The 229,315-nt window shown below is 56.5% G+C and carries 212 protein-coding genes, 3 tRNA genes, 2 pseudogenes and 1 other annotated feature (2 of these 218 running past the window's edge); of the genes and pseudogenes, 109 read left to right on the forward strand and 108 right to left on the reverse strand.

Going from position 1 to position 229,315, the window contains the following annotated elements:
* The 4 genes from ACTJJ1_RS04410 to ghoS form a co-directional block, all read right to left on the reverse strand.
* A protein-coding gene (locus ACTJJ1_RS04410) for a metal ABC transporter permease (protein ID WP_006324891.1) crosses the window boundary here: on the reverse strand, positions 1-687 show its 5' portion. Its footprint begins 174 nt before the window's first position; only the first 687 of its 861 coding nucleotides appear in the window; the start codon lies at positions 685-687; its stop codon lies beyond the left edge, outside the window.
* Positions 687-1,577 (reverse strand): manganese/iron ABC transporter ATP-binding protein, encoded by an 891-nt coding sequence (locus tag ACTJJ1_RS04415; protein ID WP_013812621.1) that lies wholly within the window; start codon positions 1,575-1,577, stop codon positions 687-689. Before ACTJJ1_RS04415 ends, ACTJJ1_RS04410 begins: the two co-directional genes overlap by 1 nt.
* A complete protein-coding gene (locus ACTJJ1_RS04420; RefSeq protein WP_325986429.1) occupies positions 1,574-2,518 on the reverse strand; it encodes a metal ABC transporter substrate-binding protein in 945 nt (314 codons plus the stop codon). The genes ACTJJ1_RS04415 and ACTJJ1_RS04420 overlap by 4 nt, the downstream gene beginning before the upstream one ends.
* 130 nt (positions 2,519-2,648) lie before the next feature.
* Positions 2,649-2,948, reverse strand: coding sequence for a type V toxin-antitoxin system endoribonuclease antitoxin GhoS (gene ghoS, locus ACTJJ1_RS04425; RefSeq protein WP_062870619.1), 300 nt, complete (start codon positions 2,946-2,948; stop codon positions 2,649-2,651).
* 109 nt (positions 2,949-3,057) lie between these two features.
* Between ghoS and ACTJJ1_RS04430 the strand changes: the two genes are divergently transcribed.
* The 6 genes from ACTJJ1_RS04430 (at position 3,058) to ACTJJ1_RS04455 (ending at position 10,710) form a co-directional block, all read left to right on the forward strand.
* A complete protein-coding gene (locus tag ACTJJ1_RS04430) occupies positions 3,058-3,723 on the forward strand; it encodes a transglycosylase SLT domain-containing protein (RefSeq protein ID WP_004943568.1) in 666 nt (221 codons plus the stop codon).
* Between the two features lie 309 nt (positions 3,724-4,032).
* Entirely contained in the window at positions 4,033-4,752 is a 720-nt protein-coding gene (locus ACTJJ1_RS04435; protein WP_006324895.1) for a gluconate 2-dehydrogenase subunit 3 family protein, read from the forward strand.
* A gap of 2 nt (positions 4,753-4,754) precedes the next feature.
* Positions 4,755-6,536: a GMC family oxidoreductase gene (locus tag ACTJJ1_RS04440; RefSeq protein WP_004943573.1), complete on the forward strand. Its 1,782-nt coding sequence runs from the start codon at positions 4,755-4,757 to the stop codon at positions 6,534-6,536.
* 12 nt (positions 6,537-6,548) lie between these two features.
* A complete protein-coding gene (locus ACTJJ1_RS04445) occupies positions 6,549-7,886 on the forward strand; it encodes a c-type cytochrome (RefSeq protein ID WP_006324896.1) in 1,338 nt (445 codons plus the stop codon).
* A gap of 255 nt (positions 7,887-8,141) precedes the next feature.
* Positions 8,142-9,425 carry an HAAAP family serine/threonine permease gene (locus tag ACTJJ1_RS04450; RefSeq protein WP_208905024.1) on the forward strand — a complete coding sequence of 428 codons (1,284 nt, stop codon included), beginning with the start codon at positions 8,142-8,144 and terminating at the stop codon, positions 9,423-9,425.
* A 151-nt stretch (positions 9,426-9,576) separates the two neighbouring features.
* Positions 9,577-10,710, forward strand: a complete 1,134-nt coding sequence (locus tag ACTJJ1_RS04455) for an ABC transporter substrate-binding protein (RefSeq protein ID WP_004943580.1) — start codon at positions 9,577-9,579, stop codon at positions 10,708-10,710.
* A gap of 38 nt (positions 10,711-10,748) precedes the next feature.
* On the opposite strand, the gene ACTJJ1_RS04460 is transcribed toward ACTJJ1_RS04455, so the two are convergent.
* The 4 genes and pseudogenes from ACTJJ1_RS04460 to ACTJJ1_RS04475 all read right to left on the reverse strand — a co-directional run.
* Positions 10,749-11,435 (reverse strand): MarC family NAAT transporter, encoded by a 687-nt coding sequence (locus tag ACTJJ1_RS04460; RefSeq protein ID WP_004943583.1) that lies wholly within the window; start codon positions 11,433-11,435, stop codon positions 10,749-10,751.
* A 137-nt stretch (positions 11,436-11,572) separates the two neighbouring features.
* Entirely contained in the window at positions 11,573-11,797 is a 225-nt protein-coding gene (locus ACTJJ1_RS04465) for a hypothetical protein (protein WP_020438906.1), read from the reverse strand.
* A gap of 289 nt (positions 11,798-12,086) precedes the next feature.
* Positions 12,087-12,257, reverse strand: a pseudogene (locus ACTJJ1_RS04470) (integrase core domain-containing protein); the annotation flags it as partial.
* A pseudogene (locus ACTJJ1_RS04475) lies at positions 12,258-12,374 on the reverse strand (transposase); the annotation flags it as partial.
* Between the two features lie 220 nt (positions 12,375-12,594).
* Here ACTJJ1_RS04475 and ACTJJ1_RS04480 point away from each other — a divergent pair.
* The 9 genes from ACTJJ1_RS04480 (at position 12,595) to ihfA (ending at position 21,155) form a co-directional block, all read left to right on the forward strand.
* The gene (locus tag ACTJJ1_RS04480; RefSeq protein WP_440832543.1) at positions 12,595-13,554 is read left to right on the forward strand and encodes a hypothetical protein; all 960 of its coding nucleotides are present in this window, start codon (positions 12,595-12,597) and stop codon (positions 13,552-13,554) included.
* Between the two features lie 296 nt (positions 13,555-13,850).
* On the forward strand, positions 13,851-15,779 hold the full coding sequence (gene thrS, locus ACTJJ1_RS04485; protein WP_440832545.1) for a threonine--tRNA ligase: 1,929 nt from the start codon (positions 13,851-13,853) through the stop codon (positions 15,777-15,779).
* A 3-nt stretch (positions 15,780-15,782) separates the two neighbouring features.
* Positions 15,783-16,334, forward strand: coding sequence for a translation initiation factor IF-3 (infC, locus tag ACTJJ1_RS04490; protein ID WP_013812633.1), 552 nt, complete (start codon positions 15,783-15,785; stop codon positions 16,332-16,334).
* 98 nt (positions 16,335-16,432) lie between these two features.
* A complete protein-coding gene (gene rpmI / locus ACTJJ1_RS04495; protein ID WP_004943591.1) occupies positions 16,433-16,630 on the forward strand; it encodes a 50S ribosomal protein L35 in 198 nt (65 codons plus the stop codon).
* Between the two features lie 43 nt (positions 16,631-16,673).
* Positions 16,674-17,030 (forward strand): 50S ribosomal protein L20, encoded by a 357-nt coding sequence (gene rplT, locus ACTJJ1_RS04500; protein ID WP_004943595.1) that lies wholly within the window; start codon positions 16,674-16,676, stop codon positions 17,028-17,030.
* 113 nt (positions 17,031-17,143) lie between these two features.
* Positions 17,144-17,266, forward strand: a sequence feature (Phe leader region).
* Entirely contained in the window at positions 17,148-17,192 is a 45-nt protein-coding gene (pheM, locus tag ACTJJ1_RS04505) for a pheST operon leader peptide PheM (RefSeq protein WP_120978403.1), read from the forward strand. (Overlaps the previous feature by 45 nt.)
* Before the next feature lie 202 nt (positions 17,267-17,468).
* Positions 17,469-18,452: a phenylalanine--tRNA ligase subunit alpha gene (gene pheS, locus ACTJJ1_RS04510; protein WP_004943598.1), complete on the forward strand. Its 984-nt coding sequence runs from the start codon at positions 17,469-17,471 to the stop codon at positions 18,450-18,452.
* 14 nt (positions 18,453-18,466) lie between these two features.
* Positions 18,467-20,854 (forward strand): phenylalanine--tRNA ligase subunit beta, encoded by a 2,388-nt coding sequence (gene pheT, locus ACTJJ1_RS04515; RefSeq protein WP_004943601.1) that lies wholly within the window; start codon positions 18,467-18,469, stop codon positions 20,852-20,854.
* 4 nt (positions 20,855-20,858) lie between these two features.
* Entirely contained in the window at positions 20,859-21,155 is a 297-nt protein-coding gene (ihfA, locus tag ACTJJ1_RS04520; RefSeq protein ID WP_004943604.1) for an integration host factor subunit alpha, read from the forward strand.
* Positions 21,156-21,368: 213 nt separating this feature from the next.
* On the opposite strand, the gene ACTJJ1_RS04525 is transcribed toward ihfA, so the two are convergent.
* Positions 21,369-21,497: a hypothetical protein gene (locus ACTJJ1_RS04525; RefSeq protein WP_013812635.1), complete on the reverse strand. Its 129-nt coding sequence runs from the start codon at positions 21,495-21,497 to the stop codon at positions 21,369-21,371.
* 232 nt (positions 21,498-21,729) lie between these two features.
* Here ACTJJ1_RS04525 and ACTJJ1_RS04530 point away from each other — a divergent pair, with 232 nt between their 5' ends.
* The 15 genes from ACTJJ1_RS04530 (at position 21,730) to ACTJJ1_RS04600 (ending at position 37,228) form a co-directional block, all read left to right on the forward strand.
* The gene (locus ACTJJ1_RS04530; protein WP_004943607.1) at positions 21,730-22,206 is read left to right on the forward strand and encodes a DUF2502 domain-containing protein; all 477 of its coding nucleotides are present in this window, start codon (positions 21,730-21,732) and stop codon (positions 22,204-22,206) included.
* Positions 22,207-22,382: 176 nt separating this feature from the next.
* Positions 22,383-23,390: a vitamin B12 ABC transporter permease BtuC gene (gene btuC / locus ACTJJ1_RS04535; protein WP_004943610.1), complete on the forward strand. Its 1,008-nt coding sequence runs from the start codon at positions 22,383-22,385 to the stop codon at positions 23,388-23,390.
* A 41-nt stretch (positions 23,391-23,431) separates the two neighbouring features.
* The gene (locus tag ACTJJ1_RS04540) at positions 23,432-23,983 is read left to right on the forward strand and encodes a glutathione peroxidase (RefSeq protein ID WP_004943612.1); all 552 of its coding nucleotides are present in this window, start codon (positions 23,432-23,434) and stop codon (positions 23,981-23,983) included.
* Positions 23,984-24,002: 19 nt separating this feature from the next.
* On the forward strand, positions 24,003-24,758 hold the full coding sequence (gene btuD / locus ACTJJ1_RS04545; RefSeq protein WP_004943615.1) for a vitamin B12 ABC transporter ATP-binding protein BtuD: 756 nt from the start codon (positions 24,003-24,005) through the stop codon (positions 24,756-24,758).
* A gap of 389 nt (positions 24,759-25,147) precedes the next feature.
* Positions 25,148-26,302 (forward strand): UDP-4-amino-4-deoxy-L-arabinose aminotransferase, encoded by a 1,155-nt coding sequence (gene arnB / locus ACTJJ1_RS04550; RefSeq protein ID WP_440832551.1) that lies wholly within the window; start codon positions 25,148-25,150, stop codon positions 26,300-26,302.
* Entirely contained in the window at positions 26,289-27,269 is a 981-nt protein-coding gene (gene arnC, locus ACTJJ1_RS04555; RefSeq protein ID WP_006324910.1) for an undecaprenyl-phosphate 4-deoxy-4-formamido-L-arabinose transferase, read from the forward strand. The genes arnB and arnC overlap by 14 nt, the downstream gene beginning before the upstream one ends.
* On the forward strand, positions 27,269-29,251 hold the full coding sequence (arnA, locus tag ACTJJ1_RS04560; RefSeq protein ID WP_440833599.1) for a bifunctional UDP-4-amino-4-deoxy-L-arabinose formyltransferase/UDP-glucuronic acid oxidase ArnA: 1,983 nt from the start codon (positions 27,269-27,271) through the stop codon (positions 29,249-29,251). Before arnC ends, arnA begins: the two co-directional genes overlap by 1 nt.
* Positions 29,248-30,153 (forward strand): 4-deoxy-4-formamido-L-arabinose-phosphoundecaprenol deformylase, encoded by a 906-nt coding sequence (gene arnD / locus ACTJJ1_RS04565; RefSeq protein ID WP_004943624.1) that lies wholly within the window; start codon positions 29,248-29,250, stop codon positions 30,151-30,153. The genes arnA and arnD overlap by 4 nt, the downstream gene beginning before the upstream one ends.
* On the forward strand, positions 30,150-31,814 hold the full coding sequence (gene arnT, locus ACTJJ1_RS04570) for a lipid IV(A) 4-amino-4-deoxy-L-arabinosyltransferase (protein WP_110605830.1): 1,665 nt from the start codon (positions 30,150-30,152) through the stop codon (positions 31,812-31,814). The genes arnD and arnT overlap by 4 nt, the downstream gene beginning before the upstream one ends.
* A complete protein-coding gene (gene arnE / locus ACTJJ1_RS04575) occupies positions 31,811-32,158 on the forward strand; it encodes a 4-amino-4-deoxy-L-arabinose-phosphoundecaprenol flippase subunit ArnE (RefSeq protein ID WP_004943629.1) in 348 nt (115 codons plus the stop codon). The genes arnT and arnE overlap by 4 nt, the downstream gene beginning before the upstream one ends.
* On the forward strand, positions 32,155-32,547 hold the full coding sequence (gene arnF, locus ACTJJ1_RS04580) for a 4-amino-4-deoxy-L-arabinose-phosphoundecaprenol flippase subunit ArnF (protein WP_004943631.1): 393 nt from the start codon (positions 32,155-32,157) through the stop codon (positions 32,545-32,547). The genes arnE and arnF overlap by 4 nt, the downstream gene beginning before the upstream one ends.
* 173 nt (positions 32,548-32,720) lie before the next feature.
* Complete coding sequence (locus ACTJJ1_RS04585; RefSeq protein WP_004943635.1) at positions 32,721-33,185, forward strand: NlpC/P60 family protein; 465 nt, start codon at positions 32,721-32,723, stop codon at positions 33,183-33,185.
* A 57-nt stretch (positions 33,186-33,242) separates the two neighbouring features.
* Complete coding sequence (locus tag ACTJJ1_RS04590; protein ID WP_004943637.1) at positions 33,243-34,256, forward strand: lipoate--protein ligase A; 1,014 nt, start codon at positions 33,243-33,245, stop codon at positions 34,254-34,256.
* Positions 34,257-34,800: 544 nt separating this feature from the next.
* The gene (locus ACTJJ1_RS04595; protein WP_004943640.1) at positions 34,801-35,541 is read left to right on the forward strand and encodes an EAL domain-containing protein; all 741 of its coding nucleotides are present in this window, start codon (positions 34,801-34,803) and stop codon (positions 35,539-35,541) included.
* A gap of 244 nt (positions 35,542-35,785) precedes the next feature.
* Complete coding sequence (locus ACTJJ1_RS04600) at positions 35,786-37,228, forward strand: protein adenylyltransferase SelO (RefSeq protein WP_202290920.1); 1,443 nt, start codon at positions 35,786-35,788, stop codon at positions 37,226-37,228.
* A gap of 100 nt (positions 37,229-37,328) precedes the next feature.
* Here ACTJJ1_RS04600 and ACTJJ1_RS04605 read toward each other — a convergent pair whose 3' ends face one another.
* The 9 genes from ACTJJ1_RS04605 to ppsR form a co-directional block, all read right to left on the reverse strand.
* Entirely contained in the window at positions 37,329-38,114 is a 786-nt protein-coding gene (locus ACTJJ1_RS04605) for a heme ABC transporter ATP-binding protein (RefSeq protein WP_020438914.1), read from the reverse strand.
* Positions 38,107-39,111, reverse strand: coding sequence for a FecCD family ABC transporter permease (locus tag ACTJJ1_RS04610; protein WP_122289093.1), 1,005 nt, complete (start codon positions 39,109-39,111; stop codon positions 38,107-38,109). Before ACTJJ1_RS04610 ends, ACTJJ1_RS04605 begins: the two co-directional genes overlap by 8 nt.
* A complete protein-coding gene (locus ACTJJ1_RS04615; protein WP_421416612.1) occupies positions 39,111-39,941 on the reverse strand; it encodes a heme/hemin ABC transporter substrate-binding protein in 831 nt (276 codons plus the stop codon). The genes ACTJJ1_RS04610 and ACTJJ1_RS04615 overlap by 1 nt, the downstream gene beginning before the upstream one ends.
* Complete coding sequence (locus tag ACTJJ1_RS04620) at positions 39,938-40,972, reverse strand: hemin-degrading factor (RefSeq protein ID WP_440832556.1); 1,035 nt, start codon at positions 40,970-40,972, stop codon at positions 39,938-39,940. Before ACTJJ1_RS04620 ends, ACTJJ1_RS04615 begins: the two co-directional genes overlap by 4 nt.
* Before the next feature lie 63 nt (positions 40,973-41,035).
* The gene (locus ACTJJ1_RS04625; protein ID WP_004943664.1) at positions 41,036-43,117 is read right to left on the reverse strand and encodes a TonB-dependent hemoglobin/transferrin/lactoferrin family receptor; all 2,082 of its coding nucleotides are present in this window, start codon (positions 43,115-43,117) and stop codon (positions 41,036-41,038) included.
* A gap of 93 nt (positions 43,118-43,210) precedes the next feature.
* Positions 43,211-43,402: a hemin uptake protein HemP gene (gene hemP / locus ACTJJ1_RS04630; RefSeq protein WP_004943668.1), complete on the reverse strand. Its 192-nt coding sequence runs from the start codon at positions 43,400-43,402 to the stop codon at positions 43,211-43,213.
* A gap of 162 nt (positions 43,403-43,564) precedes the next feature.
* Entirely contained in the window at positions 43,565-44,050 is a 486-nt protein-coding gene (locus ACTJJ1_RS04635; RefSeq protein ID WP_004943671.1) for a glutathione peroxidase, read from the reverse strand.
* A 124-nt stretch (positions 44,051-44,174) separates the two neighbouring features.
* Positions 44,175-45,221: a 3-deoxy-7-phosphoheptulonate synthase gene (locus ACTJJ1_RS04640; RefSeq protein WP_004943674.1), complete on the reverse strand. Its 1,047-nt coding sequence runs from the start codon at positions 45,219-45,221 to the stop codon at positions 44,175-44,177.
* A gap of 236 nt (positions 45,222-45,457) precedes the next feature.
* On the reverse strand, positions 45,458-46,279 hold the full coding sequence (ppsR, locus tag ACTJJ1_RS04645; protein WP_004943677.1) for a posphoenolpyruvate synthetase regulatory kinase/phosphorylase PpsR: 822 nt from the start codon (positions 46,277-46,279) through the stop codon (positions 45,458-45,460).
* Positions 46,280-46,305: 26 nt separating this feature from the next.
* Here ppsR and ACTJJ1_RS04650 point away from each other — a divergent pair, with 26 nt between their 5' ends.
* Both ACTJJ1_RS04650 and ppsA read left to right on the forward strand, forming a co-directional pair.
* Positions 46,306-46,593, forward strand: a complete 288-nt coding sequence (locus ACTJJ1_RS04650; RefSeq protein WP_202290921.1) for a hypothetical protein — start codon at positions 46,306-46,308, stop codon at positions 46,591-46,593.
* A gap of 218 nt (positions 46,594-46,811) precedes the next feature.
* Entirely contained in the window at positions 46,812-49,190 is a 2,379-nt protein-coding gene (gene ppsA / locus ACTJJ1_RS04655) for a phosphoenolpyruvate synthase (protein WP_041416910.1), read from the forward strand.
* 469 nt (positions 49,191-49,659) lie between these two features.
* Here the strand turns inward: ppsA and ydiK are convergent, their stop codons facing one another.
* Positions 49,660-50,760 carry an AI-2E family transporter YdiK gene (gene ydiK, locus ACTJJ1_RS04660; protein ID WP_004943684.1) on the reverse strand — a complete coding sequence of 367 codons (1,101 nt, stop codon included), beginning with the start codon at positions 50,758-50,760 and terminating at the stop codon, positions 49,660-49,662.
* Positions 50,761-51,071: 311 nt separating this feature from the next.
* On the opposite strand from ydiK, the gene ydiJ reads away from it, so the two are divergent.
* Together ydiJ and menI are read left to right on the forward strand one after the other, a co-directional pair.
* Positions 51,072-54,128 carry a D-2-hydroxyglutarate dehydrogenase YdiJ gene (gene ydiJ, locus ACTJJ1_RS04665; protein WP_440832559.1) on the forward strand — a complete coding sequence of 1,019 codons (3,057 nt, stop codon included), beginning with the start codon at positions 51,072-51,074 and terminating at the stop codon, positions 54,126-54,128.
* Entirely contained in the window at positions 54,125-54,541 is a 417-nt protein-coding gene (gene menI / locus ACTJJ1_RS04670; RefSeq protein ID WP_004943689.1) for a 1,4-dihydroxy-2-naphthoyl-CoA hydrolase, read from the forward strand. The genes ydiJ and menI overlap by 4 nt, the downstream gene beginning before the upstream one ends.
* Before the next feature lie 57 nt (positions 54,542-54,598).
* Here menI and ACTJJ1_RS04675 read toward each other — a convergent pair whose 3' ends face one another.
* Positions 54,599-55,003, reverse strand: a complete 405-nt coding sequence (locus ACTJJ1_RS04675) for a hypothetical protein (protein ID WP_004943694.1) — start codon at positions 55,001-55,003, stop codon at positions 54,599-54,601.
* 555 nt (positions 55,004-55,558) lie between these two features.
* Here ACTJJ1_RS04675 and sufA point away from each other — a divergent pair.
* The 7 genes from sufA to ACTJJ1_RS04710 all read left to right on the forward strand — a co-directional run bounded on the left by sufA (position 55,559) and on the right by ACTJJ1_RS04710 (position 62,540).
* Positions 55,559-55,930, forward strand: a complete 372-nt coding sequence (gene sufA, locus ACTJJ1_RS04680) for a Fe-S cluster assembly scaffold SufA (RefSeq protein WP_004943698.1) — start codon at positions 55,559-55,561, stop codon at positions 55,928-55,930.
* Positions 55,931-55,944: 14 nt separating this feature from the next.
* Complete coding sequence (sufB, locus tag ACTJJ1_RS04685; protein ID WP_004943701.1) at positions 55,945-57,441, forward strand: Fe-S cluster assembly protein SufB; 1,497 nt, start codon at positions 55,945-55,947, stop codon at positions 57,439-57,441.
* Between the two features lie 42 nt (positions 57,442-57,483).
* Positions 57,484-58,230, forward strand: coding sequence for a Fe-S cluster assembly ATPase SufC (gene sufC / locus ACTJJ1_RS04690; protein ID WP_004943704.1), 747 nt, complete (start codon positions 57,484-57,486; stop codon positions 58,228-58,230).
* Complete coding sequence (gene sufD, locus ACTJJ1_RS04695; protein WP_062790250.1) at positions 58,205-59,491, forward strand: Fe-S cluster assembly protein SufD; 1,287 nt, start codon at positions 58,205-58,207, stop codon at positions 59,489-59,491. Before sufC ends, sufD begins: the two co-directional genes overlap by 26 nt.
* A complete protein-coding gene (gene sufS, locus ACTJJ1_RS04700; protein WP_006324931.1) occupies positions 59,488-60,708 on the forward strand; it encodes a cysteine desulfurase SufS in 1,221 nt (406 codons plus the stop codon). Before sufD ends, sufS begins: the two co-directional genes overlap by 4 nt.
* Positions 60,709-60,806: 98 nt before the next feature.
* Positions 60,807-61,223, forward strand: a complete 417-nt coding sequence (gene sufE, locus ACTJJ1_RS04705; RefSeq protein ID WP_004943713.1) for a cysteine desulfuration protein SufE — start codon at positions 60,807-60,809, stop codon at positions 61,221-61,223.
* A 303-nt stretch (positions 61,224-61,526) separates the two neighbouring features.
* A complete protein-coding gene (locus ACTJJ1_RS04710) occupies positions 61,527-62,540 on the forward strand; it encodes a L,D-transpeptidase family protein (protein ID WP_004943715.1) in 1,014 nt (337 codons plus the stop codon).
* Positions 62,541-62,676: 136 nt separating this feature from the next.
* Here ACTJJ1_RS04710 and ACTJJ1_RS04715 read toward each other — a convergent pair whose 3' ends face one another.
* From ACTJJ1_RS04715 to ACTJJ1_RS04750, 8 genes are all read right to left on the reverse strand, one after another.
* Positions 62,677-62,913 carry a major outer membrane lipoprotein gene (locus ACTJJ1_RS04715; RefSeq protein ID WP_004943717.1) on the reverse strand — a complete coding sequence of 79 codons (237 nt, stop codon included), beginning with the start codon at positions 62,911-62,913 and terminating at the stop codon, positions 62,677-62,679.
* Between the two features lie 308 nt (positions 62,914-63,221).
* Positions 63,222-64,634, reverse strand: a complete 1,413-nt coding sequence (pykF, locus tag ACTJJ1_RS04720) for a pyruvate kinase PykF (RefSeq protein ID WP_004943718.1) — start codon at positions 64,632-64,634, stop codon at positions 63,222-63,224.
* Positions 64,635-64,645: 11 nt separating this feature from the next.
* Positions 64,646-65,005 (reverse strand): hypothetical protein, encoded by a 360-nt coding sequence (locus ACTJJ1_RS04725; protein ID WP_202290926.1) that lies wholly within the window; start codon positions 65,003-65,005, stop codon positions 64,646-64,648.
* 33 nt (positions 65,006-65,038) lie between these two features.
* Positions 65,039-65,344, reverse strand: coding sequence for a hypothetical protein (locus ACTJJ1_RS04730; RefSeq protein WP_004943720.1), 306 nt, complete (start codon positions 65,342-65,344; stop codon positions 65,039-65,041).
* A gap of 143 nt (positions 65,345-65,487) precedes the next feature.
* Positions 65,488-65,564, reverse strand: a tRNA-Val gene (locus ACTJJ1_RS04735).
* 20 nt (positions 65,565-65,584) lie between these two features.
* Positions 65,585-65,661 (reverse strand) — tRNA-Val (locus tag ACTJJ1_RS04740).
* Between the two features lie 20 nt (positions 65,662-65,681).
* Positions 65,682-65,758, reverse strand: a tRNA-Val gene (locus tag ACTJJ1_RS04745).
* Positions 65,759-65,948: 190 nt separating this feature from the next.
* Complete coding sequence (locus ACTJJ1_RS04750) at positions 65,949-67,325, reverse strand: MATE family efflux transporter (RefSeq protein WP_004943723.1); 1,377 nt, start codon at positions 67,323-67,325, stop codon at positions 65,949-65,951.
* 242 nt (positions 67,326-67,567) lie between these two features.
* Here ACTJJ1_RS04750 and ACTJJ1_RS04755 point away from each other — a divergent pair, with 242 nt between their 5' ends.
* Together ACTJJ1_RS04755 and ACTJJ1_RS04760 are read left to right on the forward strand one after the other, a co-directional pair.
* Positions 67,568-68,218: a riboflavin synthase gene (locus tag ACTJJ1_RS04755; protein ID WP_062870648.1), complete on the forward strand. Its 651-nt coding sequence runs from the start codon at positions 67,568-67,570 to the stop codon at positions 68,216-68,218.
* A gap of 28 nt (positions 68,219-68,246) precedes the next feature.
* Entirely contained in the window at positions 68,247-68,543 is a 297-nt protein-coding gene (locus ACTJJ1_RS04760) for an I78 family peptidase inhibitor (protein WP_020438921.1), read from the forward strand.
* A 75-nt stretch (positions 68,544-68,618) separates the two neighbouring features.
* Here ACTJJ1_RS04760 and cfa read toward each other — a convergent pair whose 3' ends face one another.
* Positions 68,619-69,770, reverse strand: coding sequence for a cyclopropane fatty acyl phospholipid synthase (gene cfa / locus ACTJJ1_RS04765; RefSeq protein WP_004943730.1), 1,152 nt, complete (start codon positions 69,768-69,770; stop codon positions 68,619-68,621).
* A 341-nt stretch (positions 69,771-70,111) separates the two neighbouring features.
* Positions 70,112-71,320 carry a purine nucleoside transporter PunC gene (gene punC / locus ACTJJ1_RS04770; RefSeq protein WP_440832567.1) on the reverse strand — a complete coding sequence of 403 codons (1,209 nt, stop codon included), beginning with the start codon at positions 71,318-71,320 and terminating at the stop codon, positions 70,112-70,114.
* Between the two features lie 124 nt (positions 71,321-71,444).
* Between punC and punR the strand changes: the two genes are divergently transcribed.
* Positions 71,445-72,389 carry a DNA-binding transcriptional activator PunR gene (gene punR / locus ACTJJ1_RS04775; RefSeq protein WP_440832569.1) on the forward strand — a complete coding sequence of 315 codons (945 nt, stop codon included), beginning with the start codon at positions 71,445-71,447 and terminating at the stop codon, positions 72,387-72,389.
* Here punR and purR read toward each other — a convergent pair.
* Positions 72,386-73,411: an HTH-type transcriptional repressor PurR gene (gene purR, locus ACTJJ1_RS04780; RefSeq protein WP_004943736.1), complete on the reverse strand. Its 1,026-nt coding sequence runs from the start codon at positions 73,409-73,411 to the stop codon at positions 72,386-72,388. The genes punR and purR overlap by 4 nt on opposite strands.
* 324 nt (positions 73,412-73,735) lie before the next feature.
* On the opposite strand from purR, the gene cydH reads away from it, so the two are divergent.
* The gene (cydH, locus tag ACTJJ1_RS04785) at positions 73,736-73,825 is read left to right on the forward strand and encodes a cytochrome bd-I oxidase subunit CydH (RefSeq protein WP_004943739.1); all 90 of its coding nucleotides are present in this window, start codon (positions 73,736-73,738) and stop codon (positions 73,823-73,825) included.
* A gap of 215 nt (positions 73,826-74,040) precedes the next feature.
* Here cydH and ACTJJ1_RS04790 read toward each other — a convergent pair whose 3' ends face one another.
* Positions 74,041-74,859 carry a C40 family peptidase gene (locus tag ACTJJ1_RS04790; protein WP_004943741.1) on the reverse strand — a complete coding sequence of 273 codons (819 nt, stop codon included), beginning with the start codon at positions 74,857-74,859 and terminating at the stop codon, positions 74,041-74,043.
* Positions 74,860-75,274: 415 nt separating this feature from the next.
* On the opposite strand from ACTJJ1_RS04790, the gene ACTJJ1_RS04795 reads away from it, so the two are divergent.
* Positions 75,275-75,619, forward strand: a complete 345-nt coding sequence (locus tag ACTJJ1_RS04795; RefSeq protein WP_004943744.1) for a Grx4 family monothiol glutaredoxin — start codon at positions 75,275-75,277, stop codon at positions 75,617-75,619.
* A 71-nt stretch (positions 75,620-75,690) separates the two neighbouring features.
* Here the strand turns inward: ACTJJ1_RS04795 and rnt are convergent, their stop codons facing one another.
* Positions 75,691-76,371, reverse strand: coding sequence for a ribonuclease T (rnt, locus tag ACTJJ1_RS04800; RefSeq protein WP_004943747.1), 681 nt, complete (start codon positions 76,369-76,371; stop codon positions 75,691-75,693).
* A gap of 78 nt (positions 76,372-76,449) precedes the next feature.
* Positions 76,450-76,857: a lactoylglutathione lyase gene (gloA, locus tag ACTJJ1_RS04805; RefSeq protein ID WP_004943750.1), complete on the reverse strand. Its 408-nt coding sequence runs from the start codon at positions 76,855-76,857 to the stop codon at positions 76,450-76,452.
* A gap of 323 nt (positions 76,858-77,180) precedes the next feature.
* On the opposite strand from gloA, the gene idi reads away from it, so the two are divergent.
* Complete coding sequence (gene idi, locus ACTJJ1_RS04810) at positions 77,181-77,720, forward strand: isopentenyl-diphosphate Delta-isomerase (protein WP_440832573.1); 540 nt, start codon at positions 77,181-77,183, stop codon at positions 77,718-77,720.
* A gap of 109 nt (positions 77,721-77,829) precedes the next feature.
* Here the strand turns inward: idi and ACTJJ1_RS04815 are convergent, their stop codons facing one another.
* The 4 genes from ACTJJ1_RS04815 to ACTJJ1_RS04830 all read right to left on the reverse strand — a co-directional run bounded on the left by ACTJJ1_RS04815 (position 77,830) and on the right by ACTJJ1_RS04830 (position 82,173).
* Entirely contained in the window at positions 77,830-78,927 is a 1,098-nt protein-coding gene (locus ACTJJ1_RS04815) for an alkene reductase (protein WP_004943756.1), read from the reverse strand.
* Positions 78,928-79,017: 90 nt separating this feature from the next.
* Entirely contained in the window at positions 79,018-79,638 is a 621-nt protein-coding gene (locus ACTJJ1_RS04820; RefSeq protein WP_004943759.1) for a TetR/AcrR family transcriptional regulator, read from the reverse strand.
* Positions 79,639-79,741: 103 nt separating this feature from the next.
* Entirely contained in the window at positions 79,742-81,379 is a 1,638-nt protein-coding gene (eptA, locus tag ACTJJ1_RS04825; protein WP_006324943.1) for a phosphoethanolamine transferase EptA, read from the reverse strand.
* 152 nt (positions 81,380-81,531) lie between these two features.
* A complete protein-coding gene (locus ACTJJ1_RS04830) occupies positions 81,532-82,173 on the reverse strand; it encodes an NAD(P)-dependent oxidoreductase (protein WP_004943764.1) in 642 nt (213 codons plus the stop codon).
* A 140-nt stretch (positions 82,174-82,313) separates the two neighbouring features.
* Between ACTJJ1_RS04830 and ACTJJ1_RS04835 the strand changes: the two genes are divergently transcribed.
* The 3 genes from ACTJJ1_RS04835 (at position 82,314) to ACTJJ1_RS04845 (ending at position 84,500) form a co-directional block, all read left to right on the forward strand.
* Positions 82,314-83,243: a LysR substrate-binding domain-containing protein gene (locus ACTJJ1_RS04835; RefSeq protein WP_196229880.1), complete on the forward strand. Its 930-nt coding sequence runs from the start codon at positions 82,314-82,316 to the stop codon at positions 83,241-83,243.
* Between the two features lie 21 nt (positions 83,244-83,264).
* Positions 83,265-83,504 carry a DUF1289 domain-containing protein gene (locus ACTJJ1_RS04840; RefSeq protein WP_004943770.1) on the forward strand — a complete coding sequence of 80 codons (240 nt, stop codon included), beginning with the start codon at positions 83,265-83,267 and terminating at the stop codon, positions 83,502-83,504.
* Between the two features lie 99 nt (positions 83,505-83,603).
* A complete protein-coding gene (locus ACTJJ1_RS04845; RefSeq protein ID WP_440832577.1) occupies positions 83,604-84,500 on the forward strand; it encodes an aldo/keto reductase in 897 nt (298 codons plus the stop codon).
* Positions 84,501-84,559: 59 nt separating this feature from the next.
* On the opposite strand, the gene ACTJJ1_RS04850 is transcribed toward ACTJJ1_RS04845, so the two are convergent.
* Complete coding sequence (locus tag ACTJJ1_RS04850; RefSeq protein WP_440832579.1) at positions 84,560-86,404, reverse strand: polyurethane esterase; 1,845 nt, start codon at positions 86,402-86,404, stop codon at positions 84,560-84,562.
* 241 nt (positions 86,405-86,645) lie between these two features.
* Here ACTJJ1_RS04850 and sodC point away from each other — a divergent pair, with 241 nt between their 5' ends.
* Positions 86,646-87,170 carry a superoxide dismutase family protein gene (sodC, locus tag ACTJJ1_RS04855; protein ID WP_006324947.1) on the forward strand — a complete coding sequence of 175 codons (525 nt, stop codon included), beginning with the start codon at positions 86,646-86,648 and terminating at the stop codon, positions 87,168-87,170.
* Between the two features lie 6 nt (positions 87,171-87,176).
* On the opposite strand, the gene ACTJJ1_RS04860 is transcribed toward sodC, so the two are convergent.
* Genes ACTJJ1_RS04860 through ACTJJ1_RS04870 form a run of 3 tightly spaced genes read right to left on the reverse strand, consistent with a single transcriptional unit; the run spans position 87,177 to position 90,317 of the window.
* Entirely contained in the window at positions 87,177-89,210 is a 2,034-nt protein-coding gene (locus tag ACTJJ1_RS04860) for an FUSC family protein (RefSeq protein WP_006324948.1), read from the reverse strand.
* Between the two features lie 9 nt (positions 89,211-89,219).
* Entirely contained in the window at positions 89,220-90,077 is an 858-nt protein-coding gene (locus tag ACTJJ1_RS04865) for an efflux RND transporter periplasmic adaptor subunit (protein WP_440832581.1), read from the reverse strand.
* Between the two features lie 3 nt (positions 90,078-90,080).
* The gene (locus tag ACTJJ1_RS04870; RefSeq protein ID WP_004943785.1) at positions 90,081-90,317 is read right to left on the reverse strand and encodes a DUF1656 domain-containing protein; all 237 of its coding nucleotides are present in this window, start codon (positions 90,315-90,317) and stop codon (positions 90,081-90,083) included.
* A gap of 180 nt (positions 90,318-90,497) precedes the next feature.
* On the opposite strand from ACTJJ1_RS04870, the gene slyA reads away from it, so the two are divergent.
* A complete protein-coding gene (gene slyA / locus ACTJJ1_RS04875) occupies positions 90,498-90,932 on the forward strand; it encodes a transcriptional regulator SlyA (RefSeq protein WP_004943789.1) in 435 nt (144 codons plus the stop codon).
* 92 nt (positions 90,933-91,024) lie between these two features.
* Here slyA and ACTJJ1_RS04880 read toward each other — a convergent pair whose 3' ends face one another.
* A complete protein-coding gene (locus ACTJJ1_RS04880) occupies positions 91,025-91,489 on the reverse strand; it encodes a glycine zipper 2TM domain-containing protein (protein ID WP_004943793.1) in 465 nt (154 codons plus the stop codon).
* A 365-nt stretch (positions 91,490-91,854) separates the two neighbouring features.
* On the opposite strand from ACTJJ1_RS04880, the gene anmK reads away from it, so the two are divergent.
* The 4 genes from anmK to tyrS all read left to right on the forward strand — a co-directional run bounded on the left by anmK (position 91,855) and on the right by tyrS (position 95,480).
* Positions 91,855-92,976, forward strand: a complete 1,122-nt coding sequence (gene anmK, locus ACTJJ1_RS04885; RefSeq protein WP_440832584.1) for an anhydro-N-acetylmuramic acid kinase — start codon at positions 91,855-91,857, stop codon at positions 92,974-92,976.
* 45 nt (positions 92,977-93,021) lie between these two features.
* Complete coding sequence (locus ACTJJ1_RS04890; protein WP_004943799.1) at positions 93,022-93,324, forward strand: MliC family protein; 303 nt, start codon at positions 93,022-93,024, stop codon at positions 93,322-93,324.
* 89 nt (positions 93,325-93,413) lie between these two features.
* On the forward strand, positions 93,414-94,067 hold the full coding sequence (gene pdxH, locus ACTJJ1_RS04895; protein WP_004943802.1) for a pyridoxamine 5'-phosphate oxidase: 654 nt from the start codon (positions 93,414-93,416) through the stop codon (positions 94,065-94,067).
* Positions 94,068-94,205: 138 nt separating this feature from the next.
* Complete coding sequence (gene tyrS / locus ACTJJ1_RS04900) at positions 94,206-95,480, forward strand: tyrosine--tRNA ligase (RefSeq protein ID WP_004943805.1); 1,275 nt, start codon at positions 94,206-94,208, stop codon at positions 95,478-95,480.
* Between the two features lie 57 nt (positions 95,481-95,537).
* Here tyrS and ACTJJ1_RS04905 read toward each other — a convergent pair whose 3' ends face one another.
* Both ACTJJ1_RS04905 and ACTJJ1_RS04910 read right to left on the reverse strand, forming a co-directional pair.
* Positions 95,538-98,651 carry a DUF4214 domain-containing protein gene (locus ACTJJ1_RS04905; RefSeq protein ID WP_440832587.1) on the reverse strand — a complete coding sequence of 1,038 codons (3,114 nt, stop codon included), beginning with the start codon at positions 98,649-98,651 and terminating at the stop codon, positions 95,538-95,540.
* 139 nt (positions 98,652-98,790) lie between these two features.
* Complete coding sequence (locus ACTJJ1_RS04910; protein ID WP_440832589.1) at positions 98,791-101,889, reverse strand: DUF4214 domain-containing protein; 3,099 nt, start codon at positions 101,887-101,889, stop codon at positions 98,791-98,793.
* Positions 101,890-102,185: 296 nt separating this feature from the next.
* Here ACTJJ1_RS04910 and pdxY point away from each other — a divergent pair, with 296 nt between their 5' ends.
* Positions 102,186-103,046: a pyridoxal kinase PdxY gene (gene pdxY / locus ACTJJ1_RS04915; protein ID WP_409442543.1), complete on the forward strand. Its 861-nt coding sequence runs from the start codon at positions 102,186-102,188 to the stop codon at positions 103,044-103,046.
* 36 nt (positions 103,047-103,082) lie between these two features.
* Here the strand turns inward: pdxY and gstA are convergent, their stop codons facing one another.
* From gstA to ACTJJ1_RS04935, 4 genes are all read right to left on the reverse strand, one after another.
* Complete coding sequence (gene gstA / locus ACTJJ1_RS04920) at positions 103,083-103,688, reverse strand: glutathione transferase GstA (RefSeq protein ID WP_004943818.1); 606 nt, start codon at positions 103,686-103,688, stop codon at positions 103,083-103,085.
* Positions 103,689-103,780: 92 nt separating this feature from the next.
* Positions 103,781-104,665: a 4-hydroxy-tetrahydrodipicolinate synthase gene (dapA, locus tag ACTJJ1_RS04925; RefSeq protein ID WP_122288873.1), complete on the reverse strand. Its 885-nt coding sequence runs from the start codon at positions 104,663-104,665 to the stop codon at positions 103,781-103,783.
* Between the two features lie 202 nt (positions 104,666-104,867).
* A complete protein-coding gene (locus ACTJJ1_RS04930; protein ID WP_006324956.1) occupies positions 104,868-105,131 on the reverse strand; it encodes a DUF3811 domain-containing protein in 264 nt (87 codons plus the stop codon).
* 108 nt (positions 105,132-105,239) lie between these two features.
* Positions 105,240-105,905: an HD domain-containing protein gene (locus ACTJJ1_RS04935; RefSeq protein ID WP_004943827.1), complete on the reverse strand. Its 666-nt coding sequence runs from the start codon at positions 105,903-105,905 to the stop codon at positions 105,240-105,242.
* A 236-nt stretch (positions 105,906-106,141) separates the two neighbouring features.
* Between ACTJJ1_RS04935 and ACTJJ1_RS04940 the strand changes: the two genes are divergently transcribed.
* Complete coding sequence (locus ACTJJ1_RS04940) at positions 106,142-106,537, forward strand: nuclear transport factor 2 family protein (protein ID WP_004943831.1); 396 nt, start codon at positions 106,142-106,144, stop codon at positions 106,535-106,537.
* On the opposite strand, the gene ACTJJ1_RS04945 is transcribed toward ACTJJ1_RS04940, so the two are convergent.
* Complete coding sequence (locus ACTJJ1_RS04945) at positions 106,534-106,803, reverse strand: hypothetical protein (protein ID WP_004943833.1); 270 nt, start codon at positions 106,801-106,803, stop codon at positions 106,534-106,536. The genes ACTJJ1_RS04940 and ACTJJ1_RS04945 overlap by 4 nt on opposite strands.
* A 201-nt stretch (positions 106,804-107,004) precedes the next feature.
* Between ACTJJ1_RS04945 and ACTJJ1_RS04950 the strand changes: the two genes are divergently transcribed.
* Both ACTJJ1_RS04950 and ACTJJ1_RS04955 read left to right on the forward strand, forming a co-directional pair.
* On the forward strand, positions 107,005-107,316 hold the full coding sequence (locus ACTJJ1_RS04950) for a hypothetical protein (protein WP_037430818.1): 312 nt from the start codon (positions 107,005-107,007) through the stop codon (positions 107,314-107,316).
* A gap of 30 nt (positions 107,317-107,346) precedes the next feature.
* Entirely contained in the window at positions 107,347-107,727 is a 381-nt protein-coding gene (locus tag ACTJJ1_RS04955) for a nuclear transport factor 2 family protein (RefSeq protein ID WP_004943837.1), read from the forward strand.
* Between the two features lie 9 nt (positions 107,728-107,736).
* Here ACTJJ1_RS04955 and ACTJJ1_RS04960 read toward each other — a convergent pair whose 3' ends face one another.
* Complete coding sequence (locus ACTJJ1_RS04960; protein ID WP_440832594.1) at positions 107,737-108,114, reverse strand: RidA family protein; 378 nt, start codon at positions 108,112-108,114, stop codon at positions 107,737-107,739.
* A gap of 155 nt (positions 108,115-108,269) precedes the next feature.
* Here ACTJJ1_RS04960 and ACTJJ1_RS04965 point away from each other — a divergent pair, with 155 nt between their 5' ends.
* The gene (locus tag ACTJJ1_RS04965) at positions 108,270-109,124 is read left to right on the forward strand and encodes an aminoglycoside phosphotransferase family protein (protein WP_004943842.1); all 855 of its coding nucleotides are present in this window, start codon (positions 108,270-108,272) and stop codon (positions 109,122-109,124) included.
* On the opposite strand, the gene ACTJJ1_RS04970 is transcribed toward ACTJJ1_RS04965, so the two are convergent.
* The 3 genes from ACTJJ1_RS04970 to ACTJJ1_RS04980 form a co-directional block, all read right to left on the reverse strand.
* Entirely contained in the window at positions 109,089-109,592 is a 504-nt protein-coding gene (locus ACTJJ1_RS04970; protein WP_004943844.1) for a cupin domain-containing protein, read from the reverse strand. The genes ACTJJ1_RS04965 and ACTJJ1_RS04970 overlap by 36 nt on opposite strands.
* Before the next feature lie 83 nt (positions 109,593-109,675).
* Positions 109,676-110,173 carry an MEKHLA domain-containing protein gene (locus ACTJJ1_RS04975; protein ID WP_004943847.1) on the reverse strand — a complete coding sequence of 166 codons (498 nt, stop codon included), beginning with the start codon at positions 110,171-110,173 and terminating at the stop codon, positions 109,676-109,678.
* A gap of 93 nt (positions 110,174-110,266) precedes the next feature.
* Positions 110,267-111,451: a benzoate/H(+) symporter BenE family transporter gene (locus tag ACTJJ1_RS04980; RefSeq protein ID WP_004943850.1), complete on the reverse strand. Its 1,185-nt coding sequence runs from the start codon at positions 111,449-111,451 to the stop codon at positions 110,267-110,269.
* A gap of 113 nt (positions 111,452-111,564) precedes the next feature.
* On the opposite strand from ACTJJ1_RS04980, the gene ACTJJ1_RS04985 reads away from it, so the two are divergent.
* On the forward strand, positions 111,565-112,128 hold the full coding sequence (locus ACTJJ1_RS04985) for a helix-turn-helix domain-containing protein (RefSeq protein ID WP_004943852.1): 564 nt from the start codon (positions 111,565-111,567) through the stop codon (positions 112,126-112,128).
* Positions 112,129-112,287: 159 nt separating this feature from the next.
* The gene (locus tag ACTJJ1_RS04990; protein WP_440832597.1) at positions 112,288-114,378 is read left to right on the forward strand and encodes a prolyl oligopeptidase family serine peptidase; all 2,091 of its coding nucleotides are present in this window, start codon (positions 112,288-112,290) and stop codon (positions 114,376-114,378) included.
* A gap of 76 nt (positions 114,379-114,454) precedes the next feature.
* Here ACTJJ1_RS04990 and dtpA read toward each other — a convergent pair whose 3' ends face one another.
* The 5 genes from dtpA to rsxD all read right to left on the reverse strand — a co-directional run bounded on the left by dtpA (position 114,455) and on the right by rsxD (position 119,884).
* On the reverse strand, positions 114,455-115,975 hold the full coding sequence (gene dtpA / locus ACTJJ1_RS04995) for a dipeptide/tripeptide permease DtpA (protein WP_440832599.1): 1,521 nt from the start codon (positions 115,973-115,975) through the stop codon (positions 114,455-114,457).
* 848 nt (positions 115,976-116,823) lie between these two features.
* Positions 116,824-117,465 carry an endonuclease III gene (gene nth / locus ACTJJ1_RS05000; protein ID WP_062789525.1) on the reverse strand — a complete coding sequence of 214 codons (642 nt, stop codon included), beginning with the start codon at positions 117,463-117,465 and terminating at the stop codon, positions 116,824-116,826.
* Positions 117,465-118,163, reverse strand: a complete 699-nt coding sequence (locus ACTJJ1_RS05005) for an electron transport complex subunit E (RefSeq protein ID WP_004943876.1) — start codon at positions 118,161-118,163, stop codon at positions 117,465-117,467. The genes nth and ACTJJ1_RS05005 overlap by 1 nt, the downstream gene beginning before the upstream one ends.
* Positions 118,160-118,789: an electron transport complex subunit RsxG gene (gene rsxG, locus ACTJJ1_RS05010; RefSeq protein WP_004943879.1), complete on the reverse strand. Its 630-nt coding sequence runs from the start codon at positions 118,787-118,789 to the stop codon at positions 118,160-118,162. Before rsxG ends, ACTJJ1_RS05005 begins: the two co-directional genes overlap by 4 nt.
* A 9-nt stretch (positions 118,790-118,798) precedes the next feature.
* On the reverse strand, positions 118,799-119,884 hold the full coding sequence (rsxD, locus tag ACTJJ1_RS05015; protein ID WP_440832602.1) for an electron transport complex subunit RsxD: 1,086 nt from the start codon (positions 119,882-119,884) through the stop codon (positions 118,799-118,801).
* Positions 119,885-120,263: 379 nt separating this feature from the next.
* Between rsxD and ACTJJ1_RS05020 the strand changes: the two genes are divergently transcribed.
* The gene (locus tag ACTJJ1_RS05020) at positions 120,264-121,157 is read left to right on the forward strand and encodes a helix-turn-helix domain-containing protein (RefSeq protein WP_004943883.1); all 894 of its coding nucleotides are present in this window, start codon (positions 120,264-120,266) and stop codon (positions 121,155-121,157) included.
* Between the two features lie 92 nt (positions 121,158-121,249).
* On the opposite strand, the gene rsxC is transcribed toward ACTJJ1_RS05020, so the two are convergent.
* The 6 genes from rsxC to ACTJJ1_RS05050 all read right to left on the reverse strand — a co-directional run bounded on the left by rsxC (position 121,250) and on the right by ACTJJ1_RS05050 (position 128,762).
* Entirely contained in the window at positions 121,250-123,655 is a 2,406-nt protein-coding gene (gene rsxC, locus ACTJJ1_RS05025) for an electron transport complex subunit RsxC (protein ID WP_440832604.1), read from the reverse strand.
* Positions 123,648-124,220, reverse strand: coding sequence for an electron transport complex subunit RsxB (gene rsxB, locus ACTJJ1_RS05030; protein WP_004943888.1), 573 nt, complete (start codon positions 124,218-124,220; stop codon positions 123,648-123,650). Before rsxB ends, rsxC begins: the two co-directional genes overlap by 8 nt.
* Positions 124,220-124,801, reverse strand: coding sequence for an electron transport complex subunit RsxA (gene rsxA, locus ACTJJ1_RS05035; protein ID WP_004938443.1), 582 nt, complete (start codon positions 124,799-124,801; stop codon positions 124,220-124,222). Before rsxA ends, rsxB begins: the two co-directional genes overlap by 1 nt.
* A gap of 145 nt (positions 124,802-124,946) precedes the next feature.
* The gene (locus ACTJJ1_RS05040; protein WP_004943890.1) at positions 124,947-125,387 is read right to left on the reverse strand and encodes a DUF2569 domain-containing protein; all 441 of its coding nucleotides are present in this window, start codon (positions 125,385-125,387) and stop codon (positions 124,947-124,949) included.
* 147 nt (positions 125,388-125,534) lie between these two features.
* Positions 125,535-127,040 (reverse strand): L-arabinose isomerase, encoded by a 1,506-nt coding sequence (gene araA, locus ACTJJ1_RS05045; protein ID WP_006324974.1) that lies wholly within the window; start codon positions 127,038-127,040, stop codon positions 125,535-125,537.
* A 36-nt stretch (positions 127,041-127,076) separates the two neighbouring features.
* Positions 127,077-128,762, reverse strand: coding sequence for a ribulokinase (locus tag ACTJJ1_RS05050; RefSeq protein WP_004943898.1), 1,686 nt, complete (start codon positions 128,760-128,762; stop codon positions 127,077-127,079).
* Between the two features lie 362 nt (positions 128,763-129,124).
* Between ACTJJ1_RS05050 and ACTJJ1_RS05055 the strand changes: the two genes are divergently transcribed.
* The 3 genes from ACTJJ1_RS05055 to araH are packed head-to-tail and all read left to right on the forward strand — an operon-like array spanning position 129,125 to position 132,705.
* Complete coding sequence (locus ACTJJ1_RS05055; RefSeq protein ID WP_004943900.1) at positions 129,125-130,108, forward strand: arabinose ABC transporter substrate-binding protein; 984 nt, start codon at positions 129,125-129,127, stop codon at positions 130,106-130,108.
* A gap of 60 nt (positions 130,109-130,168) precedes the next feature.
* Positions 130,169-131,704, forward strand: a complete 1,536-nt coding sequence (gene araG, locus ACTJJ1_RS05060) for an L-arabinose ABC transporter ATP-binding protein AraG (protein ID WP_004943902.1) — start codon at positions 130,169-130,171, stop codon at positions 131,702-131,704.
* 17 nt (positions 131,705-131,721) lie between these two features.
* A complete protein-coding gene (araH, locus tag ACTJJ1_RS05065; RefSeq protein ID WP_440832608.1) occupies positions 131,722-132,705 on the forward strand; it encodes an L-arabinose ABC transporter permease AraH in 984 nt (327 codons plus the stop codon).
* Between the two features lie 17 nt (positions 132,706-132,722).
* Here araH and ACTJJ1_RS05070 read toward each other — a convergent pair whose 3' ends face one another.
* On the reverse strand, positions 132,723-132,917 hold the full coding sequence (locus tag ACTJJ1_RS05070; protein WP_440832610.1) for a hypothetical protein: 195 nt from the start codon (positions 132,915-132,917) through the stop codon (positions 132,723-132,725).
* A 91-nt stretch (positions 132,918-133,008) separates the two neighbouring features.
* Between ACTJJ1_RS05070 and araC the strand changes: the two genes are divergently transcribed.
* The 3 genes from araC (at position 133,009) to ACTJJ1_RS05085 (ending at position 136,152) form a co-directional block, all read left to right on the forward strand.
* On the forward strand, positions 133,009-133,926 hold the full coding sequence (gene araC, locus ACTJJ1_RS05075; protein ID WP_440832612.1) for an arabinose operon transcriptional regulator AraC: 918 nt from the start codon (positions 133,009-133,011) through the stop codon (positions 133,924-133,926).
* A 114-nt stretch (positions 133,927-134,040) separates the two neighbouring features.
* Positions 134,041-135,081, forward strand: a complete 1,041-nt coding sequence (locus tag ACTJJ1_RS05080) for an oxidoreductase (RefSeq protein WP_440832614.1) — start codon at positions 134,041-134,043, stop codon at positions 135,079-135,081.
* 75 nt (positions 135,082-135,156) lie between these two features.
* Entirely contained in the window at positions 135,157-136,152 is a 996-nt protein-coding gene (locus ACTJJ1_RS05085; protein WP_004943926.1) for a bile acid:sodium symporter family protein, read from the forward strand.
* 32 nt (positions 136,153-136,184) lie between these two features.
* Here the strand turns inward: ACTJJ1_RS05085 and add are convergent, their stop codons facing one another.
* The 9 genes from add to ACTJJ1_RS05130 all read right to left on the reverse strand — a co-directional run bounded on the left by add (position 136,185) and on the right by ACTJJ1_RS05130 (position 143,663).
* Positions 136,185-137,183: an adenosine deaminase gene (gene add, locus ACTJJ1_RS05090; protein ID WP_004943928.1), complete on the reverse strand. Its 999-nt coding sequence runs from the start codon at positions 137,181-137,183 to the stop codon at positions 136,185-136,187.
* Positions 137,184-137,368: 185 nt separating this feature from the next.
* Positions 137,369-137,947, reverse strand: a complete 579-nt coding sequence (locus ACTJJ1_RS05095; protein ID WP_006324983.1) for an AAA family ATPase — start codon at positions 137,945-137,947, stop codon at positions 137,369-137,371.
* On the reverse strand, positions 137,944-138,381 hold the full coding sequence (locus ACTJJ1_RS05100; protein ID WP_004943933.1) for a PTS sugar transporter subunit IIA: 438 nt from the start codon (positions 138,379-138,381) through the stop codon (positions 137,944-137,946). The genes ACTJJ1_RS05095 and ACTJJ1_RS05100 overlap by 4 nt, the downstream gene beginning before the upstream one ends.
* A gap of 9 nt (positions 138,382-138,390) precedes the next feature.
* Positions 138,391-138,660, reverse strand: coding sequence for a hypothetical protein (locus tag ACTJJ1_RS05105; protein ID WP_440832617.1), 270 nt, complete (start codon positions 138,658-138,660; stop codon positions 138,391-138,393).
* Positions 138,661-138,853: 193 nt separating this feature from the next.
* Positions 138,854-139,696, reverse strand: a complete 843-nt coding sequence (locus ACTJJ1_RS05110; RefSeq protein WP_006324985.1) for a class II fructose-bisphosphate aldolase — start codon at positions 139,694-139,696, stop codon at positions 138,854-138,856.
* The gene (locus tag ACTJJ1_RS05115) at positions 139,683-141,050 is read right to left on the reverse strand and encodes a PTS sugar transporter subunit IIC (protein WP_004943944.1); all 1,368 of its coding nucleotides are present in this window, start codon (positions 141,048-141,050) and stop codon (positions 139,683-139,685) included. The genes ACTJJ1_RS05110 and ACTJJ1_RS05115 overlap by 14 nt, the downstream gene beginning before the upstream one ends.
* Complete coding sequence (locus tag ACTJJ1_RS05120) at positions 141,043-141,357, reverse strand: PTS sugar transporter subunit IIB (RefSeq protein ID WP_006324987.1); 315 nt, start codon at positions 141,355-141,357, stop codon at positions 141,043-141,045. Before ACTJJ1_RS05120 ends, ACTJJ1_RS05115 begins: the two co-directional genes overlap by 8 nt.
* Before the next feature lie 10 nt (positions 141,358-141,367).
* Positions 141,368-142,348, reverse strand: a complete 981-nt coding sequence (locus tag ACTJJ1_RS05125; protein ID WP_006324988.1) for a 6-phosphofructokinase — start codon at positions 142,346-142,348, stop codon at positions 141,368-141,370.
* Positions 142,349-142,907: 559 nt separating this feature from the next.
* Complete coding sequence (locus ACTJJ1_RS05130; RefSeq protein ID WP_006324989.1) at positions 142,908-143,663, reverse strand: DeoR/GlpR family DNA-binding transcription regulator; 756 nt, start codon at positions 143,661-143,663, stop codon at positions 142,908-142,910.
* A gap of 102 nt (positions 143,664-143,765) precedes the next feature.
* Here ACTJJ1_RS05130 and ACTJJ1_RS05135 point away from each other — a divergent pair, with 102 nt between their 5' ends.
* Both ACTJJ1_RS05135 and ACTJJ1_RS05140 read left to right on the forward strand, forming a co-directional pair.
* Positions 143,766-144,362: an NUDIX domain-containing protein gene (locus ACTJJ1_RS05135; protein WP_004943960.1), complete on the forward strand. Its 597-nt coding sequence runs from the start codon at positions 143,766-143,768 to the stop codon at positions 144,360-144,362.
* Positions 144,359-144,724, forward strand: coding sequence for a hypothetical protein (locus ACTJJ1_RS05140; RefSeq protein ID WP_004943963.1), 366 nt, complete (start codon positions 144,359-144,361; stop codon positions 144,722-144,724). Before ACTJJ1_RS05135 ends, ACTJJ1_RS05140 begins: the two co-directional genes overlap by 4 nt.
* A 95-nt stretch (positions 144,725-144,819) precedes the next feature.
* Here ACTJJ1_RS05140 and ACTJJ1_RS05145 read toward each other — a convergent pair whose 3' ends face one another.
* Positions 144,820-146,001 (reverse strand): MalY/PatB family protein, encoded by a 1,182-nt coding sequence (locus ACTJJ1_RS05145; protein WP_440832621.1) that lies wholly within the window; start codon positions 145,999-146,001, stop codon positions 144,820-144,822.
* Positions 145,994-147,613, reverse strand: a complete 1,620-nt coding sequence (malX, locus tag ACTJJ1_RS05150) for a maltose/glucose-specific PTS transporter subunit IIBC (RefSeq protein WP_440832623.1) — start codon at positions 147,611-147,613, stop codon at positions 145,994-145,996. Before malX ends, ACTJJ1_RS05145 begins: the two co-directional genes overlap by 8 nt.
* A 257-nt stretch (positions 147,614-147,870) precedes the next feature.
* Between malX and ACTJJ1_RS05155 the strand changes: the two genes are divergently transcribed.
* Positions 147,871-148,902, forward strand: a complete 1,032-nt coding sequence (locus ACTJJ1_RS05155) for a Mal regulon transcriptional regulator MalI (protein ID WP_006324997.1) — start codon at positions 147,871-147,873, stop codon at positions 148,900-148,902.
* Here the strand turns inward: ACTJJ1_RS05155 and ACTJJ1_RS05160 are convergent.
* Positions 148,899-149,774: a LysR family transcriptional regulator gene (locus ACTJJ1_RS05160; protein ID WP_006324998.1), complete on the reverse strand. Its 876-nt coding sequence runs from the start codon at positions 149,772-149,774 to the stop codon at positions 148,899-148,901. The genes ACTJJ1_RS05155 and ACTJJ1_RS05160 overlap by 4 nt on opposite strands.
* Positions 149,775-150,031: 257 nt before the next feature.
* Between ACTJJ1_RS05160 and ampC the strand changes: the two genes are divergently transcribed.
* On the forward strand, positions 150,032-151,168 hold the full coding sequence (gene ampC / locus ACTJJ1_RS05165; RefSeq protein ID WP_440832625.1) for a class C beta-lactamase: 1,137 nt from the start codon (positions 150,032-150,034) through the stop codon (positions 151,166-151,168).
* Between the two features lie 9 nt (positions 151,169-151,177).
* On the opposite strand, the gene ACTJJ1_RS05170 is transcribed toward ampC, so the two are convergent.
* The gene (locus ACTJJ1_RS05170) at positions 151,178-152,107 is read right to left on the reverse strand and encodes a LysR family transcriptional regulator (protein ID WP_004943982.1); all 930 of its coding nucleotides are present in this window, start codon (positions 152,105-152,107) and stop codon (positions 151,178-151,180) included.
* Positions 152,108-152,209: 102 nt separating this feature from the next.
* On the opposite strand from ACTJJ1_RS05170, the gene ACTJJ1_RS05175 reads away from it, so the two are divergent.
* Positions 152,210-153,367, forward strand: a complete 1,158-nt coding sequence (locus ACTJJ1_RS05175; RefSeq protein WP_004943984.1) for a serine hydrolase domain-containing protein — start codon at positions 152,210-152,212, stop codon at positions 153,365-153,367.
* A 45-nt stretch (positions 153,368-153,412) separates the two neighbouring features.
* Here ACTJJ1_RS05175 and ACTJJ1_RS05180 read toward each other — a convergent pair whose 3' ends face one another.
* Entirely contained in the window at positions 153,413-154,936 is a 1,524-nt protein-coding gene (locus tag ACTJJ1_RS05180) for a YdgA family protein (protein WP_004943985.1), read from the reverse strand.
* Between the two features lie 143 nt (positions 154,937-155,079).
* Positions 155,080-156,258, reverse strand: coding sequence for a mannose-6-phosphate isomerase (gene manA / locus ACTJJ1_RS05185; protein ID WP_004943988.1), 1,179 nt, complete (start codon positions 156,256-156,258; stop codon positions 155,080-155,082).
* A 556-nt stretch (positions 156,259-156,814) separates the two neighbouring features.
* Between manA and ACTJJ1_RS05190 the strand changes: the two genes are divergently transcribed.
* The 4 genes from ACTJJ1_RS05190 to ACTJJ1_RS05205 all read left to right on the forward strand — a co-directional run bounded on the left by ACTJJ1_RS05190 (position 156,815) and on the right by ACTJJ1_RS05205 (position 160,004).
* On the forward strand, positions 156,815-157,123 hold the full coding sequence (locus ACTJJ1_RS05190; RefSeq protein ID WP_062792421.1) for a hypothetical protein: 309 nt from the start codon (positions 156,815-156,817) through the stop codon (positions 157,121-157,123).
* Positions 157,124-157,393: 270 nt separating this feature from the next.
* The gene (gene fumC, locus ACTJJ1_RS05195) at positions 157,394-158,791 is read left to right on the forward strand and encodes a class II fumarate hydratase (protein ID WP_004943994.1); all 1,398 of its coding nucleotides are present in this window, start codon (positions 157,394-157,396) and stop codon (positions 158,789-158,791) included.
* A gap of 61 nt (positions 158,792-158,852) precedes the next feature.
* Positions 158,853-159,542: a helix-turn-helix transcriptional regulator gene (locus tag ACTJJ1_RS05200; protein WP_004943996.1), complete on the forward strand. Its 690-nt coding sequence runs from the start codon at positions 158,853-158,855 to the stop codon at positions 159,540-159,542.
* Between the two features lie 93 nt (positions 159,543-159,635).
* A complete protein-coding gene (locus tag ACTJJ1_RS05205) occupies positions 159,636-160,004 on the forward strand; it encodes a VOC family protein (protein WP_004943998.1) in 369 nt (122 codons plus the stop codon).
* On the opposite strand, the gene tus is transcribed toward ACTJJ1_RS05205, so the two are convergent.
* On the reverse strand, positions 159,994-160,932 hold the full coding sequence (tus, locus tag ACTJJ1_RS05210) for a DNA replication terminus site-binding protein (protein WP_006325013.1): 939 nt from the start codon (positions 160,930-160,932) through the stop codon (positions 159,994-159,996). The genes ACTJJ1_RS05205 and tus overlap by 11 nt on opposite strands.
* A 160-nt stretch (positions 160,933-161,092) precedes the next feature.
* Positions 161,093-162,358, reverse strand: coding sequence for an MFS transporter (locus ACTJJ1_RS05215; RefSeq protein ID WP_174523952.1), 1,266 nt, complete (start codon positions 162,356-162,358; stop codon positions 161,093-161,095).
* Between the two features lie 149 nt (positions 162,359-162,507).
* On the opposite strand from ACTJJ1_RS05215, the gene ACTJJ1_RS05220 reads away from it, so the two are divergent.
* The 3 genes from ACTJJ1_RS05220 to bioD all read left to right on the forward strand — a co-directional run bounded on the left by ACTJJ1_RS05220 (position 162,508) and on the right by bioD (position 165,592).
* Positions 162,508-163,398 (forward strand): LysR family transcriptional regulator, encoded by an 891-nt coding sequence (locus ACTJJ1_RS05220; RefSeq protein WP_006325015.1) that lies wholly within the window; start codon positions 162,508-162,510, stop codon positions 163,396-163,398.
* 158 nt (positions 163,399-163,556) lie between these two features.
* Entirely contained in the window at positions 163,557-164,774 is a 1,218-nt protein-coding gene (gene mlc, locus ACTJJ1_RS05225) for a sugar metabolism global transcriptional regulator Mlc (RefSeq protein ID WP_004944010.1), read from the forward strand.
* Between the two features lie 146 nt (positions 164,775-164,920).
* Positions 164,921-165,592 carry a dethiobiotin synthase gene (gene bioD / locus ACTJJ1_RS05230; protein WP_004944013.1) on the forward strand — a complete coding sequence of 224 codons (672 nt, stop codon included), beginning with the start codon at positions 164,921-164,923 and terminating at the stop codon, positions 165,590-165,592.
* On the opposite strand, the gene clcB is transcribed toward bioD, so the two are convergent.
* Positions 165,589-166,869 carry a voltage-gated ClC-type chloride channel ClcB gene (gene clcB, locus ACTJJ1_RS05235; RefSeq protein ID WP_004944014.1) on the reverse strand — a complete coding sequence of 427 codons (1,281 nt, stop codon included), beginning with the start codon at positions 166,867-166,869 and terminating at the stop codon, positions 165,589-165,591. The two genes, bioD and clcB, sit on opposite strands and share 4 nt — an antisense overlap.
* A gap of 274 nt (positions 166,870-167,143) precedes the next feature.
* On the opposite strand from clcB, the gene ACTJJ1_RS05240 reads away from it, so the two are divergent.
* Positions 167,144-168,631 carry an MDR family MFS transporter gene (locus ACTJJ1_RS05240; RefSeq protein ID WP_006325023.1) on the forward strand — a complete coding sequence of 496 codons (1,488 nt, stop codon included), beginning with the start codon at positions 167,144-167,146 and terminating at the stop codon, positions 168,629-168,631.
* Between the two features lie 36 nt (positions 168,632-168,667).
* Here ACTJJ1_RS05240 and ACTJJ1_RS05245 read toward each other — a convergent pair whose 3' ends face one another.
* Positions 168,668-168,967 (reverse strand): DUF1161 domain-containing protein, encoded by a 300-nt coding sequence (locus ACTJJ1_RS05245; RefSeq protein ID WP_004944020.1) that lies wholly within the window; start codon positions 168,965-168,967, stop codon positions 168,668-168,670.
* Between the two features lie 89 nt (positions 168,968-169,056).
* The gene (locus tag ACTJJ1_RS05250; protein WP_004944024.1) at positions 169,057-169,425 is read right to left on the reverse strand and encodes a DUF1283 family protein; all 369 of its coding nucleotides are present in this window, start codon (positions 169,423-169,425) and stop codon (positions 169,057-169,059) included.
* A gap of 149 nt (positions 169,426-169,574) precedes the next feature.
* Between ACTJJ1_RS05250 and ACTJJ1_RS05255 the strand changes: the two genes are divergently transcribed.
* Complete coding sequence (locus ACTJJ1_RS05255; RefSeq protein ID WP_004944027.1) at positions 169,575-169,904, forward strand: YnfA family protein; 330 nt, start codon at positions 169,575-169,577, stop codon at positions 169,902-169,904.
* 19 nt (positions 169,905-169,923) lie between these two features.
* On the opposite strand, the gene ydfG is transcribed toward ACTJJ1_RS05255, so the two are convergent.
* The 9 genes from ydfG to ACTJJ1_RS05300 form a co-directional block, all read right to left on the reverse strand.
* Positions 169,924-170,673, reverse strand: a complete 750-nt coding sequence (gene ydfG, locus ACTJJ1_RS05260; RefSeq protein ID WP_006325026.1) for a bifunctional NADP-dependent 3-hydroxy acid dehydrogenase/3-hydroxypropionate dehydrogenase YdfG — start codon at positions 170,671-170,673, stop codon at positions 169,924-169,926.
* 198 nt (positions 170,674-170,871) lie between these two features.
* A complete protein-coding gene (locus ACTJJ1_RS05265) occupies positions 170,872-171,393 on the reverse strand; it encodes a GNAT family N-acetyltransferase (RefSeq protein WP_006325029.1) in 522 nt (173 codons plus the stop codon).
* A 98-nt stretch (positions 171,394-171,491) separates the two neighbouring features.
* Positions 171,492-172,550: an aldo/keto reductase gene (locus ACTJJ1_RS05270; protein ID WP_197912688.1), complete on the reverse strand. Its 1,059-nt coding sequence runs from the start codon at positions 172,548-172,550 to the stop codon at positions 171,492-171,494.
* 3 nt (positions 172,551-172,553) lie between these two features.
* Complete coding sequence (locus ACTJJ1_RS05275; RefSeq protein ID WP_440832634.1) at positions 172,554-174,008, reverse strand: MFS transporter; 1,455 nt, start codon at positions 174,006-174,008, stop codon at positions 172,554-172,556.
* Between the two features lie 221 nt (positions 174,009-174,229).
* Complete coding sequence (locus tag ACTJJ1_RS05280; RefSeq protein WP_440832636.1) at positions 174,230-175,309, reverse strand: ABC transporter ATP-binding protein; 1,080 nt, start codon at positions 175,307-175,309, stop codon at positions 174,230-174,232.
* Positions 175,309-176,262 (reverse strand): carbohydrate kinase family protein, encoded by a 954-nt coding sequence (locus ACTJJ1_RS05285; RefSeq protein ID WP_004944038.1) that lies wholly within the window; start codon positions 176,260-176,262, stop codon positions 175,309-175,311. The genes ACTJJ1_RS05280 and ACTJJ1_RS05285 overlap by 1 nt, the downstream gene beginning before the upstream one ends.
* Before the next feature lie 21 nt (positions 176,263-176,283).
* Positions 176,284-177,123 (reverse strand): carbohydrate ABC transporter permease, encoded by an 840-nt coding sequence (locus ACTJJ1_RS05290; protein WP_006325048.1) that lies wholly within the window; start codon positions 177,121-177,123, stop codon positions 176,284-176,286.
* Positions 177,113-178,021 carry a carbohydrate ABC transporter permease gene (locus ACTJJ1_RS05295; RefSeq protein WP_440832639.1) on the reverse strand — a complete coding sequence of 303 codons (909 nt, stop codon included), beginning with the start codon at positions 178,019-178,021 and terminating at the stop codon, positions 177,113-177,115. Before ACTJJ1_RS05295 ends, ACTJJ1_RS05290 begins: the two co-directional genes overlap by 11 nt.
* A 9-nt stretch (positions 178,022-178,030) precedes the next feature.
* Complete coding sequence (locus ACTJJ1_RS05300) at positions 178,031-179,281, reverse strand: extracellular solute-binding protein (RefSeq protein WP_004944048.1); 1,251 nt, start codon at positions 179,279-179,281, stop codon at positions 178,031-178,033.
* A gap of 101 nt (positions 179,282-179,382) precedes the next feature.
* Here ACTJJ1_RS05300 and ACTJJ1_RS05305 point away from each other — a divergent pair, with 101 nt between their 5' ends.
* Positions 179,383-180,555, forward strand: coding sequence for an ROK family transcriptional regulator (locus tag ACTJJ1_RS05305; protein WP_004944049.1), 1,173 nt, complete (start codon positions 179,383-179,385; stop codon positions 180,553-180,555).
* 53 nt (positions 180,556-180,608) lie between these two features.
* On the opposite strand, the gene ACTJJ1_RS05310 is transcribed toward ACTJJ1_RS05305, so the two are convergent.
* A complete protein-coding gene (locus ACTJJ1_RS05310) occupies positions 180,609-181,946 on the reverse strand; it encodes a lytic polysaccharide monooxygenase (protein WP_440832641.1) in 1,338 nt (445 codons plus the stop codon).
* A gap of 60 nt (positions 181,947-182,006) precedes the next feature.
* Positions 182,007-183,437 (reverse strand): glycosyl hydrolase family 18 protein, encoded by a 1,431-nt coding sequence (locus tag ACTJJ1_RS05315; RefSeq protein ID WP_004944055.1) that lies wholly within the window; start codon positions 183,435-183,437, stop codon positions 182,007-182,009.
* 651 nt (positions 183,438-184,088) lie between these two features.
* Here ACTJJ1_RS05315 and guaD point away from each other — a divergent pair.
* From guaD to xdhC, 4 genes are read left to right on the forward strand one after another with little or no spacing between them, the layout of a single operon-like run.
* Complete coding sequence (gene guaD / locus ACTJJ1_RS05320) at positions 184,089-185,420, forward strand: guanine deaminase (protein ID WP_004944058.1); 1,332 nt, start codon at positions 184,089-184,091, stop codon at positions 185,418-185,420.
* Positions 185,417-186,847 (forward strand): xanthine dehydrogenase small subunit, encoded by a 1,431-nt coding sequence (gene xdhA / locus ACTJJ1_RS05325; RefSeq protein WP_440832644.1) that lies wholly within the window; start codon positions 185,417-185,419, stop codon positions 186,845-186,847. The genes guaD and xdhA overlap by 4 nt, the downstream gene beginning before the upstream one ends.
* Positions 186,840-189,242, forward strand: a complete 2,403-nt coding sequence (gene xdhB, locus ACTJJ1_RS05330; RefSeq protein ID WP_440832646.1) for a xanthine dehydrogenase molybdopterin binding subunit — start codon at positions 186,840-186,842, stop codon at positions 189,240-189,242. The genes xdhA and xdhB overlap by 8 nt, the downstream gene beginning before the upstream one ends.
* Positions 189,226-190,002 carry a xanthine dehydrogenase accessory protein XdhC gene (gene xdhC, locus ACTJJ1_RS05335; RefSeq protein ID WP_020453814.1) on the forward strand — a complete coding sequence of 259 codons (777 nt, stop codon included), beginning with the start codon at positions 189,226-189,228 and terminating at the stop codon, positions 190,000-190,002. Before xdhB ends, xdhC begins: the two co-directional genes overlap by 17 nt.
* 76 nt (positions 190,003-190,078) lie before the next feature.
* Here xdhC and ACTJJ1_RS05340 read toward each other — a convergent pair whose 3' ends face one another.
* Positions 190,079-191,404, reverse strand: a complete 1,326-nt coding sequence (locus ACTJJ1_RS05340) for a 6-phospho-alpha-glucosidase (RefSeq protein ID WP_004944068.1) — start codon at positions 191,402-191,404, stop codon at positions 190,079-190,081.
* Positions 191,401-193,059, reverse strand: a complete 1,659-nt coding sequence (locus ACTJJ1_RS05345; protein WP_440832649.1) for an alpha-glucoside-specific PTS transporter subunit IIBC — start codon at positions 193,057-193,059, stop codon at positions 191,401-191,403. The genes ACTJJ1_RS05340 and ACTJJ1_RS05345 overlap by 4 nt, the downstream gene beginning before the upstream one ends.
* 302 nt (positions 193,060-193,361) lie before the next feature.
* Here ACTJJ1_RS05345 and ACTJJ1_RS05350 point away from each other — a divergent pair, with 302 nt between their 5' ends.
* From ACTJJ1_RS05350 to dcp, 4 genes are all read left to right on the forward strand, one after another.
* Positions 193,362-194,066 carry a GntR family transcriptional regulator gene (locus ACTJJ1_RS05350; RefSeq protein ID WP_073439508.1) on the forward strand — a complete coding sequence of 235 codons (705 nt, stop codon included), beginning with the start codon at positions 193,362-193,364 and terminating at the stop codon, positions 194,064-194,066.
* 391 nt (positions 194,067-194,457) lie between these two features.
* Complete coding sequence (locus ACTJJ1_RS05355) at positions 194,458-196,260, forward strand: glycoside hydrolase family 13 protein (RefSeq protein WP_440832651.1); 1,803 nt, start codon at positions 194,458-194,460, stop codon at positions 196,258-196,260.
* A 397-nt stretch (positions 196,261-196,657) separates the two neighbouring features.
* The gene (locus ACTJJ1_RS05360; protein WP_041416924.1) at positions 196,658-197,041 is read left to right on the forward strand and encodes a c-type cytochrome; all 384 of its coding nucleotides are present in this window, start codon (positions 196,658-196,660) and stop codon (positions 197,039-197,041) included.
* A 247-nt stretch (positions 197,042-197,288) separates the two neighbouring features.
* Positions 197,289-199,490: a peptidyl-dipeptidase Dcp gene (dcp, locus tag ACTJJ1_RS05365; RefSeq protein WP_197912682.1), complete on the forward strand. Its 2,202-nt coding sequence runs from the start codon at positions 197,289-197,291 to the stop codon at positions 199,488-199,490.
* 58 nt (positions 199,491-199,548) lie between these two features.
* Here dcp and ACTJJ1_RS05370 read toward each other — a convergent pair whose 3' ends face one another.
* The 5 genes from ACTJJ1_RS05370 to ACTJJ1_RS05390 all read right to left on the reverse strand — a co-directional run bounded on the left by ACTJJ1_RS05370 (position 199,549) and on the right by ACTJJ1_RS05390 (position 204,344).
* Complete coding sequence (locus ACTJJ1_RS05370) at positions 199,549-200,856, reverse strand: MFS transporter (RefSeq protein ID WP_440832654.1); 1,308 nt, start codon at positions 200,854-200,856, stop codon at positions 199,549-199,551.
* Between the two features lie 125 nt (positions 200,857-200,981).
* Positions 200,982-201,623 (reverse strand): N-carbamoylsarcosine amidohydrolase, encoded by a 642-nt coding sequence (locus ACTJJ1_RS05375; RefSeq protein WP_063198486.1) that lies wholly within the window; start codon positions 201,621-201,623, stop codon positions 200,982-200,984.
* 9 nt (positions 201,624-201,632) lie between these two features.
* Positions 201,633-202,385, reverse strand: a complete 753-nt coding sequence (locus ACTJJ1_RS05380; RefSeq protein ID WP_440832656.1) for a maleate cis-trans isomerase family protein — start codon at positions 202,383-202,385, stop codon at positions 201,633-201,635.
* A 16-nt stretch (positions 202,386-202,401) separates the two neighbouring features.
* Positions 202,402-203,196, reverse strand: coding sequence for an alpha/beta hydrolase (locus ACTJJ1_RS05385; RefSeq protein WP_440832658.1), 795 nt, complete (start codon positions 203,194-203,196; stop codon positions 202,402-202,404).
* Positions 203,193-204,344, reverse strand: a complete 1,152-nt coding sequence (locus tag ACTJJ1_RS05390; protein ID WP_004944098.1) for an FAD-dependent monooxygenase — start codon at positions 204,342-204,344, stop codon at positions 203,193-203,195. Before ACTJJ1_RS05390 ends, ACTJJ1_RS05385 begins: the two co-directional genes overlap by 4 nt.
* A 330-nt stretch (positions 204,345-204,674) precedes the next feature.
* Here ACTJJ1_RS05390 and ACTJJ1_RS05395 point away from each other — a divergent pair, with 330 nt between their 5' ends.
* From ACTJJ1_RS05395 to ACTJJ1_RS05425, 7 genes are all read left to right on the forward strand, one after another.
* The gene (locus ACTJJ1_RS05395) at positions 204,675-205,733 is read left to right on the forward strand and encodes a 2,5-dihydroxypyridine 5,6-dioxygenase (RefSeq protein WP_202290850.1); all 1,059 of its coding nucleotides are present in this window, start codon (positions 204,675-204,677) and stop codon (positions 205,731-205,733) included.
* Between the two features lie 67 nt (positions 205,734-205,800).
* Complete coding sequence (locus tag ACTJJ1_RS05400; protein ID WP_020438979.1) at positions 205,801-206,274, forward strand: MarR family winged helix-turn-helix transcriptional regulator; 474 nt, start codon at positions 205,801-205,803, stop codon at positions 206,272-206,274.
* Positions 206,275-206,426: 152 nt separating this feature from the next.
* The gene (locus ACTJJ1_RS05405) at positions 206,427-206,966 is read left to right on the forward strand and encodes a (2Fe-2S)-binding protein (RefSeq protein WP_020438980.1); all 540 of its coding nucleotides are present in this window, start codon (positions 206,427-206,429) and stop codon (positions 206,964-206,966) included.
* Complete coding sequence (locus ACTJJ1_RS05410; RefSeq protein ID WP_440832661.1) at positions 206,959-210,534, forward strand: molybdopterin cofactor-binding domain-containing protein; 3,576 nt, start codon at positions 206,959-206,961, stop codon at positions 210,532-210,534. The genes ACTJJ1_RS05405 and ACTJJ1_RS05410 overlap by 8 nt, the downstream gene beginning before the upstream one ends.
* An 863-nt stretch (positions 210,535-211,397) precedes the next feature.
* Complete coding sequence (locus ACTJJ1_RS05415; protein ID WP_440832663.1) at positions 211,398-211,643, forward strand: hypothetical protein; 246 nt, start codon at positions 211,398-211,400, stop codon at positions 211,641-211,643.
* A 37-nt stretch (positions 211,644-211,680) separates the two neighbouring features.
* Complete coding sequence (locus ACTJJ1_RS05420; RefSeq protein ID WP_440832664.1) at positions 211,681-212,949, forward strand: HlyD family secretion protein; 1,269 nt, start codon at positions 211,681-211,683, stop codon at positions 212,947-212,949.
* A 2-nt stretch (positions 212,950-212,951) separates the two neighbouring features.
* Entirely contained in the window at positions 212,952-215,087 is a 2,136-nt protein-coding gene (locus tag ACTJJ1_RS05425; RefSeq protein ID WP_440832666.1) for a peptidase domain-containing ABC transporter, read from the forward strand.
* A gap of 38 nt (positions 215,088-215,125) precedes the next feature.
* Here ACTJJ1_RS05425 and hpxO read toward each other — a convergent pair whose 3' ends face one another.
* Complete coding sequence (gene hpxO / locus ACTJJ1_RS05430) at positions 215,126-216,283, reverse strand: FAD-dependent urate hydroxylase HpxO (RefSeq protein WP_122288655.1); 1,158 nt, start codon at positions 216,281-216,283, stop codon at positions 215,126-215,128.
* Positions 216,284-216,544: 261 nt separating this feature from the next.
* Between hpxO and ACTJJ1_RS05435 the strand changes: the two genes are divergently transcribed.
* From ACTJJ1_RS05435 to licT, 6 genes are all read left to right on the forward strand, one after another.
* Complete coding sequence (locus tag ACTJJ1_RS05435; protein WP_004944122.1) at positions 216,545-218,752, forward strand: xanthine dehydrogenase family protein molybdopterin-binding subunit; 2,208 nt, start codon at positions 216,545-216,547, stop codon at positions 218,750-218,752.
* Positions 218,753-218,766: 14 nt separating this feature from the next.
* Positions 218,767-219,225: a (2Fe-2S)-binding protein gene (locus ACTJJ1_RS05440; RefSeq protein ID WP_004944127.1), complete on the forward strand. Its 459-nt coding sequence runs from the start codon at positions 218,767-218,769 to the stop codon at positions 219,223-219,225.
* Positions 219,226-219,236: 11 nt separating this feature from the next.
* Positions 219,237-220,541: a c-type cytochrome gene (locus tag ACTJJ1_RS05445; protein ID WP_004944131.1), complete on the forward strand. Its 1,305-nt coding sequence runs from the start codon at positions 219,237-219,239 to the stop codon at positions 220,539-220,541.
* Positions 220,542-220,863: 322 nt separating this feature from the next.
* Complete coding sequence (locus ACTJJ1_RS05450; RefSeq protein WP_440832670.1) at positions 220,864-222,735, forward strand: beta-glucoside-specific PTS transporter subunit IIABC; 1,872 nt, start codon at positions 220,864-220,866, stop codon at positions 222,733-222,735.
* Positions 222,732-224,144 carry a glycoside hydrolase family 1 protein gene (locus ACTJJ1_RS05455; protein WP_440832672.1) on the forward strand — a complete coding sequence of 471 codons (1,413 nt, stop codon included), beginning with the start codon at positions 222,732-222,734 and terminating at the stop codon, positions 224,142-224,144. The genes ACTJJ1_RS05450 and ACTJJ1_RS05455 overlap by 4 nt, the downstream gene beginning before the upstream one ends.
* A gap of 27 nt (positions 224,145-224,171) precedes the next feature.
* Positions 224,172-225,011, forward strand: coding sequence for a BglG family transcription antiterminator LicT (licT, locus tag ACTJJ1_RS05460; protein ID WP_004944140.1), 840 nt, complete (start codon positions 224,172-224,174; stop codon positions 225,009-225,011).
* On the opposite strand, the gene ACTJJ1_RS05465 is transcribed toward licT, so the two are convergent.
* Positions 225,008-225,928: a LysR family transcriptional regulator gene (locus ACTJJ1_RS05465; RefSeq protein ID WP_004944142.1), complete on the reverse strand. Its 921-nt coding sequence runs from the start codon at positions 225,926-225,928 to the stop codon at positions 225,008-225,010. The two genes, licT and ACTJJ1_RS05465, sit on opposite strands and share 4 nt — an antisense overlap.
* A 100-nt stretch (positions 225,929-226,028) precedes the next feature.
* Here ACTJJ1_RS05465 and ACTJJ1_RS05470 point away from each other — a divergent pair, with 100 nt between their 5' ends.
* Together ACTJJ1_RS05470 and ACTJJ1_RS05475 are read left to right on the forward strand one after the other, a co-directional pair.
* A complete protein-coding gene (locus ACTJJ1_RS05470; RefSeq protein ID WP_041416928.1) occupies positions 226,029-226,601 on the forward strand; it encodes a chromate transporter in 573 nt (190 codons plus the stop codon).
* Positions 226,598-227,119, forward strand: a complete 522-nt coding sequence (locus ACTJJ1_RS05475; protein ID WP_208905070.1) for a chromate transporter — start codon at positions 226,598-226,600, stop codon at positions 227,117-227,119. Before ACTJJ1_RS05470 ends, ACTJJ1_RS05475 begins: the two co-directional genes overlap by 4 nt.
* Here ACTJJ1_RS05475 and ACTJJ1_RS05480 read toward each other — a convergent pair whose 3' ends face one another.
* On the reverse strand, positions 227,120-227,476 hold the full coding sequence (locus ACTJJ1_RS05480) for a protease inhibitor Inh/omp19 family protein (protein ID WP_004944151.1): 357 nt from the start codon (positions 227,474-227,476) through the stop codon (positions 227,120-227,122).
* Between the two features lie 240 nt (positions 227,477-227,716).
* Between ACTJJ1_RS05480 and ACTJJ1_RS05485 the strand changes: the two genes are divergently transcribed.
* Entirely contained in the window at positions 227,717-228,439 is a 723-nt protein-coding gene (locus ACTJJ1_RS05485; RefSeq protein WP_004944153.1) for a 2-phosphosulfolactate phosphatase, read from the forward strand.
* A gap of 123 nt (positions 228,440-228,562) precedes the next feature.
* Here the strand turns inward: ACTJJ1_RS05485 and ACTJJ1_RS05490 are convergent, their stop codons facing one another.
* Positions 228,563-229,315, reverse strand: partial view of a DMT family transporter gene (locus ACTJJ1_RS05490; protein WP_440832676.1) — the 3' portion only. The gene runs 150 nt beyond the window's last position; only the last 753 of its 903 coding nucleotides appear in the window; its start codon lies beyond the right edge, outside the window — the gene reads right to left on this strand; its stop codon occupies positions 228,563-228,565.

Here is a 229,315-nt window from a genome sequence, read left to right on the forward strand (position 1 = left end):
GCCGATGACGATGGCGATGATCACCAAACGGCTAAAGCGGTCGGTCAGCAGATAGGCGGTGGCGCCTGGCGTAATCACCATGGCGATCACCAAAATCGCCCCGACGGTTTGTAGCGCCGCGACGGTGCAGGCGCTGAGCAGGGTGAAGAACAGGATTTTCATCCGCAGCGGCGACAGACCAATCGACACCGCGTGGCTTTCGTCAAAGAACACCGCCAGCAGGTCTTTCCACACCAGGCACAGAATCAGCAGTGAAACGCCGATGATAATCTCGACCTGCAGCACGTCTTCGTCGGCGATGCCGAGAATATTGCCGAAGATAATCGACTGCACGTTAATCGACGTAGGATTGAGTGAAATGATCAGCAGCCCAACGGCGAAGAAGGTCGAAAAAATAAAGCCGATGATGGCGTCTTCGCGCAGGCGGGTGACGTGGCGTACCAGCGTCATGGCCAGCGCGGCCAGCATGCCGGTGAAGAAGGCCCCGGCGGCGTACGGCAGACCAAGGGCATAGGCCCCGGCGACGCCAGGCACCACCGAGTGCGACAGCGCATCGCCCATCAGCGACCAGCCTTTCAGCATCAGGTAGGCCGACAGGAACGCGCAGGCGGCGCCGACGATGGCGCTGACCCAGATCGCTTTGACCATGTAGTTGTAATGGAAGGGTTGCAGCAAAATGTCCAGCATCAGAGTTGCTTCTCCTTTGGCTGGCTTTGCGCCGGAGGGTCGCTCTTGGTATGGCCGTAGAACACCGCCGGGCGTTCGTCATCGGTCAATACCGTCACGGTGCGCGGATCGTTATCGTCGTGCAGATCCGGGCCGGACAGGTTGATATGGCGCAACACGCCGCCGAACGCCTGTTCCAGATTGCTTTGGGTAAAGGTGGTTTCGGTTGGGCCGGCAGCCAGCACAGTGCGGTTAATCAGGATCACCCGGTCGCAGAATTCCGGCACGCTGCCCAGGTTATGGGTGGAAACCAGGATCAGGTGACCCTCGTCACGCAACGCGCGCAGCAGATCGATAATTGCGTTCTCGGTTTTGACGTCCACGCCGGTGAAGGGCTCATCCAACAGCAGCACGGAACCTTGTTGCGCCAGCGCCCGCGCCAGGAACACCCGTTTTTTCTGCCCGCCGGAAAGTTCGCCGATCTGGCGAGTACGCAGTTCGCTCAGGCCAACGCGCTCCAGTGCTTTGTCGACGCGCAGTCGGTCTTCCCGGGAGGGAATGCGCAGAAAATTCATCTTGCCGTAGCGGCCCATCATCACAACGTCTTCTACCAGCACCGGGAAGTTCCAGTCGACGTCTTCGGTTTGCGGGACGTAGGCAATAATATTTTTTTTCAGCGCTTGCGCCACCGGTTTGTCGTTCAACTGCACACGGCCGGTGGTGGGTTTGACCAGCCCCATGATGCTTTTGAACAGCGTCGACTTGCCGCTGCCGTTGACGCCGACCAACGCGCAAATGGCGCCGCCGCTCAGGTTAAAACTGGCGTTGTGGATCGCGGTATGGCCGTTGTTGTAGGTAACGGTAACGTCATCCACGATCAGCTCAGGGCGGACAAAAACCTCGGTGGTCATTGATCAAATCCTTTGGCGATGGTTTGTACGGTGACGTTCAGCAGGTCTATATACGTCGGTACCGGGCCGCCCTGGGTGGACAACGAATCGACATACAGCACGCCGCCGTACTTCGCCCCGGTTTCTTTCGCTACCTGCCTGGCCGGCTTGTCGGAGATGGTGCTTTCGCTGAAGACCACAGGAATGCGGTTGGCGCGAACGGCGTCGATGACCCGGCGAACTTGCTGCGGCGAACCTTGCTCGTCGGCGTTAATTGGCCACAGATAGACTTCTTTCAACTGATAGTCTTTCGCCAGATAGCTGAATGCGCCTTCGCTGGTAACCAACCAACGTTGGGCTGCGGGAATACGCGACAGGCGCTCGCGCAGCGGGGCATCCAGCGCGCTGATTTTGGCGGCATAGGCTTTGGCGTTGCGGTTATAGGTTTCTGCGTTGGCCGGGTCGTGCTGCACCAGGGCTTTACGGATATTTTCTATATAGATAAGCGCATTGCTGGCAGACATCCAGGCATGCGGATTCGGGTTGCCGTTATACGGCCCTTCGCGGATTGGCAGCGGGGTGATGCCTTCGGTCACCACGGCGGCGGGAACCTGTTTGATGTTTTCGAAGAAGCGTTGGAACCAACGTTCGAGGTTCATGCCGTTCCACAGGATCAAATCGGCGTGCTGCGCTTTAACGATATCGCGTGGCGTTGGTTGATAATCGTGGATCTCCGCTCCCGGCTTGGTAATAGATTCAACCACCGCGGCGTCGCCGGCCACGTTTTGAGCGATGTCCTGAATGATGGTGAAGGTCGTCACCACGCGCAGTTTCTTTTCCGCTAAAGCGGGATTGCCGGCGAGGCCCGCGACGAGCAGCAGACACAGTAGAGCAAAAGGGCGGTAAAACGCCGCAGCCTGAATGAGTGGCAGGCGGGGAAAAGCGCGTTGTTTCAAAAGCATGGTGACATCTCCTGGCTCAAATGAAAATGATTATCAATATCATTTATGGCAAAGTCAAGCGTCACCTTCAGGCTGACGGCAGGTTACTAATCCATTGCAAAAATAATACCGTCAGGTGAGTTATAGCATTTTATGTATCAGTATGTAACCGCTTAACGTACTCCTCATAGCGGGCTATGTCGACCTCCGGCGTTTTCCCCAGGGCAACCTCCCCGAGCTTTTGCGCCAACTGTTGTACATCCTGTTGATCCAGTGGGGTTATAAACGCAAAACTGTTGCTGCTCAACGGATGCGGAATGCCCTGTTCGTCTGTCACCGAAGTGACAAATCCATCGCGGGTTAATTGTCCGGTAAGCTTGGCCAAATCAGCCAATCCTTCTTCCTGATAGCGGAAAGTCACCACAAAACACGTCGTCGCAGATTGACTCATAAATCACCTCTTGGTATATGAATAGCTTGAGATTAGACCAAAAAAATTATGCAGGCGTCCTTACAAGTTGTATATGCTACGCAACCCATTGAAAGGAGTGAGGGATTCTGTGAAAACAAAAATCGGTTGCCTGACGGCAATCTTGCTTTTGTCGGGGTGCGCCAAAGACCCGCAAACGACAAGTACTATTTCGGGCAGTGGCACATCGCGCGGCGGTTGGTTAAAGACTCCCCCGCAGGCTCCGGTTAACCGTACAGGGACGCCGATAGCCTATAACGATTACATTCGTCAGGCCGCCAGCAGTTATGGCGTTGACGAAACGCTGATTAAAGCGATCATTCAGGTGGAGTCCGGGTTTAACCCGAACGTGGTCAGCACCTCGAACGCCGTGGGATTAATGCAGCTGAAACCGTCAACCGCCGGGCGTGACGCCTATCGTTTGAAAGGCAGAAGCGGGCAGCCCAGCTCGCGTGAGTTGAAGGATCCGGCGGTTAATATTGATCTGGGAACGGCCTATATCAATATTCTTCAAAGCCAGCAGCTAGCCGGGATCAACAACCCACAGACCTTGCGTTACGCCACCATCGTTTCTTATGTCAATGGGGCCGGCGCCATGTTGCGCACGTTCTCATCGGACAAGCGCGTGGCGGTAAACCGCATTAATCAGATGAGCCCGGATGAGTTTTACCAGCACATCCAGAAAAAGCACCCGGCCCCGCAAGCGCCGCGCTATTTATGGAAGGTCACGACGGCCTATCAGGCCATGTCGCAGTAAGCTTTATTTCTCACTAAAACCGGTCGCTCGCAGCGGCCGGTTTTTCTTTATCGACGCGGCAACATCGCGACGTATCTCTCATTTTTCGTTATTTCCCATCCTGTTACCTCAAAAACCGCACAAATAGTTAATTTTACATTAACGGTCATTTCTTTACGTTCATTCAATAAGTTACCGGTAACATTTTGGCTTGAGTTCACAAAGTAACCTTCAAAAAATAGACAAATACGTAACAAATTATTTTTAAATCCCGCAATATTCACAAGGTTGAGGTTAAATAGTTGTGATTATCTTTGGATGGAATGTGACATGTCGGACGATAAAACTAACAACTCACGGCGCGATTTCCTGCTGAAATCGATGACTTTAATTCCCGCAGCGGTGATTGGCGGCAGTGGCGTCAGCGCCCTGACGGCACCCATGCCTGCTGTCGCGGCTACAGACACCCCAACGGACTACCAGCCCACGTTTTTCACCCCGGAAGAATGGGCATTTATCAAGGCCGCTGCGGCGCGCCTGATCCCGGCTGACGATCGCGGCCCTGGTGCCCTGGAAGCCGGCGTGCCGGAGTTTATCGATCGCCAGATGAATACCCCGTATGCCACAGGTTCAATCTGGTACATGCAAGGGCCATTCAACCCGGATGTGCCGAAAGAGATGGGTTACCAGCTACCGCTGGTGCCGAAGCAGATTTATAACCTGGGCATCAGTGACGCCGATGCCTACTGCAAGAAAACCGCCGGCAAGCCCTTTGCCGAGCTGGACGCTGCACAGCAGGATGCGCTGCTGCAGAAGTTTGAATCAGGTGAGGCGGAATTCTCGCAGTTACCGGCCAAACTGTTCTTTTCCTACCTGCTGCAAAACACCCGCGAAGGTTTCTTCAGCGATCCCATCCATGGCGGCAACAAAGACATGGTTGGCTGGAAGCTGATTAATTTTCCGGGCGCGCGCGCCGACTTTATGGACTGGGTTGAGCGAGGGGAACGTTATCCCTTCCCACCGGTATCAATTCGTGGGGAGAGGGGGTAACCATGGCAACGGTAATGAAAAAAGTGGACGCGGTGATCGTCGGCTTCGGCTGGGTCGGCGCGATTATGGCCAAAGAACTGACCGAGGCGGGCCTGAACGTGGTGGCGCTGGAGCGCGGCCCGATGCGCGATACCTATCCGGACGGCTCCTACCCGCAGGTGATTGACGAGCTGACCTATAATATCCGCCGAAAATTATTCCAGGATCTGTCGAAAAGCACCGTGACCATTCGGCATAACACCAGCCAAACCGCAGTGCCTTATCGCCAACTGGCGGCCTTCCTGCCGGGCACCGGCGTAGGTGGCGCGGGCCTGCACTGGTCCGGCGTGCATTTTCGCGTTGACCCGATCGAGTTGCGCATGCGCAGCCACTACGAAGAGCGCTACGGCAAGAGTTTTATCCCGAAAGACATGACCATTCAGGACTTCGGCGTGACTTACGACGAGCTGGAGCCGTTCTTCGATAAAGCCGAAAAAGTGTTTGGCACTTCCGGCACCGCCTGGACCATCAAGGGCCAGAAAGTGGCGCAGAAGGGCGGCAACCGCTTTGCGGCCGATCGCTCCAGCGATTTCCCGCTGCCGGCCCAGAAGAATACCTTCTCCGCCCAACTGTTCGAGAAGGCGGCGCTGGAGGTGGGTTATCATCCGTATAATCTGCCTTCCGCCAACACGTCGGACTCCTATACCAACCCCTACGGCGCGCAGATGGGGCCGTGCAACTTCTGCGGTTTCTGCAGTGGTTACGCCTGCTATATGTATTCCAAGGCATCGCCGAACGTCAATATTTTGCCGGCGTTGCGCATGGAGAAGCGCTTCGAGCTGCGTACCAACGCCAACGTGCTGAAAGTGAACCTGAGCGCCGACAAATCCCGCGCCACCGGCGTGAATTACGTCGATGCGCAGGGCCGCGAAATCGAACAGCCGGCGGAGCTGGTGATCCTGGGCGCCTTCCAGTTCCACAACGTGCACCTGATGCTGCTGTCCGGCATCGGCAAGCCTTACGATCCGGTGACCGGCGAGGGCGTGGTCGGGCGTAATTTCGCCTATCAGAACATGACCACCATTAAAGCGTTTTTCGACAAGGACGTGTTCACCAACCCGTTCATCGGTGCCGGCGGCAACGGCGTCGGGGTGGACGATTTCAACGCCGATAACTTCGACCATGCCAAAGAAGGCTTTGTCGGCGGTTCGCCATTCTGGGTCAACCAGGCGGGCACCAAACCGATTTCCGGCTTGCCGACGCCTCCGGGCACCCCTGCCTGGGGCAGCAAGTGGAAAGCGGCAGTGGCGGACGCCTACACCCATCACGTGTCGATGGACGCCCACGGTGCGCATCAGTCGTACCGCAGCAACTATCTGGACCTGGATCCCACCTACAAGAACGTGTTTGGTCAGCCGCTGCTGCGCATGACGTTCGACTGGCAGGAAAACGACGTCAAGATGGCGCAATTCATGTACGACAAAATGGCGCCGATCGCCAAAGCGATGAACCCGAAATTGATCGCCGGCAGCCCGAAAAACGCCAACAGCCATTTTGACACCACCAGTTACCAGACCACGCACATGAACGGCGGCGCGGTAATGGGCGAAGATCCGAAGACCAGCGCGGTAAACCGCTATCTGCAAAGCTGGGACGTGCACAACGTGTTTTCCATCGGCGCGTCGGCCTTCCCGCAAGGGCTGGGTTACAACCCGACCGGCACTGTGGCCGCGTTGGCTTACTGGTCTGCCCGCGCGATTCGCGAGCAGTATCTGAAAAACCCAGGCCCTCTGGTGCAGGCATAAGGACGGCGACCGATGAAAGCATTTGTTCCCGCACTGGTTCTCAGTGCACTGAGTTTTTCCGTTTGGGCGCAGGACGCCACGGTCAGCAGCGAGTTGATCAAACGCGGCGAGTACCTGGCGCGCGCCGGTGACTGCGTGGCCTGCCACACCAACGGTAAAAGCGGTAAAGAGTTTGCCGGCGGTTTGGCGATGGAAACGCCGATCGGCACTATTTACTCCACCAATATCTCGCCGGATAAAAAGACCGGTATCGGTGATTACAGCTTTGAAGACTTCGATAACGCGGTGCGCAAGGGCGTTGCCAAAAACGGCAGCACCCTGTACCCGGCGATGCCTTATCCGTCGTTCGCGCTGGTGAAAGAGGACGACATGCGCGCCATGTACGCCTATTTCATGCACGGCGTGCAGCCGGTGGAGCAGGCTAATAAGGATTCCGATATCCCCTGGCCGCTGTCAATGCGCTGGCCGTTGAGTATTTGGCGTGGCATGTTTGCGCCGACGCCGGCGGATTTTGTCGCTGACGCCAAAGCCGATCCGGTGGTCGAACGCGGTCGTTATCTGGTGGAAGGGTTGGGGCACTGCGGCGCCTGCCACACGCCGCGCAGTATCACCATGCAGGAAAAATCGCTGAGCAATAACGACGGCGACAACTACCTGTCCGGCAGCAACGCGCCGATCGACGGTTGGGTAGCCTCCAGCCTGCGCGGGGACACTAAGGACGGATTGGGGACCTGGAGCGAAGCCGAACTGACCGAGTTCCTGAAAACCGGTCGCAACGACAAATCCATCGTGTTCGGCGGCATGAGCGACGTGGTTGAACACAGCCTGCAGTATCTCAGCGATGAAGACCTGACGGCGATCTCGCGCTACCTGAAAACGCTGCCGCCGAAAGATGGCAAGCAGCAGGCGGCTCCGGTCGAGGATAGCGTTGCCAAGGATCTGTGGCGCGGTAACGACAGCAAGCCAGGCGCGGCGTTGTACGTCGATAACTGCGCGGCCTGTCACCGTACCGACGGTGTGGGTTACAAACGTGCCTTCCCGGCACTGAAGGGCAACCCGGTGGTACAAACCGACGATGCGACCTCGCTGATCCACATCGTGCTGACCGGCAATACCACGCCGGCGGTGAAAGGGGCGGTGTCCAACCTCACCATGCCGCCGTTCGGCTGGCGCCTGAACGACCAGCAGGTGGCGGATGTGGTCAACTTTATCCGTTCCAGTTGGGGCAACAGCGCCAAGCCAATCGATGCCTCGGACGTGGCCGACGTGCGTAAAGACCGCACGATGATCCGCAATGAGAAGGAGATGGGTAGCGCCGAAGTGCCGGATCATCCGGACGCCAACAAGTAAACCGCCAGGGGCCTCCAGAGGCCCCTGTTTTTTGCCTCTAGCCATCCATTCCCGCACTGAAAATCGCTCATGAAGCGCGCAGTTAGCCGCCAAGAGATAGACCCGAGCAGCGTTTTTAATTATCCTTTGCCGTCCTTTTATCAAGCACAAGAATGAAATACTGCATTAATCCCTTGATTAATGTTAAAAAATTCGCGGAGAAGGATATCCCATTGAGCGCAATCGTTGTCGCTGAAGAGTAAGGTGAGCTTTCCTATGAGTACGATTTCTCCCGATTCAGGTACGCAGGCCGCTACCCAAGCGGCCAAATGGAACAAAACCGATACGGTGTGGATGTTTGGCCTCTATGCCACCGCTGTCGGCGCAGGCACGCTGTTCCTGCCGATCAATGCCGGTTTGAACGGCCCTCTGGTGCTGTTGTTGATGGCACTGTTTGCTTTTCCTCTGACCTATTTACCGCATCGCGCACTGAGCCGCTTTGTGCTTTCCGGTTCCAGCCGCGACGGCAATATCCATGATGTGGTGGTCGAACACTTTGGCGTGCTGGCGGGTAAAATCATCATGGTGTTGTACCTGATGGCGTTTTTCCCGATCGTGCTGGTATACAGCATTTCGATTACCAACGCCCTGGACAGCTTCCTGATCCATCAGTTTCACCTGACGCCGCTGCCGCGTATCTGGTTGAGCCTGGCGGTGGTGGTGGTGTTGAATCTGGTGCTGCTGCGCGGTAAAGACGCTATTGTCGCGGCGATGGGCATGCTGGTGTTCCCGTTACTGGTGTTCCTGATGGGCATTTCGCTGTACCTGATACCGACCTGGCAGACGGCGAACTTCGTCAGCGGCCTGGCCAATACCCAGTTCAGCAGCCCGGATTTGTGGCATTCGTTGTGGCTGGCGGTGCCGGTGATGGTGTTTTCCTTCAGCCATGCGCCGATTATTTCGTCCTTCGCCTCTACCCAGAAAAGCCTGTATGGCGACAAGGCCGAACGCCGCTGCGCACGTATCATGCGTTACAGCTATGTGCTGATCTGCGTCACCGTGCTGTTCTTTGTCTTCAGTTGCGTGCTGAGTTTGTCTCATGCGGACATGCAACAGGCGAAGGATCAGAACATCACCGTGCTGACCACGCTGGCGAACAAATTCTCCAACCCGTTGATTGCCTATCTTGGCCCGGTGATGGCGATACTGGCGATGTCCAAGTCCTACCTCGGCACTTCGCTTGGCGTTACCGAAGGGGCGACCAGCCTGATTGACGGTTTGACGCGAGCGGTCGGTAAGCCGTTAAGTTCGCGCATCACGCATCGCCTCTCCGCCGTGCTGCTGTTCCTGCTCACCTGGGCGGCCACGGTCTGGAATCCTAGCGCGTTGCATATTATCGAAACCATCAGCGGCCCGTTGATTGCGGTAATCCTGTTTATTTTGCCGATGTACGCGGTGCGTGCGGTGCCCGCGATGCACCGCTACCGTGCGCCGAGCAACGTCTTCGTGCTGGTGATGGGCCTGATTGCGCTTTCTGCGCTGATTTACGGCCTGGTTTAACCTCTGTGGCGCGCCGAAACCGGCGCGCCACGCTTCCTTCTGATTCACATCCATTTTCAATTAAATCGTCATCTGCTTAGCGTTGTCTTTGATAATAGAAGCCATTCTCATTATTATTTACCGAGAATTTTTCTACGCTAAGGAGCTTTACGTGCATCGTCGAATCACCCTGCTGGCATTGGCCTGCGCCTGCGTTTTATCTGCTCAGGCGATGGCGACCACCTATCCGTTGACCCTGACCGACACTTCCGGCGCAAGCGTGACGATTAAACAAGAGCCGAAACGCGTTGTGGTGCAGGACGGACGCGATATTTTGACGCTGGCTTTGCTTGATCGCGCCGATCCCTTCACCCGGCTGGTGGCGTGGAACAACCTGCTGAAGAAAAGCGACGGTGAAACCTGGAAAATCCTCGAGAGCAAATGGCCTGAGGCGAAGAACATTATCGATATGGGCTTCAGCGACAAGGGCGAGATTAATCTGGAAAGCGTGATAGCGAAACACCCCGATCTGATGGTGGCGCAGTTGCGTTCCAAACCGTCGTTGAGCCAGACCGGCGTACTGGACAAGCTGAAAGCGTTGAACATTCCGGTGCTGTTTATCGACACCATGCTGAAGCCGGTGGAAAACACCCCGAAAAGTATCCAACTGTTGGGGGAGACACTGAACCGCGAGAGCGAAGCGAAGCAATACACCGATTTCTACCAGCAGCATTATCAGAGCATCCTCGATAAAACCAAAGCGGTAGAGCCAAAGCCGCTGGTGTTTATCGAAGCGAAAGCCGGTTTGAACGGGCTTGAGTCTTGCTGCTTCACCCATTCGCACGTCGGCTGGGGTGGGATGGTGGAAGCCGTGGGCGCCCGCAACCTGGGTTCCGAACTGCTGCCCGGCGCCACCGGCGACGTCTCGCTTGAAAAAGTGATCAGCATGAAGCCGGATGCCTATATCGTTTCCGGCTCCCAGTGGGCCAGCAAAACCAATGCCGCGGTGCCCTTTGGCTATGGCGTTACCCAGCAGCAGGTTGACGAGGCTTTCAACCGCATGAAACAGCGTCCGGGTTTCGCCCAACTCTCGGCGGTGAAAGAGGGCCGTTTCTACGGCATTTACCACAATTTCTATAATCACCCGTACAACATCGTTGGGTTGGAGTATCTGGCGAAGTTTATCTACCCGAATCAGTTCAAAGACTTGGATCCGGCGAAAACCTACAGCGAGATCCTCAGCCGCTTTACCGAAGTGCCGGAAGGAAAGGGGATTCTGGGTGCTCAGGCACCGGTAGGGAAGTAAATATAGCGGGCGCGTTTCACCGATTCGCGCCCGTTTTATCAGGCCGCAGGCGTATAGGTGGAGATAATCTCCAGCACGCCGTTGATAATGAACTGCACGCCCATACACACCAGCAGGAACCCCATAAGGCGCGAGATCGCCTCGATCCCGCTCTTGCCCACCAGACGCATAATGGCACCTGAGCTTCTCAGGCAACCCCAGAGTATTACCGCCACCGACAGGAAAATCGCCACCGGCGCCACCAACAGCACCCAATGCTCAAATCCCAGCGTGTTAGCTTTAATGCTCGACGCCGAACTGATGATCATGGCGATGGTGCCGGGGCCGGCGGTGCTTGGCATGGCCAGTGGCACGAAGGCGATGTTGACCGAGGTTTTCTTGCGCAACTCGTTTGACTTGGTTTCCACCTCCGGCGCATCTTCTGCACTTTGCTGCGGAAAAAGCATGCGAAAACCGATAAACGCCACAATCAGCCCGCCGGCGATGCGCAGGCCGGGAATGGAGATGCCGAAGGTGTTCATGACCAACTGGCCGGCGTAGAACGCTACCGTCATGATGAGGAACACGTAGACCGACGCCATCAGCGACTGCTGATTGCGTTCTTCACGTGTCATATTGCCCGACAGGCCGAGCAACAACGCCACGGTGGTAAGCGGGTTGGCAAGCGGCAGTAGCAGCACCAGACCCAATCCGATGGCCTGGAATAACTGCATGATACTCGACATAAAGCAGACCTCTGTTTTCAGTTAACGCCACGGCGCGGCGTAAAAATAATAGAGTAGCCTGCCGGGAGATCACCAGCAATGGCGAAAGGGGGAGAACATTTGAAAATTCACAATGTTGACACGGAATTGATACCCGATCAGCCCTGCGTATTGGGTGGCGTCAATTCGGGCGCAGGGTCTGCAGAAGTGTCATCGTCGTCGTTCACGCAGTCATTGGCAATGTCCGGGGTATCTTCGCATTCCATCGGCGGTTCGTTGACCGCAATGGCCCGTGGGTGGCGATCGGTGCCGAGGTGAAGCAGAGTGAAACTCGCCACAAGCACCACGCAGACGCCGACGAGTAACTTAAATAACCGGTTCATGATGCGGGGGAATGTCTCAATTCAGCCGTTAGTGGCAACAGGATAGCGGTAGCGGACAAGGTTCGCCACAGCTGATTTGTGCAATGTTATTACTTGCTCATCGCGGATGAAATTTCCTGCAGGGAACGCAGCCACCTCAAGAGGGCATGTCTTGATGCTTATCAAAATCTGCTCTTTCCGACAACGTAGAAATGCAATCATCAATGCCTCGTTACTCCCCTAGTGGCACCCTGGCTAACCAATGCAGAACCTAGGGCTGCCTTCCTTTGTAAGCCTATCCGTTTTAGTTTCACACACTTTTTGAGATTTCCGGTTTTTCAGCCATCAGCCGGTATTCTTCCGGTGTCAGGCTATTCAGGGATTCATGAGGCCGCCCGCTGTTGTATTCAGCCAGCCAGCGCGCCATGATCTCCTGTGCTTCATTCAGCGTTCTGAACAGGTAAAAATCCAGTATTCCTGTCCAAAATCTGGCTTTAGAGATAGCGGCCTCACGGCAAACCTCTTTGACCGTACGCCCGGCTTCGACAGACTTTAGAATGGCGATGATCTGGTGTTGAGTGAATCGGGCTTTACGCATGGCGTTCTCCTCAGTGGATATAATCCGTATGTCGGAAGATCGCTAAAAGTGAATGGTTCGGTTAAGCGGGACACTTATACCTTGTTTACTCCTCTATTGCACAACGGGAATGAAGAGATCGTATGGGCTACAAGTGAGAAATTGAGTCGTTGGAGATTATATCAGTCCACCTGTGTTCATATTTACATCAATATTCACCAGTAAGTTAAAAGGAGTAAAAATGATGATGAGGATTTTATTTATTTTGTGTCTCGGCCTCGCTACAGGTTCTGCGTCGGCTGCTGGACCGAATGTGAATATAAAGTATTATGGTTATGATTGGCTCGACTTTTATGAAAATGCTTCTCCCTCTTATAATGCAACCGCAGCCTTAAATGCGATTTCTGACGTTGGGTTCAGTACGACAAACCTTAATGTCGTGCATTCCATTAAAAGTTTGAGTTTGCCGATTTGTGCCCAAGGGCAATGTGTGCTGAATGTACAAGCTGGATCCGGCTCCGTTGCAGGTTCGCCGTTCGTGGACATTTGTCCAGGAGCAACAAATGACAGTAGCTGTCAGGCTGTAGGGTCATGGGCAAATATTTGGCGTATTGTGCAGGAAATCAGTAAGGCTACATATCGTCCAGGCGCTATTTATTTTATTGATGAGCCGTTCGATGTTCCCGCTTTGCAAACTGGCGATAAATATGTTCCATATCAATATTCCAGTTATCTATGTACTCTCCGACAGGCCATGAAAAATTACGGGTTAGCTGTCCCGGTTTATACTGTTTTGAGTTACAGACACACCCATATACCAGAATATGTCAATGAAATACAAAAAGGTGCGCCGACAACTGCCTGCCCTGGAGATGTGAATAGTAAGCCTGACTGGATAGGGGTCGATAATTACAATTGGTCCGTATCTGACATGTGGGAAACCTACAACCGTCTGGCACCGACCAATAATAGTCAAAAATGGGTTTTGGTTCCGCCATCTAGTGCGTCCCTTGGCCTGAATGACGAACAGCTTCATACGCAAATTCAATTGTATTGGGATTTTATTAACCAATATCCCAAAGCGCCGGTGGTTTACATCATGAACTGGCGGTTTGACAGAAGTGTTACGGAAAATCGCGATGTGTATAAGACATCAACTGCGCTGTTATCTTTTATGGCGAACACTATTCTCGCCAATTAGGAATAAATAGCGAACGTCTTGTCCTCGCCGTCAACCGGCGAGGATAGGTTTTTCCGTACTGGTGGCGAGTGATCCTGTTTGACAAACTCTCCGGTAGATGGCGCGCTAATCATAGTGTTACACTGCCCGTTCCGTTATGGCGTCGCACCATGGCACACCGTAAATTGTGTGCTTATGAGGGTACATATTTGGCAGAGTGAAGCTGAATAGCGTTCATAACAACATGTAGTTAAACGATATTGTATTTCTTCATGTGATCTGTCGTGTGGGTCACCACTGTAGATAAGGAATCATTAATGCCTGTTATTACTCTTCCTGACGGAAGTCAGCGTCATTTCGACCGCGCCGTTTCCCCCCTGGATGTTGCCCTTGATATCGGCCCTGGTTTGGCCAAAGCCTGTATTGCCGGCCGTGTAAACGGTGAACTGGTGGATGCCGGCGATCTGATCGAATCCGATGCGCAACTGGCGATTATCACCATCAAGGACGCCGAAGGCCTGGAAATCATGCGCCACTCCTGTGCGCACCTGTTGGGCCATGCTATCAAGCAGCTGTGGCCGGACACCAAAATGGCCATCGGCCCGGTGATCGACAACGGTTTCTACTATGACGTTGATATTGACCGTACCCTGACGCAGGAAGACCTGGATCTGCTGGAAAAGCGGATGCATGAGTTGGCCGATAAAGATTATGACGTCATCAAGAAAAAGGTCAGCTGGCAAGAAGCCCGCGACACCTTTGCCGCGCGTGGTGAAAACTACAAAGTGGCGATTCTGGATGAGAACATCAGCCGTGACGACCGTCCTGGCCTGTATCACCATGAAGAATATATCGACATGTGCCGCGGTCCGCACGTGCCGAACATGCGTTTCTGCCATCACTTCAAACTGCAGAAAACCTCGGGCGCCTACTGGCGTGGCGACAGCAAGAACAAAATGCTGCAGCGTATCTACGGTACTGCCTGGGCAGACAAGAAACAGCTGAATGCCTACCTGCAACGTCTGGAAGAAGCCGCCAAGCGTGACCACCGCAAGATCGGCAAGCAACTCGACCTGTATCATATGCAGGAAGAAGCGCCGGGTATGGTGTTCTGGCACAACGACGGCTGGACGATTTTCCGCGAGCTGGAAGCCTTTGTGCGCATGAAGCTCAAAGAGTACCAGTATCAGGAAGTGAAAGGGCCATTTATGATGGACCGTGTGCTGTGGGAAAAAACCGGCCACTGGGAAAACTATAAAGACGCCATGTTCACGACCTCGTCGGAAAACCGCGAGTACTGCATCAAGCCGATGAACTGCCCGGGACACGTGCAGATCTTCAACCAGGGCCTGAAGTCTTACCGTGATTTGCCGCTGCGCATGGGCGAGTTCGGCAGTTGCCACCGCAACGAGCCTTCGGGTTCTCTGCATGGCCTGATGCGCGTGCGTGGTTTCACTCAGGATGACGCCCATATCTTCTGTACGGAAGAGCAGGTGCGTGCCGAAGTGAACGAATGCATCAGAATGGTCTATGATGTTTACGGCACCTTTGGCTTCGAAAAGATCGCAGTTAAACTCTCCACCCGCCCTGAGAAGCGCATCGGCACTGACGATATGTGGACTCGTGCGGAAGAGGATCTGGCTGCGGCGCTGACCGAAAACGGGATTCCATTTGAATATCAGCCGGGTGAGGGCGCCTTCTACGGACCAAAAATTGAATTTACTCTGCATGATTGTTTGGATCGTGCATGGCAATGTGGTACCGTGCAGCTCGATTTCTTCTTACCGGGCCGTTTAGGCGCGTCGTATGTTGGCGAAAACAACGATCGCGTGGTACCGGTAATGATTCACCGTGCTATTTTGGGCTCCATGGAGCGTTTCATCGGTATCCTTACCGAAGAGTACGCAGGGTTTTACCCAACCTGGATTGCTCCGGTGCAGGTGGTGGTGATGAATATCACCGATAGCCAGTCTGATTATGTCCAGCAATTGACCAAAAAACTGCAAGAGGCAGGGATTCGTGTTAAAGCGGACTTGAGAAATGAGAAGATTGGCTTTAAAATTCGCGAACATACTTTACGTCGGGTTCCTTACATGTTGGTGTGCGGTGATAAAGAGGTCGAATCAGGCAAAGTTGCCGTTCGTACCCGCCGTGGCAAAGACCTGGGAAGCCTCGACGTAAACGAAGTCGTAGACAAGCTGCTGAAAGAGATTCGCAGCCGTAGTCTTCATCAACTGGAGGAATAAAGTATTAAAGGCGGAAAACGAGTTCAACCGGCGCGTCCTAATCGCATTAACAGAGAAATTCGCGCGCAAGAAGTTCGCCTAACCGGCGTCGATGGCGAGCAGATTGGTATTGTCAGTCTGAATGAAGCTCTTGAAAAAGCTGAGGAAGCGGGCGTTGATTTAGTAGAAATCAGCCCAAATGCCGAACCGCCAGTTTGCCGAATCATGGATTACGGCAAATTCCTCTACGAGAAGAGCAAGTCGACCAAAGAACAGAAGAAGAAGCAAAAAGTCATTCAGGTCAAGGAAATCAAATTCCGTCCTGGTACCGATGATGGCGACTATCAGGTCAAACTACGCAACCTGATTCGCTTTCTGGAAGATGGCGATAAAGCCAAAATCACCCTGCGTTTCCGCGGACGTGAGATGGCGCACCAACAGATCGGTATGGAAGTGCTTAATCGCGTCCGTAAAGACCTGTGTGAAGATTCTGATTTGGCCATTGTCGAATCCTTCCCTACGAGGATCGAAGGCCGTCAGATGATCATGGTGCTCGCACCGAAAAAGAGACAGTAAAGGCTTCCAAGTAATCGAACCCGCGCAGCGCTTGCGTTGTGTGGGTTTTATTCGCCTTACTGATCGTTGTTTAACAATGCGAAGTGGATTTAATTAAAATGCCAAAGATTAAAACTGTACGTGGTGCAGCCAAACGCTTCAAAAAAACCGGCAGCGGTGGTTTTAAGCGCAAGCATGCTAACCTGCGTCATATTCTGACCAAAAAAGCAACCAAGCGTAAACGTCACCTGCGTCCGAAAGGCATGGTGTCTAAAAACGATATGGTCCTGGTTGTTGCGTGCCTTCCGTACGCATAAGCCATTTTTTTTGAATCCAGAATAAGACTTTAGGAGAGAGCATATGGCTCGCGTAAAACGTGGTGTAATTGCACGCGCACGTCACAAGAAAATTTTAAAACAAGCGAAAGGTTACTACGGTGCCCGTTCGCGCGTTTATCGTGTTGCCTTCCAGGCAGTAATCAAAGCAGGCCAGTATGCTTACCGTGACCGTCGTCAACGTAAGCGTCAGTTCCGTCAGCTGTGGATTGCACGTATCAACGCAGCAGCTCGTGTGAACGGCCTGTCTTACAGCAAATTCATTAACGGCCTGAAAAAAGCCTCTATTGAAATTGACCGTAAGATCCTGGCTGACATCGCAGTCTTCGACAAAGTGGCCTTCGGCGCACTGGTTGAGAAAGCGAAAGCAGCACTGGCGTAAGTCAGTAAAAGAGGGAGCTTGCTCCCTCTTTTATCTTTGTTTTTCAGTACGAATATTGACTTTTATTGACCGCCGCTATATCACTGGTGGGCAATCAATCGACAAGGTTAAGCAATCATGCACGTTGTTATTTTTCGTTTCTTTTTTTACTTTAGCGCCTGATCTCAGGAGGCTTTGCGCGTAAGAAAAGAAACGAAAAGTAGCGCCTAAGCCTCCCCTGTGGAGGCTTTTTTGTTTTTGGCCATACCCTTTGCCTTTCAAACTACAGCGGCGTTGGCCGCGAGTGTTCACCCCGGTCACTTAGTTATCTAAGCTCCCGGGGACTCACCCACTTGCCGCCTGGCTGTAGCTTGAAATTCTGTGGGTATGAGTCAGGCCAGATAACATAAATTATCAGTCATTACTTAGGGCCATACCGGCCAGAGGAAGAGGAAAGCAATGCCACATCTCGCAGAGCTGGTTGCCAATGCTAAAGCAGCCGTAGAAGATGCCCAGGATGTTGCCGCGTTGGATTTGGTACGCGTCGAATATTTAGGCAAGAAAGGCCATTTTACCTTGCAGATGCAATCGCTGCGTGACGTGCCGGCGGAAGAACGCCCTGCGGCCGGGGCGGTGATCAACCAGGCAAAACAGGCGGTGCAGGATGCGCTGAACGCGCGTAAAAACACGCTGGAATCCGCTGCGCTGAACGAGCGTCTGGCTGCAGAGACTATTGACGTTTCCCTGCCAGGCCGTCGTATGGAAAACGGCGGGCTGCATCCAGTGACCCGCACCATCGATCGTATCGAAGCCTTCTTTGGCGAACTGGGCTTTTCAGTCGAGACCGGGCCGGAAATTGAAGACGATTATCATAACTTCGACGCGCTGAACATTCCAGGGCACCACCCGGCGCGCGCCGATCACGACACCTTCTGGTTCGATGCCACGCGCCTGCTGCGCACTCAGACTTCCGGCGTGCAGATCCGTACCATGAAGAACCAGCAGCCGCCAATTCGCATTATTGCGCCGGGTCGCGTTTACCGTAACGATTACGACCAAACGCATACTCCGATGTTCCATCAGATGGAAGGCCTGATTGTCGACAAAGACATCAGCTTCACCAACCTGAAGGGCACGCTGCATGATTTCCTGAATAACTTCTTTGAAGAGGATTTGCAGGTTCGTTTCCGTCCGTCGTACTTCCCGTTTACCGAACCGTCCGCTGAAGTGGACGTCATGGGCAAAAACGGCAAGTGGCTGGAAGTTCTGGGCTGCGGCATGGTGCATCCGAACGTTCTGCGCAACGTGGGCATCGACCCGGAAATCTATTCCGGTTTTGCTTTCGGCATGGGCATGGAGCGTCTGACGATGTTGCGTTATGGCGTCACCGACTTGCGCGCGTTCTTCGAAAACGATCTGCGTTTCCTCAAACAGTTTAAGTAAGGCGGGAATATCACATGAAATTCAGTGAACTCTGGTTGCGCGAGTGGGTAAACCCGGCCATCAGCAGCGAAGCATTATCCGATCAAATCACCATGGCCGGCCTGGAAGTGGACGGCGTGGAGCCGGTAGCCGGCGTCTTCAACGGCGTGGTGGTTGGCCACGTGGTTGAATGCGGTCAGCATCCCAATGCGGACAAACTGCGGGTGACCAAGGTTAACGTGGGCGGCGACCGCCTGTTGGATATCGTCTGCGGCGCGCCGAACTGCCGGACTGGCCTGAAGGTGGCCGTTGCCACCGTAGGCGCAGTGCTGCCGGGCGATTTCAAAATCAAAGCCGCCAAATTACGCGGCGAGCCTTCCGAAGGCATGCTCTGCTCGTTCTCCGAATTGGGCATTTCCGACGATCACGACGGTATTATCGAACTGCCGGAAGATGCGCCGATTGGCACCGACATCCGCGAATACCTGAAGCTGAACGACAACACGATCGAAATCAGCGTGACACCTAACCGCGCCGACTGTCTGGGTATCATCGGCGTAGCGCGTGATGTTGGCGTGCTGAATCAGGTGGCACTCACCGAACCGGACATGAGCCCGGTTGCCGCCACGATCAATGATACGTTGCCGATCCGCGTTGACGCACCGCAGGCGTGCCCGCGTTACCTCGGTCGCGTAGTCAAAGGCATCAACGTCAAGGCCGCCAGCCCGTTGTGGATGCGTGAGAAACTGCGTCGTTGCGGTATCCGCTCCATTGACGCGGTGGTTGACGTTACCAACTACGTGCTGCTGGAACTGGGGCAGCCAATGCACGCCTTCGACCTGAGCCGCATTGAAGGCGGTATCGTGGTGCGTATGGCCGAAGAAGGGGAAACCCTGACGTTGCTGGACGGCAGCGAAGCCAAACTGAATGCAGACACCCTGGTGATTGCCGATCACCAAAAAGCGCTGGCGATGGGCGGCATCTTTGGTGGCGAACATTCAGGGGTGAATGACGAGACCCAGGACGTGCTGTTGGAGTGCGCCTTCTTTAGCCCGCTGTCGATTACCGGCCGCGCGCGTCGTCAGGGCCTGCACACCGACGCTTCACATCGTTATGAGCGTGGCGTTGACCCTGCGTTGCAGTACAAGGCGATGGAGCGCGCTACCCGCCTGCTGATTGATATCTGCGGCGGCCAGGCAGGCCCTGTTATTGATGTTACCACCGAAAGCGAACTGCCGAAGCGCGCCACTATTACGTTGCGCCGTGAAAAACTGGATCGTTTGATTGGTCATGCGGTACCAAGCGAGCAGGTGAGCGATATTCTGCGCCGTCTGGGTTGTCAGGTGACAGAGCAGGGCGATAACTGGCTGGCGGTGGCACCGAGCTGGCGTTTCGATATGGAAATCGAAGAAGACCTGGTTGAAGAAGTCGCGCGCGTTTATGGCTACAACAATATTCCTGACGTGCCGGTCCGTGCCGATCTGGTCATGACCAAGCACCGCGAAGCCGATCTGACGCTGAAACGCGTGAAAACTCTGCTGGTCGATCACGGTTTCCAGGAAGCGATCACCTACAGCTTCGTTGATCCTAAAGTGCAGGCCTTGCTGCACCCGGGCGAAGAGGCGTTGATCCTGCCAAGCCCAATCTCGGTAGAGATGTCGGCTATGCGTCTGTCATTGTGGACCGGCCTGCTGTCTGCGGTGGTGTATAACCAGAATCGCCAGCAAAGCCGCCTGCGCCTGTTTGAAAGCGGGTTGCGCTTTGTACCTGATACTGCGGCAAATCTGGGCATCCGTCAGGATGTCATGCTGGCAGGGGTGATTGCGGGCCATACGCATGAAGAACACTGGGATCTGGCGCGTAAGCCGGTCGACTTCTATGATTTAAAAGGCGATCTGGAGTCGGTACTCGAGCTGACCGGTAAATTATCCGAAATTCAGTTCAAAGCCGAGGCCAATCCGGCATTGCATCCTGGGCAAAGCGCGGCGATTTATTTACAGGGCGAACGCGTAGGTTTCATCGGTGTGGTTCATCCGGAACTTGAACGTAAACTGGATCTTAACGGCCGTACAGTGGTGTTCGAACTGGAGTGGAACAAGGTCGCAAGCCGCGCCGTGCCTCAGGCGCGGGAGATTTCTCGCTTCCCGGCAAACCGTCGCGATATCGCCGTTGTGGTGGCTGAAAATGTCGCCGCAGAAGATATTTTGGCAGAGTGTAAGAAAGTTGGCGCAAATCAGGTAGTTGGCGTAAACTTGTTTGATGTGTACCGTGGCAAGGGCGTAGCGGAGGGTGATAAGAGCCTGGCTATCAGTCTGGTATTGCAGGATACCGCTCGTACACTGGAAGAAGAGGAGATAGCCGCTACCGTTGCAAGATGCGTAGAGGCTCTAAAACAGCGATTCCAAGCATCCTTGAGGGATTGAACCTATGGCGCTTACTAAAGCTGAAATGTCAGAACACCTGTTTGAGAAGCTTGGGCTTAGCAAACGGGATGCCAAAGACCTGGTAGAACTGTTTTTCGAAGAGGTGCGTCGTGCTCTCGAGAACGGTGAGCAGGTTAAACTGTCAGGTTTTGGCAATTTTGATTTGCGTGACAAGAACCAACGTCCTGGGCGTAACCCGAAGACCGGCGAGGACATTCCGATTACGGCGCGCCGCGTGGTCACTTTCCGTCCGGGACAAAAGCTGAAAAGTCGGGTAGAGAACGCCAGCCCGAAAGAGTAAGTCGCATGAAACCAAAAAGGCCGCTTTGCGGCCTTTTTCTTTTTCCGAGTTAAATTAGGTCTATTCTTAATTTATACCGCCACGAGATTTTTCAGGTGGTGATATTAACCCCTCTCGTTCAAGCTAAAATAATATTCTCGTTGCGGATTATTCTTATGGCTATTTAGTATTAATTGTTTTTTGAATAAAAAAAGGGGCCGAGGCCCCTGACGGTTAATAATGATTATAGTAGTGGCCCGGCCCGCCGCCACGGTGCCCGCCGCCGTGCGGGCCGAAGCAGCAGGCGCTGAGCGCTGAAGCCAGTACGGCAACGGTCAATAGCATTCCAATGCGCTTAATCATAATAATGTCTCTCCGGTGGTTGTTGGCTTAATTATAAATAGCCTGGTGGCGATACGTACGTCAGTTATTCGTTAAAGGTTGTCAGCAATTATATTAATTAAGCGGCAGGGCCGGAGTGTATGGATTTCGTAAGGGAGATGAAAACGATCTGAAAATAGGCATTGGTGAGATAGGCGCTAAATAAATGCGCTGATATAACCACTCAAGCGAGAAAATAAAGTGAGAACATAAAATGAAAAAGTTCCTGTTGCTGGTTTGTTTACCCTTGCTGCTGCCGGTGGCTGCGCAGGCGGATGTCTCTATTGATATCAACGTGCCGGGCGTTTCGGTACATCTGGGCGATCAGGACCGTCGGGGCTATTATTGGGATGGTTACGACTGGCGCCCGCCGCAGTGGTGGCATGCTCATCAGGGCCGCGGTATGGGCGAGCGGAATAACCATGGCATGTACTGGGATGGAGGCCGCTGGCAACCGAAGCCACCGCCTGGCTATGAGCACCGCGGCCCGGATCGCGACGGCAATCCGTTCCGTGGCGAACGCGATAATCATGATAACGGCAACCGTCATGACAATGGCGGCCGTGACAATGGGCGCGGTAACGATCAGGGCCGCAGTAACGATCAAGGCCGTGGCAATGATAATGGCCGCGGTAACGGTCACGGCAATGGCGAACCCTATCCGCCGAACGGCAACGGCCCGCGCCCTTAATTAATTTTACGGCGGCTGCCTTTGCCATCACCTGCGGGTGACGGGCATGCGCAGCCGCCGTTTTCCTGCCATTGTGCTTAGGCAATGCTTCCCCTTCTGGCGCTAACCCCCTAATATTTGACTCAGACGTCAATTATTCGGCCGTAAATACGGCCTGCAGGGAAATCGCCGCGCCAATGCTGACCAGCCAAACCTTTTCTTTATTGCTCCAAAACCAACGCACTCGCGACAAGCGCCATCTGTGGTTGTTGATGCTGGGCGTTGCGGTGGCTTTTGTTTTCAGCCTCAGTGCCGGCGACATTTGGCTCTGGCCCTCACAGTGGCTGAGCGAGCCTGCGCAGCTGTTCGTCTGGCAGTTGCGGCTGCCGCGCGCGCTGGCGGTGATGCTGGTAGGCGCCAGCCTGGCGGTGGCTGGGGCGGTTATGCAGGCGTTGTTCGAAAACCCCTTGGCCGAGCCGGGCCTGTTGGGCGTCGCGAACGGCGCCGGCGTGGCGCTGGTGCTGACGGTGTTGCTGGGCAACGGTTTGCTGCCGGTGGCGCTGATGAGCCTGAGCGCCATCGTCGGCGCGTTAATCATGACTTTTCTGCTGCTCAGTTTTGCCCGCCGCCGGCGGTTAACCAATGCGCGCTTGCTGTTGGTGGGGGTTGCGCTGGGCATCGTTTGCAGCGCGGTGATGACCTGGGCGGTGTACTTCAGTTCCAGCCTGGATCTGCGCCAACTGATGTATTGGATGATGGGCGGGTTTGGCGGTGTTGACTGGCGGCAAAAGTGGTTGGTGCTGGCCCTGTTGCCGGTGCTGCTTTGGTTGTGTTGCCAAGGCAAGGCGCTGAACTTTATGGCCCTGGGGGAGATTCAGGCGCGTCAACTCGGGCTCTCCTTGCATCTGTGGCGCAACCTGCTGGTGTTGGCGATTGGCTGGCTGGTGGGCGTCAGTGTGGCGCTGGCCGGGGTGATTGGTTTTGTCGGGCTGGTGATCCCGCATATGCTGCGCCTCAGCGGTCTGACCAACCAGCGTTACCTGCTGCCCGGATGCGCGCTGGCCGGTGGCGGCGTGTTGCTGGCGGCTGATGTGGTGGCGCGCATCACCTTGTTGTCGGCAGAATTGCCCATTGGGGTGGTGACGGCCACCCTCGGAGCACCGCTATTTATCTGGTTACTGACCCGGGTAAAAAGCGTAAGGTAGTTTCTTCTGTTCACCTGCAAACAAAACAAGAGGATAAAGCTATGTCTCAACCTATCTATGACATTCCGGTAAACACTATCGAAAATAAATCCACCACCCTGGGCGAATATGAAGGCAAAGCGCTGTTGGTGGTTAACGTGGCGTCTGAATGTGGCTTGACCAAGCAATATGAAGGGCTGGAAGCGTTATACGAAACCTATCGCGCACAGGGGTTTGAGGTGCTGGGCTTCCCGTCCAATGAGTTCCTGGGGCAAGAACCCGGCAGCAATGAAGAGATCCTGGCGTTTTGCCGCGGGACCTTCGGCGTACAGTTCCCGATGTTCGCCAAAATTGAAGTGAACAGCGACGACCGCCATCCGTTGTATCAGGCGCTGATTACCGCAAAACCGCAGGCGGTCGCGCCAGAGGGCAGCGAGTTTCTGGCGCGTATGAGCAGCAAAGGCCGCGCACCGAAGCAAACCGGCGATATCCTGTGGAACTTTGAAAAGTTCCTGATTGGACGCGATGGCCAAGTGATCGAGCGTTTCTCGCCGGACACGACGCCGGAAGATCCGGCGCTGGTTGCCGCTGTCAAACAGGCGTTGGCCGGATAACAAGGAGCGGTAATCCATCATGCTGCAGCTCAGTCAGGTTGGGGTAGAAGGGCGTTTGGCCCCGTTTTCAGCGCAGGTTGATGCTGGGTTGCAGTATCACCTCATCGGCCCGAACGGCGCCGGTAAAAGCACGCTGCTGGCTCGGCTGGCGGGCATGCTGCCCGGTTCAGGGGAACTCTTGTTGGCGGGCCAACCGCTGGCCGGCTATCAGGGAAGTGAACTGGCGCTGCGCCGTGCTTACTTAAGCCAGCAGCAGCCGCCTGTCGCGTTGATGCCCGTGTTCCAATACCTGGCGTTACACCAACCGGCGGGCGCCGCTGACGCTGCGGTGGAGAGCACCATCCTCTATCTTTGCCAACGTTTAAAGCTGATGGATAAGTTGCCGCGCATGCTGACTCAGCTTTCCGGCGGCGAATGGCAACGGGTGCGGCTGGCGGCGGTGTTGCTTCAGGTGTGGCCGACGGTTAACCCCTACAGCCAACTGCTGCTGCTGGACGAACCGACCAATAGTCTGGACGTGGCGCAGAAGGTGGCACTGGATCGCCTGCTGCGCGAGTTTTGCCAGAGCGGGCGTAGCGCTTTGGTTTGCGCGCACGATCTCAACCATACTTTGCAGCAGGCCGATCGGGTTTGGCTGTTGCACGCCGGCCGGCTGGTCGCGCAGGGCGTTACGCGAGAAGTGATGGAGCCGGTAGTGCTTTCACAGATTTATGATGTGGATTTTCATCTGCAGGCGGTCGGCGATCAGCGCTGGATCATGACCAAGACGGCGTAGCGAGAAAATCGACTTAAACGTAAATTAAACGGACCCGATATAAATAGGCGGCTAACCTTAGGCCGTTATTTCTTTTTCTCTTTTAAATTAACTCTCCCGCCTTGAAAACCGTCGCTGACGTGCTACGCTGATTTAGTTCAAATAGAATAGATAAATAATTATTCACAATCACAATTTGCTGATTTTTATGCGATATTTATTTTTTTGTTGATAATCCACTCAAGTCTGATAGCCAGCTGATAATTAATCTTACCTTAAGGTTTAGTTAAGCTTGTGGCCGTACATTGGCAGCTAATCCACCAGGAACGATTCTCTCTGGTGTTTAATATTCGTTAAATGAAAGAGATCTACAGTGTCATTAAAGAAATTTGATGAGTTTGGGGTTAACTATGGATGAATTTTTACCTTTTTCTCGCCCGGCCATTGGCGATGAAGAGGTCGCAGCGGTAGAAAAGGTATTGCGCTCCGGCTGGATCACCACCGGCCCGCAGAATCAGCAATTGGAAAACGAATTCTGCTCCACCTTCGGATGTAAACACGCCATAGCCGTTTGTTCCGCCACTGCGGGCATGCACATCACCCTGATGGCGCTGGGCATTGGCCCGGGTGATGAGGTTATCACGCCCTCGCAAACCTGGGTTTCCACCCTCAATATGATTGAATTGCTTGGCGCGACGCCGGTGATGATTGATGTTGATCGCGATACGCTGATGGTCAGTGCCGCCGATGTCGAAGCGGCCATTACGGCTAAAACCAAAGCCATTGTCCCGGTTCATTACGCCGGTGCGCCGCTGCAGATGGACGCTTTGCGCGATGTGGCAACGCGCCACAACCTCCCTCTGATCGAAGACGCTGCCCATGCGGTGGGTACCCGTTACAACGGCGAGTGGGTCGGCGCACGCGGCACGGCAATTTTTTCCTTCCATGCGATTAAAAACCTGACCTGTGCCGAGGGGGGCCTGATTGCCACCGACGACGATGCGCTGGCCGATCGCGTACGTTGCCTGAAGTTCCACGGACTGGCGGTTGACGCCTTCGATCGCCAACAGCTGGGGCGCAAGCCGCAGGCAGAGGTGGTGGAACCGGGCTACAAATACAACCTTTCGGATATTCACGCGGCCATAGCGGTCGTGCAGTTAGCTCGTCTGCCGCAGTTGAACGCCCGTCGCAAAGCGTTGGCCCAACGTTATTTGGCCGCGCTGGAAGGTTCGCCTTTCCAGCCGTTGGGGTTGCCTGATTACCCGCATGATCACGCCTGGCATCTGTTTATGGTGCGCGTTGATGCCGAACGTTGCGGCATCGATCGCGACCAACTGATGGAGCGCCTGAAAGCGTTAGGCATCGGTACCGGCCTGCATTTCCGCGCTGCCCATACCCAGAAATTCTACCGCGAACGTTATCCGCAGCTGTCGTTGCCGAACACCGAATGGAACTCGGCGCGTCTGTGCACCTTACCGTTATTCCCTGATATGACCGACGGCGATGTTGATCGCGTGGTCAATGCCTTATCTTCTGTTGTGGAGTCGTTACGTGTCTCGCGTTGAACCGATAAAAAAAGTTTCGGTGGTGATCCCGGTATACAACGAGCAGGAAAGTTTGCCTGCCTTGCTTGAGCGTACTACCGCCGCCTGTAAACAACTGACTCAACCTTATGAAATTATCCTGGTCGATGACGGCAGCAGCGACAACTCAGCCGATATGCTGACCGCCGCGGCAGAGCAGCCGGGCAGCTGCGTGATTGCCGTTTTGCTGAACCGTAATTACGGCCAACACTCGGCGATCATGGCCGGCTTCAATCAGGTGAGCGGCGATCTGGTGATTACGCTGGACGCCGATTTGCAAAACCCGCCGGAAGAGATCCCGCGCCTGGTACGGGTCGCAGAAGAGGGCTATGACGTGGTGGGCACCGTGCGTGCCAACCGCCAGGACTCCTGGTTCCGCAAAAGCGCCTCACGCATTATCAATATGATGATCCAACGTGCCACCGGCAAATCGATGGGCGATTACGGCTGCATGTTGCGCGCCTACCGCCGTCATATTATCGAAGCCATGCTGAACTGCCACGAACGCAGCACCTTTATCCCGATCCTGGCGAACACCTTCGCCCGGCGGACCACCGAAATCGACGTGCTGCACGCCGAACGCGAGTTTGGCGATTCCAAATACAGCCTGATGAAGTTGATTAACCTGATGTACGACTTGCTCACCTGCCTGACGACGACACCGCTGCGTTTGCTCAGCGTTGTAGGCAGCGTGGTGGCGCTCTCGGGTTTTGTGCTGGCGGTAGTGCTGATCGCCCTGCGTTTGATTATGGGGCCCGAATGGTCGGGCGGTGGGGTGTTCACGCTGTTTGCGGTGCTGTTTACCTTTATCGGTGCTCAATTTGTCGGCATGGGTCTGTTGGGCGAGTACATAGGTCGTATCTATACCGACGTACGCGCTCGCCCTCGTTATTTTGTTCAGAAAGTGGTCGGTGAACAGCCGGTTCACAATACTCAGGAAGAAGAATGATGAAAGCTATTGTATTTGCTTACCATGATATTGGCTGCGCGGGTTTGAAAGCGCTGACTGACGCAGGCTATGACGTTCAGGCGGTATTCACGCATACCGACGATCCTGGTGAGAACAACTTCTTCTCCTCTGTAGCCCGTTTAGGCGCTGAATTGGAGTTGCCGGTCTATGCGCCGGAAGACGTTAACCACCCGTTGTGGATCGAGCGCATCCGTCAGATGCAACCGGACGTTATTTTCTCATTCTATTACCGCAACCTGTTAAGCGATGAGATCCTGTCGCTGGCACCGCTTGGCGGGTTCAATCTGCACGGTTCGTTGCTGCCGCGCTACCGTGGCCGTGCACCGGTGAACTGGGCGCTGGTCAACGGCGAAACCGAAACCGGCGCCACGCTGCACAAAATGGTCAAACGCCCGGATGCCGGGGATATCGTTGGTCAACGTAAAGTGGCGATCGCCGCTGACGATACGGCGCTGACGTTACACAAAAAAGTGCTGGAGGCGGCACAGGCGCTGCTGAAAGACGAACTGCCTAAACTGAAAAACGGTACCGCCTCATTCACTGCGCAAAATGAAGCCGACGCCAGCTATTTTGGCCGCCGCACAGCCGCAGACGGTGAAATTTTGTGGCATAAATCCGCGCAGGAAATCAACAACCTGATCCGTGCGGTCACCGAGCCTTACCCGGGCGCATTCAGCTACCTCGGCCAACGTAAGCTGATCGTCTGGCGTGCCCGCGTGCTGGATGCCCAGCATGATAAACAACCGGGCACAGTGCTTAGCACCTCGCCGCTGATCATCGCTTGTGGTGAAGGCGCGCTGGAAATCGTTGCCGGGCAAAACGAGTCCGGTCTGTACGTGCAGGGTAGCCGCCTGGCGCAGGAAATGGGCATCGTGGCCGATGTGCGCCTGGCCGCCAAGCCGAATGCAGTCATGAAGCGCAGAACTCGCGTGTTGATCCTGGGCGTTAACGGTTTTATCGGCAATCACTTGACCGAACGCCTGCTGCGTGACGATCGTTACGACATTTACGGTCTGGATATCGGCTCTGATGCCATCAGCCGTTTCCTGGATAACCCGCGCTTCCACTTTGTGGAAGGGGATATCAGCATCCACTCCGAGTGGATCGAGTATCACATCAAGAAATGCGACGTGGTGTTGCCGCTGGTGGCCATTGCGACGCCTATCGAATACACCCGCAACCCACTGCGCGTATTCGAGTTGGATTTCGAAGAAAACCTGAAAATCGTCCGCGACTGCGTGAAATACAATAAGCGCATTATCTTCCCGTCCACCTCCGAGGTGTACGGCATGTGCGATGACAAAGAATTTGATGAAGACCATTCGCGTCTGATCGTCGGGCCGATCAACAAACAGCGCTGGATTTACTCGGTGTCCAAGCAGTTGCTGGACCGGGTGATCTGGGCATACGGCGCCAAGGAAGGATTGAAGTTCACGCTGTTCCGTCCGTTTAACTGGATGGGGCCGCGCCTGGACAATCTGGATGCGGCGCGTATCGGTTCATCACGCGCTATCACCCAGTTAATCCTCAATCTGGTGGAAGGTTCGCCGATCAAACTGATGGACGGCGGGGCGCAAAAACGCTGCTTTACCGACATCAACGACGGTATCGAAGCGCTGTTCCGCATTATCGAAAACCGCGACGGTTTGTGTGACGGTCAGATCGTCAATATCGGTAACCCGACCAATGAGGCCAGCATCCGTGAACTGGCGGAAATGTTGCTCGAGAGTTTCAACAATCACCCGTTGCGCGACAGCTTCCCGCCGTTTGCCGGTTTCAAGGATGTAGAAAGCAGCAGCTATTACGGCAAAGGGTATCAGGACGTCGAGCACCGTACGCCGAGCATCAAGAATGCCCGCCGCCTGCTGGGTTGGCAGCCGACCATTGCGATGCAGCAGACCGTTGCAGACACGTTGGATTACTTCCTGCGCACTACCGTTCAGGAAGGTAAAGGTGAATGAAGAAAGTCGGTCTGCGAGTTGATGTAGATACCTTCAGCGGTACCCGGGAAGGGGTGCCGCAGTTGCTGGAGCTGTTCGACAAGTACGGTATTCAGGCCAGTTTCTTCTTCAGCGTAGGACCGGACAATATGGGGCGCCATTTATGGCGCCTTTTACGTCCGAAATTCCTGTGGAAAATGCTGCGTTCGAACGCCGCGTCACTGTACGGTTGGGATATCCTGCTGGCCGGTACCGCCTGGCCGGGGCGCAATATTTCCCGCACTCTGGGGCCGTTGATGAAACGTACCGCCGAGGCCGGGCATGAAGTGGGACTGCACGCGTGGGATCATCAGGGCTGGCAGGCGAACGTCGGCCGCTGGTCTGAGGCGCAACTGACGCAGCAGGTTCAACGGGGCGTGGATGCGCTAACCGCCAGTACCGGCCAGCCGGTAAAATGCTCGGCGGTCGCCGGCTGGCGTGCGGATACGCGGGTACTGGAGGTGAAGCAGCGTTTTGGTTTTCACTACAACAGCGACTGTCGCGGCACCCACCCATTCCGCCCGCAGTTAAGCGATGGCCGGCTCGGCACCGTGCAGATCCCGGTTACGTTACCTACATTTGACGAGGTGATTGGCAGTGAAGTCAGTATGGCCGACTTCAACGATTACATTCTGCAAGCCATTGAAAACGACCAGGGCGTGCCGGTGTATACCATTCATACCGAAGTGGAAGGGATGTCGCAGGCCGCGATGTTCGAACAGTTACTGCAGCGCGCGCAACGACAGGGCATAGCATTCTGTCCGTTAAGCGAACTGCTGCCGCACGATTTGGCTTCATTGCCATTGGGCCGCATCAAGCGCGCTCCTTTCCCCGGCCGCGAAGGTTGGCTGGGTTGTCAAACCGATGTGAAGGACGATTCATGAAGGCGCTAAAAGGATCATGGGCCATCTTGCTGGCCATTTTTTTTGCTCTGGTTTACCTGATTCCCCTCAATGGGCGCCTGCTGTGGCAGCCTGATGAAACCCGCTATGCCGAAATCAGCCGCGAGATGCTGCAGCGCGGCGACTGGGTAGTGCCCAATCTGCTTGGCCTGCGTTATTTTGAAAAACCGGTAGCCGGTTACTGGTTTAACAACATCAGCCAATGGCTGTTTGGCGAGACCAACTTTGCGGTGCGTTTCGGCTCGGTATTCAGCACCGGCATGACTGCGCTGTTGGTCTTTGCGCTGGCGATGCTGATGTGGCGCAATGCGCGCCGCGCCAGCCTGGCGGTACTGATTTTCCTGTCGATGGTACTGGTGTTCAGCATCGGTACCTACAGCGTACTGGATCCGATGATCGCCTTGTGGCTGACCGCGGCGATGGTCAGCTATTACCTGACGTTGAAAGCCACCACGGTCAAAGGCAAGCTGGGCGGTTACGCGCTGCTGGGGTTGGCCTGCGGCATGGGTTTTATGACCAAGGGGTTCTTGGCGCTGGCTGTGCCGGTGATTGCGGTGATCCCGATTGTCATTCAGCAACGGCGGATCAAAGATCTTCTTATTTACGGCCCGGTGGCGATAGTGGTGGCGGTGTTGCTCAGCCTGCCTTGGGCGCTGGCCATTGCCCAGCGAGAACCGGACTTCTGGAATTACTTCTTCTGGGTGGAGCATATTCAGCGCTTCGCCGAGGACAATGCGCAGCATAAGGCACCGTTCTGGTACTACATTCCGATTCTGTTTGCCGGGGTGCTGCCGTGGGCGGCGCTGCTGCCAGGGGCGCTGATCAAGGGCTGGCGTGAACGCATCAATCGCCCGGAGCTGTTCTTCCTGCTCAGTTGGGTAGTGATGCCACTGATCTTCTTCAGCATCGCCAAGGGTAAGCTGCCGACCTATATTCTGCCGTGCATGGCGCCGCTGGCGCTGTTGATGGCGGCTTATGCCGAGGATTATGCGGCGGCACTGCGCAGCAAGGCATTCAAAGTCAATGCGCTGCTGAACGGGTTGTTTGGCGCGATCGGCGTATTGGCGCTATTGATTATCGGTACTGGTCTGTTGCCCAAGGTGCATTTGTTTAGCGCCCAGGAATGGCCGAAGATAGTGATCGGCATTATCGCCTTTGCCGGGTGGCTAGTGTTCGCCGTGGTGTCGGTGCGTGATAATGCACGCCGTTGGCATTGGGCTGCCGCCTGTCCGTTGCTGCTGTGCCTGCTGATTGGCTATGCGATTCCGCAACAGGTGACCGATTCCAAGTTGCCGCAAAACTTCGCGCGGGTGAACATGGCAGAATTAAGCCATAGCCGCTATGTGCTGACAGACAGCGCAGGGGTCGCCGCCGGCCTGGCCTGGGAACTGAAGCGCAGCGATGTGCTGATGTTCAGCGAAAAGGGCGAAGTGTCTTATGGTCTGGACTACCCGGATGCCCGCAGCCATTTCATCAGCGATGAAGATTTCCCTCAGTGGTTGGCACAGGCGCGCAAGCAGGGCGATGTCTCGCTGGTATTGCAATTGTCGAGAGGGGATCACGTGCCGAAAAACTTACCGACCGCAGACAAGATTGTTGAGATGAACCGCCTGGCGCTGGTTTGGTATCGACAGCAACCATGATGATCGGTTACCTGTTGGTGATTGTGGTCAGCCTGCTCACCTGCGGTGGGCAGTTGTGCCAGAAACAGGCCGCTCTGTGCTGGCAATTGCCGCCGGACGTCAGACGAGGGCCGACGCTACGTTGGTTGGCGCTGGCGGTGTTGCTGCTGGGGGCCGGCATGGCGGTGTGGCTCAACGTGTTGCAACGTTTGCCGCTCAGCCTGGCGTACCCGATGCTCAGCCTGAATTTTGTGCTGGTGACGCTGGCGGCCCGCTGGCTGTTTCAGGAACCGACCACCTTGCGCCACTGGTGTGGCGTAGCGTCCATTATGCTGGGGATCCTGTTGATGAGTGTACACCCATGAGGGGCTATGCCTGGGGCGCTGCCAGCGTATTGTTGGTGACGTTGGCGCAACTGTTGATGAAGTGGGGCATGGCGCAGATCCCGCTGATGTCGTTCGCCGACGTGACATTGGCGCTGCTCATGCATTACTGGTTGCCGCTGCTGGCTGTGGGTTGCGGTATCTTTGGCTATGCGTTGTCGATGCTGTGCTGGTTCTTTGCGCTGCATCATTTGCCGCTCAATCGCGCTTATCCGCTGTTGAGCGTCAGCTATGCGCTGGTGTATCTGGCTGCGGTGATCCTGCCCTGGTTTAATGAATCCGCTACCCTGCTGAAAACGCTGGGAACGCTGTTTATCCTGTTTGGGGTGTGGCTGATTAACAGCAAGGCTGGGGTAAAAACGGCCCAATAGCGCAAAAATTGGCGTCAACGCGATTATCTCCTTCACAGCGCTTGCCTTTTTCCCCATGCGGGAGATAAATTAGCGCCAAATAGCTCTCTCCTAACGTGGTGCCGACTTTGCCTCGCTGGCGGTGTGGTTGACCGGGCGGCATGATGCGGCAACGGGTTCAATGAAGGGATATTATGCGGATGCGTGTTTGGTTTTTATTAGCCAGTTTAATTCTTGCCGGTTGCAGCAGCCATGCGCCGCCGCCAAGCGGCCGGTTGGCCGACTCGATCGTGGTGGTGGCTCAATTGAACGAGCAACTGCGGCAATGGTACGGCACGCCATATCGTTATGGCGGGATGGATCGCGGCGGCGTCGACTGCTCAGGATTTGTCTATCGCACCTTCCGTGACCGTTTCGATATGCAATTGCCGCGCTCTACCGAAGAGCAAACCGAGCTCGGCACCAAAGTCTCGCGTGATGAATTGATGCCGGGCGATCTGGTGTTTTTCAAAACCGGCGCGGGTGAAAATGGTTTACACGTGGGTATCTACGATACCAACGATCAATTTATCCATGCCTCAACCAGCCGCGGCGTCATTCGTTCCTCGCTGGACAATGTCTATTGGAAGCGAGCCTATTGGCAGGCGCGGCGCATTTAACCTTAACCCTTTGATTCGGTGTATCATGGCGGCATCACATCCTTAACGGTGACCGCCATGAATAGCCTACGTTTACTGATTTCCGACTCCTACGATCCCTGGTTCAATCTGGCCGTGGAAGAGTGCATCTTCCGCGAGATGACCACGCAGAAAATCCTGTTCTTATGGCGCAACGCCGAAACCGTGGTCATTGGCCAGTCGCAGAACCCGTGGAAAGAGTGCAACACCCGACGGATGGAGCAAGATGGGATCCGGCTGGCGCGGCGCAGCAGCGGGGGCGGAGCGGTATTTCACGACCTGGGCAATACCTGTTTTACCTTTATGGCAGGTAAACCCGGCTACGATAAAAACGTGTCCACCGGCATTATTCTGGCGGCACTGGCTCAACTGGGGATCTCCGCCACGGCGTCAGGGCGCAATGATCTGGTGATCGACACCGCAGAGGGCGTGCGTAAAATATCCGGCTCGGCCTACCGTGAAACTCAGGATCGCGGGTTTCACCATGGCACGTTATTATTGAACGCCGATCTAAACCGTCTGGCGGACTACCTCAACCCGGACCCCAAGAAATTGCAGGCCAAGGGCATCACCTCAGTACGTTCTCGCGTCGCCAACCTGGCGGAGTTCCGGCCCGATATCAACCACCAACAGATATGCGATGCCGTGACTCAGGCATTCTTTGACCATTATGACGATACCGCCAGGGCGGAAATCATCTCTCCGGATGTGTATCCGGATCTGCCGGATTTTGCCGCCCAGTTCGCCAGACAAAGCAGCTGGGAATGGAATTTCGGCAAAGCGCCTGCATTTAGCCATTTGCTGAATGAGCGCTTTGCCTGGGGCGGGGTGGATATCTTCTTTGATGTGGAAAAGGGGGCCATTGACCGGGCGCAGATTTTTACCGATAGCCTTAACCCTGCGCCGTTGCAACAGTTGGCGCAGAGGCTGGTGGGATGCGCCTACCGCAGTGAGGCTGTGGCAAGTTGTTGCGATAGTTTGCTCGCGCAGTTTCCCGATCATGCCGCCGAGTTGGCTGAACTGCGGCAATGGTTGGCCGAGACGATTAAATAACATTCAGGCTGCGACTATCCTGGGATGAGGCAACTCATCCTTTTTCACGCCGTGTGGCACCTACTTTGTTGTTGTATCTCATCGTCAAAAAAGTCGTAAATGCAGGCTCAGCATAAATTCGATAAAAATCAAGGTGGGCATTTTTTTGGTTGTTTCAATGCTGAGAATAGCGCAGTGAATTGATGTGTTATTAAATTTAATCAGTTGTTAGGGAATTGGGGCGTAATTGCGTTGAGTGCAAAGGACAGGTTTCCAGGCTGATAGGAATTTCTTTAATTAAAACAATGGAGATAAGTCAAATTTTAAGCATTACTCTATCACCTAAGTTAAATGCCTCTCAGTTTCATTCATTTTGTTCTGATTTTGTCATAAGTTAAATTGTTTTTTATTCATTTTTTTTCGAACTACGCATAGCTTTAATCTATCAATTAAATGATAACTTATTGGTAATTACATTGATATTTCCGATTAATCCCAGGGGGATTGATCGATAAAATATATTGATATACGATGAGCTGCTCGCCATTCTGCCTGTGGCATTAAAATGAAAATTCAATTCGAAGCTGACTTTATTAGTAGCTATGTTTTTCAACCTGTTTACTCAATGGACGGCAGGCTGCTGGCGGTGGAAATTTTATGCCGTTTCAATAGCCTGGACGGTGATTTAGCTATGCCGGCTGACATTGGGATTACGTTATTGACCCCTGATCAAAGGATTGAGTTATTTAATGAGCAATTGAGACTGGCGGAGCAATATGCCAGTTGGTTTATCGAGCACGACGTGCTGTTGACCCTCAATATCGAAGAAACCCTTGTCGATGCGATCCTCACTGACGAGCTGCTGTGTCAACGCCTACGGCAGTGGTCGTTTATTGCATTTGAGATCAGTGAGGCTTTTCCGAATCTTTCGGCGGGAAAGAACAATACCAAGGTCAGCCGGCTAAGCGAAATGTTCACCCTGTGGCTGGATAATTTTGGTTCGGGGCAGGCGACATTGAACGCATTGTATGACGGCCTGTTCGACTATGTGAAAATCGACAAACATTTTTACTGGCAGCTGTTTACCCACCAGGGATATGACGTAGTCATAGACTCGCTATTAAAGAATATCAACCTGCTGTGCAAGGGGGTGATTGTCTGCGGCATAGAGAAGAAGGAGTATTTTAATAAGCTCAGGCATGCCGGTGTTTTGGGGTTGCAGGGTTTTTTATGGCCCAGCGTTGGTGTGGATAATCTGGCCGCTTTGCGGGGTACGCCTGAAGAGTTCAATAACAATAATCGATAGCGCCGCCCACCTCAGAGTAATAATGGATCGGATGATTTTTGCTGTGATTCCTCCTCTGTTATTTATCATGAATTTCTCGCTGAAAAAGCCTTCCATTCATCGGCAGAATAAGGCGCTTAAACCCTATTGACGCAAACGCCTATCCTCCGCCTCTGCCTGGGTTCTCGACAGAGGTGTTTTCCCTGCATTTCCTCTGTGTTAATCCGCACGCCCAGGCTCTACACTAAGCGGATACGGAGGGCCTATGCCGCAGTTTGAAAATGCTTATCACCACCAGTTACCCGGTTTTTATACCGAATTGAAACCCACACCGCTGAAGGGCGCTCGCCTGCTGTATCACAGTGAGCCGCTGGCGCGAGAGCTGGGGTTGGACGAAAGCTGGTTTACCCAGGACAAGACCCCGATATGGTCGGGTGAAAGGCTGCTGCCTGGTATGCAGCCGTTGGCACAGGTGTACAGCGGCCACCAGTTTGGCGTGTGGGCTGGGCAATTGGGCGACGGCCGCGGCATTTTGCTCGGCGAGCAAAAGCTGGCGGATGGCCGCAGCATGGACTGGCACCTGAAAGGCGCGGGGCTAACGCCTTATTCGCGGATGGGCGACGGGCGTGCCGTATTGCGTTCGGCGATCCGTGAATTTCTGGCCTCTGAGGCATTGCACCATCTGGGGATCCCGACCACGCGCGCGTTGACTCTGGTGACCAGCGAACAGCCCGTTTTCCGTGAACAGCCAGAGCGTGGGGCGATGTTGCTGCGCGTGGCGGAAAGCCATGTGCGCTTCGGTCATTTTGAGCATTTTTACTACCGCAAACAGCCGGAGCAGGTGCAACAGCTGGCCGATTTTGTGATCGCCCGCCATTGGCCGCAGTTGAAGGATCACGATGACGGCTATTTACCCTGGTTTATTGACGTTGTTGAACGCACTGCGCGCTTAATCGCGCATTGGCAGACCGTCGGGTTCGCTCACGGCGTGATGAACACCGATAATATGTCGATCCTTGGCATCACCATCGATTATGGCCCTTACGCTTTCCTCGATGATTACAAACCTGACTTTATCTGTAACCACTCGGATCATCAGGGGCGTTATGCCTTTGATAATCAGCCTGCGGTTGCGCTGTGGAACCTGCACCGGCTGGCGCAGGCGCTGTCCGGGTTGATGACCACCGAGCAGTTGCAGCGGGCGCTGGCGGCCTATGAACCGGCGTTGATGCGAGCCTATGGGGAACAGATGCGCGCCAAACTCGGTTTTTTCACCCAGTCGACTCAGGATAACGATCTGCTGACCGGGCTGTTGAGCCTGATGGCGCAAGAGGGGCGTGACTATACCCGAACTTTCCGCTTGCTGAGCCAGACTGAACAGCAACAGGCGCAGTCGCCGTTGCGGGATGAGTTTATCGATCGCGGCGCATTCGACGCGTGGTATCAGCAATATCGGCAGCGTTTGCAGCAAGAGCAGGTGAGCGACAGTGAACGGCAGCAGGCGATGAAGGCGGCAAATCCCAAATTAATCCTGCGCAATTATTTGGCGCAGCAGGCGATAGAGAGTGCCGAGCAGGATGATGTCAGCAAGCTGGCGCGCCTGCATCAGGCGTTGCTGACGCCGTTCGCCGATGCGGCCGAATACGACGATCTTGCCGCTTTGCCGCCGGATTGGGGTAAGCATCTGGAGATTTCCTGCTCGAGCTGAAATACCTGCCGCGTTTCACATGGCAGCAGGCTAACGTGGGCGCGGCATGCTGCGCGCCAACACGCCGCCTGGCTGAAGTGTGAACAGGCATGGCGACCGTTCACTGACGCAGATAAACCTGTGGTAGCGCCACTTCCGGGTGGTGTACCACGCCTAAATCGGCCTGATACCAGCGGGTCAGAATATCCGCCTGCAATACCTCCTGCGGCGTGCCCACGGCAACCAAACGCCCCTGATGCAGCAATAAAATACGGTCTGCATACAGCGCCGCCAGGTTCAGATCGTGCAGTACGCAGCACACCGCAATGGGCTGTTGCCGCGTCAGTGAACGCAACAACCTCAGCGTATGCTGCTGGTGGTAGAGATCCAGCGCCGAGGTGGGTTCGTCCAGGAACAACCAGGAAGGCGAGGGCTGCGGCTGCCAAAGCTGCGCCAGCACGCGGGCTAACTGTACCCGTTGCTGTTCACCGCCGGAAAGGCGGCGATAATCCCGCTGGGCCAGTTCAAGACAATCGGTTTGCGCCATCACCTGCTGTACCGCTTGCTGCACATGACGTTTGCCGTGCGGTGACCTGCCCATGCTGACCACTTCCTCGACGGTAAACGGAAAGGCCAGATCGCTGTGCTGACGCATCACCGCGCGTACTTTGGCTAACTGTTGCGGCTGCCATTGATCCAACGGCAGTCCGAGGAGTTTGCACTCCCCGCAACTCGGCGACAGGTAGCCGGTTAACAGGCGCAGCAGCGTCGATTTCCCCGCGCCGTTCGGCCCGATAATCGCCACCATTTCGCCGCTGGCGATACTCAGCGAGACATCGTTGACTAACCGACGCGAACCCAGGCTGTAACGCAGCTGATGTGCCGTCAGGCTTGATGCGTTATCCATCCGTACGCTCCCGCTGGCGCATGACCAGCCATAAGAAATAAGGCCCGCCAATCAGGCTGGTCATCAGCCCGACCGGCATCTCCGCCGGCGCCACCAGCGTCCGTGCCAGCGTGTCGCTGACCAGCAGCAGGCAGGCGCCGCCCAGCGCGGAGCAGGGCAGCAGCCAGCGGTGGTCGCCGCCGAGCCGCATGCGCACCAAATGCGGCACCACCAGGCCGATAAAGCCAATGACACCGCTCATCGCCACCGCCGCGCCAATCAACAATGCGCTGAGCAGAAGCAGTTGCAGTTTGGCTCGCTGGACATTCACGCCGAGATAGTGCGCCTCTTCATCGCCCAGTTGCAGCAGGTTCAGGCAGCGCGCCTGTAACAGCGTCAGCAGGGCCGCCGGCAGGATCAGCGAGGCCGATACGATCAGCGTTGGCCATTGTGACTGGCTCAGGCTGCCCATCATCCACAATGAAAACTGACGCAGTTGTTGATCGTTGCTGAGATAAGACAGCACGCCGATGGCCGCCATGCACAGGGCGTTGATGGCGATCCCCGCCAACAACAGGCGTGACAGGCTGCCGTGCCCGCTGCGGCTGATACCGTAGATCAGCAGTGACACCAGCAGGCTGCCGAGGAAAGCCGCCAGCATGTTGCCATACAAGGCAATTACCGGCGGCAGGGCCAGAGGCATAACGATAATCAGCGCGACAAACAGCGCACCGCCGCTACTGATGCCCAACAGGCTGGGATCGGCCAGCGGATTGCGGAACAGCCCCTGCATGACGGCACCGGACACCGCCAGTGCGCAGCCGATGACTACCGCCAGCAGCACACGCGGCAAGCGGATGTTTAGCCAGATATGCCAAGAGGTATCGCTGAACGGTGCTTGCCACAGGGTGCGAAACGACAGCGTCAGCGCGCCCATATTGGCGGCACCCAGCGCCAATAGCGCAAGCAGCACCAACAGGCCGGCAATGGTCACGCGCGGAGAAATGCGACCGGGCATTACTTTTGCTCCGCCGCATTACGCAGTTTGGCCAGCGCCGCCGGCGTTTCCAGCCCAAAGCCCAGCAGCGCCATGTCGTCGACCACCAACACACGGTGGTTTTTGCCGGCAGGCGTGAGGGCAATGCCTGGCAGTTTCCACAGCTGCTCCAGACCGCCGAGGGTCTTGACGCCATCGGTGGTGACCAGCAACAGATCGGGCGCGCTGGCGATCACGCCTTCCTGCGACAGCGGGCGGTAGCGGTTGAATCCTTGCATCGCATTCTTCAACCCTGCGGCGGTGATGACCGCATCGGCGGCGGTATGTTGCCCGGCGGCCATCGGCGTAATGCCGCCGTGGCTCATGACGAACAACACCCTGATCGGCAACGAAGACGTGTTCACCTGTGCGAGCTGTTGTTGGTAACGGGCGCTCAGTTGTTTGCCCTGGTCGGTGCGTTGCAGCGCCTGGGCGATGACCGCGATTTTTTCCGGCACCGCCTGCAAAGTGGTGTCGCCGGGAATTCGCACCACCTTCACGCCGCTTTCCTCCAACTGCTTGAGCACCAGCGCAGGTTCAGCCAGTTCGGTGGCCAGCACCAGCGTGGGTTTCAGCGCCAGAATGCCTTCGGCATTGAGTTGACGCATATACCCGACATCCGGCAAGGGTTTCACGGACGCCGGCTGCAGGCTGGTACTGTCTCGTGCCACGAGCTCATCACCCGCGCCAAGGGCGAAGGCAATTTCGGTGACGTCACCGCCTATCGAGACAATACGTTCCGCCGCCGCAGCGGTGAACGGCAAGGCCAGCGCAAGGCACAACGTCAGACGACGGGACAATGAAGATTTCATGCGGCAATGTCCTTGGGTTCAAGGGCGGCAACCTGCTCGCGCCACTGGGTTTGTTCCGGTTGGCCTTCGGTACGTTGGCCGTAAAGTTGGGCGATTTGCGTGCCGTCGGCGGCGAACAGTTCCAGGCTGGTGACGAAGCCGTCTTTGGTGGGTTTGCGGGTGATCCAGCTTTCTGCAATAGCGCCTTCGATCAGGTGCAGCGTGAAGCGGCGGTTAAACACGTTAATCCAACCTTCCTGCGGCATCAGCCGCTCGATCTGGCCGGTGAAGATCTGCACGCAACCTCGGTTGCCGACAAAAATCATAATCTCGTTCTGCAAGCCGTGCGCGGCATTGAGCAACTGCGCCAAGGCGTTGTTATCCACCCGGTACGCCAGATCGTTGCCGACGGCGCGGAAGGCCTGCTGACGCGTCAGCTTATGGCGGCCCAGCAGTTGGAAGAACTGGTGAACGTCGGTCATCTCACGCCATTCCCGGTCGATTTTTTCGGCGTCCGGTGCGGCGTTGCTGACCGTAGGGGCTGCCGCCTTCAATGCCAGCACCGGGTTTTCTGTGCTCAGGTGGCGCTCGACCAGCGCCATCCAGGCCACCAGATCGGTTTCCTCGGTGGTATACACTTTATGCAAGGCATCGCCCTGATGATCGAAGAACTGAATGCTGTGGCGTACGCCGCGTTTGTTGGTTTCGCTCATGGCAAATACGCTGGCCCACTGGTTGAGGAACAGGCGTAAATCCAGCTCGCGAGGGTTAAGAATTAACCCCGCGTGGCCGTTCAGGTGTTGGTTAAGATAGCGGCCCATTTGCTCATGCACCGCATAGCTGTTGCGAGTGATGGACTTGGTGACGCCAACCTGTGCCAGCTCGGTCAGCAGGGTACGTGCGTTGGCTTGCAGGCGGCGGGTGTCTTCACCCACGCGGGCATGGGTCAGTTCCGCTTCGCTGACACCCAGCAGTTCCGCCAGATCGCGTGCGTATTTGCCGGGATTATCAATTTTTGCCTGCTGGTAACTGGCGTATAAGTTGTTGCTCATCGGTTGTGCTCCTGTGTGTGGTTCACGCGGCGGGCAATCGACTTGCCCGCCGTATTCAAAAGGTTACCACTGATAGCTGACCAGCAGTTTGGCGTTGCGGCCATCTTGCGGAATGCCCTGCGGCGAGTAATATTCTTTATCGAAGGCGTTGCCCAGCACTACCGTGGTGGTGACGCCCTGCAGGCGTTCGCGGCCTTTATAGCTCAGGTAGAAATCGTTGACGCCGTAGCCGCCTTGCTCGGCGGTACCGGTTTCCACACGAGTGGCGCGCTCGGCGAAGGTAGCGACCCAACCGGTCGACAGGCCGGTTTCACCCAACGGGATATCCAGCGTGCTGGTCACGGTGTCAGGGTTGATGCTGTTTAACCAGTCGCCGCTGGCTTCGTTCTTGCCGCGAGTGCGGTTGTAAGCCAGATCCCAGCCGAAAATCGCCGTTTTATAGCTCAACATGGCGTCCCAGCCCCAGATTTTTGCGCGGTCAATATTGGTCGAGAAAGTGGTGCAACTGATGCAATAGGGGCCACGCGGGCCACGCCCCAACTCCATGGTGACATCGGTAGTAATGTAATCTCTGGCCTTGGTGTCAAAATAGCTGGCTTTGAATTGCAGGCTGTCGTCCGCCAGCAGCAAATCGTCAAAACGCAGGCCGAAGCCGTATTCCTGAGTTGCGTTGGTTTCCGGCTTCAGATTGGGGTTTGGCACCCAGTTGTTGGTAAGGGTAGTCGGGCCCATGGGGATCGAGAAATGTTTGGAGTCGTTATACATTTCCCCCATGGTTGGCGCCCGGAACGCCTGGGAGTATGACCCGAACACCATCAGCCAGTCGGTTGGCGTAATGCTGATTGCCCCTCGTGACGACCATTTGTCGGCGTCGACATCCGCATAGCCGTCGCTGGAGCCTTTGTAGTTATCGTAACGTGTGCCTGCAAGCAGGGTGATGGGCAGGTCGCGCAGGGTGACTTCGTCCTGAAGCCAGCCGGAAGCGAAGTTGATTTTCGCCTGAGGGAAGCTTTCTGTCGCACCGCCCGGCGTCTGTTCTTGCTTATACGCTTCCGAACCATAGGTAAACAGGTGCGACGCGAAGGTATCGGCAAACAAACGGGTGCGGTTTTCCAGTTTTACACCGCGGGTGGTTTGCTTGCGCGCTTCATCTTCACTGCCGTCAGTGTGAGCGTTGATCTCCACATCGGAATAATACACTTTCGCTTCGGCATCCAGCCATTCCTGGCCAACAGGTTTCAGGCGGTAGCTGAGCTGGCCGTCGCGCTGGATCGTGGAGCGGTCGGTCATCAGGTTGCCGCTGGAGCTGGCAGGTTCCTGGGGGTTTTTCGGCTCCTGCGCCCGATTGTTGTAGTAACGCAGATTACCGCTCAATGACTGGTTTTCGTCCAGAGTCCAGGTACCTTTGGCCAACAGGTTGTTGATGGTTTCATCGTTTGGCGCGTCAAAACCGTTGCCCTGGCGCAAATTGCCGACGTCGCGGGTGCCGAACGACAGCAGGCCGTCGAGATTGTCGGTCTTGCCATAGGCGCTGGCGCCCATACCCAGGCTGTGATCGCCGCTGCCGGCGGTACCATAGACCCGGAAGCCGGTGTCATGGCCTGGCAGCAGCAGATCGGCGGCATCGACCGTTTCATAGGCGACCACGCCGCCCAGTGCGCCGCTGCCATACAGCAGGGCGGCCGGACCGCGGACGACTTCAATGCGTTTAATCAGACCGGGATCGAGGAAGGTGCCATTGATGTGTCCGGTATCCGTTCCCTGACGGATGCCATCCACCAACGTCAGTACACCCCGGCGATCATAGCCACGCATCATAATGTCCTGACCGTTGCTGCGGCCGGTACCGGTAACGGTGATACCGGGTACCCGGCGCAACATATCGGCTGCGGTAGACGCAGTCTGGCTTTCCGGCGTATTGCCTTCGATCACGGTGACCATCATCGGCGCTTCAAAGCTGCTGCGTGCGTTGCCGGTAGCGACAACGGTCATGGCGTCTTCGGCGGTTTTCTCGGTTTTTGCCGGGGTGGCGGCAGAAGAAGAAACTGTGCTGGTAGCTTGTGCAAAAGTCACCGTCGGCAGAGCGCAGGCAATCGCCAGACTCAATGCGGATAAACGCTGCCGGGTGTAAGAGGGTAGAGGCATGTCGCAACTCTCCATATGTTTTAAACATATCAATAGATTTGCTGGCTGCCTGGATCGAAGCGATCGGGGTGGCTGGCGTTGAAGAATAAGGGATTATTTGGTCAGGATTAATTTCCCGGCCTTGGTCTGCCGCAGTTGGTAACGCTGGCCCTGATGGAGGATGATCGCTACGCCGTCGGCATCAAGCAACTGCGCGCTGTCGTAGCAAGGAGGCGAGATCAGGCTGCGTTCAGCACCGGGGGCAGTTTTGCCATGCGGGGTGTTATTGTGATTATCCATCGTCATTTGTTTATAAAACAGACCATTAAATGGTAATTAATATCATATTGATAATCATTATCATGCGAACGAAAGGTTACATCAAGGAAAATTTTCTTACCGATGGAACCTTTTTGAAAGAAGGGTCGGCGGAGCGGTTCGGGCATGCCCGAACCGCAAAGTAAGGGGTTATTTCAGCAGGGTTTCGATGCGGTCAAACAGACGCTCAGGTTTGGTAATGGGCGCAAAACGTTTCACCCGCTGGCCGTCGGCGGTCAGCAGGAACTTGGTGAAGTTCCACTTGATGCGTTTGCTGCCCAGCACCCCTGGCCCCAGGCGTTTCAATTCGTTGAACAGCGGATGCGCGCCGGGGCCGTTAACCTCCACCTTGCTGAATAGCGGGAAGCTGACGCCGTAGTTGAGCGTACAGAAATTGGCGATCTCCAGCGGATCCCCCGGCTCTTGTGCGCCAAATTGATTGCAAGGGAACCCCAACACCATCAGGCCGCGATCCCGATAGTACTGCCACAGGTTTTCCAGGCCACGGTATTGCGGAGTAAAGCCGCATTTGCTGGCAGTATTAACCACCAGATAAGCACGAGCGGGAAAGTCGCCCAGAGTTTTGTGCTCCCCTTGCAGAGTGACGCAAGGGATGGATAACAGTGAATGGCTCATGCAGGAAACTCCACATCCTGTTGGCAGGGGCGCGATTTAAAGCGTCTGCGGGCTTGATTGGCTAAGTATAGATGAGAGAAGGGAACGTTGAAAAACCGGGGTGCTGCCACCCCGGAGAACAGGTTCAGAAGCGGGTATCCACCGCATCGGCCAACATGGCCAGCAGCTGTTCGCTGTCGGACCAGCTCAGGCAGGGATCGGTGATTGACTGACCGTAAGTCAGCGGTTGGCCGGCAACGATTTTCTGTGTGCCTTCCACCAGGAAACTTTCTGCCATCACGCCGGTGACGGCGGCGGAACCGGCGCGGATCTGCTGGCAGACATTCTCGGCCACTTCCAACTGGCGGCGATGCAGTTTCTGGCAGTTGCCGTGGCTGAAGTCGATAACCAGATGCTCCGGCAGCTCAAATTCGCGCAGGCTGTCGCAGGCGGCAACGATATCGGTGGCGTGGTAGTTCGGCGTCTTGCCGCCGCGCATGATGATATGGCCGTAGGGATTGCCGCTGGTCTGATAAATCGTCATCTGGCCGTTTTTGTCCGGCGACAGGAACATGTGGCCGGCGCGCGCCGCGCGGATGGCGTCAATGGCGATGCGGGTATTGCCGTCGGTACCGTTCTTGAAGCCCACCGGGCAGGAGAGCGCAGACGCCATTTCGCGGTGGATCTGGCTTTCGGTGGTGCGTGCGCCGATGGCGCCCCAACTGATCAAATCGGCAATGTACTGGCCGACCACCATGTCCAGGAATTCGGTGGCGGTCGGCAGGCCGAGCTGATTGACTTCCAGTAACAGTCGGCGTGCCATTTCGATGCCGCGATTTACCTGAAAGGTGCCATCCAGCGCCGGATCCGAGATCAGGCCTTTCCAGCCCACCACGGTGCGCGGCTTTTCAAAATAAGTGCGCATCACGATTTCCAGGCGATCCTGATAGCGAATGCGCAGCGCATTCAGACGGCCGGCATAATCGATGGCGGCGTCTAAATCGTGGATGGAGCAGGGACCGATAACCACCAACAGGCGACGATCTTCGCCGGTAAGAATCTTTTCAATTCGTTGTCGTGACGCTGTCACGCTATCGGCAATGTCCGCCGAAATCGGCAGCTTTTCCGCCAATGCTTGCGGCGTGACGAGGCTGTCGATGCGCGCGGTCCGCAGTTCATCTGTTTTGTGCATGATTTTCTCTAAAGACTTTTCTTCGCTGCGGCAGGAGTGCCGGGAAGTGATGCCGATCACAATAACGTAAAAATCGGTGAATTCAACCGTAGAAATTGTGTTCTGTTGATCGAAGCCACTAAAAAAAGCACAAAAAATCAGGGGCTGCGGGGAAATCAGCGGCAGACGGCAGGGAAAATGCCCCTGCCGGGAGAGCGCACGGTTAGGCTGGTTGTTAGCGGCGAGCGCCATGCTGCCTAGAACATGCGGCGACTCATGCCAAGAATATCCAGGATTTTAGTGGAGATTTCCTCCACCGAATAGTTGGTGGTATTCAGATAGCGAATCTGGTTCTTGCGGAACAGCGCTTCTACTTCGGCAAGCTCCATCCGGCACTGGCGAATGGAGGCATAACGGCTGTTTTCTCGGCGTTCCTCACGGATGGCGGCCAGCCGCTCCGGATCGATGGTCAGCCCGAACAGTTTATGCTGAAACGGTTTCAGCGCGGCGGGGAGATGCAAATTGTCCATATCGTCGGCGGTAAACGGATAGTTGGCGGCTCGGATCCCGAACTGCATGGCCAGATACAGGCTGGTGGGGGTTTTGCCGCAGCGGGATACGCCCAACAGTATGACCTGAGCCTGATCGAGATTACGTAGCGATATGCCGTCATCATGGGCCAACGTGTAGTCAATGGCGGCGATACGGGCATCATATTTACCGAGGTTGCTGGCCGTCAGCCCGTGGGTGCGGTTCGGCACCGGCGTGGGTTCAACGTCCAGTTCGCCCTGCAGAGGGCCGACCAGTGCCTGAACGATATCCTGGCAAAAGCCTTCGCTCTGGGTGATGACATTACGCACTTCCGGCGAAATGATGGAATAAAACACCAACGGGCGCACGCCGGTATCGCGATAAATGTCGTTAATCTGTTGGCAGACTCCACGGGCCCGCGCTTCGGTTTCAACGAAGGGCAACGTAAAGGTGGTGGCCTTGACCGGGAACTGAGACAAAACCGCGTGGCCCAATACTTCGGCGGTGATCGCCGTGCCATCCGAAATATAAAAAACGCTTCTTTCCACCCGAGGCTCCTTACCTGAAAACGGTGATGCAGTTGTATCGCCTGCTTAACAGTATCATGGGCTTCAGGTTTACCGGCGGTAAAGGGGCGGGCAAAAAAAATGTGATAATGCGGGCAGAGTTGGTCATTAATTTTCGAGGTAGGGAGAATCATGAACCACAGGTTTTTCAGATGAAACATCATTTTAATTTTTATGAAAAAGCAGAGTTTATTTTCAGTGGTGGAATGTTCAGCGCATTGGCGTTATGTTCATCAAAGACCATTAAATTTACGCGGTCTTTAAAACTGAAGTTTAAAAAATACTTAATTTTTTGATATTTAAGCTTTTAGTGCCACAGGGAACGATTCCATTCAAATTTCGCCGTTCAGGTAATTTTCCGAAAATCCACTTTCTTCATCGGGTTGATCGATTCACCTTTCCATTTCCTATGGATCATTGTGCTAGTCTGAGTTGGCTCCGTTTTGTCGGCGCCCAAGAAAGCAAACGAATTAAATCCGTCTATACCCTACTGATAGCAATAAGGATTGTCTCGATGTCCAACAATGGCCCAGACTTGCGTAATGTGCTTTGGTACAACCAGCTCGGCATGCACGACGTTGACCGTGTCGGCGGCAAAAATGCCTCCCTCGGTGAAATGATCACCAATCTTTCCGATTTGGGCGTGGCCGTACCAAACGGTTTTGCCACCACCGCACAGGCGTTTAACGATTTCCTCGAGCAAAGCGGTGTTAACCAGCGCATCTATCAATTACTGGATCAAACTGACGTTGACGATGTTGCTCAACTGGCCAAGGCCGGTGCGCAAATCCGCCAATGGGTCATCGACACGCCATTCCATGAGGAATTCGAGCGTGAAATTAACCTGGCTTACCAACAGCTGGCGGACGGCGAACCGGAAGCCTCGTTTGCCGTGCGTTCTTCCGCGACCGCGGAAGACATGCCGGATGCCTCTTTTGCCGGCCAGCAGGAAACCTTCCTCAACGTCCAGGGTATCGACGCTGTCATGGTGGCGATCAAACACGTTTTCGCCTCGCTGTTTAACGACCGCGCCATCTCGTATCGCGTACATCAGGGCTATGACCACCGCGGCGTAGCCTTGTCGGCCGGCGTACAGCGCATGGTACGTTCCGACCTGGCGTCTTCCGGCGTGATGTTCACCATTGATACCGAGTCGGGCTTTGATCAGGTGGTGTTTATTACGTCCGCCTTCGGCCTGGGCGAAATGGTGGTGCAGGGCGCAGTGAACCCGGATGAGTTCTATGTGCACAAACCGACGCTGCTACGCGGCAATCCGGCTATCGTCCGCCGCAACCTCGGCTCGAAGAAAATCCGCATGGTGTACGCGCCTTCGCTGGATCACGGCAAGCAGGTGCAAATTGAAGATGTGCCAGAGCAGCAACGCAATCGTTTCTCTCTGACCGACCAGGAAGTGGAAGCGCTGGCGCATCAGGCGATTTTGATCGAAAAACATTACGGCCGCCCGATGGACATCGAGTGGGCCAAAGACGGCCATACCGGAAAATTGCTGATTGTGCAGGCGCGTCCGGAAACCGTGCGTTCCAACGAGCAGACGATGGAGCGTTATCAGCTTAACGGCACAAGTACGGTGCTGGTGGAAGGGCGAGCTATCGGCCATCGCATTGGTGCCGGCCCGGTGAAGGTGATCCACAGCATCAGCGAAATGGATCGTATTCTGCCGGGTGACGTGCTGGTTACCGACATGACCGACCCGGACTGGGAACCGATCATGAAGAAAGCGGCGGCGATAGTCACCAACCGTGGGGGGCGTACTTGCCACGCGGCGATTATCGCTCGCGAGCTGGGTATCCCGGCGGTAGTCGGCTGCGGCAACGCCACCGATTTGCTGAAAGACGGCCAGAACGTCACCGTTTCCTGTGCGGAAGGCGATACCGGCTTCGTGTACAGCGATATGATCGACTTTACCGTACAGAGCTCTGAAGTGACCGAGTTACCGGACCTGCCGTTGAAAATCATGATGAACGTCGGTAACCCGGATCGGGCTTTCGATTTTGCCCGTTTACCGAATGAAGGCGTGGGCCTGGCCCGTCTGGAATTTATCATCAACCGCATGATTGGCGTCCATCCAAAGGCGTTGCTGGAGTTCGATCAACAAACCCCGGCGCTGCAGAACGAAATCAAGGCGTTGATGCTGGGCTATGACCACCCGGTCGAGTTCTATGTGGGCCGCCTGACGGAAGGGATCGCCACGCTGGGTGCGGCATTCTGGCCGAAGCGGGTGATCGTTCGTCTGTCCGATTTCAAATCCAATGAATACGCCAATCTGGTGGGCGGCGAGAAGTATGAACCGCACGAGGAAAACCCTATGCTGGGCTTCCGTGGGGCAGGTCGCTACGTGTCGGACAGCTTCCGCGATTGCTTTGCGATGGAGTGCGATGCGGTAAAACGTGTGCGCAACGACATGGGTCTCACCAACGTCGAGATCATGGTGCCCTTTGTTCGCACCGTAGCGCAAGCGGAGGCGGTGGTTGCGGAGTTGGCACGTCAGGGTCTTAAGCGCGGCGAGAACGGCCTGAAAGTGATCATGATGTGTGAAATTCCGTCCAATGCGCTGTTGGCGGATCAGTTCCTGGAGCACTTTGACGGCTTCTCGATCGGCTCTAACGACATGACTCAGTTGACGCTGGGGCTGGACCGCGATTCTGGCGTGGTGTCGGAACTGTTTGATGAACGCAACGAAGCGGTTAAGGCGCTGCTGTCGATGGCGATTCAGGCCGCTAAGCGTCATGGCAAATACGTGGGTATTTGTGGCCAGGGGCCATCCGATCACGAGGATTTCGCAGAATGGCTGATGGAGCAGGGCATTGACAGCCTGTCCCTCAATCCGGATACCGTGGTGCAAACCTGGATCAATCTGTCGAAGAAAAAATAACTCTTCATCGCCAGATTAATTGCTGAAGCAAAACCGTAACTCAGGTTACGGTTTTTTTATTGCTGAATGTAAATAGTGCCGGTGAGAAAATCGCCGTGGTCAAAAAAAGAATAAAAAAAAGCCCATCAAGAGACGGGCAAAGACTACACACAGCAATTTACATGTATGGCATTACATTGTTTGGAAAGCTTGCTTTAAAATCAGTGATTTGAAGCAATAGATGGTAATAATACTAGATATTTAAAGCCTGCCAGTCATTAAGAATCATCCTAATAAATACTTGCCTCATGATTTATTTTTCTGAACGCTTATTTTATCTTTATCGTATAAAGATGCATTCACTCGGCATGTTTAATTAATGTGCTCTAGCGGGCGGTTATATTATGGCAGAGAGTGAATTCGAAGGCCGGAAATGAACCGGGAGTCTGCTTCGGGTATTCTGCCCGGTAGCCCGGGCAGAATAGGGGAATTACCGCTCTTCCAACTCTTTGGCGACTTCATCCAGATCGGCCGTGGGTTCTGGCGCTTCGTCCATCCAGGCGGTGAGCAGACGATAAGATACCGCCAACACCACCGGGCCGATAAACAGGCCGATCATGCCGAAGGCCAGCAGGCCGCCGATAACGCCGGACAGGATCAAGAGCATCGGCAGATCGGCGCCCATGCGGATCAGCACCGGCCGCAACACGTTATCCAGCGTGGCGACCACGCAGCTCCACACCAACAGGACGGTGCCCCAGGTGGTGTCGCCGCTCCAGTACAACCAGATAATCGCCGGCACCAGCACCAGTAACGGCCCCAATTGCGCCACGCAGCAGATGAATATCAGCACCGTCAGCAAGGTGGCGGCAGGAATGCCGGACACCGCCAGGCCAATCCCGCCCAGTACCGATTGCACCAGCGCCGTCACCACAACGCCCAGCGCTACCGCGCGGATCGCCTGGCCACCCAGCACCACCGCCGCGTCGCCGCGCTCGGCCGCAAGACGTGCCGCAAAGTGGCGAATACCCAGGGCCACTTGTTCACCCCGCGCATACAGCAGCACGCTGAACAGCAACATCAGCGTACAGTGCAGCAGGAAACGGCCGATATGCGCCGCTTGCGCGACAAACCAGGTGGCGGTCTGACCGAAGTAAGGTTGGATCTTCGCCAGCAGCGCCGCGCCGCCGGCATTCACCAGAGTGTGGTAGCTGTTATAAACTTTGTTGCCGATCATCGGGATCGATTGCAACCAGGCCAGATCGGGAATATGCAGCTTGCCGGGGGTGCTGGCCCAGGCAACGACTGGCGCGCTGTTGTCCACCACGCTGCTGACCAGCAGCGAAATCGGCAGGATAAACAGCAGGATCAGCAGCAGTGTCATGACCAGTACCGCCAGCGAGCGTCGGCCCCACAGCAGTTTTTGCAGTTTTATCAGCAACGGCCAGGTGGCGATGACCACCATGCCCGCCCAGGCGAAGCCGAGAATAAAGGGTTGAATGACCCAAAAACAGGCGACGATCATGATGACGATAAACAGCACGCCAAAAATAATCCGCGGCAAATCGTATCGGGAGTGCGGGAGTGTCATGAATTAGGTTCTCATCCTGGTAAGTTAAATCCTTTGTACCCGCTAAGCATGGTGCATTTTCGCCACTTTTCACAATGCGGCGCACCTTTTATCGCACGCCATTCTGTAGCGGGGGAATTGTGATAATGTGAATGCCTTCACTAAACGAGTATGTTAGTTTTCAGCATCAATAAAAAGTAGGGTGGGTCTGAATATACCCTATGAATTTCAGGTTGCAGCCTACAACGCCGCAGCCTGAAAGGCGACGGGTAAAGACCTGATTCAGCGTATATCAGCGCATAAAAAATAGACAGACAGGGTCAAAAAAGCGAATGATCCCACAGATTTCTCAGGCACCCGGCCTCATTCAACGGGTGCTCGACTTTTTGGAAGCTTTAAAGCAAAACGGATTCAACGGCGATATTGCGACCAGCTACGCCGATCGGCTGACGATGGCGACCGACAACAGCATCTATCAGCTGTTGCCTGACGCGGTGGTGTTTCCCCGTTCCACTGCGGATGTGGCGTTGATTGCGCGCCTGGCGGGAGAAGAGCGCTTTAGCGCGTTGACCTTCAGCCCGCGCGGCGGCGGCACCGGCACCAACGGCCAGGCCCTCAACACCGGTATCGTGGTGGATATGTCGCGCCATATGAACCGCATTCTTGAAATCAATGTCGAACAGGGGTGGGTGAAGGTTGAAGCCGGGGTCATCAAAGACCAGCTTAACCAGTATCTGCGGCCGTTCGGCTATTTCTTCTCGCCGGAACTTTCTACCAGTAACCGCGCGACGCTGGGTGGCATGATCAACACCGATGCTTCCGGCCAAGGCTCGCTGGTGTATGGCAAAACCTCCGATCACGTTTTGGGCCTGCGGGCTGTGCTGCTGGGGGGCGATATGATCGATACCCGCGCTATGCCGACGCCGCTGGCGGAAACGATTGCTATGGAAGATACCGCTGAAGGCCGGATCTACCATCGAGTGCTGAATAGCTGCCGCGACCAGCGTGCGCTGATCCTGGAGAAATTCCCCAAATTAAACCGTTTCCTGACCGGCTACGACCTGCGGCATGTGTTCAGCGACGATCTGCAAACCTTCGATCTAACGCGCATTTTGACCGGCGCAGAGGGCACGCTGGCGTTTATCACCGAGGCGCGTCTGGATATCACTCCGCTGCCGAAAGTACGTCGCCTGGTTAACGTGAAATATGACTCCTTTGATTCCGCCCTGCGCAACGCCCCGTTCATGGTGGAGGCCAAGGCGCTGTCGGTGGAGACCATTGACTCCAAGGTATTGAACCTGGCGCGGGAAGATATTGTCTGGCATTCGGTGAGTGAATTGATCACCAACGTGCCGGATAAAGAGATGCTGGGTCTGAACATCGTCGAATTTGCCGGGGATGACAAGGCGCTGATCGACCAGCAGATGGAAACGCTGTGTCTGCGGTTGGACGAGTTAATCAGCGAGCGGCAGGGCGGCGTGATTGGCTATCAGATCTGCGGGGACCTGGCCGGCATCGAGCGGATCTATAACATGCGCAAGAAGGCGGTCGGGTTGTTGGGCAACGCCAAAGGACGCGCCAAACCTATTCCTTTCGCCGAGGACACCTGCGTACCGCCGCAGCATTTGGCCGATTACATTGTCGAGTTCCGCCAGTTGCTGGACGGCCATAACCTCAGTTACGGCATGTTCGGACATGTGGATGCCGGCGTATTGCACGTGCGGCCTGCGCTTGACATGTGCGATCCGCAGCAAGAAGTGCTGATGAAGCAGCTTTCCGACCAGGTGGTGGCGCTGACCGCCAAATATGGTGGATTGCTGTGGGGCGAACACGGCAAAGGTTTCCGCGCCGAATACAGCCCGGAATTCTTCGGTGAGCAGCTGTACGAAGAGTTGCGCCGCATCAAGGCCGCGTTCGATCCGAATAACCGCCTTAACCCCGGTAAAATTTGCCCGCCGTTGGGCGTTGATGCCCCGATGATGAAAGTGGACGCGGCCAAGCGCGGCACACTCGATCGCCGTATCCCGGTCGAGGTGCGTACCTCGTTCCGTGGCGCCATGGAGTGTAACGGCAACGGCCTGTGTTTTAACTTCGATGTGCGCAGCCCGATGTGCCCGTCGATGAAGATCACCGGCAGCCGCATTCACTCGCCGAAAGGCCGTGCGGCGCTGGTGCGCGAATGGTTGCGCCTGCTGTCCGAACAGGGGGTAGACCCGCTGGTGCTGGAACAGCAACTGCCGCAGCAGCGTCTTAGCTTCCGTACCTTGATTGAGAAAACCCGCAACAGCTGGTACGCCGGCAAAGGCGAATATGATTTTTCGCACGAGGTGAAAGAGGCGATGTCCGGCTGCCTGGCCTGTAAAGCCTGCTCCACCCAATGCCCGATTAAAATCGATGTGCCGGGTTTCCGCTCGCGTTTCCTGCAGCTGTATCACACCCGCTATCTGCGGCCGGCGCGCGACTATATGGTCGCCGGGGTTGAAAGCTATACGCCGCTGATGGCGAAAGCGCCGAAGGTATTCAATTTCTTCTTCCGCCAGCCTTGGGTGCGTGAGCTGAGTCGCAACGCTATCGGCATGGTCGATTTGCCGATGCTCTCCAGCCCGACACTGCGTCAGCAGCTTTCCGGCCACGGTGCCTTGACCATGACGCTGGAGCAACTGGAAGCGTTGAGCGCCGAACAACGCGAGCAACACGTGCTGATCGTGCAGGATCCTTTCACCAGCTATTACGACGCCAAGGTGGTGGCGGACTTTGTGCGGCTGGTGGAAAAACTCGGTTACCAGCCGGTGCTGCTGCCCTTCTCGCCGAACGGCAAGGCGCAGCATATCAAAGGTTTCTTGACGCGCTTTGCCCGCACCGCGCGCAAAACCGCCGATTTCCTCAACCGGGTGGCGAAACTCGGGATGCCGCTGGTAGGGGTCGATCCGGCGCTGGTGCTGTGCTATCGCGACGAATATAACGAGATCCTCGGCGAAACCCGCGGTGACTTCCAGGTGCAACTGGTGCATGAATGGCTACAACAGCTGCTGGCGGAACGTGCCGAACAACCGGCGACCGGCGAGGCCTGGTACTTGTTTGGCCACTGTACCGAAACCACGGCGCTGCCGGCCAGCGGTCAGCATTGGGCGTCGATCTTCTCCCGTTTCGGGGCCAAGCTGGAAAATGTCAGCGTGGGTTGTTGCGGCATGGCGGGCACCTACGGACACGAAGTGAAGAACCTGGAGAATTCGCTCGGGATTTATGAGCTATCATGGCATCAGGCGTTGCAACGTTTGCCGCGGCAACGCTGTCTGGCGACCGGCTATTCCTGTCGCAGCCAGGTCAAACGCATTGAGGGTAACGGCGTGCGCCACCCGTTACAGGCACTTCTGGAGATGATTGCGTGAAATTGTGGAAACGAGAAACGACGTTGGAGCAGTTAAATCGCTCCGGTGAGGGATGCATGGTGAGCCATGTGGGGATTCATTTCACTCGGCTGGAAGACGATCTTCTTGAAGCTACGATGCCGGTGGACCACCGTACCCGGCAACCTTTCGGGCTGTTACACGGCGGGGCGTCGGTGGTGCTGGCGGAGTCGATGGGCTCGATGGCCGGTTATCTGTGCAGCGAAGGGGAGCAGAAAGTGGTAGGGCTGGAAATCAACGCCAACCATTTGCGGGCGGTATTTGAAGGGCAGGTGCGTGGCGTATGCCGCGCGCTGCACGTTGGCCGACGGCATCAGGTGTGGCAGATCGAAATATTCGATTCGCGCGACCGGTTGTGCTGCACCTCACGCCTGACCACCGCAATCATCGACTGATCCTCCCACCCGCAGGCGCCTCTGCCTGCGGGTACTCCGTTGCCGTTCCGCAGACATTTACAGTTGGAATGGCACCCGCTTGACGAAATCCTTCTGGAAGGCGTTAGCCTTCTCCCAGGTGCCCTCCATCGCATATTTCTGGCAGATTAAGGTCAGGGTATGCCGGGCAAAATGATAGCTCTGAACCCGAAACAGCTGGCAGCGCTGCGGGTTGTTGATTTCGACGATCAGCCGGTTATGCAGTTTGCTGAGTGCGTGCAGATAGCTTTCATCATCGCCGTTTTCCAGGCACAGATTGGCCATGTTCAGGCTGACGTTATTGTAGCGTTTCAGATGGTTGATATTGCACTCTGGCCGCCTAAGCGACGCCTCCGCCATGTAGAAATCTACCGTGGCATCGCGCACGCTGAATTTATAGTCATCAATTTTGCCCAGCAGCCACGCATTCATCGAGATATTCATTTACCCGCGCTCACCTGTATTTGAATGATAATCATTATCATATTTACGGATGCGTTCGCGATCAATCATTCTGTTGAAATTTTTATCGGACACCGGGGCTGCATTTGCTCTGCGCCGACCCAATATCAGTCAGTAGCGGCTAAACTTTAATCAATGACGGCGGTTTCGGCCAGTGTGGCCGGGCGGTGCAAACGACGGAAAACGCCGCTAATTGCCGATAAACGCATTTTTGAGACAGACAAAATGTTGAAATAGGTATTTTCTATGAATGTTTACATCGACAATAAAAGCCGGCGGTGTAAAGGGGATGAGCCAGCGGCTGGGCGGTGCGGTGATTCAGGATGTACAGTAAATTCATAAGGATAAAATGAACGCGTCGCCGCCGGACTGCGCCAGGCACCCTGACTGTCCTCTCTGCTTGCCGTGTGCGGCAGCAAAAAAACGGGCTTTTGGCGGATACCCCCGCAAAACAAACGGTTGAAGTGATAATTGTTATCACTAACATATAAGCAACCCAGATTGGCTGTGGTAAAACACGAGTGTGAGGTAGGCCCTATGCAAACGGAAAATGTCGGCACCTTTTCTCTGGACGAAAATGTCTGGCAAGGCATTTTGCTCAGCGACAACGCCGTACAACAAATTACTAAATTGATGCAGCAGGATCCGCAAGTGAAGGGGCTGCAACTCGGGGTGAAGCAATCAGGCTGCGCCGGGTTTGCCTATGTGCTGGATCTCACCCGTGCCCCGGCGGAAGACGACCTGCTGTTTGAGCGCGATGGCGCCAAACTGTATGTGCCGCTGAAAGCCATGCCGTTCATCGATGGCACCACGGTAGATTTTGTCCGTGAAGGGCTGAATCAAATATTCAAATTCAATAACCCTAAAGCTCAGCATGCCTGCGGGTGCGGCGAGAGCTTTGGCGTTTGAGCGATGCAATCAACATGACACGAAGCAATGTAGAAATGCCTAATGAAGTGCAGGCTTGGGTCAGCGAAGGGCGCTACAAAGAAGGCTTTTTCACCCAGCTCGATACCGATGAATTGGCGACGGGCATCAACGAAGATGTGGTGCGCGCCATTTCGGCCAAGCGTAACGAACCTGAGTGGATGCTGGAATTCCGCCTGGAGGCCTACCGTGCCTGGCTGCAAATGGAAGAACCGCACTGGTTGAAAGCGAACTATGACCGGTTGAACTACCAGGATTACAGCTATTACTCGGCGCCATCCTGCGGCAGCTGCGACGACGCCTGCGGTTCCCAACCCGGTGCCGAACAGCAACCTGGTGCGGCAACCGAAAACAGCTACCTGACCAGCGAAGTTGAGCTGGCGTTTAACCAGCTTGGCGTACCTGTGCGTGAAGGCAGCGAAGTGGCGGTAGACGCGATATTCGATTCGGTATCGGTCTCCACCACCTACCGCGAAAAACTGGCGGAAAGCGGGGTGATTTTCTGCTCGTTCGGCGAGGCGATTCAGGAATACCCGGATCTGGTGCGCAAGTACCTGGGCCGCGTAGTGCCGTCCAACGATAACTTCTTTGCCGCGCTGAACGCCGCAGTGGCCTCCGACGGCACTTTTGTCTACGTGCCGAAAGGCGTGCGCTGCCCGATGGAACTCTCGACCTATTTCCGCATTAACGCCGCCAAAACCGGCCAGTTCGAACGCACGATTCTGATCGCCGATGAAGGCAGCTACGTCAGTTACATCGAAGGTTGCTCAGCCCCGGTGCGTGACAGCTATCAACTGCATGCGGCGGTAGTGGAAGTGATCCTGCACAAAGACGCCGAAGTGAAATATTCCACGGTGCAAAACTGGTTCTCCGGCGGTGACAGCAAGGGCGGCATTCTCAACTTCGTGACCAAGCGCGCGTTGTGCGAAGGCGCAGGCTCGAAAATGTCCTGGACCCAGTCGGAAACCGGTTCGGCGATCACCTGGAAATACCCGAGCGTGATCCTGCAAGGCGATAACTCAATCGGCGAGTTTTTCTCGGTGGCGCTGACCAGCGGCCATCAGCAGGCGGATACCGGCACCAAGATGATCCACATCGGCAAGAACACCCGATCGACCATCATTGCCAAAGGCATCTCCGCCGGGCACAGCGAGAACACTTACCGCGGCCTGGTGAAAATCCTGCCGGGGGCGGAAAACGCACGTAACTTTACCCAATGCGACTCGATGTTGATTGGGCCGGACAGCGGAGCCCATACCTTCCCGTACGTGGAGGCCCGCAATAACAGCGCACAGCTGGAACACGAAGCGACCACGTCGAAAATCGGCGATGACCAACTGTTCTACTGTTTGCAGCGCGGCATCAGCGAAGACAATGCCATCTCTATGATCGTCAACGGATTCTGTAAGGACGTGTTCTCTGAACTGCCGCTGGAATTCGCCGTCGAGGCGCAAAAGTTATTGGCCATCAGCCTGGAACACAGCGTGGGCTAAACGCCGGATTTACAGCGCAGCAGCGCTACTTAAGGACACCGCATGTTAAGTATCAAGAATTTGAAAGTCAGCGCCGAAGGCAATGAGATCCTCAAGGGATTGAACCTGGAGATCAAGCCGGGTGAAGTGCATGCCATCATGGGGCCGAACGGCTCGGGCAAGAGTACGCTCTCCGCCACCCTGGCGGGGCGTGAAGAGTATGAAGTGACCGAGGGCGAGGTTACCTTCAAGGGCAAAGACCTGCTTGAGCTAGCCCCGGAAGATCGCGCCGGCGAAGGCGTGTTCCTGGCGTTCCAGTATCCGGTGGAGATCCCCGGCGTCAGCAACCACTTCTTCCTGCAGACGTCGGTGAATGCGGTGCGCAAATACCGCCAGCAAGAACCGCTCGACCGCTTCGATTTTGCTGATTTCATCGAAGAAAAGATTGAGCTGCTGAATATGCCTCAGGATCTGTTGACCCGTTCGGTCAACGTCGGTTTCTCCGGCGGCGAGAAAAAGCGTAATGACATTCTGCAGATGGCGGCGCTGGAGCCGGATCTGTGCATCCTGGATGAAACTGACTCCGGCCTGGATATTGACGCGCTGAAGATCGTCGCCAACGGCGTTAATTCGCTGCGGGACGGCAAACGCGCCTTCATTATCGTCACGCACTACCAGCGTATTCTGGACTACATCAAACCGGATTATGTTCATGTTCTGTCCCAAGGGCGCATCGTGAAGTCCGGCGATTTCTCCCTGGTGAAACAGTTGGAGGAGCAGGGCTATGGCTGGCTTACCGACCAACAATAACTCGCGTGCGTTGCAACAGCTTTACAGCCTGTTCGAGGCCCGTGGCGGCGAACACTCCGCTCACGCCCTGGCGCACTGGCAGCAGGCTTTACGTCTGGGCTGGCCGACGCGCAAACATGAAAACTGGAAATATACCCCGCTGGAGGGCTTGCTGGAGCAGCAGTTCCTTGAGCCGCAGGCCGAGCCGATCGCTGCCGCCCAACGTGATGCGCTGGCGCTGGATCTCGATGCTTATCGGCTGGTGTTTGTCGACGGGCGTTTCAACGCCGCGCTGAGCGACAGCGATCTGGGCGAATACCAGTTCGAGGTCACTCCCTACGGCACGCCGCAGGCATTGCCGGAGCCGATCCAGCCTGAAATTTTTCTGCACCTGACCGAAAGCCTGGCGCAGGAGACCAGCATGATCCGCGTGGCGGCCGGCAAGATCGCTGCGCGGCCGTTGTACCTGTTGCATATCAGCAGTGGACGCGGCGCTGAGGGCGAGGTGAATACTGTGCATCATCGCCATCACCTCGACGTCGGTCGCAATGCCCGGGCTGAGGTGATCGAGCATTATGTCAGCCTGAACGATGCCGCGCATTTCACCGGCGCGCGTCTGACAGCCAGTATCGGAGACAACGCGGAGCTGCGTCACTGCAAGCTGGCGTTCGAAAGCCAGGCGAGCTACCACTTTGCGCATAACGACTTGGTGATTGGCCGCGACGCGCGGGTGAAAAGCGACAGCTTCCTGTTGGGGGCCGGCCTTACGCGGCATAACACCAGCGCGCAGTTGAACGGCGAAGGCTCCAACCTGGTGATCAACAGCCTGGTGCTGCCGGTGGGCAAAGATGTGTGCGATACCCGTACCTATCTGGAGCACAACAAAGGTTACTGCGAGAGCCGTCAACTGCATAAAACGGTGGTCAGCGATCGCGCCAAGGCGGTATTCAACGGCATGATCAAAGTCGCCAAACATGCGATCAAGACCGACGGCCAGATGACCAACCACAACCTGCTGTTGGGTAAGGTGGCTGAGGTGGATACCAAGCCGCAGTTGGAAATCTACGCCGATGACGTGAAATGCAGCCACGGCGCCACCGTCGGGCGTATTGATGAAGAACAACTGTTCTATCTGCAATCGCGCGGTATTGATAAACACGCAGCGCAGCAGATGATCATCTTTGCCTTTGCCGCTGAACTGACCGAGGGCATCGGCAACGATGTTATCCGCGAATGGGTGCTGACGCGCATAGCGCAACGCCTGCCGGGGGAGGCAGCATGAGTTTTCCGATTGAACGGGTGCGCGGCGAATTCCCCCTCCTGGCGCGTGAAGTCAATGGCCGGCCACTGGCTTACCTTGACAGTGCCGCCAGCGCGCAGAAGCCGCAGGCGGTGATCGATCGCGAGCTGGATTTTTATCGCCATGGCTACGCTGCGGTACACCGTGGCATCCACACGCTGAGCGCGGAAGCGACGCAGGACATGGAAGCGGTGCGCGAAAAAGTGGCGGCGTTTATCAACGCCGCTTCGGCGGAAGAGATTGTTTTCGTCAAGGGCACCACCGAGGGCATTAATCTGGTGGCCAACAGCTTTGGCCGCCATGTCCTGCAGCCGGGCGACAGCATTATCATCACCGAGATGGAGCATCACGCCAATATTGTTCCCTGGCAGATGCTGGCGCAGGAACGCGGGCTTCAACTGCGGGTATGGCCGCTGCAGCAGGACGGCACTCTGGATCTGGCGCAGTTGCCGGGTTTGATCGACTCGTCCACCAAATTGCTGGCGATGACGCAGGTCTCCAACGTGCTCGGCACGGTGAACCCGGTGCGTGAAATCATCGCTCAGGCGAAGGCTGCGGGCCTGAAGGTGCTGATAGACGGCGCACAGGCCGTTATGCATCAGCGCGTGGATGTGCAGGCGCTGGATTGCGATTTCTATGTGTTTTCCGGCCACAAGCTGTATGGTCCTTCCGGTATCGGCATTCTTTATGGCCGCCAGGCGCTGCTGCAGCAAATGCCGCCGTGGGAAGGCGGGGGGGCGATGATAAAGCAGGTCAGCCTGACTAACGGCACCACCTATGCCGAGCCGCCGTGGCGCTTTGAGGCCGGTTCGCCGAACACGGCCGGCATGATGGGGCTGGGCGCGGCGATTGATTATGTTAACGCGCTGGGGCTGGAGGCGATACACGACTACGAGCAGTCGCTGATGCACTATGCGCTCGAAGCGCTAAAACAGGTGCCGACGCTTAAAATCTATGGCCCGACAGAGCGCGCTGGAGTCATTGCCTTTAACTTGGGTGAGCATCACGCTTACGACGTCGGCAGTTTTCTGGATCAATACGGTATCGCCATTCGTACCGGGCATCATTGCGCGATGCCGTTGATGGCGTTCTATAATGTGCCGAGCATGTGTCGCGCTTCGCTGGCGTTATACAACACCCGCGATGAAGTTGATCGGCTGGTGGCCGGGTTGCAGCGTATCCAAAAACTCTTGGGGTAGGTCGAGGGTGCCTCTTGTGGCGCTCTCTGGCGAAACAATGCCTGCAGACAGTTACGCGGGGTCGGCATGCCGGCCCCTGAATTATTGAAAGGATCCTCATGGCGAACTTGCCGGATAAAGATAAGTTGGTGCGTAACTTTTCCCGTTGTCTTAATTGGGAAGATAAGTACCTGTATGTGATTGAACTGGGCGCGAGGCTGCCGGCACTTGCCGAGGACGAACGTCAGGCAAGCAATCTGATTTCCGGCTGCCAGAGCCAGGTGTGGATTGTGATGCATACTGACGAGCAAGGGCGCGTCGAATTTCACGGCGACAGCGATGCGGCCATCGTCAAAGGGTTGCTGGCGGTAGTGTTTATTCTGTATCACCAAATGACGCCACAGCAGATTACCGAGCTTGATGTGCGGCCCTTTTTCGCCGAACTGGCGTTGAGCCAGCACCTGACGCCATCGCGTTCCCAGGGGTTGGAGGCGATGATCCGCGCTATCCGCAGTAAGGCCACCCAGTTGCTGTAAGCCTGCTTTGACATTCAGAAAGGCTTATTGATGCGTTGAATATATTTCTTGTGTCAGTGAGTCTTTACAAATCCCTTCCGATCCCCCCGTCTGTGCAACAAATCAGTGACATTTCAGCAGCTTGCTTATTGACGTTACATTGACAAACCTGCCGCGAAATTACGTTATAACATGTTGATTTTTAGAGGACTTATTGCCTTTAATGCCAGTATTGCTAGTATTAATCAGGTATTGTCTGATTTACCTGCCGTCAGGTGCCCGCTAGCCTTGTGGCCGAACCGTAACAAGCATATAGGGATGATAATGAAACGTGCGTTGAGTTTAATGGGCATGCTATTCGCCACCGTACTGACAGGCACCCAAGCCGCCAGCGCGACCGAGTATCCGTTGCCGCCGCCGGACAGCCGCCTGATCGGCGAGAACACCACTTACACCGTACCTAACGATGGCCGCCCGTTGGAGGCAATTGCCGCCGACTATCAAATTGGTCTGCTGGGCATGTTGGAGGCCAATCCGGGTACGGATCCGTTCCTGCCCAAGCCGGGTTCGGTATTAACCATCCCGACTCAAATGCTGCTGCCGGACACCAAGCGTGAGGGGATAGTGGTCAATCTGGCCGAACTGCGCCTGTACTACTACCCGAAAGGCGAGAATAAAGTGATTGTTTATCCTATCGGTATTGGCCAGACCGGCATGCATACGCCGCTGCAGGTGACTTCAGTCAGCCAGAAGATCCCGAACCCGACCTGGACGCCGACGGCCAACATCCGTAAACGCTATCAGGCGAAAGGCGTGACGCTGCCGGCGGTCATACCGGCAGGCCCTGAAAACCCCATGGGGCTGTTTGCCATGCGCCTGGCTATGGGGCACGGTGAGTATCTGATCCACGGAACCAATGCCAATTTCGGTATTGGCATGCGCGTCAGCTCCGGCTGTATCCGCCTGCGTCCGAAGGATATCGAAGCGCTGTTTAACATGGTGCCGCGCGGCACCCGCGTACAGGTGATTAACGATCCGGTGAAAATTTCCGTGGAGCCGGACGGTAAGCGTTACGTCGAAGTCCATCAGCCGCTGTCGAGAGTCGAAAGCGACGATCCGCAGACCATGCCGATTTCACTGTCCAAAACCGAAAAAAGCTTTGTCGAGGATTCGCAGACCGATCGTGCGGTGTTCGACAGTGCGGTTGTACGCCGTTCTGGCATGCCGGTACTGGTTAATCTGGGGCAGAGTACCTCTGAGGTGACTTTAACGCCTGTAGCCCCGCAGGGAGCGAATAAGGGCCTGTTCAAGGGGGCACCTATCAGCTCGGTGAATTAAATACGGGTCATAACTGACGATTCTGAGGGGGTTCAGCGTGCTGAACCCTTTTTTTCGCCTGTGGCGAGGGGAAAGGGGAGCGCAAACAAAAAAAAACGGCGCACAATGTGCGCCGTTTTCAATAACCGAAGCTATCTTACTTTTTGTAAGCGTGAGCTTGGTTGTCCAGGCGCTGGTTAGCACGTGCTGCGTCGTCTTTAGCTGCTTGAACGTCAGAACGGATTGCGTTCACGTCGTTGCTCAGCTGGTCAACTTTAGCGTTCAGAGTCTGAACGTCAGAAGACAGTTGATCGATTTTAGCATTGCTAGAGCAGCCTGCCAGCAGAGTGGAACCCAGGATTACCGCGCCCAGTACCAGTTTAGTACGATTCATTATAACACCCTCTAGATTGAGTTAATCTCCATGTAGCGTTACAAGTATTACACAAACTTTTTTCGAAAGAGAATAATTTTTTTGTATTGGAGTGCTTTATTTTGATCGTTCGCTCAAACTTGCATCTTCTTTTGATGAATAGTTAAAAAATCTAGGGAAAACAGCTGGATTCCATGGGACAACTCCGATTTGTAATTAGCCAAATAATGAGCAATCGGCAGTTGCGTTTTTGGGAAAACAGTTTACTACTGCTAAAAAAAACGCCGCTAAGCGGCGTTTTGGTCAAGACAATTATGTCACGTTTTATATTACAGCACGTGAACCGAGGCAGTATTGGTGGTGCCGCTTGGTACCAAAGCACCAGAAACCATCACCACAACGTCGCCTTTTTGCGCCAGGCCACTGGCCAGTGCAGCTTCTTTGCCAATGCGATAGAAGTCGTCGGTAGAGGCGATTTCTTTGACCATTTGCGGCGTAACGCCTTTGGTCAGGATCAATTGGCGAGCGGTGACTTCGTTGGTGGTCAGCGCCAGGATCACGGCGTTAGGGAAGTATTTACGCACGGATTTGGCTGATTTACCGCCGCTGGTGGCAACCACAATCAATGGCGCGTCCAGTTTTTCTGCGGTTTCAACGGCGCCACGGCAGACGGCTTCGGTGATGCGCAGTTTGCGGTTGTCGTTCAGGCTGTCAATACGGCTTGGCATCACGCGATCGGTGCGCTCGCAGATGGTGGCCATAATGGTCACGGCTTCCAGCGGGTATTTGCCCTTGGCGCTCTCGCCTGACAACATAACGGCGTCGGTGCCGTCCAGAATGGCGTTTGCCACGTCGCCGGCTTCCGCACGGGTAGGGCGCGGGTTCTTGATCATCGAATCCAGCATTTGGGTGGCGGTGATCACCACTTTACGTGCGCGATTACATTTTTCGATCATCATCTTCTGAGCGAAGATCACTTCTTCTACCGGGATTTCTACGCCCAGATCGCCACGAGCAACCATGATGCCGTCAGAGGCTTCGAGGATCTCGTCGAAATTGTTCAGGCCTTCCTGGTTTTCAATTTTGGAGATGATCTGAATCTGCTCGCCGCCGTGGGCTTTCAGATGTTCGCGGATTTCCAGCACGTCGGAGCGTTTGCGGATAAAGGACGCGGCAACGAAGTCGACACCTTGTTCACAGCCGAAAATCAGGTCGCGTTTGTCTTTTTCTGCCAATGCAGGCAGTTGGATGGAAACGCCCGGCAGGTTAACGCCTTTGTTTTCGCCCAGATCGCCGCTGTTCAGTACCTTACAGATCACTTCGTTCTCGGTCACGTTAGTGACTTCCATGCCGATCAGGCCATCGTCGACCAGCACGGTATTGCCGATTTTCAGATCGGCGGAGAAGCCGGCGTAGGTAACGGCAACGCGTTCGTTATTGCCGATAACGCTCTGGTCGGTAGTGAAAGTGAAGGTCTGACCGGCAACCAGCGCCGCGTCTTTACCGCCTTCCAGCTTCATGGTGCGGATTTCCGGGCCTTTGGTATCCAGCAGGATGCCGGCGTTTTTACCGGTTTTCGCGATTACTGCGCGCATGTTCTTGATGCGGTTGCCGTGTTCTTCGTAATCGCCGTGGGAGAAGTTGAGACGCATTACGTTCATGCCTGCATTGAGCAGGTTGGTCAGCATTTCTTCCGATTCGGTTTTTGGACCGATGGTACAAACAATTTTGGTCTTTTTCATGACGGAGTTTTCTACAAGTTGTGATGGATAAAAAAACGAATAAAACCAGCGGCCAGGCCACCGGTATGGAATTTGAGTCGCGCCTGGTGGTGCAAAACACAGTTAAGGATAGGTGACCAGAGTTGAAATGGGGCGGAAAAATTCAGCCCGCGCCGGGGCGTAGGGATGCTGCGCAACATGATGAGATGAAAATGTGTTGTTATTGCGTTTTCGCAGATCAAGGGCTGAAACCATTCAACTGAAAGACGTTGCGCATTATAAAGGCTAAGCGACGGGAAACAAAATAAAAAACCGGTGATCGACGGCGGATCCGGCAAATCAGCAGCAAATGTGGCGCAAATGCAAATCATCAGCAGGTGTTTGTTGCGCAAATAACCTTGCTGTGAACGCCACAATTAACGCAATCAATCTGCCGTGATGATTTCCAGCAGGGTTCCGGCAGTCAGGCAGAAGCAGCCGCTGGCGGTATTGGCGGGAATAGCGATAGTTTCCCCGGCCACCACCACCTGAGTATCACTGCCAACGGTGAATTCAAACTCACCGGAAACGACCCGCGTTTGCAATGAATGCTCCCGCTTTTGCAGTTGCCCGAAGGTGCCGGCACCGAATTTGACTTCCGTAGCACGGGCGCCATCGCTCATTACGCCTTGGCGGCGGATGAGGCCGTTGTCGAGTTTTTCAAACGGAGTTTCTGCGGTAAATGTCAGCATTAAACTTGTCCTGTAAAAGGTGTTCGCCATGATGATATTCGGATACGGCTAGCGGTTACAGAAGTAACGTTCGGGAATCGCATGGGCAGATTAGGGTAATGGAAGTATCGGATAGAAAGGTCAAGCCTGAGGGAATAACGATTTGGTGCGTCCGAGTGGACTCGAACCACCGACCCCCACCATGTCAAGGTGGTGCTCTAACCAACTGAGCTACGGACGCACTGCACTGCTTTAGAAATTTGGTGCGTCCGAGTGGACTCGAACCACCGACCCCCACCATGTCAAGGTGGTGCTCTAACCAACTGAGCTACGGACGCACTGTACTGCTTTAGGAATTTGGTGCGTCCGAGTGGACTCGAACCACCGCCCCCCACCATGTCAAGGTGGTGCTCTAACCAACTGAGCTACGGACGCATCTTTTCCTGTCTGTCATGGCTGACAGCGGGGACGAATATTAACGAGCTACCTGCGCGCTGGCAAGGAGAAAAACGTAATTTTATCCGGTATTTCACACGATTGCTGAGCTTATGTGCAGTGCGGTTGTTTTTTCTGCAAACACGGACGAAGAAGCCACCGGCGGGAATAAACCGGCCGGTGGCGAAACTTAGCGGGTGGAGCGCTGCAAGATCAGGGCAGCAGGCTGTTTTTGCAGCCAGCGCATGCGCGTGGCCATCATGATGGCCGCAAAGGTCAGGCCGATGATAAAACCAATCCAGAAGCCGCTTGGCCCCATCGCCGGCACCAGGACATCGGTCAACGCCAGCAGGTAGCCGCTCGGCAGGCCCAGCACCCAATAAGCGATAAAGGTGATGAAGAAGATTGACCGGGTATCTTTATAACCGCGCAGAATACCGCTGCCGATCACCTGAATCGAATCGGAAATCTGATAAATGGCCGCCAGCAACATCAGGTGCGACGCCATCGCAACTACCGCCGGGCTGTCGTTATATAACAGCGCGATTTGTTCGCGGAAAGTGGCGGTAAACAGCGCGGTGCAGCAGGCCATCAGGATGCCGACGCCGATAGCGGCATAGGCGGCAATCCGCGCGCCTTCGACCGAACCTTCACCGAGCCGATAGCCGACGCGAATGGTGGCGCTGACGCCGAGCGACAGTGGCAACACGAACATCAACGCGCTGAAGTTCAGTGCAATCTGATGCCCGGCCACGGAAACGATGCCCAGCGGCGAGACCAGCAGGGCGACGATGGCGAACAGCGTCACCTCGAAAAACAGCGCCAACGCCACCGGCAGACCGATCCCGATGAGGCGTTTCATCGCCGGCCAGTCCGGGCTGCGGTTGCTGCCTTCATGCGGCAGGATGTCACGTTGCGACGGTGCGCGTTTTACATACCAGCGCATTGCCAGGAACATGAACCAGTAGACGCTGCCGGTTGCTACGCCGCAACCGACGCCGCCCAGCTCAGGCATACCGAACTTGCCGTAGATGAAGATATAGTTAATCGGGATATTGACCAGCAGGCCGAGAAAGCCAATCACCATGCCGGGTTTGGTTTTCGACAGTCCTTCACACTGGCCACGCAGCACCTGGAAGAACAGATAGCCCGGCGCGCCCCACATGATGGCATGCAGGTAACCAACGGCTTTATCTGCCAGTTGCGGATCGATATTGTGCATCATGTCGATCACGAACTTGCTGTTATACAGCACGAAAATGATCAGGACCGAGACCGCACAAGCCAGCCAAAACCCCTGGCGTACCTGATGAGCGATACGGTCGCGGCGGCCGGCGCCGTTAAGCTGCGCGATCACCGGAGTTAGCGCCAGCAGCAGGCCGTGGCCGAACAGAATGGCCGGCAACCAGATAGAGGTGCCGACGGCGACGGCGGCCATATCCGTGGCGCTATAAGCGCCGGCCATAATGGTATCGACCACGCCCATTGCGGTTTGCGATATTTGCGCGATGATTACCGGAATTGCGAGGGCCAATAAACTACGCGCTTCAATGAAGTACTTCTGCACGCATACACCTTTTCTATTTATTTATGATTGAGGGGAGGGTCGTCGCAAAAGGACAACAATTAAAAATAGCGGAATTTTGTCCAAAAGATTGTACGCGCTCGGCGTCGTTAAGCAAATGTTGTGACGAAATAGTTATTAAATGCGCAGGCGCGGATTTTTTGTCTCCCCGGGTTTGGTTTTCCTCGCCAACTGGGGCAAACTGCCCCAAGCGCTTTAAACATTTTCAGAAAGAAGAGGCTCACATGTTCACCGGTATCGTACAAGGCACCGCGCCGCTGGTCGCCATTGATGAAAAATCCAACTTCCGTACCCACGTCATAGAGATGCCTGCGGAACTGCTGCCTGGGCTGGAGCTCGGCGCGTCGGTGTCCCATAACGGTTGCTGCCTGACCGTCACCGCGGTGGAAGGCAACCGCGTCAGTTTTGATCTGATCAAAGAAACGCTGCGCCTGACCAATCTCGGCGAGCTGGCTTTGGGGGACGTGGTCAATATCGAAAGGGCGGCCAAATTCAACGATGAAATTGGCGGCCACCTGATGTCCGGCCATATTATCTGCACGGCGGAAGTCGCCAAGATTTATACCTCCGAAAATAATCGCCAGATATGGCTGCGCATGCCGGATGCGGAACTGATGAAATACGTTCTGCATAAAGGTTTCATTGGCATTGACGGTATTAGCCTGACGATCGGAGAGGTGGTGAATAACCGTTTCTGCGTGCACCTGATCCCGGAGACGCTTGAACGCACCACGCTGGGCAAAAAACGCCTGGGCGACAAGGTGAATATTGAGATTGATCCACAAACGCAGGCGGTGGTAGATACCGTTGAGCGGGTGTTGGCGAGCCGCGAAGCGGCCATGGCGACGGCGAGCGCGCTGGCGCAGAAGATCTGACGGACAATAACCACAGAGGAGTAACCGCGTGAAGTTTTATGGGAAAACGTTGATGTTAACGGCGCTGCTGGCGCTGAGTGCCTGTAGCAGTTCACCTGAGCAGGGCGCGGCCAATCAGGCCGTTGATGCAGAAAGTGATACCTGCGGTGCCGCGCAATACCAGAACTACGTCGGCAAGCCGATGTCAGCGCTGGAAGGCGTTCAGATTGAATCTCAGGTACGTGCGATTCCGTACAATTCGGCCGTTACTATGGACTTTAACCTGCGTCGTCTGAACTTCCTGGGCGACAGCGAGGATAAAATCATTCGGGTTTATTGCGGCTGATCAGCCATTGGTTAGCGCATAATATAAAACGCCCCCGGTAAAAACCGGGGGCGTTTCGTTGTGGCATGGCATTAATCAGCGCGGGACGCGGATACCGCCTTCAATGCCTTTAGGGCTGAATACCACCTGCCACAATTGAATGTCACGCGCGCGAAACGCACCTGCACAGGCGTTCAGATAATAGCTGAACATACGTTCGAAACGCTCGGAATAACGCTGAGCCAGTTGCGGCCATGCCTGCCTGAAACGCTCGTACCAGACCATCAGGGTACGATCATAATCGGCGCCAATATTATGCCAATCTTCCATCACGAAACGTCCCTCGCTGGCTTTGGCTATCTGCGTGACTGAAGGCAGGCAGCCATTCGGGAAGATATATTTGTTGATCCACGGGTCAACATTCATATCTGTCCGGTTCGAGCCAATGGTGTGCAGCAGGAAAAGGCCATCCGGTTTTAAATTACGCTCCACCACCTTGAAGTAGGTGCGATAATTTTTGGGGCCAACGTGCTCAAACATGCCGACGGAGGCAATGCGATCAAACTGCTGGTTCAGATCGCGGTAGTCCTTCAGCAGAATTTCAACGTCCAGCCCGGCGCAGCGCTCCTGCGCCAGCTTTTGCTGTTCGGCGGAAATGGTTACGCCCACGACGGAAACGCCATAGTTTTTCGCCGCAAAGGCGGAAAGGCCGCCCCAACCGCAGCCGATATCCAGTAATTTCATCCCCGGTTGCAACTGCAGTTTCTCGCAAATCATTCTCAGCTTGGCTTCCTGCGCTTCTTCTAGCGTGGTCGCCTCTTTCCAATAGGCGCAGGAATATTGCATATAGGGATCGAGCATCAGCGTAAAAAGATCGTTTCCCAGATCGTAATGTTCTTTACCGACGATCCAGGCGCGTTTCTTCGATTGCAAATTGGTTAATCGCGCGGCGGCGATACGCAGAGTGTCTTTCACATGGTGGGGGAGTTTCTTTTCCAGGCCTGCGCCGACTACGTGTTGAAAGAATATATCCAGCCGTTCGCATTCCCACCAGCCATCCATATAGCTTTCGCCCAGGCCGAGAGAACCTTCCCGCAACACGCGTTTAAAAAAATCAGGATTTTTAATCTGAATATCAAAAGGACGTGAGCCGTTTATTTCTATACCGGCCATACTGAGCATTTCATGAGCGATACGGTACCATGGGTTGTCCTGAATGCTCACATCTTCTATACACGATGAACTCATAGCTTCTCCATCACCTTCTTCTGACTTATGACCCGCCAGAAAATAGCTTAGACAATTTCTGCGGGCGCATATGTATACCTACGGTGGAAAGTCACCGTGGCGTCTGATATCCGACTATGAACAGAGGAAAATTTTAAGAAGGCTCCAGCGCAATAGGCGCGGATAAACAAATCCTTAAAAAAGTGTGACGCCATACGCGTACACAACAGCTACTTGTGATAATAAGACTATAAAAGTGTTATTTTAAAAGGTCGTTTTGAGTATAGGCTTGCCGAGGCGCTTACTCAACCGTAAATCGCACTCGGCAAAAATATTCTTTAAGTGATTATTCGTGCAGGTAATTATGACGCAGAGTTAGCATGTTCCTGTCGCACTGCCTGCGAATTTTCGATCACTTTTCCCCGTTGCAACATATACCCCAACGCGGCCAATACCACCGTTGAAACCATCACCGTTACCGTCGCCAACAGCGGTTGGGCTATAAAGGCCGAAACCAATAGGCTCGCGACAAAGCACAAGCCCAATTGCAGGGTATTTTGCAGCGCTGCGGCTTTGCCTGTGCCTTCCGGGAACGGCATCAACGCATTCGCCACTACGATCGGGTAGCAGGCTCCGTTGACCAGCGCCATCAGGCAGAATGGAATCAGCAACGTGGTGAGCGTGGGCTCGGTCAATGTCGCCACCAGATATAACGCCACCATGCTGATGCCATAACCTACCAGCAGCCAGGGCAGCAAGGTGTTGCCATTCATGCGGTTTAACGCCGTACGGCAACCGTAACCGCCCAATAAGAAAGCCAGCGTCTGCGGGACATAGCTCAGGCCAATATCATTGGGGCTGTAACCCATTTCGCCAAGAATAAACGGCGAACCGGTGAGCCAGGCAAAAAAACCGGCAGAGCAGGCGGCAAAAATGGTGACGTTACCGCTGAATACCGGCGATTTCAGCAGTTGGAAGAAACTCAGGGTGTTTTTGGTCTGGGCAGATGGCGCGCTTTTGGCGCTTTCCTTCAGTAACAGCGTCGGCAGCAGCAAAATGACGGTGATACCCAGCAGCACGGCGAAAATTGCCCGCCATCCCATGTGGTTCAACAGCCAGGCGCCGACCAACGGTGCCAGCGCAGGCGAAAGTGCTACCAGCGGCATAATGGTGGCGAATACGCGGTTGGCCTTGCCTTCACGGTAGCGGTCAATGACCAGTGCCTGCCAGGTGACGGCGGCTGAACACACACCGATCGCCTGGATAAAGCGCAGCGACCACAATTGGACGGCATTTTGCACCCATAGCATGCCGAGGCAGCCCAGAGCAAACAGCGCCAGGCCAATCAGCAGCACGGGTTTGCGGCCCAAATTATCGGAGAGCGGCCCCCAGAGCAGTTGAGCAAAGGCAAAACCGGCCAGGAAAATGCTCAGGCTGGCGCTGATTGCGCCGGCGGAAATTTGCAGATCTTGCTGCATAGCGCCAAAGGCGGGCAGATACATGTCGGTGGCCAGGTAACCCAGCATGCTTAGGCCGGCAAGATAGAACATAAAACCAAAGGAATTTCGCATGGTATTTCTCATTAATATTTTATTGTCGCAGGTTTTCAGCGCCGGCAAGTGTATCCGGCTGGATCTCTGCTTGTGAAACGGTAATATTTGCGAAGTGCTGTTAAAAAAATTGAAGGCAAAAATCATGTGGTCTGAATATTCGCTTGATGTCGTGGACGCGGTCGCCCGCACCGGCAGCTTCAGCGCGGCGGCGCAGGAACTGCACCGGGTACCTTCGGCGGTTAGCTATACTGTGAAGCAACTGGAACAATGGTTGGCGGTACCGCTATTTGAACGGCGTCATCGCGATGTAGAACTGACGCCGGCCGGCACGCTGTTTATTCATGAAGCGCGCGGTGTCATCAAAAAAATGCTCGACACTCGCAGGCAATGCCAGCAGGTGGCCAATGGTTGGCGTGGCCAATTAAAAATTGCGGTGGATATCATCGTCAAACCGCAGCGCTGCCGTCAACTGGTGCTGGATTTTTACCGTCAATTCCCCGATGTCGAGCTGTTGGTCCAACCCGAAGTGTTTAACGGCGTATGGGATGCGCTGGTGGATGGGCGTGCCGATATGGCGATCGGCGCTACGCGGGCGGTGCCGGTTGGGGGCGGTTTCGCCTTTCGCGACATGGGCGACATGCGTTGGTTGTGTGTCGCCAGCCCTCAGCATCCCTTGGCAGGGTTGGATGGTCTGCTGAACGATGATCAGCTCCGGCCTTTCCCTTCGCTGTGTCTGGAGGATACGTCACGCAATCTGCCCAAGCGGGTCACCTGGACGCTGGACAATCAACGGCGGCTGGTGGTGCCGGATTGGGCCTCTGCGGTGGATTGCCTGTGCGCCGGATTGTGCGTCGGCATGATGCCTGCGCATCAGGTATTGCCGTTGGTACAGCGTGGTGAATTGGTGGCGCTGCAACTGCAACAGCCATTTCCCGCCAGCCCATGCTGCCTGACCTGGCAGCAGAATACCCCATCGCCGGCGATGGCCTGGCTGCTGGATTACCTGGGGGACAGCGAAACCTTGAATCAGGAATGGTTAAGCGAAGTGACGCCGGAAGCCGTTTTGGCTCCCGGCGCTGGCGACTAGCGGCGGTAATCGATGAAGGGGCCGTCGGCGACCGAGCGGCGTTCAACCAGCTTCGGATGTACCTCAATGACTTGCGATTCTTCACGCTTGCTGATGATGCGATCCAGCAGCATGGTGAACGCCATCTCGCCCAAACGCTCTTTGGGCTGATGGATGGTCGTCAGTGCCGGCGTGAAATAGCGGGCGTTGCGCACATTATCGTAACCAATAACGGAAATATCCTGCGGGACGCGCAACCCCAGTTCATCAGCGGCGCAAATAGCGCCCATTGCCATGATGTCGCCGCCGCAGAATACCGCCGTTGGGCGCTGTTTCTGCGATAATATCTGGTGCATGGCCTTGTAGCCGGATTCCGGTTCGAAGTCACCTTGTACAATCCACTCGTCGCGCACCTCGATATTGGCTTCTTCCATGGCTTTTAAAAAGCCCTGATGGCGGCCACCGCCGGTGTTGCGCGCTAATTGGCCCGGAATGGCGCCAATCTCACGGTGGCCACGCTCGATCAGATAGCGGCCGGCCAGATAACCGCCTTCGAAGGCGTTGTCGATAATGGTATCGGTAAAATCACCGCGTGCTGCGCCCCAGTCCATGACCACCATTGGGATGTTACGGTAATCTTCCAACATCCCCAGCAATTGATCCGGGTATTCAGAGCACATCACCAGCAGACCATCGACGCGTTTTTGCGCCAGCATCGCCAGATAAGCGCGTTGCTTGTCGAGGTTATTGTGCGAGTTACACAGGATCAGCGTATAGCCTTTGCTGTAGCAGCTGTTTTCCACCGCCTCGATCACTTCGGCGAAATAGGGCGCTTCGCTGGAGGTAGCCAGCAGACCGATAGATTTGGTGTGATTGACTTTCAGGCTGCGCGCCACGGCGCTGGGAGAATAGTGCAGCTCTTTGATCGCGGCCGCAACGGCCGCTTTAGTCTCTTCGGCGACGAAACGAGTCTTATTGATGACGTGCGAAACGGTGGTGGTGGAAACGCCAGCGCGTTTGGCCACATCTTTAATCGTTGCCATGTAAAGAATGACTCCTGAACTCACATGTTGCAGCATGTAAGTGTGATGTTAATCGTTTGCCTGCGTAGATCCTTCTTCCAAATAAGCGAAGCTGAGTTTGTAGTGTGTTGAAGTCGTCAGCGTTTGGTCAGGAGGGGCATTTTTGCCGGTACGCAGTTGTGAACTGCGAATTTTGTCCCATATTGAGCCAAAGTGGAAGAGGTAATCAGTATTATAAACCGGGAAATGATAACAAGATTTTATTGTCTAACTGTGGGAAAATGGTTTGACGCATTAATTGTGTGCCTTTTATCCTTGGGATAACCCGTCTGAAAAGGAGTTGTAATGGATACCGATCTGAAAATGTCACTGTTCACCACTGTGTGTGCGCTGGCCGTTATTATTGCTTTTAGCTTCACCGCGGCGTTGAACTGATCCCCGGTTGTCACACAGGCGCAGTTCACTGCGCCTGTTCGCATTTCCCCACCGCTACGTCAGATTTTTCCACAAGTGCTCCCTTCACCCACACCCGGATGTTTTCCATGCGGCTTCGCGAAACCGCGGTCTGAGAGCGACGAAAAGGCCTAAGATCAGAACGCTTGCGGTAGGCGGTGAGGCGTGCGGCTGGGGGGGACCAGCCGCGGAGGCGATTATCGAATGGTTTTCGGTGTTACCACACGGCGGGCGCCAATGTAGTGGTTTTGCCAGTAGTCGTTGTCCAACTGGCTGATACGGATTTCCTCACCGGTACGCGGTGACTGAATGAATTTGCCGTTGCCCAGATAGACGCCGACGTGATCGGCCACGCCACGGTTGTTGATGCGGAAGAACACCAGGTCACCGCTTTCCAGCTCGTTTTTCTTGATCGGCGCCGCGTCGCGTAGGTGATACATCTCGTTGGCAGTACGCGGCATCTTGATTTTCACTACGTCTTTATAGGCGTAATAAATCAGTCCGCTACAGTCAAAACCGGTTCTTGGCGAAGTGCCGCCCCAGCGATAAGGTTTGCCCATTTGATCCATCAGCTTGGCCATCGCGGTTTGCTTGGCGTGCTGATAGCGCTTTTTGTGCGCCGGGCTCAGTTTCAGCGGCTTTTCGTCGCGAGCCAATTTGGCGGTGGCCATGCCGGGTTCCCGGTGACGGCCATAGCCTTTTTTGTAACCCTTTTTCGGTGGGGTCACTTTGATTTTGGCTATTTTCTGGGTTTGGTGTTTCGATTTTGCGCTGACGATCTTTTTAGCGGTTTTTTCTGTTTTGGCTTTGGAAACCTTGGCTGTTTTTGGCGGAGCAGTGACTTTCACTTTTTTGCTGGCCTTTGCCGCTTTCTTTTTCTTGCGGTCATCCGGCCGGGCTTCATTAACGTGGCTCTTGCGCTGCTCGGCGGCAATACGCGCCTGTGGCGCAGCGTGCGCCAGATTTAAGAATAGCTGTGTAAACAACAGCACAAAAAGCGTAAGAATTAAACGCATGTCGACGTTACCAACCTTGGCCCCGGAACAGATATCGAAAGAATGACAGTATTCCCCAATTTCGCCATATAAAACAGCGAAGAACTCATAAATGATAATCCATATTGTGAGAAAACGTTAACAGCATTTTTTTTGTTGAAAAATCAATCCGTTGGTGTATAAAAAATCACCTTTTCTCCGCTGTCGGAATTATTAAAGGATACCGAGTGGCGGAAAAATATATTAGTGAAATGGTCGGATTAAAAATGTTATTCTGAGCGTATGTTTTAACCGGAACGGCCTTTGCCGGTGAGATGCGATTGGCAACGGGGAATACCCTTGCAAAAGATGGCGTTTTCTTGCGACTGTTCCAGCCGCTACAATAGCCAGTGTGATGCATGTTGTGGCCATGAGATGTGGCTTGAGGAAGCAATAAATGACGACGATTGAAAAAATTCAGCAGCAGATCGGTGAGAACCCAATTCTGCTGTACATGAAAGGTTCACCGAAATTGCCAAACTGCGGTTTCTCTGCGCAAGCGGTGCAGGCGCTGTCTGCTTGTGGCGAACGCTTTGCCTACGTTGATATTCTGCAGAATCCGGACATCCGCTCCGAGTTGCCGAAGTACGCCAACTGGCCGACTTTCCCGCAGCTGTGGGTAGACGGTGAGCTGGTAGGCGGCTGTGATATCATTATCGAAATGTATCAGCGCGGCGAACTGCAACAGCTGATCAAAGAAACGGCAGCGAAGTACAAAGAGCAAGAAGACCAGCAGCCATAACGGCTCGGGTTGATTGCAAGAAGACATCGGGCGGCGCCAGTGCAAACTGGGCCGCCCGATTTATTTGTGGCTTAGTCGTTATTACCGATGGCCAGCGGCCATCCGCCAAGGCGTTTCCAGCGGTTAACCAGCTCGCAGAACAGTTGAGCGGTTTGTTCGGTGTCGTACAGGGCCGAATGCGCCTGGGTGCTGTCGAACGGAATATCGGCGGCAATGCAGGCTTTGGCCAGCACGGTTTGCCCCAACACCAGCCCGCTTAGCGCGGCAGTGTCAAAGGTGGCGAACGGGTGGAAAGGGTTGCGCTTCAGGCTTGCGCGTTCTGCTGCGGCCATCAGGAAACTGTGATCAAAGTTGGCGTTGTGCGCCACGATAATCGCCCGGTTGCAGCCACGGTCCTTGATGCCTTTGCGTACCGCTTTAAAAATGGCATGCAACGCATCGTATTCACTTACTGCACCGCGCAACGGGTTATGCGGGTCGATACCGTTGAATGCCAGCGCTTCCGGTTGCAGGTTGGCGCCTTCAAAAGGTTCAACGTGAAAGTGCAGGGTTTCATCCTGCTGCAACCAGCCTTCTTCATCCATTTTTAACGTAACGGCGGCAATCTCCAGCAGCGCGTCGGTTTTGGCATTAAATCCAGCGGTTTCTATATCTATCACTACGGGATAAAACCCACGAAAACGGCCACTCAGGGCGTTAAGATCACTTTTTTCGGCCATCAGTTTCTTATCTTCATCGAATGCAGCGCGCATTATGGCAAATTTTACGCCCGGTTGCAGGCGGTATCGCAGGCATAACAAGAAGGGCGCTGAAAGCGCCCCTCATCGGTATCAGTGGCCGAGGCCCTGACCGGCGTGTTTGTTCTCGATCAGTTCGATCTTATAACCGTCCGGATCTTCAACAAAAGCGATAATCGTGGTGCCGCCCTTGACCGGCCCGGCTTCACGGCTCACTTTGCCGCCGGCGTTGCGAATGCTGTCGCAGGTGGCGGCCACATCGTCGACGCCCAACGCCAGATGGCCGAATGCGGTGCCCATCTCGTAGCTGTCGGTGCCCCAGTTGTAGGTCAGCTCAATCACTGCGCCTTCGCTTTCGTCGGTATAACCGACAAATGCCAACGAGTATTTGTATTCTGGATTCTCGCTGGTGCGCAGCAGGCGCATGCCTAATACCTTGGTATAGAAGTCGATGGAGCGTTGCAGGTCACCGACGCGGATCATGGTATGGAGTAAGCGCATAATTCCTCTGATTGGATGTGCCGTCGCCAACGGCGAAGGGATCTTAGCGAAACTCAGTATAGCGTTGCCGTATAAGGGATTTCAATTTATCGACATGGCTAAGGCATGAGAATAAAGGTGACGATGTCACCTATGCATCGACTATGCTGATGATAACCGCACAGTATGCTGTCGTTCGAATCAGGGAAATAAGTACTATTACCCACCTCAAGGGGAGCGAGGTCTGATAGCGGACCAGGGTTGGATCGCGTCAATTGATAAATTTGGGGCTGGTTAGTTTTTTGCCAGTACGAAGTCATCGCTCTTGCCGAAGGAGGCCATCAGTGGATGAAATGCTGATTCTGGTTGATGCCGATGATAATTCCATCGGCTCGCAAACAAAAACGCGGATACATCAGCAGGGGTTGTTGCACCGGGCGTTTTCAATTTTTATCTTCGATAGCCAGGGCCGTTTACTGCTGCAACAGCGAGCTTTCAGTAAATATCATTCGGCTGGGTTATGGACCAACAGTTGCTGTGGCCACCCGCGCTGGGGAGAGGCGACGGCAGCAGCGGCGCAGCGTCGGTTACAGGAGGAGATGGGGTTCAGCAGCGAGTTGCAGCAGGTCTCCAGCTTCATTTATCGGTCAGAGGTGCCGGGCGACTTAATTGAGCACGAGTTCGATCATATTTACGTGGGATTATTTGATGGCGAACCTCAGGGGGATCCTGCCGAAGCCCATAGCTGGCTGTGGATGGATATTCAGCAATTAACCGACGAGATAAAACGGAGCCCTGATAAATTTACCGTTTGGTTTCGGGAAATAATGAATACTGTCGATGCCAACGAGATCGCGCGTTGGGCGATGTTGGCGACTCATTAATTGCATTCGCGTTGTACGACAAGAGCCGCCTTTACCAGCCCCAGCGGCTTTGCCGATAAACAGCAAAAAGCCCGCCGGCATTCGCGCACCGGCGGGCTTTTTATCTTACTTACAGCGTCGGATAATCGGTGTAGCCTTCGGCGCCGCCGCCGTAGAAGGTTTCCGCCTGCGGCTCGTTCAGCGGTGCGTTCTGTTTGAAACGCTCGACCAGATCCGGGTTGGCGATGTAGCTGCGGCCAAAGGCCACCGCATCGATAAAGCCTTTGTTGATCAGCTCTTCGGCTTTCTCGGCGGTGTAGGCGCCTGCGCCGACAATTACCCCTTTAAAGCGGGCACGCACTGAATCGCGGAAGGCGTTGGAATAAGGTTTGCCGCCTGCCCAGTCCGGTTCGGAAATGTGCAGGAAAGCGATGTTGCGCTTATTCAACTCTTCGACCAGATACAGCGCCGCTTCTTCCTGATCTTCACCGTTATCCAGACCATTGAACGGGCCCAACGGCGAAATGCGGATGCCGATATGCTCTGAACCCCATTCGGCGATGGTCGCGTCGACCACTTCCAGCGTCAGACGTGTGCGGTTTTCGATGCTGCCGCCGTACTGATCGGTGCGTTGGTTGGAGGCTGGGGACATGAACTGGTGCAGAAGATAACCGTGGGCTGCGTGCAGTTCGATAAAGTCGAAACCGGCCTCACGCGCATTGGCGCTTGCCTGGCGGAAATCGTTAATGATGCCCGGGATCTCTTCGGTTTCCAGCGCACGTGGGGTCGAGGTTGGAACCCGCACCCAGGCACCGGTTTCGTCACGCACGGTGGTGCGGGTGTCGGCATTGATCGCGGAAGGAGCTACCGGTGCCTGTTGGCCCGGTTGCAGGCTGTTGTGGGAGATACGGCCCACATGCCACAACTGAACGGCGATATGGCCGTTTTTATCGTGTACGGCCTGGGTGATCTTTTTCCACGCGGCGATCTGCTCTGGGGTATGCAGCCCCGGAGCGCCGGCATAGCCTTTCGCCTGGAAAGAAATCTGGGTGGCTTCGGTCACGATCAGACCGGCGCTGGCGCGCTGGGCATAATATTCGGCCATCAACGGAGTAGGAATATCGCCAGGCTCAATGCTGCGAAGACGCGTCAGCGGGGCCATAAACACGCGGTTTGGCAAAGTTGCAGAGCCAACCTTCAGCGGGGAGAACAATTTTTCAATCTTCATAGTGCATCCTATATTAATAGACCGGTCGACTAGTAATGGCTAAATAACAGCCCAACAGAGTGATTTTTCGGTAAAGCTCGGGTGTTGCGTTTACGGCTGCGGCGGGCGCAACAGCAATTCAATACTTTCCAGCGCGCTGGTCAGCGGGGCGACCGAACGGCGGATTTTGGCGCGCAGCGAAGCACCAAGCCACAGTGAGTACAGCGTTTCTGCGGTGGCCGCCGGGCTCATGGCTATCGACAGCGATCCTTCGCGGATACCGCGCTCGATGGCATCCTGCAGGTGGCCAATCACCCGTGCGGTGCCGATTTCCAATGCGTGGCGCATGGGTTCCGACAGGTCGCTCACTTCGGCGGAGAGTTTCACCGCCAAACAGGCGTTATGGCATTCGCTGCGGCAATGGAAGCTGATCGCCTGGGCGTAATAGCTCAGCAACTGGTGGCGAGCGTCGCTTTTATCGTCGCTAAACAGCCGTTGCATTTCAGCATCGTAGTGTTCGAAATAACGCTGCAGCATGCCTTCGCCGAAGGCTTCCTTCGAGCGAAAATAGTGATAGAACGAACCTTTCGGCACACCCGCCGTGGCCAGCAGTTCGCTCAGCCCCATGCCGGTAAAACCCAGGCGCAAGCTAAGGGACTCGCCGGTAGCGAGCAGATGTTCACGTGTATCTACGGGGCAGTGCGCATGTTTCGTCATAATGAGGATTAGCATAATAGACCGATTGGTCTAGGTCAATAGCAATAAAAAAACCGGCGCAAAAACGCCGGTTACGAAGCAGGGTATTTTGCCCGATCAGGGGGCAGAAGTTAAGCCGTTATGCCCCGCTGCGGCAGCGTTGCAAAATATCCAACTGCGACTGATACTCGCGGGTTTGCACGTTCAGCATACCTAGCAGGGTATGGAACAGATTATCTTGCGAGATCTCATCCTGTTCGGCCATCTTGTTCAGGCACTGGCGATCAATCTTGAAGTTGCGCTCATAGTCGGCGGACATCCACATCAGGAAAGGAACGTGGGTCTGCTGGCTGGGAGCAAACACATAAGGCGTACCGTGCAGGTACATGCCATTTTCACCCAGGGATTCGCCGTGATCGGAGAGGTAAACCAGCGCGGTATTGAACTTGTCACTGTGCTGTTGCAGCAGCTTGATGGTGTCGTCCAGCATGGTGTCGGTATAGAGCAATGAGTTGTCATAAGTATTTACCAACTGCTCATGGGTGCAATCCTGGATCTGATTGCTGTCGCAGGTTGGTGAAAACTTCTGGAACTCCGGCGTGCTGCGGCGGAAATAGGCCGGCCCGTGGCTGCCCATCTGGTGCAACACTATCACGCTATCGTCTTTCAGGCCGTTGATGTAGTCGTTCAGCTTATACAGCAGCACGTTATCCATACAGACGTCGCCATCACAATCCTGCGGCAGTTTCAGCTTGGTCATGTCGACGTGCGGCACGCGATCGCAAGCGCCTTTGCACCCACCGTCGTTTTCACGCCAAAGTACGTTGACGCCGGCATGCGCCAATACGTCGAGCATGCCTTCCTGGTGAGTCGCCAGGGTGGCGTCGTAGTCCTTGCGCGGCATATTGGAGAACATGCAGGGGACAGAGATCGCCGTTTCGGTACCGCAGGAGCTGGCGTTCTTAAAGTACACCACATTGTCTTGCTTCAGGCGCGGATTGGTTTCACGCCCGTAGCCGCCGAGCGAAAAATTCTCGGCGCGGGCGGTTTCACCCACAACCAGGATCACCAGGGATTTCTTTTGTTGCCCGGCGATCAGCGGTCCTTTACGTGCGTCTTCGCCGATTTTCACCAGCGGCAGATTACGGGTGAAATAGCGCTGCTGGGTAAATTTGATGGTGCCGGAAACGAAGTTCGACGGCGTCAGCATTTTCACCACGCTTTTATTGTTGCGGATCAGCGAGGCGTAATCCTTATAAAACAGTGCGGCGATAATCAGGATCACCACCACGGAAAGCATCACGTTGGCGGCGCGCAGCCCGGCCATATACCACCACGGGCGGGTGATGCGGATTTCGGTAAAACAGACCAACACCGCAGGCAAGATGCCAAGCAGCACCAGCCACAATCCCATGCGTGGCGTCAACAGAGCGGTCGCCTCTTGCGGGTTGGTTTCGAAGGCGTTTTGCATCATGTTGCCGTCGATCACCACGCCGTAGCTGAACATAAAGTAGTTCGCGGCAGCGCTGCCAAGGAGGAAGAAAATCATCAGCGGTTTGCGCAGGAAAGGCACGGTCAGCAGGCTGAAGATAATGTTCAGCGCACAGAAAATCACTACCGGCATGGTGGCGGCGAAGATCAGGTTGTGGACGCTATCGAAATTGATATACGACCAGGCCTTATGCAGGAATAACGCGTTCTGGAACAGAGTGAAAAACAAGGCGCTGGCGAGGATAAACCCCAGGCTGTTGCACTGTAAGCGTTGACGTAACCACATTGCCAAATCTGAATCCTGATAGTGAGTAATGCGCTGAAATTTACAGGATGAAACTTAAGAAAACCTTAGAGATTCAGAATGGTGGCGGGTTTGTTTACTTTTGGTTTAGTTTACAGTCGCCAGACCGCGAGGATCGCGGCCTGGCGGGGTGATTAATAAGCAGCGGTAAACTGCGCTTTAATAAACTGCGGTTTTTCGATTTCATCGAGAATGGCAACCGACAAGTCTTCCACTGAGATGCTGGCCGGAGCCTGGCCATTCATCAGCAGCTGGGTGGTGCCGAGGCGGAACTGACCAGTCCGCTTGCCCGGTTCCAGCAGCGCAGCAGGGGAAAGATAGGTCCAGTCCAGCGAAGAGCCGTTACGCAGCTTGTTGCGTAAATCGCGCACTGCTTGTGCGCCCGGACGGATATTTTCCGGGAATTGCGGGGTGTCCACCAGTTCAACGCCCGGGGCCACTTCCAGGCTGCCGGCACCGCCGACCACCAGCAGGCGTTTAACGCCGGATTTTTCCACTGCGGTCAGGATCTGTTGTGCGCCGACAGTGGTTTTTTCGTACAGATTCTCTTCCGCCCAACCCGGGTTGTAGGCGCTGACCACCGCGTCTTGCCCGGCCAGCTGTTTCGTCAGCCATTCGGTGTCGGCGATATCGCCCAGCGCTACGGTCAGGTTGGCGTCATCCGGCAGATCTTTTTGCTGCCGTGCAATCGCCGTTACTTGCAATCCGCGCGCCAGCGCTTCGTCCACCACGCGGCGGCCGACAAAACCGGTTGCTCCAATAATGGCTACTTTCATCTGTTTGCTCCTGTCAGAAATAGGGTCGGTATCAGGATCAGGTCGGATTGACCTGAGCGGTTGCATATACTCTAGTACTTAACAATAGACCTGATTAGTGCCATATTCATGCTTTCTTGATTAAGTAAAACTTCATAATCGTGGATAAACTGAATCGAATGGCGGTATTCGCCATCGTGGTGGCCGAAGGGTCGCTGGCCGGTGCCGCACGGCGGTTGGGCATGACACCGTCGGCGGTCAGCCAGCACATGCGTTCGCTGGAAAAAGCGCTCGGCGTGCCGTTGTTGCACCGCTCCACGCGGCGATTGGCGCTCACCGAAGCGGGGGCAGCGTTCTATCCTGGCTGCGAGGCGATGTTGTCCCAAGCGCAGCAGGCGGAACAACGGCTGGCGGAATTGCGCGACACCCTGGTGGGTGAACTGCGTATCGCCACCACAGTCGGTATTGGCGGGCGCCCACTGGCGGAGGCGTTGGCGCCGCTGTTGCAGGCGCACCCCAAACTGACGCTGCGCGTACTGGCGGACGACCGGATCGTCGACATGATCGAGCAGCGGATCGATATCGCGCTGCGGGTCAACCGTCAGTTGGCGGATGCCAGTATGATCGCCCACCCGCTGGCCGAGTGGCCGATGGTGCTTTGCGCCGCGCCGCGTTATCTCAGCCAGCACGGGGTGCCGGAGACACCGCAGGATTTGGTGGCGCACCGTTGGATCTCCGGCATTCACAGCGGCGCACATCTGGATTTGCACCATCAAAGTGGGCAGCAGCTCAAATTAAGGCTGGCGGAGGGGCAGATCGTCAGCGACAGCATGACCGTCATGCGCGGCTTTACCCGCAGTGGCCTGGGGATCTCGGTGCAGCCGCTGTATGAAATTGAGGATGAATTGCAGCGCGGTGAACTTATCCTGCTGTTGCCCGAATGGCGGCCTGTGCCGCTACGGCTGCATGCGCTGACGCTGGAAAGGGCGATGCCGGAAAAAAATCGGCAGGCGTTGCGCTATTTACGCGACTATTTTCGCCGCCATACCGAAAAGTCACTTGCCAGCGGCGCCAATGGCGTCTTCAATTAGCAAGAGAATGCAGGAGGACGTGTGCCGCAGCAGCTTGAGTTTTTCGACATCCCCAGCCCGTGTCGCGGCATTTGCCAGGCCGATGAGCGCGGTTTCTGCCGTGGCTGCCTGCGTAGTCGCGAGGAGCGCTTTGGCTGGATGCAAATGAGCGACGCGCAAAAACGCGATGTGCTGCGCCTGTGTCACCAACGCTTCCTGCGCTTGCAACGGGCCAATAAACTGCCTGATGAGCCGCAACCGGAACAGCCGTCGCTGTTCTGAACCTTTCCTGATCTGCCGCACGTTAACGCAGCTTTCCGCTTCCCACGCTCTTATCCGCTTGTGTATGCTGGCATTAAACAATGTCATGAGGTTTTAACGATGGTAAACCGTATTCAACTCGCGCCGCAGGGGCCTGAATTTTCCCGCATGATTTGCGGATACTGGCGTTTGATGGAGTGGGGCATGACGCCGCAGCAACTGCTGGCGTTTGTCGAACAGCATATCGAGCTGGGTGTGACCACCGCTGACCACGCGGACATTTATGGCGGCTATGCCTGCGAGCAGGCGTTCGGTGAGGCAATACGCCTTAAACCCTCGCTGCGTCAGTCGATGGAACTGGTGTCTAAATGCGGGATCGCCACAACGGCCAAGCCTGGCAACCCGATCGGCCATTACAACACGGACCGCGATCATATTGTGCACAGCGCCGAACGTTCGCTGGAGCTGCTGCATACCGACTACCTTGATCTGCTGCTGATTCATCGTCCGGATCCGCTGATGGAGGCCGATGAAGTGGCGGAGGCCTTTGTCGCTCTGCACAAAAGCGGCAAGGTGCGTCATTTTGGCGTTTCCAACTTCACGCCGGCACAGTTTACGCTGCTGCAGTCGCGTCTGCCGTTCTCGCTGGTCACCAATCAGGTTGAAATTTCGCCGATCCGCCAGCCGGCTATTTTGGATGGCACCTTGGATCAGTGTCAGCAATTGCGTATCAAGCCGATGGCCTGGTCTTGTCTGGGGGGCGGTCGCTTGTTTAGCGACGCGGAGTTCCAACCGCTACGTGATGAATTGCAGGCGGTGGCGCAGGAGATTGGTGCCGACACTATCGAGCAGGTGGTGTATGCCTGGGTCATGCGCCTGCCGTCGGCACCGCTGCCGATTATCGGTTCCGGCAAGATTGAGCGCGTGCGTTCGGCGCTGAAGGCGCAAGATCTATCGATGAACCGCCAACAGTGGTTCCGCATCCGCAAGGCGGCACTGGGTTACGATGTGCCTTAAGCGTCAGACGAGTTAACCCTCAGAAAAAGCCGGGCCCATAGGTGCCCGGCTTTTGTATTTTACGCCAGCACCACCTGGCTATCGTTGAGATGTTCGAGGTTCACGCCGATCAGCGTCACTTTGTTTTCGCCGAAGGCCAATGCCAGCCCGTCGTCCTGTTGCGAAACATAGTCGCGGAAATTGCCGCTGGCACCCTGGGTCCCGAGGAAAACCAGTTTGTCGCTGGAGCCAAAGTGGTACACCTTATCGTTGCCAAAATCGCCGCTGAACAGGAAGGTATTGTTGCTGCCGGCGCTCTGCAGGGTATCGTTGCCGTTACCGCCGACAAAGGTCAGGTTACCGCTGCTGTGGCCAAACAACTGGTCATCGCCCCCTTTGCCAAACAACCAGCTGTCGCTGGCTCCGGCGTGCAGGATATCGGCACCGTCACTGCCATTGGATGACGCGGCGTAGGCGTTCAGGCTGGAGCCTGATTTCAGCCCGGCATCGGTCACCTGATGGTCTACGTCTTTGGTAAAGATCAACAGCGTGGTTTCTTTACTGCGCAAGGTGCTGATATCGTTTGCCTGGGTAATTCCGCCTTTGGCGTCACGCAGATAAAGCGTATTGCCGTCGTAAGCCACCTCGTTTTTCTTCAATGCCTGTTGCAGGTCCAGCGTGTTATTTCCCTCACCGCCGACAATGATATTAAACCCACCGCCGTCGCGGAAAGTGTCGTTACCGGCGCGGCCCTCGAGGTAATCGTTGCCCGTGCCGCCTTTGATCAAGTCATTGCCCTCGCTGCCAATAATAAAGGTCGGGCCGCTGTGTTTCTCGGCGTTGCGGTTCAAATCCTCCACCCAGGTATTGCCGCGCGTCACCTCGGAGAGGTTGGAAACAATCACCGTCGAGTCTTTATTGGTCAGAGAGTAAAACGTTGAATTCAGCACCCGCATTAAGCCGTCTTGATAAAAGAACGGTAAATGGGATAACCAGGTCGGAATATTCAAAATGGAGAAGGGCAGGATATTCCAGGCGGCAGAGGCGTAATGATCGTTAAAATTAACGATATTATTGGTGGCGGACTCCTGTGGCGTATCATGGACGCCTAAGGATGCCGGCGTTAGCGTGGTGCCATCCAGTGCGCGAAATACCGGGTCGTTTTCGTAACCAATATTAATGACTTTGCCGCCTGTTTCATATTGCGTTGGCGAAGCGAACGCTACGTAGTTGGATTGCGAGTAGAACCCCGCCCAGTTATCGTCGCTGAGCGCTGCCATGCTGTTCACCGCCAACCCGCCCAGGCTGTGGCCGCTGACGGTGACATCATCGCCGGTCAGGCCATGCGCCTGGGCGAATTTAGCCACATCGCCCAGTAACGTGCCGAAAGCTTTCAGGCTGTAATTGTCGGCATAGCCTTCGGGCCCGAAGCCTGCCAGCAGGTCGTTGATCAGATCGCCGATACTGTCGGTAATTAATGACTCGCGTGGCCCGCTGGTACCGCGAAAGGCGATGCCAATCGAGATGAGGTGGCCTGTGCTGTCATATTTTCCCAGCACCTCAGCCTGCGCGGTGGTGTAACCCAGACTCTCGCCGTAATAGGTGCCGCGAGCATCCGTTTTGCCCTGGTAGCCTAATTGGTCAGCGCTAATCAAGGACCATCCGGCGTTATTAACCGCGTCTAACGCCGCTTTTTCCGAATCGGGATTCCAGGGAATGCCGGGCAGCCCGCCCTGTGATTGCGTGCTGCCAATCAGCGCGGTAACCAGCGTAAACGGCAAACCCAGACCAAAGCCATAGTGGTGGTAGCCTTCGTCAAAACCATTATCGATATTGTGATATGCGTATGTGGAGATCGCCAACGCATCAGAAAATAACGTTTTTGATTTCGCATCATCGAGACCTTGGTAATTAAATATGCCCATATCAGTTCCTTATGAGTTTGCTGCATTGGCTTGTTTAATCATCAAATAGCACTGGCAGCGAGTGTAGGTGAACAGAACAAACCGAACGACAACTGGTCGGATGACCACGGGCGGTAAAATTATTATTAGTGTGAATCATTAATAATGCGAATCTTATCGCCAGATTTATCCCCATTCTGAGCGGTGACATCACCCGTTACCCTATACTCAAGGTTCACAGATATTCCATGGAGAGCGATTAATGAAACATTATTGGTATGCGGCCTTCGGCCTGATGGCCTGTGGCGTCGCCCAGGCGGCAACGGTGGATGTTGACATGAATCTGGTGACCGGACAGGGAATTGGTCAGGAGATTGGCAAAGTCACGATCAGCGAAACGCCTTACGGCCTGCTGTTTACCCCTCAGTTAAAAGCGTTGCCGGCCGGAGTGCACGGCTTTCACGTGCATGAGAACGGCAGTTGCGAGCCGGGAATGAAAGAGGGTAAGGCGGTAGCGGCGCTGGCGGCGGGTGGGCATTTTGATCCGCAAAAAACCGGCAAGCACCTTGGCCCTTACGCAGACGGCCATTTGGGCGATCTGCCGGCCATTTACGTTACGGCAGACGGCATGTCCACGGATCCGGTGCTGGCGCCACGTCTGAAAAAAATCAGCGAAATCACCGGCAAAGCGCTCATGGTACATGCCGGCGGCGACAACCACTCCGATCATCCGAAACCCTTGGGTGGCGGAGGGGAACGTTTTGCCTGCGGTGTGATTAAAGGGTAATCGGGTTTAACGGGCGGCCGGTGTGGCCGCAACCTCGTCAGGCGGGTTGATCGCCTGCTGCAACTGTTGCAGCGAACAGTAAAGCCGCCAAATCAACCCGGCAAGATCGCGCGCCGCCTGTTCCGGGTGGTGCGCCAGCGCATTGCTCATGCGCAGCAGTTCCTGCAGGGTGGCATCCAACGAGCGATGCTGTACGCCTTTCTCGGTCATAATGTCCCGTAGACAGTGAATGCAGACGTCGCGCACCGCCGAGAGCGGATCGGAGCGGGTTTGCCAATCACGCAATTGCCAAACGATATGGCTGCAGTTGAGCAGTACCACGCCCCAGCGCAATAACCAGCTGCGCGCCTCCTGATCCTGACTTTGATTCAACTGACTGACGCGGTGATAAATCAGCGATTCGAACTGACTCTCGCTCTGCTGCGGTTTTTTGCTCAGTTGATCGCTAAAGTCGCGCCGCAGGGCGCGGATAATGCGCCGGCTTTTGCGCTTGTCAGAGCTGGGCCGCAGGATCTGGAAGGCCAAACCGGCAAACAATACCCCAACAATCTTGCCGATGTTGTCATTGAGGAACGACTGATAATCGTAACTGGGTGGGTTGGTGACGGTGAGAAAAGACCCCATGAATACGATCAGTTGCCCCCACAGCGCGGCGTAGGGCGGGTTTTGCAGTTTGATCATCTGCAGGGTGACCAGAATGGGGAACAGAAAAGCGCAGAACACCCAAAAATCATCGATTTGGATCATCAACCCGAATTTCACTACAAAACAGGCAACCGAAAGCAACAAGACCGCTTTCAACAAGGTGGTGATGCTGTTGATCGGCGAAGGAGTAGAAGAATAGAGCACGCAACTGATGGCGGTTAACGTCAGAGCCGAACTGCCTGCATCCCACTGGGTATTAATCCAATAAGCGCAGCCGATGATAATGCACAAAAAGGTGCGAAGGCCGTTATAGGCGGCTTCGTAACTGTCGGTATGGCGCGCCAGAGAGGTCACGCGAGGGGGCTGGATATCGCTGACCGGCGTGGCACCTTCCAATTTTTGCAACCAGCGACTACAGCGCAGATACAGCCAACAGAAATGGCGCAGTCGCAGCCAGAAGGCTCGGTGGCGGTAATCTGTCGGATCCTGGGGCGCTATCTGCTGCAGGATACGTGCCAGCCGGTATTTGTCGGTGGCGGGAGCGCGTAATTCTGTCAGCAATTGATCCAGGACGGCCGCCAGATTGGCCGGATGGTCCGGCCAATTCAGCAGCATGCGGCGCAGGCTGGAAATCACGCTGGTAAGGCGCAACTGCTGGTGCAGCATATAGTTAAGCACGTTATTCTGCCGCCGCAGCCGGTAGTGGCTCCAGAACGCCTGAATACGCAGCAGATTCATGGTCAGGATCTGACCTATGACGCCCTCATGCGATGTGCGCATTTGAGCGGTGATTTCCGGCTGCCACAGCATCGCGGCATGTTCCAACAGCCGCAACTGCATGCGCCGTAACGAGGTCAGCAGAGCCTCACCGTCGGAGGTGCTTGGCAGAATCATCATCATCACGCCACCGCACAGAATACCGGTGATGACCTCGCAGACGCGCGCTTGAGCGATATCAAAGATTTGTTGGGTATCGGTGACGTTGACCGTGCCGAAGGCGATGATGGCGGCGGTATAGCCCGCCAGCGCGAAGGCATAGGAGACGTTGTTCTGGTAATGGTTGGAAATGTACGTGCACAGACCGATCCAGGCGGCGATAAACAAGGTAAACAGCCAAGGGTCGTTCAGGCAATGGCCTGCAATGGCCACAGAAGCGGCGGCGCCGAGCAGGCTGCCGATAATACGCCCGATGCTTTTGCTGATGACGCCGCCGACGGTGGGGAAACTGACCACCGCCGCGGAGGTCAACGCCCAATAAGGTTCGTCGAGATTGAGGACGAACGCCACCCACAATGACAGACACATGGCCAGCGAGTTGCGCAGCGCATACCGCCACTGGCCACCGTTGGCCTTACCCCAGGGGGTACGGCTCCATTCCAAAAAAGGCAGGTTCACTGGTTAGCCTTACTGATGAATGGCGATGGTGCAAGTAGTGCCGGCCACTAAAGGCAGATCGGCGGGCACGTTCAGCAGTTTTATCCGCACCGGCACACGCTGCGCCAGCCGTACCCAGGGAACGTTGGGCTTCACATCCATTAATAAATCACTGCTGTTGTCGACGCTTTGATCGTTAATGGCACGACCGATGCTCTCCACTTGGCCCTGCAGAGGAATGTTGCCATTATATAAAACGATGTCCGCTTTGTTGCCTTCGTTTATATGCTTCAGTTTGGTTTCTTCAAAATATCCGAGCACATAAAATGAGTGCGCGTCGACCAGCGCCACCAGAGGGGTACCGGCGCTGGCATAGTTTCCAATCCGGGCTTGCAAATTAGTGATATAGCCATCCGCAGGCGCGTAAATTTTAGTTTTACTTAAATTCCATTTAGCCTGTTTCAGATTAGCGTCAGCGGCTTTATACGCGGCTTTCATTGCTTGTGCGGCTAAATTTGATTCGTCCATATCTTCAGCAGAAATAACGTTTTTCGGCAGGCCGCGGCGGCGCGCTGCCTCATGATCGGCTCTGGCCAGATCGGACTGCGCTTTTGCCAGCGCGGCCTCAGCATTGTCCAGCGCAATCTGGTATGGCACCGGGTCGAGAGTGAAAATCAGACTTCCCGCAGGTATGAACTGATTGTCATGTACGGTTATTTTCTCTAATCTCCCAGAAACTTCTGGTGTGATATTGACGAGCTCGGCGCGCACTTTTCCATCACGGGTCCACGGGGATTGCATATAATAATTCCACGACCACCAACCGGCGCACAGGGCAATGGCACAAACGATTACCGTAGAAAAATATTTTAACGTTTTATGCGTCATGAGTTACCAACTCGCTAAAATGCATAAGGAACCACTGACGGCGATGACGAAAATAGACAAATCCATCAACAGGGGATGCCAAATTTCGCCTGAATAAATCCAGTCCCGCAACAGGTGGTGTGCCAGTAGCCATAAAACTGACCCGAGCAAAAAAGCTTTAAATAGGGGCGGAAAATAGAGCGAGGCTCCGAGCACCAAATCGGGCAGAGGGGAGGCGACGTGAAGCCATGAACCATTCACATTAACAGTCCCTAAGAGTGAATATGTTAAATATTTGCGTAAAGGATAAACAATAATTGACCAAAACGGTGGCTATTTCTTCAACATACATTATATACATTTGTGTTTTTAATGTGAGTTACTCAGAATGGTCTAAGCTTTGGAAGGTTATATTAGCATGCTAATTATAAGGAGGGGGAAGTGGAGTCATCATTAGGTTCAGATTTAGCACGATTAGTTCGTGTTTGGCGCGCGCTTATCGATCATCGGCTCAAGCCGCTGGCGCTCACGCAAACACACTGGGTTACCCTGCACAATATCAATCGCCTACCGCCGGAGCAGTCGCAGATCCAACTGGCCAAGGCGATCGGCATTGAACAACCTTCGTTGGTTCGAACACTGGACCAGTTGGAAGAGAAAGGGCTTATTACCCGTCACACTTGCGCCAACGATCGGCGTGCCAAGCGTATCAAGTTGACTGAAGCGGCCGATCCCATCATCAGGGAAGTCGACAGCGTCATCAGCTCTACGCGCGGTGAAATTTTGAGCGGCATTACCACCGATGAAGTACAACAGTTGGTAGGTTTGATTGGCAAGCTGGAACAAAACATCACTGAATTACAAAATAAACAATAATAATGTTTTCTTTATTTGACTAGATTTCACAGCATCGGAAATGAAACCGGAGGCCTTGGCCTCCGGTTTTACCTTTCAGCTTCCGCTTACGTTTACAGCGGGGAGACGGTAATGGTGTCGCCGGTGCGCGCCATACGCACACGTTGGCCTACGCTGAACTTGGTTGCGCCAGCCTTCTGAACCACCACGATGTTCTCTTTCTGGTCGGTTTTGATTTCCAACTCATAACCCGAAGTGCGTCCTGCCAGCTCACCGACGCTGTTGCCGGCTACGCCGCCTGCCACTGCGCCCGCAGCGGTTGCCAGGGTACGGCCGGTGCCGCCACCTACGGTGTTACCCAGCAGGCCGCCAAGGACCGCACCGCCGATAGCGCCAATGGTATTCGAACTGTCGCTCCCCTGGATCTTGACTGGACGGACAGAAACCAGCGTACCGTAAGTCACGGTCTGAACCTGTTTAGCCTGCGAGGACGAATAGACGTCGCCGGACATAGATTCATTGGCGCATCCTGCCAGCGTAACTGCGGCGACGGCAACGACGAGAAGACGCTTGATCATATAAAACTCCTGTTGTAGTAGTCCATAACCTGGGAAATCTTGCCAGGCCAGATTCAGTGAAAATAATAGACAAAGTATGGCGTAAACACACGTACATCACCATGCCCCGTCACTGCACGAAGCTTAACTTTACTCTGTTCAACCAATAATAAACGGTGGTTTAGCTTTATAACAGGGCTGGAACAAATTCCGTTGCGGGTTGAGCCGGGGTTTAGCCGTCGTTATCTGCGTGGGCGACAGGTAAAAACAGGCGCATCGCTCACAGAGGTGAAAAAAGGCATCATAATTCATGGCGTTAATGGCCTAATTCTGGTTTATTTATCGGTTGAAAGTTTGTTTCCCCGCGCGGGTTAAAGGATGTTGCTATGAAGTCAGGCCGCTATATAGGTGTTATGTCTGGCACCAGTCTGGATGGCGTCGATGTGGTGCTTGCCGCAATCGACGGACGAATGGTCGCGCAGCAGGCCAGTTACAGCCACCCGATGCCGATCCAACTGAAGCAAGACATTCTGGGCATGTGCCAGGGCCAGCAGACCACACTTTCTGCGGTGGGCCGACTGGATGCACAGCTTGGGATGCTGTTTGGCGAGGCGGTGCTCGGCTTGCTGAAAAAAACCGGCGTCTCGGCGCATGACATCACGGCTATCGGTTGTCATGGCCAGACGGTCTGGCATGAGCCTGGCGGCGACGCGAGTTTCTCGATGCAACTGGGCGATAACAACCGCATCGCCGCGTTGACCAATATCACCACCGTCGGCGATTTTCGCCGCCGCGATATGGCCTACGGCGGCCAGGGTGCCCCGCTGGTTCCGGCGTTTCATCAGGCGCTGTTGGCGCATCAAACAGAACGCCGTATGGTGCTGAATATTGGCGGCATCGCCAACCTGTCGCTGCTGCTGCCTGGCGTACCGGTGCGGGGGTTCGATACCGGGCCGGGCAATATGCTGATGGACTCCTGGGTATGGCGTCATCGCTCGCAGCCTTACGATAAAGACGGTGCATGGGCGATGGAAGGGCGCGTCTGCCTGCCGTTGTTGCAACAGATGTTGGCCGATCCTTACTTCGCGCTGCCTGCGCCGAAAAGCACCGGCCGCGAATATTTTAATGCCGCCTGGCTGGAGCGTCAGCTCTCGGGCTTGCAGGCTATCAGCCCCGTCGATGTGCAAACCACCCTGGCGGAACTGACGGCGGTCACCATTAGCGAACAGGTACAGTTGGCGGGCGGCTGCGAGCGTTTGCTGGTGTGCGGCGGCGGAGCGCGCAACCCGTTGTTGATGGCGCGAATGTCCGCGCTGTTGCCGGGCACCGAAGTGTGTCTGACCGATGATTTCGGCGTCAGTGGCGACGATATGGAGGCGCTGGCCTTTGCCTGGCTGGCGTTTCGTACCCTGTCCGGGCAGGCCGGCAACCTGCCGTCGGTCACCGGCGCCAGCCGTGAAACCCTGCTGGGTGGGATTTATCCGGTTTTGCCTTTAGGGCCCCGTTAGCTCTGTTAGGATAGAAATCGACAGATTTCCCTAAGGAGCAACAGCATGAAAAAAATGATTACTGCCGCGGGCGCACTGGCATTGGCGGGTTGCAGCTACGTGTTGCCGCAAAGCAGCCAGACTCTGCATTACCAGTGCGGCACCACGCCGTTGACGGTGTCGGTGGACGGTAAGGAAAGTACGGCCAGCTTTCTGATGGATGGCGAGCAACTGAAGCTGAAACAGGTGCTGGTCATGTCCGGTGCGAAATACAGCGACGGTAAGTACAGTTTCTGGTCGAAGGGCCAAAACGCCTATGTCGAACGTAATGACAAGGTGATTATGAGCGACTGCGTACTGGCTAACTGATCGGCCGGCGGCGGCGTCAGAACGATTGAGATTCTGGCGCTGCAGGCGCAGAATGTAACGACGATTTTTTCGGTTGGTTGATAAACCAGATGATTGAAAATAATGAGTTTGATGTTGCGGACCTGCGCCGTGAATACACCCGTGGCGGCCTGCGCCGCAACGATCTGACCGCAAATCCGCTGGAATTGTTCGAACGCTGGCTGAAACAGGCCTGCGAGGCGCGTCTGGCCGATCCTACCGCCATGTGTGTGGCTACGGTGGATGAAAATGGGCAGCCCTATCAACGTATCGTGCTGCTCAAGCATTTTGACGACAAAGGGCTGGTCTTTTATACCAACCTCGGCAGCCGCAAGGCGCAGCAGTTGGCGCAAAACCCGCACATCAGCCTGCTGTTTCCGTGGCATATGCTCGATCGCCAGGTGATTTTCCTTGGCAAGGCAGAACGTCTGTCCACGCTGGAAGTCATGAAGTACTTCACCAGTCGGCCGAAAGACAGCCAAATCGGCGCCTGGGTATCGCAGCAGTCATCGCGTATTTCCGCACGCGGCGTACTGGAGAGCAAATTCCTCGAACTGAAGCAAAAATTCCAGCAGGGCGAAGTACCGTTGCCGAGTTTCTGGGGCGGATTCCGCGTTAATTTCGATTCTGTCGAGTTCTGGCAGGGCGGCGAACACCGCCTGCATGACCGCTTTTTGTATCAGCGCGATGGGAATGACTGGAAAATTGACCGACTGGCGCCCTGAAGACTGAAAATCCCCCTTAAGCGCTGGCACTGATGCCGCCGGCGCTTTATTCTATGCGCTACCCCGATTTTATATTTCGCCAGTGGGCGGAAGGTCGTGTACCGACAAAGGTGCATTCGTTTATACATGGAGTCATTGATGGCAAGCAGCAACTTGATTAAACAACTGCAAGAGCGGGGCCTCGTTGCCCAGGTTACGGATGAGGAAGCGTTAGCAGAGCGACTGGCGCAAGGGCCAATTGCACTGTATTGCGGTTTCGATCCGACCGCTGACAGCTTGCATTTGGGCCATCTGGTTCCTCTGTTGTGCCTGAAGCGCTTCCAGTTGGCCGGGCACAAGCCGGTCGCGCTGGTAGGCGGCGCGACCGGTCTGATCGGCGATCCGAGCTTCAAAGCGGCTGAGCGCAAGCTGAATACCGCCGAGACGGTGAATGAGTGGGTGGAAAAGATCCGCAAACAGGTTTCCCCGTTCCTCGATTTCGACTGCGGCAGCAACAGCGCCATCGCCGCCAACAACTATGACTGGTTCGGCGGCATGAACGTGCTGACCTTCCTGCGTGACATCGGCAAGCATTTCTCCGTGAACCAGATGATCAACAAGGAAGCGGTGAAGCAACGTTTGAACCGCGACGACTCGGGCATTTCCTTCACCGAGTTCTCCTATAACCTGCTGCAGGGTTTCGACTTCTCCGAGTTGTACAACCGCCATCAGGTAGAGCTGCAGATTGGCGGTTCCGACCAGTGGGGCAACATCACGTCCGGTATCGATCTGACTCGCCGCATGCACCAGAAACAGGTGTTCGGCCTGACGGTTCCGTTGATCACCAAAGCGGACGGCACCAAATTCGGTAAAACCGAAGGCGGCGCTGTGTGGTTGGCACCGGAAAAAACCAGCCCGTACAAGTTCTACCAGTTCTGGATCAACACCGCCGACGCCGACGTTTACCGTTTCCTGAAGTTCTTCACCTTCATGAGCCTGGAAGACATCAACGCGCTGGAGGAAGAAGACAAGAACAGCGGCAAAGCGCCGCGTGCCCAGTATGTGCTGGCGGAAGAAGTGACCGGTATGGTACATGGCGCGGAAGGGCTGGCTGCGGCCAAGCGCATCACCCAGAGCCTGTTCTCCGGTGCGTTGCATGAGATGACCGAAGCGGACTTCGCCCAGTTGGCGCAAGACGGCATGCCAACCATCAAACTGGATGGCGATGCGGATCTGCAGCAGGCGTTGGTGAATGCTGAACTGGTACCGTCACGTGGCCAGGCGCGCACCATGATCGGTTCCAACGCGGTGACCATCAACGGTGAGAAACAGTCCAACGCCGAATACGCGTTCAGCGACAGCGATCGTCTGTTCGGCCGTTACACGCTGTTGCGCCGGGGTAAAAAACATTACTGCCTGATCGACTGGAAATAAGATTTCACCCGAAAAGTTGTAAGCGGCCCGCCGGCAAATTGCCTGCGGGCCGTTTTTTTAGGCGATAATCGCTTCATCGACCCCTTGGTGAATACCGTTGAGAGTGACGCTCGGCGCTTGATAGTGCACATTGCCGGCTATCTGGTAAACGTCCTTATCGCCTAGAGAGAATACGCTGTCGTCTTGGTCAAACTGTTGATTGTGGTTGTTATCAACCACCACATAGACGTTGTTGCCGATCTTGACTGCGCCGACCTCTGCCAGGCTGCTTTTGCTGGCGCCGTTGGTGATTTTGTCCAAGGCTTTGGCGAAGATATCCTGTCCGTTGTCTTTGCTCTCCACGGTGAGAGAATTAAACAGTGCATCAACAGCCGTCGGCTTACTCACGCTGCCATAAACGGCCATAGTCTGGCTGGTATGGGAACCGAATTTCCACTGCTCGGCACCTTTGCCGAGGAAAATGGTATCGCTGGTCTCAAGTTTTTCAATGGTGACCATGCTATCGATGCTGCTGCTGTTGAAACTGATTTTATTAGAACCACTATATGGATCGCCCCCCTGATAACGGGTCAGGGTGGTGTTGCCCTGGATCGAAAAACTGTTGGTCGCCGTATAGGCGATGGTTAGCTGATCGCCGGACAGCTGGTCAATGAGTCCGTCGTAAGCGCTGTGATTGCTCAGGGATTGCAGCAATTGATAAAACTCCCCTCCGCCGGTGCCGCCTTTTTCCAGCGTCAAGTTTGCAGTGATGACCGGCGGATTACTCCAGGGATCTTCAATCACCGGGATGACGATATTTTTCAGCGAATCGCTAAAATCGGCTTTAATCGTCAGGTTCAGGGTGGTGCTGCCATAAAGCTCCAGTGTTTCAATATGCGTGCTGCCGCCGGCCAACGTCAGAATGTTGTTCGAGGTTCCCCAGGAGGCAATAGACAAGGATTCGCCGGATACGGCGGTCGAATGGCTGGTCAGGCTTACGGTGCCGCCATCGACTGTCGATGTTTTGCTGTTGCCTATCTCCATGTTCCAATGGGGGGCCTCACTGCCATTGACGGTTTCGAGGTGTACCTTGCTTTTACTGGAGGCGTTGTCCGAAATTCGTAATGTCGTCATATGGGACAAGGAAACATTGATGACATGAACATTGTCGGCAAAGCCCGACAAATTGAAACCACGAGAACCGGTCCAGATGGTGCCGGTACTGTCCTTTTGCGCCGCCTCTGCCTGGGTCAGGCTGGATACGTCCGCATAGTGCTCATTGTAGATACTGGCGGTTTGATCCAGGAGGCCTGCGTCAAACACGTTTGTGCTCTCGGTCGCCACCAGTTTCCCGTAAAGATAAATATTTGCCGTGCCCCGATAGTACGCTAAGTCGATAAATTGAAAATGCAGGAACTGATTCAGGTTGCTCTGAATGACGCCTTCTACACTTCCCCCCGGCGCAGAGGTCAGCAACACATCTTTTGTGATGAAATTTGCCGAAACGATGCCGAAACTGGAGTCGTATTTGGTGGATGTCAATGTGGCGGTAAAATCGCTACTGACCCTATTGCTTCCGTCAGGAAAGGCATTACCTTTCCATAACAGGCGGATTTCGCTTGCGCCATTCAGATTAAGCCGGGCGTGGGTGGCGGCAACATTGAGTTGGTCGGTCAGGATACTGCTGTTTTGTCCATTGGTGAACTCAACCAAACCTGCGGTGTTGGCCACGTTTTTATCGGTGAGGTTAAGAGTGACGCTTTTACTTTTCAGCGAATTGAGCGTGGTCAGGCTGGCTGCAAAATCGCCCTGCAGCGAAACCTGCTGCAATGATTTGGCAAAGCTGAGATCGACAGCCACGCCGACGTCGACGTTAAGGGTAATTTGGAGAAGCTGAGCGATTTCTGCATGGCTCAGCGTATGTTGGACGCCGGAATTAAGGGGGCCGGTCAGCGTACCATCGGTATTTGACAGGCTAAGATTGCCTCGGATTTGATAACCCAATTCGCTGCCAATTTTGTACTCGAGATTAACCATGTCGTCGATGCTTGGCACGGGGCCACTGTCCAGCGGCGCTTCGCCATGACGGAAGGTATCGATGATATTCAGCGTTGCTTGCAGGGGGTTATTGCCTGCTTGTTGGAGAATCGCTTGCTTTTGCAGGTCATTCAACGTGGTGCCGTAGAGTTTGGCATAAACCTTGGCGAAGTTAGTCGCGTCCTGGAAATGGGTCGATTTTGCCAGGAGGGTCAGCAGATCAAGATCGGATTTTCCACTGGCGAGAAATTTGCTGAAACTGTCTAACCCAGAGGCATTCAGGAGGGTGTTTTTCGCCAATTGCAGAAAGAGCAATGCAACGGTTTCCTGATAATTCAGCGCGGGAAGTTCACCTGCAGCATAAACGTGGGTGGCATTCTGGAAGTTCTGTTTGGCCGTATCGTGCGAGGTGTCATTTCGAATATCTGTAATCAGGCGCATCAGGACATCGCCACGGGTCTCGGTATTATTATTTAAGCCGGCGACATAACTGGCTATTTCGCTTGCCCCGGCATCTACGCCGAAAGTATTTTTATAGACCGTTTTTACGAACTCCTCATTACTCAGTTCTTTCAACCCGCTGCGCGTATCCACAAAACGGCCGGCGATATAATTGGCGTTGGCTTTTCCTTGGGCGAGAATACTGCTCCAATAATTGACCCCGTCTGCTGCTATGAGACTGCCCACTACGTAAAACATGGCCTGAATATCGGCGGCAGCGGCGGCATTGTCGGGATAGGGCGACAGTGCAGGATACAACGTAGTCTCTATCACCTCTAACAAATGATGCTGTTGCCCAACCTGGTGGGCATTGCTACCCGTATAGCTCTTTACTCCGCCAATCAAATCCTTGGTGAGTTGCCCCAGGGATTGCCCGGCATTCACTTGCGCGACCAGCGTTGCCAGCAGATTGGAGGAGGGGGATTCACCCGTGGTGTTTTTATAGATGTATTGAATTTTTTGCGCTGTCGTTAAGCCGTCATACCGCTGATGGCCATCCTGAGATTGGATGAATGTATTGGCCAGTTGGCTTTTGTTGTAACGGCCCAGATCCAGTTGTTTGGCGAAAAAATTCAACGTTTCACTGTCTGCTTGCTTGCCGAGAGTGGCATAAAAAAGAATGGCTACATCCTGCTGCAAGGAAAGAAAGCTCATTAGGTGCCTCATGAAGGTAAGAAAATAAGCTTTAAGTACAGTTTAAAATCCTAAAAAAACAATGCGATCAGCGGTAAGGATATTCTGGTTTTGAAAAATGTGCGGCCTCTTTGCTCCGGCCGCACGACGGGATGCTCAATCAAGTTAATTCGGTGCTGGGTTGGCTGTTATCATTAATCATGAGGGTTGGCGCCTGATAATGAAGATTTGCAGCAATGTCATAAACATCCTTATTCCCTAGCGAGAAAATAATATCTTGATGATCAAGTTGCTGATTGTGATTATTATCAATGACAACATAAGCGTTAGTGCCGAATTTCACCACGCCTACCTCATGTAGAACATCGCCGTCGGGAGAGGTTTTTGACAGCGCCTGTGAAAATACATCATGCGCAGTGCTTTCGCTGTCGACGTTCAATGAATTGAATAGGTTATTGATGTCGGTTTCTTTGGTTACGCTGCCATAGATATTTATGTTCCCGGATTTTCCACTATTGAAAACCCAGGGTTGGGCAGGGGAGCCGGCAACAATGGTATCGGTCGGGGTGAGAGTATTGATGGTGACTATACTGTCGACCGTGCTTTGTTCAAAAATGATTTTACTGTCATGCGCTTGTTCATTGGCCATCACCAAATTATTGAGTGTGGTGTTGCCTTGGATAGTCAGTGTCTGGCTGTTAGTGTATTGAATGTTGAGCTGGTCGCCAGCCAGTGTGCTGATTATGCCGTCATAAGCGGAGTGGTTGCTCAATGCGGACAGTAATGTGTAAAACACGCCGCCGCCACTGCCTCCTTTCTCCATCGTCAGGTCAATTTCGAACCGAGGTATACCTTCCCCAAGTGGGTCAATAAGAGGTTCGATGATAATCTCTTTGAGACTGTCACTAAACTCCGCTTTCACCGTAGCTTCCAGCTTGGTAACGCCGCTGAAGTAGAGGGTGTCGATATGACTGTCAGCGCCTGTCAGTGTTACAGTATTCAGTTTTGAGCCGCTAGAATACATCCTTAGCATTTCTGGTGGTTGCTGTCCTATAAAGTGGCTAGTGAAACTAAGCGTACCGGCATCCAGTTTATCGAGATTGGCGTTCCCGATATTGACCCCCCAGTATTTAGCTGAAGTCGACACGCTCGGTGCCAATTCAAGGTGCAATTTGCTTTGTGCCCCGGCGTTGCCAATGATCGATAAAACGGACGATTTTTCCGCGTCAATATTAATAACGCGAACATCATCGGCATAGCCAGAAAGGACGAAACCCTCGACGCCAGTCCAGCGGGATTGATCGCCGCTTTTAAATGCATGGTCAGCTTGTTGGAGGTCGGACACATCGGAATAACCGCTGTTATAGATACTGGCAGTTTGATTGATAATCCCGTAATCAAAAATATTTTTACCTTCAGTGGCAACCAGTTTGCCGTCCAGGTAAATATTGCCAGTGCCGCGATAGTCTGCAAGCTCAATGGTGGGAAAGAAAAGGAATTGGTTAATGTTGCTGTGGACTTGACCGCTGATGCTGCCGTCTTCTGCTGTCGTCAGGAGGATATCTTTCAGGATAAAGTTGGCTGAGAGAGTCCCGGCTGCCGTAAATAGGTTTTGTGCGGTGAAAGCACTGCTAACGCTGTTTGCACCATGGTTGATGCCATTACCGTCCCATAGCAAACTGGCCCCGCCGTCAGCAAAGTTTAGATTGAGCTTGGCATTGACGATGTCGTATGTGTCTGTGACTAAGACGGAGTCTTTCTCCGAGCCAAACGTGATCTTTTCTGCTGTTTTAAACCAGGCTCTATCATCCAAATTAACTCTTAATGCGAAAGATTTGTTTTTTAGCGAATTGAAGGTGACGTCATTGGTGGGCATATCACCCTGCAATACCACTTCTTGCAGTTTTGGTGAGTAGTTGAAGTCAACGACAGAGGGTGTATTAACGTTGAGATACACCTGGGTTAATACTGAAAGCTCTGCCCAGCTCAATGGGTGATGACTGCCGGAATTTACCATGCCGGTAAGGGCACCATTATCAGCGATGCCAAGTTCGGCGCTGGTCTTATAACCCAGTGAATGCGCAATTTTAGCCTGATAGTCAGCAACGCGTATCGGGTTCGGCTTGTCATCACTGTCGAGCGGGTATTCACCGTTGCGAAAAGCATCAATGATGAGAGAGGTGGCTTTGACCTTGTCGTTGCCTGCCTTCAGCAGAATGGCCTGCGCCGAAGTGCTGTTGAGTGGGCTGCCGTAGAGTTTCATATAAATGGACTGATAGTCCCCGGCGCTGCGGAACAGATCTGCTTTGGACAGAATGTTGAGCAGCTCAGCCTGAGTCTTGCCGCCGGCGAGCAGGCGGCTAAAGGAGTCAATCGTGGTGGCATCGGCCGAGACGCCGGCGACAGTCAGATAAAGCGACATGACCGATTCGGCATATTGAGCCGCCGGGAGTTCACCAGGGGCATAAACATGGGTGGCCGCCGCAAAGTTCTGCCTGGCTACATCGTGACCGGTATCATTTCTGATGTCGGCCATCATCCGCATCATGACGTCGCCCCGTGTTTCACTCTCATCATTCAGGCCGGTCAGGTACTTTTGCAGCTCGCTGTTATTGGCTGCGGTGCCAAAGGCTTGCGAAAAGATTTTCTGCACGAAATCTTCGTTGTTCAGTGAACTGATATAGCTTTTGAGCGTAACAAAATAGTTGGCCATTTCTACGGCGGTTTTTTTACCGCTGTTCAACACGCCACTCCAGTAATCGATGGCGGCGGAGTTGATCATGCTGCCAAGTAAGTAGTACATGCCTTGTACATCTGCCGCAGCGGAGATCTGAGAGGGCAGTTCTATCTGTGACGGATACAACGTGGTGTTGATGACATTTTCCAGATGCTGTTGTTGAGCCAGTGGAACAGCATCATTACCGGCATAATCTTTGGTTTCGGCAATCAACGTCGTTGTCAGACTGCCCAGAGTGGTACCGGCATCGACCTGTGCGGTCAGTACGCTTAAGGTTAAGGCGTCGGGTGGCGTGCCATTGGTATTTTGATAGATGTACTGCACTTTTTGGCTGGTAGTCAGCCCATCGTACCGGTGTTGTCCATCTTGAGAGGTGATAAATCTGGCGGCTAATTCGCTCTGGGTATAGGTCCCTTTTTCAAGCTGTTTGGCGAAGTAGGTCAGGGCCTTGTCATCTGCCTTCTTTCCTAAAGTGGCATAGAACAGGATGGCAACGTCTTGTTGTAACGTCAGTAGACTCATAATGTATCCCTGAGAGTGAAGGAAAATATCTAGCAACAAGTACAGCGTAAAATCTACTGATAGCAAGACGAAAACACCTAAGGAAAATCTGCTTTAAGATGAGAAAGCGGAACGATGTTCGGGCTATCCGCTTTTTTTGCCAGTGGGCTTTCGCTACAATATGCCGCCGCAAAAAAATAAAAAAGTTCTCTAGTTTCTTGTTTTTAAACGCGCCGGCATAACGTTCCATACGTTATTTATTCATTCTATTTCGCCGCGGGCTGTCGCACACGGCATGGCGAGGTCAGGTTGTACCGATGAAAAACATTCTTTCTATTCAATCGCATGTGGTGTTTGGGCATGCGGGCAACAGTGCGGCTGAATTCCCCATGCGCCGTATGGGCGTTAACGTCTGGCCGCTGAACACTGTGCAGTTTTCAAATCATACCCAGTACGGCAAATGGACGGGCTGCGTGATGCCGGCCAGCCACCTGACGGAGATCGCTCAGGGGATTGCGGCCATCGATCAACTGAAAAACTGCAATGCGGTGCTGAGCGGCTATATCGGTTCGCCGGAGCAGGGCAACCATATTCTCGAGGTGGTTCGTCAGGTCAAACAGGCTAATCCGGGCGCCTGGTATTTCTGCGATCCGGTGATGGGGCATCCTGAGAAAGGCTGCATCGTTGCGCCGGGCGTGGCGGAGTTTTTTTGCCAACAGGCGCTGCAGTGCAGCGACATGATTGCGCCAAACCTGCTGGAACTGGAACTGCTGAGCCAGCGGGAAGTGACTGACGTCGGGCAGGCGGTAAGCGCAGCACGCGAACTGATCGCCAAAGGGCCGAAGCTGGTGCTGGTCAAACACCTGAGCCGCGCCGGCTATCATATCGACTGTTTCGAAATGCTGTTGGTCACGGTGGACGAAGCCTGGCATATCAGTCGTCCGCTGGTGGATTTTGGCGTTCGTCAGCCAGTAGGCGTGGGCGATCTGACCAGCGGTCTGTTGCTGGTCAATTTACTGAAAGCGGTGGCGCTGGATAAAGCATTGGAGCATGTGACCGCAGCGGTATATGAGGTGATGCTGACAACCCAGGCAATGGGCGAGTACGAACTGCAGGTAGTGGCGGCGCAAGACCGCATCGTGCAACCGAACTGCGAATTCAAAGCGGTGAAACTGTAAGTTCTGTAGCCCCGGCCGAGCAGCCGGGGCTTGGGATTATTTCAAACCTTCGGCGTTCAACGCCGCATCCACCGCTGGCCGCGCCGCTACGCGATCAAAATACGCTGCCAACTGGGGGTGTTTTTTGAGATCGAACTGTTGGGAAATGGCCCAGCGCAAAACGGTAAACAGATAGGCGTCCGCTACGCTGAATCGGTTTCCCAACAGGAAATGCTGCTTCGCCAGCACGGAGTCCAAATAGCTGAACTGCTGCTCCAGTTTGGCGCGTGCGATGCTCTTGTATTCATCCGGCGTTTTTGGATTAAACAGCGGGCTAAATCCCTTGTGCAATTCGGTCGCAATATAGTTCAGCCACTCTATGGCATGATAGCGCGACAGCGTACCCGCCGCCGGGATCAGGTTACGATCAGGCACGCGGTCCGCCAAATACTGCACAATCGCCACGCCCTCGGTCAGCAGGCTGCCATCATCCAGCAGCAGCGCCGGTACCTGTCCTTTGGGGGTGATCGCCAGGTAGTCTGCGCCGCTTTCGGTCTTTTTCTGCGCCAGATCGACCTTTTCCGCCGTAAAATCCAGGCCTGCCTCGCGCAACACAATATGTGGGGACAGAGAACAGGCGCCGGCTTTATAGAACAGTTTCATCGGAAGCTCCTTGATTGTGATGAATGACAGGCATGCTTAACCTCTGATCTTAGTTCCATAACGCTAAAATTACAGCGGGTTAGCTGACATATTTAGCTAATCAGCGCCTCTTCCGGTTGTAACTGCGCCAGAGTCACGGCAATTTGCTGTTGCAACGGCGGTGGTACGATTTGCATCGGCGAACGCAGCTCGTTGCGGATCAGGCCCTGTTGAGCAAGAGCGGCTTTGACCGGCGCCGGGTTGGGGAAACTGAACATCTGGTGGATCATCGGCAACAGTGCATAGAAGTTCGCTCGCGCCGCAGCCAGATCGCCGTCGGCGACTTGCTGCACCAGTTGCACAAAGCGCTGCGGGTAAATGTGCGCGGAGGCGGAAATCGCACCGGTACCGCCCAGGCACAGGGTGGTGAGGATCAGGTTATCTTCGCCGGTCATGACGTCGATCTCGCCGTCGTCAATCAGCGCCATGGTTGTGTCCGGGTTACCGCCGCAGTCCTTGATCGCCTTCACCTGCGGATGGCGTGCGATCTTCCTGATAGTTTGCAGTTCCATCACGATGCCGGTGCGTTGCGGGATATTGTACAGGATCACCGGCACGCTCGAGGCATCGGCAAGTTGGGTGAAGTAATCCACCAGGCCGCATTGCGATGGGCGGATGTAATAGGGCGCGGGGATCAGCACCCCGGCGATATCGCGCAGTTGGATCTCCTGCTGCATCTGCAGGGTGTCCAGCATGTTATTGCCCGATAACCCCATCACCACCTGGCTGGCAGGCACGACGTCCAGCACCGCGTCGAGCACCGCCAACTGTTCTTCTTTGCTTAACGCCGCCGCTTCACCGGTGGTGCCGCAGACCACCAATCCGGAGACGCCGGAGGCGATCAGGTATTGCGCCAGCCGTTTAACCGCAGGCAGATCGACGGCGTTATTATTGAATGGGGTAACCAGCGCAACCCAAATACCGGAAAATGAAGCCATAATAAGTTCCTTCAGTGCAAACGACAGATAAGCCAGATGAGAAAATGCCAGAGGATATCCGCCGATAATGAATATTCTTCATTATGCTGTCAATTTACAACTTCTTGATAACATTGTTATTCATGATTTGAATGGGCTGATGAGTTTGGCTAATGAATCGGGGCAATAAAAAACCCCGCACTGGCGGGGTTTTCGTACGGCATTAACGCGGTGGGCGGGTGCTGATTGAAGCGGACCAACTGAAGGTTTCGCCGCTGGGTTTGACCCGGTTGGCTTTACGTTCGGCACGCGTCGCTTTTTCAATTTTCTCGCGGGCGGCCATGATGCGTGCCACGACTTCATCCTTGGTCTTGTTGTTCTCGGCATTCGTCAGTTCCCGGCCGAGGTTTTTACGCGCCTTGTCCAACTCGGTTTTTACTTCACGTTGCTCGCTTTCCGTCATGTCTTTCAGCGTCAGTTTTTTCATCGTTGCAGCCTGGTCAGTGAAGATAGTTGTCAGTGTACAGCAATTATTGCGGCGAAGATGCCGGTAGCGTAACGGAATCGATGCGTTTGGGGGCATTAACAGCGATTTTCACATTTCTTCCAGCAACTCGCTGAGGAAGCGACGCATGCGCTCGGTGCGTTCCTGTGCCATTTGTCGACCGGCCGCGGTCTGAAAGCCTTCCTGCAGCTTAAACAGTTTGGTTTCGAAGTGATCCAGCGTGAAACGCTTATCGTCATATTGGCGCTGTTGCGCCAGCGGATCGGCGGCATCGTACAGCGCGCTGCGCATACGCCCGCCGATGTAGAAACAGCGCGCCACGCCAATCATGCCGATGGCGTCCAAACGGTCGGCATCCTGGATGATTTTCGCCTCCAGGGTTTCCGGCGTAATGGCGGCAGAAAAGCTGTGCGCTTCGATGGCATGGACCGTTTTGGCGATGTCCTGCGTTTCCCAATCCAGTTGCGCGAGCGTCAGAGCGGCTTTCTCCGCCGCCATGCGTGAGGCCAGGTGGCGCTGCGGCGAGTTCTTTTCTACCGCGACGCAGTCATGCAACAGCACTGCCGCACACAGAATGCGCCGGTCGCCGCCTTCCTGAATGCTGATCTGGCGGGCGTTTTTCCATACACGGTGCAAGTGGGCAACGTCATGCGAGCCATCGTCGGAATCGAGGGTCAGCGGCAATAGCGCCTGCGCCAATTCCTGATGGGGTGAGAAAGGCCGCAGCAATGCCTGTGGCAGCAGTGGAAAATGCACGTTTTGCTCCTTGGTGGCGGTAATTGTTAATCATCATAGCAGCCGCAGATGAGGCGGTTATGACACCGCAGTAACAGAATTGTTTACTGTATTGCAATAGACTATTGCCGTAATTACGGTTTTTGTACCGGAATAAGCAACCTACAATAGCCTCATTCCGGTCATCCCCGCCTGGTGTTAGCCTGTGTCTGCGGGGCATGGCCGGAATATCCCGCTAATGCCACAGGAGAACAGACATGCCAACGAATCTGGAAATTGTACGCGCTACCTATGAGGGTGGCAGTGCCGAAGTGAACGGTCGTAACCTGCTGGCGGCGTTGGCGCCCGAGGCAGAATGGACCGAAGCGGCAGGCTTTCCTTATGCCGGTACCTACGTTGGGCCGCAGGCCATTTTTAAAAATGTTCATCAGCGTTTAGGGACAGAATGGCAGGGCTACCGCGCCGACGTCGAACACTTCTACGATGCCGGTGAAAACGTGATTGCCCAAGGGTTCTATCATGGCACCTATGGCGCGACCGGCAAATCATTCACTGCATCCTTTGCGCATATTTATCAGCTGCGCGAGGGGAAAATCGTCAAGTTCACGCAAATCGTGGACAGCGCAAAAGTGCTGGAAGCCATGCAGGACTAAAGGCCACTGTGCTTGCCGTATTTACGATCGTACTCCCGCCGGTAGCCGCGCGCCTTGTTGCGATCGCGGATCCACAAATAGCCGCACACCAGCGCGACTGCGCCTGAAAAGGTAATGTTGCGCATATCGCGGTCATAGCAAAACACCAATACAGCATCCATCGCCGCGACAAAGGCAATCCATTTGTACATATGGGATTGCCGCCGCGTGGCCGCGTTGAGGCGCTTTAACTGTCTGGCTTCGTGCATAACCGGTTTTTGCTGCATAACTTTCCGCGGGTGGTAATTCTCTTAGCGATAAATTACCAGAATATTCCTGATGGCGGCAAAGGTTAACGCACGCCGCGCCGCTGTTTTTCCCGCCGGCATTCCTCCGCTGAAAATCTGCGCACGAGGTAGTGAATAAACCCCAAAGCATGATACGTTATCTATTCACTATTTGTGTTTTTTTATTCATCCGGGGGCGCAATGATTGTCAGGACCTGGCACGGGTGCGTGCCGTTACGGCATCAGCAAGGATTTACCGATCATTTAACTGTCACAGGGCTGCAGCATGCTGAAGCTACGGCTGGAAATCTTGGTGCTTTTGTTCGCCAAGAGGTCCAGGGCCAGTATGCGCACTTCTTTCTGGCCACCTACTGGGAGTCTCTGGCGGCGATAAAACGTTTCGCCGGCGAGGATTATCAGGTAGCGGTCACTTATCCGGACGATGAAGCCTTCGCTTTAATTTCAGATCCTTATGTCTTTCATCATCGGGTTGATGAAATCGCCGCGCTGTAATTGTCAGGTTAACTATGAACAGGGGATAGTATGAACAACAAAACGATACGCCCGGAAGATGTGGTTCAGCAGCAGCTGGATGCCTATAACGCCCGCGATATTGACGCCTTTATGGCGTACTGGGCGGAGGATGCGCAGTATTATGAACATCCGGATACGCTGCTGGCCAGCGGCAAGGCGGAGATCCGCGAACGCCATATTGCGCGTTTCAAGGAACCAAGCCTGTACGGTGAGCGGGTCAAGCGCATGGCCTTGGGCAGCATGGTGATCGATCAGGAAGTGGTTACGCGCAATTTCCCGCAGGGGCGCGGCAAAATGGACGTGATCGCCATTTATGAAGTTGAACAGGGCAAGATCGTGAAGGCCTGGTTCAAAGTCGGCCCGTGCGAGCTGGATGAGGGCGCATTATAGCGCCCAATCTCACAGCGCCACGACGGCTTCGATCTCCACGCATGCCTGTGGCGAGAACAGTGCGTTGACCGCGACCAGTGAACAGGCCGGCAACGCACCATCGAAATAATCAAACAGCACGGGCCGAATTGCCTGCAGATCGCCAATGTCAGTCAAAAACACGGTGATTTTAATGAGCGCCTTGAGATTGTTGCCTTCGGCGGCGGTGATGGTCGCCAACTGCTCCAGAATGGCCTGCGTCTGTTGCTGCGCCGTTTGCCCCTGAGCTTCGGTGGCGAAGGCCGTTAGCCCGGAGACATACAGCGTATCGCCGTGGCGCACCGCGTGGACATAAGGCCCACCCGGCGTAGGCAACTGCGGATAATTAATGCGCTTCAATGACGTCATGATAAAAACCCCGCAAGATTAATTAAAAAAACAGGCAAACTTGGTTAGGATACTGCAATTAACACCGGGAATACGCCGAGAACTGTTGATTTCTAATAGTATCACCGGTGCCAATTTTTCACCGTGATTGCCATCAATAAGGACGCCTGCTCGCAATGAATCCGGCCTTTATTCCCTATGTGCAACGCTGGCAGTTGGAACCTGACGGCAAAGCATTTGAAACTCACAGCAGCCTGCTGATGCCGGTGCGGTATCAGGGCGCTGCCGCCATGCTGAAAATCGCCCGCGAACAGGAAGAGAAGTTCGGCGGGTTGCTGATGTGCTGGTGGCAGGGCGAAGGCGCTGCGCGAGTGCTGGCCTGGCATGAGGACGGCATCCTACTGGAGCGTGCTCAGGGCAACCGATCGCTGGCGCAAATGGTGCGAGACGGCGACGATCGGCAGGCGACGACCATTCTTTGCCAGGTGGTTGCCCGTCTGCATGCGCCACGTTCACAGCCCTTACCGGAGCTTATTCCGTTGCACCTGTGGTTTAACTCGTTGTGGCCGGCGGCGCAAGCCCACGGCGGCATGCTGCGGCTCAGCGCCACGGCGGCGGCGGAGCTGCTGACCAGCCCGCGAGAACAGAGCGTGCTGCACGGGGATATTCACCACGACAACGTACTGGATTTCGGCGAGCGCGGTTGGCTGGTAATCGATCCCAAACGCCTCTACGGCGAACGCGCCTTCGACTATGCCAATATCTTCTGCAACCCCAATTACGGCATTGCCACCGATCCGGATATTTTCCAGCGCCGCGTGGAGCAGGTCTGCCAATTGGCTGGCTTGGAACGCCAGCGTTTGCTGCAATGGATCCTTGCCTGGGCGGGGCTGTCCGCAGCCTGGTTTATGGAAGACGGCGAAGCGGCGGATATCGATTTTCGGGTAGCGGAGCAGGCTGCGCGCGCGCTGGGCCTGCCGCTGCCGGAGGGGGACTCAGGGTTCACCCTCCCAATAATCGAGCGACGCTGAAGGACGTTGCAGATAGCGCACCGGTTGGCCATTTTTGCGCTGGGCTATTGCCTGAAACTTGCCTGAGTCCGGATATTCCACCAGTTCAGGCTGCTCACGGGTGCTGACGGAAAGATATTTCAGCGGTACCGCCGAAGTGTTGATGATTTGGTGCGGGTATTCCGGGCCGGGTGGGATAAAAATAACGTCGCCGCTTTTGATCGGCAATTGCTCACCGGCGACCCGCAGCGTTCCGGTTCCCTCCAGCACGATAAACATTTCTTCCTGCGCATAGTGAAAATGATAAGGGCAGGAACGCATGCCTGGCGCCACCACGTCGATGGACGCTCCCAGCTTGTTGGCGGCGGTGCCGGTGCCTAAACGGGCGCCGACGCTGTCATATAACGGCGGACGGCGATCGTGAGTTTTTTCGACTTCTTCAAGATTGCGGATTAAACGCTGGGCTAACAGCGCGGCGTTATCATTCATAAGCCATATGCTCCATCGTGACAATGTCACTTAATGATTGACTGTGGTGGTAAAAGCCTCTAAGCCCGCCGAAGCTATACGCATCAACCTTTATCGTTTTGCACCGTGCACGTTCTCCGGTGGTTAAACCAGCCTGGGCGGCGTTTCGGCTGTGGCCAGAACAGTGCGCCCTGACCCCCGCCCGGGATCTGCCATACCGCGCAATCATAAATAGTGAAGGCGTTGCCAAATTTATCGACTCGCAGGCCTTGATATCCCTGCGCGATGCCTTGGCGGGTGGTCTTATCCAGCAATTGCTGGCGTTCCGCGCGATCTACCGGCGAGGCGCTCAATCGCGAAGGCAGCGCAATAAATTCATCGAAGGAATAACCGAAACACTGTTGCGCACAATGATTGGCGTAGATAAAAACCGGGTCCACGCCGCCTCCGTGAGCCAACAGGCTGTACGGCGCCTGTTGGTGCAGCCAGAGAAAATGCTGGTCGGCAGTAGCGGCCTGCGGCCCAGGCAGGCCGCCGCCCGTCCACTGGCGATAGGCGGAATCGATACGCTGAATCAGATCAATCAGCTCGGAAGATGGCATAGCGGCTCCCTTAACGGATCCAAAGCGGGGCAATAATTGCCCCTTTGACAGTTAAGCAGAAGATCGCTGAAGCGGAAAAGAATTACGCCTGGATTAATCCATCGTGCGCCGTGGCAGAGACAAAATGAGATGCGCGATCGCTCCGCCGATAATTCCCCAAAATGCAGAGCCGACGCCGAGCAGCGTCACGCCGGAAGCGGTGATCAGAAAGGCGATCAGGGCGGCATCGCGCTGTTTTTCATCCTGCAACGCGCGTTGCAAACTGCCGGCGATAGTGCCGAGCAGCGCCAGCCCGGCAATGGTGTGGATCAGCGCCGGCGGCAACGCACTGAACAACATGCCGATAGCGCCGCCGAATAGCCCGGCGAGCAGATAAAACACCCCGGCGGCCACGGCGCCCATATAACGGCGCTGCGGGTCGGGGTGCACGTCCGGCCCCATGCAAATGGCGGCGGTAATGGCGGCGATGCAAACGGAGAACCCGCCGAACGGTGCCAGCAGCAGTGCGGTCAGCGCCGTCCAGCTGATCAGCGGCGAAGTAGGGACGCGATAGCCTGCGGCCTTCAGCGTAGCGATGCCGGGGGCGTTTTGCGATGCCATGGTCACCACAAAAAACGGCACGCCAATACCAAGCAGCGTCGACCAGGTAAAATGCGGTGCGATAAATTCCGGCACCGCGAAAGCCATCGGTTGCTGAGAAAGATGAATGGTCCCCTGCAACGCCGCAATAGCCAGCCCCACCAGCAGCGTCAGCACAATCGCATAACGCGCCAGATAGCGGCGGCTCACCAGATACACCAACCCCATCCCGGCGCTGAGCACGAAATTTACCTGTAACGAAGCAAAAGCGTCCAGACCGAAGCGCAGCAGGATCCCCGCCAGCATTGCCGCCGAAATCGCCTGCGGAATGTAGTCCATCAGCCGGGCGAACAGCCCGGTGACGCCGCACAGCAGGATCAACCCGGAGGCAAAGATAAATACGCCAATCGCTTCGTTGATCGGCGTGCCGGGCAGGCTGGTGACCAGCAGCGCCGCGCCAGGGGTCGACCAGGCTGTCAGGATAGGTGTGCGGTAATACAACGAAAGCCCAAGCGAGGTAACGCCCATTCCCAGCCCCAGCATGCTCAGCCAGCCGCCGATCTGCACTGGCGCAGCACCGGCCGCCGCCGCGGCCTGAAAGATAATGGCCGCGGAACTGGTGTAACCCACCAATACCGCGACAAAGCCGGCCATAACGGCGGGCAGGGTCAAATGACGCAAAGAGATGGCTGGGCGCATGGCAGACTCCGGCTATAATTGTGCGTTATAACGCACGGCGATGAATGAGCATAGCATCGTGCGTTATAGCGCACAAGTGGCTATAATCAGCCGGAATTCAGAACGGGGGAATCATGCAGGAACTGTCCGGCCATCTGGCGCAAACATTGAAATCGCTGCGTGCGCAGCGCGGCTGGAGCCTGGCTCAGGCGGCTGAGAATACCGGCGTCAGCAAGGCGATGCTGGGGCAGATAGAACGCGGCGAATCCAGCCCAACGGTGGCGACGCTGTGGAAAATCGCCACCGGTTTTAACGTGGCGTTTTCCGCTTTTTTGGAGATTTCGCCGCTGCAAGAGCAGGCCACCTTGCACCGTTATGGCGATGCGCCGGTGTTCAACCAGTACAACGCCGATATGCGGGTGGTGCCGCTGTTTCCGTTCGACAGGCAATTGGGTTTCGACATGTTCGTTATCGACCTGGCGCCGGGAGCGCTCAGCGAATCGTCGGCGCACGAACCGGGCGTCATCGAACATGTGATCGTCATCAGCGGCCAGTTGGAACTGGCGGTCGACGGTCAGTGGTACAGCCTGGCCAGCGGCGAGGCAATGCGCTTTCAGGCCGATCGGCCACATGCTTACCGCAACGCCAGCCAGGAGACGGTGCGCATTCACGATCTGATCCACTATCCTAAATTTTGACTCAACGGCACGGGCGCAGGCTTTGACTCCACTGCGTCAACGATCTACCTTGTTGAAAATGAGTCTTATTTATCCAGGAAGGAGAACTTGATTTTGCCGGTTAGCAATCGACGCCAGTTTATTAAACTCAGTGCACAAACTGCAGGAGCCGTATTCGCGATGACTTCATTACCGAACAGTGTCCGCCTGGCGATGGCGGCGGAGGGCGGCGCCAGCGCCACCGATGAGTTCCTGTGGCTGGAAGCGCTGCAGGGCAAGGCCGCGCAGGCATGGGTCAAGCAGGAAAACCAGCGTACCGCTGCGCGTTTTGCCCAAGGCAAAGGCTTCCAACAGGTGGAAAAACAGGTGCTGGATATCCTGAACAAGGACAGCCAAATTCCGTGGGTCGCCAAGCGCGGCGATTACTACTACAACTTCTGGCAGGATCAAACCAATCCGCGCGGGCTATGGCGGCGCACCACGCTGCAGGAATACCGCAAGGCCAACCCGGTCTGGGAAACGGTGCTGGATATCGATGCGCTCGGCAAGGCGGAGGGCAAAGACTGGGTGTTCCAGGGTTCCGTGCCGTTACCGCCGGAGTATCGTTATTGCCTGCTGGAGCTGTCACCGGACGGCGGCGACGCCACAGAAATACGCGAATTCGATCTGGTCAGCAAAGCGTTTGTGAAAAACGGCTTTGTGCTGCCGGTGGCGAAAAGCCAGGCATCGTGGATTGATAAGGATACGCTGTTTGTCGCCACCGACTTTGGCGCAGGTTCGATGACCCAATCCGGTTACGCGCGCATCGCCAAACGTTGGCGGCGCGGCACGCCGCTGAGCGCCGCCCAGACGCTGTATGAGGCGCAACCGCAGGACATGGTGGTGTTTGCTTACCATGACCATACGCCGGGGTTTGAGCGTAGCTACGTGGGCCGCAGCCTGGATTTCTATCGTCGTGAAACCTTTGTGCTGGCCGAGCAGGATCGGCAAATCAAAATTGATATCCCCGCCGACGCCGAGTTCAGCACGCACCGTGAATGGCTATTGATCAAACCGAGCAGCGACTGGGACGTGGGGGGGACGCGCTATCCTTCAGGTTCGCTGCTGGCGGCGCATTTCGATGATTATCTGGCGGGAAAACGTGAACTGACGGTGTTATTCACGCCGACCGCGCAGGCGGCGCTAAGCGGTTATAGCGGTACGCGCGACCACCTGATCCTCAGCATCATGGACAACGTGGTAAACCGGCTGGAAGTGCTGACGCCGCAGGGGAAAAGCTGGCAGCGCAGGCCGCTCGGCAAGCCGGGCGCCATCAGTACGATCTCCGCCGGCGGGATTGACGATGAAACCAACGATTATTTTCTGACCATTGGCGGGTTCCTGCAGCCGACTTCGCTGTACCTGGGGAATCTCGACGGTGGCGAGGCCGAGCTGCTCAAGCAGGGGCCGCAGGACTTTGACGCCGGCGGTTATCAGGTCAGCCAGCATTTTGTCGCCTCCCGCGACGGCACCCGCGTGCCGTATTTCCAGATTTCGGCCAAAGATATCAAGCCGGACGGCAGCAACCCAACGCTGCTGTACGGCTATGGCGGTTTTGAAGTGTCGCTGCTGCCGGGTTACATGGGCAGCAAGGCTCCGGCCTGGCTGGAGCGCGGTGGGGTGTATGTTGTGGCGAATATTCGCGGCGGCGGGGAATATGGGCCGACCTGGCACCAGGCGGCGCTTAAGCAGAACCGCCATCGCGCCTATGAGGATTTTGCCGCCGTGGCGCAGGATCTGATTGCGCGAAAAGTGACATCGTCACAGCATTTGGGCGCGCGTGGCGGCAGTAACGGCGGGCTGCTGGTGGGTAACATGCTGACGCTGTACCCGCAGCTGTTCGGTTGTATCGTTTGTGAGGTGCCGCTGCTGGACATGCTGCGTTATACCCAGCTTTCCGCCGGCGCTTCCTGGATTGCCGAATATGGCGATCCGGCCAAAGCGGAGGAATGGGCGTACATTAAAACCTTCTCGCCTTATCACAATATCAAAGCGGATGTGCCTTACCCGCCGGTGCTGTTTTACACCGCCACCAGCGACGATCGCGTCAATCCGTCGCACGCCCGCAAAATGGCGGCGCGCATGCAGCAAATGGGCTATCAGCAGGTCTATTTCTATGAGAATACCGAGGGTGGGCATAGCGCCGCCGCAGACAAGAAACAGGCTGCGTTCCACAGCGCGCTGGTCAGCGAGTTTATGTGGGCAACCCTGAGCGGCAAGTCGCCGGGCTGAGAAGGGAGATAGAGGCTGAAATAAAAAACGGGGCGTTGTTGAGGCGCCCCGTTTTTTTGTCTGTCCGAAACCGTTATCAGCTAACCGCTGCGGCGGCCTGCGCTTTCTTTTCGGTGTCTTCTGCGGTGTCGAGCGTCATGCGGTACAGCTTCGGTGCGGTCAGCATCATCAGAATGGCAATGACGGCGGTGACGATACCGATTTGCATAAACACGTGACTGTAGATAGCCAGCGATGCGTGCGCATCGTTGATGTCGCTTGGTACGGCGGTCAATCCTGCGACCTTGCCGGCAATCAGCGCGGCGGCGGCGGTGGTCAGGAACCAGGACCCCATGATAAAGCCCATCAGGCGTTGCGGCACCAGTTGCGCCACCATGGACAGACCCAGGCCGGAGATCATCAGTTCGCCGATGCTTTGCAGCCCATAGCTCAGGATCAACCAGTTAACCGAAACGATGCCCTGTTCGTTGGCGAAGCTGGCGCCCCACGGCAGTACCAGGAAGGCGCCGGAGCACAGGATCATACCGAAGGCGAACTTGTGCGGCATCGGCAGACGGTCACCCATCTTGTTATACAGCGCCGCCAGAATCGGGCTGGCCAGCATGATCCAGAATGGGTTCAGCGCCTGATACTGTTCAGGTTCAAATGCCACACCGAGGATACTGTGCTCAACGTTATGGATGGCGAAGAAGTTCAGCGAGGTCGGCATCTGGGCATACAGCACGAAGAACACCACCGCTTCCAGCATCAGCAGAAAGGCGACGATCATCTTGCGGCGCGCTGCGCCATGCAGCGTAAAGGCTTCCTTGGCGAACACGACAACAATGCCCAGGGAGATAATCGCCAGCGCCCAGCGGGCAATGACCTGGTTGTGCAGCAACCAGCTTGACAGGGCAACCAGTGCCACGATGCCCACCAGCACCATCAACAGCTTCTTGACCTGCAGCGGTTTAAAGTCCGGCTTGGAGCCGTGTTGTTTCACCCATTTGTGGCACACCATAAAGTTGACCAGGGTGATCAGCATGCCCACCACGCTCAGTGAGAACGCGACGCTCCAGCCATATTTCGCCGCCAGCCACGGGGTCGCCAGCATCGACAGGAAAGAACCGATATTGACGGACATATAGTACATGGTGAATGCACCGTCCAAACGCGGGTCGTCTTTCTCATAGCAGGTCGACAGCAGGGAGGATGGGTTCGCCTTGAACAGGCCGCTGCCCACGGCGATGGTCGCCATGCCCAGATAGACCCAGAAGATTTCATGGCCGGAGTACGCCACCATGGCATAACCGACGGCCAGTACCAGCGCACCCAGCACGATCACGCGCTTGGAGCCCAGCACTTTATCCCCCAGCCAGCCGCCGATGGCAACGAAGCCATACACCAGAGCGCTAAAGGACGAAAACAGGGTAATGGAGTCGGCTTCGCTCAGGCCAAGCATTTTGACCAGATAAACCGCCATGATGCCTTGCAGGCCGTAATAACCGAAACGTTCCCACAGTTCGATCGAGAAGATCAGGTAGAACGCCTTAGGTTGTTTGAAGGCGTTCAGACTGACGCCTTCAGGGTGTTTGCTGTTGTTGTTTGCAGTTGACACTGGTACCTCTGATTTTTCACTGCCCCGTCTCGTAGAGACGAGAAATTGCAAAAGGTGATGCAGGACTGCATCCTTCTGCGTTGTTATAGGATGGGATGACGGCGGTTAATGTTCACTATCTTTGTCAACGAGGCAAGCCGTTTGTCATACTCTGTTACATATAACGTTCGCGTTGTGAAACAACCATGTTGCAAATGTTATTCAGCATTAACTTTTGCCTCGATTTGTTTTGGCGAGTTTTTGTTTTGATTAAAAGCTATACGGAATTTAATTAGTGATATATTCTGCTGTATTGTCTTTTTATAGTTGATATCAATGCTTACGATCTTCAACTCACTGGATTGTTGTGCGCAATGGGTGTTTTGTAAAATTATAGAAATTTAAGACAATGGGGCTGGCGGTTGTGACGACGATGTGATCGTGAAAGCGTGATTTATACCGCAATTTTTGACTAAATTTTCGCTTGAAAATAACATGGAAGTGAGTTTTTCGCTGAAATCCACGAAATTGCCAAGGTTACTGCTGCTCGGTATCACATTTCTGATAAAAAATAGGGCAGTGACAGGGGAGATGGTGCACGCAGGGTAGCGTGTGCGGAATGTTATATCTGCAACAGGCCGGTACGCTAAAGAGTCCTGTCCAAGGCAGGATGTAAGGGCTGGCAGACCCGCGTTCAAGCGACTGCAAGATCGAGGATTGGTTTATGGTATGTGGCCCAAAGAGAGGGGCCATTTAAGTGTGAATCTGCGTTACAGACTACCGATTAGGCTCGGTAAACTTCGGAGGATATGCCTTGCGGTGCATGCAAATGACCGCCGGTGGCGGTCGCGGCCGTTGTGTGACAGGCGTTAAGCCTCGGGGTAAGCTTTCTCTTTAAACTCGCATAAATCTTCAATGATGCAGGAGCCACAGCGGGGTTTGCGCGCAATGCAGGTATAGCGGCCGTGCAGGATAAACCAGTGATGGCAATCGACCTTGAACTCGCCCGGCACCACCTTCAGCAGCTTCTCTTCGACCTGATCGACGTTTTTGCCCGGCGCGAAGTTCGTGCGATTACAAACGCGGAAGATATGGGTATCTACCGCAATGGTCGGCCAGCCAAAGGCGGTGTTGAGCACCACGTTGGCGGTCTTGCGGCCTACGCCGGGCAATGCCTCCAGCGCGGCGCGATCTTCCGGCACTTCGCCGCCGTGCAGCTCAAGCAGCATGCGGCAGGTTTTGATGACGTTCTCGGCCTTGCTGTTAAACAGGCCTATGGTCTTGATGTAACTTTTGACGCCGTCGACGCCCAACGCCAGCAGCGCCGCCGGGGTATTGGCCACCGGATACAACTTGGCGGTGGCCTTGTTGACGCTGACGTCGGTGGCTTGCGCGGAAAGCAGCACTGAAATCAACAGCTCGAATGGCGTGGTGTAGACCAGCTCGGTGGTAGGCTGCGGGTTGTTGTCACGCAGCCGGGTCAGAATTTCCAGGCGTTTGAGTTTATTCATTACGCTTTCTCTGCTTGTCCTGGTTCCAGCGCCGGTTCGGCCACTAACGCTTTGGCGGTACGCGCCTTCATCCGTTCATCAATCAGGTATTTCACCGCCAACAGCAGGCCCAGGCCAATAAAGGCGCCTGGCGGCAGCATGGCCAACAGGAACGGGCTGTCGAAATGAACCACTTCAATGCGCAGCACCTTGGCCCAGCTTCCCAGCAGCATATCGGCGCCGTCGAACAGGGTGCCGTTGCCGAGCAGCTCGCGCATCGCTCCCAGAGTCACCATGACGCCGGTGGCGCCCAGGCCGATAGCCATGCCGTCCAGGGCCGACAGGCCGATCGGTTTTTTAGCCGCCACCGCTTCGGCGCGGCCGACCACGATGCAGTTGGTGACGATCAGTGGAATAAAAATCCCCAGCGACTGGTAAAGGCCGAAGGCGTAGGCGTTGATCAGCATCTGCACGATACTCACTACGGCCGCGATGATCATGACGTAAATAGGGATACGGACTTCACTGGGCACCCAGCGACGCACCGCAGAAATGGATCCGTTGGTCAGCGTCAGCACCAGCGTGGTCGCCAGCCCCAGCCCCAGGGCGTTGGTAACGGTGGAGGTGACGGCCAACAACGGGCACATCCCCAATAACTGAACCAGGGCGGAGTTGTTCTTCCACAGCCCCTGGACAATCAACTCTTTTGCTTCACTCATTCGCTGGCTCCGCAGGCAGGTAAGGTGTTGAGTTTAGGCGGCAGCGTTTCCATATACAATGCCGTGCGGCGAACGGCGTTGACGACCGCGCGCGGCGTGATGGTGGCGCCGGTGAATTGATCGAACATGCCGCCGTCTTTCTTCACCGCCCAACGCTTGTCGTCCGCGCCTTCAATTTTCTTGCCGCTGAAGAACGAAATCCAGTTCGAAATGCGCAGCTCAATCTTGTCTCCCAGCCCCGGTGTTTCGTGGTGTTCGATCACCCGGGTGCCGAGCACGGTGCCGTTGAAATCGGCGCCGACCAGCAGCTGAATGGCGCCGGAATAACCATCCGGTGCGGTGGTTTCCAGTGCCGCCGCCGTTGGTTGGCCGTTCTTGCGTGCCAGATACAGGCGGTGCGGGGCGCCGTTGCCCAGCGCCGGGTCACTGACCAGGAAGCATTCGGTCTGCATGTTGTTATCGTAGTTTTCCGGCGGCACCACTTGATCAAGCAGCGCTTTTTGCTGCAGTTCCGCCTGATGAGCGATGGTTTTCTGCGTCAGGCTATGCACCACGGCGGTCAAGCCGGTCGTCACTGCGGCGAACACCGCCAGCGTGGTGCCATGCTTTCTCATTGAATTTAGCATCATGGCTCCTTAGCGATGGCCGTACACGCGCGGTTGCGTGTAGTGGTCGATCAGCGGCACGGTAATATTGGCCAGCAACACGGCGAAGGCCACGCCATCTGGATAGCCGCCATAAACGCGGATCAGCCATACCAGCACGCCAATCAGCGCGCCGTAAATCAGGCGGCCTTTTGGCGTGGTGGAGGCGCTGACCGGGTCGGTGGCGATAAAGAACGCGCCCAGCATGCTGGCGCCGGAAAACAGGTGGATCAATGGCGATGCCTGATGCGCGGGATCAAACCACCAGGCCAGGCCGGAGCAGATAGCGATGGTCGCCAGCATGCTGAACGGGATCTGCCAGTGAATCAGGCGGCGCGCCAGCATAAACAGACCGCCTGCCAGGAAGCCGAGGTTGATCCACTGCCAGCCGATGCCGGCAAGCGTGCCGCCGAACAGAGGTTGTTGCAGCATCTGCTCTACGCTATGACCGCTGCGCAGACCGGTTTTGAAACCGTCCAACGGGGTAGCCTGGCTGATGCCGTCAACGCCCATTTGCAGTTCATGAATAGTGGCGCCCTGCGAGGTATGGCCGCTGAAAATAGCCAGCAGGGTGTCCTGGAACGACAGGGCGGTGGCGCGCAGTTCATCCGGCGGCAGCCAACTGGTCATCTGCACCGGGAAGGCGATCAGCAGCACCACGTAACCGACCATGGCCGGATTGAACGGGTTTTGCCCCAGGCCGCCGTAAAGCTGTTTGGCGATAACGATGGCAAAGAAGGTGCCGATAACAATCATCCACCAGGGGGCCAGCGGCGGCAGGCTGATACCGAGCAGCAGCGCGGTCAGCAGCGCCGAGTTGTCCGCCAGCCGGGCGCGTACCGGTAATTTGCGCAGGGCGAGGATAGCGCCTTCCGCCAGCAGGGCGACGATCATCGCCAGCGCGGTTTGGATCAGGTTACCGTAGCCGAAAAACCACACCTGCGCCGCCATGCCCGGAATGCAAGCCAGCATCACCCACAGCATGATGCGGCTGGTGCTTTGCTGGTTATGGGTGAAAGGGGAACTGGCGATGTGCAAGCCTTTGGCGGCTGTTTGTTGTACCGGCCTGAACTTCATAGAATCACTACACCTATCTTTGCCGTGGATCGGCAGGTTCGACGCGCCTCACAGCGGAGACGCAGGGAAAATAATAGCGCTGCATTCTACCTCAATCACTGAAAGGGTAATACGTCTTAATTGTAGGGGTATTAGGCTTTTAGCACGGGTTGCGCTGTGGCTTAATCGCGCCGTGGCGCGATCGGATTTTTTTTCGCGGCAAAACTACGCTAGCTTGAACATGCAGTAGTCAAACTGTTGGCATCGCGGGCCGGCGTCAGGCGATAACCGCTGGATTTGTATGTTATTTTTGGTACGTTTTTTCGCACAAAATAACAACTTTTGCATAATCCATGTGGGTTATTATCCCGAGTATTATTAAGTTAGTGAATGCATAATAATGACTAATGAAGATGTATTTTTTATTGAAGAATTAATTGAGTGGGTTGAGATACATCTGGAGAAACGGCCTAATCTGGACGAAGTCGCGCGCATTTCCGGCTACTCCAAGTGGCATTTGCAGCGCAAATTCAAGCGTATCACCGGCATTCAACTCGCCACCTACATCCGTTCACGCATCCTGACGCGTGCCGCAGTGGCGTTACGCATTACCCACCGTTCGATCATCGACATCTCAGACGAATTGGGCTTTGACTCCCAGCAGACCTTCACGCGCATGTTCAAACAGCGTTTCGACACCACCCCTAACCGTTACCGCTCGATGGACAAATGGGATGTGAAGAACCTGATGCCGCGTTTCAGTTTCGACGCCAGCTTCGCGGCGGATTACTATCCGGAGGTGAAACGTGTAACGCTGCCGGATATGCAACTGGTCGGCTTCTCGCGCCAGCTGGATTTTGCCGGTGAAACGGAAATCGAACATGCTTCTTGCATGGCGATGAAGGACGAGATTTTCACCGATTTCTTCCGTGGGCTGAACGTGGACTGCCGCCGGGTGTACAGCATTCACTCCCCCCGTAACCGTGATGACAAGCAGTGGTCATCTACCCACGTGATGGCGGTGGAGGCGGAGAACAAAAAGGATATTCTTTCGGGGCATCAGATCGACAATATTCATATTCCCGGCCGCGAGTATATCTCTATCAACCATCTGGGCACGGCGAAAGAGTGTTTACAGTTCTTCGCTTATCTGGTGACCCATGTGATGCCGGGGCTGCGCCATGAGGTGCAGGGCAGCGTAGAAATGGAAATTATTCAACCCAAAGAGTGGAATCAGGACTCGAAGATGCGTCAGATCGACGTCGATTATACCTATCTGATTTCTATTGATTAGGCTGCGTGCCCAAATGACCGCCAGCGGCACTCACGTATAATTGAGGGGCTCAGTCTGGTGCGCCTTGCGTTCGGCAAGGCGCTACCGTCGTTTTACTCTTTATCTGCCTCAGCCGTAGCCAGACTCTGCGCCGCCTTTTTGGCTTTGACGCGGGCAATAGCCGCTGCGACCGCTGCTTTGCGCGGATCTTCCTCCATCACCGGCGCTGCCGGTTCGGCTGGCGCGGCTTCGACAGGCGTTTCTGCCGCAGCCTGCTGCGCCGCCTTTTTGGCTTTGACGCGGGCAATAGCCGCTGCGACCGCTGCTTTGCGCGGATCTTCCTCCATCACCGGCGCTGCCGGTTCGGCTGGCGCGGTATCGACAGGCGTTTCTGCCGCAGCCTGCTGCGCCGCCTTTTTGGCTTTGGCGCGAGCGATGGCCGCTGCGACCGCCGCTTTGCGTGGATCTTCCTCCGCCACCGGCGCTGCCGGTTCGGCTGGCGCGGCTTCGACAGGTGTTTCAACCCCGGCCTGCTGCGCCGCCTTTTTGGCTTTGACGCGGGCGATGGCTGCCGCAACCGCCGCCTTGCGCGGATCTTCCTCCGTCACTGCCGCTGCCGGTTCGGCTGGCGCGGCTTCGTCAGGCGTTTCTGCCGCAGCCTGCTGCGCCGCCTTTTTGGCTTTGGCGCGGGCGATGGCCGCTGCGACCGCCGCCTTGCGTGGGTCTTCCTCCGCCACCGGCGCTGCCGGTTCGGCTGGCGCGGTGTCGACAGGCGTTTCAACGCCGGCTTGCTGCGCGGCTTTTTTGGCTTTTACCCGCGCCAGCGCGGCGGCAACCGCCGCTTTACGCGGGTCTTCACCTTCGGCGGCCGTTGCCGCATCTGGAGCGGTTGTCGTCTCCTGTTGGGCGCGGCGTTCGCGAGCCTGAGCCTTGCGGGCTTCGCGGGCGGCAATCATCTCGCTGTTGTCTGGGGCATCACCGCTCACCGTGCCGGTCGCCGGCGCGGCATTTTTACTGCGCACGCGCGCCAGAGCGGCCTGAACGGCATCCTGATCGTCATCGGTCAGTTTGACCGCGGCTTTCTTGTGGCGTTCTTCACGCGCCAGTTTTTCGCGTTCCAGTCGCGCCAACTTGGCTTCATAACGCGCCTTGGCTTCGGCGGTGCGTGCGGCTTCCTGATCGATGGCTTTGATCTCGGCCTTTTCCTGGCGGTAATACTGCACCAGCGGAATATTGCTTGGGCAGACAAAGGCGCAGGCGCCGCATTCAATGCAGTCGAACAGGTTATGATTGCGGGCTTTTTCGTGTTCTTCGCCGCGGCTGAACCAGTAAAGCTGTTGCGGCAACAGGCCCGCCGGGCAGGCGTCGACGCACAGACCGCAGCGGATACAGGACTGTTCAGGCTCCTGCGGCGCCATTTCGTTAACCGACGGGGCCAGAATGCAGTTGCTGATTTTAACGATCGGCACGTTAAGGGCGGGCAGGGTAAAGCCCATGAGCGGGCCGCCCATCACCACCATTTGCTGCGCCTGCGGCTGGAAGCCGGCAAAATTCAACAGATGCTGCACCGGCGTGCCGATGCGCGCCCACAGATTACCCGGCTGGCTGAGCGCATCGCCGGTCAGGGTCACTACGCGCTCGATCAGCGGTTCGCCGTCGACAATGGCACGCTTGATGGCGAAAGCGGTGCCGACGTTTTGCATCAGCACGCCGATGGCGGAAGAGTGCTTGCCGTGCGGCACTTCCTTGCCGAGCAGGATCTTGGTGAGCTGTTTGGCGCCGCCGGAAGGGTATTTGGTCGGGATCACCCGCAGGGCGATGCCCGGTTGATCGCGCAACGCCAGCTTCAGAGCTTCGATCGCTTCCGGCTTGTTGTCTTCGATGCCGATCAGCGTGACTTTAGGTTGCAGCAAGTGACGCAAAATCTGCGTGCCTTCGATAATCTGGTCGGCGTGTTCGCGCATCAGACGGTCATCGGCGGTGATATAAGGCTCGCATTCAGCGGCGTTGAGGATCAGCGTTTCCACGCCGTTCATGCCGCCCTGCAGCTTGCTGGCGGTCGGGAAACCGGCGCCACCCAGCCCGGCGATGCCGGCCTGATGAATGCGTTGCAATAGATCCTGCGCCGCCAGTTGGCGGTAGTCCGCCACAGGTACGCGTTCGCACCAGCGGTCTTCGCCGTCCGCCTGGATTATCACGCATAACTCCGCCAGCCCGGAAGGGTGAGCGGTGATATGCGGTTTGATGGCACTGACGGTGCCGGAGGTCGGCGCATGTACCGGCACCGTGCGGCCGCGGCCCACGGTCAGCGGTTGGCCCTTCAACACCCGGTCGCCGACGTTGACGCACAGCTCGCCTTCCGGTCCAAGATGCTGTTGCAGGGGAATAATAAAACTGTCGGCCAACGGAGCGGTGCGCAGTGGCACTCCGCTGGATTGAGTCTTCATTTCCGGTGGATGGATCCCGCCGTCGAAATCCCAAATCCGGTCTTTTTTGAAGGCGGCGAACAGATTAAGCATGTTGCTCCACGTGGATCACTTGCACCGGAATCGTCTTCATATCCCACTTCCAGTTGGCAGTGGTGGTGGCGACCGGCTTCATTTCAATACAATCGGTAGGGCACGGCGCAACGCACAGGTCACAGCCGGTACAGAGATCGGTAATTACGGTGTGCATGGCGCGCGTGGCGCCGACGATGGCATCCACCGGGCAGGCCTGAATGCACTTGGTACAGCCGATGCAGTTGGCTTCATCGATATAGGCCACCTGGCGCACCGGCTCGGCGGCGGCTTCGCTGCCCAAGGGTTGCGGCTCGACGTTAAGCAGTTCTGCCAGTTTCAGCATCACCTGCTCGCCGCCCGGCGCGCATTTGTTGATCATCTCGCCGTTGGCGACGGCTTCGGCATAAGGGCGACAGCCGGGGTAACCGCACTGGCCGCACTGGCTCTGCGGCAGGATCTCGTCGACCTGCTCGGCCACCGGATCTTCTTCCACTTCAAAGCGGCGCGCGGCAAAGCCCAGCACCAGGCCGAACAACAGGCCGAGGGCGCTAAGCGCGGCAATAGCAATCCATAACGCCGTCATTAGAATTTCACCAGCCCGGTAAAGCCCATAAAGGCCAGCGACATCAGCCCGGCGGTGATCAGCGCGATGGAAGAACCGCGAAATGGCGCCGGCACGTCGGCGACTGCCAAGCGTTCACGAATGGCGGCGAACAGCACCATCACCAGCGAGAAACCGGCGGCGGCGCTAAAGCCGTACACCGCCGATTGCAGGAAGTTGTAGCCGAGATTGACGTTAAGCAGCGCCACGCCGAGCACCGCGCAGTTGGTGGTGATAAGCGGCAGGAAGATCCCCAGCAGGCGATACAGCGCCGGGCTGGTTTTGCGCACCACCATCTCGGTAAATTGCACCACAACGGCGATCACCAGAATGAATGACAGCGTGCGCAGGTACACCAGATCCAGCGGAACCAGAATAAAGGTGTTGATCACCCAGGCGCTGACGGAGGCCAGCGTCATGACAAAGGTGGTCGCCATCCCCATGCCGATGGCGCTTTCCAGCTTCTTGGATACGCCAAGGAACGGACACAGGCCAAGAAACTTCACCAAAACGAAGTTATTCACCAGGACGGTGCCAACAAACAGGAGCAGGTATTCGGTCATTGCGATGCCTAAAAAAATAAAAGCCGCCTATTATCGGGAATTGGCGGCATAACGACAACATATGGATAGCAAGGTTATTGCTCTTTTTGCCCTTTTTTGGCGAAAATTTACACAATTATCCGCACAAAACGTGCCACAGCGGCACTCAGCGTTCGGTAAAGGTGCCTTTTACCCGTTGGGAACGCTTCATGTAGGGCACCAATAGCGCCGCCATCAACAGGGGCCAACCCAAACTGCGCACCGCCAACTCGTCAGGTACCGGCGAAAAGGCGAAGGCTTTTATCGCCAGCAGCACGGTGATCAACAACCACACCAGGAACAGTTTGGGGAAACGCTGCGAGCGCTGGCAAAACAGCCACAGCAGCCACAGGGTAAAGCACCACATCGCCAGCGTGGTCAGGACGGACAAATACCATTGCAGGGTAAATGCCTGGGCGTTGGTCAGCAGGTATTCGCGCGATTCCGGCATGAAAATCGCCATGCCATACAGGAGCATCATCAGGCTGGCGCTAAGCAGGGTGACAATCATATAGGCCATCGGGGCCAGCAACCAACCGCCAATACGGGTGTATTCAGCTTGAGACATAAACGGCTTCCTGGGTAAGACATGAAGCCGCATAGCTTAGCGGGTAATAGGGGGTTAGTCATCAATATCAAGCGGATGGTCGGGACAATGGGGCAAGGGCAGCACGTTTGGCTACCGGCAGCCGGTTTTGCCCCGGCTGCCGACAGATTAACGGCGGTTGAGCTGGTAGTAGGCTTCGTTCCAGCGGATTTCGTTTTTGAACGCCGGCAGAGCGGTGGCGTTATCGATCAACAAGAACTCGATGTTGTGCATCTCGGCGTACAGCCGCAGTTGGTCTGCGTCCAGCGCCTGGGAGAACACGGTGTGGTGCGCGCCGCCGGCCAGGATCCAGGCTTCTGCGGCGGTGGCCAGCGTCGGTTGAGCCCGCCAGATGGCGCGCGCTACCGGCAGCTTGGGCAGCGGGTGCGGCTGTTCCACGGTATCCACCTGATTGACCAGCAGACGGAAACGGTCGCCCATGTCGATCAGGCTGGCGTTAACCGCCGGGCCGGCCGGGGTGGAGAAAATCAATCGCGCCGGATCCGCCTTGCCGCCGATGCCGAGCGGTTGAATGTCCAGCAGCGGCTTGCTTTCTTTGGCGATTGAGGGGCACACCTCCAGCATGTGCGAACCGACCACCAGATCGTTGCCCGGCTGGAAGTGATAGGTGTAATCCTCCATAAACGAGGTGCCGCCGTTCAGGCCATCGGCCATCACTTTCAGGATGCGCAGCAGCGCGGCGGTCTTCCAGTCGCCTTCGCCGCCAAAGCCGTAACCCTGTTGCATCAGGCGTTGCACCGCCAGCCCCGGCAACTGCTTCATGCCGTGCAGATCTTCAAAGTTGGTGGTAAAGGCCTGGAAGTTGCCCTGTTCCAGAAAACGCTTCATCCCCAGCTCGATGCGTGCCGCGTCGATCAGGTTCTCGCGCTTTTCACCGTTGATTTTCGCCGCATCGCTCAGCACATAGCTGGCTTCGTATTCTTCAATCAACGTGTCCACATCGCCACGGCTGACCTCATTGATCACGCTGACCAAATCGCCGATGCCATAGGCATTGACCGAGTAGCCGAACTGGATCTGCGCGCCGACCTTATCGCCTTCGGTCACCGCCACTTCACGCATGTTGTCGCCAAAACGCGCCACTTTCAGCTGTTGGCTCGCCTGTTTGGCGGCAGCGGCACGCATCCACTGGGCGATGCGGCGGTGTGCTTCAGGATCCTGCCAGTGGCCGGCAACCACGCTGTGCTGCTGGCGCATGCGGGCGCCGATAAAGCCGAACTCACGGCCGCCGTGGGCGGTCTGGTTCAGGTTCATAAAGTCCATATCCATGCTGTCCCAAGGCACCTGGGCATTGAACTGGGTATGGAATTGCAGCAGCGGCTTGTTGAGGATAGACAGCCCGGCGATCCACATCTTGGCCGGCGAAAAGGTGTGCAACCAGGTCAGGATGCCGATGCACTCCTGGCGATAGTTGGCGTCGCGGCACAGGGCGGTAATTTCATCCGGTGTGGTAACCAGCGGCTTCAGCACCAGTTTTACCGGCAACCCCGCCTCACGGTTGAGACTTTCCACGACCTGTTCGGCGTGCGCCTTGACCTGTTGCAGGGTTTGCGGGCCGTACAGGTGCTGGCTGCCGATGGCGAACCAGACTTCATGCTGCTTAAATGCATCCATCAGAGACTCCTGGGGGTTAGCGTTGGGTATCGGGATTCAGCATGGCGAATCTGCGCCAGGGGCGTAGCGCGGCTCGGCGGCCAGGCACCATTGCTGATAGCGTTGATAAAGCTGTTGATAGCGCGTGACACGCTGCGGATCCGGCTGCAGCGTGCGTTCGATGCCGCAGGCCATCTGGCGCTGCGCCTCGGGCACGTTACTGAAACGGCCGGCGGCTACGGCGGCGAAGATCGCCGCACCCAGCGCGCAGCATTGATCGGAGGCGACAATCTGCAGCGGGCGGTTCATCACGTCGGCGCAGGCTTGCATGATCGTCGGTGATTTCCGCGCGATGCCGCCCATGGCCAGCACGTTGTCGACCGGGATGTCCTGCCGTTCGAAGCATTCCATGATGGCGCGGGCGCCAAAGGCGGTGGCGGCAATAAATCCGCCAAACAGCGTCGGCGCGTCGGTTCCGAGGTTCAAATCGGTAATCACGCCTTTCAGACGCTGGTTGGCATAGGGAGTGCGGCGGCCGTTAAACCAGTCCAGCACCACCGGCAGGTGATCCAGCGACGGATTGTTGGCCCAGGATTCGGTCAGCGCGGCCAGCAGGCCGGCTTCAATCTGTTTCAACTGCGGTTGCAGTTCGGGGTGGTTTTTCGCCGCCTCATGCAGCGGCCAGCTCAGCAAACGGCTGAACCAGGCATACATATCGCCAAAGGCCGATTGCCCGGCCTCCAGGCCTATCAGTTCCGGCACTACGCTGCCGTCGACCTGGCCGCAGATCCCTTCGATTGCGCGCCCGTCGACCCGCTGACGATCGGCGATCAGGATGTCGCAGGTGGAGGTGCCAATCACCTTCACCAGGGTATAGGGTTGCGCCCCGGCACCCACCGCGCCCATATGGCAATCGAACGCGCCACCGGATAACACCACGCTCTGCGGCAGCCCGAGGCGTGCGGCCCACTCGGCGGTGAGCGTGCCGACCGGCAAATCGGCGGTGTGGGAGTCTTCAAACAAAGGCCAGGGCAAGTCTTCGACCAACAGCGGATCGAGCGCGGCGAAAAACGCTTTCGGCGGCAGGCCGCCCCAGTCGGGGTGCCACAGCGTTTTATGCCCGACGCTACAGCGCCCGCGTTTTAAATTCTGTGGGGCGGTGGTGCCGGACAGCAGCGCTGGCACCCAGTCGCACAGTTCCACCCAAGAGGCGGCGGCCTGGCGGACCTCTGCGTCCTGGCGCGAAACGTGCAGGATCTTGGCCCAGAACCATTCGGATGAATAGACGCCGCCGATATAGCGAGAATAGTCGGGGAAATCGCCGCTGCGGCAAAGCCGGTTGATGGCGTCGGCTTCCTCGATGGCGGTGTGATCTTTCCACAGCACAAACATGGCGTTCGGGTTGTCGGCAAACTCCGGCCGCAGCGCCAGCACCTTGCCTTGCTCGTCAATCGGCGCAGGCGTGGATCCGGTGGAATCGACCCCGATGCCGATCACCTGCAGCCGTTGCTGCGGAGACATGCGCTGCACCAGGCTGACGATCGCCTGTTCCATGGCTTCTATATAGTCGAGCGGGTGGTGGCGGAACCGGTTTTCTGCGGCGTTGCAGAATTCGCCGCGCTGCCAGCGAGGGTAGTAAACCACTTCGGTATCCAGCTCCTGGCCGTTATGGCAGTCAACCGCCAATACCCGCACCGAATCGCTGCCGAAGTCCAATCCCAGGGCAATAGCGTCTGCCGTCATGATGTTGACTCCTGATGTGTAAATACGCTGTGACAACCATAGGAGCGGGAGCGGTGGGCAGGTGAGGAGCCATTAGCTGGAAGTATGCACTTTTCTGCTTCGCACAGTGATTTTGTGACGCTTGTCATAAGTTAATGCTTGGCGGAATTCGCTAAATATATGCACATATCTGCTGTAATCCACGGATGTGATAGCGCTCTACATTTCGGCAACAAATACCCGCTAAAACTTAATCCGTCTTACAGCTGGTGTTGGGAGATGCCGCGCAAACAAGCGACGCACCGACAACAGGCACCCTAATGATAACGTTTTCACGGCGAGCGAATTTATTCGCCGAAGAGAACAAAACTGCGGAGAGCATCATGCATAAATTCACTAAGGCGTTGGCGGCACTGGGGCTGGCGGCCGTTATGTCACATTCGGCTGTCGCCGAGACCATGAAGCTGGGTTTTTTGGTCAAGCAGCCCGAGGAACCCTGGTTCCAGACCGAATGGAAATTTGCCGACAAGGCCGGTAAGGATCTCGGTTTCGACGTGATCAAAATCGCCGTGCCGGACGGGGAAAAAACCCTTAACGCCATCGATAGCCTGGCGGCCAGCGGAGCCAAGGGCTTTGTCATCTGCACGCCGGATCCGAAACTCGGCTCGGCGATCATGGCCAAAGCGCGCAGCTACAACCTGAAAGTGATCGCCGTGGACGATCAGTTTGTCACCGCCAAGGGCAAACCTATGGACAGCGTGCCGCTGGTGATGATGGCGGCCACCAAAATCGGTGAACGCCAGGGCCAGGAGCTGTGGAAAGAGATGAACAAACGCGGCTGGAAACCGGCGGACACCGCCGTGATGGCGATCACCGCCGATGAACTGGACACCGCCCGTCGCCGCACCGGCGGTTCGATTGCCGCGCTGAAAGCGGCCGGCTTCCCGGAAAAACAAATCTACTCGGTACCGACCAAGTCCAACGATATTCCGGGGGCGTTCGACGCCGCCAACTCGATGCTGGTGCAGCATCCTGAAGTGAAAAACTGGCTGATTGTCGGCATGAACGACAACACCGTGCTGGGCGGCGTGCGCGCCACCGAAGGCCAGGGCTTCAAGGCGCCTAATGTGATCGGCATCGGCATCAACGGCGTGGATGCGGTCAGCGAACTGTCCAAGGCGCAGGCCACCGGTTTCTACGGGTCGCTGCTGCCAAGCCCGGACATCCACGGCTACAAGAGCATTCAGATGCTGCATGACTGGGTAGCAAAGGATGTGGAGCCGCAGAAATTTACCGAAGTGACAGACGTGGTGCTGATCACCCGCGACAACTTTAAAACCGAACTGCAGAAAAAAGGCCTGATGTAATCACCGAGCCGCCCGCAGCGTAACGCCGGGCGGCATTTTTGACCGCAGGAGGATCGCATTATGACCGCCGCATTGCCGTATCTGACGTTTAAAGGCATCGGTAAAACCTTCCCGGGCGTGAAGGCGCTGGACGATATCAGTTTCAGCTGCCAGGCCGGGCAGATCCACGCGTTGATGGGGGAAAACGGCGCCGGGAAATCCACGCTGCTGAAAATCCTCAGCGGCAACTACGCGCCGACCCAGGGCGAAATTCAGCTGAAAGGCCAGCCGGTTCAGTTCACCAACACCACCGATGCCTTGAACGCCGGGGTCGCGATTATCTACCAGGAGCTGCATCTGGTGCCGGAAATGACGGTGGCTGAGAACATTTATCTCGGCCAGTTGCCGACCAAACTCGGGCTGGTGGATCGCAAGCTGTTGCGTTACGAATCCCGCTTGCAACTGGAACATCTCGGGCTGGATATCGACCCGGATACACCGCTGAAATACCTGTCGATCGGTCAGTGGCAGATGGTGGAAATCGCCAAGGCGCTGGCGCGCAACGCCAAGGTGATCGCGTTTGACGAGCCGACCAGTTCGCTGTCCGCCAGAGAGATTGAGCAATTGTTCCGGGTGATCCGTGAACTGCGCGCCGAAGGGCGGGTGATCCTCTACGTTTCGCACCGTATGGAGGAGATCTTTGCCCTCAGCGATGCCATCACGGTATTCAAAGACGGCCGCTATGTGCGCACCTTTGACGACATGAGCCAGGTCAACAACGCGCAACTGGTGCAGGCGATGGTGGGCCGTGATCTCGGTGACGTCTACGGTTATCAGCCGCGTGAATTGGGGCCGGTAAGGCTGGCGCTGCAGGGATTGCAGGCACCGGGCGTCAAAACCCCTATCGATCTGAGCGTGCGCGCCGGGGAGATTGTCGGGTTGTTCGGCCTGGTGGGCGCCGGGCGCAGCGAACTGATGAAGGGCATTTTCGGCGCTACGCGGGTCAGCCGCGGGCAACTGACGCTGGATGGCCAGCGGCTGGACATCCGTTCGCCGATAGACGCTATCCGTGCCGGCATCATGCTGTGCCCGGAGGACCGCAAGGCGGACGGCATCATTCCGGTGCATTCGGTGCGCGACAACATCAACATCAGCGCGCGGCGCAAAAGCATTCGCGCAGGCTGCCTGATCAATAACGGCTGGGAAGTCAGCAATGCCGACCATCACATCCGTGCGCTGAATATCAAAACCCCAAGTGCCGGTCAGCTGATTATGAATTTATCCGGCGGTAACCAGCAGAAGGCTATTCTGGGCCGCTGGCTGTCGGAAGAAATGAAAGTGATCCTGCTGGATGAGCCGACGCGTGGTATCGACGTCGGCGCCAAGCATGAAATTTACCATGTGATTTACCAACTGGCGCAGCAGGGCATCGCGGTGCTGTTCGCTTCCAGCGATTTGCCCGAAGTGCTGGGGCTGGCGGACCGCATCATCGTGATGCGCGAAGGCGCCATTTCCGGCGAATTATTGCATGACGATGCCAGCGAGGAAAAAGCCCTCAGCCTGGCGATGCTGCGCACCCCCGATATTGCCCCTGATGCCGCTGTGGCGGTGGCTTGATTGTGAAGGAGAAAGAGATGTCGACCATAACGACCCATTCTGTGAAAAACCGCAGCGGCCGGGGGCTGGCGCGTATCTGGGACAGCTACGGCATGCTGGTGGTGTTCGCGGTGCTGTTTATCGCCTGCGTAGTGTTTGTGCCTAACTTCGGTTCTTTCATCAACATGAAAGGGCTGGGGCTGGCGATATCCATGTCCGGCATGGTGGCCTGCGGCATGCTGTTTTGCCTGGCCTCCGGCGACTTCGATCTGTCCGTCGCCTCGGTCATCGCCTGTGCCGGGGTTACCACGGCGGTGGTGATCAACCTGACCGAAAGCCTGTGGATCGGCGTAGGCGCCGGCCTGCTGTTGGGCGTGGCGTCGGGGTTGATTAACGGTTTTGTCATCGCCAAGCTGAAAATCAACGCCCTGATCACCACGCTGGCCACCATGCAGATCTTGCGCGGCCTGGCCTACATCATTTCCGACGGCAAAGCGGTGGGCATTGAAGACGAGCGCTTCTTCACCCTGGGCTACGCCAACTGGTTGGGGTTGCCTGCGCCGATCTGGATCACCGTCGCCTGCCTGATCCTGTTCGGTTTCCTGCTCAACAAAACCACCTTTGGCCGCAATACGCTGGCGATCGGCGGCAACGAAGAGGCGGCGCGGCTGGCTGGGGTGCCGGTGGTGCGCACTAAAATCATCATCTTTGTGCTGTCCGGGCTGGTTTCGGCCGCCGCCGGCATCATTCTGGCTTCGCGCATGACCAGCGGCCAGCCGATGACCTCGATCGGCTATGAGCTGATCGTGATCTCGGCCTGCGTGCTGGGCGGGGTGTCGCTGAAGGGCGGTATCGGCAAGATTTCCTACGTTATCGCCGGCATCCTGATCCTCGGCACGGTAGAGAACGCGATGAATTTGCTGAATATCTCGCCGTTCTCGCAATATGTGGTGCGCGGCGTGATCCTGCTGGCGGCGGTAATTTTCGACCGCTACAAACAGCAGGCCAAACGCACGCTGTAGAAAATCGTTAACCCTGCTCACAGTTCTGCCATCGGCTCAGGCAGTAATCTGCCGGGCCGATACACTACGTATACCAGACTGCTGACAAAGCCCGTTATTAGGGAGAGCGTGCCGAAGGGGTCGTAACGGCCTTGGCCGTCGACCAATTTGCCGGGAGCAAATTGGAACGACTTCATGTCGCCCGAAGGGTGGGACACAGGGATGTGTCCCATAATGGCCCCTCGGTGCGCCAGGCCCGGGTATCTCGGACTCAAAGACAACTTTGTCATCAACCTCACAATACAAGCCGTTTGAGGAGGACCGATGTATCATCGCATGGCACAGGAACCGCAACCGAACCCGCTGTTACCGGGTTACACCTTCAATGCCTATCTGGTGGCCGGGCTGACGCCGATCATGGCGGACGGCCCGCTGGATTTCTTTATCGATCGCCCCGGTGGCATGAAGGGCTATATTCTCAACCTGACCATCAAGGGCCAGGGCAAGGTGTTTGACGGCGAGGACACCTTTTACTGCAACCCCGGCGACCTGTTGCTGTTTCCTCCCAAGGCATCCCATTACTACGGCCGTTCGCCGGACAGCGACTGTTGGTATCACCGCTGGGTCTATTTCCGCCCGCGCGCCTACTGGGCCGACTGGCTGGAATGGCACAGCAAAACCCATGAAGTGGGGCGCCTGACGCTGCCAAACAACAACCTGCTGCTGGAATTCGACCGGTTGTTCGCCAATATCGAACAGACCCAGCGCTCCGGCCGCCGCTTTGCGGAAGAGCTGGGCATGAACCTGCTGGAACGCCTGTTGCTGCGCGCGATGGAAGAAGATCCGCTCAGCCCGCAGAAAATCATGGATCCACGCGTCATCGAGGCCTGTCAGTTCATCACCGGCAACCTGGCGGGCGAGTTGCGCATCGACGAGGTGGCGCGTCATGTCTGCCTGTCGCCGTCGCGGCTGGCGCACCTGTTCCGTGAGCAGGTGGGCATCAATATCCTGCGCTGGCGCGAGGATCAGCGGGTGATCCGCGCCAAGCTGTTGTTGCAGACCACGCAGGAGTCGATCGCCACCATCGGCCGGGTGGTGGGCTATGACGATCAGCTCTATTTTTCCCGCGTATTCCGCAAGCGGGTGGGGGTCAGCCCAAGCGATTTCCGCCGCCGCAGCCTGGAGATTAACTACCCGGTGAAAAGCGAGCGCCAATCGCCTTACGCGGCGGTGAGCAGTTAACGCAAGGCTGTGTCCGGGTTCGTCGCCGGACGCAGCCTAATTTACTTCTTGTTCCCGCCTGCGTCATGGTGTCAAATCGGATGGATCTATAGCGAGCCAGCAAGAGGAAATACCATGGCAGAAAAAATTCGGGTTGGGCTGGTGGGTTACGGCTATGCCAGCAAAACCTTTCATGCGCCGCTGATTGTCGGCACCCCGGGCGTAGAACTGGCCGCCGTGTCCAGCAGCGATGCCGGCAAAGTGCACGCCGACTGGCCTGCGATGACGGTAGTGAGCGATCCGCAGGCGTTGTTCGACGACCCCTCTATCGATCTGATCGTCATTCCCACCCCCAACGATACCCACTTTCCGCTGGCGCAGCAGGCGATGGCCGCCGGCAAGCACGTGGTGGTAGACAAACCCTTTACCGTGACATTGTCGCAAGCGCAAGAATTGAAACGGCAGGCGGAACAGAGCGGCACACTGCTGTCGGTGTTCCACAACCGCCGCTGGGACAGCGATTTCCTCACGCTCAAGGCGCTGCTGAAAGAAGGCGCGCTCGGCGAAGTGGTTTACTTTGAGTCGCATTTCGATCGCTTTCGGCCGGAAGTGCGTCAGCGCTGGCGCGAGCAGGCCGGCGCCGGCACCGGCATCTGGTACGATTTGGGGCCGCACCTGATCGATCAGGCGCTGCAACTGTTCGGCAAGCCGCAAACGCTGTTTGTCGATCTGGGCGAACTGCGCCCTGGCTCGCAATCGGTGGATTATTTCCACGCGGTGTTGAACTACGGCAATCGCCGGGTGGTGCTGCATGGCACGGTGCTGGCGGCGGCGGAAACCGCACGTTATATCGTGCACGGCACCCAGGGCAGCTTTATCAAGTTCGGGCTGGATCCGCAGGAAGATCGCCTGAAAGCTGGTGAGCGCCTGCCGCAGGCCGACTGGGGCTACGATATGCGTGACGGCGTAGTGACATTGTCACGCGATGGCATACTGGCGGAGAAGCCGTTGCTGAGCATTCCCGGCAACTACCCGTCCTATTACGCGGCAATTCGCGATGCGATTAACGGCGAGGGCGAAAACCCGGTGCCGGCTGGCGACGCCATCAAAGTGATGGAAATGATCGAGCTGGGCATTGAGTCTGCGAAACAGCAAAAGGCGTTGCCGGTGGTTTGAACGCCGTAGCTTCCGCCATCCACGGTTCCGGGTTCGCTTGCCGAACCCGTTTTACTCTTCGAGGGATCCCGATTCATGTCCTGGTTACAGCGTCTGCGCATTGATAAGTTTTTGTTGGTCCTGATTTTTGTGGTGATCGTCGCCTCGATCTTCCCCTGCGAAGGGGTATGGAAAACCTTCTTCGAACGCCTGACTACCGCCGCCATTGCGTTGTTGTTCTTTATGCATGGCGCCAAGCTGTCGCGCGAGGCGATTATCGCCGGCATGAGCCACTGGAAACTGCATCTGGTGGTGTTTCTCAGCACTTTCGCGCTGTTCCCGCTATTGGGGCTGGCGATGAATTGGATGGTGCCGGGGCTGATGACGCCGACGGTTTATCTGGGCTTCCTTTATCTGTGCGCGTTGCCGGCAACGGTTCAGTCGGCCATCGCATTCACTTCTGCGGCGGGCGGTAACGTGGCCGCGGCGATTTGCAGCGCCTCGGCGTCCAGTATCCTAGGCGTTTTCCTGTCGCCGCTGTTGGTGGGGGCCTTGATGCATACTCAGGGCGGGAACACCGACGTAGTGCACGCCATTGGTTCGATAATTCTGCAACTGATGGTGCCGTTTGTGGTGGGGCATTTGGCGCGGCCGTTGATTGGCAAATGGGTCGATCGCCACCGTAAACTGATCAACATCACTGACCGTTCATCGATATTGCTGGTGGTGTATACCGCGTTCAGCGCGGCGGTGGTGGAAGGCATCTGGCACCGCATTGATGGCTGGTCGCTGCTGACCATTCTGGTGATGTCGCTGGTGCTGCTGACGGTGGTGCTGATTATCAACACTTACACTGCGCGCTGGTTGGGGTTCGATACCGCCGATGAGATCACTATTGTGTTCTGCGGCTCGAAAAAGAGCCTGGCGAACGGCATTCCGATGGCCAACGTGCTGTTTCCGGCCGCTGCGGTGGGGGCCATGGTGCTGCCGCTGATGATTTTCCATCAGGTGCAATTGATGGTGTGCGCCGTACTGGCGCAGCGCTATGCGCGCAAAACCGCCAAACAGCGGGAGGCGCTGGCGGTGAAATAAACCGGGGCGCGTTATACGCGCCCCTTGCTTAATCAGCCCTGCACTTTATCGCGCAGAGCCTGCTTTTCCTGCTCGCTGAGGAACGCCATTTTCAGGCCGTTTTCCTGTGCGGTGCGGATTTCAGCCGGCGTCAGCCCGGCTTGTGGCGCCGCTACCCGATATTCGTGTTCGATCTCGATGCCCTGAACCGCCGGATCATCGGTGTTGATCGAGGCCAGCACGCCGTGGCGCAGGAATTTCGCCAGCGGATGCTGGGCCAGAGAAGAGACGGTGCTGGTCTGAATATTGGAGGTCAGGCAGGATTCGATGCCGATGCCGTGTTCAGCCAGGAAGTCCATCAGCGCCGGATCTTCAATCGCTTTCACTCCGTGGCCGATACGTTCGGCACCCAGCTCGCGGATCGCCTGCCAGATGCTTTCCGGGCCTGCGGCTTCGCCCGCGTGCACGGTAATGCGCAAGCCGGCGTCGCGGGCGCGGTTGAAGTGGCTGAGGAACAGGCTGCCCGGGAAGCCCAGCTCGTCACCGGCCAGATCCAGCGCGGTAATGCCGTCGCGGTGCGCCAGCAGGCCTTCCAGCTCTTGCAAACAGGCCGCTTCGCCAAAGGTACGGCTCATGATGCCGATCAGGCGGACATCGATGCCCCGATCGCGAACGCCGGAACGAATGCCGTCAATCACCGCTTCGACTACCCCAGCCACCGGCAGTTGGTGTTTCATCGCCATGTAATACGGCGAGAAGCGCAGCTCGGCATAGTGCAGGCCGGCATTGGCCGCGTCCTCTACGTTTTCGTAGGCTACCCGGCGGCATGCATCCAGGTCGCCCAGCACCGCCACACCCCAGTCCAGCTTTTGCAGAAAGCTAATCAGATCCGGTTCGGCATGGGTGATTTGCACGTGCGGGCGCAACGCTTCCAGCTCGTCAGCGGGCAGGGCCAGATTGAACTGACGGCCCAGATCGAGAATGGTTTGCGCACGGATGTTGCCGTCGAGGTGACGGTGAATGTCGGTAAGCGGTAGGCGGGAGTCAATCATGATCTGCACTCGTTATTTTGTTGTAGGTAAAGTGCATATCAGTATAAAAACAAAATAATGAAAATTGCCATTACGTTGCATAAAAAAGTGATGAAAATCACATTAATTGCGGGCGGCGTCGCATTTTTGGCTAATGGCGGGCAAGACGTTCCCGTGTTTGCTCTGACCCGCAATCGCGGAAAGCATCAACCCGCCATCCGCTTACCGATGTTGGCGCCACCGATGCCGTACTCCGCCAGCCAATCGACAATCCTGCCTACCTCCACCGGCAGGGCCTGCTCAACCCGGAACACCGGGCCGAGGGCCATCGGGGTGGCGCGTTCTGCCAGCGCCCGCAGCTCAGGCAAATACTCTGCGCCGGGGTGGCCTTTGGGCCGTTGGCCGATGCGCGAACCATAACGTTCGGCCGCCAGATCGCCGGAAATCTGGTTCCACACTTCGAGGGGCTGCGCCACCCCGGCTTCACGCAGGTAATGACGCAACGGCTCTCTGGGCTGAAAGCCGAACCAGGCGTCGATAACGTAAGTGCAGCATTCCGGTGCCTGCGCCACGATTGACCAAATGGCTTCATAAGCGGCGCAGCCAAGCCGCCGGTTCAGCCCCCGATCCACGTTGTCCAGCCGCGACATAAACGGCTCCTTGATGCCGTCGAGGGTCAGATACGGCAGGCCGAAATGCTGCGCCAAGGCCTGCGCGACGGTGCTTTTGCCCGAGGCAGGAATGCCATTGACCAGAATGACGGTTTTTCCGCTCGCCAGAGTCATAATATGTCCACCACTTCTTGCCATATTTTCGCGGCGCGGAGTTTGTCGAGCCGCTCTTTATTGTCCAGCAAATCGACAATGGCGCGAATGCCGTCTTCGATATGCCGGTTACTGTCGGTCGCGCCGAACAGGATAACGATATCGGCCTTTTCGCTGTCCTGAAAGGCGATAGGCTCTTCCAGCAACACCATGCTGAAGCAATTTTTAATCACGCCGCACTCCGGCCGTGCGTGGGGGATGGCGATGCCTTCGTCAAACACGTAATAAGCGCCGTGGGCCAGCGTATTGCTGATCACCGCCTGATAATAAGAAGCGTGAATATAGCCGTTATCCACCAAGGGCTGTGCCGCTAGCGTAATGACCTTTTTCCAGTCCGTTTCCTTGACGCCGACCTGTATGGCGCCGGCCTCAAGCAGCAGTTGTTTAATTGTCATCATGATCCCTCAGAGATTTTTCCTGATAATATTGCGCAGCTCGTCCATTTTGATAAAAATGGTATCGATATGTTGGCGATGATGCTGGCTTTTGGCGTAAATCTTTACAGCCCGATTATAGGCCAGCATTAATGTCTTATGGATTTCGCCGTCCGCCGGCGTTGCCGCCAACCGCCGTTCCAGTGCGTTAATTTCGGCTGCAATTTCATTGGCTTCATCATCGTAATTCGTGGCGGGCAGCGTTTCTTTTTCCCGCTGACGTTTCATAAAATTAAACATATATTCTCCAGTCTATACCTGCGCCTTTCACGCCGCGGCAGGGTGTATCAATCGGCCGAATATATACGGCCCCGACTCCGGCAGGCGCAGCATGCCTCGCCCCTGCAATAGCGGGGGATCCGGGACTGATGAGTTAACCGCTTGACCGCGACTTGAAATGCACAGGGTATATATTAAGAACTAATGACAACCGTTATTTAAACAGACCGATCTTTTCCGTTAATACCTCGGTGACGGCATTATTGGCCGGGATCAGGAATTTCCGCACGCTGTCGTTCACTTTGCCTTTTTCAAACGTCTGCTTGCAGCGCCCAACCCACTGCACGTTCATCTCGGTGCCCACGTTGACCTTTTCAATGCCGCCGGCCACCGCGCGCCGCATGTCTTCATCGCTGACCCCGGTGCCGCCGTGCAACACCAGCGGGGTATGGGTGGCCGCGGTGATTTCCGCCAGGCGTTGGTGCTGAATATGCGCCTTGCCGGTGTACAGCCCGTGGACGGTGCCGACCGACACGGCCAGCATATCGACCCCGGTTTCGTCTACAAAGCGCTTGGCGTCTTCTACGGCAGTAAAACAGATGTCCTCTTCCGCGACCGCCTTGCCGTCCTCCGAACCGCCGATGGCGCCCAGTTCAGCCTCCACCGAGACGTTACGTTGGCGGGCAATGTCGATCACCTTGCGGGTATTGGCGATATTTTCGTCCATATCAAGGTGCGAACCGTCATACATCACCGAACTGAAACCGGCATCAATCGCCGTTTCGATCGAGGCGATGTCCGAGCAGTGATCCAGGTGCAGACAGGTGGGTACGTCTTCGCTTGCCGCCAGCGAGCGCACGGAATCAACCAGCAGCCGGTAGCCCAGGTACTCGGCGGTGCCGGTGGAGATCTGGATCATCAGCGGGCTGTGGGTGGCCTTGGCCGCCTTGAAAAAGGCCGGCAGCATCTCCAGGCAATGAAGATTGAATGAGCCTATCGCCTTGAAGTCGCGGGCCTTGGCAACGGATAACAGTTCGTTGAAATTATAGAGTTTCATGGACTTTCCCCTCAGGGTGTTTGGTTGATTTACCGTTAACGAACCACGCAATCAGCGTGACGAAGACAATAAACAGGGCGATGAACAGCCAGTTGCCCTGGAAGGCATGCCCCATCACCAGGCCGCTGCTGATGACGTCGGAATCGCTGAAGGTCACGCCGACAAAGCCGTAACTTTCCAGCATCGGCACCAGAATGGCCGGCAGGAAGGTGATGAACAGGCCGTGAACCACGCCACCGATCATCGCGCCGCGTCGCCCGCCAAGAGCGTTACCGAAAATGCCTGCGGTGCCGCCGGCGAAGAAGTTGGTGAGCAGGCCGGGCAGGATCATCGCCAGACCGAACATCGGGAAAACGATCATGCCGATGATGGAACCCAGGGTCGTGGCCAGGAAGCCGACAATCACCGCATTGGGCGCATAGGGGAACAACACCGGGCAATCCAGCGCCGGGCGGGCATCCGGTACGATGCGCATGGCAATGCCGCGAAACGCCGGCACCAGCTCATTCAGCAACAGACGCACGCCGCTGTAGAGGATAAACACGCCGGCGACGAACTGAATGGCCTGCATAAAGGAGTACATCAGGTAATTCATACCGCCGGCGTATTGGGCGATGAACTGCGGCCCGGCCGCCAGCGCGGGGATCAGGTACATCGGGATCATCACCACCGCCATCGACAGATAGGTGTCTTGCAGAAACTTGAAGTTGTCGGGTAATTCCAGATCCTCGGTGGAACGCGAACCTTTGCCGACCACCTTGGCGACCGCCGCCTGCACCAGATAACCGATGGTGCAGAAGTGCCCCAGCGCCACCTCGTCTGAACCGGTGATTTTGCGCACTACCGGCTGCGCCAGCGCCGGCATCAACACCGCCATCACGCCGCCAAAGATCCCGCCGGTCAAAATCAGCGGCATCCCGGTCAACCCGGCTTTATAGCCGATCACCGCGCCGATGGTGGCCATCCACAACAACGCCTGCCCGGTCAGGAAAATGTATTTGAACGGGGTGATGCGGGCGATGATGATATTCACGGCGAAAATCACCAGCAGCGTCATCGCCACTTCAGAACCCAGTTCGCGGTTGGCCAGGCCGGCAATGGCGGCGACGTCGGTGATGTAACCGGTCATGCCGAAGCCGTGGGTGAAGATACTGTTCAGGTAGGTCAGTGCGCCGACGATGATGTTGATTCCCGCCATCATGATCAGAAAGCCCAACAGCGTTTTGAACGTGCCCTCGGCGACTTTGCCGATGGATTTTTTCTGCAGCAACAATCCCAGCATGGCGATAAAGGCAATCAGGATCGACGCCTGGCCAAGCAGATCTTTGACGATAAAATCGATCAGGCTACTCATGATGGGGGCCCTTCATGTCGCGCTCTTTCAAAAAGGCCACAATCTTTTGCTCTATTTCCACTTTATCGGTGAGCCGGTGGAGAACAATGACCCGTTTTTTTTCTTCTTCGCTGGCGTCGGCATTTAAAATATCGGCGAAGGTTTTTTGGGTAAGAATAATATCTGATTTAAAGGCGCTGGCTTCAGAGATTGTGGTGTGATCAATATCGGCTTCAATCTCTAATTTTTTCAGCACCGCTTTTGCGCTCATTTCGATGGCAAAGCTGGAGCCGAGGCCGCAGCCACAAACACACAGTATTTTAAGCATGGACATCTCCTCAGATTATATTTAACTGCCTGGCGAGTTTGTAATGGTGTCCTTCGGTGTCGACCAAACGTTTTTGCATGCTGATTAAATCAATCGGAATGGGTTGATTGCCGGCATTAATAATGATTGCCTTGTTTTTCATTCCGGAATGAATACAGCGCACGACTTCGCTGGCCATAAGAGTTCCCTGATAAATTTCTTCGCAGGTGGGATCGCCATTGCGCAGACCGTACCCCACGATGGTTTTGCGAATACGCACGCCAATCTTGGGTTCCAGCTGTTTAATCATGGTGTCGATCGCCCCCTGGAAACCTGGCGAATACTCTTTCGTATATCCTTCAGAACATAAAATGATAACGCTGTTTTGCCGCTCCAGCCGGTGGGTTATTTTTTCCGCCAATGCGTTCAAGGGATGTTGGCATTCGGGAATCAGGGCAAAGTCCGCATTGGACTTTATCGCCGATTGCAGCGTCAGTTCCCCGCAGTAACCGCCCAGCAGCTCAATCATAAATACGCGGCCCGGCAGGGCGCGCCCGGTATTTCTCAGCTTGGAGACTTCTTTTATCACTTGCTCGCAGGCGGTGGAAAAGCCGATGGTGTAGTAGCTGCCAAAAACGTCATTGTCGATGGTCATGCCCACGCCAAAACAGTTAACACCAAACTCGCTGAGCGTATTTAAAAACTGCAGCGAGCCGTCGCCGCCGGCCATAATAAGCACGTCGATGTGCAGAGCTTTAAGTTGCTTACCGATAGTTTCATATTCACTGGCGACCAGTTTTTTTGCCGTTCGGCCAGAAGAGATAATGGGCATCGATGAAATAGAGAAATCGACCAGATCGCGTCTGGCGATGGAATGATGCTGATTAGCCAGTAAGCCCGGTATTCCGCCGTTAAAAAGAACGATATCTGCCTGCGCCAGCCTGGCGACCTGGAAAATAAAGTTGTTGATGCCGGTGACATCGCCACCGCTTATTACCACGCCGATTTTCATATGCCTGCTCCCAGCCCGTTCCGTTGCAGTCATTGTTATTTTTGGCATCGGTAAAATTTGCAAGCGATATCACAAAACAATCACAAATATTTCCTTGGAACACATTGACAGTACTATTGAGAGTGATTTTTCTGTGAGGTTTGTCTCGTTTTTGTTTTTGATGGATAAAAGAGAAAAGGTGACTATTTATTGATAATCAATATGTTGCCATTCGATTGCTGCGGTTTTTTTATAAAGCGGGGAAAATAGCGGATTGGGCCGGGATCAGTTTAATGAAATGTGATTACTCTCGCATTTTTTGTGGCAGTGAGACGAATACGTAAAATTAATATCCCTCAACACGTGTCAGGATTAAATAGCTGCGAACTAATAGTGCTGCAGGTGAGGAGCATGCGGAGCGCCGATACGCCGTGAATCCATCCATGGAGGCTCGTATCGTGCGTCCATGCGCTCAACTAACCTGCATGTTCCTCACCCGCCCCAAGCTTGGGGTGTTGCGGTATTAAACGCAGCCATTTAATAACCGTGCATTGATTAAGTCTTTATTTGGCCGTGCCACTCAGGCCCTCACCACCGTGACCCCGGCCTGTTCCAGCGGGGCGATCAACGCGGCGTCGGTGGCGCGTTCGACGATAATGGTCTGCGCCAGCGTGATGTCGCCAATCGCAAATTGTGAGGCGGCGTTCAGCTTGGCGGCGGAGGCCAGCACCACGGTTTCTGCCGCCCGTGCCGCCAGCGCGCGCTTGATATAGGCCTCTTCGAGATCGCCGGTGCTTAGCCCGGCGGTCGGGTGCACGCCCGTCACGCCCATAAAGTAAATGTCGGCGCGGATGTGCGACATGGCTTCCACCGCGGCGGCACCCACGCTGACGATCGAGTGTTTATACAACCGCCCGCCGATCAGGATCACCTCCACCTTAGGGTGTTCAACCAACCCGACCGCCACGCTGGGGCTGTGGGTGACGATAGTCGCCTCCAGCGTGGGCGGCAGCTGTTTCACCAGCTCGGCGGAGGTGGTGCCGCCATCGATGATCACCACTTGCCCTGGAATGATCATCGCCGCTGCGGCTTTGGCGATGGCACGCTTGGCGGCCGATTCCTGCCCGTTTCTTTCGGCAAAGGTGCCGATGGCGGGGGAGACCGGCAACGCGCCGCCGTGCACCCTTTGCAGCAGCCCTTCGCTGTCCAGCTCACGCAGATCGCGGCGGAGGGTGTCTTCGGACAGCCCGAACATTTCGCTGAGTTGTTTGGCCAGCACCTGTCCGTCCTGTGCCAGTTTTTCCAGAATGATTTTTTTGCGCTGACTGGTGAGCATCGCGTTGTCCCGTTAAATTTTGCACTGCACGAAATATCTTGATCATACACGAAACTGCACGATAGTATCCAGTTCCTTTCCTGAGTTGTGGAGTTGACCAACATGATTGCGACCAAAGATCGGGTTCGAATCGTTGAAACCCGGGTGTTGTCCGACGACTGGTATCTGCTGAAAAAAACCACCTTTGATTTTTTGCGCCGTGATGGCGTATGGCAACGGCAAAACCGCGAAACTTACGATCGCGGCGACGGCGCGACCATTTTGCTGTTTAACCGGCAGGTGCAAAAGGTGGTGCTGACGCGCCAGTTCCGCTTCCCGGTGTTCGTCAACGGCCACGACGGCATGCTGATAGAGGCCGCCGCCGGCTTGCTGGACAATGCCTCGCCGGAGGAGCGCATTCGCGCCGAAGCTGAGGAGGAAACCGGCTATCGGGTGCAAAACGTGCAAAAGGTGTTCGAGGCCTATATGAGCCCCGGTTCGGTGACCGAAAAACTGCATTTCTTTGTTGGGGAATACGCTGCCGACAGCCGGGTGAGCGACGGCGGCGGGGTGGAGGCGGAAGGCGAAGACCTCGAGGTGATCGAGATGCCGCTGGCGGACGCTCTGCACGCCATCCGGCAAGGAATTATCGTAGATGCCAAAACCATTATGCTGCTGCAGTTTGTGGCGCTTAACCGTACCCTGGAGAATAACCGATGAGTGCTCAATTGATTCTGATAGCCGGCCCGTACCGCAGCGGCACCGATGGCGATCCGCAGCGCATTGCCGCTAACCTGCACCATTTGGAACAGGCGGCGCTCGAGGTGTATCAGCGCGGACATGTACCGGTGATTGGCGAATGGTTGGCGCTGCCGTTGGCGGCGGCGGCCGGTTCAACCCAATTGGGGGACGCGGTAAGCGAGGCGTTTCTCTATCCGGTGGCTCATCGGTTGATTGCCCAATGCCAGGCTATTTACCGCATTGAAGGCGCATCGGCGGGGGCGGACAACGACGTGCGGCTGGCTAATGAACGCGGGTTGAGCGTGTATTACCGCCTGGACGATATCCCGCAGGTGAAATGAACAGAGGGCGAACAGGTTCGCCCTGAATGGCCCAATAGCGGGCGTAGCCTGTAACCGGTGACGGCTTGGCCAATACTCGGTGCCAGGCCGGTCGACTAAACCTCGCCCAGAACAAACCTCAGCCCGCTAATCAGCTTATCCATGCCGGCTTCCACCTTGCTGCGTGGGCAACCGACGTTCAGCCGCAGGAAGCCGCGGCCCTCTTCGCCGTAAGTGAAACCCGGCATAATCGCGACCTTCTCGCGGTCGATCAGTACCTGTTGCAGTTGGCTGTCATCAACGCCCAGCGGGCGCAGATCGATCCAGGCCAGATAGGTGGCCTGCGGCGGTTGCCAGCCGAGCGCCGGGAACGCCTGGTTCAGCCGTTCGGCGACGTAGGTCAGGTTGTCTTGCAGGTAATCGCGCAGTGCATCCAGCCAGGGTTCGCCGTGGCGATAGGCGGCAATGTGCGCCACCACCGCCAACACCGCCGGTGAAGACAGCCCGTCGCGGCTTTTCAGCAGTTGAGTGTAGGCGTCGCGAGCGGCATCGTCGCTGATAAACCCGTAGGCGCCGGTCAGCGCCGGAATATTGAAGGTTTTGGAGCCGGAAGTCAGCAGGGCCCAGGGCGTGGTCGCCACCTGGCTCCATGGCGTGTGGCGCCTCTCGCCCCACACCATGTCCATATGGATCTCATCGCTGATCACCCGTACATCATGGCGTTCGCACAGCTCGGCCATCTGCTGCAACTCCGCCACGCTCCACACCTTGCCGGTCGGGTTGTGCGGGCTGCACAACAGCAGGATCTTGGTTTGCGGCCGCGCCAGCAGCGCTTCCAGGTGCGCCATATCGCACAGCCATTGGTCGCCGTCCTTGTGCAACGGGCAGGCCAACAGTTGACGCTGATTACTGAGGATCACCTTATAAAAAGCGTCATAGGCCGGCGTGTGAGTGACCACGAACTCCCCCGGCGCCGACCACAGGCGGATCATCTGCGCTGCCATGTAGATCACCGACGGGCCGTAAACCGCCATCCCGGTGTCGATCGGCGTATTGAAACGCTGCTGATACCAGTGGCGCACCGCGCCGAGAAAATCCTCATGCTGCCAGCGGCTGTAGCCCAGCACGCCGTGCTGCAGGCGCTGTTGCAGCGCCTCGATAATGCAGGGGGCGGTAGCGAAATCCATATCGGAGATGGTGAACGGCAGCAGATCATCGCTGCCAAAGCGATCGGCAATGTAATCCCACTGCGTGCACCAGGTGCCGTGCCGATCGATCGGAGTAGAAAAATCAAACATGTGACGCTCCCTGCAGGGCGGCAGCAGGTTGCGATGCCGCTATCAGTGAGTCTAATTCATCTTTCACCGATTGTACCTGCGGGCCGATCACCACTTGCAGATTATGGTCATTGAGGTGCACTACGCCAATGGCGCGGTTGGCCTTCAGCGCCGCGTCATCCACCTGGCTCATGTCGCTGACCGACAGGCGCAGGCGGGTGATGCAGTTATCCAGCGAAACGATATTTTCGCTGCCGCCCAGCGCCGCCAAAATGGCCGGCACGTTATAACCGGATTTACCGACCGCGCCCGCAGGCGCGCTTTGGCTGGCGGCGGTGTCGCTCTCGCGGCCCGGCGTTTTGATGTTAAAGCGCTGGATGGAGAAGCGGAAAATGGCGTAGTAGGCGGCAAACCAGATGGCGGCGACAATCGGCACCAGATACCACTTGGTGGCGGTGCCGTGCAGGATGCCGAACACCACGAAATCGATGATATTGCCGTCGGTGTTCCCGATGGTCACGCCCAGCAGCGCCATCACGGTGAAGCCCAGCCCGGTCAGAATGGCGTGGATGAAGTACAGGAACGGCGCTACGAACAGGAACAAGAACTCGATCGGCTCGGTGGTGCCGCCGACCACGCAGGCTACCACGCCGGAAATCAGCAGGCCCTTGATTTTATGTCGATTTTCCGTCCTGGCGCAGTGATACATCGCCAATGCCGCACCCGGCAGGCCGCCGAGGAACGCCGGCATTTTACCCTGCGACAGGAAGCGGGTAGCGCTTTCGGCAAAGCCGGTGGTGGTTGGGCAGGAGAGTTGCGCCTGGAAAATGGTCAGGGCGCCGCTGACGCTGTGGCCGCAAACGTCCAGCGTGCCGCCCGCCTCGGTAAAGCGGATCAGCGCCACCAGAATATGGTGCAAACCGAAGGGTAACAGCAGGCGTTCGCCGGTGCCGAAAATCATCGGGCCAAAAGCGCCCGCGCCGTTGATCACCCAGCCGAGGCCGTTGATGCCGGCGGCGAACCAGGGCCAGATCAACGGAATAACCAGCCCGCACAGACCCAGCACCAGGGTGGTGACGATCGGCACAAAGCGGGTGCCGCCGAAGAACGCCAGCGCATCCGGCAGACGGATGGTATTGAAACGCTCATGCAGCAGATAAACGATAATGCCGACGATCACCGCGCCCAAAATGCCGGTGTCGATTGATTGGATACCGAGGATGTTCTGGATGTTATTGGCTTTTAACACCAGCGGATCTGTGGTGGGCAGGATGCCGGTAGTGGTCAGATAAAAATTGGTAGCCAGGTTCAGCACGGCAAAGCCGACAAAGCCGGAGAACGCGGCGACGCCTTTGTTTTCGCGCGCCATGCCCAGCGGAATGGCGATGGCGAACATCACCGGCAGGAAGCTAAAGGCAAAAGAACCCACCTTGCTCATCCAGGTGAACAGCAACTGGAAGGCGGGGTGGCCGATAAAAGGCAGCAAAGTGATGACATCGCGGCTGCTCAGCGAACTGCCGATCCCCAGCATGATGCCGCAAAAAGACAGCAAGGCGACGGGCAGCATGAATGTCTTGCCCAGGCTCTGGAAAAACTCCCAGAGCGTTATTTTTTGTTTTTTAGATGCTGGCATGACCGGCGGCTCCTGGCGAAAAAACGTGCAAAAGTGATGTGTGCCCCTGTTAGGTAAAAATAAGATAAAACGTTTTACCTAGCAAAAATGCGCCGCTAATCACAATTATGGCAGGTGCTTTACGGTGACAATGGTTATGCCAGTAAAACGTTTTACCGAACAAAGAGATTCGGTATACCATGGCTTTAAAGACAGGCCCTATGGCTTTCAGGCTGCAGCGTTTGCACACTATGCCCAGGATCGGGCTTGCAGGGGTTATGACCATCAAAAAGATCACCATCACCGATGTCGCACAGCAGGCTGGCGTCTCCGTCACCACCGTGTCACTGGTGCTGAGCGGCAAGGGGCGTATTTCGGGCACCACAGTGACGCGGGTCAATGAGGCGATCGAACGGCTGGGTTATGTGCGCAACCGCCAGGCGGCGACGTTGCGTGGCGGTGAATCCGGCGTGATAGGGCTGATCCTGCGCGATATCTGCGACCCTTTTTATGCCGAAATGACCGCGGGCCTGAGCGAGGTGCTGGAGGCGCACGGCAAAGTGCTGTTCCTCACCCAGAGCGGCCGCGACGGCAAAGGGCTGATGCGCTGTTTTGACACGCTGCTGGAACATGGCGTCGACGGTATGGTGCTGGCGGGCGGTATGCGTTCGGCGGCGGGCCTGAAGGAAAAGGCCGCAGAGCAGGGCGTTCCCCTGGTGTGCGCCGCGCGTTCGAACGGGCTGGAAGGCGTCGACGTGGTGCGCCCGGACAACATGCAGGCCGCCAAGATGGCCACGGAATTCCTGATCAAACGCGGCCACAGCCAAATTGCCTATCTGGGCGGCCAGAGCAGCTCACTGACCCGCGCGGAACGGCTGGGGGGCTTTTGCGCCACGCTGGTGCAGTATGGCTTGCCTTTTCGCTCCGAATGGATTGTCGAATGCGATGGCCATCAACGGGCGGCGGCGGAGGCGGCGGAAAACCTGCTGCGCCAATACCCGAACATCAGCGCGCTGGTGTGTCACAAGGCTTCGGTGGCGTTGGGCGCTTATTTCGGCATTGTGCGCAGCGGGCGCAGCATAGGTTCGGAAGGCGTGGACACCTATTATGGCCAACAGGTGGCGCTTATTGGCTTTGGCGACGTGCCTGAAGCCGAACTGACCGAGCCGCCGCTGACCCTGGTGTCCAGCTCTGCGTTGGAGGTTGGGCGCAGCGCGGCTTCACGCTTGTTGCAGCGGATTGGCGACGCCGGGTTACCGGCGCAAAACGTCATGCTGCCGCCGCGACTGATCGAGCGCGGTTCTGCCTAAGCCTGTTCTTGCCGGGCCTGCTGTTGCAGCCAGCCTTCGAAGGTTTTCATCGCCGGGGTCATTGCGCGGGATTTCAGGCGGGTCAGCCAATAGCCGCCCAGATTCGCTTCGGCGGCAAAGGGGCGCACCAGCAGCCCGCCCTGCAATTCCCGGTCGAACATACTGGCGGGAGCCAGCGCCACACCGCCGCAGTTTATCGCCCCCTCTACCATCAATCGCGACGCATCGAACACCGGGCCGTTAATGCGCCAGGGGGCGATCTGCGCGGCGGCAAACCAGCGTTCCCATTCATCCTTGCGGTAACTGCGCATCAGCAGCTCGTTTTTAAGATCCTCCGGTGAACGCAGCCGCACGGCGACCTCCGGCGGGCACAACACCGTCAACGGCGCGTCAAACAGTTTGATATTGCAGGTCGCGGGCCACAGCCCCTCGCCGAAGCGAATGGCGAAATCCATGCCGTCCGCCGACAGGTTAACCAGATTGTTGTTGGTCAAGATACGCAGATCGATAAACGGATGGGCCTCCCTGAACGACGCCAGCCGCGGCATCAGCCAGCCGACCGCAAAGGTACCGACCACCGCAATCGTCAGTACCTCATGAAAATGGCCGCCTTCAAACTGCTGCAGTACCGACTCGATGCGGTCAAAGGATTCGGTTAACACCGGCAGCAGCGCCTGGCCTTCTTCGGTAAGATCCAGACCGCGCGGCAGGCGCTTGAACAGCACAATGCCCAACTGTTCTTCCAGCATGCGCACCTGCTGGCTGACGGCGGCCTGGGTCACGCTCAGTTCCAGCCCGGCGCGGGTAAAATTAAGGTGGCGGGCGGAAGATTCAAAAGCACGCAGTGCATTCAGCGGCAGTCGGTTACGCATAACAACCTATAAGTTTTTCTTTTGGCTAGGTGAAATTATTATCGCTTGTCAGGTGAAGGATAAACACCGATATTTTGCGCACTCGTTGCAGTTATTCTGCGGCGAGCCAAGGAATAATCGATACCCATGCCTTTCAGGCCGCAACGTTGTTGGCTGCAACCTGAAATTCGCCGGGTATAATCACTCAAGGACAGGGTCACGCCGACTGACAAAAAAATCTATTGGCGGCAGCCCTTCAATACAATGAGCTTGTTATCATGAAGAGAATTCATAAGCTGGCGGTGGCGTTGCTGACCGCACTGGCGATACCGGCAGGCCATGCCGCAGACAAAGTCGACATCGATGCCATCGTTCAACCGCTGATGCAGAAATATGGCGTGCCGGGCATGGCGATCGCGGTATCGGTGGAGGGGAAACAGCAGTTTTATCATTATGGCGTGGCGTCCAAACAGACCGGCAAACCCATCACCAACCAGACGCTGTTTGAAATCGGCTCGCTGAGCAAAACCTTCACCGCCACGTTGGCGGCCTATGCCAACGATGAGGGCAAACTGTCGTTCGCCGAGTCGGCCAGCCGTTACCTGCCGGAGCTGCGCGGCAGCGCGTTTGACCATGTCAGCCTGCTGAATCTGGCGACTCACACTTCCGGGCTGCCGCTGTTTGTGCCGGACGAGGTGACCAACGACGCGCAGTTGATGGCCTATTACAAGCAATGGCAGCCATCTCAACCGGCGGGCAGCACCCGCGTTTATTCCAATCTGGGCATCGGCATGCTGGGGATGATCACGGCCAAAAGCCTGAACCAACCCTTTGCTCAGGCGATGGAGCAACGCTTGTTCCCGGCGCTGGGGCTGACGCACAGCTACATTAACGTGCCGACAGGCCAAATGGCGAATTATGCCCAGGGTTACAACAAAAAAGATCAGCCGGTGCGGGTCACTCCGGGGCCGCTGGATGCCGAATCCTACGGCGTCAAATCCAATGCGCAGGATTTGATCCGCTACCTCGAGGCCAATATGCAGGTCGCGAAGGTGGGGGATAAATGGCGCAAGGCGTTGGACGAAACCCATACCGGCTATTACCGGGCAGGGGTATTCACCCAGGATCTGATGTGGGAAAGCTACCCTTATCCGGTGGCGCTGGCGCGCCTGACGGAGGGCAACAATGCCGGGATGATCATGAACGGCACCCCGGCCACCGCCATTACGCCGCCGCAACGGGAACAGGGCGCGGCCTGGTTCAATAAAACCGGCTCGACCGGCGGCTTCTCTACCTATGCGGTGTTTTTGCCCAAGCAAAAGATTGCCGTGGTGATGCTGGCCAACAAATGGTTCCCGAATGACGATCGGGTGGCGGCCACTTACCGCATCGTGCAGGCGCTGGAAAAACCTTAAGTCGCAGCCTCAGGGCGCCGCAATGGCGCTCTGAGGCATATCCTGCAACGCCTGTTTCTCGCGCATAAAATCAACGAATACCCGCAGCTTGAGCGGCATATGACGGCTGGCAGGGAAATAGATGAAAAAACCGGGCGAATCGCCGGCGTAATCCGCCAATACCTCCACCAGTTGCCCGTTTTCCAGCTCGCGCTGCACCGTACCGCGAAAGCGCTGGGTCATGCCTAGCCCCGCCAGCGCGGCGTCTTTTATCAGCCGATCCTCATTGAAAATCAGGCTCCCGCCGACCTCCAGCGACAGGTGCTCGTCATTCTGCCTGAAATACCAGGGTTCAAATTTTCCGCTGCCGGGGAAACGGTAGCGCAGGCAATTATGCTCGCTCAGTGCCGCCGGCGTTAGCGGTACGCCGCGTTGCGCCAAATAGCCCGGAGAGGCGATCACCACCCGCCGTTGGCCGTTATCGATCGGCACCGCAATCATGTCTTTCTGCAACATGGCGCGCATACGGATGCCGGCATCGAAGCTGCCGAGCACCAGATCGGAAAAATGGTCGTCGGTAAACAGCTCAAGCTGTACTTCGGGATAACGTGCCTGAAACTCCTCCAGATAAGGCATCACCAGCAGGGACGCGGCCAATTGCGGCAAGGTAATGCGCAGCAGGCCGGAAGGTTGCCCGCGCAGGATGCGGAGATCGTCCGCCGCCACGTCGATTTGGCTCATGGCCGGCGCCACCCGCCGGTAAAAAATCTTTCCTTCATCGCTCAGCCGTACCGAACGACTGGTGCGGTTGAACAGCCTGACGCCCAGCCGCGTTTCCAGCGCCTGAATGTTTTGCGACACCGCCGGTGGCGTAACACCCAACTGGTTGGCCGCCTGGGTAAAGCTGCCCAGCCGGGCGACGGCCTCGAAGAACGGCAGCAACTGTAACAGTGAACTCATCGATTGCTAATTCCTGCTTAATGATTCGTTAAGTAATCCGACATTTAATTTTATAATAGACGCGTTAGACTGATTTTATTTCCTCTGAGAGAACAACAAAACATGTCGACAGTGAATCAGTCATTAGCAGAAAGAGTGCAGGCGGTCAGCCAGCGGGCGATCGACGAAGGGCGCATCGTGGGTAGCGTGGTGCTGGTGGCGCAACGGGGCGAACTGGTTTATGCCGGGGCCGCCGGCTATGCCGATCGCGAGTTGCAGCGGCCAATGCGGCGTGAAACGCAGTTTCGCCTGTCGTCGGTGTCCAAGCCTTACATCACACTGGCGGCGATGCGCATGATCGAACGACAAAAGTTGAGCCTGGACGATGCAGTAAGCCGCTGGTTGCCGTGGTTCACTCCGGCGTTGGCCGACGGTCACCGCCCGGAGATTAAAATCCGCCACCTGCTGAGCCACACCGCCGGGCTGGATTACCGCATGAATCAGCCTGCGGACGGCCCGTATCATCGGTTGGACATTAAAGACGGCATGGAGCTGTCGTCACTGACGCTGGAGCAAAATTTGCAGTTGCTGGCGCAGGCGGAACTGTTGGCAGCACCCGGCAGCCTGTTCAATTATTCACTGGCGATCGATGTGTTGGGCGCAGTACTGGAGCAGGCGGCGGGCGAACCTTTGCCGCAGTTGTTCACCGAATGGGTTGCGCAGCCGCTGGGGTTGGGCAACACCGGTTTTTACGCCGCCGATGCCGACAATCTGGCGACGGCCTATTACAACAGTGCCGCACGCCCGGAACCGATGCACGACGGCCTGCTGTTGACGCTGCCGGAAGGCTTTGGTTTTGACGTCGAGTTTGCCCCTTCGCGCGCTTTCGAACGGCAGGCGTACCCGTCCGCCGGTGCCGGCATGGTCGGTGACGCCGACGACGTACTGCGGCTGGTGGAGACGCTGCGCACTGGCGGTGACGGCATTTTGCAGCCCGCGACCGTGGCGCTGATGCGCCAGCCGCACGTGGGGGCCGAAGCCGAGGTTCAGGGGCCGGGCTGGGGGTTTGGTTTCGGCGGCGCGGTTCTTGCGGATGCGCAACTGGCGGCCACACCGCAGCATAACGGCACCCTGCAATGGGGCGGCGTGTATGGTCACAGCTGGTTTTACGATCCGCAGGCGGCGTTAAGCGTGGTGGCGTTGACCAACACGGCGTTCGAAGGAATGTGCGGGCTGTATCCGCAGCAGATCCGGGATGCGGTGTACGGGATAGGGGAATAAAATCGGGGCTCCGTACAGGAGCCCCGGGGAACAACGATTTATTGCTTACTGTGCCGGTGCAGGAACTGCGTCCTGAGCCGGTGCTTCATCTTCTGCCGGCGCACCCAGCAGGCCGAACATGCCGATGAACTCTTGCAGCGTCATTTTATTGCCGTTCAGATCAACCTGGTTGTCGGCGTAGTGGAAGCTGCTGCCAATCACGTCGTCTTTCAGGGTGGTCAGTTTGAACATCTGGCCCATCGCCGCCAGCCCTTGAACCTGTTGCTGTGCCAGCTTTTGCGCTTCTTCCGCGCTATAGCCTTGCAGCAATGCCGTCTGTGAGGTGGTTTCGGTGGCCATCGCGACCGGAATGCTCAGGCTGGCGTCCAGTTTTTTCACCGAACGGGCAATCAGCTGGTCAGGAGATTGTGCCGGGGAGCCGGCCTGCGTCGGATCGGACAGGTCCAGATTCAGGGTAAAGGTGCTTTCACCCTTGCTGTTTTTCCAGCTCAGCGGCGCAATGCTGATGCTTGGATTGCCTTTCAGCAACAGCGGCAGGTTTTGCAGCAAGATATCGGTGGTTTGCTGCTGGTAAGCGACCGGATCGACGGGTTGGCCCTGTTGCAGCATCGCCAGCGCCTGCTGGTTGTAACGGTCGGCAAACTCTTTCAGCGACTTGGCGTCCAGTTTGTCGATTTTCAGCGACAGCTTGCCGGAACCGAAGTCGCTGTTCTGGATCTTCAGCGCATCCATGGTGTAATCGATCTGGCCGTTCAGGTTGCTGTCTTTCTCGCCGAACTTGCTCGCCAGGTTAAAACCGTCCAGCGTCAGGGTATCTTTACCGTCAACGGCAACCTTGACCTGCTTCACCGCCATGTTCTGATCGCCGAGGCTGAGATCGAACTGGCCGGCATGGGTCTGGCTCTTCAGCGTAGCGCCTTGCAAGGTCACCTGTTCGATCTGGCCGAATTGGTTCGGGCCGCTGATCACGGCGCTGTCGCTGCCGGCATCCAGGGTGAAGGCCTTCATATCGCGCGAGACATCGGCATTGATGGTGGCACCGCTGAACTTCAGCGCCGATTTGTCTTTGGTGTATTCCAGCGGGATCACGTCAATGGCCGACGAGGTGTCGCCGCTGTATGAAATGCGCGAGTCGGCGGTGAACAGCGACTTGCCTTTGGTTATGTCAAACAGGCCTTTGGTCGCCGGGGTGTTTTCCAGCTCGGTATGCACCGAGGCCATGCTTGGCAACAGATTGAATTTTTTCAGTTGGGCGAACGGGAAAGGGCCGTGATCGATGGTTTCCAGGAACGCCACTTCGTCGCCGGGTTTCAGTGCGGCATCGTCGGTGGTGACGCTGCCGTCGGCACGCAGCACATAACGGATTTTACTGCTGAAAATGCCGCGCTGGTAATTTTCATACCCCAGTTTGACACCGGCTTTCGGCAGGTAGGCTTTCAGTTGGCTGTTGGCGTTATCAACCACTTCACCCATCCGTTGCTCGATCAGTTTGCCGGTGTACCAGGAAGCCCCGGTCCATGCCGCGCCAAGAACCACAATGACGCTGACAGCGACTAACGATTTTTTCATAGTTCTGTTCATCCTTTATTAAGCCATCTGTTGCAAACAGATGGATGGGCAAGTTTGGGCCAACAAAAAAACGCCCGCAGGCGTTTAATTGTGAAGGTAACCCACTCTTTTTAGCAACTAATTTGCTGAAATTTACCGAGTGACTACGGCAACAGATTATAAACGCGCGCGATTCGGCCTGAACCGCTAACGCTGACCGGGGACTCGAAAGCGCCGATAAAGCAGGACTCACCCGGCTTCAGCGCCAGTTGCTGACCCTGTTTTTCCAGCACCGCTTCGCCTTCGACGCAGAACACGATGGCCGCGCTGTTTTGCGCCAGCGTCTGCGGTGTCGCGGAAAGATCGTGCAGCGAGAAGGCAAAATCCTCGACCGGGATCGGGAAGAACAGCTCATCGCCGCGTTTTTCCGGTTGGGTCAGCAGGCCGGAAACCGGCTGCGGACGGAACTGCAGGTTGGCCAGCAATTCAGGAATATCGATAAACTTGGGCGTCAGACCGGCGCGCAGCACGTTGTCCGAGTTGGCCATGACTTCCAGCGCCACGCCTTTCAGGTACGCATGCGGTGTTTCGGCATACAGGAACATCGCTTCGCCCGGTTTGAGCTGCACCACATTCAACAGCAGCGGCGAGAACAGGCCGCTGTCGTCCGGGTAGAAACCGGCGATAAAGCGCAGGGTATCCCAAGGTTCGCCTTGTTGGTTGTTCAGCGCGGCTTTCAGCACCCCGAGCGCCAGCGACTTCTGCTCACCGCTCATCGCCAGCAGGCTGGCAAACAGCGTTGACAGGTGCGCGACGTCCGGTTGTTGCAGGAAGGCGGCGATATCAGGGTGCGCACCGGCAATCGGCTGCAGCAGAGAAACGATGTCGGACAGCTCGCGGAAGCCGTTCATCGCCAGGAACGGGGTCAGCGCAAACACCAGCTCCGGTTTGTGGTTTGGGTCTTTATAATTGCGCTCGGCCGCATCCAGCGGAACGCCGGCGGCGTTTTCTTTGGCAAAACCGACAACGGCGGCGGACTTGCTGGGGTGTACCTGGATCGACAGCGGCTGATCGGCGCACAGTACTTTGAACAGGAACGGCAGTTCGCCAAAGCGGCGGGCAACGTCGGCGCCCAGCTGTTTGGGTTGGTCTTCATCAATGAGGTCGCGCAGCGAGCGCAAATTGCCCTTGGCATCCGCCACGCGGGAGCTGCTTTTCGGGTGAGCGCCCATCCACAGCTCCGCCATCGGTTGCCCCTGCGGGTTGGCGATGCCATACAGCCGGGTTAAGGCGTCGTGACTGCCCCATGCATAGTTTTGCACTGCGTTGGTCATTTTTTGCATCTTGATAAACATCCTTTGCGTTCGCCGCCAAAGTGGCGGGGAGTAGCTGACTGATTATAAGGCTAAAACAAGCAGACTCTGCGCACCCATCATACGCTCATCCGATAGCGCTCAATCAGGTGCGCGATCAAACAAGGGGTGCACTTGCATCCTTCCGGGGGTAAATAACATTTACAACGCGCTTGCTGTTCGGTATTGGCGAAGTATAACGTGATAACAATAAGCGTCACAAATGCCTCTGGCGGTTCGACGGGGTTGCGGGCGGGTAAAAAAAACGCCAGTAAAAAGGGATTGTGAAAAGGGTGTTGCATCGGCAGGTTTTGCTCTGGCTATTAATGGAAACGCCAAATGCCATTTTGACGTTATTTCACACCGTTATATTTCAATGTGTGAATGTTGACGTGAATTATTACTCACTGAATATTTGTATCATCATTATGTGGTTTTTTTTATTGGCAACCACACAAAGGGCTTAAATCGGAAAACAGTACCGTTCTACAGTGCACGCAATTAAATGGATTCTTTTGATTATGGCTATTTAAACGCTGAGGCGCTGATGAAAAAATTATTACTGGTTTTGATTATGTGCACTTCCGGCGCCCATGCGGCTGTCGTTGTTACTCATGCTTATGGTTATGGCGTTCGTCGCCCGGTCGTGGTGGTGCCGGGCCCGGCGATTGTCGCTCCGGCGCCGGTTATCGTGGTGCCGGCACCGGTTGCGGTCACCGCGGCACCGAGGGTAACTCACCCCGTCGCGGCGGTCGGCGTAGGGATATATCGTCATAACGAACGGCAGGATGCTTATGATGAAATCAATCATCTGCAAGATGAAAGGATTAATGCCTACAATCAGCATCATCACTAAATAGTGACGGATTAGCGAAAATATCTGAACCGAGCGTCCGATGGTGATTTTTATTGTATTGGCGCGTTAATGAAGCGCAGGCAGGGCACTGGAGGGAAACGGCAACGAAATAATAGCCATGCAATAAAAAAGACAATGGAGAAAAAATGCTGTGAGGTAACTCTCTTAATGCGAATAGTTATTATGTCACTATACTGAATGGGCGTGCCGACGGGCTTGAGCGCGTTGGCGTAATCGTACATTTTTAGGAATTGTACTAAGGAGACAGTGATGGCAGCCGTTCGTATTGAAAAAGACTCCATGGGGCCCATCGAAGTGCCGGCCGATCGGCTATGGGGCGCGCAAACGCAGCGCTCTCTGGCGCATTTTCGCATTTCTTCCGAAAAGATGCCTACGGCATTGATTCATGCACTGGCGCTGACCAAACGCGCCGCCGCCGGGGTAAATCGGGATCTGGGGCTGCTGCCTGCGGAACGCGCTGAAGCCATCATCAACGCCGCCGATGAGGTGTTGGCGGACAAACACCCGGACGAATTCCCTCTGTCGATCTGGCAAACCGGTTCCGGTACCCAGACCAACATGAACATGAACGAAGTGCTGGCCAACCGCGCCAGCGAGCTGTTGGGCGGGGTACGCGGCGAAGAGCGGCGCGTGCACCCGAACGATGACGTCAACAAGAGCCAGAGCTCCAACGACGTATTCCCGACCGCGATGCACGTGGCGGCGGTGATAGCGGTGCGCGAACATCTGATCCCCGAACTGAAAGTGCTGCACAAAACGCTGAGCGATAAAGCGGAAGCCTTCCGCGATATCGTCAAAATCGGCCGCACCCATCTGCAGGACGCCACACCGTTGACGCTAGGCCAGGAAATTTCCGGCTGGGCGGCGATGCTGCAACATAATTTGCAGCACATTGAAGCCAGCATTCCGCACATTTGCGAGCTGGCGTTGGGCGGCACGGCGGTGGGTACCGGGCTGAACACCCATCCTGAATATGCGGTGCGCGTCGCCAGGGCGCTGGCCGACTTGACCCGCCAGCCGTTCGTTACCGCACCCAACAAATTTGAAGCCTTGGCGACCTGCGATGCGTTGGTGCATGGGCACGGCGCGCTGAAAGGGCTGGCGGCCTCATTAATGAAAATCGCCAACGATGTGCGTTGGTTGTCCTCCGGCCCGCGCTGCGGCATCGGCGAAATTTCCATCCCGGAAAACGAACCGGGCAGCTCCATCATGCCGGGCAAGGTCAACCCGACCCAGTGCGAGGCGATGACCATGCTGTGCGCTCAGGTGCTGGGCAACGACGTGGCGGTGAATATCGGCGGCGCCTCCGGTAACTTTGAGCTGAACGTGTTCCGTCCGATGGTGATCCACAACTATCTGCAGTCTATCCGGCTGCTGGCCGACGGCATGCAGGGCTTTAATGAGCACTGCGCGGTGGGCATCGAACCCAACCGCGATCGCATTAGCCAGTTGTTGAACGAATCCTTGATGCTGGTTACCGCTTTGAATACCCATATCGGCTATGACAAAGCGGCGGAAATCGCCAAGAAAGCGCATAAAGAAGGGCTGACGCTAAAAGCCGCAGCGCTGAAACTGGGTTACCTGACCGAGCAGCAATTCGATCAATGGGTGCGCCCGGAAGAAATGGTCGGCAGCATGAAGAAGTAATTGATTGAATGTATGGTTAAGGGCTTACTTGGGGTAAGCCCTTTTTTTTGGAGAAAAAAGCATGTCACGCACCGAGCGTTTACTGGATCTGATGCAGATCCTGCGGCGCCATCGTTATCCGATCGCCGGCCATGCGCTGGCGCAGGAAATGAACATCAGCATGCGCACGCTGTACCGCGATATCGCCACGTTGCAACAGCAGGGGGCGGAGATCGTCGGGGAGGCTGGGGTGGGTTATGTGTTGCGGCCCGGTTTTATGCTGCCGCCGCTGATGTTCTCACCGCAGGAAATCGAAGCGCTGGTGCTGGGAATGCGCTGGGTGGGGCGGCGTGGCGACACCCAATTGGCCGGCGCGGCGAATAATGCGCTGGCGAAAATTGCCGACGTTCTGCCCGCCGCGCTGCGCGATGAGTTGGAAGCCAGCACCCTGTTGATTGGCCCGATAGACGTGGCTCAGGTGGCGGACGAAACGGTGATGCTGATCCGCGATGTTATCCGCCAGGAGCGCAAGCTCGCCGTAAATTATTGCGATCTTGCCGGTAAAATCAGCGAGCGTGTTCTGTGGCCGTTCGCGCTTGGCTATTTTGAACAGGCGCGCATGCTGGTCGCCTGGTGCGAGCTGCGCCAGGAGTTCCGCCATTTCCGCCTAGATCGTATCCGTCTGGCTACGCCGCTGGCGCAGCGCTACCCACGCGGCCGCCGCGTGCTGTTGAAAGAGTGGTATGAAATTCAAGGCATTACTCCCCAGTAAACAATAATCACTACTGCCAAAAACTGTCAGCAGGGCGGGCTAATTTATCGCTATCGGGAGCCGCCGGTTCCCTTCAGCCATGAGGACAGTCTGATGACAACCCCAAACATGACTCTGCTTTACGTCGATAGCCCGGAAAAAAGCGTCGTTTTCTATCGCCGGTTACTGGGGCGGGAGCCGGTGGAGCTTTCACCCACCTTCGCGCTGTTTGTACTGAGTAACGGTTTCAAACTGGCGATGTGGTCGAAGCATACCGTAGAACCGGCGGCAACGGCTGCCGGTGGTGGCGGTGAGATTGGTTTTCTGTGCGAACACCCGCAGCAAGTAGACGCGCTTTGTCAGCAGTGGCGTGAGCTGGGGGTGGAAATTATCCAGCAACCGGTGTCGCTCGATTTCGGTTATGCCTTCGTCGCCACCGATCCGGACGGCCACCGTCTGCGGGGCTACGCGCTCAGCCTGTAGGCGCGTCGGTATACAGATGTAGCCGTTTGACCAGTAGCCGCAGCGGTTTGGCATCCGGTTTGTACTTGTGCTTGACCGTTGCGGCGTCGTAATTAAGCAGTTCGCCAATCTTCGGCACCTGCGCGCCGCTTTCCTCCTGGCACAGGGCGATCAGCGGCAGCGGACAGGGGTGTTGCACCTGTTTTTGCTGCTCCTGATACCACACCCGGGCGATCGGCTGTACCTTCACCGGGCGTTTGATTTTCAGCACCGCCTGTTGCGGCAGGCGGCTGACGTCATCGATCTCGCGGCTAACCAATTCTGCCCACTGCTCGCGATTATGTGGCGGCACGGCGCGCCCGGCCTTCAGGCTCTTTTCCAACTGAGCCAAGATATCGTCGCGTTTCACGTTTTTGATAATGTGTTTATTGGCCCAGCCGAAGCGGACCGAATCAGGATTGCTCAGGGCGGTGATGGCGCGATAGGCGCTGAGGGTGATCAGGCCATGCAGGTGAGTGTGGACGAAATCAAACCGCTGCTCCGGCGCCAGGCCCGACTCGACGGTGATAATCTGCTCCAGTTCGGCCTTCAGCCGATTAATCAGAGCGATCTGCGCCTGCAATGCCTGGTATTGCGGCAGTTCCACGGCCAGACAGATCACGCCGGGCAGGCGTACCGCCGCCTTGCTGCTGACGTTGTGTTTATTGTGATGGATAAACAGCCGCTGGTAGTGTTCCAGTGCGAGGTCGCGCGCCGCCTGGCCGACATGCTGCTCGACGGCGATTTGCTCCACTGCCGCATGCTCTTTGCCTTTCTCGATTTCCGGCAGGCTGAACACCCGTGCCGCCAGCAGACGCAGCGGGAGGATCTGCTGGTGGAGCGCGGCCAGAGCCTGCTCCAGCTCGGTGAAACACGCATTCATTCTGCCGATTAGACCGTATTTATCCATCATTCACCTCGTATTTTAGTTACAACATACAATAAGAGAACGGCAAACGAAAGGGCAACCTCGGCCACAGTGATAACACCAGGCCCCTAGTGGTCCAGCCTGGCAGGGGAATTAAGGTTGCCGCCTGTTTCTGCGTACCGGCAGGCGGCAAGGAGAGGGGTCAGACGCGCGCCGCTTCCGGCAGTTTCTTCAGATAGTGCACTACCAGCAGAGCCAGCAGCAGCATCACGCTGATAAACGCCACCACACCGCTCCAGCCGAAACTGTGCCAGAACACGCCGCCGAGCGTACCGGCGACGCTGGAACCGACGTAATAGCAGAACAGATAAAGAGAAGACGCCTGGCCTTTGGCGCGCCGCGCCCGGCGGCCGATCCAACTGCTGGCAACCGAATGGGCGGCAAAGAAACCGGCGGTAAACAGCATCATGCCGATAAAAATAACCGCTACCGGTGCCAGTGCGGTAATCAGGATACCGATCAGCATAATCAGGATCGAAGCCAGCAGAACCGGGCCACGGCCGAAACGAGACGTCATTGCGCCAGCTTTCGGTGAGCTGTAAGAGCCGGTCAGATACACCACCGACAACAGGCCGACAATCGCCTGGCTGAGGTGATAAGGATCGGACAGCAGGCGGTAGCCAATGTAGTTGAACAGGGTGACAAAGCTGCCCATCAGCAGAAAACCTTCGGCAAACAGCAGCGGCAGGCCCTTGTCGTGCCAATGCAGCCTGAAGTTAATCAGCAGGGTACGCGGGCGCAGCGAACTGGCGCGAAAATGCGTAGAGGCGGGCAGAATACGCCAGAACATGCAGGCTGCGGCCAGCGCGAACAACCCGATCACCGCCAGCGACACGCGCCAGGAGAAGAAATCGGTCAGCACCCCGGTTACCAGGCGGCCGCTCATGCCGCCGATGGAGTTGCCGCTGATGTAAAGCCCCATCGAAAAGGCGACAAAGCTGGGGTGGATTTCTTCGCTGAGGTAAGTCATGCCAACGGCGGCCACGCCGCTCAGCGACAGCCCAATCAGTGCGCGCATCAGCAAAATACCGTGCCAACTGGTCATAAAGGCGCAAATCAGGGTGCATATTGCCGCCAGCAACAGCGCCACCACCATCACCGATTTACGGCCGATGGCATCGGACAGCGGGCCGGTAAACATCAGGCCGAGTGCCAGCAGGCCGGTGGACGCCGACAGCGACAGGCTGCTTTCCGCCGGCGAGATGCCAAAGTCTTGCGACAGAACCGGCAGGATCGGCTGCACGCAGTACAGCAGGGCGAAAGTAGCCAACCCGGCGGAAAACAGCGCCAGGGTAACGCGCATAAACTGCGGCGTTCCGCGTTCGATGTAAGGGAGTTTATTCAGGGTGGAGCGTTTGGCTTTTGGCGCAGCAGCCGCATCGTCGTTGGCGGCCAGCGTCGACGGCATACTAGCCGCAGAACGCACAGGGGTTGTCACAGTCTTTCCTTACCGAACGTCGGGAGATTTAAATCAGCACATCATGGGTTAACAAAATGATAGGGAGAGCTCAGTTTTTTGTCTAATATATTAATAATTCAAATTAAGACGTTTAAAGTATGAATATTGAACTGAGACACCTGCGCTATTTTGTCGCCGTGGCGGAAGAGCTGCATTTCGGTCGTGCGGCGGAACGTCTGCGCATTTCGCAACCGCCGCTCAGCCAGCAAATCCAGGCGTTGGAGGAAATGGTCGGCGCGCGTTTGTTGGCGCGCAACAACCGCAATGTCAGCCTGACGCAGGCGGGGGAAATGTTCCTGAAAGAGGCTTATCAGGTGCTCGATCAGGTCAGCCGTGCGGCGGAGAAGGCCGCGCGACTTGAGCGTGGGGAACTGGGCGAGTTGACCATTGGTTTCACTTCTTCGGCGCCGTTTATCAGCGTGGTATCGCGCAGTTTGCGAGCTTACCGCCAACAGCACCCGCACGTGCATATAAAAATGCGTGAAGTGAACACCAAGCAACAGATCGAACCGCTGCTCAACGGCGAGTTGGATCTGGGCGTGATGCGCAATACGCGCTTGCCGGAAGTGCTGAAGCATCAATTGTTGCTGTGCGAGCCACTGGTCGCGGTGGTGCCGGAAGGGCATCCGCTGACCCATGTTGCGCCCGGCACCTTGCGTTTCCAGCATCTGGCGGAAGAACCCTTTGTGTTTTTCTCGCGAGAGGTAGGTACGGCGCTACATGACGAAATCCTGTCGCTGTTGGCCAAAGCGGGGATCACGCCTTATATCACCCAGGAAGTCGGTGAAGCGATGACCATCATCGGCCTGGTGTCTTCCGGGCTGGGTATTTCTATTTTGCCGGCGTCTTTTGGCCGGGTGAAAGTCGATGGGGTGAAATACCTGCCGCTGGCGGAACCGGAGGCGATGACCGAAGTCTGGTTGGTGCATCACCGCCAAAGGGCGCTGACCGCCGCGGCCAAATCGCTGATGGCACTGCTGCTGCCGTGACGGAGTGCTGCGCAAATAAAACGCAATCCGCAGCAAAAGCGGGGCGAATTTGTGCGGCAAATCACATAACGAATCAAATAGTTGACGCTGTATTACAAAAGCCCCACCATAGCCTCTAGTCTTTATTTAGAAGCGCGAAAAATAGTAGGAGCAGGTTTGTGATTGCTGTTGGGCAGCCTGGGCATATCGATCAAATCAAACAAACAAATGCAGGGGCAGTTTATCGGTTAATCGATCAACTGGGCCCAATTTCGCGCATCGAACTGTCAAAACGCGCGCAGCTCGCCCCCGCCAGCATCACCAAAATCGTGCGTGAGCTGCTGGAAGCGCATCTGGTTAAAGAAAACGAATATCAGGAAGTCGGCAGCCGTGGGCGGCCGGCGGTCGGGCTGGTGCTGGACACCGAAGCCTGGCATTACCTTTCCGCTCGTATCAGCCGCGGCACCATTACGCTCGCGCTGCGCGATCTCAGCAGCAAACTGGTGGTGGAAGAGCTGTTGCCGCTGGATGCCGAACACCCTGAACCGCTGCTAAAACGCATTCTCAGTGAAGTTGACCAATTTTTTATCCGCCATCAAAGCAAACTTGAGCGGCTGACGGCGATCGCCATTACGCTGCCGGGCATGATTGATGTGGCCTCCGGCGTGGTGCACCGTATGCCGTTTTACGATGTCGTGGACATGCCGCTGGGTCCCGCGCTGGAAACCCGCACCGGGCTGCCGGTCTACCTGCAGCACGATATCAGCGCCTGGACTATGGCCGAAGCGCTGTATGGCGCCTCGCGCGGTAGCCAGAACGTGATTCAGGTGGTGATCGACCACAACGTCGGGGCGGGTGTGATCACCGGCGGGCGGGTGCTGCACGGCGGCAGCCACAGCGTGGTAGAGATTGGTCATACGCAGGTCGATCCTTACGGAAAACGCTGTTACTGCGGCAACCACGGTTGTCTGGAAACCGTCGCCAGTATTGAAAACATCCTGGAGATCGCCCAGCAGCGTCTCGCGACCTCCATGAGCTCCAGCCTGCACGGCGCGCCGCTGACGGCTGAATCCCTGTGCGATGCTGCGCTGGCGGGCGATCAACTGGCCAAAGACATCATCCTCGGCGTGGGCCACAGCGTGGGGCGTATCCTGGCGATCATGGTCAACTTGTTCAACCCTGAAAAAATCCTGGTCGGCTCACCGCTGAATCGTGCGGCAGAAATCCTGCATCCGGCCATCGCCTCTTGCATTCGTCAGCAGTCGTTGCCGGCTTACAGCGACCATGTACAGGTAGAATCTACCCAGTTCTTCAACAAGGGCACCATGCCCGGGGCCGCACTGGTGAAGGAAGCCTTGTACAACGGTTCGCTGTTGGTGCAACTGTTGCAAGGGTAGTATCAGTAATACTTATCGTTTAACGACAAAAGATTGCGCTACCTCAAGCCCCGTACGCTCAGCATCCCCTAGAATTTTCCCGTTCGTCTCCTTCGCCTTATTGCGGCGATATTTGGATTCATGGAGCATTTCGGGGCAATTAAAACATGTTAAAGCGTTTATTTGTAACAGGCACGGATACCGACGTCGGTAAAACCGTGGTTTCCCGCGCCTTGCTGCAGGCGCTCGCCGCGCAGGGCCGTTCGGTAGCCGGTTATAAGCCGATAGCGGCGCGTTGTCAGGAAACCAGCGAAGGCATTCGCAATAAAGACGCTTTGGTTTTACAGGCGTCTTCGACCCTGCCGCTGTCGTACGAGGAAATTAATCCCATCACCTGTCTGGATGAGGTGTTTCACGCCCATGCCACCGAGGATATCAACTACGGCGTGATGAGCAGCGGGTTGCAGAGTTTGTCCGCCAGAGCCGACACCGTGGTCGTGGAGGGCAGTGGCGGTTGGCGTGTGCTGATGAACGATCTGCGTCCCTACGCCGAGTGGGTGATCCAGGAGCAATTGCCGGTGGTATTGGTGGTGGGGATCAAGCTGGGCTGCGTCAGCCACGCCTTGTTAACGGCGCAGTCGATCATTAATGACGGCTTACCTTTGTTGGGATGGGTTGCGAACCGGATTAACCCGGGGCTGGCGCATTACGCAGAAACCATTGAAGCCTTGCGTCAACGCATCCCTGCGCCGCTGTTGGGCGAAATCCCTTATCTGCCGCGCGCCGAGCAGCGCGAACTGGCGCACTATCTCGATATCTCCGCGCTGTTGAACCGTTAGGCGTTGTGATAGACCGACACTGAGCGCAAGCCGCGCGACACGGTGGTGGCGATCACGCAGGCCAGCAGGATACCGGGCAACAAAGTGTATTCGCCGGTCATCTCAAACACCATCAGTGCGGCCATGATCGGCGCGTGAGTAGTGGCGGCCAACAGAGTCGCCATGCCGGTCAACGCCATCAGCAAGGGCACGGCCGCGCCCAGTTCGGGCCAGGTGGCGCACAGTTGCCCAACCAGCGAGCCCAGCGCCGCCCCGACAAACAGCGTTGGGGTGAACACGCCGCCAGGCGCGCCGGAACCGCTGCTGGCAAGCACCGCCAGCAGTTTGCAGATCAAAATGGCGCCAACCAGCAATACGCCGGGCGGCGCGCTGAGCAGAGACTGCACCACGCTGTAGCCATTGCCCCACACTTCAGGAAACAGCAGCGACAGTAAACCAACAATGAATCCGCCCAGCGCCAGCTGTAGCGGCGGCGTCAGGCGCAATGAGCGGAACGCATGGCCGGAAGCCGACATCGTCCACAGAAACAGCGGGCCGCAGATACCGGCCAGTATCCCGAGCAGCGCCATCAACAGATATTGCACCGGCCAGGGCGCAGGCAGCGGCTCCACCAGATACAGCGGCGCCTGGCCACCGTTGAGCAAATTAGTCACCAGCAGCGCGCTGACGGCGGCAATCACCACCGGGCCGAGCGAAGCCAGCATCAGAGTGCCAAACAGAATTTCGGCGATAAACAGGCTGCCCGCCAGCGGCGCGTGATAGGCACTGGCCATACCGGCGGCCGCACCGCAGGCCACCCACAGTTTCCACTCTTTCTCATGGGTGAAGCGCTGGGCAAATACCGATCCCACCAGCGCCGCCAGCAGGATCATCGCGCCTTCGCGGCCGATGGCGCTGCCGCTGGATACCACCAGCAATGAAGCCAGGCATTTCACCAGGCTGGCGCTGACATCGAGCCGTCCGTCGCCGGTTTCTATCGCTTCCATATAATCGGTGGGCGCTATTTGCCGCTGATGCTGATAACGCTGATAAACCCACAGCAACAAACCTGCCGCCAGGCCGCCCAGGGCCGGAGTCAAGGCTCTGCGCCAGCCCGGTAATGCGGCGGCGGCGGCCACCAGGCTGCCATCTTCGTGATCGAGCAACGCCCATTCCAACCCGAGCATGGCACGGTGAAACAGCCAAACGACCAACGCGGCGGCAATGCCCAGAAATATAGCGGTAAACAGGCGGCGCAGCAGGGCGCGGTAGTGATGCAAGTGGACCCATCGTTTCATGAGGCGGTAAAATCGTGAGAAAAATGAAAGGTTCAGTTGGGCATTGTGCTTGCCGGTCCGGCCGAAGGCCAGAGAATCTTTTTAGATTCGCCGCTGGGATCGTGGTTTCAACGGCGAAACGATAAATCCCGTTGATTTACGGTTACGTTGTCACCAAATGTTCAAATGATGCGTTTTTCGCCATTGAAAACAGGGAAGTAGACACAACTTACGGCAGCGTTTAACCCGGCGGGTATAATTTGATGACAATAAAAATCCAGAGCCAAACAACGCCATGACAAATAACGACTCATCTGCACCCCTCGCTCATCGCCCGCTGATTCTGATCGCCTGCATGCTGGCCATGTTTATGTCAGCCATCGAGGCGACGATTGTCGCCACGGCGATGCCGACCATCATCGGCGATCTCGGCGGTTTCTCGCTGTTGGGCTGGGTCTTTGCGGTCTATTTGCTGGCGCAGGCCATCACCATTCCGATCTATGGCCGGCTGGCGGATCTGCTGGGCCGCAAGCGGGTATTTTTCTTTGGCGCATCGCTGTTTTTACTGGGTTCGGTGTTGTGCGGTTTTTCGCCCAACATGTACTGGCTGATTGGTTTTCGGCTGTTGCAGGGGCTGGGGGCCGGGGCGATTATGCCGATTGCGACCACCATTATCGGCGATATCTACAGTGCGACCGAGCGGCCGAAGGTCATGGGCTATCTGTCCAGCGTGTGGGGCGTGTCGGCAATCATCGGTCCGCTGCTGGGGGCGTTTATCGTCCAGCATTTGCCTTGGGCGCTGGTGTTCTGGGTCAACTTGCCAATCGGCCTGCTGGCGATGTTTTTCCTCGGCCGCTATTTGCCTTCCAGTAAACAGGTGCGTAAACACGCGCTGGATCTGGCAGGCACGGCGTGGCTGACGCTGTTTGTCGCGGCGCTGCTGATGTCGCTGCTGCAGGCGGAAAGTCTGGGGTGGTGGGTGTTGCCGCTGTTGTCGCTGGCGGCGGTTTCGCTGATGCTGCTGATCCGCCAGGAACGCCGTGCGCCAGAGCCGCTGTTCCCGCTGGCATTATGGCAAAGCCGGGTGATTGTGGCCGGCAATATTGGCGGGGTGGTGATCGGTGCGGCGATGATGGGGATCAGCGCTTTTCTGCCGACCTTTATTCAGGGCGTGATGGGCGGAACGCCGCTGGAAGCCGGAACCACGCTGGCGCTGATGTCGATCGGATGGCCGCTGGCCAGCACCCTGAGCGGGCGGCTGATGTTGATGACGTCTTACCGTACCACCGCGTTGCTGGGGGCGCTGTTGCTGGTCGCAGGCGGGTTGATCTTACTGCTGCTGCAGCCGAACGGCGGTCTGTTGTGGGGGCGGTTGGCGGCCTTTATGGTGGGTGCCGGCATGGGGCTGTGCAACACCACGTTTCTGGTTTCAGTGCAAAACGCCGCGCATCACAGCATTCGCGGCATAGCCACCGCCTGTACGGTATTCACCCGGATGATGGGATCGGCCATCGGCACCGCTATTCTGGGGGCTACGTTGAATCTGAATTTGCAGCATCGTCTGCCGCAGACGGCCGATCCGGTGCAGCAACTGATGGAGCCGACAGTGCGTGGCGCAATGACGCCGGAAAAGCTGGCCGATATCATTCAGCAGGTGGCCGCTTCGTTGCATTGGGTGTTTTTGGTTTCCGCACTGATTTCGTTGCTGGCGCTGGCGGCGGCGATGTTGATTCCTGCACGGCATAGGCCGCAAGGCGAGGGTGAAGAGGCGGAACAGGCGTAAAAAAAGGAAAGGGCGCGGTTGCGCCCTGAGCTGCAGTTATTGTGCGGTGTTGGTGTCCTGGCTGGTGCCGGTCTGAGCCGCGTCACCGTTGTCGTCGCCGTTGCTCAGGCGGGTATAGACAATTTTCTGGGTGTCGTTTTCGCAGTGACCAACGACCAATCCGCCAGCCTGCTGAGCCTGGTCATTGGGCACAATGTCCAGTTTGAAACCGGATTCCGGTACGCCGTTTTTGACAATTTTCTGTGAAATGTCCGCCTTCACGCTTTCGCATGAAGCCAAGGCTGCCAAGGGGGCTGCGGTTAGCAGCAGTGCACCCAGGATAAGCGCTTTTTTCATCAATTCGTCCTTATTTGAGCATGAGCTTCCTTTGTCACAATAGCAGTAATGGCGGCGGAGGTTAACGTTCGCCGCTTGCTGCGGCGTGATTAAGGATTAATCTGACGACCGGTCTGGCGATCCAGACACTTGCGGGTGTTCGGTTCCCAATAGGCGTTAACGTTCAGGCTGTCGTCGCAGCGGTCTTCGTTATCAATCGCCTTGTCTACCTTGTCGAACTCTTTCTCCACACGGGTGTTGACCTTATGGCGCAGGGATTTGGTGTCGTTAAACTGTTCTTTGCTCTGGCGTGCCGCTTCGGTGCTCATGGCACCGCTGTTGCTGCCATCGACAGTGACGCAGGTGCTGCCCTGAGTGCAGGTGGCAGCCAACGCCGGAGCCTGCCAGGCACCCATCAACATCAGCATGGCGACCGGCAGCATCCCGCGCAGCAGTCGTTGAGTAGAAAGTGTTTTCATCGTTTCATCCTTATGAGTTAGTGTTGCCGGGAGAAGGTAACACTGGCTTAATCTCGCCCGCAGGCGCGGCAATAAATATACCACCGAGCCTTGATGCTGCACCAGCCAAGCACCGCTTCGTTTACTTTATAGAGAGAAAATCGTTACCCATGTTAAAGACTACCCTGCTATTTTTCGCCACCGCGTTAGCCGAAATTATAGGCTGCTTCTTGCCTTACCTGTGGCTGAAAAAAAACGCCGGCGTTTGGTTATTGTTGCCGGCGGCGGCCAGTTTGATGTTGTTTGTCTGGCTGTTGACGCTGCACCCGGCCGCCAGCGGGCGAGTCTATGCGGCTTATGGCGGTGTCTATGTGGCAACGGCGCTGCTGTGGTTGCGGGTGGTGGACGGGGTTAAGCTGTCGGCGTTGGATTGGCTGGGCGCCGGGGTGGCGCTGGCGGGGATGTTGATTATCGTTTCAGGCTGGCGTGCCGCCGGATAACCCGGCGGCACGGGAAAAATCAGGACTCGCGGTGGATGTTCAACCCGGCGAAGGACTGGCTGACCGGCATGATTTCCAGCGTATTGATATTGACGTGGGCCGGCAGGGTCGCAACCCAGAACACCGACTCGGCGATATCTTCCGGCGTTAGCGCATTGGCGCCGTCGTAGATCTTGTCAACTTTGCCATCGTCGCCTTTGAAGCGCACGTTGGAGAACTCGGTACCGCCCACCAGGCCAGGCTCAATGTCGGTGACGCGGATGCGCGTGCCGTGCAGATCGGCCCGCAGACCCAGGCTGAACTGTTTGACGAAAGCCTTGGTCGCACCGTAAACGTTGCCGCCGGCATAGGGCCAGTTGGCGGCGACGGAGCCGATGTTGATCACATGGCCGATATTGCGTTCAACCATCGCCGGCAGCAGGGCGCGGGTCATATTGACCAGGCCTTTGGTGTTGGTATCGATCATGGTATCCCAGTCGTCGGCGTCGGCTCTGTGCGCTGGCTCCAGCCCCAACGCCAGGCCGGCGTTATTCACCAGCACGTCGATTTGGCGCAGCGTTGCAGGCAATTCGTCGATCACCTGCTGAATAGCGGCGCGGTTGCGTACGTCCAGGCGGACGATATGCAGCGCGTCACCCAGTTCGTCTTTCAACTCTTCCAGACGTTCAACGCGACGCCCGGTGGCAATCACCTGGTGGCCTTCGCGGATAAAACGTCGTGTGATAGCCTCGCCAAAACCTGATGTGGCGCCCGTGACAAAAATGATCATGTGACTGTTCCTCAAGTGTTTATACCCTACATGCTATTAGGATTAGCATAATCCCACATCAAGTGGCAGCGGTTATCTGCGTGAGCGGTAAAAAACAGTCATCGATGCCGGAAAACGGGCGGTTTTCGGTCGGTTAATGACGAAAGGATAAGGGCCGGGCCGCTAAACGATGATCAAGGGGCCGGCCCGGCAAAACGCTTAAAGCTGTGGCGGGACGTGGTAGACCACGCAGTCGTATTTGGTGTTTTCGCGCCGGCCGGCTGCCACGCCGCCGAGGGATTCAGCGATACGTCGGCTGGGGACGTTTTGCTCGGCCACCGGGTAGACAAAGTGCTGCGGCCGGTAACGCTCACTGGCCCAGACCGCCATGGCGTGGACAATTTCGCGGCCATAGCCGTGGCCCTGCTGAGTCTCTTTCACCCAAATGCCCAGTTCCGGCGTTTGGCTGTGCAGATCGTGTGCGCCACCCATGCCGACAAACTTTTTACCGTCGCGCAGACGGGCAACAAAAATCACTTCCTCGCCTTCACGGATCAGCGGTAACCAGGCTTCCCAGACGTTGGCGAAGGCCTCCGGCGACTCCTCCGGTTCAAAATTCATAAAGCGCGTCAGCGTAGGGGTAATCGCCTGGTAAACCTCGTCGGCGTCTGCTGCGGTAAATGGAGCAATCAACAACCGGTCGGTGTTAAGGCGGCACTGAGAAAGGTCACTGTGAATCATTCTTATTACCTCGCTTTTCAGGCCAAAACGGCAAAAAATCCGCGCCCGTCAAAACGGGGCGGATCATCGATATTACGTTGATTAGCGGCAGATGCGACTTATTTTTGCGGCAGGTGCGGTGCCAACAGCAGCAGGTCGGCCGCCGACAGACGGTCCGGCGCGGTGGCGGCCTGGTGCCAATAAGGATAAATCAGTGGCGGGCGGCTCACTTCCTCCAGCCGCTGAAGGTCCTCCTCATTCAGGTTCAGATTGGCCGCTTGCAGGTTGTCCTGCAGCTGGGTATCGTTGCGCGCACCTATCACCACCGAGGTGATGGTAGGCCGCGCCAGCAGCCAGGCCAGGGCGACTTGAGCCGCAGACACGCCATGCGACCGGGCGATATCCACCAGCACGTCGACGATATCGTACAGCCGTTCCTCGTCGCGAACCGGTGGCTCGCCCCAGTTGGCCAGGTGACGAGTGCCTTCCGGCGCGGGCTGATTGCGGCGGTATTTACCGGAAAGCAGACCGCCGGCCAGCGGGCTCCACACCAGAACGCCGACGCCCTGATCCGCTGCGATCGGCAGCAGTTCATACTCTGCCTCGCGTGCCTGCAGCGTGTAATGAATCTGCTGGCTGACCGGGCGCACCAGGCCCAGGCGTTCGGCGGCACCCAGGTGTTTCATCAGGTGCCAGCCGGAAAAATTGGACACGCCGACGTAACGCACCTTGCCGCTGCTGACCAAATGCTCCAGCGCGCGCAGGGTCTCGTCAACCGGCGTCAGGCCGTCCCATTCATGCAGTTGATACAAGTCGAGATAATCGGTGTTCAACCGCCGCAGACTGGCTTCGCAGGCGCGGATCAAATGATGGCGAGACAGCCCCGCGTCGTTCGGGCCTGCGCCCATGGGGAAGCGGGCCTTGCTGGCGACCAGGACCTGCTGGCGTTTTTTGCCCAGAGCCTGGCCCAGGATCTCTTCCGCCTTGCCGGCGGAATAGACATCGGCGGTATCGAACAGGTTGATGCCGGCGTCGATACAGCGGTCTATCTGGCTGCGGGCTTCGTCAACGCCGGTATCGCCGGTTTTGGCGAATTTGCCTGCGCCGCCAAAGGTCATGGTGCCGAGACTCAGCGCCGAAACTTTCAGGCCGGAATGGCCAAGCTGACGGTATTGCATCGTTTAACTCCTTGCCTTGGTTGCCACGGATTCATCAGCGCCAGCCGGTGCCGACGAAGGGGATTTTTTCCGGCGGACTTCGCTGCCGGCATCGGGATTCAACGTCAGACTGTCTGCCACCGCCAACAGAGCGATAACGCCGATAACCCCAAACGCCAACTGGAAATCGACCAGCGGCAGGCGACCGGCCGACGGCGGTATCAGCATTTCCGCCACCCGCAGCGCCAGCGCACCGATGGCGATGCCCAGGCCGCTGCCCAGTTGCTGCGATACGGTGAACAGGGTATTGGCGCCGCCCATCTGCGGCTGCGGCACTTCGGAAAATGCCAGCGTATTCAGCGCGGTGAACTGCATGGAACGCGTCAACCCGCTGACGAACAGCAATGCCACAATCAGCCAGGTTGGGGTTTGCGGCGTCAGCAACGCGCAGGCAAAAATGGTGGCGGCGTTCAGCAGTCCATTCACTACCAGCGTGGTGCGAAAACGGAAGCGATAGAGTACGGCAGAGGTAAAAGGCTTCATCGCCAGATTCCCGGCAAACACCGCCAACACCAATAACCCGGCGTCGAAGGCGTTGAGACCAAAGCCGATCTGGAACAGCAGCGGCAGCAAGAAGGGCATGGCGCCAATGGCGATGCGGAACAAGGCGCCACCCCAAATAGTGACGGCGTAACTTTTTATTCGCATTGCCCACAGATCGATCAACGGGTGCGCGGTGCGTTTGGCGTGGCGCACTGCCAGCGCGCCCAGCGCCAGGCTGCCGAGGATGCACAGTACCGGCACCAGCCAGGAGAGCTGCGGGTGGTTGATCAGGTCCAGGCCGAACATCAGGCCGAAGCAGGCGATGCCGGTCAGCATGAAGCCGATGGCGTCAAAGGGCACGCCTTTCTGCGGCGATTCTTGCGGGATCAACCGCCAGGCCAACCACAGCGCGGCGACGCCCAACGGCACGTTGAGCAGAAAAATCCAGTGCCATGACGCGTAGGTAGTAATAAAACCCCCGACCGGCGGGCCAAGAATGGGCGCCACCAGCCCCGGCCAGGTAATGGTGGCGATGGCTTTTATCAGATCCGGTTTGGCGGTATTGCGCAGCACCACCAACCGGCCGACCGGCACCATCAGCGCGCCGCCAAAGCCTTGCAGAATGCGGGCAGCGGTAAAGGTGGGCAGGTTAACGCTGGCGGCACACAGCACCGAGGCCAGGGTAAAAATCACCACCGCGGCGGCAAAGATATTGCGCGCGCCAAAGCGGTTGGCGATCCAGCCGCTGGCGGGAATAAACACCGTCAGCGTCAGAATATAGGCGGAAATGCCGATGTTCATGTCCACCGCCCGCACGCCGAAAGCGGCCGCCATCTGCGGCATGGCGGTGACAATCACCGTACCGTCGAGGTTTTCCATAAAAAAGGCGCCGGCCACCAGCAGCGGCAGCGCGCTGGCGCGTGAAAACCAGCTCATGGCACAGTGCGCCGGGTGACACACAGACGGAATGCAGGCATGACAAGAAACCCCGTTTCAAAAAATGTAATTCGGACGAGTTTTCGAGCATAGCGCATCGTACACAGGTTAAACAGCGGTTAAGCAGGCGATGATTAGCGAGCGCAGCATTCTGCGCTCTCAGAGGGGGACAGCCGGCTTCAGCCCGGTTTTTTCGGGCCGAAGTCATGGGTAATCAACACTTAATTTTCGCTTAACCGCTGGCCGCTGGCGGCGTCGAACAGGTGGATCGCGTCGATGTTGGGCGCCAGCCACAGCGGCTGGCCGCTTTCTGCATTGATGCGGCCGCTGAACTGCACATGCAACCGGTAACCGCCCCAGGTCAGGTGCAGCAGACTGACGTCACCGGTGATCTCCATCAGCCGAAGCTGGGCGGGTGGTTGTTCGCTGACCTCCACCTGCAGAAAATCGTGCGGGCGCAGCCCGAGGATCACGTTATTGCCCGGAATTGCCTGCCGCCACTTATCGGGTAGCGGCAGCCAAAGTTCACCGCAGGTTACGCCGGGGCGATCGCCGCGCGGCGTGACGATGCCGTCCAACAGGTTCATGGGCGGCGAACCGATAAAGCGTGCCACAAAGGTGTTGGCGGGTGCGTCGTAGATCTCCAGCGGCCGGCCCTGTTGCACGATATTGCCGTCTTTCATCACCACGATTTGATCGGCCAGCGTCATGGCCTCGATCTGGTCGTGGGTGACGTACACCGTGGTGGTTTTGAATTGCTGATGCAGCGATTTTATCTCGGCGCGCAGCTCCATGCGCAACTGGGCGTCGAGGTTGGACAAGGGTTCATCGAACAAAAAGACCTTCGGATTGCGCACCATGGCACGCCCCATCGCCACCCGCTGGCGCTGGCCGCCGGACAGCTCTTTCGGATAGCGCTGCAACAGGTGATCGATCGCCAGAATGCGCGCCGCCTGCTGCACTTTGGTCTGCTGCTCGCTTTTGCTGACCTTCATGACCTGCATGTGAAACGCCATGTTTTCCGCCACCGTCAGGTGCGGATAGAGCGCATAGCTCTGAAACACCATGGCGATATCGCGATCGGCGGGGTCCAGATCGTTAATTTTCTGTTTATCCAGCAGGATAGCGCCATCGGATAGCGTATCCAGCCCGGCCAGCAAGCGCAGCAATGTAGATTTACCGCAGCCGGAGGGACCGACCAGCACGGTAAAGCTGCCGTCGGGAATGATCAGATCCAGCGGATTCAATACCCGCTGTTTGCCATAATATTTGGCGACTTTCACCAGTTCTACGCTTGCCATCAGATCATCTCTCCGGCGCAGGTTTTCAGGGTGTTCCAGTCCAGGTATTGACGCGGCGAACTGCTGATGGCGTGGCTGGCGGCGCGAATGCCCCAGCGCAGCGCCACCGTGGCCGAATGGCCGTGCAGGCAGGCGGTCAGGAACCCGGCGTTGAAACTGTCGCCGGCGCCGATGGTATCGACCACCTTGATCGGGTGCGCCGCAGCTTGCAACAGCCGTTCGCCGCACCACATGCGCGCGCCGTCCGGCCCGCACTTGACCACACAGGCGGCGTCGGTCGGTTGCTGGCGGTTCAGGGTGCGGGCGGCGGTGTACAGATCTTCATGGCCTGCCATGCCGCAGGTTTCCACTTCATTCAGCAGCAGAATGTCGCAGAACGGCAACCAGTCGGCGATCTGACCGCGCAGCGCGTCGCTCCAGCCCTGCGGCGGCCAGCCGGTGTCCACCGCAATGCGGTAGCCGCGTTGGCGCAGCGTTTGCAGCAGCGCCGGGTAATCCGCCAGCAAAGTGGTGCACAGGAAAGTGCCGCATAACAGCACGGTGTCGCCGTTGCCGGCGAACAGCGGGATCTGGTGCAGCACGTCATCCTGGCTCAGGCGGGTGATGTGTCCTTGATTGCTGAAAAAGGTGCGTTCGTTGTCGGGGTGCGTCACGCCGAAGGTCAGCGAGGTTTCACAGCTGTAGGTCGGCCAGTACAGCGAGCTTTCCGGGAACAGCTGCGCCAGCCAGGGACTGAAATAGTCGTTGCCCTGATTGGCCACCAGCCGGTAAGGCGTCTCCAGCGCCGCCAACGCCAGCGCGCAGTTGCCGGCCGAGCCGCCGGGGCGCAGTTCGCTGTGATCCAGCATCGCCTCGGTGCCTTTCTGCGGCCACTGGTGCAGGGTGCTCATGATCACGTCGACGTTGATATTGCCGACCACGTACAGGGTGGGTTTGGTGTTGGTATTCATCATGTGAATTCTTTCCCTTTTAAGTCAGCCCTTGCTGCCGCCGCTGGTTAACCCGCTGACCAGCGTTTTTTGCAGCCAAATGGCAATAAAGAGTGGCGGTATGGCGGCCAACATGCCGACGGCGGCGATCAATCCGTCATCGGTGGCGCGTCCCGCGGTGAAACCGGCGATAGTCACCGGCAGCGTCTGGGCCTGAATGTTGCTGGTAAACAGCAGCGCGTAGAAAAATTCGTCCCAGGCCAGCAACCAGCCGAACAACGCCGAGGCCCCGAGCGCCGGTTTCGCCAGCGGCAACGTGATGCGCAGCAGCACCTGCCACTGACGCAGCCCATCCAGCCGCGCCGCCTGTTCGATATCGATCGGCAAGGCGTCGAACTGATTCTTCAGCATCCAGGTGAGAAACGGCAGGATCAGCGAGCAGTAGACCAGCACCAGACCGATATGGGTGTTCAGCAGCGCCAGCTGTTGCAGAATAAAGTACAGCGGCAGCACGAAGGCGACCGGCGGCACCATATAAATCGCCAGACTGGCGAACAGCCAGCCGTCGCGGCCCGGATAGCGTGAGAAGCTGAACGCAGCCGGGATCGCCAGCAGCAGCGAAATCAGCGTGGCGCCGCAGGCCACCAGCAGGCTATTGAACAGCGCGTGCAGGAACAGTGCCCCAGGCTGGCCGGCCTGTAAAGACAGCAAGCTGCCGTAGCGTGAAAAGTCCCAGCGGCGCGGCAGCCATTCCAGCGGCACGCGGGTCAGATCGGCGGAGGAACTGACGCTCATCAAAAACAGCCACAGCATCGGCGCGAGGATCGACAGCGCCAATAGCAGCGCGGCGCCATAGCGCAGTATCAGGCGGATTTTACGCTTCATCGGCGAGGCTCCTTCGGCGTTGGCGGAACAGCATCAGCATGTAGAGTGCGATCAGTAAACCGCACAGCAGGGTCATCAGCACTGCGTAGGCGGCGCCGCTGCCGGCACGCAGATAGCTGAACGATTCCTGATAAACGAAAAAGCTGAGGGTCTTGGTGCTGTCCATCGGCCCGCCGCGGGTCATCACGTAAATGATGTCGAACACCTTGAAGGCGTCGATGGTGCGTAACACCAGCGCCACCGCCAGCGGAGCCAGAATGGCGGGCAGGGTGATGGCACGAAATCGCCGCCAGGCGGAAGCGCCGTCCAGTCGGGCCGCCTCGTACAAATCCTCCGGGATGGATTGCAGTGCCGCCAGCGTCAATAGGGTGATCAGCGGGTAGTTTTTCCAGATATCCGCCAGCATCACCGCGTTCAACGCCGAGGCGGGATCGCCCAGCCAACTGCGGTAATGGTCGATGACCCCAAGCTGAGTCAGCAGCGCATTGATGCTGCCGTAATCCGGATTGAAGTTCAGCCGCCACATTGTCGCGTTGACGATGGTGGGCAGCGCCCAGGGCAAAATCACCAGTACCCGCAGCAGGCTGCGGCCGTGGAATTGCTGGTTGAGCAGCAGCGCCACCAACACGCCAATCGCCCCTTCGAACGCCACCGAAACCACGGTGAAATAGAGCGTGCGCCACAGCGCGGCCTGGAAATCCGGGTCGGTCAGGGCATACAGAAAGTTATCGACGCCGACCCAGGCAGGCGTTACGCCGTCACCGACCAGCGCTGCGTCGGTAAAGCTCAGCCACAGGGTGCGGCCCAGCGGCCAGGCGGTTAACAGCAGCATCATCAGCAGCATGGGTGCCAGCAGCACCCATGCCTGACGCCGCTCACGTTGGGGCAAAGTGAGCATCGTCATCCCTTAACGCAGCCGTGCCGCGCTTTTGGTGGCCGCATCCAGGCCCGCTTGCGGCGTCACCTTGCCTTGCAGGATCTGCTGCAAATCTTGCTGCAATCCGTTGGAAAGCCGTGAGTAATCGGCAGTTTCAGGGCGCGACAACATCACGTTCAACGACTGTTTGGCGGCGGCGATCAAGGGTTGTTGGTCTTTCTGCACCGCCGGATCGTCGTAGGAAGATTTCCAGATCGGCAGGCTCAGTTTGGCGTACTTATCCTGTACCGGCTGGGAGGTCATGTAGCTGATGTACTGCCAGGCCTGATCCGGGTGGGCGCTGGCCTTGGCGATGCCGAGGCCCATCGAGCCGTTGACGGCGGAAACCTGCCCCTCAACCGATCCCGGAGCCGGCACGATGCCGACATCGCCGGCCACTTTGCTCTGCTTCGGATCGTTGGCCATGTTGTACATATAGGTCCAGTTGAGCGCGAAGGCGGCGTCGCCGTTAGAGAAGGCCTTGCGCACGTCCTCTTCCAGATATTCGCGCGAGTTCGGGTTGGTCAGCCCCTTGTCCAGCGTGTCTTTCATGTAGCCGGCGGCCTGTAATGATGCTGGGGTGGAGAAGTTGATTTTCCCCTGTTGGAAGAATTGCCCCTTGAAGGCGGACACCAGCGTGGTGTAATCGCAAACCAGCGCCTCGGCCTGTGACCAGCTCCACACCAGAGGGTATTTGACCACGTTTTTCTGTTTCAGGATTTCCGCCTGCTGCGCCAGTTCCTGCCAGGTTTTCGGCGGGGCGCCGATGCCGGCCTTGGCCAACATGGCTTTGTTGTAATACAGGTATTTGGTATCGAGGATCCACGGCATTCCCCAGCGCTTGTCTTTGTAAGTGACGGTGGTCATGGCGCCGTCGAAAATCTTGCCGCTGTCGTCGGCGCTGATGCGCGAGGTGACATCCTGCAGCAGGCCGAACTTGACGAATTCGGCCGGCCAGATGGCGTCGAACAGCACCACGTCGTAGCCGTTGCTGCCTGCGCCGCGCGCCGCGACGATTTTATCGTGCAGCGCTTCGTAAGGGACGAACTCGAGGTTAACGGTGATATCCGGGTGCTGTTGGGTGAAATCGGCGGTCATGGCGCGAATGTCGTTTTCGCTATAAGCCGCCTGGGTCATAAACAGCGCGTTGATTTGCGTAGGAGCGGCAAAGGCGCTTGAGATGCAAAACGCCAGGGCAGACAGGGTACAGGCGGCCTTAGCGGCGCGGATAGGGCTTTTCATGGTGCGTTCTCCGGTGTTAAAAAGATTCTTAAATCAATTTGATTGCTTTAATGGAGGGCACCATACTGCAAACACCGATTTCCCTTTCTGCATAGGCAGTTATGACGACATCCGGCACTAACCTTGAACATGCTCGTGCACACAACCGGCGCGTAGTGATAGAGGCAATCCGTCTGCACGGCGAACTGACCCGTGCCGAAATCGCCCGGCTGACCTCACTGACGCCGCAAACCGTTTCAAACATCGCGACAGAGCTGGAACAGGCCGGTATTCTCTCCTCGCACCTGCCGCGCCGTGCCGGAGGGAGGGGCCAACCGGCGACGCCGTTGACCCTCAATCCAGACAGTGCATATTCCATCGGCATCCATCTGGACCACCAGTCGCTTCTGATCATCGTCGTTGATCTGTCAGGAAGCGTTCGTTTCCATCGGCTGATTATGGTGCAAAAGCCGCAACCTGCTGCGACCTTGAAACTGATTTGTGATGTACTGCAAGAAATGCGCCAACAGCCGGATATGGCCTGGGGAAAAATGCTGGGCATCGGCGTGGTGATGCCGGGGCCGTTTGGCGTGGAAGGGATCTCCTCCGTTGGGCCGACTACCCTCAACGGCTGGGAAAATATCGATGTAGTGGCTGAACTTAACGCGCAGAGCGGCCTGCCGGTGACGCTGGAGAACGACGCCACCGTCGCCGCCATCGGCGAACGTCTGCACGGCGTGGCCAGGCAGCTCAATTCGTTTATTTATCTGTATCTCGGCACCGGCCTCGGGGCGGGGATCTTCACTGACGGGCGTATTTATACCGGCCATGCGCACAATGCCGGTGAAATAGGCCACATGATTGTGCAACCGGGCGGGCGGGCTTGTTATTGCGGCAACCAGGGTTGCCTTGAACGCTACGTCTCGCTGCAGGCAGCCTATGAGAGCTGCGGGCTGGATCCGATGCGTGCCATGCCGCAGGATCTGCTGGCATTGCCGCAGGCGCAGATCGACCTTTGGTTGGAGTCTGCGGTGCCTGCGCTGCGCCAGGCGATCAACATCGTCGAGTGCATGTTCGATGCCGAGGCGGTGATTATTGGCGGGCTGATGCCGGAAAGTATCGTTGAACAGTTGATCAAACGCTTGGCGCCCTTGCACCGCTCGGTGCGCAGCAAATACCTCGATGGTCTGCGCGTGCGGTTGGGCACCACCGGCGCGGATACCGCAGCATTGGGGGCGGCGGCGCTGCCGTTGTTCGACGAGTTTAACCCACGTTATGAAGTGTTATTGAAATAGCCGCAAAAAAGGCTCCTGAAAAGGAGCCTTTGGCCTGAACTCAAACGACCTCGTTATGCGCTGATTTCCTTCCACAGAATATTGACGGTCTGAGTGGGGTCCCACCCTTCGTTCGAGGTGTGGGCTTGGATACATTGATAGGTTTTGCCCTGATAGCGAACCTTGTCATCCACTTCATACCGGGTATTGAGCGCCCATTCCGGAATGTTGCCCCCGCCGCTGGTCTTCAGGATCAACACATTGCTGGGCAGGGACAGGTAATCCCGCACGTCGATAGCCGCGACAAAATAGCGGTATTCGGTGCTGCCGCTAAGCCCGGCATCCGTATATTCATGCTGCGTCGGCGAGGTGGTGCCCACCTGAATGCCGTCGCGATACACATAATAATGCTTAAGCGCATGGCCACCTGTCGATGCTGACCACATCAAACGCACGGTGTCTGCGGTGACGCCCATCGAATGCAAATTACCCGGTGCGGTAGGCGGATTGTCCTCACCGCCTTCACTGAGGGTGCGAACCACGATCGAATTCCCCGGCAGCGATTGATTATTTTCACTGTCCGTGGCGGAGACGAAATAGGTGTAGTCCGTGTCCGGAGCCAGGTTTCTGTGGGTATAGCCGAGTGCCGGCGCATCAAGCTTAACCAACAGGTCGCCGTTGCAAAAAACGGAGTAGCTGGTGATGGGATGCGTACCCGTGGAGGCTGACCAGGCTAACTCCAGCGAGTTTGCGGTCACATGGGTGGCATGCAGGCCACCCGGAGGGGTCGGACGCTCGTTCCCGCCGGCATCGGTGAAGTTGAGATCGATAACCTGATAAAACGCGTTGCCGGTATTGGCGACTTCCCAGATGGCGAGCAGCACATGGTAGCCATGTCTTTCCGGTAGCGTCATCTGATGGATTGTCGGTTCAGGCGGCGTTAACGCTGCCTGATGCTCCCAGTGCGGCTGAGCGGACAGCTCCGCTTTATAGAAGGGCGTCGATTCGAACTGGTCGCGCGCGAGTTTGCGTTGCGGATCCCAATCGGCCTTGGTGATGAAATAGTTCCAGCGACGGGTGAGGTGCAGCGCATGGTATGCCCAGGATACCGTGAGGGGCTGGCCCGCTTTGACCTCATGTTTGCGCCATTGGGTACCGGGCTCGTCGAGGAACAGTGCGCCAGGCCAGCCACCGCTGGCGATTTTCCCGTCCGCCGCCGGGACATTGCTGAGATCGTCGGTTGGCGCGATCGGGTCATGCAAGCCGCCTGCGGTGGCGGGGAAGAATTTCCCTGCCTCCAGGGAGCTCGGATCGGTATCCGTCAACTTACCTTCCTGGTAGGCGAAGATAGCGCGAGATTCCGGGGAAAACACATGCCCGTGACGAGGTTGATTACGTCGTGCGTTAGCCATTTCATTTCTCCATTTATTCAATGAGATATTAATAATTGTGCGTGTAAAGGCCGTGCGAGACTATCGACGCGTTTCGACCTGCCAAAGCATGTCGGCCAGAGAAGGGATCCAGAATCGGTTAGAGGTATGTTCCTGAATGCACAAATAGGTATTGCCGGCATAGCTGACGCGATCGCCACGGTTATACCACTGCTCTGTGCGCCATTGTGGTGCAGCGCCGGGCAGCGTGCTGGCCAACAGCGGTGCGCTGCTTGAAGAGGAATTACCCTCGGTATCGGTCGCACTGAGGGTATAACGATACTGGGTGCCCGCCGCCAATCCGCTGTCGACGAAGTGAGTCGCCGTTGGCTGGGCGATTTTCTGGTTATCGCGGAAGACGGAGTAGTGTGCGATAGGGTTGGCACCGCTGGAGGCGCTCCAGGAAAGGGTAATGCTGCTCTGGGTTTGCGCCGTGGCGACCAGATTGGCGGGGGCCGAAGGTTTCTCGCCGCTGCCGCCGCCGGTCAAAAAGCCGTAACGAGTGACGAATTCCCAATCATAAGGTTTCCCGGATTTGTTCACGCCGTCATCCCAACTGACAGACCAGGTCATCAGGCCGCGGATCGGATTGCCTGCTTTATCCAGGCGTTCAAGTGCATTAATGGCGTCTTGCGGATGAATGACGTAACCATTTGCCGCGCCGTCGATATTGGCGGGCAAGCCGATAATAAATTTATCCGCCGGGATGGCGGTAAAACCACGAGTGCCGTGAACCAGACTGTCGGTGAGGTAATAAAGAAAATCCTCTTTCATGGCATCGTCATTTTGTTTGACCAGTTGATTTAATTCGTCAACCCAAACGCCATCTCCGCCTTGATTGTAATATTGCGGCGCAATGAAATCGTAAATATCTTCTAGCGCTTTGAGATAGGCGAGATAACTGCCGGAGTCACGCAGGTAAGGGAATTCCGGCGCCATACTGATAATAAAGTGTTTACCTTCCTGGGCGTAATGTTGTTTAACCATCCGTAATGCGGCAGGAATAACCGTGCGGTTGTCTGCAAAGGTGATGGCCGATTGTTCGAGGTCAATATCCAATCCGTCAAAGCCGTAGGTTTCCACCAGCCTGATAAGCTCATAGGCCAGCATGTCTTCTTGGCCGGCGTAGAGCTCAATATGTGCGTCAGCACCGCCAAGGGAGATGAGCACCGCGCGACCTTGTGCATTCAACACATTGATTTGTTGTCTGAATTCCGCATCTGAATAGCGATAGGGTTTGAACGTCGGGATACCACTGCCTTTCATAAAGGCCACGGCTACCACGTTGTATTCCACAGGGATGTCGGTCAGCGCCATCTCGGCGAACATGCCGCCCTGATAACCTTGCCCCTGCTCGGGGGCCCAGTTGTGCCAGAACCCCATCAGGATATTTTTCCCTGACATATCGGGCATCAGTGACGCGGAATCTCGGGTTTGATTTTTATATTGATGTAAAACGGTAGGGTTAAGCATAAATACTTTTCCTTATGTTATGACAACTTGATGACTATCTATAAAAAATCATTGTAAATACGCATGTGCCATTCATGAGAAATGAATATCATAAACGGCAGTCAGCCATGTTGACCGGTGGTTTATTTAGGTGGTGGGTGCGCCGTTGGTGTTTTTTTTTTGCGAGCATCTTTAATGTGTCAATATAATAGCGCCGATTGCCATAAGTCCATGTGAGAATAAATCAAACATTGATATAGATCAATACTGCACCATAAATACATTTAATTATTAAAGTGACTGAAAAGTGAAATTATCGCCTTTGAAAATTGTATTTATGTGAATAATTAAAGTAGGAATGAATAACATAAAGTGGAAATAAAAACTCACGACTTCTGTGCATCAATGCCCGAGATTGGTGCACTCGCTTTTTTTTACCGATAAGCAAACGGTTGCTTATTATGAATGTTATTTTGTTTTTGTTTTAAAACAAATATTTTTATTTTAATTTATTGTTTTTTAAGGTGATATTTTAATCCTCCAGGCATGTGGCACACCCTTTGCTATTCTTAACTCAACATCTGCAAACAATAAAAAAGACCGCCAGATCTCGTCAGGCAGCGTTCTCTCAGCGCAATGACGTAGGCGAGTCGGTAGAAAAGGAACGGCAACATGAACATGCAATTCACCACGGCTATTCGTGGCAATTTTTTCGATATCGCTGCCTGCGTGGAGAGCCCGCAGCAGTTGAATGAGCAACTGCGGCATATTCCCGATGGATTAATGCTGCTCAATGAAGGCACCATTGTCTGGCTCGGCAGTTGGCAGCAGGGCGAACCGCTGTTGCCGCCGGGTTTTGAGGTAACGCATTACCGCGACAAGCTGATCGTGCCGGGGTTTATCGACACCCATATTCACTATCCGCAAACCGAAATGATCGGCGCTTATGGCGATCAGCTGTTGGCGTGGTTGAAGCACTACACTTTCCCGACCGAAAGCCAGTTCTGCTGCGAACGGCATTCCGGCAAGATGTCGGCGTTCTTCCTGCAACAACTGTTAAGCAACGGCACCACCACGGCGTTGGTGTTCGGTACGGTACATCCGCAGTCGGTTGACGCGTTGTTCAGCCAGGCGGCGGCGCTGAACATGCGTCTTATCGCCGGCAAAGTGATGATGGACCGCCACGCACCGGATGAACTGCTGGAAACCCCGGAGCAAAGCTACCGGCAAACGCGAGAGCTGATCGCGCGCTGGCACGGCAAACAACGGCTGGGCTATGCGATAACGCCGCGTTTCGCCCCCACCAGCACCCCAGCGCTATTGGCGCAGGTGCAGCGGTTGCGCGAAGAGTTTCCGGATGCCTGGCTGCACACCCACCTGAGCGAGAACCTGGATGAAGTGGCCTGGGTGAAAGCGCTGTTCCCGGAGAACAGCAGCTATTTGGATGTGTATCACCAGTATGGCCTGACCGGCGAGAAAAGCGTATTCGCTCACTGCCTGCACCTGGAAGAGCAAGAGTGGGATTGCCTGTGCCAGACCGGCTCGGCGATCGCGTTCTGCCCGACCTCCAACCTGTTCCTCGGCAGCGGGTTGTTCAACCTGCAAAAAGCCTGGCAGAAGCAGGTGAAGCTGGGCATCGGCACCGATGTCGGCGCAGGCACCACCTTCAATATGCTGCAAACGCTGGGCGAGGCATACAAGATCGGCCAGTTGCAGCGCTATAAGCTCTCCGCCTGCGAAGCCTTCTATCACGCCACCTTGGGCGGTGCGCGCGCGTTGGCGCTGGACGATAAAATCGGCAACTTCGGCGTAGGTAAAGAGGCGGATTTTGTGGTGTTGGATCCGGCGGTGTCGCCGCTGCAGAAGCTGCGCCATGAAAACAGCCGCGAACTGGCGGACCAGCTGTTCTTGCTGATGACGCTGGGGGACGATCGCAACGTTTATCGTACCTACGTTGACGGCAAAGTGGTTTATCGCGCGGCCGCGCACCAGGAGGCAGCATGATCCAGTTTCTGCTTAATCAAACGCTAAAAAGTGAAAGCGCGCTCGATCCCAACACCACGGTGCTGAACTATCTGCGCCGCAACCTGGGCCGTTGCGGCACCAAAGAAGGCTGTGCCTCCGGTGACTGCGGCGCTTGCACCGTCGTATTGGCCGAGCCGGAAGGCGGACAGTTACGCTACCGCAGCGTCAATGCCTGCCTGACGTTCGTCAGCGCGCTGCACGGCAAACAGCTGATCACGGTGGAGGATTTGAAACACCATGGCCAATTGCACAGCGTGCAGCAGGCGATGGTTGATTGCCACGGCTCGCAGTGCGGTTTTTGCACGCCAGGATTTGTGATGTCGATGTTCTGTCTGCAAAAGAACGGCGGGGAATATCAGCGTGAACAGGCGCAACAGGCGCTGGCGGGCAACCTGTGCCGCTGCACCGGCTACCGGCCGATTCTGGCGGCGGCGCAGCAGGCCTGCGGCGTCAAGGGCGAGGACAGTTTCGATCGCGGGCAACGGCAAACCGTGGAGCGCCTGCAAGCCATTCGCGCCGCGACGCCGCTGGAAGCGGCGGGTAAACGCTGCCTGATGCCGCAAACGATCGACGAGCTGGCGGGGTTGTATCAGCAACACCCGCAGGCAAAATTGTTGGCCGGCGGCACCGATCTGGCACTGGAGGTCACCCAACGCCACCAGGATTTACCGCTGATGATCGCCATTGGACAGATTGAGGCGTTGAAGCAAATCAGTTGGCAGGGCGAACGCTTGACGATCGGTGCCGGTGCGGCGCTGAGCGACTTGTATCCGCTGCTGGAAAAATATCACCCGGCCTTCGGCGAGCTGCTGGCGCGTTTCGCTTCGCAGCAGATCCGCAACCAGGGTACCTTGGGGGGCAATATCGCCAATGCTTCGCCGATTGGCGACGGCGCTCCCATGCTGCTGGCGCTGGATGCCATGCTGAACCTGCGCTGCGGCGATGTGCGGCGTGAGTTGCCGCTGCACGATTTCTTCCTGGGCTATCGCCAGACCGCGTTGCAACCGGGGGAATTTATCGAAAGCATCGTGTTGCCGGCCACCGCTCCGGCGGATTTCCGCGCCTGGAAAGTCTCCAAACGGCTGGAGGACGATATTTCGGCGGTATGCGGTGCCTTTAACCTGGGGATCGAACAGGGCATTATTCGCAGCGCCCGGTTGGCATTTGGCGGCATGGCGGCGACGCCAAAACGCGCCTTGCTATGCGAACAGCAACTGGTGGGGCAGCCCTGGCGGCGCGCCACCGTTGAACGTGCGGTGCAGGCATTGGCGCAGGACTTTACGCCGCTCAGCGATTTTCGCGCCAGCAGCGGTTATCGCCTGCTGGTGGCGCAAAACCTGCTGCGCCGCTATTTCATTGCGCTGACCGCGCCGCATTTGGCGATTGAGGTGACCGCTCATGAGTAATAACAAACGCATTGAAGCGACGCAGGAACAATTGGCCGAACGTTTCCGCCAGCCATTGACCACCGGGGTGGGCCGTAGCCGCAAACATGAAAGCGCCGACAAACACGTCAGCGGCGAGGCGCAATACATTGACGATCGGCTGGAGTTCCCAAACCAGTTGCATCTGGCGGCCAGGCTGAGCGAACGGGCACATGCGCGCATCATCAAGCTGGATTTGTCGGCTTGTTACGCCTTCCCCGGCGTGGTGCGGGTGATCACCTGGCAGGATGTGCCGGGGGAACTGGATATTGCACCGCTGACCCACGGCGATCCGCTGCTGGTGAAGGAGACGGTGGAGTACGTCGGGCAGGTGATCGCGGTGGTGGCGGCAGAAGATCCCGAGATCGCCTGGCGGGCGGCGCAGGCGGTGAAGGTGGAGTATCAGGATCTGCCGGTGCGGCTGGACGTGACGCAATCGCTGCGCGAAGGCTTTGTGGTACAGGAGGCGCACCATCATCGGCGCGGCGATGCCGACGGCGCGCTGGCGCGGGCTTTACACCGCATTCAGGGCGAGTTGCACGTCGGCGGCCAGGAGCATTTTTATCTGGAGACCCAGATCGCGTCAGTGATGCCCGCCGAGGACGGAGGTATGCTGGTGTATTCCTCTACCCAGAACCCGACCGAAATCCAGAAACTGGTGGCCTCGGTGCTCAATCTGCCGATGCACAAGATCACCCTCGACATGCGTCGCATGGGCGGCGGTTTCGGCGGCAAGGAAACCCAGGCTGCCGGCCCGGCGTGCCTGTGTGCGGTGGTGGCGCACCTGACCGGCCGGCCGGCCAAAATGCGCCTCAACCGCCGCGACGATATGCTGATCACCGGCAAGCGCCACCCGTTTTATATTCACTATGACGTTGGCTTTGACGATGCCGGGTTACTGAACGGAATCAAGATCGACCTGGCCGGCAACTGCGGCTATTCGCTCGATCTCTCCGGATCAATCGTCGATCGCGCCATGTTCCACGCCGATAACGCCTATTTCCTGCAAGATGTATTGATTACCGGCCACCGCTGCAAAACCCATATCGCGTCCAATACCGCCTATCGCGGCTTTGGCGGGCCGCAGGGCATGATGGCGATTGAGCAGATCATGGACCATATTGCGCGCTATCTGGCGCTCGATCCGCTGGCGGTGCGCAAGACCAATTATTACGGCAAGGACCACCGCAACATCACCCATTACCACCAGCCGGTGGAGCAGAACCTGCTGCAGGAAATGACCGCCGAACTGGAACGCAGCGCGGATTATCAGGCACGGCGCGAGGCTGTCCGCCGTTTCAACGCCGAGAACCCGATCCTGAAAAAAGGGCTGGCGCTGACGCCGGTGAAGTTCGGCATCTCTTTTACCGCCAGCTTCCTCAACCAGGCCGGTGCGCTGGTGCTGGTTTACACCGACGGCAGCATTCAGCTCAACCACGGCGGCACCGAGATGGGCCAGGGGCTGAACACCAAGGTGGCGCAGATCGTCGCCGAAGTGTTCCAGGTGGATATTGAACGCATACAGATCACCGCCACCGACACCGGCAAGGTGCCGAACACCTCGCCGACGGCAGCGTCATCCGGCACCGATTTGAACGGCAAGGCGGCGGAGAATGCGGCGCTAATCATTAAACAGCGGCTGATCGACATGCTTGCCAAACAGCATCAGGCCAGCGCCGATCAAATTGCCTTCAGCAACGGCCAGGTCAGGGTGGGCGAGCGTTATTTCAGCTTCGAGCAGGTGGTCGAGCAGGCGTATTTCAATCAGGTTTCGCTCGCCAGTACCGGTTATTACCGCACGCCGAAGATTTTCTACGATCGCGACAAGGCCAGCGGTCACCCGTTCTATTACTTTGCCTACGGCGCGGCCTGCGCGGAGGTGTTGATCGACACCCTGACCGGCGAATACAAACTGCTGCGCGCCGATATTCTGCATGACGTGGGCGACTCGCTGAACCCGGCTATCGACATCGGCCAGGTTGAGGGCGGCTTTGTGCAGGGCATGGGCTGGCTGACCAGTGAAGAACTGGTGTGGGATGAACAAGGCAGGCTGCTGACCAACGGTCCGGCGAGCTATAAAATTCCGGCGATTGGCGATGTGCCCGCCGATCTGCGCGTTACGCTGCTGGAGAACCGCAAAAACCCGGAAGATACGGTGTTCCATTCCAAAGCGGTGGGCGAACCGCCGTTTATGCTGGGGATCTCGGTTTGGTGCGCGATCAAGGACGCGGTCGCCAGCCTGGCGGACTACCGCCTGCAGCCCAATATTGACGCGCCGGCCACGCCGGAACGGGTGCTGTGGGGCGTGCAACAGATGCTGTCAAGTGACATGGTCACTGAACTGACGCGGGGGAACGGCGATGGACGAATGGATTGAGGCGCTGGCGGAAGCGCGCAGGCGTGGCGAGCCCTGCGTGCTGGTGACGTTGGTGGACGAACGAGGTTCCACGCCGCGTAACCGCGGGACCAAAATGCTGGTGACCGCCGAGCGGGCGGTCAATACCATCGGCGGCGGTCATCTGGAGTTCCAGGCGCTGGCGATTGCGCGTGAGATGCTGCAACAGGGTGACGCCACGCTGCGGCTGGAGCGTTTCCCGCTGGCGGCTCGGCTCGGCCAGTGCTGCGGCGGAACCACCAGCGTGCTGTTCGAACCCTTGATCCCGCCGCGCCCGCAAATCGCGCTGTTTGGCGCCGGGCATGTGGGCCGTGCGCTGGTGAACATTCTCGCCACCTTGCCGTGCCGGGTGCGTTGGGTTGATGGGCGTGCGGCGGAGTTCCCTGCGGCGATGCCGCCGGGAGTGCGGCAAGAAATTTGCGATGAGCCGCTGGAGATCGTCGATGCCATGCCGCCGGGCAGTTATTTCATCGTGATGACCCACGATCACGCGCTGGATCTGGCGCTGGCGGAGCGCATTTTGCGCCGTGGCGATGCCGGTTACTTTGGCCTGATTGGTTCACTGACCAAGCGTAAACGCTTCGAATACAAGCTTGGCCAGCGTGGCATCAGCGAACAGGCGGTGGCCGCCATGCGCTGCCCGCTGGGGCTGCCCGACGTCAAAGGCAAACTGCCTGCGGAGATCGCGGTAGCGGTGGCCGGGGAGATTATTGCTTGTTACGGGAGGGGGGAACGGGGTTAAAACCGCGGCGGGTTGTTTTCGAACATTGTGTGGGCGCCCCCCGAAGGTTGCGCCGCCACAGATAATAATCGTCAAATCACTTCAGTTCTGGCCAGTAGTCTTTATTGGCTTCGAGCAGATCGTCCAGAATGGCTTTAGCGACAGAAGCGCTCGGCACGGTTTTCGAGAGCGTTATCGCCTGCCACAGTTTCAGATAGGATTTCTCAATCCAGGCTTCGACCACCAGTTTTTCAACCGCCACCTGCTGGCTCATCAACCCCTGCTGGAACAACGGGATCTTACCGACAGTCAGCGGTTCCGGCCCGTTGCTACCGACGAGACACGGAATTTCAACCATCGCTTCCGGATCAAAATTGTTGATGGCACCCTGATTCGGCACAATCAGCAACATTCTTTCCTGAGTGTTGAATGCGATGGCGGTTGCCAGGTCAACGATGTAAGACGCGTGTTCATCAATCTCCAGTTCGCCGGCGGAAGATTTCCCCGCCTTGGTAATCGCAGCGCAGGAACTGAAAACGTGTTTTTCTCGGTGCTCCATCACCTCATTGGCGCGGGTATGTTCCGGATTGGAATGCGCAACCACGTAGTCCGGGAACAGGTAATATTTCAGGTAGGTATTAGGGAACGTAGACGGATCTAACGCCCAGACATCTTTCGCTTTGGCGAATGTATCATTCCAACTGGCTTCGACGCCCGGCTCGTTGGTTGACGGTACATAGCCGTGTTTAGCCACATGTTCGCGGATCTTGGGCATCAGATCGTTACCCTTCAAATCTTCAATCGACGTCCACCAGCCAAAGTGATTCAGTCCGTAATAACGCACCTGCATTTCTTTACGCGATTTCAGCCCGACAATCTGCGCCATGCGTCCTTCAATGCCGATAGGCATATCGCAAATGTTGAGGATCCTGGAGTGCGGGCGCAAACGGCGCGTCGCTTCCGCCACAATTGCGGCCGGATTCGAGTAATTCAGCATCCAGGCGTCCGGGGAATATTTCTCCATGTAATCGACGATTTCCAGTACGCCGCCGATGGAGCGCATACCGTAAGCGATACCGCCAGGCCCACAGGTCTCCTGTCCTACGACGCCATGACGCAGGGGGATTTTTTCGTCTTTTTCGCGCATCGGGTATTTACCGACACGGATATGCGCCATGACAAAATCGACATCGCTAAAGGCCGTTTTCGGATCCGTGGTATAGCCGAATTCAATGTCCGGCGCCTGCTCTTTGAGGATCACCTTGCACGCTTCGGCCACAATTTCCTGACGTGCGCCATCGTTGTCATAAAACTTGATGGAACGCAGCGGGAACCTTTCCAGATTCGCCAGTAACATCAATACGATACCCGGTGTAAATGTGCTGCCGCCGCCGGCCACGACTACTGAGAATTTCTTCTTCATACTGCCTCCGTAATGGATGTTTTTGTCGGGGAACTCGCCCCGGATATGGATGATGGTGTGAAAGCATCTTGCTTCATCAGCGTTTCTATCTGGTCCCTGACCTGAGGAACGTGCAGGCCCACGATGATCTGAATGCCGTTGCCGCGCCGTACCACGCCATGTGCGCCCAAGGCTTTGAAGATGTCGTCACTTTGCGTCAGCGCCATGTCGCCGAGCGTGATACGCAGCCGCGTCGCGCAGTTGTTGAGATTGACAATATTGCCGTTGCCGCCGAGTGCATGCAGATAGCCAACAGCCTGAGCTTGTGCTGAAGAAGGTGCCGGGATGTCGCTGGTGCGGCCCGACGGATTTTTCTGCGCCTGATAGTCAGCCTTACTGTAGAGTTTGATTTCGCTGTCCTCACGCCCCGGTGTTTTCAGGTTAAGACGCAGGATTAGCGTGCGAAATACCAGGAACCAGATGCCGGTGAATACCAGCCCGATGGCAATCTGGGTGAACATCATCGAGGCGTGATTGTGATACATCGGGATCCAGTTTTGCGGCAGGAACTGGTCCAGTAGCCCACCGCCCATGTTGCCGACCACGCCCGCCATGTACATCAGCGTCGCCACCGTGGCGGCAAGCAACGCATGTATGGCAAACAGCAGTGGCGAGATGAAGAGAAAGGTGAACTCAAGGGGTTCGGTAATACCGACAAGTAAGGCGGTCAGCGTCGCCGGGATCAACAGTCCTGCCACCTTGACGCGATTTTCCGGTGCGGCAGTGGCGTAGATCGCCATCGCAATACCGACCGAGCCGAAAACTTTCGAGTTGCCCTGCAACGCGAATCCGCCTTGCGGGAATAAGACTTTCAGCGGCTCTGTGCTCTCGCTGAACGCCTGCAAGTGCTCTGCCCAGTAGACCTGAATTCCGCCTTCGACAGCTGCCGGGCCGAAGATAAACGGGCCATAGATGAAGTGGTGCAATCCGGTAGGGATCAGAATGCGTTCCAGGAAGGTATACATCCATACGCCGAGAGAACCAGAGATCAGCATAAAGTGTTGCATCGAGAGAATGCCGGCCTGCACTTTCGGCCACACCAGCAGCGTCAGCCATGCGCAAGGCATCATCAACAGGAATCCGACGATGACCACGAAGGAGCTGCCCTGAAAAATACCGAGGAATACAGGAAGTTGTTTATCAAATAAATGATTGTGTATTGAGGTTACTAGGCCGGAAATTATAATTGCACCAATAATACTGGTATCGATAGTTTTAATTCCGGCGATCATTGTCAGTCCGCTGTGTCCTCCGGGATCCGCGTTAAAGTTAACGCCAAAATAATCGCCCCATGTTAATCCCATTGCGTTAATTAAATAATTCCAGGTCATAAAGCTGACCAGTGCCGCCAGGCAGGCGCGACCTTGCGCATGTTTCGCCAGCCCGATGGGCAGGCCGACCGCGAAAATCAGCGGCATGTTGCGGAAAACAGTCCAACCGCCTTCTTCTACAATATGAACAATTTGTGCGAAAAGACTACCGGGTGCAGTGAGTGAATCCCCGATAAACATAGGGTTCTGAAGCATGATTGCAATGCCCACCACCATTCCCGCGAACGGAAACAGCAACACAGGTGTAAACATCGCACCACCAAAACGTTGAATTTGACTGAGCATAAATACTCCTCATATTTTTCCGGGTCAGATTTTTTATTATTTCGTTTTTACTGATTTTATTTTCCATTCAAAGAGTAGGGACTTTGAAAAAAAAGGTCGCAAAACGATTAATCATTTTGTGATCGCATTCATGTTTTCTCCCTGGGTGAAGTGGTCTACTTTTATGGCGATTTGTATACATTTAAGTGTTCGAGGAAAAAACAGCCAGGGTAATATAAAAATAAATTTCATGTTTTACAGTGCGATAACCTCCTTTTGTTGCGCGGTTATCAGGATTCATTTAGGGATAAAGAGGTCTTCAAGTGATCTACAAAACGCTTGCCGAACGTCTGAGAATACGTATCAATTCTGCTGATTTTGCTATCGGCGATGCCTTACCCAGCGAGAAACGTCTGGCTGCCGAATTTTCTGTATCGAGGATGACGCTACGCAAAGCGGTAAGTTTACTGATTGAATGGGGGCTGGTGCGTCGCTGTCACGGCAGCGGAACCTTCGTCGCGCAGAAAGATCTCCAACATGAAACTCGCGGGCTAATGGGTTTCTCGGAACTGATGAAAGAACTGGGTCGCCCCACGGTGAGCCAAGTGCTGGAGTTTCGAATGATGGGGGCCCCCCCAGCCATCGCCAGCCAGTTGCGAATCAAGGCCGATGAGCGTATTTACTATTCACGTCGCGTCAGGTTTGTGGAAGGGAAGCCTGTGGTGCTGGAAGACAGTTACATGCCTGGCAGGTTATTTGGCAACCTTTCGGTCGCACACCTGGAGGGTTCAAAGTTTGCGTATATAGAAGACGAATGCCATATCAATATCGCAGGGAATTACGAAAGCTTCAGCCCGATCTTGGCAGACAGCACGATCGGCGCTTTACTGCACGTTGCCGAAGGCACGCCGCTGCTGCGCCTGACATCGCTTTCCTACAGTGATACCGGCGACTATATCAACTATTCGGTGATATTCAGAAATGCCAATGAATACCACGTGGACTACCATTTGAAGAGGAATAAATAGCGGTCGAAGGGGCTACATATTCACTATATGATAATTGCAATAATTTCCAATCTAATCATCACGTTGCTTAACGTAATTTCACGCAAGATAATATAAAAATGTTTTTTGCCATCGCAAATTAATAGTGTTTTAGAGCGTTCGTAGCGCCTGAGCTAACACGGTTTAGCAAGGTATGCTAAAAAACGACCGATTTAAAACGAATGTCACTTAAAAAATGCCAGTGCATTATATTTACTTTACCCAGTCATTGTTCGGGAACATAATTGCAAAGCTTCTATTAGATACTGAAAATTAGTCGGTATTAAACTGATAAATTAACGATTAAATATTTAAATGTCAGGGGAAACATTGATTTTTTTATTTTTTGAATAAGAAACAGGAGAGTATTGTAATGCCCCGTCAAGGATTGAAAACTGCACTAGCGATTTTTCTAACCACATCATTAAGCGTCTCATGCCAGCAAGCCTTAGGTACGCAACAGCCCTTGCTTAACGAAAAGAGTATCGAACAGTCGAAAACCATACCTAAATGGTGGAAGGAGGCTGTTTTTTATCAGGTGTATCCGCGTTCCTTTAAAGACACTAACGGGGATGGTATCGGGGATATTAAAGGCATCATAGAAAAATTAGACTATTTAAAAGCTTTGGGGATTGATGCCATTTGGATCAACCCACATTATGATTCCCCGAACACGGATAATGGTTACGATATACGTGATTATCGAAAAATCATGAAAGAATATGGCACGATGGAGGATTTTGACCGCCTGATTTCTGAAATGAAAAAACGTAACATGCGGTTGATGATTGATGTGGTCATCAACCACACCAGCGATCAAAACGAATGGTTTGTTGAAAGTAAAAGCAGTAAGGATAATCCTTATCGTGGCTATTACTTCTGGAAAGATGCTAAAGAAGGGCAGGCGCCTAATAATTACCCTTCATTCTTTGGTGGCTCGGCGTGGCAAAAAGATGAAAAGACCAATCAATACTACCTGCACTATTTTGCTAAACAACAGCCTGACCTAAACTGGGATAACCCCAAAGTCCGTCAAGATCTTTATGCAATGTTGCGTTTCTGGTTAGATAAAGGCGTGTCTGGTTTACGCTTTGATACGGTAGCGACCTACTCAAAAATTCCGGACTTCCCAAATCTCACCCAACAACAGCTGAAGAATTTTGCAGCTGAGTATACCAAGGGCCCTAATATTCATCGTTACGTCAATGAAATGAATAGAGAAGTTTTGTCTCATTACGACATTGCCACTGCCGGTGAAATCTTTGGCGTACCCTTGGATCAATCGATAAAATTCTTCGATCGCCGTCGCGATGAGCTGAACATCGCATTTACCTTTGACTTAATCAGACTCGATCGAGACTCTGATCAAAGATGGCGTCGAAAAGAGTGGAAATTGTCGCAATTCCGACAGGTCATCGATAACGTTGACCGTACTGCCGGCGAATATGGTTGGAATGCCTTCTTCTTGGATAACCACGACAATCCGCGCGCTGTCTCCCACTTTGGCGATGATCGCCCACAATGGCGCGAGCCATCGGCTAAAGCGCTTGCAACCTTGACGCTGACTCAACGAGCAACGCCTTTTATTTATCAAGGTTCAGAATTAGGCATGACCAATTACCCCTTCAAAGCTATTGATGAATTCGATGATATTGAGGTGAAAGGTTTTTGGCATGACTACGTTGAGACAGGAAAGGTGAAAGCCGACGAGTTCTTGCAAAATGTACGCCTGACGAGCAGGGATAACAGCCGGACACCGTTCCAATGGGATACGAGCAAAAATGCAGGATTCACGAGCGGAAAACCTTGGTTCAAGGTCAATCCAAACTACCAGGAAATCAATGCGGTAAGTCAAGTCGCACAGCCCGACTCGGTATTTAATTATTATCGTCAGTTGATCAAGATAAGGCATAACATCCCGGCACTGACCTATGGCACATACACCGATTTGGATCCTGCAAATGATTCGGTCTACGCCTATACACGCAGCCTTGGGGCGGAAAAATATCTTGTTGTCGTTAACTTCCAGGAACAAGTGATGAGATATAAATTACCGGATAATCTATCCATCGAGAAAGTGATTATAGAAAGCAACAGCAAAAACGTTGTGAAAAAGAATGATTCCTTACTCGAACTAAAACCATGGCAGTCAGGGGTTTATAAACTAAATCAATAAATCCCATAATCACGCCAAATAATGTAGATATATTGAAACCATTAAAACCGGCACCTTATGCCGGTTTTTTTGCGCGAAATAGGGCTGGCAAAGAGAAAGCAGGGGGCTACCACCCTGAGCTATAGGCTTTTTTAAAGGCAAGATTACCCGTTGAGGCTCTGCCGTCACCCGGCTGCGATAAACCGCGTTGATCCTCAGACGCCTGGCCGTTGCACGAAAACCAAGACCGGGGTTTGAGGGCTTGTGGGGCAAAGCCGCAAGCCCGCCAACCTCTTGTGAGCGCGAGCACGTTGCTACTGAACAATCTCGCTTCAAATGTTATCGTGATAATTGAGTGTTGCAGTGGCTCCGCCGGGTTTTACGCTCGGTTCAGGTCTGATTCACATAACAAGGTCACATGGAAATGAAAGTGTTGTTCATCGCTTCGCTAGGCGCTTTATCGTTAATGCAAGCCCCATTTTCCTTCGCGGATAATGCCAATGGGAAAAACATCTACTTACAGCGATGTAGCATGTGCCACGGAAACGATCTCAAAGGCACGGGGCCATTGGCTGACAAAACCAACCCGCCTCCACCTGACCTGACAACCCCCGCGTTCAAAGAACGGCTCAATGATTATCCGGGCGTTATTGTCTCATCGATAATACTTCGTCCAAATGGGGACTTGATTCCCAAAACTTTGCGAGAAAATGGGGTAAAACTACCGCCGTTCACTTGGCGGATTCAGGATCTGCGCGATGTGAATCAATACATGAACGGCGTGATTTCAAAAAATCGATAATGTTGAGAAGAGAGGCAGGCACAGAAATCGAATAACCCTTTCAGAGTGGCTACCTGTTTGACGGCATCCTTCATGTAAAGCCAATACACGCCAGAAGGCAGTCGGCAAGGCGGTGTCCTGCAACGGGACACGCCATTCTAATCACTTGTTTTTGCTCAAACTGCCAACTGCGCCTAAGCTAGGATGTGTCCTGGGGACTGGGGTCCCTTTGCACTTTATTCTGTGAACATGGAGGAGTTTCGATTTGATGCGTTTATCTACATTGGTGCTGGCGATCGGCATGGCGCTGAGCTCGCAGGCACAGGCAGCAGAAACCAATCCGCACGCGAGTCATAGCGCGTTGCCAAGCGGCCAGGCTAAGGAGGCTAACGTGACCGGTGAAGCTAACCAGCACGAGAACAAAAAGAACGAGAACCCGTTCTTCTATCAGAGCCGTCTGCCGTTCCAGGCACCGCCGTTCAATCTGATCAAAGAAAGCGACTACGCCCCGGCTATCGACGCCGGCATCAAGCAAAAGCGGGAAGAGGTGGAGAAGATCGCCAATAACCCGGCCAAGCCCGATTTTAAAAATACCTTTGTGGCGCTGGAGCAGGCCGGTGCGCTGTTGACGCGGGTGATGAACGTGTTTGGCGCCATGACCTCGGCCAACACCAGCGACGCGTTGCAAAAGTTGGATGAGGAAAGCTCGCCGAAACTGGCGGCGCTGGATGACGCCATCATGCTTAACAGCAAGCTGTTCGCGCGCATCAAGGCGATTTATCAGCAGCGCGACGCGCTGAAGCTGGACGCGGAATCGCGTCGCCTGGTGGAGGTGACTTACAAAAACTTCGAGCTGGCGGGGGCCAACCTGTCCGACGCCGATAAAACCAGGCTGAAAGCGCTGAATCAGGAAGCGGCGACGCTGAGCACCCAGTTCTCCAACAAGCTGCTGGCGGCGACCAAAGACGGCGCGCTGGCGATCGCCGACAAAGGCAAGCTGGACGGCCTGTCGGAAAGCGAACTGGCTGCGGCGGCTCAGGCTGCCGGCGAGCGCAAGCTGGACAAGCAGTGGTTGCTGGTGTTGCAAAACACTACTCAGCAGCCGGAGTTGCAGAGCCTGAAAGACAGAGACACCCGCAAGGCACTGTTTGACGCTTCGTGGAACCGAGCGGAAAAGGGCGACGGCAACGACACCCGCCAGACCATCGCGCGCCTGGCTAAAGTGCGTGCCGAGCAGGCCAAGCTGCTGGGCTTCCCGAACTATGCCGCCTGGAAACTGCAAAACCAGATGGCCAAAACCCCGGATGCGGCGCTGAGCTTTATGCGCAATATCGTTCCGGCGGCCACCGCGCGCGCCGAACGCGAAGCCAAAGACATTCAGGCGGTAATCGATCAGCAGAAAGGCGATTTCAAGGTTGCAGCCTGGGACTGGCAGTTCTACGCCGAGCAGGTCCGCAAGGCGAAATACGATCTGGATGAATCGCAGATCAAACCTTACTTCGAACTGGATAACGTGCTGAACAACGGCGTGTTCTATGCCGCCAACCTGTTGTATGGCATCAGCTTTAAAGAGCGCAAGGACATCCCGGTCTACCAGCCGGACGTGCGCGTGTATGAAGTCTTCGATAAAGACGGCAAATCGCTGGCGCTGTTCTATACCGACTTCTTTAAGCGCGACAACAAGGGCGGCGGCGCCTGGATGAGCAACTTTGTCGAGCAGTCGAAGCTGAAAGGCACCAAACCGGTGATCTACAACGTCGCCAACTTCACCAAACCGGCGCCGGGCCAGCCTGCGCTGCTGTCGTACGATGACGTGATCACCCTGTTCCACGAGTTTGGCCATGCGCTGCACGGCATGTTTGCCGATCAGGAGTATCCGAGCCTGTCCGGCACCAATACGGCGCGCGATTTTGTCGAGTTCCCCTCTCAGTTCAACGAACACTGGGCCAGCGATCCCAAAGTCTTTGCGCACTTCGCCAAACACTACAAAACCGGCGAAGCCATGCCGCAGGAACTGGTCGACAAAATCAAAAAAGCCGACAAATTCAACAAAGGATATGACATGACCGAGCTGCTGTCCGCTGCGCTGCTGGACATGCACTGGCACATGCTGAGCGCGGATCAGCCGCAGCAGGACGTGGACAAGTTCGAAGCCGAATCGTTGCTGAAGGATAAAATCGATCTCAGCTACGTGCCGCCGCGTTATCGCTCCAGCTACTTCAAGCATATCTGGGGCAACGGCTATGCCGCCGGTTACTACGCCTATCTGTGGACCGAAATGCTGGCGGATGACGCCTTCCAGTGGTTCACCGAGCACGGCGGCCTGACGGCGGAGAATGGCCAGCGCTTCCGCGACATGGTGCTGTCGCGCGGTAACAGCCAGGATCTGGAAAAACTGTACGTCGATTGGCGCGGCAAAGAGCCCAGCATCGAACCGATGCTGATTAACCGCGGGCTGAAAGACGAATAAAATATTCTGATGTCTGTACGGAGAACAGAGGGCGCGGAAAAACCCGCGCCCAACCTCTTCAGCGGTTAACCACCTTGGCCGGCAGCGCGATCACCAGCAGCGAACTGAGCAGCAGACAACCGGCGAAGGCCCACAGCGCGCCGCCGCTTTTGCCGGTCAGATCCAACGCCAACCCCATCAGCGAGTTACTCACCAGCCCGGCGATATTCGCCAGCGAACAGGCCAGCGCAAAGCCGGTTGCCGCTGCCGTGCCGCGCAAAAAAGTGGCCGGCAGGCTGAAGAACACCGGCACCGCGCCGATGATCGCCGCCTGGGCGATGGAGAACAACAGCACCGTGGCGATCACGTTATGGGTGAAGAAGGTGCTGCCGGCCATCGCCATCGCGCCGACGATAAACGGCACTATGATGTGCCAGCGCCGCTCGCGCATGCGGTCGGAACTGGTGCCAATCAGCAGCATGCCCAGCAGGGCGGCGATGCTCGGCAGCGCGGTCAACAGGCCGATGGTGGTGATGTCGGTGACCCCGGCAGTTTTGATAAAGGTCGGCATCCAGAACCCCATCGCATAGGCGCTGAGCAGGATCGAGAAATCGATGCCGCCCAACATCCACACCTTGAGGTTAAAGAAACCGTCGCGGAAACTGTGCTTGCTGTGGCCGGCTTCGGCTTCGTCATGCGCCAGATCCTGCTCAATGCGTTTTTTCTCGTCCTCGGTTAACCATTTTGCCTGGCGATAATTATTGGGCAGCACCCAGAAGGTGAGCACGCCCAGCAACACACTGGGAATGCCCTCCAGCAGGAACAGCCATTGCCAGCCATGCAGCCCGTGGCGCATATCGAAATGCCCCATGATCCAGCCGGAGAGCGGGCCGCCGACCACGCTCGACAGCGGCAGGCCGATCATGAACAGCGCAATGATGCGGCCGCGACGATAGGTGGGGAACCATAACGTCAGGTAATAGAGCACGCCGGGCAGGAAGCCGGCTTCCGCCACGCCCAGCAAAAAACGGATGGCGTAAAACTGATTCGGGGTGGTGACGAACAGGGTGCCGGCGGAAAGCAGGCCCCAGGTGATCATGATGCGGGCAATCCACACCTTGGCGCCGACGCGCTGCAGGATCAGGTTGCTCGGCACCTCAAACAGAATATAACCGACAAAAAACAGCCCTGCGCCCAGCCCAAAGGCGGCTTCGCTCAGTTGCAGTTGATCGGCCATCTGCAGCTTGGCCAGCCCGACGTTGATGCGGTCAAGGTAAGCGGCCAGATAACACAGGCAGAGAAACGGGATCAGCTTCCAGGTGATTTTGCGGTACAGCAGCGATTCTGTTCCCGCTTTCCCCGTTAACGGGGTTTCAACAATGGCCATGATGATGTCTCCAGGTGGTGCATGGTGGCCTCCGGAGGAGGTGTGTTGTGTGCTTGCTTTTGAGGCGCTTTCCGCGCCTTCTTTATTGATTGTTCTGCTCTCCGTGCAGGTGAAGCCTTTTGGGTCTACAACAGGGTTAAATAGCCGATCGCCTCCTGTTTGCTCACTACGTCGCCATATTTGCTGTCGATGTCGAACAGGTTGGCTTCGTGCGGGCCGGCGTGACGGTCTCCCACGCATTCACGCACCACGATAGTGCGAAATCCGTGTTGCACGGCGTCCACCGCGCTGGCGCGGATACAGCCGCTGGTGGAACAACCGGCCAGCAGCAGGGTATCGATACCGAGCGCCACCAACATAGGTGCAAGCGAAGTGCCGAAAAAGGCGCTGGCGTATTGTTTGGTCAACACCACCTCGGTCGCTAGCGGCGCAACCTGGGGGCAGAACGCCGCCAGCGGATTGCCCTCGACCATGTCTTTCATCACCGGCGCTTTTTTCACCCAGATGCCGCCATCGGCGAAATGCCCCGCATGATAGCGGATATTGGTGTGGATCACCGGTATTCCTACCTGTCGCGCCGTTGCCAGCAGCGCCACACTTGAGTCGACTGCGCTGACCACGCCGGGGGCGAACAGCGGTGCGCCCTCGGTGGTATAAGCCTGCATAAAGTCGATCACCAGCAGCGCTGGGCGCTGGCCGAAGCCGATACGGTTGCCCCAGACGCCGCTGTAGTTATCGATGAGAGAGTTATCGGCTGCGGATGCCATTTTTCCTCCTTAATAGGCGCCGGACAGCAGGGCGCCGGCGCCGGGCACGATCGGCTCCAGCTCCAGCGCGGTCAGCATGGCGTAGGTGGTGGCGATAGCGGCGGTCAGCACCGGCTTGCCGGTTTGCGCTTCAACGGTGGATACCGCAGGTAAAGACGGCATTTGCACGCAGGCGGACAGCACTATGGCATCCACGCCGCTCAGGTCCATCTCGGCGACAATTCCCGGCAGTTTGGCCGGATCGTGGCGGCCCACCGCCAGGTTGTCCGGGATCTCCAGCGCGCGCCACACCTTGACCTCAATGCCCTCGTGTTCGATGTAATCCACCACCATTTGAGTCAGGGGTTTCATGTAAGGCGCCACCAGCGCGATGCGTTTGGCGCCGAGCATTTTCAGGCCACTGACCAGCGCGCCGGCGCTGCTGATCACCGGTGCGGCGGCGTTGTTGTCCTGCGTAACCTTTGCCAGCCGGGCCTGGGACTCGCGATGATAGCCCAGCCCCATCGACATGATCGCCACCAGGCAGGCATAGCCGAGCACGTCGACCTGCGCGTCGGAAAGCTCGAGCGCGCAGCGGTCTGACTCGGCGTCCATCGCCGCCAGTTCCGCTTTGCTCACATGCTTCATGCGCATGCGGCTGGAGTGAAAGGTAAAACGCTCCGGGCGGATCAACTGGCGCGCGGTCAACATCGCCGGAATTTCGGTTTCCATCGTGGTGTTGGAACTGGGTACGATCTGGCCGATACGGTAATTTTTGGTCATGGAAAATGCTCCTCAGTTAATCCAGAAAATCGCCCAGGGCGCGGAAGAAACCGTCAAAGTCGTCCCACGGGATCATATGCCCGGCGTTTGCTACGTGCGCGAGGGTGATTTCCGGTTGTAACTCGCGGATCTCCGCCTCGTCTTCCGGCAATATCACGCCGCCCAGGCCCGCGACCATCAACAGCGTCGGCATGCTCAGGTCGGGATAGTCGCGGTGGCTGTCTACCTGATGGAAATCTTCATAGGCACGTTGAATGGCCGGTTCATAGCAGGTGTGCAGCCATTCGGCGCGCAACTGTCGCTGCTCCTCGCTCCAGGTCGGGCAGTAGGCGCGCATCTGCTCGGCATCCATCCCCGATAGCGCCTGGCGGATGGAATCGACGTACCAAGGCCATTTACCGGGATAGTCACGGCGGCCGGGGCCGGAAACCGGCGGATCGACCAGCACTAACCGGCGCACGCCGGCAGGTTGCAGCACCGCAGCGCGCAGGGCAAAACGCGCGCCCATGGAGTGGCCGAGCAGCGAATAGCTGTCCAGCTTCAGTGCGGCGGCGAAAGCGTTGACGTCCTGTGCGCAGGTTTCGGCGTCATAGGCCAAATCCGGGCCGCTGGAAGACAGGCCGCGCCCGCGCACGTCCAGCACGTAGGTGTCGTATCTTTCTCCCAGCCGTTCGGCTACGAACCCCCAGGTGATCGCCGGGCTGGTGATGCCGGGGATCAGGATCAGCGCAGGGCCCTGGCCGCCGTAGCGCAGGTAGTGCTGGCGAATGCCGTTGGCCTGCACGTTGGCGCCATACAGGAAGCGGCTCATGCGGCGTTCTCCGATTTCAGCGCCTGCGCGTACAGGTCATAGCCGTACACCCAGGCCGGATCTTCCTGAGTGCGCAGGAAAGTATTGGCGTTGGACACCGCCTGCACGCGGGAGGCGCGCTCTTTGCGGTTGGCTTCATACAGCTGGAAGGCGGTGCGGTAGTCGGTCAGGCCGGTTTCCTGCAGGCAGCGCGCCAGCATGGCGGCATCTTCGATCGCCATCGCCGCACCCTGCGCCATATGCGGTTTCATGGGGTGGCAGGCGTCGCCGAGCAACACCATGCGGCCTTCGCTCCACAGCGGCAGCGGTTTGCGGTTCAGCAGTGGCCATTTGGTGACCTGCTCGCTGGACTCGATCAGCGCTTGCACGATCGGGTGATAACCGGCGAAGGTTTCGTACATTTCTTCGCGGCTGCTGTCGATGAAGCTGCCCTGGAAATCCCACGCCGGGTGGGGCACGCCGCTGACGTAATAGTATTCGTCGCGTTTTTGGGTGGTGTAATAGACCATCAGGTGGCGATCCGCCGACCACCACTTCACGCAGTCTTCGAAGCTCAAATTGTATTTGGCCAGTTTCTCGCCGCGGATCAGTGCGCGGTGGGCCACCCAGCCGCTGTAAGTTGGCGCTTCGACGCCCAACAGGTGTTCGCGAATGCGTGAATTGATGCCGTCGGCGCCAATCACGATATCGGCGGTGGCGCTGGTGCCGTCGGCGAAATTCAACACCACTTCGTCGCCGCGATCTTCAATCTTGCTCAGGCATTTGCCAAAGTGCACGCTGCCCGGTTGCAGAGCGGCCATCTGCAATGCCTGTAAATCGCCACGATGCACGGTAACGTATGCCGCGCCGTACTCTTTGCGGGCAAATGCCCCCAATTCAATGCGCGACAGATAATCGCCGCTTTCGGCATCGCGGCTGAACCAGAAATCCGGGTGCGAAGCCATTTGCTCCAGCGGCTGTTCGATGCCGAGGCGACGGAAAATCTTCAGTACGTTCGGTCCCATATGGATACCGGCACCGAGGCGTGAAAACACCGGGCTTTGCTCATACAAATCGACGGTAAAGCCGGCTTTTTGCAGCAGACCGGCGGCGGCGGCGCCACCCAGGCCTGCGCCGACCACGGCAATGCGTTGTTGTTTGCTCATCATTTTTCCCCTGACTGTTGGTCTTTTTAGGCGTTGTCCGCAGCAATGCCGGACGATTGATTTATAGTGTATACGCTAAATATAGCAAGGTTGCATAAGTGTTAATTTAGATCTCGCTCACGCTAATGGGCCGCAACTTGCTGGTAAACTCATGTTAATCACAGCCTGTTACGGGCATAAAATAGGATTTACTTATGGATGACGTTAGCGACTTGCTTCCCATTGAATTTTCGGCTTAGATGATTAAAAGAGTGTGTTCACTTTAATTTGTACAAAATAACCTCACCGGCGCCGAGTGCATCGGTCATTCATTAGCGAAACAGGAGATACGCCATGGCGGTCAATGAGAGTCAGCTGGTTCAACTGTTCGAGCAGGTGCTTAGGTTGTCGAAGGTGGATGCTTCGCAGAGCGTAGCCATCCTGAAAAGCCACTATTCCGATGCGCGTACGGTGCGCGCCGCGACCGATGCCGCGCTGCGGTTGGGGGCCAAGGTGTATGCGGTGGAGCTCCCCTCGTTCAACCATCCGCGGGCGATGGGCAATGACATGACCGCTTACTGCGGCGACACGGCGCTGACCGGCAATCCTGCCGCGCAGCGTGCGCTGGAAGCCGCCGATTTGATCGTCGATACCATGATGCTGCTGCATTCGCCGGAGCAGGAGCAAATATTGAAAACCGGCACGCGCATACTTTTGGCGGTCGAGCCGCCGGAGGTGTTGGCACGAATGTTGCCTAATCCAGAAGACAAGACGCGGGTGTTGGCGGCGGCGGCGGTGTTGGAGCAGGCGAAGCTGATGCGGGTGACATCCGCCGCCGGCAGCGATTTTCGCGCCCCCTTGGGGCAATACCCGACGGTGACCGAATACGGTTATGCCGACGAGCCGGGGCGTTGGGATCACTGGCCGAGCGGTTTCCTGTTTACCTGGCCGAATGAAGAGCAGGCTGAAGGGGTGTTGGTGCTGGACGTCGGCGACATCCTGCTGCCGTTTAAAAGCTATGCCCGTGAACGCATTACGCTGGAGATTGAAAAAGGCTTCGTGACGCGCATTCACGGCGGTTTCGAGGCGGAATACCTGCGCGAATACATGAAGTATTTCAAGGATCCGGAAGTGTACGGTATCTCGCATATCGGTTGGGGCCTGCAACCGCGCGCCCAGTGGACGGCAATGGGCCTGCACGATAAAAACGACGGCATGTGTATGGATGCACGCGCATTTTACGGCAACTTCCTGTTCTCCACCGGCCCGAATACCGAAGTCGGCGGCACGCGAAAAACGCCGTGCCACATGGATATTGCGCTGCGTCGCTGCGACATCAGCCTGGATGGCCAGACGGTGGTGGCTGAAGGGGAAGTGGTAGCGCCCGAGGCATCGCGGGTGCGCCAGGGTTAACCGTTGCTGTTAACCGCGGGGGTTTGTACTATTCTCGGTAGTTTCCATAGATGGTGAGAGTAACGCAATGACGCCCCCCGAAGACTTGACCGCCGATGACGGCAAAGCCGAAAACTATCATTTTACCGAACAAGTCGGGCACCTGCTGCGCAAGGTTTATCAACGTCACGTGGCGATATTCCAGCAGAACGTCGGCGATTCGCAACTGACCGCCGTGCAGTTTATTACCCTGTGCGCGGTGCGCGATATGGGGCCTAGCTCATTGACCGAGCTGGTGCAGGTGACGGCGGTCGATCAGGCCACCATTCGCGGCATCGTCGAGCGCCTCAAGGCGCGTGAGTTGATCACCGTCATGCCGGATCCGATAGACAGACGCAAAGTGGTGGTCGGGTTGACCGACACCGGCGCTGCGCTGTTGGCGGCAACGGTGCCGCATGCGGCGAAGATCACGGAATTAACCTTCGGCACGCTCAATCCGGCCGAACGTGTAGCCTTGATGTTCCTGCTCAATAAAATGCTGGAAGACCAGCCGCCAGGCTAATTCGCTCCCCGTAACTGCGGTTGTCCGGTGAGTGGCCTGCGGCGAGGTCACGGCCCACAATACATACCCTATAGCTTTCAAGTTGCCGTTGGGCACCCAGCTGCGGCTTGAAAGATGACGGGTATAACCGGAACGCAGGCGGAGACGCGAGAATGGCGATATCTGAAGTGCCGACGTCCAGGGAGGGGGCGGTAAAGAAGCTGATGGAGCACCCGCTGCTGCTGTCGGTGAACGGAAAAAGTATTCACACCCAGGTTATGACGGATACGCCGCTGCTGTTGGTGCTGCGTAACGATCTGGCGCTAAACGGCCCGAAGTACGGCTGCGGCCTCGGCGAATGCGGCGCTTGCACCGTGCTGATTGACGGCATTGCCGCCCGCTCCTGCGTGATCCCGGCGCTGGGTGTGGCCGATAGGGCGATCACCACGCTGGAAGGGCTGGGGGCGCGCGATCACCTGCACCCGGTGCAGCGCGCCTTTATTGAAGAGCAGGCCGCGCAGTGCGGTTATTGCCTCAACGGCATGATCATGACCACCAAAGCCCTGCTGGATCGAAACCCTTCGCCGAGCGACGGCGAAATCCGCCAGGCGCTGTCCGGTAATCTGTGCCGTTGCGGCACCCACATCGAAATCCTGCGTGCGGTTCAGCGCGCCATTATTCTCTGCCGCAATGAGGAAACCCCGCATGACTGACGCCCGTTTCTCATTGCCGAGCCAAGCCGAATTACTGCAACGTCACGGCACGCTACTGGTTATCGATCAGATCCAGCCGCCGCCGGGCCTGGTGCCGAAAGGCCAAACGCCTACCCTGAAACCCAAGGAGCAGGGGCTGTTTATCGCCATTTGCGACAGCGGCGAGGTCTACGCCTTTAACGGCCATGTCGATCTCGGCACCGGTGTGCGCACCGCGCTGGGGCAGATCGTCGCCGAAGAACTGTATCTTCGGATGGAACAGGTCTGCATGGTGCTGGGCGATACCGAAAGTACGCCAAACCAGGGGGCGACCATCGCCAGCGCCACGCTGCAAATTTCCGCCGTGCCGCTGCGCAATGCCGCCGCCGAGGCACGGCACTGGCTGCTGCAACAGGCGGCGCAGCGTTTTAACTGTGCGGTAGATCAACTGACGTTGCGCGACGGCGCTATTGTCGATCCGCAAGGGCAGACGCTGACCTACGGCGAGCTGGTGGCGGGCGTGCATGTCGAGTTAGCGATTTCCGGCGACGCGCCGCTCAAACCGCAGGCCGAATACCGGCTGGTGGGTACCAGCACTGCGCGGGTCGATATTCCGGCCAAGGCGACCGGCGAAACCACCTATGTGCACGACATGCGCTTGCCGAACATGCTGCATGGTCGGGTGGTCCGACCGCCGTACGCCGGCTATGACAGCGGTGAGTTCGTCGGCACCAGCCTGCTGGCGGTGGATGAGCGGTCGATCGCCGCTATTCCCGGTATCGTCAAACTGGTGGTGATCGGGGACTTTATCGGCATCGTCGCCGAGCGCGAGGAGCAGGCGATCAAGGCGGCGCAGACGCTGCAGGTAAGCTGGAAGGATTGGCGACGCAACCTGCCGCAGATGACCGACGTGGCGCAGGCGTTGCGCGACAATCCGCATTCGACGCGGGTGGTGCATGACACCGGCGACGTCGATGCGGCGCTGGCGTCCGCCGATCGGCGTTTCACCCGCAGCTACCTGTGGCCTTACCAACTGCATGCTTCTATCGGCCCCTCTTGCGCACTGGCGGACTACCAGCCGCAGCAACTGCGGGTCTGGTCCGGCACTCAAAACCCGCACCTGCTGCGCGCCGACCTCGCCTGGCTGCTGGAATACCCGGAAGCGCAGATTGACATTATCCGCATGGAGGCCGCCGGTTGCTATGGCCGCAACTGCGCCGACGACGTGTGCGCCGATGCGGCGTTGCTGTCGCGGGCGGTGGGCCGCCCGGTGCGGGTACAACTGACGCGCGAGCAGGAACACCTGTGGGAACCGAAGGGCACCGCACAGCTGATGGAGGTCGATGGCGGGCTGGACGCCGAAGGCCATCCCGTCGCCTACGATTTTCGCACCTATTACCCCTCAAATGGCGCGCCGACGCTGGCGCTGCTGCTGACCGGCAGGGTTGAACCCGTGCCTGTGGCTTATGAAATGGGCGACCGCACCTCGGTGCCGCCTTATGACTACCCGGCGCTGCGCGTCAGCATTGAGGATATGGCGCCAATCGTGCGCGCCTCCTGGATGCGCGGCGTGTCGGCGTTGCCGAATACCTTCGCGCACGAGTCTTATATCGACGAGCTGGCTAACGCCGCCGGCGTCGATCCGCTGGAGTACCGGCTGCGTTACATCAACGATGAGCGTGCCACCGAACTGATGCGCAGCACCGCCGAACGCGCCGGCTGGACGCCGCATACCGAACCGATGCAGACACCGGCGGAAGACGGCGTGCTGCGCGGGCGCGGTTTCGCTTATGCGCGCTATATACACAGCAAGTTTCCCGGTTTTGGCGCCGCCTGGGCGGCCTGGGTCGCCGACGTGGCGATCGACAAGGCCAGCGGCGAAGTGGCGGTCACGCGCATTGTGGTGGGGCACGACGCCGGCATGATGGTCAATCCGGACGGGGTGCGTCACCAAATCCACGGCAACGTCATCCAGTCGACCAGCCGGGTATTGAAAGAGCGCGTCACCTTCGAAGAATCGACGATTTCCAGCAAGGAATGGGGCGCTTACCCGATATTGACCTTCCCGGAGGTGCCGGAGGTCGACGTGGTGATGATGCCGAGGCCGTACGATCCGCCGCTGGGCGCCGGTGAGTCCGCTTCGGTGCCCAGCGCGGCGGCTATCGCCAATGCGGTGTTCGACGCCACCGGCATTCGCTTTCGCGAATTGCCGATCACCTCCGATCGGCTGCGCGAGGCGTTGAACGGCCCGGACACTGCCCGGCAGGAACCTGCGCCGGCGACCAAACCCCGGCGCAGCAAATGGTGGTTCGGCGGCGCGGCCGGTATTGTCGGCGCCCTGTTGGGCGTCGCGGCTACGGCACTGCCGTGGCGTACGGCGATTGCACCGGTCGCCACGCCGGGCGCAGGCACCTGGTCGGCCGCGACCCTGGAACGTGGACGTCAGTTGGCCGCCGTCGGGGATTGCGCGGTCTGTCATACCGCCTCTGAAGGAGCGACCAACGCCGGTGGCCTGGCGATGGAAACCCCGTTCGGCACCCTGTACAGCACCAATATCACCCCGGACGTGGCAACCGGCATCGGCAACTGGTCGTTTACCGCATTCGATCGTGCGATGCGTCAGGGCATCAGCCGCGATGGCCGCCATCTGTATCCGGCGTTTCCTTATACGTCGTTCAGCAAAATGACCGACGGCGACATGCAAGCGCTGTACGCCTACATGATGTCGCAACCGGCGGTTGCGCAAAGCAACCCGGCTAACCAGATGCGTTTCCCGTTTAATCTGCGCCCGCTGATGGCCGGCTGGAATGCGCTGTTTCTGCGCCAGGGCGAGTACCAGCCAGACCCCACGCAAACTGCGCAGTGGAATCGCGGATCTTATCTGGTCAACGGGTTGGGCCACTGCGCCGCCTGCCATTCGCCGCGTAACCTGATGGGGGCGGAAAAGGGCGGCGCCGGTTTCCTGGCAGGGGCGATGGTGGACGGCTGGGAAGCGCCGGCGTTGAACCAACTGGCCAACGCGGACAAACCCTGGAGCGAAGAACAGCTGTTCCAGTATTTGCGCAGCGGTCATTCCGCCGAACACGGCGTGGCGGCCGGGCCGATGGGGCCGGTGGTCAGCGAACTGGCTACGTTGCCGGAATCGGACGTGCGGGCGATGGCCGGCTATCTGATTTCCCTGAGCACCCCGACAACGTTAAACCTGGAGCCGCAGGTACAGCTAGCCGGAAGTCTGCAATCCGCGCAGGCGCAACAGGCCGGCGAGCGTCTGTTCCAGGGCGCTTGCCAGGCCTGCCACAGCGCAGCCAGCGGTGGGCCGCAGCTGTTTGGCGTCAGCCCGGATCTGGCCAATAACACCAATATTTTCAGCGATCGGCCGGACAACCTGATCAAAGTGATCCTGCAAGGCATTGCCAAACCGGCCACCGCCGATCTGGGCTTTATGCCGGGCTTCAAGGACAGCTTCTCCGATCGGCAGGTAGCGGATCTGGTCAATTACCTGCGCCAACGCTATGCCGGCCAAAAACCGGCATGGCGAGAAGTGGAAGCTCAGGTAGCCAGGCTGCGCGCCAATCCGGGCAGCCATTAGCGGCGTTATGGCCGCTGCAGGAACGCCATCCGCCGTTGCAACGGCAACGGCGCCAGCTTGCGCGCCGCTATTGCCGCCCGCCGCTGTTTCGCCGTCTTTTCTTTATCGGGCTATTAATCCTGAATATTGAGATTGTTTGGCGTTCAGTTACATAAGTCGAATCGCTTTCCGTGATGACTTCAGTTTTTATCTTGGTTGTTCATTTAATTAATTGGGGTGGTTTTTTTAGTTGTTGATGTTAAGTGAAAGTATAAATAATATTTTGATGATTTAATTAAGTTACACCTTTGATTGATGTGGCGTTATTTTATCTATGCCTTTGTTTATTGTTGACTTGGTTGTTTTTTGTGTTTATATAATTAGCAGGCGGATTAGATATGTGGCTTGTAAAAAATATCATAAATGGCGTTGGAGGGCGTTATGGGAATATTAACAAAATCAGAAATAGATATGATTGGCGGCGGTAGCGAAAGCAGCGTGGATACCCGCAGTAAAAAGGGCTGCTACGGCAACGGAACATCGACTAACTATGGTGGACAGGCTAACGGTTTCGTGCCCAATTCATCCCCCGGAATAAGCTCTGAATGCGCATGGCTCTAGGCCTTGCTGCATTTGGCGGCGGTGTTGGCGGGGCTATTGCCGGCAGTGCCCGTGCGATTGCGGGCGGGCTAGTCTCAGGCTCAATCGGCGGCTTGTCTTCCTGTATCGGCAATGGCGGCGGAAAAGGGACGCAGAACGCATCGGAAAAAAGGTCTGATAGTTATAATGGTGGAACCTGTCGTTGGTGACTTTATCCTAACCGGTAATTTTAATGCAATATAGTCTGCGTGGTTGAGTTATATTTTTTTTGGTGGGGTTAATCGTTGAAAAGCAGAGGCGTGGTGATTTTTGTTGGCATATTTCTCGTCTTTTCATTGTCTCATGATTTATTCAGGGTCGTGGGGCTGAGCCAGTCTGGCGGCTGGTTTAATATCGATATCCCTGATGGGTTGGCGAAGTATATTATTATTTTCTGCGTGCCGGTGGGCATGATTGTTACAATAAAATGCCTTTATATTGCGCTACATTGGTGTATCCGCATGAGGAAAAGTGCGGGGAAAGGAAAATAACCACCGGTTTATAAACGGGCCTTAAGGTGCAATCCCCATGACAGGACGTCCGCCCCAGCTGTATCGAGAGGGCTATTTCGCCGCGCAGGCGACAAAGGCCGAGGGCGAGGTCATTATTCCGCCCAGCCTCAGTTTAACCGCCTATGCCTGGGCCAGCGGGGCGCTGGTGCTGGCTATCCTGCTATTTCTGATGCTGGGCGAATATACCCGCAAAGCGCGGCTGGAAGGCGTGGTAATGCCCTCCAGCGGGCTGATCAAAGTGGTCGCCCGCAACGCCGGGCAGGTCACTGAACGACTGGTGGCCGAAGGGGCGGCGGTTAAAGCCGGCCAACCGCTTTATCGGCTCAGCGGCGAGCATTTCAACGGAAAGGGCGTTGGCGCGCTGGCGTCGGTGGCCGCGTCACTGGATCAGCAATACCGCATGCTGGAGCACCAGCGCGAACAAGAACAGGTGACCAGCGCCCTGCGGCAAACCGGCGTGCGGCAACGCATCGCGCAGTTGGATGACGAACTGACCAGTGCAGGCTCCGCCTTGGTGCTGGCTCAACAGCAGGAAACGTTGTCACATTCGGTGATGGCGCGTTACCGCAAGCTGATAGCCAAAGGCTATGTGTCCGAAATCGAATTCCAGCAAAAGCAAATGGAACTGTCGACGGCGCGGGAAAAGGTCGAAAGCCAACGGCAGGCGCAGTTGAGGTTAAAGCGTGAATGGGCGGCTGCGGGCTCGGAGCTGCAAACCTTGCAGCAACAGCAGCAAGGGCGGGATGCCGAGCTTGAACGCCAGTTGCAGAGCATCGAACAGCAAAAAATAGAGCTCAACGCCCAGCGCGAGACCACGCTGACGGCACCGGTCGATGGCCACATCGCCGTGGTGCTGGCGCGTGCCGGGCAGACGGTGAAACCCAACGATCCTTTGTTGATGATGGTGGCGGACGGGGCGCAGTTGCAGGTAGAGCTTTTTGCCCCGAGCAAGGCGGTGGGCTTTATCAAACCCAGCCAACGCGTCGGCCTGCGTTTTGCCTCGTTCCCCTATGAAAAGTTTGGCGTGCAATACGGTTCTACCCGCGCCATCACGCATGCCAGCCTCAGCGCCGGCGACGCGATGTTGCAAAATCCGCTGGTCTGGAAGGAAAACGAAGGGCATTACCGTGTGGTCGTGGCGCTGGATAAAACCACCATTACGGCTTATGGCCGGCAGGAACCGCTGCGCGTCGGCATGGCGGTGTCCGCGGACATTGAGCTGGACAGCCGCCGCCTGTACGAATGGCTGCTGGAGCCGTTATGGAGCCTGCAAGGGAGGATGTAAGCATGGACGTGACAGAGATGATTAACTGGGGGTGGCGAAAGCGCCTGCCGCTGATCCGCCAAACCGAATCGGCGGAGTGCGGGGTGGCCTGTCTGGCGATGATCGCCGGTTGGCATGGGCACCGGGTCGATATGCGAACGCTGCGCGCGGAATGTCATGTCTCGCAGCTTGGCATGACGTTTTCGCAGTTGATGGCGTGCGCCGAAGGCTTGAATTTAAGCGGCCGCGTCATTCGGCTGGAGCTGGATGAACTGCACCTGTTGGCCGTGCCCTGCATTTTGTATTGGGACATGAACCATTTTACCGTTCTGCGGCGGGTGCGGGGGAAAACGCTGGAACTGCACGATCCGGCGCGCGGCCTGCTGAAAATGACGCTGCAAGAGGCGAACCGCCATTTTACCGGCATCGCGATGGAGCTGACGCCCACACACAGGTTTGAAACCCGGGATCGCCGGGAAAAGATCCGTCTCACGACGTTGATTGGCAAAACGCACGGCCTGAAGCCCGCGCTGGCCAGGATCTTTTGCTTCGCCGTGGCGCTGGAGGTGTTGGCGCTGCTCGGCCCGCTGATAAACCAACTGGTGATTGATGAGGTGCTGGTGGCGCTGGACGCCAGCCTGCTGACGCTGATCGTCATCGCCATGCTGCTGATGACCGGCACCCAGATGCTGCTGGAGCTGGCGCGGCAATGGGCGACGCTGACCATGGCGGTCAACTTCAACATGCAGTGGACGGCCAACGTGTTTCACCATCTGCTGCGCCTGCCGATAGGCTGGTTCGAGGCACGCAACATGGGGGATATCAGCGCCAAGTTCGATGCCGTCGACACCATACAGGACACCCTGACCACTACGCTGCTCGAAGCCTTTTTGGATGTGCTGTTGGTGGTGGGTACGTTGAGCATGATGTTTTTCTACAGCGCAAAGTTAACCCTGGTGGCCTTGGCCGCCGCCGCCGTTTACGGCCTGTTGCGCCTGTGTTGGTTCAGCACGCTGCGGAAAGCGGCGCAGGACAGTTGGAATGCCGGCACCGAGGAGTCCAGCCATTTTCTGGAAAGCCTGCGCGGCGTGTTGAGCCTGCGGGTGAACGGCGCGTTGATGCCGCGAGAATCTGCCTGGCGCAACCTGAACGTCGCCCGGCGCAATGCCCAACTGCGCGAAAGCAAACTGATGATGGTTTACGGCATCATGCAGACCGTGATCGGCAGCCTGGTAGCTGCGGCGGTACTGTGGCTGGGCGCCGGTTCGGTGCTGGCCGGCGAGTTCTCGGTGGGCATGCTGGTGGCCTATATGTCTTTTCAGGGGCGGTTTTCGGCCAGCATTAACGGGTTGATAGACAAAGCGGTCGCCTACCGAATGCTGGACGTTTACAACGAACGGCTGGCCGATATCGTGCTGACCCCGCGTGAAGGCGCGACGGCGTTACAGGCCGGCAACAAGGGCCCGGCGTACCCGGCAGGCGATTGGCCTCCCGATTTGCCGGTTCTGAGCCTGGAGCAGGTCAGCTTTAAATACGCCGGGACCGAACGGGAGATCCTGTCGCAAGTCTCGCTGGATATTATGCCCGGCGAGGTAGTGGCGTTGGTGGGGGCGTCCGGCAGCGGCAAAACCACTTTGGCCAAGCTGGTGCTGGGATTATATCCGCTGTCTGGCGGGGTGATACGCACGTTGGGGCTTGAACACCGGCGTACCGATTATCAACAGATTCGTCAGCATATCGGTGCGGTGCTGCAGGAGGACCAGCTGTTTCGCGGTTCCATTGCCGACAACATCACGTTTTTCTCGCCGAAAATGGACAGCGAAAAGCTTGGCGAGTGCGCCAGGCTGGCGCAGTTGGATAGGGACATTGAACAACTGCCGATGGGCTACCAGACGTTAATCAGTGAAATGGGCGGGACCTTGTCTTCCGGGCAGAAACAGCGATTGCTGCTGGCGCGGGCGCTGTATAAAGAGCCGAAGCTGCTGATCCTGGATGAGGCGACCAGCCATTTGGACGTCGCCAACGAAATGTTGGTCAGCCGCACCTTGCGCCAACTGGGTCTGCCGATTTTACTGATCGCGCATCGGCCGGAAACTATCGCCTCGGCGGACAGGGTCATAGAACTGACGGCGGGGCGCCTCCGTGCGCTGGGGCTTTGAGGATAGCCCCTTCTCCTGGCCGGAGAAGGGGGTGCGGATCAGGCCAGCGGCCCGCCCAGGATGGTTTCCTTCATGCCGGAGAGAATGCGCTCGCCGGTTTCGGTTTTCAGCTCTTCGTACCAGCTGCGGGTGATCTCCATCTCTTTGCCGTGCGTCACGTCACAACGCTTGCGCGCCTTCAGCACCAAATCCTTCACCCGGTAGCTGCGCTTTTCCTGATAGCGCAGCAGCGCGTCTTCAATCCCCAGCGAGTTGGTTTGCAGCGCAATCGCCAGCACCACCGCGTCTTCCATCGCCGCGCAACCGCCCTGGCCGATATCCGGCGTGGTGCTGTGACCGGCGTCGCCCAGCAAGGCTACGCGGCCGCGCACCAACTGCTCGAAAGGTTCGATATCGTGAATTTCAATGCGGTTGACGGTGTCAGGATCGAGCGCGGCGATCAATTTCTGCACCGGCTCGGCCCAGCCTGCGAAGTAGCGCTGCAGATCGGCGCGCGCCGTGCTGCGGTCTTCCGCCAGCCCGGTCGGCAGCGGAACGTCGAAGAAAAAGTAGAAACGGTTGCCGGAAACCGGCATCAGTGACACCCGCTTGCCTTCGCCGACGAAGGTGGTCCACTGATTGGCCGGCGCGATGGATTCATCGATCGCCACCAGCCCGTTCCAGTTGACGTAACCGGCATAGCGGCGATCCACCCCATGCCCGAGCACGTAAGGGCGGATAGCCGAATGGGTACCGTCGGCGGCGATCAGGAAATCGCCGCTGGCCTGGCTGCCGTCCTCGAACCAGGCGGTGACGCCGTCTTGGGTCTCTTCAAGGCCGTTGACGCGCTTGCCAAAGTTAACATTGTCACGGCCGTAGGTCTCCAGCAGCATGGCCTGAAGTTCGGCGCGGGCCACCGGATAAGGGCGTTCGCCGACGCTGGCGATCAACGGATCCAGGCTGAAGCGCGTCAGGGTCTGGCCGTGCAGATATTCCTGATAGGCCATGTAGTGCATCGGGCCGCCGAGCCGGCGCAGGGGTTCTTTCATCCCCAAATAGTTGAGACACTTAACGCCGTTCGGCCAGATGGAAATCGCCGCGCCAACCGGTTTGATCTCTTTAACCGCTTCAAAAACCTCGGCCTCGATCCCGCAGCGCTTCAATGCGATGGCGGCGCACAGCCCACCGATACCGCCGCCTATGATAATTGCTTTCATGTTCTTCTCCTTTGTCGCCATAACAAAGGAGAAGCAATTTCCGTACCAGCCTGCGAGCGTCCGAGAGCGGCATTGAGGGGGAACATTGGCGCGATTTGGTGCAAAACCTGAGCCGGGGTGGGGCAAAATGTGCTCAGTTGCACAACAGCAAAATAATTCGACTAGTATAAGTTTGTTGCGCCCAGGTTAAAAAAGAGGCCGTGATAACAATATGAAAGCGCCGCGATGGTGATGTCATGCGGCATTTTGGAGCGATGATCAATGAAAATACCCGAAGTCCCGCTTACGCGGCGGCGGTTTATCGTCGGCGCCGGCGCGCTGGTGATTGGCGCCTATCTACCTTCTACCGGCGCACTGGCACGCACCACCCCCGCCGCGGCACCAGAAAGCAACGCTTTTGAAGCCAACGCCTTCGTACAGATCGGCGAAGACGGCATCGTCACCGTCATCAGCAAACACACCGAAGTGGGCCAGGGCGTCTATACCGGCATGGCGACGCTGGTCGCAGAGGAACTGGACGCAGACTGGGCGCAGGTGCGCGTAGTCGCCGCCCCGGTGGACACCAGCGTCTACAAAAACCTGTCATTCGGTTTCCAGGGCACCGGCGGTTCCAGTTCGGTGGCCAACGCCTATGACCAAATGCGGCGCATGGGCGCCATGGCGCGGGCGCTGCTGGTTCAGGCCGCCGCTCAGAGCTGGAAAACCTCAGCGCAGGAGATCACCGTACAGGCAGGCAAAATCAGTCACGCCGCCAGCGGCCGCGAAGCGGGCTTCGGCGAGTTCGCCGCATTGGCCGCTAAACTGCCGCCGCCGGATCCCGCAGGGTTGACGCTGAAGGACCCGGCCAATTTTACCTTGATCGGCAAAGTGAGCGGCCTGCACCGCGTGGATTCGCTGGCGAAGACCAACGGCAGCGCGCAGTTCACGCAGGACATTCATGAGCCGGACATGTTGACCGTCACCGTGAAAAAATCGCCGCGCTTTGGCGGCAAAGTGGCGTCGTTTGACGCCAGCCGGGCGCTGCAGGTGCCCGGGGTGGTGGATGTGAAGCAAACCGACACCGGCGTAGCGGTCTACGCCAAAAATACCTGGGCGGCAATCCAGGGCCGCGAAAAATTGCAGGTAGAGTGGGACGATTCCCAGGCCGAAAGGCGCAATACCGAGCAAATTTTTGCCGAATTCCGCCAGGTGGCGCAAAAAACCGGCGTGGTAGCGACCAGCCGCGGCAAGTCGGACGAGGTTTTCGACAAGGCCGACAAGGTGATCGAAGCGGAATATACCTTCCCCTATGTGGCCCATGCGCCGATGGAGCCGCTCGACGGCTATCTGTTCTGGGACGGCGAAAGCGTCAAGGCGCGTTACGGCTGTCAGATCCAAACTCTCGACCATAAGCAACTGTGCGATCTGTTCCAGCTGCCGCCGGAAAAAGTGCAAATCGAAACCATTCTGGCGGGGGGCAGTTTCGGCCGACGCATCGATCTGGGCAACCCGACGCTGGGGCCGGATCTGGCGGCGGATATGGCCGCGGCCGCCAAGGCTATCGGGCCAGGCCACGGGGTGAAGGTGGTGTGGACGCGCGAAGACGACATCCGCAACGGTTGGTATCGTCCAATGATCTTGCATCGGCTGCGCGGGGCGATCCGGGGCGGCAAGGTGGTGGGCTGGACCGACACCGTCGTCGGCCACTCCTGGACGCTCAACAGCGCCATGACGGCGCTGGTGGTCAACGGCGTCGATCAGATGATGATCGAGGGTGCCAGCGAGCTGCCTTATACCTTCGAAAGTTTCCGTTGCGATGCCCATATCGTGCCGGGCAAGGTGCCGACTTCCTCGCTGAGATCGGTCGCCAGCACCCATACCGGCCATGCGGTGGAAAGCTTTATCGATCAGTTGCTGCAGGAAACCGGGCAGGATCCGGTGGAAGGGCGGCTGGCGCTGATGGGAGACGCACCGCGCGAAGCCGGGGTGTTGCGAGCGGTGGCGAAAGCCGCCAACTGGCAGGGCGCGAAGGTGGTGGATGGCCGGGCGCGCGGCGTCGGTGTCGCCAAGGCGTTTGACACCCGGGTGGCGCAGATTGCCGAGGTGTCTATCGGCGAAGGCGGCATTCCGCGCGTGCACAAGGTGTGGTGCGCGGTGGATTGCGGCGTGGCGGTGAATCCTGACGTGATCCGCGCGCAGATTGAGGGCGGTATCGGTTACGGCCTGAGCATCGCGCTGTACGGCAACATCACTTTAAAAGACGGCCTGGTCGAACAATCCAACTTCAACAATTTCCGCCCGTTGCGCATTGACGAAATGCCGGAAATTGAGGTGATTATCGTGCCTTCAACCGAGAAGCCTACCGGCGTGGGCGAACTGGGCGTGCCGACCATCGGCCCGGCGGTCGGCAATGCGTTGGCGCTGCTCGGGCGGCCCCGCACCTCGCTTAGCCTGCCCTTACACCGTCCCAACAGCGACGCCAGCGTCTAATCAAGGAGAACATCATGATTACTTTAACCGTTAACGACCAACCGCTGACGTTTGAGGGCGATACCCATATGCCGCTGCTGTGGTTTCTGCGCGATGAAGCTGGGCTGACCGGCACCAAGTTTGGCTGCGGCATCGCCATGTGCGGCGCCTGTACCGTTCATCTGGACGGCGTGCCGGTACGCTCCTGCATGACGCCGGTTTCGGCGGCGGTGGGCAAGAAAATCACCACCATCGAGGCCATCGGCGAAACGCCGGCCGGGAAAGCGGTGCAGGAAGCTTGGGTCAATCTGGACGTGGTGCAGTGCGGCTACTGCCAGTCCGGCCAGATCATGAGTGCCAGCGCGCTGCTGGCCCAGAGCAAAAACCCGAGCGATGCGGATATTGACGCGGCGATGGGCGGCAACGTTTGCCGCTGCGCTACTTACGTGCGCATTCGCGCCGCCATCCACCAGGCCGCCAAGGCGCTGGATTAAGGGAGAAACTCATGAGCAACGCCCTGAGATGGCTGTTATGGCTGATTGTCGCGGTAGTGGTGATAGTCGGCGGCTATGCGCTGTATACCCTGCTGCGGCCGGTTGGGCCGGAGCCTGCCGCGCCTATCGCCGGTGCGCCGGCCGGCATTACCGACAAACTGGCGCGCGGTGAATATCTGGCGCGCGCCGCCGACTGCGTGGCTTGCCACACCGCGCCGGGTGGCAAACCTTTCGCCGGTGGTTTCGCGTTTAAACTGCCGTTCGGCACGATTTACGGCACCAATATTACCGCGGATAAAGAAACCGGTATCGGCGACTGGAGCGACGACCAGTTTGTGCGTGCGGTGCGTGAGGGCGTCGGTCCGGAGGGTAACCTGTATCCGGCGATGCCTTACACCTCTTACACCGCGTTGAGCCGTGACGACGTGCTGGCGATCAAGGCTTATCTGTTCAGCCTGCCGCCGGTAAAACAGGCCAACCCGCAAAACGATCTGCCATTCCCGTTCAACCAGCGCTGGGGCATGAAGTTCTGGAATCTGGCGTTCTTCCATGAAAAACGCTTCGAACCGAATCTCAACCAGGATGAACAGTGGAACCGCGGTGCCTACCTGGCGACCGCGCTGGGGCACTGCAGCGAATGCCACACGCCGCGCAATCTGGCCTTTGGCATTAATCAGAGCAAGAACCTCAGCGGAGAGGTGGTCCAGGGCTGGTTTGCCGCCAACATCACCCCGGATGCGCAGACCGGCATCGGCGGTTGGAGCGAGCAGCAACTGTCGCAATATCTGGCGACCGGCCACGCGGAGGGACGCAGCAGTGCCGCCGGCCCGATGGCGGAGGCGGTGGAAAACAGCCTGCAGTATCTGACGCCGGAGGATAATCAGGCGTTGGTGAAATACCTGCGCAACATAGAACCTATCGCCGGCGACAGTGCCGCTGCGGTGAACCTGCAGCCGAAGGGCGCGTTGTCCTCCAGCGCGGTGCTGCCGGGCGGGCAAGAGGATTCGTTGGGCCGCAGGCTGTTTGCCGGTGATTGCAGCGGTTGTCACCAGTGGAACGGCGTGGGCCGCCAGAGTAAATACGCTTCGTTGGTCGGCAGCACGGCGGTGAACGATCCGCAAGGCCGCAGCGTGGTGCAGGCGATCCTCAAAGGCACCCGCATCAGCATCGGGGAACAGCATGAGGTGATGCCGGACTTCGGCGCCCAATATTCGGACGAAGAAGTGGCGGCGGTGGCCAACTATGTGGTCGGCCAGTTTGGCGAGAAGCAAGGGAAGGTCACGGCGAAACAGGTCGCGGAACAACGCAAACAGTAACGAACGGCGAAGGGGAGTTTCTCCCCTTCGCCGTTCATCCGTGACGGCCTGCGCCAAAAAAGAGCGTGGCAGGGGGCAACGGGCGACATTGCAGTGCATTTTCGGCGAAGAGTGATGTCGCTCGCAAAGTTTGACGAAGGCAGTTGCCGAAAAATCGCAACTATGGCGATACTTCCGTCGCGATCTTCGTGGTCGCCAGACATTTTTATTAAGGCGTGTTACTGCTCAGGCAGGCAAGACCAAAATAGGAATGCACCTCTCATCATGATGAGGCGCATTTTCATTTTGGTCTTTTTTTTTGTTTTTTTACCGGGGAAAATCGATGGATTACAAACAGTTGGGCCTGGAAATATTGGCGCGAGTCGGCGGTAAAGCTAACGTCAGCAAACTGACGCACTGCGCCACGCGTCTGCGTATGGAGTTTAACGATGACAGCAAGGTGCAGGCGAAAGCCATTGAGGCCTTGCCGGGGGTGATAAGCGTGGTGGAGCGCGGCGGCCAGTTTCAGATCGTGGTCGGCAATAACGTGCAGCAAACCTTCCGCACGTTGCAAAAAGAGATTGGCGATCTCAGTGGCCGGCAGGGCGAGAAGAAACAGCAGGCCAGGGGCGGGGTGTTTTCGCAGATCATCAGCGTCATCTCCACCACGTTCACGCCGGTGATCCCGGCGATCACCGGGGCGGGGATGATCAAGGCGCTGCTGGCGATCCTCAAGCTGACCGGTGTGATAGACGCCGCCAGCCCGACGTATCGTCTGCTGGACACCATCGCCGATGCGGCGTTTTTCTTCCTGCCGGTATTACTGGCCTACGGCGCTTCGATCAAGTTTGAATGCAACCCGATACTGGCGATGACCATCGCCGGCGCCTTGCTGCACCCCAATTTGGCGCAGATGCTGGCGGCGGGCACCGCGATTGATTTTATCGGTATTCCGGTACGGCTGGCGGACTACGCCGGTTCGGTGCTGCCGATTATATTCACCGTGTGGCTGATGTCCTATATCGAGCGCTTTGCGGAGAAAGTGTCGCCGACGATGATCAAGTTTTTCACCAAACCTATGATTATCCTGTTGGTTACGGCGCCGCTGGCGTTGGTGGTGGTCGGGCCGTTCGGTATTTTCCTTAACGACCTGGTCGCCGCAGGCGCGGCCATCGTCGACGGCAAGGCCAGTTGGCTGATCCCGATGCTGATGGGCGGGCTGCAACCCTTCCTGGTGATCACTGGCACCGCCTGGGCGATGACGCCTATCGCTACCGGCCAGTTGAGCAAAAACGGTTTCGAAATGATTAACGGGCCGGGCATGCTGGCGTCCAATATCGCGCAGGGCGCGGCGACGCTGTGCGTGGCTTTCCGCACCAAAAACAAAAATCTGCGCCAGCTGGCGTCTTCCGCCGGGTTCACCGCGCTGCTGGGGATCACCGAACCTTCGCTGTATGGCGTGACCCTGAAGCTGCGCAAACCGCTGATTGCGGCGATGATCGGCGGCGGCTGCGCCGGTATCTATGCCGGGCTGAGCGGGCTGGTGCGCTATGCCTTTGTCTCGCCGGGATTGGCGGCGTTGCCGGCATTTATCGGTGAAAACCCGATGAATATCGTCCATGCGCTGATCACCTGCGCCATTGCCATCGTGGTGACCTTCGCGCTGACCTGGATCCTCGGCTTTGACGATCCGGTTGAAGAGCAAGAGCAGGATACCGCACCGGCGGTGGCTCCCATCAGCGGCGATGAGCAGCAGATTTTCAGCCCGCTGGCCGGCCAACTGGTGGCGCTGGAGCAGGTTAACGACGACGTGTTCTCGCAGGGGTTATTGGGACAGGGCGTAGCGATAAAGCCGCAGGAAGGGGTACTGCGTGCGCCGCTGGACGGTGAGGTGATGACCTTTTTGCCGTCGATGCACGCGGTGGGCATCAAGGGCGACAACGGCGTCGAACTGCTGGTGCACATCGGCATAGATACCGTCAATCTGGCCGGCCGGCATTTTGCTTCCGAATTGCAGATTGGCGATCGGGTCAAGGTGGGGGATGAGCTGGTGCGTTTTGATATTGCGGCGATAACCGCATTGGGTTACGACCTTACTACGCCGGTATTGGTGATCAACAGCGAAGCCTTCCCGCAGTTGAGCTGCCGTCAGCCGGGCAGCGTGGGCTTTGGCGAGACAATCATCGCCCTCAATACCCCCAAGGAGCCGGCATGATTTATCAACGACTGGACGATTTCCCCGCAGATTTTCTGTGGGGGGCTTCTACCTCCGCCTATCAGGTGGAGGGAGCCTGGGATGAAGACGGTAAAAGCCCGTCGATTGTAGATATGCTCGATCATCCTGAAGAAACCGCCGATTTCAAAGTTGCCAGCGATCACTATCACCGTTTCCGCGAAGACGTGAAACTGTTCGCCGAGCTGGGGCTGAAGGCCTACCGCTTCTCCGTCGCCTGGACGCGGGTGCTGCCCAACGGCACCGGTGAGGTTAACGCCGCCGGGCTGGCGTTCTATCGGCAACTGCTCGATGAACTGCAGCGCCATGGCATTGAACCTGTGGTGACGCTTTATCACTTCGATTTGCCTTACGTGCTCGAACAGCAGGGCGGCTGGTCGAATCGCGCCACTATCGATGCGTTTGTCGAGTATGCGGCGGTGCTGTTTGACGCCTTTGGCGATCGGGTAAAATATTGGCTGACCATCAATGAACAGAACACGATGATCCTGCATCCGGGCGCGATTGGCATGCCGAAGGGCGGCGAGTTGCCGTCCAAACAGGTACTGTATCAGCAAAGCCACCACATGCTGGTGGCGCAGGCCAGGGTGATGGCGTTGTGCCACCAACGCTGCCCCTCCGGCAAAATCGGCCCGGCGATTAACACCACGTCGATGTATCAGGAAACCTGCCATCCGCTGGACGCCATCGCCGCGCACAACTGGGAAACGCTGCGCTGCTGGAGTTTCTTGGACGTGGCGGTGCATGGGCGCTATAACGCGCTGGCCTGGCGATATTTGCAGGATCGCGGGCTGGCGCCGCAAATGGAACCGGGCGATGCGGCGCTGTTGCTGCAGGGCAAACCGGATTACGTGGCGATAAACTACTATTCCACCGCCACCATCGCCGCCAGCCGGGGCGATGCTTCGGACATCAGTGCCCGCGCCGGCGATCAGCAAATCATGCTGGGGGAACCGGGCGTGTACCGCGCGGCGGAAAACCCGTTCGTTGGCAAAACCCGTTACGGTTGGGTGATCGACCCGGTCGGGCTGCGCCTGACGCTGCGCAAAACCTACGAACGCTATGCGTTGCCGATATTAATTACCGAAAACGGCATAGGCGCCCCGGATGAGTTACAGGCCGATGGTACAATTAACGATGACTACCGCATTGAGTTTATGCGCCAGCACGTCGAACAGATGCAATTGGCGATCAACGACGGCGTTGAACTAATGGGGTATTGCCCGTGGGCGGCGATAGACGTGGTCAGCACCCATCAGGGCTACGCCAAGCGTTACGGGTTTATCTATGTAAACCGGGGCGAGCAGGATCTGAAAGATCTGCGCCGCATCAAAAAGCGCAGTTTTGACTGGTATCAACGGCTGATTGCCACTCATGGCCGGCAACGCTAATAAAAATAAAGGGTGATGGCCGCGACGATGAAAGTCATTAAGGTACTCAATAATAGCCTGGTGCTATCAACAGACAGCGATAACAACGAAGCTATCGTCATGGGCAAGGGTATTGGCTTTAACAGCAAAGTGGGTGACGTTCTCGACCCGGCCACTATTGAGAAAGTATATGTGGTGCAGAACAGCCAAAAGGGCCGTGATTACCTGCGGCTGATGGAAAACACGCCGGAGGAGCACCTGGAGATTGTGCAGATGATCCTCGCTGAGGCCAACAGGCAGCTCAATGGCCGCATTAACGAGCAGATTTTCTTCACCCTGGCGGACCACATCAGCTTTGCCATTGAGCGCTATCACAAGGGCATTGCGATCCAAAACCGGCTGTTGTTCGAGGTGAAGCGCTTTTATCCGCAGGAGTTCGCAGTGGCGATGCAGGCGCTGGGGCAAATCAATCAGCGGCTTAACATCGCTCTGCCGGAAGAAGAGGCGGGGAATATCGCGTTCCATCTGGTCAACGGCCAGACCGACGTGCAGAACATGGAACATACCCTGCTGTCGGTGAAGATGCTGAAAGACATTTTCAATATCATCAAGTACCACTTTCGCATCAATATCGATACGGATTCGCTCAATTACGCGCGTTTTCTGGTGCATATGCAGTTTTTTATTCAGCGGATGGTCGAAGGGCAACAGATGGCGTCGAAAGACGACTTCATCTTTGCTCAGGTGACCAGGGAGTACCCGAATGCTTATCGCGGTGCGCTGCTGATCCGCGACTATGTGAAGAATCTGCTGGAGATGGAGATGTCGAACGATGAACTGCTGTATCTGGTGATCCACCTGACGCGTATCACCGACCAGCAGGATTAACCGGAATGCTGTGCGCTGACCGCCTCCGTCACCAGCGCGCGAAAGCGCTGGATGAGGGCGGACGAACGGTTGCTGCGCAGCGCCAGGTACAGCGGTGCACTGAGCTGGGCTTCGTCGCTGATTGCCCGGTAGACGATGCCGTCGCCGCCCAACCGCCGCATCGAGGCCGGTACGATCGACAACCCCAGACCGGCCCCCACCAGGCTAAGCGTCGCGGGCAGGCGCGGGGCCTCTTGGATGACGCGCGGGCTGAATCCGGCGCGGTGGCAGGCGGCTAAAATGGCATCGTACAAGCCCTGGCCCGCAGGGCGGCGGTAGAGAATAAAAGCTTCGTTCGCCAACGACGCCAACGGCAACGGCTGCGCGCCGTCGACTGCCCGCGGGTGGCCGACCGGCAGGGCGACCAGCATGGGTTCGCGCAGCACCGGCTCAATGGTCAGGCCTGGAATGCCGCTGGCCGGCGAGCGCACAAAAGCCACGTCGAGCCGTTCATCCACCAGCGCATCGAGCAGTTCGCCGCTGCCGGCTTCTTCCAATTGGGTGGTGATGCCCGGCAGGATATCGCGATAGCGGCGCAACAGGTTAGGCACGAACGGGTGCAGCGCGGCGGAACTGGTGAAACCGATGGCGATATGCCCCTGTTCACCGCGTGCTGCGCGATGCACCGCTTCGGTCAACAGCTCGGCGCGGGCCAACAGCGCACGCGCCTCATTAAACAGCACGTTGCCCGCTTCGGTGGCACGCACGCCACGCGGCAGACGCTGCAACAGTGTTACCCCCAGCTCATCTTCCAGCCCCTGCAGCAGGCGGGTCAACGGCGGCTGTTGAATAAACAACCGTTCTGCGGCGCGGGTAATATTGCCTTCTTCAACTACCGCAACGAACGCCCGCAAGCGGCGAAGTTCGATCATAGCCATACCTAAAAGGTATCCTTATTGATTCTGAAATGCATTAGACATCATGACATGGCGGCGCGCATCATACCAGGCATCAAAAATAAGCGATGTGGAACGAACAATGTCTGAATCGGATGCGGTAAAAAACACCCGGCTTGCGGTGCCGCCGGGCAATGGGGAGCTGTTTTGGGGCTTTCTGATGCTGGGGCTGATGGGGTTTGGCGGCGTGCTGCCGCTGGCGCGCAATATGCTGGTGGAGGATCGGCGCTGGCTGAGCGGCGAACAGTTTACCGAGCTGCTCGGGCTGTGCCAGTTTCTGCCGGGTGGCAACGTGATCAACCTTTCGGTCGCGGTGGGGATGGAGTTTCGCGGCCTGAGCGGCGCTTGCTGCGCGCTGTTGGGGTTGATCAGCGCGCCTACCGCGATTGTGGTCGGGCTGGGGATGGTTTATGCCCGCTTCCAGAATGATGCGCATGTGCAGCACGTGTTTGCCGGGTTGGCGGCTGCGGCGGCCGGTTTGCTGCTGTCCACCGGGATAAAAATGCTGTTGCCGCTGCGCGGTAAATGGCTGGCGCTGGGGATTGTCGCGCTGTGCCTGATCGCTATCGCCTGGCTGCGCCTGCCGCTGTTGCCGACCATGCTGGTGCTGGCGCCGCTGAGCATTTTGTTGCTGTGGTGGAGGAAGCCCTCATGATGGGCGTATTGATCTCGCTGGCGATTATTTTCACCGAGCTTTCGCTGTTGGCGTTCGGCGGCGGCATGACCATCTTGCCGGAAATGCAGCGCCAGGTGGTGGAGATTCATCAATGGATGAGCGCACAGGAGTTCAGCGCGCTGTTCGCCATGGCCCAGGCCGCGCCGGGGCCGAATATGATGATCGTGCCGCTGATTGGTTGGCACGTGGCCGGCTGGGCGGGGCTGCTGGTTTCCTCCATCGCCAAGTTCGGCCCGTCATCGATCGTCACTTTACTGGTGATGGGCGCCTGGCGGCGCTTCAAGGACAAACCCTGGCGGCGTATCGTGCAGACCGGTCTGGTGCCGGTTACCGTCGGATTGGTGGCGGCCAGCGGGGTCTTGATTGCCGAAGCCTCTGCGCCGAGTTGGCCGTTGGCGGCGATTATCGCGCTGGCCACGTTACTGAGCATGAACAAACGCCTTCACCCGCTGTGGATACTGGCGGGCGGGGCGCTGCTCGGGCTGCTGGTAGCGTAGTCAGCGCGGCGTCAGTACAAAACGGGGTTTACCGCCGTGGTTCATGACTTCGTAGCGTTTGGGGGCGGTGAGCGCCAGAAACGCCACCCTGCTGCCGTCGGCGTTGGTTAACGTCATGCCGTCCGGCGTCGGGCGCCAGGCTACCGGCAGCTCGGTGAGCGCCAGCGGTTGCAGGCACTGCGATGAGGCGGTGAAACGGTAGGCGTTGGTGCTTTCGATCCGTTCATCGCTCAGTTCAACGTCACAGGCGGCGATCTTGCCTTCGGTGTCGGTCAACTGCCAGTGCCCTTTCAGCGCGGAGGGGGCGAGCAACGGCAACGAACTGGCGAAGGTATTGCTGCACAACAATAGGCTCATAACGGCTCCTGTCAGGGCAATGCGCCGTAATGCGCGCAATGGGGCAGAGGGGCAAAGGGTGATCATCAGTTTCCTTACTGTCGCTTTTGTGGCCGGGTGGAAACATCTTTTGTGTCTATGATGATAGCAAAGTTGCCGGCGTTGACGTTTGGCTTTGCGGGGGACTGGTTTGTTATGCATGGCGTGGAGACGTCATATCATCTGATGATTCGCTCTTTTTTCTTCGTTATGGAGCCGTAGATGAGCTATTTTTCGCAACGTCCATTCGATATTCGTCTTGAGTGGGGAGCAAACGCCATCGAGCATATGGCGGGCGACGTTGATTGCGTCATCATTGTCGATGTGATGTCGTTTTCAACCTGTGTCAGCGTGGCAACCAAACGGGGAGCCAGCGTCTATCCCTATGCATGGAAAGATGACTCGGCCAAGGATTACGCAAGCAAGTTAGGCGCGGTAACGGCTAGCAACACCCGGCGTTTTGATGGCGCAGGGTATTCTCTTTCGCCACTCTCGCTGGTCAATATCCCTGCGCAGACCAAGCTGGTGCTCCCGTCCCCCAATGGCTCCTCGTTGGCTTTTAAGGCTCGAGACTCAGGGGCTGCGGTATTCTGCGCTTGCCTGCGCAACCTTAAAGCGACAACCATTGCCTGTGCGGCGTATCGAAACATATTGGTGGTCCCCAGCGGCGAAAAATGGCCGGACGGCAGCCTGCGACCGGCACTTGAGGACTGGCTGGTTGCTGGCGGGGTCATCGCCCAACTGCCAGAAAGAAACCCGTCGCCGGAAGCACTGGCGGCGGCAGCAAGCTTCCATGCGTTGCCTGCGACCGCATTGCGCCAGTGCAGCTCAGCGCGGGAGTTGATTGAACGTGGGTTCGTCGCAGACGTTGATCTCTGTTTGGCGACTGATGCAGACGACAGGGCCTGCAGGTTGCAGCACGACCATTTTGTCGGTAACCAATGAACACTTCCAGCCTATTAAGGCCTCATTAAACCTGGTTGATTCTCTACGCTGCAGTACATGGCACAGCCCGGTAAATTCTATGAGGGGCGCTTGTAAGATTCGTCTCTGTATTGCAGTTTCTCCTTACGCCGCCCGCCGCCATAACGCGGCGTACATGCCGGGTTTGGCGAACATCACCAGGTTCCCCAACAGGATCAGGCACAGGCCGATCACCGCGTTGAGGTGCCACTGGTAACCTTCATAGAGTGTCGAGATGCTCAGCGCCACCAGCGGGAACAGCAGGGTGCTGTAGGCCGCAGCGCTTGCGCCGATGCGGCCAAGCAGGCTGAAGTAAGCGGCAAAGGCAATCACCGAGCCAAAAATCGCCAGATACAGCAATGAGCCGATATAACGGGTACTGAACTCAATCTGGAAGGATGCACCCTGGGCCAGTGCGATCAGTGCCATCAGGATGGCGCCATAACTCATTGCATAAGTATTGGTGGAAAGAATGTCCAGCCCACGCCGCTGGTGGCGTGAACTGATCATATTACCGAGTGAAAAACCGTAGGTGCCGAGCGCACTCAATCCGATGCCTTGCAACAGTTCCGGTGCCATTTGCGTGGCGACCAGATCCTGCCAGAACAGGGCGAAGATCCCGGTCAGGCCCAGTACCGCCGCAGGCAGCAAGTTTGGGCTGGGGCGTTGACGGAAGAAGATCATGCCGTTGACGGCATTGAACAGCACCGCCATCGAAAAAATCACCGATTCCAACCCGCTGCTGATATAAGCCGCTGCATGGTAGAAACAGAAGAAGTTAAAGCCGAACACGCAGCAGCCTTGCAGGATGCAAAACAGGTGATCACGCAGCGCAATGCGGCGCAGGCGGCGCGCCAG

It is taken from the genome of Serratia sp. 22264, assembly GCF_052045345.1.
GTDB classification, from domain to species: domain Bacteria; phylum Pseudomonadota; class Gammaproteobacteria; order Enterobacterales; family Enterobacteriaceae; genus Serratia; species Serratia plymuthica.

Coding starts and splice junctions, on each gene's coding strand:
- ACTJJ1_RS04415 (WP_013812621.1), bottom strand. CDS start 1,577: ATGACCACCGAGGTTTTTGTCCGCCCTGAGCTGATCGTGGATGACGTT.
- ACTJJ1_RS04420 (WP_325986429.1), bottom strand. CDS start 2,518: ATGCTTTTGAAACAACGCGCTTTTCCCCGCCTGCCACTCATTCAGGCT.
- ghoS (WP_062870619.1), bottom strand. CDS start 2,948: ATGAGTCAATCTGCGACGACGTGTTTTGTGGTGACTTTCCGCTATCAG.
- ACTJJ1_RS04435 (WP_006324895.1), top strand. CDS start 4,033: ATGTCGGACGATAAAACTAACAACTCACGGCGCGATTTCCTGCTGAAA.
- ACTJJ1_RS04440 (WP_004943573.1), top strand. CDS start 4,755: ATGGCAACGGTAATGAAAAAAGTGGACGCGGTGATCGTCGGCTTCGGC.
- ACTJJ1_RS04445 (WP_006324896.1), top strand. CDS start 6,549: ATGAAAGCATTTGTTCCCGCACTGGTTCTCAGTGCACTGAGTTTTTCC.
- ACTJJ1_RS04450 (WP_208905024.1), top strand. CDS start 8,142: ATGAGTACGATTTCTCCCGATTCAGGTACGCAGGCCGCTACCCAAGCG.
- ACTJJ1_RS04460 (WP_004943583.1), bottom strand. CDS start 11,435: ATGTCGAGTATCATGCAGTTATTCCAGGCCATCGGATTGGGTCTGGTG.
- ACTJJ1_RS04465 (WP_020438906.1), bottom strand. CDS start 11,797: ATGAACCGGTTATTTAAGTTACTCGTCGGCGTCTGCGTGGTGCTTGTG.
- ACTJJ1_RS04480 (WP_440832543.1), top strand. CDS start 12,595: ATGATGATGAGGATTTTATTTATTTTGTGTCTCGGCCTCGCTACAGGT.
- thrS (WP_440832545.1), top strand. CDS start 13,851: ATGCCTGTTATTACTCTTCCTGACGGAAGTCAGCGTCATTTCGACCGC.
- rpmI (WP_004943591.1), top strand. CDS start 16,433: ATGCCAAAGATTAAAACTGTACGTGGTGCAGCCAAACGCTTCAAAAAA.
- rplT (WP_004943595.1), top strand. CDS start 16,674: ATGGCTCGCGTAAAACGTGGTGTAATTGCACGCGCACGTCACAAGAAA.
- pheS (WP_004943598.1), top strand. CDS start 17,469: ATGCCACATCTCGCAGAGCTGGTTGCCAATGCTAAAGCAGCCGTAGAA.
- pheT (WP_004943601.1), top strand. CDS start 18,467: ATGAAATTCAGTGAACTCTGGTTGCGCGAGTGGGTAAACCCGGCCATC.
- ihfA (WP_004943604.1), top strand. CDS start 20,859: ATGGCGCTTACTAAAGCTGAAATGTCAGAACACCTGTTTGAGAAGCTT.
- ACTJJ1_RS04525 (WP_013812635.1), bottom strand. CDS start 21,497: ATGATTAAGCGCATTGGAATGCTATTGACCGTTGCCGTACTGGCTTCA.
- ACTJJ1_RS04530 (WP_004943607.1), top strand. CDS start 21,730: ATGAAAAAGTTCCTGTTGCTGGTTTGTTTACCCTTGCTGCTGCCGGTG.
- btuC (WP_004943610.1), top strand. CDS start 22,383: ATGCTGACCAGCCAAACCTTTTCTTTATTGCTCCAAAACCAACGCACT.
- ACTJJ1_RS04540 (WP_004943612.1), top strand. CDS start 23,432: ATGTCTCAACCTATCTATGACATTCCGGTAAACACTATCGAAAATAAA.
- btuD (WP_004943615.1), top strand. CDS start 24,003: ATGCTGCAGCTCAGTCAGGTTGGGGTAGAAGGGCGTTTGGCCCCGTTT.
- arnB (WP_440832551.1), top strand. CDS start 25,148: ATGGATGAATTTTTACCTTTTTCTCGCCCGGCCATTGGCGATGAAGAG.
- arnA (WP_440833599.1), top strand. CDS start 27,269: ATGAAAGCTATTGTATTTGCTTACCATGATATTGGCTGCGCGGGTTTG.
- arnD (WP_004943624.1), top strand. CDS start 29,248: ATGAAGAAAGTCGGTCTGCGAGTTGATGTAGATACCTTCAGCGGTACC.
- arnT (WP_110605830.1), top strand. CDS start 30,150: ATGAAGGCGCTAAAAGGATCATGGGCCATCTTGCTGGCCATTTTTTTT.
- arnE (WP_004943629.1), top strand. CDS start 31,811: ATGATGATCGGTTACCTGTTGGTGATTGTGGTCAGCCTGCTCACCTGC.
- arnF (WP_004943631.1), top strand. CDS start 32,155: ATGAGGGGCTATGCCTGGGGCGCTGCCAGCGTATTGTTGGTGACGTTG.
- ACTJJ1_RS04585 (WP_004943635.1), top strand. CDS start 32,721: ATGCGGATGCGTGTTTGGTTTTTATTAGCCAGTTTAATTCTTGCCGGT.
- ACTJJ1_RS04590 (WP_004943637.1), top strand. CDS start 33,243: ATGAATAGCCTACGTTTACTGATTTCCGACTCCTACGATCCCTGGTTC.
- ACTJJ1_RS04595 (WP_004943640.1), top strand. CDS start 34,801: ATGAAAATTCAATTCGAAGCTGACTTTATTAGTAGCTATGTTTTTCAA.
- ACTJJ1_RS04600 (WP_202290920.1), top strand. CDS start 35,786: ATGCCGCAGTTTGAAAATGCTTATCACCACCAGTTACCCGGTTTTTAT.
- ACTJJ1_RS04605 (WP_020438914.1), bottom strand. CDS start 38,114: ATGGATAACGCATCAAGCCTGACGGCACATCAGCTGCGTTACAGCCTG.
- ACTJJ1_RS04610 (WP_122289093.1), bottom strand. CDS start 39,111: ATGCCCGGTCGCATTTCTCCGCGCGTGACCATTGCCGGCCTGTTGGTG.
- ACTJJ1_RS04615 (WP_421416612.1), bottom strand. CDS start 39,941: ATGAAATCTTCATTGTCCCGTCGTCTGACGTTGTGCCTTGCGCTGGCC.
- ACTJJ1_RS04620 (WP_440832556.1), bottom strand. CDS start 40,972: ATGAGCAACAACTTATACGCCAGTTACCAGCAGGCAAAAATTGATAAT.
- ACTJJ1_RS04625 (WP_004943664.1), bottom strand. CDS start 43,117: ATGCCTCTACCCTCTTACACCCGGCAGCGTTTATCCGCATTGAGTCTG.
- hemP (WP_004943668.1), bottom strand. CDS start 43,402: ATGACGATGGATAATCACAATAACACCCCGCATGGCAAAACTGCCCCC.
- ACTJJ1_RS04635 (WP_004943671.1), bottom strand. CDS start 44,050: ATGAGCCATTCACTGTTATCCATCCCTTGCGTCACTCTGCAAGGGGAG.
- ACTJJ1_RS04640 (WP_004943674.1), bottom strand. CDS start 45,221: ATGCACAAAACAGATGAACTGCGGACCGCGCGCATCGACAGCCTCGTC.
- ACTJJ1_RS04650 (WP_202290921.1), top strand. CDS start 46,306: ATGCAGTTGTATCGCCTGCTTAACAGTATCATGGGCTTCAGGTTTACC.
- ppsA (WP_041416910.1), top strand. CDS start 46,812: ATGTCCAACAATGGCCCAGACTTGCGTAATGTGCTTTGGTACAACCAG.
- ydiK (WP_004943684.1), bottom strand. CDS start 50,760: ATGACACTCCCGCACTCCCGATACGATTTGCCGCGGATTATTTTTGGC.
- ydiJ (WP_440832559.1), top strand. CDS start 51,072: ATGATCCCACAGATTTCTCAGGCACCCGGCCTCATTCAACGGGTGCTC.
- ACTJJ1_RS04675 (WP_004943694.1), bottom strand. CDS start 55,003: ATGAATATCTCGATGAATGCGTGGCTGCTGGGCAAAATTGATGACTAT.
- sufA (WP_004943698.1), top strand. CDS start 55,559: ATGCAAACGGAAAATGTCGGCACCTTTTCTCTGGACGAAAATGTCTGG.
- sufB (WP_004943701.1), top strand. CDS start 55,945: ATGACACGAAGCAATGTAGAAATGCCTAATGAAGTGCAGGCTTGGGTC.
- sufC (WP_004943704.1), top strand. CDS start 57,484: ATGTTAAGTATCAAGAATTTGAAAGTCAGCGCCGAAGGCAATGAGATC.
- sufD (WP_062790250.1), top strand. CDS start 58,205: ATGGCTGGCTTACCGACCAACAATAACTCGCGTGCGTTGCAACAGCTT.
- sufS (WP_006324931.1), top strand. CDS start 59,488: ATGAGTTTTCCGATTGAACGGGTGCGCGGCGAATTCCCCCTCCTGGCG.
- sufE (WP_004943713.1), top strand. CDS start 60,807: ATGGCGAACTTGCCGGATAAAGATAAGTTGGTGCGTAACTTTTCCCGT.
- ACTJJ1_RS04710 (WP_004943715.1), top strand. CDS start 61,527: ATGAAACGTGCGTTGAGTTTAATGGGCATGCTATTCGCCACCGTACTG.
- ACTJJ1_RS04715 (WP_004943717.1), bottom strand. CDS start 62,913: ATGAATCGTACTAAACTGGTACTGGGCGCGGTAATCCTGGGTTCCACT.
- pykF (WP_004943718.1), bottom strand. CDS start 64,634: ATGAAAAAGACCAAAATTGTTTGTACCATCGGTCCAAAAACCGAATCG.
- ACTJJ1_RS04730 (WP_004943720.1), bottom strand. CDS start 65,344: ATGCTGACATTTACCGCAGAAACTCCGTTTGAAAAACTCGACAACGGC.
- ACTJJ1_RS04755 (WP_062870648.1), top strand. CDS start 67,568: ATGTTCACCGGTATCGTACAAGGCACCGCGCCGCTGGTCGCCATTGAT.
- cfa (WP_004943730.1), bottom strand. CDS start 69,770: ATGAGTTCATCGTGTATAGAAGATGTGAGCATTCAGGACAACCCATGG.
- punC (WP_440832567.1), bottom strand. CDS start 71,320: ATGCGAAATTCCTTTGGTTTTATGTTCTATCTTGCCGGCCTAAGCATG.
- punR (WP_440832569.1), top strand. CDS start 71,445: ATGTGGTCTGAATATTCGCTTGATGTCGTGGACGCGGTCGCCCGCACC.
- purR (WP_004943736.1), bottom strand. CDS start 73,411: ATGGCAACGATTAAAGATGTGGCCAAACGCGCTGGCGTTTCCACCACC.
- cydH (WP_004943739.1), top strand. CDS start 73,736: ATGGATACCGATCTGAAAATGTCACTGTTCACCACTGTGTGTGCGCTG.
- ACTJJ1_RS04790 (WP_004943741.1), bottom strand. CDS start 74,859: ATGCGTTTAATTCTTACGCTTTTTGTGCTGTTGTTTACACAGCTATTC.
- ACTJJ1_RS04795 (WP_004943744.1), top strand. CDS start 75,275: ATGACGACGATTGAAAAAATTCAGCAGCAGATCGGTGAGAACCCAATT.
- rnt (WP_004943747.1), bottom strand. CDS start 76,371: ATGCGCGCTGCATTCGATGAAGATAAGAAACTGATGGCCGAAAAAAGT.
- gloA (WP_004943750.1), bottom strand. CDS start 76,857: ATGCGCTTACTCCATACCATGATCCGCGTCGGTGACCTGCAACGCTCC.
- ACTJJ1_RS04815 (WP_004943756.1), bottom strand. CDS start 78,927: ATGAAGATTGAAAAATTGTTCTCCCCGCTGAAGGTTGGCTCTGCAACT.
- ACTJJ1_RS04820 (WP_004943759.1), bottom strand. CDS start 79,638: ATGCTAATCCTCATTATGACGAAACATGCGCACTGCCCCGTAGATACA.
- eptA (WP_006324943.1), bottom strand. CDS start 81,379: ATGTGGTTACGTCAACGCTTACAGTGCAACAGCCTGGGGTTTATCCTC.
- ACTJJ1_RS04830 (WP_004943764.1), bottom strand. CDS start 82,173: ATGAAAGTAGCCATTATTGGAGCAACCGGTTTTGTCGGCCGCCGCGTG.
- ACTJJ1_RS04845 (WP_440832577.1), top strand. CDS start 83,604: ATGGTAAACCGTATTCAACTCGCGCCGCAGGGGCCTGAATTTTCCCGC.
- ACTJJ1_RS04850 (WP_440832579.1), bottom strand. CDS start 86,404: ATGGGCATATTTAATTACCAAGGTCTCGATGATGCGAAATCAAAAACG.
- sodC (WP_006324947.1), top strand. CDS start 86,646: ATGAAACATTATTGGTATGCGGCCTTCGGCCTGATGGCCTGTGGCGTC.
- ACTJJ1_RS04865 (WP_440832581.1), bottom strand. CDS start 90,077: ATGACGCATAAAACGTTAAAATATTTTTCTACGGTAATCGTTTGTGCC.
- ACTJJ1_RS04880 (WP_004943793.1), bottom strand. CDS start 91,489: ATGATCAAGCGTCTTCTCGTCGTTGCCGTCGCCGCAGTTACGCTGGCA.
- anmK (WP_440832584.1), top strand. CDS start 91,855: ATGAAGTCAGGCCGCTATATAGGTGTTATGTCTGGCACCAGTCTGGAT.
- ACTJJ1_RS04890 (WP_004943799.1), top strand. CDS start 93,022: ATGAAAAAAATGATTACTGCCGCGGGCGCACTGGCATTGGCGGGTTGC.
- pdxH (WP_004943802.1), top strand. CDS start 93,414: ATGATTGAAAATAATGAGTTTGATGTTGCGGACCTGCGCCGTGAATAC.
- tyrS (WP_004943805.1), top strand. CDS start 94,206: ATGGCAAGCAGCAACTTGATTAAACAACTGCAAGAGCGGGGCCTCGTT.
- ACTJJ1_RS04905 (WP_440832587.1), bottom strand. CDS start 98,651: ATGAGCTTTCTTTCCTTGCAGCAGGATGTAGCCATTCTTTTTTATGCC.
- ACTJJ1_RS04910 (WP_440832589.1), bottom strand. CDS start 101,889: ATGAGTCTACTGACGTTACAACAAGACGTTGCCATCCTGTTCTATGCC.
- pdxY (WP_409442543.1), top strand. CDS start 102,186: ATGAAAAACATTCTTTCTATTCAATCGCATGTGGTGTTTGGGCATGCG.
- gstA (WP_004943818.1), bottom strand. CDS start 103,688: ATGAAACTGTTCTATAAAGCCGGCGCCTGTTCTCTGTCCCCACATATT.
- dapA (WP_122288873.1), bottom strand. CDS start 104,665: ATGGCTTCATTTTCCGGTATTTGGGTTGCGCTGGTTACCCCATTCAAT.
- ACTJJ1_RS04930 (WP_006324956.1), bottom strand. CDS start 105,131: ATGAAAAAACTGACGCTGAAAGACATGACGGAAAGCGAGCAACGTGAA.
- ACTJJ1_RS04940 (WP_004943831.1), top strand. CDS start 106,142: ATGCCAACGAATCTGGAAATTGTACGCGCTACCTATGAGGGTGGCAGT.
- ACTJJ1_RS04945 (WP_004943833.1), bottom strand. CDS start 106,803: ATGCAGCAAAAACCGGTTATGCACGAAGCCAGACAGTTAAAGCGCCTC.
- ACTJJ1_RS04950 (WP_037430818.1), top strand. CDS start 107,005: ATGATTGTCAGGACCTGGCACGGGTGCGTGCCGTTACGGCATCAGCAA.
- ACTJJ1_RS04955 (WP_004943837.1), top strand. CDS start 107,347: ATGAACAACAAAACGATACGCCCGGAAGATGTGGTTCAGCAGCAGCTG.
- ACTJJ1_RS04960 (WP_440832594.1), bottom strand. CDS start 108,114: ATGACGTCATTGAAGCGCATTAATTATCCGCAGTTGCCTACGCCGGGT.
- ACTJJ1_RS04965 (WP_004943842.1), top strand. CDS start 108,270: ATGAATCCGGCCTTTATTCCCTATGTGCAACGCTGGCAGTTGGAACCT.
- ACTJJ1_RS04970 (WP_004943844.1), bottom strand. CDS start 109,592: ATGAATGATAACGCCGCGCTGTTAGCCCAGCGTTTAATCCGCAATCTT.
- ACTJJ1_RS04975 (WP_004943847.1), bottom strand. CDS start 110,173: ATGCCATCTTCCGAGCTGATTGATCTGATTCAGCGTATCGATTCCGCC.
- ACTJJ1_RS04980 (WP_004943850.1), bottom strand. CDS start 111,451: ATGCGCCCAGCCATCTCTTTGCGTCATTTGACCCTGCCCGCCGTTATG.
- ACTJJ1_RS04985 (WP_004943852.1), top strand. CDS start 111,565: ATGCAGGAACTGTCCGGCCATCTGGCGCAAACATTGAAATCGCTGCGT.
- ACTJJ1_RS04990 (WP_440832597.1), top strand. CDS start 112,288: ATGACTTCATTACCGAACAGTGTCCGCCTGGCGATGGCGGCGGAGGGC.
- nth (WP_062789525.1), bottom strand. CDS start 117,465: ATGAATAAACTCAAACGCCTGGAAATTCTGACCCGGCTGCGTGACAAC.
- ACTJJ1_RS05005 (WP_004943876.1), bottom strand. CDS start 118,163: ATGAGTGAAGCAAAAGAGTTGATTGTCCAGGGGCTGTGGAAGAACAAC.
- rsxG (WP_004943879.1), bottom strand. CDS start 118,789: ATGCTAAATTCAATGAGAAAGCATGGCACCACGCTGGCGGTGTTCGCC.
- rsxD (WP_440832602.1), bottom strand. CDS start 119,884: ATGAAGTTCAGGCCGGTACAACAAACAGCCGCCAAAGGCTTGCACATC.
- ACTJJ1_RS05020 (WP_004943883.1), top strand. CDS start 120,264: ATGACTAATGAAGATGTATTTTTTATTGAAGAATTAATTGAGTGGGTT.
- rsxC (WP_440832604.1), bottom strand. CDS start 123,655: ATGCTTAATCTGTTCGCCGCCTTCAAAAAAGACCGGATTTGGGATTTC.
- rsxB (WP_004943888.1), bottom strand. CDS start 124,220: ATGACGGCGTTATGGATTGCTATTGCCGCGCTTAGCGCCCTCGGCCTG.
- rsxA (WP_004938443.1), bottom strand. CDS start 124,801: ATGACCGAATACCTGCTCCTGTTTGTTGGCACCGTCCTGGTGAATAAC.
- ACTJJ1_RS05040 (WP_004943890.1), bottom strand. CDS start 125,387: ATGTCTCAAGCTGAATACACCCGTATTGGCGGTTGGTTGCTGGCCCCG.
- araA (WP_006324974.1), bottom strand. CDS start 127,040: ATGGATGCATTTAAGCAGCATGAAGTCTGGTTCGCCATCGGCAGCCAG.
- ACTJJ1_RS05050 (WP_004943898.1), bottom strand. CDS start 128,762: ATGACGGCAGACGCTATTGCCCTGGGATTGGACTTCGGCAGCGATTCG.
- ACTJJ1_RS05055 (WP_004943900.1), top strand. CDS start 129,125: ATGCATAAATTCACTAAGGCGTTGGCGGCACTGGGGCTGGCGGCCGTT.
- araG (WP_004943902.1), top strand. CDS start 130,169: ATGACCGCCGCATTGCCGTATCTGACGTTTAAAGGCATCGGTAAAACC.
- araH (WP_440832608.1), top strand. CDS start 131,722: ATGTCGACCATAACGACCCATTCTGTGAAAAACCGCAGCGGCCGGGGG.
- ACTJJ1_RS05070 (WP_440832610.1), bottom strand. CDS start 132,917: ATGGGACACATCCCTGTGTCCCACCCTTCGGGCGACATGAAGTCGTTC.
- araC (WP_440832612.1), top strand. CDS start 133,009: ATGTATCATCGCATGGCACAGGAACCGCAACCGAACCCGCTGTTACCG.
- ACTJJ1_RS05080 (WP_440832614.1), top strand. CDS start 134,041: ATGGCAGAAAAAATTCGGGTTGGGCTGGTGGGTTACGGCTATGCCAGC.
- ACTJJ1_RS05085 (WP_004943926.1), top strand. CDS start 135,157: ATGTCCTGGTTACAGCGTCTGCGCATTGATAAGTTTTTGTTGGTCCTG.
- add (WP_004943928.1), bottom strand. CDS start 137,183: ATGATTGACTCCCGCCTACCGCTTACCGACATTCACCGTCACCTCGAC.
- ACTJJ1_RS05095 (WP_006324983.1), bottom strand. CDS start 137,947: ATGACTCTGGCGAGCGGAAAAACCGTCATTCTGGTCAATGGCATTCCT.
- ACTJJ1_RS05100 (WP_004943933.1), bottom strand. CDS start 138,381: ATGACAATTAAACAACTGCTGCTTGAGGCCGGCGCCATACAGGTCGGC.
- ACTJJ1_RS05105 (WP_440832617.1), bottom strand. CDS start 138,660: ATGTTTAATTTTATGAAACGTCAGCGGGAAAAAGAAACGCTGCCCGCC.
- ACTJJ1_RS05110 (WP_006324985.1), bottom strand. CDS start 139,696: ATGAAACTCTATAATTTCAACGAACTGTTATCCGTTGCCAAGGCCCGC.
- ACTJJ1_RS05115 (WP_004943944.1), bottom strand. CDS start 141,050: ATGAGTAGCCTGATCGATTTTATCGTCAAAGATCTGCTTGGCCAGGCG.
- ACTJJ1_RS05120 (WP_006324987.1), bottom strand. CDS start 141,357: ATGCTTAAAATACTGTGTGTTTGTGGCTGCGGCCTCGGCTCCAGCTTT.
- ACTJJ1_RS05125 (WP_006324988.1), bottom strand. CDS start 142,348: ATGAAAATCGGCGTGGTAATAAGCGGTGGCGATGTCACCGGCATCAAC.
- ACTJJ1_RS05130 (WP_006324989.1), bottom strand. CDS start 143,663: ATGCTCACCAGTCAGCGCAAAAAAATCATTCTGGAAAAACTGGCACAG.
- ACTJJ1_RS05135 (WP_004943960.1), top strand. CDS start 143,766: ATGATTGCGACCAAAGATCGGGTTCGAATCGTTGAAACCCGGGTGTTG.
- ACTJJ1_RS05140 (WP_004943963.1), top strand. CDS start 144,359: ATGAGTGCTCAATTGATTCTGATAGCCGGCCCGTACCGCAGCGGCACC.
- ACTJJ1_RS05145 (WP_440832621.1), bottom strand. CDS start 146,001: ATGTTTGATTTTTCTACTCCGATCGATCGGCACGGCACCTGGTGCACG.
- malX (WP_440832623.1), bottom strand. CDS start 147,613: ATGCCAGCATCTAAAAAACAAAAAATAACGCTCTGGGAGTTTTTCCAG.
- ACTJJ1_RS05155 (WP_006324997.1), top strand. CDS start 147,871: ATGACCATCAAAAAGATCACCATCACCGATGTCGCACAGCAGGCTGGC.
- ACTJJ1_RS05160 (WP_006324998.1), bottom strand. CDS start 149,774: ATGCGTAACCGACTGCCGCTGAATGCACTGCGTGCTTTTGAATCTTCC.
- ampC (WP_440832625.1), top strand. CDS start 150,032: ATGAAGAGAATTCATAAGCTGGCGGTGGCGTTGCTGACCGCACTGGCG.
- ACTJJ1_RS05170 (WP_004943982.1), bottom strand. CDS start 152,107: ATGAGTTCACTGTTACAGTTGCTGCCGTTCTTCGAGGCCGTCGCCCGG.
- ACTJJ1_RS05175 (WP_004943984.1), top strand. CDS start 152,210: ATGTCGACAGTGAATCAGTCATTAGCAGAAAGAGTGCAGGCGGTCAGC.
- ACTJJ1_RS05180 (WP_004943985.1), bottom strand. CDS start 154,936: ATGAAAAAATCGTTAGTCGCTGTCAGCGTCATTGTGGTTCTTGGCGCG.
- manA (WP_004943988.1), bottom strand. CDS start 156,258: ATGCAAAAAATGACCAACGCAGTGCAAAACTATGCATGGGGCAGTCAC.
- ACTJJ1_RS05190 (WP_062792421.1), top strand. CDS start 156,815: ATGAAAAAATTATTACTGGTTTTGATTATGTGCACTTCCGGCGCCCAT.
- fumC (WP_004943994.1), top strand. CDS start 157,394: ATGGCAGCCGTTCGTATTGAAAAAGACTCCATGGGGCCCATCGAAGTG.
- ACTJJ1_RS05200 (WP_004943996.1), top strand. CDS start 158,853: ATGTCACGCACCGAGCGTTTACTGGATCTGATGCAGATCCTGCGGCGC.
- ACTJJ1_RS05205 (WP_004943998.1), top strand. CDS start 159,636: ATGACAACCCCAAACATGACTCTGCTTTACGTCGATAGCCCGGAAAAA.
- tus (WP_006325013.1), bottom strand. CDS start 160,932: ATGGATAAATACGGTCTAATCGGCAGAATGAATGCGTGTTTCACCGAG.
- ACTJJ1_RS05215 (WP_174523952.1), bottom strand. CDS start 162,358: ATGCCGTCGACGCTGGCCGCCAACGACGATGCGGCTGCTGCGCCAAAA.
- ACTJJ1_RS05220 (WP_006325015.1), top strand. CDS start 162,508: ATGAATATTGAACTGAGACACCTGCGCTATTTTGTCGCCGTGGCGGAA.
- bioD (WP_004944013.1), top strand. CDS start 164,921: ATGTTAAAGCGTTTATTTGTAACAGGCACGGATACCGACGTCGGTAAA.
- clcB (WP_004944014.1), bottom strand. CDS start 166,869: ATGAAACGATGGGTCCACTTGCATCACTACCGCGCCCTGCTGCGCCGC.
- ACTJJ1_RS05240 (WP_006325023.1), top strand. CDS start 167,144: ATGACAAATAACGACTCATCTGCACCCCTCGCTCATCGCCCGCTGATT.
- ACTJJ1_RS05245 (WP_004944020.1), bottom strand. CDS start 168,967: ATGAAAAAAGCGCTTATCCTGGGTGCACTGCTGCTAACCGCAGCCCCC.
- ACTJJ1_RS05250 (WP_004944024.1), bottom strand. CDS start 169,425: ATGAAAACACTTTCTACTCAACGACTGCTGCGCGGGATGCTGCCGGTC.
- ACTJJ1_RS05255 (WP_004944027.1), top strand. CDS start 169,575: ATGTTAAAGACTACCCTGCTATTTTTCGCCACCGCGTTAGCCGAAATT.
- ydfG (WP_006325026.1), bottom strand. CDS start 170,673: ATGATCATTTTTGTCACGGGCGCCACATCAGGTTTTGGCGAGGCTATC.
- ACTJJ1_RS05265 (WP_006325029.1), bottom strand. CDS start 171,393: ATGATTCACAGTGACCTTTCTCAGTGCCGCCTTAACACCGACCGGTTG.
- ACTJJ1_RS05270 (WP_197912688.1), bottom strand. CDS start 172,550: ATGCAATACCGTCAGCTTGGCCATTCCGGCCTGAAAGTTTCGGCGCTG.
- ACTJJ1_RS05275 (WP_440832634.1), bottom strand. CDS start 174,008: ATGAGCTGGTTTTCACGCGCCAGCGCGCTGCCGCTGCTGGTGGCCGGC.
- ACTJJ1_RS05280 (WP_440832636.1), bottom strand. CDS start 175,309: ATGGCAAGCGTAGAACTGGTGAAAGTCGCCAAATATTATGGCAAACAG.
- ACTJJ1_RS05285 (WP_004944038.1), bottom strand. CDS start 176,262: ATGATGAATACCAACACCAAACCCACCCTGTACGTGGTCGGCAATATC.
- ACTJJ1_RS05290 (WP_006325048.1), bottom strand. CDS start 177,123: ATGAAGCGTAAAATCCGCCTGATACTGCGCTATGGCGCCGCGCTGCTA.
- ACTJJ1_RS05295 (WP_440832639.1), bottom strand. CDS start 178,021: ATGCTCACTTTGCCCCAACGTGAGCGGCGTCAGGCATGGGTGCTGCTG.
- ACTJJ1_RS05300 (WP_004944048.1), bottom strand. CDS start 179,281: ATGAAAAGCCCTATCCGCGCCGCTAAGGCCGCCTGTACCCTGTCTGCC.
- ACTJJ1_RS05305 (WP_004944049.1), top strand. CDS start 179,383: ATGACGACATCCGGCACTAACCTTGAACATGCTCGTGCACACAACCGG.
- ACTJJ1_RS05310 (WP_440832641.1), bottom strand. CDS start 181,946: ATGGCTAACGCACGACGTAATCAACCTCGTCACGGGCATGTGTTTTCC.
- ACTJJ1_RS05315 (WP_004944055.1), bottom strand. CDS start 183,437: ATGCTTAACCCTACCGTTTTACATCAATATAAAAATCAAACCCGAGAT.
- guaD (WP_004944058.1), top strand. CDS start 184,089: ATGAACATGCAATTCACCACGGCTATTCGTGGCAATTTTTTCGATATC.
- xdhA (WP_440832644.1), top strand. CDS start 185,417: ATGATCCAGTTTCTGCTTAATCAAACGCTAAAAAGTGAAAGCGCGCTC.
- xdhB (WP_440832646.1), top strand. CDS start 186,840: ATGAGTAATAACAAACGCATTGAAGCGACGCAGGAACAATTGGCCGAA.
- xdhC (WP_020453814.1), top strand. CDS start 189,226: ATGGACGAATGGATTGAGGCGCTGGCGGAAGCGCGCAGGCGTGGCGAG.
- ACTJJ1_RS05340 (WP_004944068.1), bottom strand. CDS start 191,404: ATGAAGAAGAAATTCTCAGTAGTCGTGGCCGGCGGCGGCAGCACATTT.
- ACTJJ1_RS05345 (WP_440832649.1), bottom strand. CDS start 193,059: ATGCTCAGTCAAATTCAACGTTTTGGTGGTGCGATGTTTACACCTGTG.
- ACTJJ1_RS05355 (WP_440832651.1), top strand. CDS start 194,458: ATGCCCCGTCAAGGATTGAAAACTGCACTAGCGATTTTTCTAACCACA.
- ACTJJ1_RS05360 (WP_041416924.1), top strand. CDS start 196,658: ATGGAAATGAAAGTGTTGTTCATCGCTTCGCTAGGCGCTTTATCGTTA.
- dcp (WP_197912682.1), top strand. CDS start 197,289: ATGCGTTTATCTACATTGGTGCTGGCGATCGGCATGGCGCTGAGCTCG.
- ACTJJ1_RS05370 (WP_440832654.1), bottom strand. CDS start 200,856: ATGGCCATTGTTGAAACCCCGTTAACGGGGAAAGCGGGAACAGAATCG.
- ACTJJ1_RS05375 (WP_063198486.1), bottom strand. CDS start 201,623: ATGGCATCCGCAGCCGATAACTCTCTCATCGATAACTACAGCGGCGTC.
- ACTJJ1_RS05380 (WP_440832656.1), bottom strand. CDS start 202,385: ATGACCAAAAATTACCGTATCGGCCAGATCGTACCCAGTTCCAACACC.
- ACTJJ1_RS05385 (WP_440832658.1), bottom strand. CDS start 203,196: ATGAGCCGCTTCCTGTATGGCGCCAACGTGCAGGCCAACGGCATTCGC.
- ACTJJ1_RS05390 (WP_004944098.1), bottom strand. CDS start 204,344: ATGATGAGCAAACAACAACGCATTGCCGTGGTCGGCGCAGGCCTGGGT.
- ACTJJ1_RS05395 (WP_202290850.1), top strand. CDS start 204,675: ATGGCGGTCAATGAGAGTCAGCTGGTTCAACTGTTCGAGCAGGTGCTT.
- ACTJJ1_RS05400 (WP_020438979.1), top strand. CDS start 205,801: ATGACGCCCCCCGAAGACTTGACCGCCGATGACGGCAAAGCCGAAAAC.
- ACTJJ1_RS05405 (WP_020438980.1), top strand. CDS start 206,427: ATGGCGATATCTGAAGTGCCGACGTCCAGGGAGGGGGCGGTAAAGAAG.
- ACTJJ1_RS05410 (WP_440832661.1), top strand. CDS start 206,959: ATGACTGACGCCCGTTTCTCATTGCCGAGCCAAGCCGAATTACTGCAA.
- ACTJJ1_RS05420 (WP_440832664.1), top strand. CDS start 211,681: ATGACAGGACGTCCGCCCCAGCTGTATCGAGAGGGCTATTTCGCCGCG.
- ACTJJ1_RS05425 (WP_440832666.1), top strand. CDS start 212,952: ATGGACGTGACAGAGATGATTAACTGGGGGTGGCGAAAGCGCCTGCCG.
- hpxO (WP_122288655.1), bottom strand. CDS start 216,283: ATGAAAGCAATTATCATAGGCGGCGGTATCGGTGGGCTGTGCGCCGCC.
- ACTJJ1_RS05435 (WP_004944122.1), top strand. CDS start 216,545: ATGAAAATACCCGAAGTCCCGCTTACGCGGCGGCGGTTTATCGTCGGC.
- ACTJJ1_RS05440 (WP_004944127.1), top strand. CDS start 218,767: ATGATTACTTTAACCGTTAACGACCAACCGCTGACGTTTGAGGGCGAT.
- ACTJJ1_RS05445 (WP_004944131.1), top strand. CDS start 219,237: ATGAGCAACGCCCTGAGATGGCTGTTATGGCTGATTGTCGCGGTAGTG.
- ACTJJ1_RS05450 (WP_440832670.1), top strand. CDS start 220,864: ATGGATTACAAACAGTTGGGCCTGGAAATATTGGCGCGAGTCGGCGGT.
- ACTJJ1_RS05455 (WP_440832672.1), top strand. CDS start 222,732: ATGATTTATCAACGACTGGACGATTTCCCCGCAGATTTTCTGTGGGGG.
- licT (WP_004944140.1), top strand. CDS start 224,172: ATGAAAGTCATTAAGGTACTCAATAATAGCCTGGTGCTATCAACAGAC.
- ACTJJ1_RS05465 (WP_004944142.1), bottom strand. CDS start 225,928: ATGGCTATGATCGAACTTCGCCGCTTGCGGGCGTTCGTTGCGGTAGTT.
- ACTJJ1_RS05470 (WP_041416928.1), top strand. CDS start 226,029: ATGTCTGAATCGGATGCGGTAAAAAACACCCGGCTTGCGGTGCCGCCG.
- ACTJJ1_RS05475 (WP_208905070.1), top strand. CDS start 226,598: ATGATGGGCGTATTGATCTCGCTGGCGATTATTTTCACCGAGCTTTCG.
- ACTJJ1_RS05480 (WP_004944151.1), bottom strand. CDS start 227,476: ATGAGCCTATTGTTGTGCAGCAATACCTTCGCCAGTTCGTTGCCGTTG.
- ACTJJ1_RS05485 (WP_004944153.1), top strand. CDS start 227,717: ATGAGCTATTTTTCGCAACGTCCATTCGATATTCGTCTTGAGTGGGGA.